Origin of the sequence: Algoriphagus resistens (assembly GCF_001442615.1) — a bacterium.
Classification (GTDB): Bacteria; Bacteroidota; Bacteroidia; order Cytophagales; family Cyclobacteriaceae; genus Algoriphagus; species Algoriphagus resistens.
Genome location: NZ_LMXN01000004.1, coordinates 115,344 through 346,029 on the forward strand (window position 1 = coordinate 115,344; position 230,686 = coordinate 346,029).

At 42.0% G+C, this 230,686-nt stretch carries 178 protein-coding genes, 1 tRNA gene and 1 riboswitch (2 of these 180 only partly in view); of the genes, 74 read left to right on the forward strand and 105 right to left on the reverse strand.

Features of this window, described 5'->3' with window-relative positions; all coding sequences use genetic code 11:
* The 4 genes from AS141_RS09045 to AS141_RS09060 form a co-directional block, all read right to left on the reverse strand.
* Positions 1-1,304, reverse strand: the 5' portion of a protein-coding gene (locus AS141_RS09045; protein WP_232424854.1) for an alkaline phosphatase. 415 nt of this gene lie to the left of the window's left edge; 1,304 of the gene's 1,719 nt are visible here — the first part of the coding sequence; it begins with the start codon at positions 1,302-1,304; the stop codon falls past the left edge of the window.
* Positions 1,305-1,514: 210 nt separating this feature from the next.
* Positions 1,515-3,098 (reverse strand): RagB/SusD family nutrient uptake outer membrane protein, encoded by a 1,584-nt coding sequence (locus tag AS141_RS09050; protein ID WP_057937337.1) that lies wholly within the window; start codon positions 3,096-3,098, stop codon positions 1,515-1,517.
* A gap of 20 nt (positions 3,099-3,118) precedes the next feature.
* Positions 3,119-6,187, reverse strand: a complete 3,069-nt coding sequence (locus AS141_RS09055; RefSeq protein ID WP_057937338.1) for a SusC/RagA family TonB-linked outer membrane protein — start codon at positions 6,185-6,187, stop codon at positions 3,119-3,121.
* A gap of 174 nt (positions 6,188-6,361) precedes the next feature.
* On the reverse strand, positions 6,362-10,066 hold the full coding sequence (locus AS141_RS09060; protein WP_057937339.1) for a two-component regulator propeller domain-containing protein: 3,705 nt from the start codon (positions 10,064-10,066) through the stop codon (positions 6,362-6,364).
* A gap of 1,121 nt (positions 10,067-11,187) precedes the next feature.
* On the opposite strand from AS141_RS09060, the gene AS141_RS09065 reads away from it, so the two are divergent.
* Entirely contained in the window at positions 11,188-13,467 is a 2,280-nt protein-coding gene (locus tag AS141_RS09065; protein WP_057937340.1) for a TonB-dependent receptor, read from the forward strand.
* Positions 13,468-13,799: 332 nt separating this feature from the next.
* On the opposite strand, the gene AS141_RS09070 is transcribed toward AS141_RS09065, so the two are convergent.
* The 19 genes from AS141_RS09070 to AS141_RS09165 all read right to left on the reverse strand — a co-directional run bounded on the left by AS141_RS09070 (position 13,800) and on the right by AS141_RS09165 (position 46,648).
* Positions 13,800-15,230, reverse strand: coding sequence for a DUF1501 domain-containing protein (locus AS141_RS09070; protein WP_057937341.1), 1,431 nt, complete (start codon positions 15,228-15,230; stop codon positions 13,800-13,802).
* Positions 15,231-15,427: 197 nt separating this feature from the next.
* A complete protein-coding gene (locus AS141_RS09075; protein WP_057937342.1) occupies positions 15,428-17,806 on the reverse strand; it encodes a DUF1549 domain-containing protein in 2,379 nt (792 codons plus the stop codon).
* 221 nt (positions 17,807-18,027) lie between these two features.
* Positions 18,028-19,479: a sulfatase family protein gene (locus AS141_RS09080; protein WP_057937613.1), complete on the reverse strand. Its 1,452-nt coding sequence runs from the start codon at positions 19,477-19,479 to the stop codon at positions 18,028-18,030.
* A 65-nt stretch (positions 19,480-19,544) separates the two neighbouring features.
* On the reverse strand, positions 19,545-20,981 hold the full coding sequence (locus tag AS141_RS09085; RefSeq protein WP_057937343.1) for a sulfatase family protein: 1,437 nt from the start codon (positions 20,979-20,981) through the stop codon (positions 19,545-19,547).
* A 1-nt stretch (position 20,982) separates the two neighbouring features.
* Positions 20,983-22,461, reverse strand: coding sequence for a RagB/SusD family nutrient uptake outer membrane protein (locus AS141_RS09090; RefSeq protein WP_057937344.1), 1,479 nt, complete (start codon positions 22,459-22,461; stop codon positions 20,983-20,985).
* A gap of 47 nt (positions 22,462-22,508) precedes the next feature.
* Positions 22,509-25,898: a SusC/RagA family TonB-linked outer membrane protein gene (locus AS141_RS09095; RefSeq protein ID WP_232424855.1), complete on the reverse strand. Its 3,390-nt coding sequence runs from the start codon at positions 25,896-25,898 to the stop codon at positions 22,509-22,511.
* 149 nt (positions 25,899-26,047) lie between these two features.
* Positions 26,048-27,034: a FecR family protein gene (locus AS141_RS09100; protein WP_057937346.1), complete on the reverse strand. Its 987-nt coding sequence runs from the start codon at positions 27,032-27,034 to the stop codon at positions 26,048-26,050.
* Positions 27,035-27,235: 201 nt separating this feature from the next.
* Complete coding sequence (locus AS141_RS09105) at positions 27,236-27,904, reverse strand: RNA polymerase sigma factor (RefSeq protein WP_057937347.1); 669 nt, start codon at positions 27,902-27,904, stop codon at positions 27,236-27,238.
* A gap of 521 nt (positions 27,905-28,425) precedes the next feature.
* The gene (locus AS141_RS09110; RefSeq protein ID WP_057937348.1) at positions 28,426-28,839 is read right to left on the reverse strand and encodes a hypothetical protein; all 414 of its coding nucleotides are present in this window, start codon (positions 28,837-28,839) and stop codon (positions 28,426-28,428) included.
* A gap of 390 nt (positions 28,840-29,229) precedes the next feature.
* The gene (locus tag AS141_RS09115) at positions 29,230-29,934 is read right to left on the reverse strand and encodes a hypothetical protein (protein WP_057937349.1); all 705 of its coding nucleotides are present in this window, start codon (positions 29,932-29,934) and stop codon (positions 29,230-29,232) included.
* Positions 29,935-30,096: 162 nt separating this feature from the next.
* A complete protein-coding gene (locus tag AS141_RS09120) occupies positions 30,097-30,561 on the reverse strand; it encodes a DUF4625 domain-containing protein (protein WP_057937614.1) in 465 nt (154 codons plus the stop codon).
* A 147-nt stretch (positions 30,562-30,708) separates the two neighbouring features.
* Positions 30,709-31,641: a DUF4625 domain-containing protein gene (locus AS141_RS09125; RefSeq protein ID WP_057937350.1), complete on the reverse strand. Its 933-nt coding sequence runs from the start codon at positions 31,639-31,641 to the stop codon at positions 30,709-30,711.
* A 211-nt stretch (positions 31,642-31,852) separates the two neighbouring features.
* Complete coding sequence (locus AS141_RS09130) at positions 31,853-34,096, reverse strand: TonB-dependent receptor (protein WP_232424856.1); 2,244 nt, start codon at positions 34,094-34,096, stop codon at positions 31,853-31,855.
* A 1,114-nt stretch (positions 34,097-35,210) separates the two neighbouring features.
* Positions 35,211-36,845: a sulfatase family protein gene (locus tag AS141_RS09140; RefSeq protein ID WP_057937352.1), complete on the reverse strand. Its 1,635-nt coding sequence runs from the start codon at positions 36,843-36,845 to the stop codon at positions 35,211-35,213.
* Between the two features lie 229 nt (positions 36,846-37,074).
* Complete coding sequence (locus tag AS141_RS09145) at positions 37,075-38,781, reverse strand: RagB/SusD family nutrient uptake outer membrane protein (RefSeq protein WP_057937353.1); 1,707 nt, start codon at positions 38,779-38,781, stop codon at positions 37,075-37,077.
* Positions 38,782-38,893: 112 nt separating this feature from the next.
* Positions 38,894-42,208, reverse strand: coding sequence for a SusC/RagA family TonB-linked outer membrane protein (locus tag AS141_RS09150; RefSeq protein WP_232424857.1), 3,315 nt, complete (start codon positions 42,206-42,208; stop codon positions 38,894-38,896).
* 102 nt (positions 42,209-42,310) lie between these two features.
* Entirely contained in the window at positions 42,311-43,312 is a 1,002-nt protein-coding gene (locus AS141_RS09155; RefSeq protein WP_057937354.1) for a FecR family protein, read from the reverse strand.
* A 91-nt stretch (positions 43,313-43,403) separates the two neighbouring features.
* Entirely contained in the window at positions 43,404-44,006 is a 603-nt protein-coding gene (locus AS141_RS09160) for an RNA polymerase sigma-70 factor (RefSeq protein ID WP_057937355.1), read from the reverse strand.
* Positions 44,007-44,584: 578 nt separating this feature from the next.
* Positions 44,585-46,648, reverse strand: coding sequence for a helix-turn-helix domain-containing protein (locus AS141_RS09165; protein ID WP_057937356.1), 2,064 nt, complete (start codon positions 46,646-46,648; stop codon positions 44,585-44,587).
* Between the two features lie 508 nt (positions 46,649-47,156).
* On the opposite strand from AS141_RS09165, the gene AS141_RS09170 reads away from it, so the two are divergent.
* Both AS141_RS09170 and AS141_RS09175 read left to right on the forward strand, forming a co-directional pair.
* Positions 47,157-47,711, forward strand: coding sequence for an ankyrin repeat domain-containing protein (locus AS141_RS09170; protein WP_057937616.1), 555 nt, complete (start codon positions 47,157-47,159; stop codon positions 47,709-47,711).
* A gap of 4 nt (positions 47,712-47,715) precedes the next feature.
* A complete protein-coding gene (locus AS141_RS09175; protein WP_057937357.1) occupies positions 47,716-48,843 on the forward strand; it encodes an acyltransferase family protein in 1,128 nt (375 codons plus the stop codon).
* A 185-nt stretch (positions 48,844-49,028) separates the two neighbouring features.
* Here the strand turns inward: AS141_RS09175 and AS141_RS09180 are convergent, their stop codons facing one another.
* The 3 genes from AS141_RS09180 to AS141_RS09190 form a co-directional block, all read right to left on the reverse strand.
* Positions 49,029-51,725 carry an ABC transporter permease gene (locus tag AS141_RS09180; RefSeq protein WP_232424858.1) on the reverse strand — a complete coding sequence of 899 codons (2,697 nt, stop codon included), beginning with the start codon at positions 51,723-51,725 and terminating at the stop codon, positions 49,029-49,031.
* A gap of 141 nt (positions 51,726-51,866) precedes the next feature.
* Complete coding sequence (locus AS141_RS09185; protein ID WP_057937358.1) at positions 51,867-54,497, reverse strand: ABC transporter permease; 2,631 nt, start codon at positions 54,495-54,497, stop codon at positions 51,867-51,869.
* Complete coding sequence (locus tag AS141_RS09190; protein ID WP_057937359.1) at positions 54,497-54,829, reverse strand: PadR family transcriptional regulator; 333 nt, start codon at positions 54,827-54,829, stop codon at positions 54,497-54,499. Before AS141_RS09190 ends, AS141_RS09185 begins: the two co-directional genes overlap by 1 nt.
* 437 nt (positions 54,830-55,266) lie before the next feature.
* Between AS141_RS09190 and AS141_RS09195 the strand changes: the two genes are divergently transcribed.
* The 4 genes from AS141_RS09195 (at position 55,267) to AS141_RS09210 (ending at position 61,555) form a co-directional block, all read left to right on the forward strand.
* A complete protein-coding gene (locus AS141_RS09195) occupies positions 55,267-55,677 on the forward strand; it encodes a hypothetical protein (protein WP_157243419.1) in 411 nt (136 codons plus the stop codon).
* Between the two features lie 159 nt (positions 55,678-55,836).
* Positions 55,837-56,925 (forward strand): efflux RND transporter periplasmic adaptor subunit, encoded by a 1,089-nt coding sequence (locus AS141_RS09200; protein WP_057937361.1) that lies wholly within the window; start codon positions 55,837-55,839, stop codon positions 56,923-56,925.
* Between the two features lie 30 nt (positions 56,926-56,955).
* A complete protein-coding gene (locus AS141_RS09205) occupies positions 56,956-60,123 on the forward strand; it encodes an efflux RND transporter permease subunit (RefSeq protein WP_057937362.1) in 3,168 nt (1,055 codons plus the stop codon).
* Complete coding sequence (locus AS141_RS09210; protein ID WP_057937363.1) at positions 60,116-61,555, forward strand: TolC family protein; 1,440 nt, start codon at positions 60,116-60,118, stop codon at positions 61,553-61,555. Before AS141_RS09205 ends, AS141_RS09210 begins: the two co-directional genes overlap by 8 nt.
* Positions 61,556-61,649: 94 nt before the next feature.
* Here AS141_RS09210 and AS141_RS09215 read toward each other — a convergent pair whose 3' ends face one another.
* The 6 genes from AS141_RS09215 to AS141_RS09240 form a co-directional block, all read right to left on the reverse strand.
* Positions 61,650-62,186: a lipocalin family protein gene (locus AS141_RS09215; RefSeq protein WP_057937364.1), complete on the reverse strand. Its 537-nt coding sequence runs from the start codon at positions 62,184-62,186 to the stop codon at positions 61,650-61,652.
* 421 nt (positions 62,187-62,607) lie between these two features.
* Positions 62,608-63,303: an ABC transporter ATP-binding protein gene (locus tag AS141_RS09220; protein ID WP_057937365.1), complete on the reverse strand. Its 696-nt coding sequence runs from the start codon at positions 63,301-63,303 to the stop codon at positions 62,608-62,610.
* The gene (locus AS141_RS09225) at positions 63,300-64,793 is read right to left on the reverse strand and encodes a DUF5687 family protein (protein ID WP_057937366.1); all 1,494 of its coding nucleotides are present in this window, start codon (positions 64,791-64,793) and stop codon (positions 63,300-63,302) included. Before AS141_RS09225 ends, AS141_RS09220 begins: the two co-directional genes overlap by 4 nt.
* A gap of 152 nt (positions 64,794-64,945) precedes the next feature.
* Complete coding sequence (locus AS141_RS09230; protein WP_057937367.1) at positions 64,946-65,911, reverse strand: ABC transporter ATP-binding protein; 966 nt, start codon at positions 65,909-65,911, stop codon at positions 64,946-64,948.
* 3 nt (positions 65,912-65,914) lie between these two features.
* A complete protein-coding gene (locus AS141_RS09235; RefSeq protein WP_057937368.1) occupies positions 65,915-66,946 on the reverse strand; it encodes an iron ABC transporter permease in 1,032 nt (343 codons plus the stop codon).
* Positions 66,933-68,093, reverse strand: a complete 1,161-nt coding sequence (locus AS141_RS09240; protein WP_057937369.1) for an ABC transporter substrate-binding protein — start codon at positions 68,091-68,093, stop codon at positions 66,933-66,935. The genes AS141_RS09235 and AS141_RS09240 overlap by 14 nt, the downstream gene beginning before the upstream one ends.
* 99 nt (positions 68,094-68,192) lie before the next feature.
* A riboswitch (cobalamin riboswitch) is annotated at positions 68,193-68,406 on the forward strand.
* Positions 68,407-68,519: 113 nt separating this feature from the next.
* Here AS141_RS09240 and AS141_RS09250 point away from each other — a divergent pair.
* The 3 genes from AS141_RS09250 (at position 68,520) to AS141_RS09260 (ending at position 72,559) form a co-directional block, all read left to right on the forward strand.
* Positions 68,520-70,379, forward strand: a complete 1,860-nt coding sequence (locus AS141_RS09250; RefSeq protein ID WP_057937371.1) for a TonB-dependent receptor — start codon at positions 68,520-68,522, stop codon at positions 70,377-70,379.
* The gene (locus AS141_RS09255; protein WP_057937372.1) at positions 70,376-71,425 is read left to right on the forward strand and encodes a YncE family protein; all 1,050 of its coding nucleotides are present in this window, start codon (positions 70,376-70,378) and stop codon (positions 71,423-71,425) included. The genes AS141_RS09250 and AS141_RS09255 overlap by 4 nt, the downstream gene beginning before the upstream one ends.
* 264 nt (positions 71,426-71,689) lie before the next feature.
* Positions 71,690-72,559 (forward strand): ATP-binding protein, encoded by an 870-nt coding sequence (locus tag AS141_RS09260; RefSeq protein ID WP_232424870.1) that lies wholly within the window; start codon positions 71,690-71,692, stop codon positions 72,557-72,559.
* Positions 72,560-72,744: 185 nt separating this feature from the next.
* Here the strand turns inward: AS141_RS09260 and AS141_RS09265 are convergent, their stop codons facing one another.
* Genes AS141_RS09265 through AS141_RS09275 form a run of 3 tightly spaced genes read right to left on the reverse strand, consistent with a single transcriptional unit; the run spans position 72,745 to position 74,887 of the window.
* Positions 72,745-73,485, reverse strand: a complete 741-nt coding sequence (locus AS141_RS09265) for a DUF4163 domain-containing protein (protein ID WP_057937373.1) — start codon at positions 73,483-73,485, stop codon at positions 72,745-72,747.
* Between the two features lie 2 nt (positions 73,486-73,487).
* Positions 73,488-74,483 (reverse strand): methylmalonyl Co-A mutase-associated GTPase MeaB, encoded by a 996-nt coding sequence (gene meaB / locus AS141_RS09270; protein WP_057937374.1) that lies wholly within the window; start codon positions 74,481-74,483, stop codon positions 73,488-73,490.
* Complete coding sequence (locus tag AS141_RS09275; protein WP_057937375.1) at positions 74,480-74,887, reverse strand: hypothetical protein; 408 nt, start codon at positions 74,885-74,887, stop codon at positions 74,480-74,482. Before AS141_RS09275 ends, meaB begins: the two co-directional genes overlap by 4 nt.
* A 53-nt stretch (positions 74,888-74,940) precedes the next feature.
* Here AS141_RS09275 and AS141_RS09280 point away from each other — a divergent pair, with 53 nt between their 5' ends.
* From AS141_RS09280 to AS141_RS09290, 3 genes are read left to right on the forward strand one after another with little or no spacing between them, the layout of a single operon-like run.
* The gene (locus AS141_RS09280; RefSeq protein ID WP_057937376.1) at positions 74,941-75,471 is read left to right on the forward strand and encodes a CopD family protein; all 531 of its coding nucleotides are present in this window, start codon (positions 74,941-74,943) and stop codon (positions 75,469-75,471) included.
* Between the two features lie 11 nt (positions 75,472-75,482).
* Positions 75,483-76,133, forward strand: coding sequence for an SCO family protein (locus tag AS141_RS09285; RefSeq protein ID WP_057937377.1), 651 nt, complete (start codon positions 75,483-75,485; stop codon positions 76,131-76,133).
* Entirely contained in the window at positions 76,130-76,570 is a 441-nt protein-coding gene (locus AS141_RS09290; protein WP_057937378.1) for a c-type cytochrome, read from the forward strand. The genes AS141_RS09285 and AS141_RS09290 overlap by 4 nt, the downstream gene beginning before the upstream one ends.
* Before the next feature lies 1 nt (position 76,571).
* On the opposite strand, the gene AS141_RS09295 is transcribed toward AS141_RS09290, so the two are convergent.
* Positions 76,572-76,991, reverse strand: coding sequence for a hypothetical protein (locus tag AS141_RS09295; RefSeq protein ID WP_057937379.1), 420 nt, complete (start codon positions 76,989-76,991; stop codon positions 76,572-76,574).
* Between the two features lie 128 nt (positions 76,992-77,119).
* On the opposite strand from AS141_RS09295, the gene AS141_RS09300 reads away from it, so the two are divergent.
* Positions 77,120-77,941 carry an aminotransferase class IV gene (locus AS141_RS09300; RefSeq protein ID WP_057937380.1) on the forward strand — a complete coding sequence of 274 codons (822 nt, stop codon included), beginning with the start codon at positions 77,120-77,122 and terminating at the stop codon, positions 77,939-77,941.
* A gap of 39 nt (positions 77,942-77,980) precedes the next feature.
* Here the strand turns inward: AS141_RS09300 and AS141_RS09305 are convergent, their stop codons facing one another.
* From AS141_RS09305 to AS141_RS09320, 4 genes are read right to left on the reverse strand one after another with little or no spacing between them, the layout of a single operon-like run.
* A complete protein-coding gene (locus AS141_RS09305; RefSeq protein WP_057937381.1) occupies positions 77,981-78,421 on the reverse strand; it encodes a hypothetical protein in 441 nt (146 codons plus the stop codon).
* Between the two features lie 28 nt (positions 78,422-78,449).
* Positions 78,450-79,715: an ABC transporter permease gene (locus AS141_RS09310; RefSeq protein WP_057937382.1), complete on the reverse strand. Its 1,266-nt coding sequence runs from the start codon at positions 79,713-79,715 to the stop codon at positions 78,450-78,452.
* Positions 79,712-80,344, reverse strand: coding sequence for an ABC transporter ATP-binding protein (locus AS141_RS09315; protein ID WP_057937383.1), 633 nt, complete (start codon positions 80,342-80,344; stop codon positions 79,712-79,714). Before AS141_RS09315 ends, AS141_RS09310 begins: the two co-directional genes overlap by 4 nt.
* A gap of 2 nt (positions 80,345-80,346) precedes the next feature.
* Positions 80,347-81,522 carry a hybrid sensor histidine kinase/response regulator gene (locus tag AS141_RS09320; protein WP_057937384.1) on the reverse strand — a complete coding sequence of 392 codons (1,176 nt, stop codon included), beginning with the start codon at positions 81,520-81,522 and terminating at the stop codon, positions 80,347-80,349.
* Between the two features lie 286 nt (positions 81,523-81,808).
* On the opposite strand from AS141_RS09320, the gene sucD reads away from it, so the two are divergent.
* Together sucD and AS141_RS09335 are read left to right on the forward strand one after the other, a co-directional pair.
* Positions 81,809-82,690: a succinate--CoA ligase subunit alpha gene (gene sucD, locus AS141_RS09325; protein ID WP_057937385.1), complete on the forward strand. Its 882-nt coding sequence runs from the start codon at positions 81,809-81,811 to the stop codon at positions 82,688-82,690.
* A 533-nt stretch (positions 82,691-83,223) separates the two neighbouring features.
* The gene (locus AS141_RS09335; RefSeq protein ID WP_057937387.1) at positions 83,224-84,855 is read left to right on the forward strand and encodes an ABC-F family ATP-binding cassette domain-containing protein; all 1,632 of its coding nucleotides are present in this window, start codon (positions 83,224-83,226) and stop codon (positions 84,853-84,855) included.
* Positions 84,856-85,034: 179 nt separating this feature from the next.
* On the opposite strand, the gene AS141_RS09340 is transcribed toward AS141_RS09335, so the two are convergent.
* From AS141_RS09340 to AS141_RS09350, 3 genes are read right to left on the reverse strand one after another with little or no spacing between them, the layout of a single operon-like run.
* The gene (locus tag AS141_RS09340; RefSeq protein ID WP_057937388.1) at positions 85,035-86,330 is read right to left on the reverse strand and encodes a TRAP transporter large permease; all 1,296 of its coding nucleotides are present in this window, start codon (positions 86,328-86,330) and stop codon (positions 85,035-85,037) included.
* Positions 86,330-86,818, reverse strand: coding sequence for a TRAP transporter small permease (locus AS141_RS09345; protein ID WP_057937389.1), 489 nt, complete (start codon positions 86,816-86,818; stop codon positions 86,330-86,332). The genes AS141_RS09340 and AS141_RS09345 overlap by 1 nt, the downstream gene beginning before the upstream one ends.
* A gap of 25 nt (positions 86,819-86,843) precedes the next feature.
* Positions 86,844-87,830, reverse strand: coding sequence for a TRAP transporter substrate-binding protein (locus tag AS141_RS09350; RefSeq protein WP_057937618.1), 987 nt, complete (start codon positions 87,828-87,830; stop codon positions 86,844-86,846).
* Positions 87,831-88,122: 292 nt separating this feature from the next.
* Between AS141_RS09350 and AS141_RS09355 the strand changes: the two genes are divergently transcribed.
* Positions 88,123-89,769: a UxaA family hydrolase gene (locus AS141_RS09355; protein WP_057937390.1), complete on the forward strand. Its 1,647-nt coding sequence runs from the start codon at positions 88,123-88,125 to the stop codon at positions 89,767-89,769.
* Here AS141_RS09355 and AS141_RS09360 read toward each other — a convergent pair.
* The 18 genes from AS141_RS09360 to AS141_RS09445 all read right to left on the reverse strand — a co-directional run bounded on the left by AS141_RS09360 (position 89,766) and on the right by AS141_RS09445 (position 117,903).
* Positions 89,766-90,806 (reverse strand): Gfo/Idh/MocA family protein, encoded by a 1,041-nt coding sequence (locus tag AS141_RS09360; RefSeq protein WP_057937391.1) that lies wholly within the window; start codon positions 90,804-90,806, stop codon positions 89,766-89,768. The two genes, AS141_RS09355 and AS141_RS09360, sit on opposite strands and share 4 nt — an antisense overlap.
* Positions 90,803-91,816: a 3-dehydro-L-gulonate 2-dehydrogenase gene (gene yiaK, locus AS141_RS09365; RefSeq protein WP_057937392.1), complete on the reverse strand. Its 1,014-nt coding sequence runs from the start codon at positions 91,814-91,816 to the stop codon at positions 90,803-90,805. Before yiaK ends, AS141_RS09360 begins: the two co-directional genes overlap by 4 nt.
* A gap of 71 nt (positions 91,817-91,887) precedes the next feature.
* On the reverse strand, positions 91,888-93,222 hold the full coding sequence (locus tag AS141_RS09370; protein ID WP_232424859.1) for a pectate lyase family protein: 1,335 nt from the start codon (positions 93,220-93,222) through the stop codon (positions 91,888-91,890).
* Positions 93,223-93,250: 28 nt separating this feature from the next.
* Entirely contained in the window at positions 93,251-93,634 is a 384-nt protein-coding gene (locus AS141_RS09375; RefSeq protein WP_057937394.1) for a VOC family protein, read from the reverse strand.
* A gap of 17 nt (positions 93,635-93,651) precedes the next feature.
* Positions 93,652-95,145: a pectate lyase family protein gene (locus AS141_RS09380; RefSeq protein WP_057937395.1), complete on the reverse strand. Its 1,494-nt coding sequence runs from the start codon at positions 95,143-95,145 to the stop codon at positions 93,652-93,654.
* A gap of 85 nt (positions 95,146-95,230) precedes the next feature.
* A complete protein-coding gene (locus AS141_RS09385; RefSeq protein WP_057937396.1) occupies positions 95,231-96,892 on the reverse strand; it encodes a DUF4957 domain-containing protein in 1,662 nt (553 codons plus the stop codon).
* A gap of 29 nt (positions 96,893-96,921) precedes the next feature.
* Positions 96,922-98,727: a RagB/SusD family nutrient uptake outer membrane protein gene (locus AS141_RS09390; RefSeq protein ID WP_057937619.1), complete on the reverse strand. Its 1,806-nt coding sequence runs from the start codon at positions 98,725-98,727 to the stop codon at positions 96,922-96,924.
* Between the two features lie 20 nt (positions 98,728-98,747).
* Complete coding sequence (locus AS141_RS09395) at positions 98,748-102,035, reverse strand: SusC/RagA family TonB-linked outer membrane protein (RefSeq protein ID WP_082632239.1); 3,288 nt, start codon at positions 102,033-102,035, stop codon at positions 98,748-98,750.
* 371 nt (positions 102,036-102,406) lie between these two features.
* Positions 102,407-104,302, reverse strand: coding sequence for a pectinesterase family protein (locus AS141_RS25970; RefSeq protein WP_082632240.1), 1,896 nt, complete (start codon positions 104,300-104,302; stop codon positions 102,407-102,409).
* 77 nt (positions 104,303-104,379) lie between these two features.
* The gene (locus AS141_RS09405) at positions 104,380-105,165 is read right to left on the reverse strand and encodes a rhamnogalacturonan acetylesterase (protein ID WP_057937398.1); all 786 of its coding nucleotides are present in this window, start codon (positions 105,163-105,165) and stop codon (positions 104,380-104,382) included.
* Between the two features lie 136 nt (positions 105,166-105,301).
* Positions 105,302-106,048 carry a rhamnogalacturonan acetylesterase gene (locus AS141_RS09410; protein ID WP_057937399.1) on the reverse strand — a complete coding sequence of 249 codons (747 nt, stop codon included), beginning with the start codon at positions 106,046-106,048 and terminating at the stop codon, positions 105,302-105,304.
* A gap of 1 nt (position 106,049) precedes the next feature.
* Positions 106,050-107,720: a glycoside hydrolase family 28 protein gene (locus AS141_RS09415; RefSeq protein WP_057937400.1), complete on the reverse strand. Its 1,671-nt coding sequence runs from the start codon at positions 107,718-107,720 to the stop codon at positions 106,050-106,052.
* Positions 107,721-107,837: 117 nt separating this feature from the next.
* On the reverse strand, positions 107,838-109,463 hold the full coding sequence (locus AS141_RS09420; RefSeq protein ID WP_087149401.1) for a glycoside hydrolase family 43 protein: 1,626 nt from the start codon (positions 109,461-109,463) through the stop codon (positions 107,838-107,840).
* An 11-nt stretch (positions 109,464-109,474) separates the two neighbouring features.
* A complete protein-coding gene (locus AS141_RS09425; RefSeq protein WP_057937401.1) occupies positions 109,475-110,449 on the reverse strand; it encodes a pectinesterase family protein in 975 nt (324 codons plus the stop codon).
* Between the two features lie 2 nt (positions 110,450-110,451).
* Positions 110,452-111,675 carry a glycoside hydrolase family 88/105 protein gene (locus tag AS141_RS09430; RefSeq protein WP_057937402.1) on the reverse strand — a complete coding sequence of 408 codons (1,224 nt, stop codon included), beginning with the start codon at positions 111,673-111,675 and terminating at the stop codon, positions 110,452-110,454.
* 81 nt (positions 111,676-111,756) lie between these two features.
* The gene (locus tag AS141_RS09435; protein ID WP_057937403.1) at positions 111,757-113,439 is read right to left on the reverse strand and encodes a RagB/SusD family nutrient uptake outer membrane protein; all 1,683 of its coding nucleotides are present in this window, start codon (positions 113,437-113,439) and stop codon (positions 111,757-111,759) included.
* Positions 113,440-113,468: 29 nt separating this feature from the next.
* Positions 113,469-116,492: a SusC/RagA family TonB-linked outer membrane protein gene (locus AS141_RS09440; RefSeq protein ID WP_232424860.1), complete on the reverse strand. Its 3,024-nt coding sequence runs from the start codon at positions 116,490-116,492 to the stop codon at positions 113,469-113,471.
* Positions 116,493-116,616: 124 nt separating this feature from the next.
* Positions 116,617-117,903: a DUF4861 domain-containing protein gene (locus tag AS141_RS09445; protein ID WP_057937404.1), complete on the reverse strand. Its 1,287-nt coding sequence runs from the start codon at positions 117,901-117,903 to the stop codon at positions 116,617-116,619.
* A gap of 281 nt (positions 117,904-118,184) precedes the next feature.
* Between AS141_RS09445 and kduI the strand changes: the two genes are divergently transcribed.
* From kduI to AS141_RS09465, 4 genes are all read left to right on the forward strand, one after another.
* Positions 118,185-119,024 carry a 5-dehydro-4-deoxy-D-glucuronate isomerase gene (gene kduI / locus AS141_RS09450; RefSeq protein ID WP_057937405.1) on the forward strand — a complete coding sequence of 280 codons (840 nt, stop codon included), beginning with the start codon at positions 118,185-118,187 and terminating at the stop codon, positions 119,022-119,024.
* A 94-nt stretch (positions 119,025-119,118) separates the two neighbouring features.
* Positions 119,119-119,904 carry a gluconate 5-dehydrogenase gene (locus AS141_RS09455; RefSeq protein WP_057937406.1) on the forward strand — a complete coding sequence of 262 codons (786 nt, stop codon included), beginning with the start codon at positions 119,119-119,121 and terminating at the stop codon, positions 119,902-119,904.
* Positions 119,905-119,952: 48 nt separating this feature from the next.
* Entirely contained in the window at positions 119,953-120,981 is a 1,029-nt protein-coding gene (locus AS141_RS09460) for a LacI family DNA-binding transcriptional regulator (protein ID WP_057937407.1), read from the forward strand.
* Between the two features lie 27 nt (positions 120,982-121,008).
* Positions 121,009-122,412 carry a tagaturonate reductase gene (locus AS141_RS09465; protein ID WP_057937408.1) on the forward strand — a complete coding sequence of 468 codons (1,404 nt, stop codon included), beginning with the start codon at positions 121,009-121,011 and terminating at the stop codon, positions 122,410-122,412.
* A 164-nt stretch (positions 122,413-122,576) separates the two neighbouring features.
* On the opposite strand, the gene AS141_RS09470 is transcribed toward AS141_RS09465, so the two are convergent.
* The 10 genes from AS141_RS09470 to AS141_RS09515 form a co-directional block, all read right to left on the reverse strand.
* Positions 122,577-123,716: a glycoside hydrolase family 43 protein gene (locus tag AS141_RS09470; protein ID WP_082632242.1), complete on the reverse strand. Its 1,140-nt coding sequence runs from the start codon at positions 123,714-123,716 to the stop codon at positions 122,577-122,579.
* 126 nt (positions 123,717-123,842) lie between these two features.
* Positions 123,843-124,583 (reverse strand): zinc-dependent peptidase, encoded by a 741-nt coding sequence (locus AS141_RS09475; protein WP_232424861.1) that lies wholly within the window; start codon positions 124,581-124,583, stop codon positions 123,843-123,845.
* An 84-nt stretch (positions 124,584-124,667) separates the two neighbouring features.
* Entirely contained in the window at positions 124,668-126,233 is a 1,566-nt protein-coding gene (gene rny, locus AS141_RS09480) for a ribonuclease Y (RefSeq protein ID WP_057937410.1), read from the reverse strand.
* A gap of 66 nt (positions 126,234-126,299) precedes the next feature.
* Entirely contained in the window at positions 126,300-126,584 is a 285-nt protein-coding gene (locus AS141_RS09485) for a cell division protein ZapA (protein ID WP_057937411.1), read from the reverse strand.
* Position 126,585: 1 nt separating this feature from the next.
* A complete protein-coding gene (locus AS141_RS09490) occupies positions 126,586-126,870 on the reverse strand; it encodes a hypothetical protein (RefSeq protein WP_057937412.1) in 285 nt (94 codons plus the stop codon).
* Between the two features lie 2 nt (positions 126,871-126,872).
* Positions 126,873-129,284, reverse strand: coding sequence for a phenylalanine--tRNA ligase subunit beta (gene pheT, locus AS141_RS09495; RefSeq protein WP_057937413.1), 2,412 nt, complete (start codon positions 129,282-129,284; stop codon positions 126,873-126,875).
* A 119-nt stretch (positions 129,285-129,403) separates the two neighbouring features.
* Positions 129,404-130,021, reverse strand: coding sequence for a DUF1684 domain-containing protein (locus AS141_RS09500; RefSeq protein ID WP_057937414.1), 618 nt, complete (start codon positions 130,019-130,021; stop codon positions 129,404-129,406).
* A gap of 130 nt (positions 130,022-130,151) precedes the next feature.
* Complete coding sequence (gene radC, locus AS141_RS09505; protein WP_057937415.1) at positions 130,152-130,847, reverse strand: RadC family protein; 696 nt, start codon at positions 130,845-130,847, stop codon at positions 130,152-130,154.
* A gap of 96 nt (positions 130,848-130,943) precedes the next feature.
* Positions 130,944-131,198, reverse strand: coding sequence for a 30S ribosomal protein S20 (rpsT, locus tag AS141_RS09510; protein WP_057937416.1), 255 nt, complete (start codon positions 131,196-131,198; stop codon positions 130,944-130,946).
* A gap of 1,057 nt (positions 131,199-132,255) precedes the next feature.
* Complete coding sequence (locus AS141_RS09515; RefSeq protein ID WP_057937623.1) at positions 132,256-133,572, reverse strand: pyridoxal phosphate-dependent aminotransferase; 1,317 nt, start codon at positions 133,570-133,572, stop codon at positions 132,256-132,258.
* 450 nt (positions 133,573-134,022) lie between these two features.
* Here AS141_RS09515 and AS141_RS09520 point away from each other — a divergent pair, with 450 nt between their 5' ends.
* On the forward strand, positions 134,023-135,237 hold the full coding sequence (locus AS141_RS09520) for a metallophosphoesterase (RefSeq protein ID WP_057937417.1): 1,215 nt from the start codon (positions 134,023-134,025) through the stop codon (positions 135,235-135,237).
* Positions 135,238-135,376: 139 nt separating this feature from the next.
* On the opposite strand, the gene AS141_RS09525 is transcribed toward AS141_RS09520, so the two are convergent.
* Complete coding sequence (locus AS141_RS09525; RefSeq protein WP_157243420.1) at positions 135,377-135,718, reverse strand: hypothetical protein; 342 nt, start codon at positions 135,716-135,718, stop codon at positions 135,377-135,379.
* A 4-nt stretch (positions 135,719-135,722) separates the two neighbouring features.
* A complete protein-coding gene (gene ettA, locus AS141_RS09530) occupies positions 135,723-137,402 on the reverse strand; it encodes an energy-dependent translational throttle protein EttA (RefSeq protein WP_057937419.1) in 1,680 nt (559 codons plus the stop codon).
* A gap of 131 nt (positions 137,403-137,533) precedes the next feature.
* Here ettA and AS141_RS09535 point away from each other — a divergent pair, with 131 nt between their 5' ends.
* Together AS141_RS09535 and AS141_RS09540 are read left to right on the forward strand one after the other, a co-directional pair.
* Entirely contained in the window at positions 137,534-138,781 is a 1,248-nt protein-coding gene (locus AS141_RS09535) for a DUF349 domain-containing protein (RefSeq protein ID WP_057937624.1), read from the forward strand.
* A gap of 78 nt (positions 138,782-138,859) precedes the next feature.
* Entirely contained in the window at positions 138,860-139,081 is a 222-nt protein-coding gene (locus AS141_RS09540) for a DUF2795 domain-containing protein (RefSeq protein WP_024284896.1), read from the forward strand.
* A 330-nt stretch (positions 139,082-139,411) separates the two neighbouring features.
* On the opposite strand, the gene AS141_RS09545 is transcribed toward AS141_RS09540, so the two are convergent.
* From AS141_RS09545 to queA, 5 genes are all read right to left on the reverse strand, one after another.
* Complete coding sequence (locus AS141_RS09545) at positions 139,412-140,137, reverse strand: LytR/AlgR family response regulator transcription factor (protein ID WP_057937420.1); 726 nt, start codon at positions 140,135-140,137, stop codon at positions 139,412-139,414.
* The gene (locus tag AS141_RS09550) at positions 140,134-141,174 is read right to left on the reverse strand and encodes a sensor histidine kinase (RefSeq protein ID WP_232424862.1); all 1,041 of its coding nucleotides are present in this window, start codon (positions 141,172-141,174) and stop codon (positions 140,134-140,136) included. The genes AS141_RS09545 and AS141_RS09550 overlap by 4 nt, the downstream gene beginning before the upstream one ends.
* A gap of 29 nt (positions 141,175-141,203) precedes the next feature.
* Positions 141,204-142,031 (reverse strand): LiaF transmembrane domain-containing protein, encoded by an 828-nt coding sequence (locus AS141_RS09555; RefSeq protein ID WP_057937421.1) that lies wholly within the window; start codon positions 142,029-142,031, stop codon positions 141,204-141,206.
* A gap of 216 nt (positions 142,032-142,247) precedes the next feature.
* Positions 142,248-142,937, reverse strand: a complete 690-nt coding sequence (locus tag AS141_RS09560; RefSeq protein WP_057937422.1) for a 2-C-methyl-D-erythritol 4-phosphate cytidylyltransferase — start codon at positions 142,935-142,937, stop codon at positions 142,248-142,250.
* A 101-nt stretch (positions 142,938-143,038) separates the two neighbouring features.
* Positions 143,039-144,088: a tRNA preQ1(34) S-adenosylmethionine ribosyltransferase-isomerase QueA gene (gene queA / locus AS141_RS09565; RefSeq protein WP_057937423.1), complete on the reverse strand. Its 1,050-nt coding sequence runs from the start codon at positions 144,086-144,088 to the stop codon at positions 143,039-143,041.
* A 116-nt stretch (positions 144,089-144,204) separates the two neighbouring features.
* Between queA and AS141_RS09570 the strand changes: the two genes are divergently transcribed.
* Complete coding sequence (locus AS141_RS09570) at positions 144,205-145,452, forward strand: ABC transporter permease (protein ID WP_057937424.1); 1,248 nt, start codon at positions 144,205-144,207, stop codon at positions 145,450-145,452.
* A 91-nt stretch (positions 145,453-145,543) separates the two neighbouring features.
* On the opposite strand, the gene recA is transcribed toward AS141_RS09570, so the two are convergent.
* On the reverse strand, positions 145,544-146,578 hold the full coding sequence (recA, locus tag AS141_RS09575; RefSeq protein WP_057937425.1) for a recombinase RecA: 1,035 nt from the start codon (positions 146,576-146,578) through the stop codon (positions 145,544-145,546).
* Between the two features lie 180 nt (positions 146,579-146,758).
* Here recA and AS141_RS09580 point away from each other — a divergent pair, with 180 nt between their 5' ends.
* The 8 genes from AS141_RS09580 (at position 146,759) to tsf (ending at position 153,054) form a co-directional block, all read left to right on the forward strand.
* Positions 146,759-147,550, forward strand: a complete 792-nt coding sequence (locus AS141_RS09580; RefSeq protein WP_057937426.1) for a DUF3108 domain-containing protein — start codon at positions 146,759-146,761, stop codon at positions 147,548-147,550.
* Positions 147,551-147,701: 151 nt separating this feature from the next.
* Positions 147,702-148,394 (forward strand): response regulator transcription factor, encoded by a 693-nt coding sequence (locus AS141_RS09585; RefSeq protein ID WP_057937427.1) that lies wholly within the window; start codon positions 147,702-147,704, stop codon positions 148,392-148,394.
* On the forward strand, positions 148,395-149,471 hold the full coding sequence (locus tag AS141_RS09590; protein ID WP_057937428.1) for a sensor histidine kinase: 1,077 nt from the start codon (positions 148,395-148,397) through the stop codon (positions 149,469-149,471).
* Positions 149,472-149,549: 78 nt separating this feature from the next.
* The gene (locus AS141_RS09595) at positions 149,550-150,260 is read left to right on the forward strand and encodes an RluA family pseudouridine synthase (RefSeq protein WP_057937429.1); all 711 of its coding nucleotides are present in this window, start codon (positions 149,550-149,552) and stop codon (positions 150,258-150,260) included.
* Between the two features lie 180 nt (positions 150,261-150,440).
* Entirely contained in the window at positions 150,441-150,884 is a 444-nt protein-coding gene (rplM, locus tag AS141_RS09600) for a 50S ribosomal protein L13 (RefSeq protein WP_057937430.1), read from the forward strand.
* Positions 150,885-150,893: 9 nt separating this feature from the next.
* Positions 150,894-151,280, forward strand: coding sequence for a 30S ribosomal protein S9 (rpsI, locus tag AS141_RS09605; protein ID WP_057937431.1), 387 nt, complete (start codon positions 150,894-150,896; stop codon positions 151,278-151,280).
* 33 nt (positions 151,281-151,313) lie between these two features.
* Positions 151,314-152,075 carry a 30S ribosomal protein S2 gene (rpsB, locus tag AS141_RS09610; protein WP_057937432.1) on the forward strand — a complete coding sequence of 254 codons (762 nt, stop codon included), beginning with the start codon at positions 151,314-151,316 and terminating at the stop codon, positions 152,073-152,075.
* 148 nt (positions 152,076-152,223) lie between these two features.
* Complete coding sequence (tsf, locus tag AS141_RS09615; RefSeq protein WP_057937433.1) at positions 152,224-153,054, forward strand: translation elongation factor Ts; 831 nt, start codon at positions 152,224-152,226, stop codon at positions 153,052-153,054.
* 242 nt (positions 153,055-153,296) lie between these two features.
* Here tsf and thiL read toward each other — a convergent pair whose 3' ends face one another.
* Both thiL and mce read right to left on the reverse strand, forming a co-directional pair.
* Entirely contained in the window at positions 153,297-154,325 is a 1,029-nt protein-coding gene (gene thiL, locus AS141_RS09620; protein ID WP_057937434.1) for a thiamine-phosphate kinase, read from the reverse strand.
* Positions 154,326-154,554: 229 nt separating this feature from the next.
* Positions 154,555-154,959, reverse strand: a complete 405-nt coding sequence (gene mce / locus AS141_RS09625) for a methylmalonyl-CoA epimerase (RefSeq protein WP_057937626.1) — start codon at positions 154,957-154,959, stop codon at positions 154,555-154,557.
* 90 nt (positions 154,960-155,049) lie between these two features.
* Here mce and AS141_RS09630 point away from each other — a divergent pair, with 90 nt between their 5' ends.
* The 7 genes from AS141_RS09630 to AS141_RS09660 all read left to right on the forward strand — a co-directional run bounded on the left by AS141_RS09630 (position 155,050) and on the right by AS141_RS09660 (position 165,562).
* A complete protein-coding gene (locus tag AS141_RS09630; protein ID WP_057937435.1) occupies positions 155,050-155,376 on the forward strand; it encodes a HesB/IscA family protein in 327 nt (108 codons plus the stop codon).
* Between the two features lie 502 nt (positions 155,377-155,878).
* Positions 155,879-158,971, forward strand: a complete 3,093-nt coding sequence (locus AS141_RS09635) for a SusC/RagA family TonB-linked outer membrane protein (protein ID WP_057937436.1) — start codon at positions 155,879-155,881, stop codon at positions 158,969-158,971.
* A 5-nt stretch (positions 158,972-158,976) separates the two neighbouring features.
* Complete coding sequence (locus tag AS141_RS09640; RefSeq protein ID WP_057937437.1) at positions 158,977-160,332, forward strand: RagB/SusD family nutrient uptake outer membrane protein; 1,356 nt, start codon at positions 158,977-158,979, stop codon at positions 160,330-160,332.
* Positions 160,333-160,480: 148 nt separating this feature from the next.
* Positions 160,481-161,575 carry a glycine cleavage system aminomethyltransferase GcvT gene (gene gcvT / locus AS141_RS09645; RefSeq protein WP_057937438.1) on the forward strand — a complete coding sequence of 365 codons (1,095 nt, stop codon included), beginning with the start codon at positions 160,481-160,483 and terminating at the stop codon, positions 161,573-161,575.
* The gene (locus tag AS141_RS09650) at positions 161,576-162,289 is read left to right on the forward strand and encodes a 2-phosphosulfolactate phosphatase (RefSeq protein ID WP_057937439.1); all 714 of its coding nucleotides are present in this window, start codon (positions 161,576-161,578) and stop codon (positions 162,287-162,289) included.
* Between the two features lie 184 nt (positions 162,290-162,473).
* Complete coding sequence (locus AS141_RS09655) at positions 162,474-163,952, forward strand: alpha-amylase (RefSeq protein ID WP_057937440.1); 1,479 nt, start codon at positions 162,474-162,476, stop codon at positions 163,950-163,952.
* Between the two features lie 113 nt (positions 163,953-164,065).
* Positions 164,066-165,562 carry a sulfatase gene (locus AS141_RS09660; protein WP_232424863.1) on the forward strand — a complete coding sequence of 499 codons (1,497 nt, stop codon included), beginning with the start codon at positions 164,066-164,068 and terminating at the stop codon, positions 165,560-165,562.
* Positions 165,563-165,585: 23 nt separating this feature from the next.
* On the opposite strand, the gene AS141_RS09665 is transcribed toward AS141_RS09660, so the two are convergent.
* The gene (locus AS141_RS09665; protein ID WP_198293519.1) at positions 165,586-165,924 is read right to left on the reverse strand and encodes a nucleotide pyrophosphohydrolase; all 339 of its coding nucleotides are present in this window, start codon (positions 165,922-165,924) and stop codon (positions 165,586-165,588) included.
* A gap of 140 nt (positions 165,925-166,064) precedes the next feature.
* On the opposite strand from AS141_RS09665, the gene AS141_RS09670 reads away from it, so the two are divergent.
* The 3 genes from AS141_RS09670 (at position 166,065) to AS141_RS09680 (ending at position 169,294) form a co-directional block, all read left to right on the forward strand.
* On the forward strand, positions 166,065-167,165 hold the full coding sequence (locus tag AS141_RS09670; protein ID WP_057937441.1) for a VanZ family protein: 1,101 nt from the start codon (positions 166,065-166,067) through the stop codon (positions 167,163-167,165).
* 138 nt (positions 167,166-167,303) lie between these two features.
* A complete protein-coding gene (locus tag AS141_RS09675) occupies positions 167,304-168,863 on the forward strand; it encodes a M81 family metallopeptidase (protein ID WP_057937442.1) in 1,560 nt (519 codons plus the stop codon).
* Positions 168,864-168,913: 50 nt separating this feature from the next.
* Complete coding sequence (locus tag AS141_RS09680) at positions 168,914-169,294, forward strand: iron chaperone (protein WP_232424864.1); 381 nt, start codon at positions 168,914-168,916, stop codon at positions 169,292-169,294.
* On the opposite strand, the gene AS141_RS09685 is transcribed toward AS141_RS09680, so the two are convergent.
* Positions 169,291-170,559 carry an aminotransferase class V-fold PLP-dependent enzyme gene (locus tag AS141_RS09685; RefSeq protein WP_057937443.1) on the reverse strand — a complete coding sequence of 423 codons (1,269 nt, stop codon included), beginning with the start codon at positions 170,557-170,559 and terminating at the stop codon, positions 169,291-169,293. The two genes, AS141_RS09680 and AS141_RS09685, sit on opposite strands and share 4 nt — an antisense overlap.
* Before the next feature lie 585 nt (positions 170,560-171,144).
* Here AS141_RS09685 and AS141_RS09690 point away from each other — a divergent pair.
* Both AS141_RS09690 and AS141_RS27275 read left to right on the forward strand, forming a co-directional pair.
* Positions 171,145-171,429, forward strand: coding sequence for a helix-hairpin-helix domain-containing protein (locus tag AS141_RS09690; protein ID WP_057937444.1), 285 nt, complete (start codon positions 171,145-171,147; stop codon positions 171,427-171,429).
* Positions 171,430-171,475: 46 nt separating this feature from the next.
* Positions 171,476-174,172 (forward strand): alginate lyase family protein, encoded by a 2,697-nt coding sequence (locus AS141_RS27275; protein ID WP_082632243.1) that lies wholly within the window; start codon positions 171,476-171,478, stop codon positions 174,170-174,172.
* Positions 174,173-174,310: 138 nt separating this feature from the next.
* On the opposite strand, the gene AS141_RS09700 is transcribed toward AS141_RS27275, so the two are convergent.
* Genes AS141_RS09700 through AS141_RS09725 form a run of 6 tightly spaced genes read right to left on the reverse strand, consistent with a single transcriptional unit; the run spans position 174,311 to position 178,583 of the window.
* Positions 174,311-175,780, reverse strand: a complete 1,470-nt coding sequence (locus tag AS141_RS09700; protein WP_057937631.1) for an ATP-binding cassette domain-containing protein — start codon at positions 175,778-175,780, stop codon at positions 174,311-174,313.
* A 52-nt stretch (positions 175,781-175,832) separates the two neighbouring features.
* The gene (gene dtd / locus AS141_RS09705) at positions 175,833-176,285 is read right to left on the reverse strand and encodes a D-aminoacyl-tRNA deacylase (protein ID WP_057937445.1); all 453 of its coding nucleotides are present in this window, start codon (positions 176,283-176,285) and stop codon (positions 175,833-175,835) included.
* Positions 176,282-177,001, reverse strand: coding sequence for an NAD-dependent epimerase/dehydratase family protein (locus AS141_RS09710; RefSeq protein ID WP_057937446.1), 720 nt, complete (start codon positions 176,999-177,001; stop codon positions 176,282-176,284). Before AS141_RS09710 ends, dtd begins: the two co-directional genes overlap by 4 nt.
* The gene (locus tag AS141_RS09715; protein ID WP_057937447.1) at positions 176,998-177,618 is read right to left on the reverse strand and encodes a thioredoxin family protein; all 621 of its coding nucleotides are present in this window, start codon (positions 177,616-177,618) and stop codon (positions 176,998-177,000) included. The genes AS141_RS09710 and AS141_RS09715 overlap by 4 nt, the downstream gene beginning before the upstream one ends.
* A gap of 31 nt (positions 177,619-177,649) precedes the next feature.
* Entirely contained in the window at positions 177,650-178,060 is a 411-nt protein-coding gene (locus tag AS141_RS09720) for a YkvA family protein (RefSeq protein WP_057937448.1), read from the reverse strand.
* Between the two features lies 1 nt (position 178,061).
* Positions 178,062-178,583, reverse strand: coding sequence for a DUF7935 family protein (locus AS141_RS09725; protein WP_057937449.1), 522 nt, complete (start codon positions 178,581-178,583; stop codon positions 178,062-178,064).
* Positions 178,584-178,692: 109 nt separating this feature from the next.
* Between AS141_RS09725 and AS141_RS09730 the strand changes: the two genes are divergently transcribed.
* The gene (locus AS141_RS09730; RefSeq protein ID WP_057937450.1) at positions 178,693-179,007 is read left to right on the forward strand and encodes a HesB/IscA family protein; all 315 of its coding nucleotides are present in this window, start codon (positions 178,693-178,695) and stop codon (positions 179,005-179,007) included.
* A 283-nt stretch (positions 179,008-179,290) separates the two neighbouring features.
* Entirely contained in the window at positions 179,291-179,785 is a 495-nt protein-coding gene (locus tag AS141_RS09735) for a DUF6265 family protein (RefSeq protein WP_057937451.1), read from the forward strand.
* 159 nt (positions 179,786-179,944) lie between these two features.
* Here the strand turns inward: AS141_RS09735 and metG are convergent, their stop codons facing one another.
* Positions 179,945-182,005 carry a methionine--tRNA ligase gene (gene metG / locus AS141_RS09740; RefSeq protein WP_057937452.1) on the reverse strand — a complete coding sequence of 687 codons (2,061 nt, stop codon included), beginning with the start codon at positions 182,003-182,005 and terminating at the stop codon, positions 179,945-179,947.
* Positions 182,006-182,099: 94 nt separating this feature from the next.
* The gene (locus AS141_RS09745) at positions 182,100-182,732 is read right to left on the reverse strand and encodes a TetR/AcrR family transcriptional regulator (RefSeq protein ID WP_057937453.1); all 633 of its coding nucleotides are present in this window, start codon (positions 182,730-182,732) and stop codon (positions 182,100-182,102) included.
* Positions 182,733-183,044: 312 nt separating this feature from the next.
* On the opposite strand from AS141_RS09745, the gene AS141_RS09750 reads away from it, so the two are divergent.
* The 7 genes from AS141_RS09750 to AS141_RS09780 all read left to right on the forward strand — a co-directional run bounded on the left by AS141_RS09750 (position 183,045) and on the right by AS141_RS09780 (position 191,746).
* Positions 183,045-184,013, forward strand: coding sequence for a hypothetical protein (locus AS141_RS09750; RefSeq protein ID WP_198293520.1), 969 nt, complete (start codon positions 183,045-183,047; stop codon positions 184,011-184,013).
* 139 nt (positions 184,014-184,152) lie between these two features.
* A complete protein-coding gene (gene ligA, locus AS141_RS09755; RefSeq protein WP_057937632.1) occupies positions 184,153-186,606 on the forward strand; it encodes an NAD-dependent DNA ligase LigA in 2,454 nt (817 codons plus the stop codon).
* A gap of 149 nt (positions 186,607-186,755) precedes the next feature.
* On the forward strand, positions 186,756-187,619 hold the full coding sequence (gene dapA / locus AS141_RS09760) for a 4-hydroxy-tetrahydrodipicolinate synthase (protein ID WP_057937455.1): 864 nt from the start codon (positions 186,756-186,758) through the stop codon (positions 187,617-187,619).
* A gap of 2 nt (positions 187,620-187,621) precedes the next feature.
* A complete protein-coding gene (xseA, locus tag AS141_RS09765; protein WP_057937456.1) occupies positions 187,622-188,947 on the forward strand; it encodes an exodeoxyribonuclease VII large subunit in 1,326 nt (441 codons plus the stop codon).
* Positions 188,928-189,116 (forward strand): exodeoxyribonuclease VII small subunit, encoded by a 189-nt coding sequence (xseB, locus tag AS141_RS09770; protein ID WP_057937457.1) that lies wholly within the window; start codon positions 188,928-188,930, stop codon positions 189,114-189,116. The genes xseA and xseB overlap by 20 nt, the downstream gene beginning before the upstream one ends.
* A 138-nt stretch (positions 189,117-189,254) precedes the next feature.
* Positions 189,255-189,956 carry a hypothetical protein gene (locus AS141_RS09775; RefSeq protein WP_057937458.1) on the forward strand — a complete coding sequence of 234 codons (702 nt, stop codon included), beginning with the start codon at positions 189,255-189,257 and terminating at the stop codon, positions 189,954-189,956.
* A 122-nt stretch (positions 189,957-190,078) separates the two neighbouring features.
* Positions 190,079-191,746 (forward strand): toll/interleukin-1 receptor domain-containing protein, encoded by a 1,668-nt coding sequence (locus AS141_RS09780; protein ID WP_057937459.1) that lies wholly within the window; start codon positions 190,079-190,081, stop codon positions 191,744-191,746.
* Here AS141_RS09780 and AS141_RS09785 read toward each other — a convergent pair.
* The 5 genes from AS141_RS09785 to AS141_RS09805 all read right to left on the reverse strand — a co-directional run bounded on the left by AS141_RS09785 (position 191,743) and on the right by AS141_RS09805 (position 199,135).
* Complete coding sequence (locus AS141_RS09785) at positions 191,743-192,243, reverse strand: UpxY family transcription antiterminator (protein WP_057937460.1); 501 nt, start codon at positions 192,241-192,243, stop codon at positions 191,743-191,745. The genes AS141_RS09780 and AS141_RS09785 overlap by 4 nt on opposite strands.
* A 136-nt stretch (positions 192,244-192,379) precedes the next feature.
* Positions 192,380-195,784 (reverse strand): efflux RND transporter permease subunit, encoded by a 3,405-nt coding sequence (locus AS141_RS09790; protein ID WP_057937461.1) that lies wholly within the window; start codon positions 195,782-195,784, stop codon positions 192,380-192,382.
* Between the two features lie 7 nt (positions 195,785-195,791).
* Positions 195,792-196,922 (reverse strand): efflux RND transporter periplasmic adaptor subunit, encoded by a 1,131-nt coding sequence (locus AS141_RS09795; RefSeq protein ID WP_057937633.1) that lies wholly within the window; start codon positions 196,920-196,922, stop codon positions 195,792-195,794.
* A 146-nt stretch (positions 196,923-197,068) separates the two neighbouring features.
* Positions 197,069-198,466 carry a TolC family protein gene (locus AS141_RS09800; protein WP_057937462.1) on the reverse strand — a complete coding sequence of 466 codons (1,398 nt, stop codon included), beginning with the start codon at positions 198,464-198,466 and terminating at the stop codon, positions 197,069-197,071.
* 48 nt (positions 198,467-198,514) lie between these two features.
* Complete coding sequence (locus AS141_RS09805) at positions 198,515-199,135, reverse strand: TetR/AcrR family transcriptional regulator (RefSeq protein ID WP_057937463.1); 621 nt, start codon at positions 199,133-199,135, stop codon at positions 198,515-198,517.
* 403 nt (positions 199,136-199,538) lie between these two features.
* On the opposite strand from AS141_RS09805, the gene AS141_RS09810 reads away from it, so the two are divergent.
* From AS141_RS09810 to AS141_RS09840, 6 genes are all read left to right on the forward strand, one after another.
* Positions 199,539-199,613: transfer RNA gene (locus tag AS141_RS09810), tRNA-Pro, on the forward strand.
* 357 nt (positions 199,614-199,970) lie between these two features.
* On the forward strand, positions 199,971-203,657 hold the full coding sequence (purL, locus tag AS141_RS09815; RefSeq protein ID WP_057937464.1) for a phosphoribosylformylglycinamidine synthase: 3,687 nt from the start codon (positions 199,971-199,973) through the stop codon (positions 203,655-203,657).
* A 706-nt stretch (positions 203,658-204,363) separates the two neighbouring features.
* Positions 204,364-204,945 carry a Crp/Fnr family transcriptional regulator gene (locus tag AS141_RS09820; protein ID WP_057937465.1) on the forward strand — a complete coding sequence of 194 codons (582 nt, stop codon included), beginning with the start codon at positions 204,364-204,366 and terminating at the stop codon, positions 204,943-204,945.
* Between the two features lie 401 nt (positions 204,946-205,346).
* On the forward strand, positions 205,347-205,925 hold the full coding sequence (locus AS141_RS09830) for an NAD(P)H-dependent oxidoreductase (RefSeq protein WP_057937467.1): 579 nt from the start codon (positions 205,347-205,349) through the stop codon (positions 205,923-205,925).
* A 575-nt stretch (positions 205,926-206,500) separates the two neighbouring features.
* On the forward strand, positions 206,501-207,034 hold the full coding sequence (locus AS141_RS27385; protein ID WP_057937468.1) for a Crp/Fnr family transcriptional regulator: 534 nt from the start codon (positions 206,501-206,503) through the stop codon (positions 207,032-207,034).
* 71 nt (positions 207,035-207,105) lie between these two features.
* Positions 207,106-207,870: a hypothetical protein gene (locus AS141_RS09840; RefSeq protein ID WP_057937469.1), complete on the forward strand. Its 765-nt coding sequence runs from the start codon at positions 207,106-207,108 to the stop codon at positions 207,868-207,870.
* A 355-nt stretch (positions 207,871-208,225) separates the two neighbouring features.
* Here the strand turns inward: AS141_RS09840 and AS141_RS09845 are convergent, their stop codons facing one another.
* Positions 208,226-209,107, reverse strand: coding sequence for an SDR family oxidoreductase (locus AS141_RS09845; protein WP_057937470.1), 882 nt, complete (start codon positions 209,105-209,107; stop codon positions 208,226-208,228).
* Positions 209,108-209,262: 155 nt separating this feature from the next.
* Here AS141_RS09845 and AS141_RS09850 point away from each other — a divergent pair, with 155 nt between their 5' ends.
* The gene (locus AS141_RS09850) at positions 209,263-209,628 is read left to right on the forward strand and encodes a winged helix-turn-helix transcriptional regulator (protein ID WP_057937471.1); all 366 of its coding nucleotides are present in this window, start codon (positions 209,263-209,265) and stop codon (positions 209,626-209,628) included.
* Positions 209,629-209,839: 211 nt separating this feature from the next.
* Here AS141_RS09850 and AS141_RS09855 read toward each other — a convergent pair whose 3' ends face one another.
* The 3 genes from AS141_RS09855 to rapA form a co-directional block, all read right to left on the reverse strand.
* Positions 209,840-210,577, reverse strand: a complete 738-nt coding sequence (locus AS141_RS09855) for a phytanoyl-CoA dioxygenase family protein (RefSeq protein ID WP_057937472.1) — start codon at positions 210,575-210,577, stop codon at positions 209,840-209,842.
* A gap of 40 nt (positions 210,578-210,617) precedes the next feature.
* Positions 210,618-212,045 (reverse strand): sensor histidine kinase, encoded by a 1,428-nt coding sequence (locus tag AS141_RS09860; RefSeq protein ID WP_157243422.1) that lies wholly within the window; start codon positions 212,043-212,045, stop codon positions 210,618-210,620.
* A gap of 157 nt (positions 212,046-212,202) precedes the next feature.
* Positions 212,203-215,031: an RNA polymerase-associated protein RapA gene (gene rapA / locus AS141_RS09865; RefSeq protein WP_057937474.1), complete on the reverse strand. Its 2,829-nt coding sequence runs from the start codon at positions 215,029-215,031 to the stop codon at positions 212,203-212,205.
* 923 nt (positions 215,032-215,954) lie between these two features.
* Here rapA and AS141_RS09875 point away from each other — a divergent pair.
* Positions 215,955-218,171, forward strand: a complete 2,217-nt coding sequence (locus tag AS141_RS09875; RefSeq protein WP_057937476.1) for a S8/S53 family peptidase — start codon at positions 215,955-215,957, stop codon at positions 218,169-218,171.
* A gap of 186 nt (positions 218,172-218,357) precedes the next feature.
* On the opposite strand, the gene AS141_RS09880 is transcribed toward AS141_RS09875, so the two are convergent.
* Positions 218,358-218,807: a KTSC domain-containing protein gene (locus AS141_RS09880; RefSeq protein ID WP_057937477.1), complete on the reverse strand. Its 450-nt coding sequence runs from the start codon at positions 218,805-218,807 to the stop codon at positions 218,358-218,360.
* A 114-nt stretch (positions 218,808-218,921) separates the two neighbouring features.
* Here AS141_RS09880 and AS141_RS09885 point away from each other — a divergent pair, with 114 nt between their 5' ends.
* The 8 genes from AS141_RS09885 to AS141_RS09920 all read left to right on the forward strand — a co-directional run bounded on the left by AS141_RS09885 (position 218,922) and on the right by AS141_RS09920 (position 223,635).
* Positions 218,922-219,566, forward strand: a complete 645-nt coding sequence (locus tag AS141_RS09885) for an alpha/beta hydrolase (protein WP_057937478.1) — start codon at positions 218,922-218,924, stop codon at positions 219,564-219,566.
* 393 nt (positions 219,567-219,959) lie between these two features.
* Complete coding sequence (locus tag AS141_RS09890) at positions 219,960-220,136, forward strand: hypothetical protein (RefSeq protein WP_157243423.1); 177 nt, start codon at positions 219,960-219,962, stop codon at positions 220,134-220,136.
* A gap of 123 nt (positions 220,137-220,259) precedes the next feature.
* A complete protein-coding gene (locus AS141_RS09895; protein WP_057937480.1) occupies positions 220,260-220,799 on the forward strand; it encodes a DUF2975 domain-containing protein in 540 nt (179 codons plus the stop codon).
* Between the two features lies 1 nt (position 220,800).
* Complete coding sequence (locus tag AS141_RS09900; protein ID WP_057937481.1) at positions 220,801-221,010, forward strand: helix-turn-helix domain-containing protein; 210 nt, start codon at positions 220,801-220,803, stop codon at positions 221,008-221,010.
* 14 nt (positions 221,011-221,024) lie between these two features.
* Positions 221,025-222,311, forward strand: a complete 1,287-nt coding sequence (locus tag AS141_RS09905) for a metallophosphoesterase (RefSeq protein WP_057937482.1) — start codon at positions 221,025-221,027, stop codon at positions 222,309-222,311.
* 138 nt (positions 222,312-222,449) lie between these two features.
* Positions 222,450-222,764: an ArsR/SmtB family transcription factor gene (locus AS141_RS09910; RefSeq protein ID WP_057937483.1), complete on the forward strand. Its 315-nt coding sequence runs from the start codon at positions 222,450-222,452 to the stop codon at positions 222,762-222,764.
* Between the two features lie 10 nt (positions 222,765-222,774).
* Positions 222,775-223,242, forward strand: coding sequence for an SRPBCC family protein (locus tag AS141_RS09915; protein ID WP_057937484.1), 468 nt, complete (start codon positions 222,775-222,777; stop codon positions 223,240-223,242).
* A gap of 3 nt (positions 223,243-223,245) precedes the next feature.
* Positions 223,246-223,635 carry a DoxX family protein gene (locus tag AS141_RS09920; RefSeq protein ID WP_057937485.1) on the forward strand — a complete coding sequence of 130 codons (390 nt, stop codon included), beginning with the start codon at positions 223,246-223,248 and terminating at the stop codon, positions 223,633-223,635.
* A 69-nt stretch (positions 223,636-223,704) separates the two neighbouring features.
* On the opposite strand, the gene AS141_RS09925 is transcribed toward AS141_RS09920, so the two are convergent.
* Entirely contained in the window at positions 223,705-223,932 is a 228-nt protein-coding gene (locus AS141_RS09925; RefSeq protein ID WP_157243424.1) for a hypothetical protein, read from the reverse strand.
* 348 nt (positions 223,933-224,280) lie between these two features.
* Between AS141_RS09925 and AS141_RS09930 the strand changes: the two genes are divergently transcribed.
* Complete coding sequence (locus tag AS141_RS09930; RefSeq protein ID WP_057937487.1) at positions 224,281-224,676, forward strand: DUF1398 domain-containing protein; 396 nt, start codon at positions 224,281-224,283, stop codon at positions 224,674-224,676.
* 152 nt (positions 224,677-224,828) lie between these two features.
* On the opposite strand, the gene AS141_RS09935 is transcribed toward AS141_RS09930, so the two are convergent.
* Positions 224,829-225,167: a hypothetical protein gene (locus AS141_RS09935; protein ID WP_157243425.1), complete on the reverse strand. Its 339-nt coding sequence runs from the start codon at positions 225,165-225,167 to the stop codon at positions 224,829-224,831.
* Between the two features lie 231 nt (positions 225,168-225,398).
* The gene (locus AS141_RS09940) at positions 225,399-226,580 is read right to left on the reverse strand and encodes a dicarboxylate/amino acid:cation symporter (protein ID WP_057937489.1); all 1,182 of its coding nucleotides are present in this window, start codon (positions 226,578-226,580) and stop codon (positions 225,399-225,401) included.
* 285 nt (positions 226,581-226,865) lie between these two features.
* Between AS141_RS09940 and AS141_RS09945 the strand changes: the two genes are divergently transcribed.
* Positions 226,866-227,426 (forward strand): isochorismatase family protein, encoded by a 561-nt coding sequence (locus tag AS141_RS09945; protein WP_057937490.1) that lies wholly within the window; start codon positions 226,866-226,868, stop codon positions 227,424-227,426.
* 166 nt (positions 227,427-227,592) lie between these two features.
* On the opposite strand, the gene pgi is transcribed toward AS141_RS09945, so the two are convergent.
* Positions 227,593-229,239, reverse strand: a complete 1,647-nt coding sequence (gene pgi, locus AS141_RS09950; RefSeq protein ID WP_057937491.1) for a glucose-6-phosphate isomerase — start codon at positions 229,237-229,239, stop codon at positions 227,593-227,595.
* Between the two features lie 188 nt (positions 229,240-229,427).
* Here pgi and AS141_RS09955 point away from each other — a divergent pair, with 188 nt between their 5' ends.
* Together AS141_RS09955 and AS141_RS09960 are read left to right on the forward strand one after the other, a co-directional pair.
* Complete coding sequence (locus AS141_RS09955) at positions 229,428-230,156, forward strand: energy transducer TonB (protein ID WP_157243426.1); 729 nt, start codon at positions 229,428-229,430, stop codon at positions 230,154-230,156.
* A 186-nt stretch (positions 230,157-230,342) separates the two neighbouring features.
* Positions 230,343-230,686 carry the 5' portion of a hypothetical protein gene (locus tag AS141_RS09960; RefSeq protein ID WP_198293522.1) on the forward strand. 292 nt of this gene lie beyond the right edge of the window, so 344 of the gene's 636 nt are visible here — the first part of the coding sequence; its start codon is at positions 230,343-230,345; its stop codon lies beyond the right edge, outside the window.

The window sequence follows — 230,686 nt, forward strand, 5'->3', positions numbered from 1 at the left end:
TAATCTCCCCTTCCCTGAAGAATAGAAGGAACATCATTTTCTCCTTCAAAGAACCCGACTTTAGAAGCTTTTGTATGTTGCAATTCTGTAAGAGAATTAAGGATAGTAACTCCACGGTTCTTTAGAGAGGTAAGGTAATCCTGGTTCTCATTTAGGAAATCACTCTTGCCTCCACCTATGAATAAATCTATGGAGCTGCCTGCCAATTCGGAGGCAATATCAGCTACCCTATCCCTATCCTTCACATGCGCGTAAAAGGCAGATGGTGTTGCCCCTGTCATTCGATCTGTCGTAATCAGACCATTTTTATACTCGTATTCTTTCAGAATTTCAGGTAGAGAACGTAACTGTTTACCCTGAGAATCAACAGAGATTGCTCTGTTATTGGTCTTATGCCCTGTAGCAAAGGCTGTAGCGCCCGCTGCAGAATCAGTTGTAAAATCATCAGCAGACTGAGTTTTTACCAAGCCAATATGCTTCAACTGAGCTAGGTTCAAGTCATTCCCATGAGCAAACATCCCCGCTGAGATATGAGCCAAGCCATTGCCATCCCCTATCATGAGGATAATGTTTTTAATTAGCACTTCACTGCTTGTCTGATAAGCAGGCTTGTAAATTGCATGCCTGTTTTCTGAACTGGTCACATTGGACTTTAACCCATTCAAATACTGATTTGCCTCAAATGGATGATCCGTATTGATATAGTCTATACCTAGGTCATGAAATGTTTTCCATGCAGTTTTGCCATCTGGCGAACCCCAAAAACGAATTGGCTTTTTCACTTGATGAACTTTTGCGATGAGTTCTTCGAGGGCGTTCAGGTCATCTTCTGTCAAGCGACCTTTTCCATTCCAGGCAGAAAAATCTTTGAAGTTCAAACTAACCAAAGCTATTCTTTCCCAGGGCAACCCAGTACTAAAATCTGTATCAGGATAATCAAATTGTATTAAGTCCGAATAATTGACGAAGTCCTGAACTCTTGGTCTGTTTCCAGAAACCACCACACGTACTCCTGCTTCCTTATCTCCATGCGCTAAAACATCCCTATATTCTTCCAGTATCTCCTCCAGCTTTTTTAGCGTTGGATATGCCTCCGTCTTTAAATCCACCAAAAGCTGAAAATCCATTTTTTTGCTGATTCCCAGTTTTGCCGCTTCTCTGATAGGGTCCAAATACAAACTTCGTAGGGTTCGCTTTGAAGTGGTATTTTCCAACTCATGCGCAACCAATAAATCGTCTTCTTGAAGAAATACATCAACTTCGATGGAAGAACTGTTGTTGGCTAATGCCGTCCAAAAAGGCACTTGCTGTAAGTAGTCATTATGAGAATGAAGTCGATAAGTGCATGTTTCCTGAGAGAAACACAGCAATGGTAAAAGACTGAAAACTATACAGATATACGTTTTGCAATTCATTACAGTTCACTAGATAAAATCCTCGCAATAGCCATAGAGGACGATGAAAGAAAAAAGGAGGCCGTTTAGCACAGCCTCCTTATTTATAGAAGCAAGTAGTTACCAGCCTTGATTTTGAGGAATTCCTGAAGAATTTAGAACTCTGTTTGGAATAGGCCAAACACCCATGGTAGCTGGGTCAAAGTTTCTGGCAGGCCATATTACTTCTACCGTGAACGGAGAATCAGGATCAGCTTTGTTGGTATGGATCTGCCCGTGCAATGGCTTGCTATAAGCTGCCTCAGCATCCCCCCAACGCACCAAATCAAAGTGCCTGTTCGCAAATTCTCCTGCTAACTCAACTCTTCTTTCATGCTTTAAATCTGCCATGGTAGCATTGGTTTTTGGCTCCAGTCCTGCTCTCACTCTGATTTTATTCAGTGGCTCATCACCATTTTGTCCCTGCATAATCAATGCTTCAGCTTTCATCAACAAAAGTTCTGAATAACGCATCAAAGGTACATTCAAAATAGTGGTAGGATCATCACCATTGGAGTTGATGTAGGTACCGACAGGATTTTCATACTGATATTCATACAGGTACTTATTGAACTGTAATCCTGACAGGGAATTTTCTGACTGGTATCTCCTATTCTCTCCAAAAAATTTGAAATCATCCCCAAATTTCAGAATGGTTACTTCCCTTCGGAAATCCCCTTCCTCAAATTCCTCATATAGCTCATTGGTTGGCATGTAATATCCCCAGCCATTGTATTTCCCCCAACCTTTGTTTTCCAGAGAAACTCCGGGAAGCTTACTGCCTCCATTGACTCCAGAAACTACAGTCCAGATATATTCTGATCCCCAATTATTCAGGTGGCTATGCAATAGTCTAAAATCCTCTGCAGGATTGCCAGTGGTATAAACAGCTCTTCCAGATCCTGAATTGGTCACTGCGTCCACTGCGGTTACTACTTCTGCATACCTGGAAGGATCATATTCTGCCCAATATAGATACGTCTTGGCCATATATGCCAGAGCGGCGTCTTTGTGCGCACGACCTTTATCTTCTGCACTATAGGTGGTGAACAATGGCAATAATTCTGAAGCCTTTTTCAGGTCTTCTATAATCTGGGCATAATTTTCAGTCACACTGGTAGGTCTTGCGTAGCTACCGGCATCATCAAACATGTTTAACTCGGTCACAATCGGTACTCCACCGCTTACATCATCACCGTAAGTATGGGCCAGCCAGAAGTAATGAAAGGCGCGCATAAAGTATGCTTCTCCCAAAATTCTGTTTTTAAGCGCTGTAGTCAGCTCCATGTCTGGCACATTCAAGATGATATCATTCGCACGACGGATAATTTTATAGGATTGAGGATACATCCAAAAGGCATACCCCTCATCTCCGGTCATATTGAAATTCTTGATGTTGTCTGCAGTGGAGTTAATTCTTCCGGTGACCATGTCATCAGATGCATTGATGTACCAGAAAAATCCTCTGGAAAACATATCTTCATCCTTCATGTAGAAGTACAAGCTATTGGCAGCCTCGATTGCATCCTGCTCGCTATGGAAGAAGTTTTCGTAGGATGTACTACCCAGAGGTTCCAGATCAGTGAATTCATCTGAACAACTGGTCATTATTCCTAGCAGCGCAAAGGCCACCAGTGTTGATATTTTATATAGTGTGTTTTTCATTTTTCTCTCTAGTTATTATATCAAAGGGAAAGGGACAGACCTGCGGTGAAAGTTCTTGGAACTGGATATTGCCCTACATCTAGTCCTTTGCCACCCACTTCTGGATCCATGCCAGAATAATTGGTGATGGTAAACAAGTTTTCAGTAGATATATACACTCTTAGGCTACTGCTTTTACCGGTTTTCTGAAGCAATTGGGAAGGAAAAGTATATCCAATGGTGAGGTTTTTCAACCTCATGTAAGAAGCGTCTTCCAAGTACCAGCTTGAAGCTGTACCAAAGTTCCGGTTGTCATCTTTGGTAGATAATCGTGGAATATCAGTATCGGTATTTTCAGGAGTCCATGCATTTAACACCCTATTATCCAAATTGTATCCTGACTGGGAAGCATTTAGCGCAGTGTACTTGTAGCCGTTAAATACTTTTACGCCAGCTACTCCTTGAAGTACCATGCTTAGATCGAAACCTTTGTAATCAAGAGTCAGATTGAATCCATAGGTGAAGTCAGGCAGGTAACTATCCATAAACACCTTGTCTTCGTCTGTAATCACTCCGTCATTATTCACATCCTGAAACTTGAAGTCTCCGGGCTTAGCATTTGGCTGGATCAGGTTCCCGTCTTTTGCGTAGGCATCAATTTCTCCCTGAGATTGGAAGATACCTAGGTAAGGTACCAGGAAAGTCGCATAAAGCGGCTGGCCGACCATAGATCTATAAGGGTACAAGGTGCTTCTCACTTCATCTCCGTGAGAGATAAAATCAACATTACTCTTATTGTAACCGTCCAGGTTGATCAGCTCATTATTGATGATGCTAAAGTTACCTCTAGCCCCCAGTCTCACCTGGCCGATTTGGCTGGTATATCCTGCAGAAAACTCTAAACCATTATTCCTTACCTCTCCACCATTCACATCAGCAGCAGCTGTTCCCTGATGGAAATCCTCCAGACCCGGCAAAATCATTCCTTTGGTAGTCTTCACATAATAATCCAACGTCAAGTCTAGTCTGTTTTTGAAAAAGGATGCATCAAGACCTATGTTGGTTGATTCAGAAATCTCCCATTTCAAATTGGGATTTGACTGTCTTTCAGCATATACCGCTTTGTAATCAATGGAAGCCCCTTCGCCCAGCACCACGTTCTGAACTCCCAACGGCACATCGAATGAATAATATCCTACCGAATTGATATTGCCGATTTGTCCCCAGGAAGCTCTCACTTTTAGGTTATTGATCACGTTGCTCTGGAAGAAATCCTCATTGGAAATATTGTATGCCGCAGATATAGATGGGAAAAAACTGGATTGATTGATTTTGGCCAATCGGGAGGTTTCATCACGTCTTATACTTGCAGAAACAAAGTATCTGCCATCGTAATTATACATTGCTCTACCTATCGCAGAAGTCAGTGCGTCTTCATAAACGTATGTAGTAGGGTTCATGAAAATAGAAGCATTTCCCATGTATTGATTAAACGGCTCTTCACTACTAAAGCCCCTGCCTTCCTGAGAATATGACTCGTATTTAGTGTGCTGAGCAGAATAGACTGCAGTGACATTAAGGTCATGCTTTCCAAATACCCTCTGGAAGGAAACCTGATTATCCCAAATCCATCTATCTGATTTAGTAAAAGTCTCGTAAAGGAAGTTTTGAAGGTTAGTCCTTCCCAATTCAGGTATCATTGGTTTGAACTGCTTGCTTTCTGCGTTGCTGATAGTATATCCGAAAGTAGATCTAAAAGACAAGCCTGGTATGATCTCATAGTTCAAATAGGTATTTGAATTGAAATTATTGGTAGGGTTATTAGTAGTAGGTCTCAAAAGAAGACCGACTGGGTTGTAGACATCCCCATACGCACCAGCAAACTGGGATAAGTCATATGGTACTACACCGTGAAATTGACCATTTTCATCATAAACCGGAGCGGCAGAAGGCATATACAAGGCATTGATAATACTTCCGGAATATGAGCTGCTGGCGTTTGTGCCTACCCCGTTTGTTCTGGAGAAGTAAAAATTCTCTCCTACCGTTATTTTATCAGAAAGATAGAAGTCTGTTTTTAGTCTGAGAGAGTAGCGATCGAAGCTGGTGCCTTTTAGTAGTCCTTCTTTGCTTAAATAACCGAAGGAAGCCATGTAGTTGGCATTATCCCCTGCACCACTTACGTTGACATTGGCACTATAAATAGCGGCACTTCTGAAAATCTCATCCATCCAATTGGTCCGCGTGGTTTGTCCCCAAGGGTTTTGAGCTGCATCATGTGCGGCCTGATGCGCCACACCTGCATTATCAGCAGCCAGATTATACACATCAGCTTGTTGTTTGGCATTCAATGGCGTAGGCAGCTTAGCAGCACTTTGGGTTCCTGCATACAGATCGAAGGTTACTTTTGGTTTTCCATAAGCGCCTTCTTTGGTTTTGATCACAATTACACCGGAAGCAGCCTGCGCCCCATAGATTGCTGCCGCAGCGGCATCTTTCAAAATTGAAACCGACTCGATGTCATTTGGATTGATCGGCGGACCATAATAAGGCATTCCGTCAACTACTGTTAAAGGGTTTTCATTGGACAAAGACCCAATACCTCTAATGACAATGGTACCTTGCTGAGAGGGATCCCCTCCTTGCTGAAGTACCGTCACACCCGCTACATTCCCCTGTAGAAAGTCATTTAAATTTGCTACAGGACGGCTTGTGATTTTGTCAAGTCCGGAAACAGAGGAAACTGAAGAAGTAAGATTTTCCTTTTTGGAAGTACCATAACCGATCATTACCACTTCATCTAGGTTCGTCATAGATTCTTCTAGATAAATAGTAAGTTCAGTATTGCCCCGGTAAGGCAAGCTTTGGGGTTCCATTCCAATAAAGGAAACAGTAAGGGAGCCTGAATCTGCTGTTAGAGTAAGTGTAAATTTACCATCAACATCCGAGACGGTACCTTGATTGGAAGTACCCAAAGGAACAATAGTGGCGCCCGGAATAGGCAGCTGGTCTTGCTTTCCGTACACCGTCCCTTTGACTATTGTCTGGGCCTGTGCACCTAAGCCCATAAGGCATAGTAGCAATAGAAATGAGTAAAAGATTTTTTTCATAGCGCTAGATTTTAAATTTCTCTTACCAAAACTAGCTAATGCCCCATCCAAGCAGGTGGTCAAAAATTTCAATAAAGTGGAGATAACGTACAAAAAACGTCGCTAATCTGACCTAATAGGTGTCTAAATCCCTCAGAAACATTCGCATAAACTACAGTGAATATTTAGATAAAATCAATTAGACTGTCCAGACTTATAAAAATTCTTGGGAGAATGCCCTGTGTGTTTCTTAAACATTTTACTGAAGTACTTTGGATCGTTAAAACCGCAGGCAAAGCTCACCTCAGAAACATTCATTTTGTTTTTACCCAAAAGTTGCTGGGCTTTTTCTATCCGTAAACTCATCATCACATCAGAAGGAGAAGTATTTAATACCTCCTTGAACGCACGGTAACATTTAATTTTACTTACACCGAGGGCTTCAGAAAGAGATTCTACCTTAAAATTACCGTTAGACAGTTGCTCATTAATCATCATCATGCCTTCCCTTACCAGTTTTTCGGTAGGGCTGGAAAATTCAAGTGTCTCATCCTGAAGGAAATCAAAGGTTTTGAATTCTTTCTTTAATCGTTTGATATTGTGCAGTCGGGTAGAGATATTTTTCAGTATGAATCTACTACTGGCAGGAAGCTGAATAAAGGTTTCAATGCCCAAATCCATTAATTCATCTTGAAACCCAGGTTCAATAGTATCGTAGATGTAAACCACCGGGATGTGGTTATCGCTTTTGGATGTTGCGTGTATAGCTTCTATCAGCTCTATAATACTTTGGCTCATTTTTTCATTGTAAATAATCAAAGCATTAATCCTTGCATTACGAATCGCTTCGATGACCAGATGAACATCTTCCTCTACTATGATATCAAACTCAGCGTTATGAATGATTTTCAAAAGACTGTCAGACTCATACTTTTTCCCCAGTAGAACTACATGATGCTTTTCAGGATCTAATTCATTATTTAGGTTGATGTATTTCCAATAGCCTACAGGATTATTTTGGATTTGCGTAGAAGGCTCATTAAAAGGTATAGAAGTAGACACATAAAGGATCTTATCATCGGTATGATAAGATATGACTCCTGACAATTTCTGCAGCAGCGAATAAGCCGCCTTTAAATACGGGCTATATTTGATGATTTCATCCAGATTTGAAGTAAGAAGGTTACTTGAGATCTTCAACTGAACCTGAATGGTATCCGTATTCGATGTAGCATATACAGCAAGTGATGCATCTTCACCTAAGTATTTCATCATTTCCCTGATGAGATACTGCCAAAAAAGCTTAAACCCAATGACATCCAGTTCTACCCAGTTCTCTCTTAACTGGTACTTTTCTTCAAAGCCAATCTGATACTGCTTCAGCTTAGGTTTGATGTGTTGGAACACATCCTGCACCAATGGAGTGAGAATGGTCAGGGAGTTGCCATATCCCTGTGAGTGCTCCAGCATGGAGACTCTATCCCATTCCCTTACTTGGGACATGATTTCATTTACCTGATGTAGGACGCCTTCTTTTCTTGCTCTACTTTTAGTGCTTAGTTGTTCAATGTTTTCCTTTAGCTCAGAAAGTGGGAGCTTAAACTGCCCCAGCATATAATTTTTGAATTGCTCTATCTCGAAATCAGAATCCTTATGCCGGTTGTGGATTGTCAGTAGCTCAGCTTTTTGATCAGAAATCTCCCTGTTCTTGATATCCAGGTCATAGTTGATTTTTTCTAATTCTAATTTTTGTTTTTCAATCAGCTCGGTGCGTTCTGCAACTTTTTTCAGTAGGTTTTGACGTTGTATTTGGGTATTTCTATTTCTCCAGATCAATAGTGCCACCACCAATAAAATCCCAATAATCAGCCAAGGCACCGGGGATTTCCAAAAAGGTCTGGGAATAATAATCCCAAAAGAAGCGTATAGAGCAGGGTTGTCTTCCAGCGAATTCCTTAAAATAAATGTGTACTCTCCGGGAGTCAAAGAGGATTCCACAACTCGAAAATCATCTCCCAGATCTGTCCATTCTGTCTGTAGTGGCGCCAGTTGGTACTGGATTTTATTCTGTGGGTTTTGGGTAAAAGCTACACGTCTGACTTTCAAATCCAGTCTCCCCTCCTTCAATTGCGCTGTCCATAGGTCAGTTTCTGGCTTGACTATCCCTAGAAGCGGTAGTTCATCCTCAATTAGCAGCTGCTGAGGGTGAAAATAATTCAGGCCATCTATTCCTCCGAAAAACAAAACTCCCCGCTCATTTTTGTAAAAGCCTCCTTCAGAAAACTCAGCCCCTTGCCAGCCTTCATTTGGAGGAAGGGTTCTTACCTGAAAATCCTCCTTGGAAATTCTTGAAATCCCATTGGTAGTACTGACCCACATGTAGTCTTTACTTGATAGGATTCCGTACACCAGCTGACTTACTAACCCTTCTTTTTCAGTAATCTTAAAGAAGATTCCTCTGTCCGGGTGATAGATGTTAATCCCACCCATCGTGGCTATCCAGATGTTGCCTGTATCTTCATCTTTTTCAAAGGAGAAAACACTTGGATTAAGCAGGCCTTCACTTTCTCCCAGAAAACTTAATTCGCCCTTATTCCAGATTATAACCCCATTACTTTCTGTTGCTAGGTAAAGCTTGCCATCGGATTCCAGCACATGCCGAATATGATAGGGAACAAGTTTCTCCTGACCTTCGAAAGGAACAAATTCATCTGACTTAAAACTATACTTAGCCAAGCCACCCCAGCAAGCCACCCAAAGTGAGGCACGATCCTCGGCTTCTATGAAGTTATAGTTTCTGTTATTGGGAATCAGGGCATTATCTTCGGCAGAAAAATACTGAACCTGCTTATCCCCATCTATCCTGGCTATTCCTGCATAAGTACCTACCCAAACGCTACCGCTATGGTCTGTATATAAGCTTCTGATCCGATCCCAATCCCTGTTGTTTTTTGCCTGGCTTAAGGAATATTTTTGAAAAGTCTCCTGGCCAACCTCAGATACAAAAAGTCCTGAGTTATAATAGCCCAACCACATTTGATCCCCGTCTCCCTGGGTGATTGCACGTACGGTTTCTTCTGGAATAGCCGGGTTTTTCACAGGGTGACGGTAAACTGAAAATATCTGGCCAGAATTCGAATAAGCCATACTGATTCCTCCATCCTTATACCCTATCCATACATTTCCAAATACATCTTCATGGATAGTATAAATTTCATTGCTGTTTATACTGTAGGGATAAAAAGCATCGCTGGTGTAATTATAAAACGTATGTCCGGGTCCATCTGGGTTCTCTGGAGGCAGGACAAAAAGTCCGTTTTTCATAGTCGCATACCAGACTTGCCCCAGATCATCGGTGAGCACTTTATTGATTTCTACCTCAGGATATTTCTTGATCAGAAGATCTTTTAAAGCCTGTGTTCCTTTGTCTGCAATGACACAGGAGTTACATGGTTTAAATTCACCTGTAGAAAAACTGTACGTCTCCCCCTCAAGGACAATAAACAGCTCACCTTTTAGGTCCAGTCCAAAATCCCCTACCTCACTTTCAAAATAAAAATTCACAAAATCATCCCCTTGCTTGTAACTGATTGATTGGCGTGTAGACTTCACCCATAACACATTCTGCTTGTCTATTAACAGATTGAAAATAAAATTTCCCGGAAGGGATTTCGGATCGTCCGGCTTATGTTTATAAACCTGAAAACTGGAGCCATCAAAGTAATTCAGTCCATCCCAAGTGGCTATCCATAGACCTCCTGTTGCGTCGTTTTCAAAATCGTTGACAGAATTATTAGAAAGTCCATCCTCAACCTGATAGGTCTTGAATTTTATATTTTGGGCCTGACAAAGCTCAATACCAATCAGCCCTATCAAAAAAAATACGCAAATCCACTTCATTTAATTTATTCAAAGACAATTAGCTTGAACTGCTGAAATACGACTTAATATAAATAGAAATCAATGCTGTGAGATAAATATTTTACACAGAATAAATGTAAAATGTCAGCTGGTGGTGCGTTGAACAAGATTGTTTTTTGATTCAAGAGTACTTGCCCCAATTGATTTTAGTCTTTTTCTCTCCTATGTTTTTTAACTAGCAGAGAAATTATCTGACTTGGTCAGAAGGTATCGGAAACAACCCAGGGAAGAATACAAAGATCGTTCACCAAAATTGAGGAAGAACCCCGCTTTGACCACGTGACTCTGCGATCTTGATCGCCCGTGTTTTTTCAGTTATCGTTTGTTTTAAGGTTGACCAACAACCCTCAAGTATGGCAGGAAAAACTATAATCATGAACTATCTCAAACAGATATTCCCCTTTAAGGATAGTCACATTGCTTGTGGGGCCTGGTGGAACTTGTAATTGGTTTAATACCTCACCTCTTCCTTGAAGAAGAATACTAATCAGCGGAAACATTAGTCTATCAAGTTCAAATAGGATGGGCTCTAGTGGTATATCCAGAAGAATTAGATAAAAATTGGTGTAGTTACCAAATCCTGGCAGCCTCAGTACTTGAGAGCCTCAGACGGAAAGGAACAGTGGTAAAGAAGGGAAAATGATATTATCCCACCACGCAAGCTGGCTTTCCTAAGCACTTCGCTGTCCTTTAGGACAGGCTCTTGGGGATTAGCTTTCTTACTGTCCCATGTTAAGGTGCCGATCATCATTAAGAAAAATGATATCATATTATCGACCTGGATAAACTGAGAATATTCCTAACTATTGGATTTCTAGAAAGCTAAACTAGCTTAATACCCCAGCAGCCGCTACCCGAAAAACCTATCCCGTCGAATAATAAGAAGATGAATACGGTTAATAGGCTGTATTGATAGATTTCTTGGGTTAAAGTTGAAAAAACAATAATCCCCTCCTTCTTGAATCCTATTAGCTTCCAACCGGGTTTTCAAACTCTAACTGTTTTAATAAGCTAAGCAATTTAATTTTTATCCAAAACAAATTTGTTAGAATAGACTAACAATGTATATTTGAACTTTCTATTACTGTTAAATTTCCGTTATGCGTAACAAATACTTCTTAGTTACATTATTTCTCCTAGTTGCTAACGCCCTTTTCGGGCAATCCACCCCGATAAGGGGTAAAGTTCTATTAGGGAATGATGGGGTAGAATTCGTCAATGTCTATATAAAGAGTTTAGGCGTGGGCGCCACCACAAACATGAACGGTGAGTTTACCATTCAGGTAGAGAAACCAGGCACTTATACGCTACAAGTTTCTATGGTAGGATTTAAATCTTCCCAGCAAAAGGTAGTTGTCCCCCAGTCTTCTGACCAATTGATAATCCAATTAGAAGAAATGGATGAAGGACTGGATGAAGTAGTAGTCAGTGGAACGATGCAGGAAGTGTCCAAGCTGGACAGCCCTGTTCCTGTGGAAGTCTATTCAGCTAATTTCTTTAAGGCCAATCCAACGCCATCAATTTTTGAAGCACTTCAGACAGTTAACGGAGTACGCCCACAGGTCAATTGCAATGTGTGTAACACGGGTGATATACACATTAACGGACTGGAGGGGCCATATACTATGGTGCTTATTGATGGAATGCCTATTGTGAGTGGACTTGGTACTGTCTACGGTCTATCTGGCATTCCCCAGGCTTTGATTGACCGTATGGAAATAGTGAAAGGACCAGCATCAACATTGTATGGCTCCGAAGCGGTGGGAGGGTTGATCAATGTGATCACTAAAAGAACTGATGCAGCTCCTTTATTTTCAACAGATGCATTTGTTACGGGTTGGGGAGAAACCAATCTGGATTTGGGCGTGCGCTCTAACTGGGGCAAAAAGATTCAGTCATTGACCGGGATAAATGGCTTTTATTATGATAATCCAATTGATCACAATGGTGATAATTTCACGGATTTGACCTTGTCGAAACGAATTTCAGTTTTTCAGAAGATCAATATTTCAAGACCTCAGAACCGTGTTTTTACAGTCGCAGGTAGGTATATCTATGAAGATCGCTGGGGGGGTGAAATGAACTGGAATTCTGGCTTCCGTGGTGGGGAAGAGGTATATGGAGAAAGTATCTATACAAGCAGGTGGGAGACTTTCGGAACATGGCAGCTACCTACTTCAGAGAATATTAACTTTCAGTTCTCCGCAAATGGACACAAGCAGAATTCCTTTTATGGCTCAACTTCTTACATGGCAGATCAATACATAGGTTTTGGTCAACTGACCTGGACAAAGACGGCGGAGAAACACAGGGTTCTGCTTGGTATGGCCTATCGTTATACGTATTATGATGATAATACTGCGGCCACTTCGGAGGTTGATTCCAAAAAAAATATGCCGTCAAAAATGCATTTACCAGGTGTTTTTCTTCAGGATGAGATCAAGTTTTCAGAAAAGCAGAGTTTGTTGTTGGGAGCACGTTATGATTACAATTCAATCCACGGATCAATAGTCACCCCAAGGGTTAATTATAAAATTTCATCAGCTGACAAGACCACAACACTTCGTCTTTCAGCTGGCAACGGATTCCGGGTAGCAAACGTGTTCACAGAAGATCATGCCGCTTTGACCGGAGCACGCGATGTTGTTTTTGAGGAAGAGCTAAGGCCTGAAAAAAGCTGGAATGTCAATGGGAACCTGGTGAAGAAAATCTATACAGATAGCGGTGTGTTTGTCGGACTGGATGGGTCTGTCTTTTACACCTACTTTACCAATCGTATTGTGCCCGACTATGAAACCAATCCAAACCAGATTATTTATGCTAACCTAGACGGTTCAGCAGTTTCTCAGGGTTTGTCCCTAAATGCAGATGTTGCCTGGCCAGGCGGTCTCAGTATCACTACGGGTGCAACCTTAATGGATGTAAGTGTAGAAGAAGAGGGTATTAAGACCAGGCAATTGCTTACTGAGCGCTTCTCCGGTGTTTGGTCGGTAGGGTATGAGTTTTTTAGCTTGGGGCTGAAAGTGGATTATACAGGAAATGTATACAGCCCGATGAGGCTTCCTTTATTAGGAGAATTGGATGATAGACCCGGATATTCTCCGTGGTACAGCATCCAGAATATTCAATTGACCAAATCTCTGGGTGATAAATGGGAAGTATATGGAGGCGTTAAAAATCTGCTGAATTTTACCCCGGCAGCCAATAGTATTGCCAGAGCATTCGATCCATTTGATAAAAATGTGGACTTTGCCACCGATGGCTCTGTGATACCTACGCCGGATAATCCAAATGCACTTACTTTCGACCCATCGTATGTTTATACCGCAAATCAAGGCGCAAGGGGATTTCTAGGAGTAAGATATACCTTGAACAGATAACTCCGCGTAAAATTTTGTCTGTTGCACTAAGCCACGGTTCGGGATTAATCTCCGGTTCGTGGCTTATTAACTACAAAAAGTAGTATGAAAAATAAAACATTCATGAATTAGGCTGTCACAAAAGGAGATGAAAGAGTTGAATTTCTGCATAATCAGGATAGTACTAGTTCTGATATTGGTTATGGCATCACAAATTGGATTCGAACATATAATCCAGAAAGTCTGTGGCCTTGATATTCATCAAAAGACTATCGCGACCACTGTAGCTGGTATGGACATCCAAGTTGAGCACACCCTTTCGGAACCTCCACTATGCTTCAAATCAGACAACGTTATGTACTTTGCAATAAATCAAAAGCAACTTTCCCATGTCCATCGGGTGTGGTGTAGAATGGTCGCTTTTCTATCTCATAGTTTGTTTCCGGGGCAATTCCAAGTGCATGATAGATGGTCTGATGGATGCTATCTATCTTAATCGGATTTTCTATACTTTTACAGGGGCGTTCATCAGCGGTTTTCCCATAAACGAATCCTTTCTTGATACCTCCTCCGAAAAGCAACATAGAGCAACCATCGGTAAAGTGACGATGCATTCCATAATTTTTCATGTCTTCAATCACATCGGGCACTTCAACTTGATCAAGCACTTTCAGCCCCGGTCTTCCTTCAGTCATCATATCCCTACTGAATTCGCTGGCAACGATCACCAATGCACGGTCTAGTTTTCCACTTTTTTCCAGATCCCTGATTAATTGGGAGATCGGTGCATCTATCATTTTTTTCATATCCTTCAGCCGTGTATGTCCATTGTCATGGGTGTCCCACCCCATAAATGGCTCATATTCTGAAGTCACAGTGATAAACCTTGCCCCCTGGTCCACCAATCTTTTTGCCAGCAGACAGCCTAAGCCAAACTTGCCGTTGTTATATTTATCATAGCTTTCCTTTGGTTCCTGACTTAGATCAAAAGCTTTGGCCTCCGGGGAGTTAAGCAGGATATAGGCCTGCTCCATGGATCGCTTAAGTGATTCCTTTTGATAGTCAGAACCGTATTCTCCCATTGGCCCGGCAGAAATGAGGTCATGATAGAGTTGATTTCTGGATTCGAAACGTTTGGCCGACATGCCTATTGGAGGCCGGACACTATCCAGACCCGCTGAGGGATCGGGTATCAGGAAGGGCCCGTGCTCTGAGCCCAGAAAACCAGCGCTGTGAAAAGCCTTTAGTTCTTCCCCTTCCCCTACCGAAAATCGTTGACCAATATTGATAAAGGAAGGAATCACGGGATTTAAAGGCCCCAGTTCTTTGGATATCCAGGAACCCATATGGGGAACTACCACGGATTGTGGGGGTTCGTAGCAGGTGTGGAAATGATATTGGTGACGGGTATGGAGGATGTGGCCAAGGTCAGCCGCGACATAAGAGCGAATCAATGTTCCCTTGTCCATGATTTTGGCCATAGATTCCAGCCCTTCAGAAAATTGGATACCATCCAATGCGGTGGGTATTGAAGGGAATGTGCTGAGTACTTCTTTAGACTCCATCCCTTTCCGAAATGGCGTGTATTTCTTTGGGTCAAACGTTTCGGTATGGGCCATTCCCCCAGCCATAAATAGTAAGATCACCGAATCTGCTGTCGCAGGAATTTTGTCTGTTCCGCAGGAAGACAGTAACCCGGCAAATGGTACCCCCATCCCCATGGTTGCCATCGCTGCCGCGCTGGTCTTTTTAATAAATTCTCTCCTATTAAGTGATGATTTCATGATTTTCTCAATTAATTAGATTCCTCCCGCAGATTTTAGCAGACCAATTTCACAGATTTAGGCCAGTCAGGTCTGTGGGAAAATTATCCCTTTTTACTTCGCAAATTGCTTCGACCCCGAAGAATCGGAACAGGCAGTATTTCCTTGCAATGCTGTGATGACTTGGTAACATCAGAAATCCAACATCCTAAATCGATTTACTCCAACATCTGAAATTCAGGCAACAAAATGACAGCCCAGAATAAATCCTGAATTTTAGCTGCATCAGGGTTTGCGCCCAAAGCCTCTCTGGCAATTGCCAGTTCTTTCTCATTAGGTTTACGGTTCAATGCTTTTAGGTACAATTCCTCCGTTATCTTAACCGGATCACTGAGTTTGGTTTCCCATTGTTTTGCTCCTTTCAGTAAAGCTGTATTCAGTCTTTCTCCATTTGTCATCTCCAGCGCCTGAAGCAAATTCCCCTGCGTATCCCTACTGGTAGAGACAATCTCCCGATTCGGTCTACCTAAAGCAGTTAGAAATGGATTATTGGCTACCAGTGCAGCCCTCGGAAAGGTAGGTGCATCAACCTCTGGACTTTTTAACTCATAAGGATCATATTTGATTTCTTCCTTTGTAAAAAGAGGGTATACTATTTCACTGACAGCGTCGGAAAACTCCTCGGCAGTCAGGCGCTTTTGCACCATTCCTTTGAATTGGTAATCCTCTGCCATCAGCTCTTCATAACTTGCGTATCCGATGGATTGGGATTGATAGATTTTGGAACTGGCGATTTGATAGATTAAGGCTTTCAGATCATAGCCGTTTTCCACAAAATCAGAGGCTAGCCAATCGAGCAAATCCTGACTCCATGGCTCATTGTCCATTTCATCTACCGGCTCCACAATTCCTCTTCCCATCATCTGCTTCCAGATCCGGTTTACAATAGTACGGTACATTCTACCATTCGCAGGTTGCACCAATTTATCGGCAAGCTGCCGAAGCTTTTCAGCTTTTGTGGCGGCCGAGTCAATCTCCCCAAGCTCCTCCCAGAGAATTTCGGTTTTTGCCATTTTCCCGGTAGGTACCTCACAGCGACTTACTTCGAGTGTGCTATCTGCGAAAATATTCGCAAAAGCATAGGACTCTTCCAGCTTCCAGTCAGAGATAAAACTATCGTGACAGGAAGCGCATTTTAGATTTAGCCCCAATATTACCTGGCCCACGTTCTGCGCAGCTTGCATCTCGGTTCTTTGGCTGGCATTCACCGTTCCTCTCCAGCGTATCCCCTCAATAAAACCCTTGGATTTATCGGTAGGGTTTAGCAGTTCCTTGACAAATTGATCGTAAGGCTTATTGTCCCTCAATGAAGTGTACAGCCAATCACTGATATTGAAACGGCCATTGGTGATGTATCCCGTACCTGTATAGTCGTTACGAAGTGCATCATTCCAAAAGCTAAGCCAGTGAGTGGCGTATTCATCAGATTTGCTGAGTAATTCCTGCAACCAGACATCCCTTTTTTCAGGCCTGGGATCATTGCGGAACTCCTCCAGCTCCTGTGGACTGGGAAGCAATCCAGTCACATCGAGGTAGATCCTTCTCAAGTATGTTTTATCATCCACAAGCCCCTCCCACTCCAATTTATTTTCTAGAAAATATTCATCAACCCACAAGTCAACAGGATTGTCCAGACCAGCTTTATAGGTAGGAAGAATCGGATTTCGGGGAGCAAGTTCTGCTACACGATAGACGGATTGCTGAGCTGCACCATCTGGCCACGGAGCCCCTTTTTCTATCCAAAGCGCAAGCAACTCCCGCTCTTCTTTGTTGAGTAATTTGCCCTTGGAAGGCATGACGTCTTTATGGTTCTTATCCAAATTGATCCTTCGGATAAGCTCACTTTCACCCGGATTTCCCGGCGCCAGGATTTTGCCATTTTCACCACCTTCAAAGACAAACTCTTTCTCATCGAGTCGCAATTCTCCTTCAATCTTTGCACCACTGTGACATCTGTAGCAATTGTGGGCCAGTACCATTCTTACTTCACCGATCAGTTTCATTTCTTTTTCCGGAGTAAGCGCTGCACTGTAAGCTGCAAGGTTGATTGGAGTTTTTTCAATCTCCAATTCATCATGACCTGAATACGGCAATACCTCCGAGAGAAAGTCTTCTCCATGGGTGAGGGAGCCTCCAAAATGACCTGTAACGGAAACGCCGATTGCTGTGATAAATAAAATCGACCTATAAACTTTTATTTGGGAAGGAGTAGCTTTTCCCCTGGCTTTGGGAAGAAACAGTAAAATAAAAACACTAAAAACAGCTGTACCTAATCCTACCCATTTATGCAGATCGAGAACTTCACCACTCGTTCCTTCATTGGTGGCAAGTAGCCAACCCATCGGAGCAGCAAGTATTGCACTCAATGCCCCAATGGCTGCTAATATGATGATTCCGGGCCTGGTTTTGGATTCGAATTTCCCGAAGGTAAATAACTCCATAACTGCAGCCACCACAATTAGCGCAATGGGAAAATGAACGATCAACGGATGCAACCGTCCCAGAAACTCCCAAAGCCAAAATCCATTTTCTTGCATTTCCCTTATACTTAAATTACAGAAAGTCTAATATTAAGGTAAAATTTCTTTATGTAGCTTCGTATACAAATACTACTTTTTTTAGTCAAAAAAACCCGACTAACCAGCCGGGCATTTCTCCATTACCATGCTATACTTTACTATTTATAGTTTCTCACATGAGCATTTTCTCAGTAATCATCTGACTTTAATTCCCCTAAATCTCCCCTAAATAGAATAATTTACTGTCTGTTAAATTTCAGGTAGTCCTTGTTTCTGATACTGTCATTCTTGTCATACAAATAGTCCCATTGGGCCATGTACTCATCAGCTGGCAAAAATTGGTCATTTGTTTTCTTAAGTTTGGATTTGAGAATTTTCTCTAGTGAATTTTGAAGATTTGTGTATTGCGGGTCGTCAACCAAGTTGTTTTGTTGATAGGGATCCATTTGGTTATCATACAATAACCATGGCCCAAGTAAGTCCTTCACATAGGTATACCGTTCAGTTCTTACCCCCCTATATTCTCTTCCGCCGTTCTGAAACTGCCATTCATGAAAAGGTACGGGAAGCATGATCAAAGCTCCGTCATTTTTGATGTCTTCGCCTTTGATAAGAGAAACCGAATAATCATCTCCCTCAATACTTTTGGGAACATTTATGTCACTAAGTCCGAGCAATGTAGGCAGTATATCAGGGGTATTGATCGGGCCTTGAATTGTCCTTGGCTTGGTAATCTTTTTAGGATATCTAATCAACATAGGAACCTTAATGGATTCATCCCAAGGTCTTTGTTTTCTCAGTACACCTTTGGAAAACAACATATCCCCATGCTCAGAGGTAAAAACGATGATGGTATTTTCTGACAAGCCTTCTTTCTCAACCGCTTCCAAAAGGTCTCCCATCGCCTTATCTAATGCTGTAATGTGGGCATAATAATCTGCAATCACCTGCCTGGCACTATCCCGTAGATGCTCCGGTACATTTGGTCTGAGTGTGATTTGGTCCGGATCATAGCGCTGCCTATATTCCTCAGGTGCAGTATGGTAGGGATTGTGTGGTGGTCCCCATGACATCATCAGCAAAAATGGACTGTCCTTATTTTTATGAATATAACTTATTGCACTGTCGGTCTGAGAGAATGCGTCATATCCTTCCCAAAATTGCTTTTGATCATTCTCATCGAAATAAAATGAATTATTATAATCATGGGTGACCTCCCGGACTTTCCAATAATCAAATCCCTGTCTTCGTTCTTTTGGCACTGGCTTATCCCTCGCACTAAACGCATCCTCCCCTCTTTTGTGTCCATTTAGATGCCACTTGCCAATATAGCCGGTTTGATACCCCTGCTCTTTATAGATTTCTGCAAATGTGACTGCCTCAGAAGGAAGTGGCTTATCATTATAAAAAACACCGTTGGTCAAAGGATACTGACCTGTCAAAAAACTAGCTCTCCATGGAGCACAAACTGCCATAACAGTGACAGCATTTTCAAAGACAAGGCTCTCTTTAGCCAGCCGGTCCAGGTTTGGGGTTATCACATCAGTATTCCCAGCATATCCTATTGCATCTGCCCTCCATTGATCTGCAAGTACAAAAATCACATTGGGTCGCCTTGTTTTTTCTGCCTCCATTTCTGGATTAACTGACCGGAATCCAAACAACAGGGATAACACAACAATTAATACCATCAGGAATCTATAGTTTATTTTATTTAAAAACGACATGTTTTAATTCAGTTAGGATAAAATGAATTTCAATTCAGCTTTTTGGTTTCCAGGTCCTTTGCCATTGATTCAAATCTATCTCTCATCTCAACCAATTTTTTGGCATGGCTTTGATCCTTGCCAAGGTTGTTAGTTTCAAGAGGATCACTGACCAAGTCATATAGTTCTTCATGCCCCGGATCATTTCTATATCTAAAATATTTCCACTCATTAGTACGAATCCCTTCACTTGGAGGAATAATATCCACTTCCCAGAGATGTTCTGTAATGAATGATTTCCTGTCAAAGACAGGATTCTCGCCATTTACAAAAGGAGCTAATGTTCTACCCTGCCATTCTAATGGCACTTCAATTCCAGCAAAGTCAAAAATGGTGGGCGCCACATCAATATTCAGTGCAATGTCCTCGATGTCCCTATGGCCTGGATTCCTTGGGTCGTAGATTATAAGCGGCACACGGATGGAATTCTCGTACATCAACCATTTTCCGGCTAATTGTCTTTCTCCCAGAAAGTATCCATTATCTCCCATAAGAATAATAATGGTGTTGTCGGCTATTCCGGATTTTTCCAATGCCTTTCTAATCCTGGAAATCTCAAGGTCTATGCCCCCTATCATTCTATAGTACCCCTTCACACTATGCTGGTATTTATCAGGTGTGTCATACCTCCATTTCCATCTAGTCCTGTTTTCTCCGTCTCTGACATAGTTAGGCTGGGCTTCAAAATAGTGTAAATCACTAAGCAAAGGAGGGGCAATCGTTATATTATCATAGAGTGCATTCATTTCGTTTTGCCAGAAATATTGGTCGGCAGCGGGATCATGAGCATGAGGTGCGCTAAAGCTTAAGGAAAGGCAAAAAGGCAGATCCTTGGGTGCATTTTCAATGAAATCAATTCCCTTCTGTCCAGTGTATCTCGTCAAATGGACGGTATCAGCACCCAGGGTTTTATAATAATACCCCCTTCTATCCGGATACTTACCGTTCCGGTCATACACTTCGACCTTGTCAAACAAATCAGAGACTTTGTCATATTGCACTCCAAACTTGCCGAAGAAACCTGTATAATAACCAGATTCTTTCATCAGGCTGGGATAGGAATTAGCGATATAAGGCTGCTTGATCTGTCCTTGTCCGAACGTATATCCATGGGTTCTTTCATACATTCCGGTCAATATACTGGCACGGCTTGCAGCACAAATTGGAGTAGTTACGAATGCATTTTTAAAATAAATCCCCTCGCTCGCCAATTTATCCATCTCCGGTGTCTGGATAATTTTATTTCCTGCATATCCCAAGGCATCCCAGCGCTGATCATCTGTCAATATAAAAATGATGTTGGGCTTCTTACTTTGTGCTTTCAGTTTATAGGAAATTGAAAATACTAAGATTAACAATAACCCAACTTGCCTGGCTAACCGGAAAAACCTGCTTATTCTGTTAATTAAATCCAACGAAAAATCCATATTAATATCCCGGGTTTTGTTCTAGGTTATTAATGAGTATTTGTTCTGCAGGAAGTGGCGCCAATAATTTATGCGCATCTATCTCGTAGGCTCCATTGTAAAGAAATTCCTTTTGGCCTAGTTCCCGTTGACCATGAGTGGTCATCACCTCTGTGGCTTTATCCGTCCGCTTTAAATCATACCACCGTTGGTTTTCAAAGCAAAACTCAACCTGACGCTCCTTTGCAATCAAATCTTCTAATCTGGTTTTATCATACCCAGTCAAAGGCGCTGTTAAGCCTGCCCTTTCCCTTACTTGCTGCACATATGTGATGGCCTCACCAGTTCTTCCAAGCTCATTCAAGACTTCAGCATACATCAGCAAAACATCAGAATATCTTAAAACCGGAAAATTGTCACCTGTCCTGTCATCAGGAGCGGAAATAGGGGGTTTGAATTTTCCGGTATAGGGTATATCCCTAACCACTCCATCCCAATCCGGCCCATTCCAAAACTTAATCGAAACCTCTTTTCTTTTATCTCCTTCTTCAAACGCATCCAATAAATCTTGTGTAGGTTGATTCCATCCTGCGGAAATAATATTTATGTTTGGCCGCATAGTAATATTCCCCTCAGAAGTCCAAGGAGCAAACATAAATATGAACCTATTCGACAGCTCTCTGCTGTTTTCAGAATATTGTACACTGAATATTGTCTCATTATAATCCTTGTTACTGGGATCAAATAAGTCTGCGTAATCTGATAAGAGGAAATACTGGTTTGAATCAATCACAGTTTTTAAGGAAACCTCTGCGTTTCCATACTCCTTAAGAGTTAAATAAACCTTACCCAGCAATGCATAAGAAGCATATAGATTTGCCCTCCCATTTTCTTCCAGTTCAGTAGCCATAGAAAACTGTTCAATCGCTGATTTTAGGTCATTGATGATGCTAGCATAAATTTCCCCCTCTGCTGATCTTGTTATTTGCAGCGCATCTTGGGCACTGATTGGGTTCAAAACCAACGGAACACCCCCAAACTGCCTAACCAAATTGAAATAGTAAAGCGCCCTTAAGAATAAGGCTTCCCCTGAAGATCTGCTTTTATATCCAGGATCTGACCACTCTACTTCCGGCCTGTCTATTTCGAGTAAAAGCTTGTTACATCGGTTGATTCCATTATAGGAAAGATTCCAGAAATCCGCATAGGCTCTATTATCTGCCGTAATAATAAACTGATCGATAATACCCCGTACAGCCTCTCCTGTTTTTATGTTGTATTGAAAACTGGTGTTGTCGGATATTAATTCGGAAAGAACCCAATGCGTGTTTTTTTCATATTCTCTTAAAGGAATATAGCACCCATTTGCTAAGAGAATGAACTCTTCCTGAGATTGGTAGAAATTTCCTTCACTAAGCGTAGTTTTAGGATAGATTTCAAGAAAATCATGTGAACAGGAGCAAATAATAAATAACAACAGTATATATAGTAACTTTTTCATAATAAGGTTATTTTCTTAAGAAGAAATTATGAGTGAAGTCTTCCTTGTCAAAAAGAAAGATTAATGCCCATGGAAATTGTTCTGGAGATTGGATATGAAGTCATATCGAAACCAGGCACCAAGGTATTATTTTGGTTTGCTGCCTGACCTTCGGGATTTGCCCCCTTATAGTTGGTAAACATGGCAAGATTTTGAACCGTTAAATAAAGCCTTGAACTTTTTATAACCTTAAGTTTATCTGCCAAATTCTGGGGTAGCGTATAACCTAGTGTCAAGTTGGCAATACGAAGGTATGAGGCATCTTCGACCCACAAGGTTGACACCCTATGCCCCCAACTTGGTTTAAGTTTCGGAACCCCTGAGTGAATACCATCTCCCGGGTTTTCAGTACTTCTCCATCTATTTTCCCAATCCTTATCTACATTGAAAAAACCCTGGAGATTGTCAGTAGTTTGTCTTAATCCATTCATTACCTGTCCTCCCTTCTGGCCATTGATAATCATTCCCAAGTCAAAATTCTTATAGGAAAAATTGTTCGTCAAACCGAAAATAAAATCAGGGTGAGGGTTACCGATAATTGTATAGTCCAAAACGTCGTTGATGAAGCCATCCCCATTAATGTCCTTATATTTGACGTTCCCTTCGTAAACTTGGGGGGAGTTAATCACTCCCGGCTGACTGAGATATTCTGCGGTGTATATCCCTTCGAGAACGAAGCCAAAGAATTGTCCAATTGGCTTCCCTACTACAGAGACATGGGTAGGATTGCCATCATTGTTGCCGGCTAAGATTCTGACTGTATTATCATTCAATGACAGCACTTCATTTCGATTGAAGGCTATATTTCCGCTTACGCTCCAGTTTAACTCTCCTTCGATTGGAGAGCCTCCCAAAGCAATCTCCAATCCCATATTCTGTACACTTCCCTGATTAATTGTCTGGGTATTAAACCCTGTAATGGCAGGGATTACATCTTCTAGAAGCATGTTGTCACTTCTTCTTCTAAAAAAGTCAACCATCAAAAAAGCCCGACTATTGAAAAATCCGAAATCCAGTCCTACGTCAATTTGATTGGATTCTTCCCATGTTAATGTTGGATTGGAGATACCTACACTTGAAGCAGTTACCTGAGTATTTCCAAATACATAGGACCCGGCGCTGATATTTGCTAAATGTGCATAATTTCCGATGTTGTTGTTCCCGCTTTTCCCATAACTAGTCCTAAGTTTCAGTTCATTAATCCAACTTATATTCTGGAAAAAATTCTCTTCTGAAATTCTCCAGGCTGCGGCAATTGAAGGGAATAAGGCGAAGCGGTTATCACTGCCAAATCTTGAGGATCCATCTGATCTGAATGTGGCTGTAAACAAATACCTTTCCTTAAAGGAATAATTTAGTCTGCCCAGGTAAGAGATCATGCTCCACTCATTCACTCCTTCCCCCCATGAATCAATGGTTTGAGCTGCATTGATGGTAGTTATAAGATCGTTGGGATATGGACTTGCACTAAGATTTAGATTATTGGAGTTATATCTTTGAACAGTATAACCCAGTAGGGCATTGAAGCTATGATCATTAAAGGCTAAATCATAATTAATAGTATTTTCTACCAACCAGTTGAAGCTATTAAATCGATTATTTGTGGAATTTCCAGTACCTTTTGTAGGTGGGCGGTTTGATCCGCCTACCGTACTTGGTATGTATTGGAAGTATTTGGATGCTTCCAAAATAGTATTTAAAGATGACCTCAGTCTAAGGTTTGGAAGAATACTCCACTCTAAATATGCCAGACCTAAATTCTGAAAGGATTTTTGTTCTGTGGTCATTTCCTGAAGTACAAACAGCGGGTTGGCAAAACTCCAGGCGGAATGATACTTACTCTGAGGGGCAACTATATAAGGTTTTAGATTTCCATTCTCGTCGTAAGGTGTTGAGATGGGATTAGCCCAGATACTAACACCCAATACATCTTCCCTGTTAAGATTTGTATTAGCTCGATTCTGACTAATATATGTGGGTTGAATTGAAACCCCTAACTTAATAGCATCAGTAAGGTTCGTCTCAATTCCTAGTTTACTGCTAAAACGCTCAATGCCGGTTTCTTTCAAAACCCCTTGCTGATTGAAATAGCCTAAACTGAAATTGATCCTTGAATCATCTGATCCTTTTTGAAGATTAAAATTATAATCCTGGATCGGTGCATCTCTTAAAATCAGGTCATACCAATCTGTCCCTTCTCCAGTGAGAGCATCCAAATCTCTATATTCTTCAGGATAGTCTTCCAACGACGCTTCCCTTTGCTCTCTTAGATCTACTTCGAGATCTATCCTATCTCTTTGAAATTGGGCAAACTCCCGTTGATTCAACATATTGGGCCTGCCCTTTTCAGGAACTTGTTGAACTCCTGTCATCGCAGAAAAAGTAATGTTGGTTTGATTATATGATCCTTTTTTGGTGGTGATCATTATTACTCCATTTGCACCACGTGACCCATAAATTGCCGTCGAAGACGCATCCTTTAGTATGGTAATTGATTCGATATTATTCGGATCAATAAACATTAATGGGTTCAATGATTGGTTCATACCTGCTGAATAAGGCATTCCGTCTACCACATATAAAGGCTCATTTCCTGCACCCAGCGAACCACTACCTCTGATTTTTATTGAAGTACCAGCTCCAGGCGCCCCCGAAACTTGTTGGATCTGAACGCCAGCTACCTGCCCAATCATTTTTTGGTCCACAGAAGATACCGGAAGGTCCTTTACGGACTTTTCATTCACAGTAGCAACTGATCCCGTTACATCTTCTTTCCTTTGGGTACCATACCCTACCACAACTACCTCATCAAGAGCTTGCTCATCTTCCAGCATGGTTACATTAATTTCAGTTTGATTTCCTACGGTTACTTTTTGTTGATTAAAACCTATGAAAGAAAATACCAAAACATCCTCTGCCACTGCTGAAATAGCATATTTCCCATCTATATCTGATACAGTTCCTGAAGTCGATCCTTCTACAATTATAGTTACACCGGGCAGCGGATTGCCAAGATTATCCTTTACTGTTCCGGTTATATTGATTTGAGGATCAACATTGCTTACAGTTTTCCTGGGAGCCAGTCGCATGGAAATATTTCTGTTGACCTGTTGAAAATTCAACCCTGTTTGTTTTCCTATTTCTTTAAGCAAGTCTTCTACAGAGATATTAGAATGACTCACCGATATTTTTCGTCTTAAATATTCCTCATTCTCATGAATAGTGAATTGAAATTCGGTCTGGTTTTCAATTTCATTTAGGATATTGAGCAGTTTTACTTTGCTAAAAGAAACACTTACAAAAACTTCATCGATTTTTTGGGCTTTAATTGTGTGGGCAAGCACCACATTCAAAACAAGCATCTGAAACAAAAAACCATATAGGGTATATTTTGTCATTTTCAGAATTAGCAGTATAGGTTTATTTATCATAATTTTGGGTTATAGAGTACTGACAAGTATTTTATAGGGTTTAACTAAACTGTGTCCAAGCAATCAGTTAAACCTGGTCAGAATCAATGGGGCGCAATCCCATTGGTTCTGTTTTTTTAAAATGTGATAGTCACAGTTGAACCATTTATCTCATAGGCAAACTTTTTAGAATATTGGAGATCTATTAATACATTTTCTAATGGCTGATTTTCATAGACTGTGGATATTTTCCAGTTTGTCGGGACTCTTCCTTTCAAGGTAATATCCACCGCATACCATCTTTCTAGCCTAAGTGAAACTTCCTCTAGAGAGGCATGATTAAACACCAACCTCCCTTCCTTCCATCCTATCACATCCTCATATTCAAATGGTTGGTTTAGAAATTCCTGTGTACTGGTATTGACAACCAGTTCAAAACCTGGACTTAGGATGGCTACTTCATCAGCTGTTTCAGCTTGGTTTATTCTGACTTTGCCTTCTACCAAGGATATGCGAATTTCATTGAGGTTGAAGGCATTCACATTAAAAGCAGTGCCTAATGCGATGGTTTCTATGTTATTGCTTTCTACTACAAATGGTTTTGTAGCATCCTTGGCTACTTCAAAAAATGCTTCTCCTTTAAGAATAATCCTTCTTTCTGCCCCATCAAAACCATTTGAATATTTAATACTGGAGCTACTATTTAAAAAAGCTATTGAGCCATCAGGCAAATTAACTTTAGTTTTTTGACCAGGTGCATTTTCTCTTAAAATATATGTTCGGGCAATTGATAAAACATCTTCCTGCGCTGTCTGTCCAAAATCAGCCCTACTCAATAACCAAAAAAATGAACAGGATAGAATCAAGATTGCTGCTGCATATCTAATCCATAAATACCTACGCCGGGCTTGCTTTGGCATTTCTTTCATTGCACTAGCCCAAATCTCATTTGCCTTAGCGTCAACATTGACCAAAAGGGGCTCAGAATTATCCTCACTCCATGTTTTTTGAAGGTTTTCAATGAGTTTTAAATTTTCCTCACTTTGAGTAGCCCATTTTTTTAGGATAGCAAGTTCATCTTCAGTGGCAGTATTACTCAACCACTTAGCAAGAAGTTCATCCATCTGTTCTCGGTGTACATTCACATCTTAATAGACAATTGAAATCGAAAAAGGGCGTAACGCGTTTTTAGATTTTATCAAAAAAAATAATAGGTAACTGGCTTGAGTCTCAAAATAACTCGCTGTATTTCATTAAATACCCAGAATAAAATAGAAACTCCACATAAAAAAAACTCTTATTTACTCTGGGGTAAACTTAGGAAATCAGAGCGTATTCCCGGATAATCCAAAAAAATTACACGCACTTAGTATTATACCCCCCAAACTTCCCAACTTAGCAGAAATAGGAATAACCTTGGAATCCTCTCCTTGATTGGACAGGTAGATTTGGATCTCAACTCTGATTTCTCTTACCGCCAATTCCAAGTGTTTTTTCACTGTTTTGTCCGCAATATCCAAAAGGTTCGCTGTTTCTTTTATACTTAAACCATCGTCCTTGATCATTTTATAAACCAATCTTCGTTTTTGAGGTAATCGATCTACACACCCTGCTATTTTTCCACGCAATTCAGAAGTCAACAATTGTTCAAGAGGCTGAGTATATTCACCGGTTTTACAGTCCTGCATATCAAGAGGAGTAAACAAGCTATCTTTTCTTTTATTCTTTTTGAGTTGGTTCAGACATTGGTTTTTAACTGAATAGTAAAGATACCCCTCAAAATTTTCTATATCCTTGAGACTTTTATGGTTTTTAAGTAACCTGATAAATACATCGGAAACCATATCCTCGGCCTCTCCATAATGTGGCAAAAAACAGGTCGCAAATGAGACTAATTTAGAATGGTACCTCTTGAAAAGTTCTGAGAAAGCAGCTTTGTCGGAATTGACCGAAATTCTATTAAGAAGAATTTTATTAGTCTCTGAAGAGGTCATGGGTTTCCTATTAAATTTTCATCAGGATTAAAATAGGCTTCCCTTCATCTTGGCCATAGTAAGAATGATCGTCATAATTTAATTGACCTCAATCAGGTAAGAAAAGGAAAATTATAGGTGGAGAGAGAGAGTTAATTTTGGATTATTTAATGCTATTTCTATCCTGTACTGTAGGGTTCCCCAATAAAACCATTCAGGTGCAGATCCTAATAATGGATAGATTAATTCATTCGTACTGAGTACTTGGTGGCCGTTGGTCAGCGAATATCTTCCTGAAGAGTGAGGGGAAGTGGTTGCTCTTACTGATAACTTTCAAAAACTAAAAGACATGTGCAAGAAGGCGGATTTTGGATAAAAACAACACGTATTTGGTTGATTTTAAGGGAAATAGCAGAAAAACAAAGTGTATTTATGGGTTATATGACAATTATTGAAAAACTAGCGAATGAAATGGATCCCCATTTTCGACAGAAGTACTAGCTTCACTAAAGGGTTTGAATTAAAACAATCGCTATTCTCCTTCACCAGGAACCTTTGCGATAGGCAGAGTAGATGGAAATATAACTTTCCCTGAGTCCCCGGTTGAAAAACCTATAATAAACCACATCGGCACCTGCAGTACACTCAACCGGGAAATGGGTTCTCCTTAATACCTCCCGCTTGACATCCTGATACTCAGGCAAAATCTGATGCTGCTCCAGAACCACGACCTTATCTTCCCGGAAAGTCTTCTGATGGATTTCATTTTCTGGATCTAGCATGGGATACAGGTAGTCATACAGTGGTTGCTCCCACCTATCAGGCAGGGGTCTCTTGCCTATCATCCACTTATACAGTGATTTTCCACTTATCCCCAGTTCATCCTCGATCACTGATATGCGTAAAAAATGTCTGTGCATTACCAAAAATTGTCTGGCCAGTGAATCTGCGATCATATATGTATGCTCTGAGGTATGTTTTGAATTTACCCGCCAAAGTTATCACCTATTTTCTGAATATACAGACGGCAGAATAACCTAGGAAATAATAAAGCCAACCAAACCACCAGCTTTGTGGATGGACCGAATACATAAAAAAACAACTTCCCTTGATTCTAATCTGACAGTATGCTTTAAAGCTATCTATAGAGTGGGTATAATACCTTTTGCGATCGAATATAATCGGTTGGTATCACCTTTAAGCCAATCCGCTAGGCAGTCCTGTCATAAATGAGGTAACTGGCCCCACTGATTATCGTGTTTTCAGGCTTAGCGTTTTGAGTAAAAAAATAAAAAAGCTGTCTGGAAAATCCCCAACAGCTTTTTTAATCAACCAAATGTTAATTCTCAATGATCGTGCTCATGCTCTGCATGAATTTCAAAATTTAGCGTCAGAATATCCTCTCCTGGAAACCTGGAGGCGTAATCGTCTGCATTCCAATCGACTCTTTCTACAGCTGCTTTGGTATCTGAAGAACTGAATTTACGAATTACATAACTCACATCCATTTCACCTTCGTTGGACTCACCTACTGTGAAGTAGCTTAAGATTCCAGTAGTTTCGTACTTTCCGCCGATTTCTGTGCCATCACCATAAGTTAGATCGCGGGGTTGGAATATAGCGCCTGTTTCATCCGCTGTCTCAGGATTGAGTATAAAATCTCCTCCGATAAGAAAAGCTTTGTAAAAGTCAGCAGTAGCCTTATCCGTGGTGAAATCACCTTCTACTCTATTGCCTTGGTAATCCCAGGCCTGTAACTCGACCTTATAAATGCCATCGGGGTCCAAATGTAAATGCCCCCCTGAAAGCGCATTTCCATCAGCATCAAATTCGAGTATAGATGATTCTCCTTCAGTTGCTGTATTAATACCATGAAAATGGTCTCCATGTGCACTCAAGTCCTCACCTCCCGAAATCTCAGTAAAGACCAGATTTGCCTTTTCAATCCCGTTCAGGATTATCGGCTCTGGATCATCTTCTGAACATGAAAATGTCAGAAATGAACCGAAAAGAAATGCGGGGATTAAAAATCTTCTGTTGTACTGTTTCATAAATAAATGATGGTAATTAAAATTTTGTTGATTTAGGTTGATCAAATCTCATTACCAAAAATACAACATTGTTGCATAAAAAAAATGTTTATTTGCAATATTGTTGCATAAATAAGTTACAAAATACCTGATCAGGCTGATGAGCGGTAAAGCTGTTCAGACTCATTCTATTTTTATACTGATCCCCTGAATGGTCTGCCAGCCTTCCTTATCAGTAAGCCTAATCATGAAGTGGTAATCTCCAGGATCAATGTCTGAAGGAACATCGATTTCAGCTTCGGCTTCATACTCGGCTAGCCCAGTGGGAATAGTGTAGGTCTGTATAAATAACATAGGATCTACGGCGGTTTTAATTGGGTTCTGATTACAGTCGTTCACCTCGGTGCTATGTGTATGGTGATCAAAATTGTGGTGTATATCCAGACTATAACCACCCAATTCCACATTATCCCTGAATAATGCCTTAAACTGGATCTTCCCTCCCCTTTCCACGATACTGCACTGTACTGGAAAAGTATTCTCAGTGTCGATTATCTCAGGGTATTCCAGATCGATTGCTGGCTTTTCCTCTTCCCCGCAGGCTGTCAGCAAAAAAATCATTATTAAAACTAATTTGTAAATTTTCATATTCATCTGTTTATAAACGATTTCACATGGTCAATCATCCCTCCACGTGCTCTCATCTTCATGCCAAAGGAGGATCAATTTTACCAATTCAATTTTCAAATACTGGCAGTCGGGACTATGTAGACCAGATTACTTTTCTACCAAGATTTAAACCCCAGATACTTTCAGCTCGAAATAATGATATAAACTGATGTCATATGTGGAATTGGTATAGACAACACCAAAGTAGTATTCACCGGGTTTCCATGCATTTTCCCCGGTTGTCAAATCGCCGGCGGGAATGTTATTATCTGTAGGAGAACCAATTTTAAACTCAGGGGTTGGACGAAGAAAACCACCGCTGCCATCATAAATAACATTGGCAAATGAATACACATCCTCTTCATTTTCATGGGCATAATAGTCATATACAATTACCTTGGAAAAATCAATGGCATCCACAGATTCAGGTCGATGGTTAAGATCTTTTCTAATGAGCAAAAGATACATTTTTCCATCCCCCTTTACATTGTTTATAGTCACATCAGATTTAAGGATTTCATCTTTGGAGAATTCTACATTTTCCGGATTGATCAAGTCTTCGTTCACGTAGTGAAAATCCCCTTGGTCAGTAGTAATCATCCAAATATACAGTAAGGGGTCTACCGCCAGGTTTGAAGGGGCAATTATCTGAATTTCAGCTTTTTCCTCCAATATGGTCCCATTCTCATCGGTGACGATGATGGTGAATTCGTATTTTCCTTCCACAGCTTCTTCAGGTATATCAAAATGCTGATGTATGTTGGTATTTTTTGCTCCCTTAAACTGCTCCCAGGTCAATTCAAAATTCCAATCGCCGGCATAAGTCTCGCCCGCTATGGGCTCAATCTTCACCTGGACCAAGTCAATCTTATCCCCTGCTACAATGTCAGCATTGAGGTGAAAATCCCTTCCTATTACCCCGATGTGATTATTGCCAGAGCCTATCTCCACATTTTCTATAGTGGGTACAGGTAAAATTGGGTCTGGATCATCTTTGCAAGAGCTGATGAATAAGGAAAATAGAAGTGCGATGAGTAATACGTTGGTTTTATTTTTCATCTGTTTATAATTGTTTTAAGATGGTCAGATGGAATCTATGACGATTAAAATAATCATTGCCCTGTGTGTTTTAATGATGATTTTAATCGTGTCGATTTCATATGATTATAATTTGTCTTTTAAAGGCCATATGGAATCTCACATGCATTATAATCATCCCGGTGTGTGACGTTTTCGTCATGCTCGATTTCATGATAATAGAAGGTTTTAATTAAAATTGGTAACTAAGGGAGAGAGTGATGTTTCTACCAGCCTCTGGTAGGTTAATCAGCCTATAAAAACTGGTGTGGTTCAGATAAAGCGTATTGAATAGGTTCTGTACCTGGGCATCGACCTGAATTTGCTGTTGTAAGACCGTAATGCCAGAACCTACACGCAGGTTCACCAACTGATAGCTTGGGGTAACTTTCTCCGGTGGCACGACATCGCTTTGATCAGCAGTTATTCGAAAATCAACTGCAACATAAGGATTGCTAAAAACCCCTTTATACGATGGCTTATATGTGGCATTCAGGATGCCAGAAGGTGGTGGTGAAAAAGGCAGGGTATAACCTCTCTTTGCCCCTGATTTTTGCTCACTGTAAACATATTCCCCGACGAATTCAAAACTTAGCTTCTCAGTCAGTTGATGAATCACGCTCAATTCAGCACCGTAGCGAAGTACTTCAGCCTGTGTATAGTTAAAAACCTGGTTCCCGGCACCATACAGAATATCCAATCTGGCAGTCGGGTTAAGATAGATGTAGTTGGAGAAATAATTGACAAATGGACTGAAAGAGACTAACCACTTTTCCTTTTTCAGCTCTGCTCCCAGATCAAACTGCAGGGAGCGCTCCGGACTTAAGTCTGCATTGCCGAGTTCGTATCGGAAATAATGATAATTCACTCCGTTGGCCGCGAGCTCTTTGGCGATAGGCATGCGGAAACTGGTACCCAGATTTCCCTTTAGGATAAGATCTCCTGGAGTAAAATTAAATCCAACCGACCAGATCAGGCTGTTAAAATCTCTCTGGAATTCCTCTGCCCTGTACAGATAATCCGACTCCCTAACTTGAGAAGCATCATCTACACTGGGGAACCAATCCTGGTATTCCTCTACATCGATCCGGCTGTGGTCGTATCGCAGGGCAGCAGTAAGTTGCCAAATTGGACTGAATTTGAATTTATCTATTGCATAAAACCCATAACTGTATTGTTGAAATGCCGGGATCAGAAACCCCCAGCCACCAATGTCATTATGCTGATATTCGCCACTGGCCCCGAAAGCTATTTCGTGAGTATCCAAGAAGAGCTCATCTTTAAGATTGAACGAGAAAACTTCCTTGTCAAATGCCCGTTCCAGGTCAGAAGGATAAAGCATTTCAGACGGATAAGATGCCGGCATATAGCCATGATTGACATATTGGCTCCACTCTTTACGGTCATTTCGCTGATAGCCCAGATCAAGCTGAATGAAACTATTGCCGACAGCATAGTTGGATTTATTGATCACTTTGGTGTGCCTGACTTCCTGAAAAGGCAACATGATATCCCGGCTGGAACGGTCATGAAGTTCCGTGTCCACCTGCCGGGGTTCTAACCCATGGGCATTGGCAAAAAAGCCGGACTTCGTACTGACACTGCTCACAGAAAATGTATTTCGGAAGTGTTTACCGAGATAGCCAGCTCTTACTGAAAAATCAAGTTCTTTGCCAGCAGAATTCCTGACTTGCCCCTGGTGCAGCACCACGCCAAAATCATACACAAATACAGAATCGGTCGGGACTTTAAAATCTCCATAATCAGCCAATGTGACCCTGCCCTCAGCAAACCACTTGTTCTTTCTGGCAAATAAGTTAGCAGAACCTCCAAACCAGGCATTGTTTGACCGGTACCCGACTTCTATAGAGCCTCCGAAACCATCTTCTGTAGGTGGCAGCTTTTCCCGGATATCTATTACACCAGCTATGGCGTCCGAACCGTATTTAAAGGACGAAGGCCCTTTAATGATCATGATCTGATCAGCGGCGTATTGATCCACCTCAAGACCATGATCAGCACCCCATTGCTGCCCCTCATGTTTGATTCCATTCTCCACCACCATCACCTGATTAAACCCAAGCCCCCGGATCAAGGGTTTTGAAGCCCCTGATCCAATTCCTATCATGCTGATTCCCGGCACTCGCTCAAGTGAATTCATCAGGCTTCCACCCCGGTTTTCACGGATAAAATCCTGCTTGAGCAACTGAATGCTGTTGGATTCCTCTCTGCGGATCATCTCTGCCTGATCGATGACCAACACTTCATCCAACTCCCGGATTTTAGAAGTTGTATCAGTTTGGGCATGATTTATAGAATCTATACCATAAGTCGTTTTACTATTGGAAACTTGAGCTATCTCCGATTCCATCAGGGAAATGCCTTCAGCCTCCCCTATTGAAAACAAGCCAGAAAAAAGAAGAGTAAATGGGATCACGAAATAAAATGCAACTATATTGCAAATATAACAAGAAACTTTATTGAAACAATGTTGCAATTAAAAAAAGTGAAAGAAACAATAAATCCTTAGCTGCTTTAACGGCTGTCAGTCCCTGTAGTAGAGTCACTATATGATGCCCTACTACTATGACTGAAAAAAAATATCCTATTTATCGGTTTCTGATTTCAATGGGAATTCCAGGTACCCATAAGTACTAGTCAAACTCCTGCCCATAGACATTTCCAATGGTTGTAGTGCAATACAGTTTATTACCATACATCCGAAAAAGACACAAGCTCATTTCCAGCGGATTAGCTAGCCCATAGGATCCATAACACTTTGGCTGCTGGCATAGCCGCATCGCTACAATAGTACTTCAACAAAGATCCAACGGCTACCTGCTTATCAAATAGGCCAATTTTGGGATTTCTTCAGATTAAGCTCAAAATTGCATAAGAAAATTAAATTTTAAATGCAATGGAATTTAAAATTTTCTTTAACATTTTATAATTGTTTTACAATAATTGATTGCTTTTTTAAAGGCTTAATTTTATTCATAAAACAATTAATGTATTATGAAATTCTTTTATATAAGCTCAAAAGCTAATGATGACAATCAATTTTTATTACACAACAGGGACTGTCCAGATCTTCCCTCTAAATATGAGAGGGACTATGTAGGCCCTTTTAATTCAGCCTCCGAAGCATTAAGGCTTGTTCTGACAAAAAAAGAAAATATAAAAATCTGCCCGATGTGCGACTGTAATCGCGAAGTGTACATTATTAGCCAGAAACATGAGTTGTAGACCATTGGGAAACAATCCTCTTGAATAAGCGCTGCTAAAATACTCGAAATAAAACCATCATTAAAGTGAGAAATTGCCAATTTAATGATGGTTCATTCCTTCAGATAATTCCAGTCAGTTCAAGCGGCAAGGCGTCCCACTTTCCATATTGACCCTTGCCCCTGCCAGAAGCAATAAAACGGGAACACAAGCACAATCAAAAGTTTTCTTTGGTAGTGGAATCACTTGATTCGGCAAGCAACTTGAGGCAAATAGTCTCTAACTCATTTACAGCCAGATCATTCTATCTCTGATCTATCAATGCATTAATATATATTATCTGGTCGAGGGAATTCCCTCATCGGGCTATACCGGTGATAGGAATCAAATACTTCTTTGTCAGGACCGACTACTCTTGGATCTCCTGTTTTTTCCAACTCCTTCATTAGTGCCTTCTTCAATTCCTTTTCAACTTTTTCAAAACGGAAACTCCCAATTAGATTGTTCAGGTTATCAGGGTCATTCTTTATATCAAACAATTCATACTCCGGCCGTTTATCCACCGCCAAACTGAAATACGGGATACCCGTTACCTGTTGTTGATGCTCAATAATGTATGATTTTGTAGGACTCCCATCGATATCGGTGTACGCCCAGTCCGAATGGTGTACCCCTTCTTCGTCAACTCCATGCAATGGCAATAGTTTATTATCTGGGCCAGGCTCTATCCGCTGCGGAGCTCCCGCTGGCCAACGATCCGGTTTCATATTCCAAATCAAAAGAAAACGCTCACTGCGGATAGCGCGCTGCGGATAGCCCCAATTTTGATATCGGGATGAGGAATGTCTTTCCCTACCAGAAAAAGCATACTTGCTTGATCGATCCACGATGCCCTGTTTAGTAGATTCCAAAATAGGTAGAATACTTTTTCCTGTAATTGGCATCATACCTTCGGGGCTTGTATGTGAAAGTTCAAGAATGGTAGGTGCAATGTCAGTGAAGCTGATGGGATCATCAACCACACGACCACCAGGAAAGTTTTTCGGATACCTCACAGCAAATGGCACATGAATACCATATTCATAGCTGTTGGCTTTAGCTCTTGGAAATGGCATGCCATTATCTGAAGTTACTATGACAATGGTATTTTCGAGTTCCCCAATTTCTTCTAGATAAGAGAGCATCTGCGTCAAATGATTATCAACCCATTCAATCTCCACAGCATAATCAAGTAGATCTCCCCTCACTATATCATGATCCGGAAAAAAGCCTGGAAGCTCCACGTCCGACAATTTCTTATCTGTCCTTTTCCAAGAATCCTGTTCATAGTCTCGGTGTGGTTCAGAGGCGCCAAACCAGAAAAAGAAAGGATCGTCTCCACGGACTTTTTCCATGAAAAATTTAAAATTCTCAAAATAATTCAGGTTGCTTACCTTATTGGTTGGGCGCACGTCTTCGGGTGTTCCTGTCTGATAGCGAATGTTACTATGGGCAATGCCTGCAGCATCCGACTCCCGCCACGTAGAATCCTGTTCATCACGGGCATACTGAAAAGGGGAAACTCCTTTTCCAGTACGACCTGTTGCATATCCATTAGCGCTGAGTAAATCCACAAATGGCACATATTTCTTCAACCAGGGAGCTGCGTGCTGTCCGGATTGCTCATTTTGCCAGTGATGTCTTCCTGTGATAAGAGCACTTCGAGACGGTGCACAGCCAGGCGAACCTGCAATGGCATTTCTAAAGTAAACCCCCTCACTAGCCACTTTGTCGAAGGCAGGCGTTCGGATAAACGGGCTTCCTTCAAAGCTTGTGTGGCCAAATGATTGATCATCACTGATGACAAACAGAATATTGGGACGGCTGTCCTCCTTTGACTTCACCTGAGAAAATCCGGATATCCAAAGAGTGAAAAGTAATAAATGAACAATTGTGAGAGGTTTGATATATCGGTAATTCATTTGTAATTAATTTTATTCTATCTCTATAACCTACCCCATGAAGAAGGAAGCAGATAGTATGTACTTAGTCTTGAACTGGGATCTACCGTTCCGCAGCCAGGTGTAAGATTTCATTTGACTGCCGAACGATAGGTGATCCATAATCATCCAAATGTGTGTTGCTGTAACATGCTCGATTCCAGATGCCCGAAGGAGGATAAATATACATGTGCATATTTATGTGTGCTGCTTATTCTGCTGCATATCCTGGGTTCTGTATTAATACTGCTCCAGTATTTCGCTCTATTTCACTAAACGGAATAGGGAATAAATTGTGATATGGCTGCACATCCACGCCAAAATTCGCCACACCTGGATAACCTTCACAATATTTGCTTGTACGTTCATAAAGCTTACCCAAGCGGTTCAATGTCAACCTACGCTTTTCTTCCGTCCCCAATTCCCGCATCCTTTCATCCAGAATGAAATCAATATCGACCTCCCCAGCAGTGATCAAACGTGCCTTGGCGCGCTCCCTGACCACATTAATATCATCTGCCGCTGACTGGCTATCACCACTCCCAAGATAAGCTTCGGCTCTTAGTAAATAAGTTTCAGCCAACCTAATATGATACTGGTCACTATAGGTAGTTCCAGCAGAAGAAGATATAAGGGTTTTTAAAACCGGGTTATCGTACAGCTCCGACGGATGCTGACCAGGGGTAGTCACTTTTGCCTGATACGGGTAAAAATTTCTGATTGTATCTTCCAAGGTGACCCTAAACTGTGACATTTTATCTGACAACTTTAGACCGAACCACTCCGAGGCCGGATTGTTAAAAGCTACATCCCTGATAAAATTGTATTCTGAGTTTCGCATATCTTCCCAGTCATACTGCCAAATGCCGTAATTGAAGTGGTTTGTTCCGCGAAATCGCCCTATCCCTCTTCCTCCAGTGTTGTCAGATACTCCTTGTGGGAGGAAAGGAGCAACTCCCGAGGGATCCCTTACAGTAAAACTCCATGGCCTTGGGGAATGGTCTCTTTCCAACATAGGTCCACTCAATCCTGAAGAGGAGGTTACTCCCCCCGGCACATCCACTTCATATTGCCAAACCCATATCCCTTCTGTGTTTCCAACACTCCTGTTTTGGTTGTACCTCCTCGAAAGATCCCAATATACGTCTCCTGGCTCATCCTTGAGGGAACCAAATCTTTCGGTCATTAAAGAAGTACTGGGATCATCTATTACCACGCCTGCTGCCTCAATGGCATCATTCCAACGTTCCAGAGATACATACACCTCTGCCAAGATATGATATGCAGCAAGATTACTTATCTCCCCGTCCCTCACCTCAGTTATCCCGGGTAAATTAGCTGATGCAATCTCAAGGTCATTGGCAGCCTGTTGGTACACCTCTTCCCTACTCGCTCTGACATAATCGGTCTTGGGGGATTGTGTTTCTTCCAATTCTATAGGTACTCCTCCATACAGATGAGCCAAGTTTCTATAGGCAAGGCCTCTGAATAATTTGGCTTGTGCCTCCACTAAAATTTTGTGCTGATCACTGACCTTGGATCCCTCTAGCCTGTTCAATATAATGTTTGCTCCTGAAATTATCCTATAATATTGTCGCCAGTGATAAATTGCCGGGTCCGAGGTGGGTAATAAAGTAGCTAGATAAGAGCCAAATCTTTGGTTTAGTTGATTTGCTCCGTTATATCCAAGGTCAGTACCATAAATATGATCCAGAGGACGGTGCTCCCCATCTGACAGTGCCAATCTAGCTTGGTCATAAAGTGCAATTACCGCACTGTTAAAATCCGCCTCTGTAACATAGGAATTTTCTGGACTGGCAAAATCCAACGGGACTTCGTCAAGTATTGCTGAATCAAAACACCCCGAAAGATTTACTGCTATTAAACTTATCGATATATAGAATATTATTCTTTTCATTTGTTTATAATTTGTCTTTTAAAGGCCATATGGAATCTCGCATGCATTATAATCATCCCGGTGTGTGACACTTAAATCATGCTTACTTAACCTATTAACTATTTACTTAATTTTAAAAACTTACATCAACCCCAACAGAAAAACCTTTCATTACAGGAATACCGTTTACCTGAAGTCCGCTTCCCGTTTCCGGATCCCATCCCACCCAGTCGGTTAAAGTGGCAAGGTTTTTTCCGCTGACGAAAACTTTTAGCCCTTGAAGCCCCCACTTATCGGTAATATCCTGATCAAGCTTATAAGCTACCGTGACATCTTGTAGCCGAACGAAACTTCTGTCCCCATAATATCTATATTCAATCCCCGGTACTTTATCCTGAGCCCTATATCTGGCGTTTGGATTAGCTGGAGTCCAATAGTCATAATCCACAAAATAATTATTCCTTCTCGCATTGTCGGCTGAACCAAAGTTGGGATTATTTATTCCCATGTACCCGTTTTTACCACCTTGAATAGAATTGATAAAAAATCTCAGTGTAAAATTTTTATAATTAAACTCATTCAGAATACCAAAATTGAATGCAGGCTCCTGCCTGCCAATTATTTCTCTATCATTGGCATCAATTATACCGTCATTATTGGTATCAACAATCCTATGGGTGCCTACAAAAAACCCAGAAGGAGCTTCCTCGCCCAATTGGATAATACCCGCAGATTTATAGTCATAAATACTATTAATGGGTTGGCCAATAAACAGACCACTTGCCACAAGGTCGTCTTCAATCCCATCTTCATTTGCATCAAGTCCAAGCAATGAGACAATCTTGTTTCTGTTAAAAGCAATATTGAAGGTTGTATTCCACTTAAATTCTCCCCTATTCACCATGTCACCTTTCAACACAAGCTCCATTCCCCTATTTGCAATTTCTCCAAGGTTAGTAGCGATACTGTTGAACCCTGATACCTCAGGAATATTAATATTGAAAAGCAGGTCATTAGTTGTATTTTGGTAATAATCCAATGCACCAGTCAACCTGCTGTTAAAGAGTGAAAAATCCAGCCCAAAATTGTATCCTGTGGTAGTCTCCCAGGATAAATCAGAATTTGACAAAGAACTTACCCTTTGACCAAATTCAGTGGAACCTCCATTTCCAAATACGTAAGCTGGGTATAAATTGACTCTGGCTAATGAGGAGTACCGGCTCGTCAAGTTCCCGTTGGTGCCATAAGATCCTCTAAACTTAAGGTAATTTATCCAAGCCAAATCCATAAATGGTTCTTCACTCAATACCCATCCTATACCGATAGATGGGAAAATTCCATATTTATTGTTTGCTGAAAAACCGGAGAAGCCATCCCTTCGAACAGTAGCCGTAATTAAATATTTGCTTTTGAAATCATAATTCACTCTTACTGTCTGATACAGGTAACTTTCATTCCATGCATTCGACTGTATCAGTTGAATCTGTCCTAGACTTAAATCATTATAGCCAAGATTCAGATTATTATAATTTGATCCATTCGCCTCTGTGCCCTCATATTTTAATTCCCGACGGCCCACGACTGCAGTCATGTCAATCCCATGCTTGTTGTTGAATTTTCTTCGAAATGTCAAAATATTATCCAATGTCCAATCATAGGAGTTATAATTCCGTTTAAATGCCTCACCTGCAGCTGCATTTGCATAGGGATTACTTCTGTAATGCCGCCTCCAGGAAGCATTATTACCAAAGTTCAGTCTATATTTCAACCCTTTCACAAAAGGTACCTCCACATCCGCATATACGTTGGCAAACAGATTATTATTTTTATCAAAGTCATTGGACAATGGGGCTATAAACGGGTTTGATCGTTGGGCACCGTCAGGATTCAATATAGGTTTGCCCTCCTCATCAAAAGGCACCACTATCGGGGGCATGGTGGTAATATTCTGCATTGCTGGGATCTCTCCCGAATTATCAGCAAATGATCCAAAGGTTTGTACCCCAAATCTAAACCAGTCCAAAATTTGGTGATCAAAATTGATCCTTGCAGTAATTCTTTCAAACTGGTCATTCATTATAAAATCCTCCTGCTTGGTATAACTGGTGGACATAAAATAAGAGGTCTCTGCAGTGGCTCCCCTTACGCTTAGGTTTTGGTTTGTGATATATCCTGGCTGTGTGGATTCCTCCCACCAATCAAATTCAGTTCCATCTAAATAGCCATTATACATGGTAGGCTCAAAGCGAGCAGCCACATCATAATCCGGATTAGGTTGGATATAATCAGGTGCCAGAAAGGCAAGTTCCCAATCCTGGTCTCTTACCTTATTTAGAAAGCCCTCTCTATCCAGCAATTCAGGTCTATTAGCTGGAGTTTGTGTCGTCACAGTTCCCGTATAATTAAAGATTGGCTTTTGCTCTGTTTTACCACTTTTGGTAGTGATCATTATAACACCATTTGCTGCCTGGGCTCCAAAAATCGCCATACTACTTGCATCCTTCAATACATCAATAGATTCTATATCATTAGGATTCAGATCATTAAGACCTCCAGTAAAGATAATACCATCTACAACGATCAATACATTTTGATTTCCACTCAGGGTAGTTCTGCCTCTTATAGAAATGGATGGGTTCTGGCCTGCCCTGTTTACCTGCCCTACATTTAGTCCAGGGACTGTCCCTTGCAAAGACTGGGCAATATTGACATTCGGAGACTCCCGGAAGGCATCAATATCAGCTTTTACTACTGAACCTGTAACATCGCTTTTCTTCTGTGTACCGTAGCCAATTACAACGACCTCGTCTAAAGAACTGGCCTCTTCCACAAGTGTGACAACTATTTCCGACTGGGTAGTAATAGTGATGGTTTGACGCTCAAAGCCTATAAATGAAAACTCAAGTGTATCACCTTCCTCCACATCCAGGGAGAATTTACCATCGATATCAGTTACAGTCCCAGTGGTGGTTCCCGATATGATGACTGTCACCCCTGGAATAGGCTCCCCGTTCACATCTCTTACTGTTCCGGTAACCACCAGCAGTTTATCCATACCCATGACCTGTTCGGAAGAATCCTTTCGGGTCACCTCTCCGACAAAAATTGAATTGTCCACCTGCTTGAATTTTAAGCCAGCTGCAGTGGCAATATCAACGAGCACCTCTTTTACAGATTGTTTCCTGTTTTTGACATGTACTACAGCAGTGTTTTGAAGAATTTCTTCCAGGTACACAAATTTGTAGGCAGTCTTGCTTTCCAGGTTCTTAAATAATTCCTCCACTCTCCAATTGTCTTTTTGGAGTACGACAAACTCCTTGTCTATAGGTTTGACTTGGGCATTTGTATCATGAGCCATTGCAGCTGTGAAAAAGATGCACTGGACGATGAGTCCATACATCAGGTTTTTTGATACCATCTTAATTAGGCACAGTAATTTTCTTTTCATAATTTGAATCGGTTTTAGGGTTTACGCTTTAAGACTTTAGGGTAAAGGATTTCATTTGGCGATGGAGACTTTACCCTTTTTTGGGCTTTTATATCATGGGCTTTACTTTTTAATATGGACACGGTTATTATCAATGGTAAAACTAAAGTCTAAAGAGAAGCTTAGACCGGTGAGAATGTCCTGGAGGTTTTTGTTTTGGAAGGTCCCGATTACTTTTTTATTGACATCTATTCCTTCTTCTACCTGGATATCCACTGAATACCAGCCAGCCAGATCATCCAGAACATCACCAAACCGTTTTCTTTCAAAAATCAGGTTTCCTTCTTTCCATCCTGTTATTTTTTCTATATCAAATGATTGCACAGCAAAATCATCACGTGTAATTCCCTTGGAATTCCACAAAGCCATCAAGCCGGGAGTGAGTTCTATTTGATTTCCGATCTTATCCACAGCCACCTTTCCCTCCACCAGTGCAATCCTATAGTCGTGATTTCGGGAATAGACATTGAACTCTGTACCTAAGGCTGTCGTGGTCACCTTATCGGTAATTACTTTAAATGGTCTAGACGGATCCGGTGCCACATCAAAAAATGCCTCGCCCTTAATCTTGATTAACCTGTCATTTATCCCATAATCAGAAAAGAAGCTGATCTCAGATTCAGAATTGACTATGATCCTGGTCTTGTCAGACATAACCAATGTAAGTTTCTCTCCCGGCCCTGTTGTCTTGGTGGTAATTATGCGCTGAACCTGGGTTTGGTCTGATGTACGGGCATTCCTGTCTCTGTAACTTTCAACTAATACATAGGAGCAAAACACGAACAACAACAGACTTGCCGCTACCCTTAAGCTCTTATAAATAAAAACTCTTCTGCCAGAGTTGGACACCTGTGAGGGGAGCTGCATTCTTTTATGAATATCCCTCAACATTCCGTCATAATCGACCTCATCAATTGTGCTGGGAGCGGCTTTCTTCCAATAGCTTTCGATCAGCTCATCAAACTCCTTTCTTGATCCCGGCTGCATCAGCCATTCCCGTACCTCATGTTCTTCCTGAGGAGAAGCTGTGCCTTTCAAAAATTTAGTAATCTTGTTTTCTTCCAAAACGAATGATATTTGTTATATAAAACAAATGGCAGGAAGAATACTTAATATGGAAGTGAAAATAAATAAAAAAAATTGAAAAAGACTTTTTCTACAGAATTGACCCGAGATGTATCAGAGCCAAGGTGAGAGATATTGGATACGAAATATGGGGCTGCATTTCTTTTCTGATTGTTTTGGAAGCCAAATAGATGTGGTGTTCTATAGTCCGTTGGGAAAGGTTCATCTGGCTAGCAATTTCCATTGAAGTGAAACCCTCCAGCTTATTCAGTCTAAAGACTTCCTGTTGGACTTTTGGGAGCTTTTCTATATAGGAATAAGCTATTGACTCCAGGTCTCGGTAATCCAGTTCATCCTCTGTTTTATTGTCGTTCAGATAGACGTATTCGGGTGCTTCCTCAAGGGTACAGGCGGGCTGTTTGTCTCTGGCATAATTATACATGTAAAACTTGACGGACTGAAACAGATAGGTTTTAAAACTTTTGGAAGGATCAAGTTCGGCTCTTTTGGTCCAGATTCTGGTAAAAATCTCCTGAACAGCATCTTTGGCAAGCTCCCTGTTCGGAAAATAAGTAAGTGAAAAAGCCATTAATTTTTTGACATAGCGAAAATATAGCTCGTCAAATGCGGGAACATCTCCCTTCTTTAATCTGATCAGCAAGTCTTGGTCACTATGGTTGCTCAGGTTACCCATATAATGGATCTTTGGATTTTTCCATTAAAACAGATCCAAACCAGCAATTTGGCTTTTCAAAGTCCGGTTACGATCCTGCTTTATTGGGTTTATTGACGGTTGTATGCAAACAACATCGGTAAATAGGTTTTTTAAACATATCACTATTTTTCCGATTATTCATTGATGAACCGCCACAAAATTTTACGCCAATCTCCTTCCCGACTGTTTCTTCGCATTAGGACTTTATGTCCAGGGTGTTTATCATACTAAAATCGAAAATCGACCCATTCTATAGGTGGAATAGTCCGGGAATTACCAGGGTCAGGGGACGTTCGGTGAAGAGGATGCTGTTTTAAAATCAGTAAAAGTCCTACAGATATTCTTCACTTTCGAAATCAACATCATCTTTCTCATCAGTTTGTGGTTCAGGTTGACTTCAGGTTAAAACCCATTTCTCCAATAACCCGATTACAGTGATATTCTTCCAATTTCATTTTTATAAATGAAAAACGCCTATAGCTTTTACCGGACAGTAAATCCAAATTCTCCCTTCAGAGTTATTGATTAAACCAGTTTAAGAGCCGACATGGCTATCTCTACAACAATCCCTTTTCTTCCAAACGTATTCGGGTTTCAGCATGGGTGGCCCAGAAGTCCGCTTCTATCCCTGCCCAGATTTTTTTGAACTCAGGGTGTTTTTTGATTTCATCCGCTATAGGATCTTTAGTTAAAAACAGGATGACCCAATACTGGATATGATCCTCCTCTGCAAAGAGACGAAAATGGGCCAATGCCTTTTCGAAATCTCCTTCATGGGCATAATACATCGTCAACCCGAGATTTTTATAGGCAGTTTGGTCCTTATCCAGATAAGCCCGGTAGCTCTCTATGAATTGACGCCCTTCCTGTATTTTCCCAACTTTCTCATAGACCACTCCGACGAGCATATTTTCATGCACATACACGTTTAGTTTTTGTTCTTCCCTGATCCGGTTGAGCCACTCATAGTAATAATAGGCTGAATCGTAATCCCTCAGATAGTAACTGACTTTACCCAAATCCTGTAGGATATCAAAACGGGAAGTATCTTTTTCAAATTCAATTTTCAAAAGCTCCCTAGTATGTTGCAAATCGTGATCCTGTGCAAAGCTGATAAAAGCTTTTACGTAGCGGGAATACATGTTGCCCGGAAAATAAACCAAAGATCTGTCTATGTAGTGCATGGATTCATCCACAAATCCTGTTTGGATCAGGGCATTGCCGACCCGTAAATAAAAATAGCTGGTAGCCACCGAATCACTTGATCCGGCGTCCAGTTGCATCCCTTGGAGTGCATACTCCAGGTATTTCTCGGTATCAGGCAAATAATTGGCATAAAAGTCAGCAAGCAGTCCGATAATCAGGGAGGAATTAGGCCTGTACTCCAGCCCCTTTTCCAGAAAAGGCAGCGCCTGACTATATTCTTTTTTCAGCAGGTAATACATGGCTTTTGCAATCTGGCTTTCTCCCAAAGAGGGGTCATAAAGAATGGCTTTGTCTGAGTAAGCGCCCAACTGATCCAAATGAATCTTTTCTGCCCTGAACATATCGTAGTAATAAAAAGCCATTCCGGCACAAGCATAGGCCAATGCAAAGTGTTCATCTCTCTGAATCGCATCATCAAAGTAGCTGACTGATTCCAGCAGGTTTTCATCACCTCCTTTATTTAAGAGATCCAATCCCTTCATAAAAGAGTCGTAGGCTTCCAGATTCTCAGTAGGCTCCTTTTCAATCCTGGATTTTTCCTCAGGAGTAATGATTGCCTGGATTTCCTGCGCTATGTCTTTGGATATTTCCAGCTGCAACGCAAAAATATCACTTACTTCCCGCCTATATTGTTTGCTCCAAAGATGCCGGTCCTTAGCCCCGTCAATCAGCTGGATATTAAGCACAATTTTGTCCCCCATTTTCTGCCCACTGCCTTCCACCAGGTAGTTGACATTCAGTTCGTCGGCCATTTCGGGAATGGATTTGTTGCTTTCCCTGTATTTCTCTGCAGAAGTCCGGCTGAGCACTCTGAGATCCTTGATTTTTTGGAGATTGTTTAGCGTAGCCTCCATAAGGCCATTGATCAGATAAACATTCGTTGAATCGCCACTGTCATTTTTAAAAGGCAAAACAATGATGGATTTTTCCCGGTCTAGTTTTTCGGCAAAAAAATCCTGTTTCATCCATACCCCACCAATTACGGATAGAAGTATAATTATCAGGATAACCGTCATCCACTTTCGTCTTCCTGACCTGACAATGTGAGGATCAGGATCCTCTTCCAAAGCAGGTCCGGTGCGTTTGCCCACTTCACCCGGGGGATAGCCATAATACTCCCGGAAGCATTTGATAAAATAAGAAGGACTGTTGAACCCTACCTGATGGGAAACTTCGGAAACATTACCTGAGCTGGTCCGGAGCAGCTCCATGGCGCGCTCCAACCGCATTTGACTAATAAACTGACTGACCGATAAACCGGTTATTTTCTTGACTTTCCTCAAGAGATTGGATCTGCTCATATGCATCTCCTCAGCCAACCCGGACACACCAAACTCCTCCTCGGCAAGATGCAAGGTAACTTTTGCCACCAACTGATCTAAAAACGCTTTCTCCTGAGGAGATAAATCGGGCATGGGTTCTTAAAGTAAAGCTATTTTCATATGATTATAATTTGTCTTTTAAGGGCCATATGGAATCTCGCATGCATTATAATCATTCCTCTGTGTGTTGCCTGCAACGTGCTCGATTTCATCTGTTAATAATTGTTTTTTAGCGGTCACATGGAATCTTTGACGACTAAAACAATCATTTCCAGGTGTGTTTTAATGATGATTTTAATCGTGTCGATTTCATGTGCTTACAACTGTTTTAATCGGCCGCATGCAATCTTGCATCGTTGCTGACCATCCGGCTAACATTTGCCTACAGCATGTTCGGTTTCATTAGGTTTAGGCTAAGCCGGCTTAGGTTCTTCAAACCCTATTTAGGCTTTGAATTTAAGTTATTTGCGTCATTTTTTATATAGCTGCGCCATAATTGATATGGATATGCCAAAGACTTATGGTTTTGGAAGCAGGACTGTTTAGTGTGACCTGCCTTCGGGATTTTACTTTGTACCATTCAAACAAAACAAAATCCAATATGAAAAATCTAACATTTCACTCACAGATTCTCACTGCTCTTATACCGGTGGTGTTCCTATTAGCCTCTTGCAGCCAGTCCACTGCGAAAAAAGAGGGTGCTCCTGAAATCGACCTGCATTCTGCAGTAATAAGCGGGAATACAGAAGCTGTCCTACAGCATATAGCAGCCGGAAGCGACCTTAATGAAAAAGATCCTTTTGGAGGCTCCAGTCCATTGATTTCCGCGGCTATTTTCAACAGAAAGGAAATAGCTGCTTTACTGCTGGATGGAGGGGCAGACATCAATTTTCAGAACAATGACGGTTCTACCGCACTGATTTCAGCAGCATTTTTTGGACGTCCGGAGATAGTTCAGCTATTGCTGGAAAGGAATGCGGATAAAGGCATCAAAAACAAATATGGCACCACTGCTTACGACAATGTAGCGGCTCCCTTTTCCGAAGTAAAAGATGTGTATGATATGATGGGTGGTATGCTGGAACCCATGGGACTCAAACTGGACTATGCTTACCTGGAGAAAATCCGTCCAGAAATCGCAAAAATGCTTGACTGATCCCATGAAAAACCCAACACTCATTTCCAGCAGGCGATACGATATTGATTGGCTGCGCGTGATTGCCATCGGCCTGCTCCTGATCTATCATGTTGCTATAGGATTTCAGTCCTGGGGTAGAATGATCGGTTTTATTACATCAAAAGAACCCTGGACTGCCTTGTGGTTGCCCATGGCTCTTCTGAATATCTGGAGGATTCCTCTCTTGTTTTTTGTCTCTGGGATGGGTGTGTATTTTGCCATGAAGTCGCGTAGCTGGAGTCAGTTGATACAGGAACGGACGAGAAGGATTCTGTTACCATTTGTGTTTGGAATGTTTGTGATAGTTCCTCTTCACCTTTTGGTTTGGCGATATTACTACGGCATGGAATTGAAATATTCCTGGGATCCCGGTCATCTATGGTTTTTGGGAAACATCTTTAGCTATGTGGTGCTCTTGTCCCCCATTCTATACCTGATTAAAAAAAATGAATCAGGCAAAACAGTACGTTGGATAAAAACCGCTTTGGGTGCACCTTGGGGTCTGATTTTGGTACTGACTGCTTTTATCGGAGAAGTCTTGCTGATCCAGCCCATGCCTTTCGAGCTCTATGCGATGACCTGGCATGGTTTTATCCTAGGGCTTTTAGCATTTTTTTTCGGTTTTTGCTTTGTGCTCAGTGGGGAAGCTTTCTGGAAAATGATCCAAAAATGGCGATGGGTATTCCTGTTATCCGGCTTACTTTTATACAGTTTCCGAATAGGTCAGTTCGGCAGTTTCCCACCTGGCTATTTGTTGGCCATTGAATCTTTTGCCTGGACATTAACGGTTTTCGCTTTTGGAAGCCTCTACCTCAAAGGTCCAAGCAAGACACTATCTTATCTTAGTCAGGCGGCCTATCCCGTGTACATTCTACACATGGTGTTCTTGTATCTGGGGTCGCTATGGATCTTTCCCACGGCTATTCCCGTCCAATTTCAGTTTGTGCTGGTCTTACTGATTACTTTTGTGGGTAGTTTTGGGACATTCGAACTGATCCGGAGGCTACCTGCACTTAAACCGTTGTTTGGTTTGAGCAAGGAATCACGGACTTCTGTTTTTGCTGATCTATCCTCCGGAGAATGTAGTCCTAAGACCGGGCAACCCTTCTAGAAAGTTGGTAGCGAACCAGTAAACAAAAGCCGACTAAATATATTATTCCATCATCTTCAAAAGTGTTCGGATCCCAAACCACCACCTCTACAAGAGGTGGTGTTCTTCTTTTCTCCCATTTTCATACCCGCCACGAATAAGGTTCAACTATAGTAAGCGTCAGATAAAAGAGTCATTAACAACTCCTACTCGCTCTTTAAAACGCTCGCCGGATTACTTCTTGCAGCCTTCATTGTCTGTGATCCGATCATAATCATTGCAATTGCCAATACGGCAAAAAAACCAATAAATAACTCGGGGATCTGCACAGGTTCATTATACGGGAAATTCGTGAGTACAAATTTTTCAAAGAATGTATAGGTCACTGGCAGGGCAATAAGCGCTGAAATAGACAACAGCCATAGGAAATCGCGGCTCAACAGGTAAATAAGATTCTCGGAACTGGCCCCCATGACCTTACGGATACCGATTTCTTTTATCCTTGTCTCGGTAGTAAACACCACCATTCCAAACAAGCCCATCGACGCGATGGAAACAGCTAGAAATGAAAGAAAACCGATGATCTTGATCATGACGGAAAATTCGCTGTATGCATCCGCTATTGCTTCATCGTAAAACTTGGCCTGAAACGGATGCACATGATCGATCTTTTTCCATTTGGATTCGATCTCGGCCATGGTCGCCTGCAGGTCGTTGCTTTTTATTTTGGCATTGATCGTTGTGGGATCATCCAAGGTCCAGGGCATGAAGGCCACCGGCTGGATGATGTTGTTGACTTTACCATAGTGAAAGTCTTTCATTACTCCTACAATAGTCATTTTACGACCGTTTCCCCGGAAATTACTAAATGTAACCTCTTCCCCTATCGCTTTCTCCGGATCCTTGGCACCAATACCAAATCTTTTCAGGAATTGCAGGTTGACGATCACTTCCCGTACCCCCAGTGCGGTGGTAGGCCGTGTCTTAAAATCCCCTCCCGCAATCAGTTCGTACCCATGCAGGTCAAGGTAGTTTTCGTCAACATTGTTGGTCATGACCAGCGCAGAGTCACGTGAATCCTCGTATTTCATAAACCCACCCCAAGCATTCCCTATACTGGTAACTATCACAGAACGGGACACATCAACAACTTCTGGCATTTCTCTTAGTTCCTTGAGCAACAACTCAGCTCTATTCCCCTGCATATTGATATTGAGGATATTTTCTGTTTGGAACCCCAAGTCAAAGGCAAGTATGTTTTTATACTGCACATAGCCGACTGCAGTTGTTGTGATAAAGATCAGCGTAAAGGTATATTGGACTATCACCAATGCACGTCTAAGAGAAACCTGTCTGAATACTTTCACCGACGACACATTCCTGAGTGCATCTATGGCGTTGACCTTCGAAAAAAACAATGCCGGGAGCAGGCCGGCAACAACTCCGACGCTGACTGAAAAGAGGATAAACGCCACTACCGTCGGCAGTGTGAGTTCGAGCTTCACCATACGCTGAATATCCGGAGCCAGATTTACCAGCTGCGGACGCAATACAAGAAATAAGGCGAAAGAAATAAGAAGGGCTGCCAGAGAGATTATGATCGCCTCAGCAAGGAATTGTTGCCAAACCTGGCTCTTATTGGCGCCGATGGCTTTGCGAAGCCCAACTTCCTTAAAGCGGCGCATCGCACGTGCCAAGGAAAGATTGGTATAGTTGAAACAGGCGGACACCACTACCAGAAATGCGAGTCCGCCAAGAAACCAAAGGACTATTGGAGAAATATGAGGAACCACGTAATGAAGTCCTTCTGAGCGGAGAAAATCCTCTCCTACCACGATCTCATCAAGGGGTAAAAGTTCGAGCTGGATCTGGTTGTCCCGGTTTCCTTCGGTAGCTACACTTAGGTTTTCTTCTTTTGCAATTGCATCAAGCTGCAACCGGATGGATGCCATATCAGCATTTTCAGGCAGCAGGAGATACACAAAATTCGACCACATATTCGTCCAGTCTTCGAAATCAGGATCGGTATTGCTTTTTTGTTCCAATGTGGAAAACGATGCCAACGCTTCGAATTTAAGGTGGGAGAAAAAAGGAACATCCTCGATTATTCCTGTCACCTGATAATCGAGTGAATCGAATCTGATCGCCTGACCTAGTGCAGGTTGGTTACCGAATAGCTTCGATGCTGCCGTTTCCGTGAGAACGATTGAGTATGGATCTCTCAACGCTGTAGCGGGATTCCCCTCTAACATAGGAAGTGTAAAAATATTAAACAGGGAAGACTCCGCCCAGAACCCCTTGATCGGAAGAATATTGTCGCCAACAATCCCATCTTCAGAAAAGTCGTCGCGTAAAATAGTCACTTCTTCAATTCCGGTCACTTTTTCCCCTAATAGCCTCTTTGTCTTTATGGATGTTGTGGGATATTTGCTGCTTCGCTCATGGGCTGAAGTCTGCACGTTGGTTACCCGGTAAATCCGGTCACCATTTTTATTAAACTTGTCATACGAATACAGATCCATCAAAAACGCGATCAGCAGTAAGCCGACCGACATACTGATGGCCAGGCCTACAATATTGATAAACGAGAATAATTTATTACGCATTAAGTTGCGCCCTGATGTTTTGATATAGCTTCCGATCATAATCCAGTTTATTAAGAGGTTTACTGTTTTAGGTGTTTTCACTGTATAGCTCCTGAAGAACTTAAATGCATCGAGGATGTAGATCAGCTTTGCTAGGCGGGGCCCCCGGGATACCACATTCCTCTCGAAATATTCATTGAGATCTCCCAACAGATCTTCCAGGAATTCTGGCTTACAATACCACTCAATAAATCGGGTCGCCCACTTGGGCGGCTGATGCTTATTCGGCTCTTTCATGCTAAATCTTATCCAGTTCATCAGAAGTGTTTCTTCAATAGGAGGCCCTAATAATTAGTGTACTTACAAGGGTCGAGATTGAATTTATTTTGCGTGCACTATAGAGTTAATAATTTGAGAAGAAATTTTTTTCGGTCTGGGAAGATTGTTTCCCTTTTCTGATCACTCCCTGTTCAGCACTTCGGCGGGATTGGTCCGGGCTACTTTAAGTGTCTGGGAAACTATCATCAGTAGGGCCAACAGCAACACTACAAAACTTCCCAGAAACATTTCCGGCAACTGAAGCGGTGAGGAGTTTGGAATCTGTGGAAGCATCACCCTATCGAAAAACAGAAATGTGGACGGGATAGATATCCCTGCTGCAATCAACAGCAACACAAAGAACCCCTTACTCAACAAGGAGATAAGCCCAAATTCTGATGAACCCAGGACTTTGCGTACACTTACTTCCTTAAGCCTGAATTCGGTAGTAAAGACCACCATACCCAATAATCCTATAGTAGCGATACAGATAACCAGTAAAGATAAAAACCCTCCCACCTTGACGCTGGCTTCAAACCCTTTGAACCCCTCCTGGATCTGTTGATTGTAAAACTGCGCGTCGAAAGGATGTACTGGATCCAGTTTTTTCCATATAGCTTCCAGTTTTCCATAAGTGGAAGGCAAATCACGGGACTGGATTTTTACATTCAGGTAGTTGGCCTTATTGTTCGCATAGCGCATGATTACCTCTTTACCCGTCTGGTTATTCGCCTTTCCATACTCAAAATCCCCTATTACCCCGACGATCGCAAGCTCTTTCCCATCCACCTCTACAGTCTGGCCTACAGCATCTGATGGGTTGCCATCGGCAATATTGAATCGCCTAATCACTTCTTGGTTGACAATGACTTCAGTCTCCAGGGAATCTACCAGTTTCGGATTGAAATTTCTGCCCGCCAGAAAGGTATGGCTGTGCATAGGCAGGTAGTTTTCATTCACAGTGTTGAAATATACTGTGCCCGAATCAAGCGGATCGTTAGGGTTCTTCATGTATATGCCGGAATAATGTCCTATACCGGAAATCAGCATGGATTGGGAGATATTCTGAACCTCTGAAAGTTCATTAAGCTCATTTGTGAGCAATTGTGCATCGTTGCCCTGTAACTTTATATTCAGAATATTCTCTGTCCTGAATCCCAGATCGTAATGGATAAAATGCCTGTACTGCTTGAATATGATCAGCGTGGAAGTTATGGCTATAATTGATATGCTGTACTGGAATACTGTGAGGACTTTGCGCATAGAGATCCCCTTCATTGCTGATGTTGCCATCATATCTTTAAAGGCTGCAATGGCACTGATCCTGGAAAAAGAAACAGCCGGAACAATACCTGCCATTGCACCTATAAGAATAGCAAATCCTAAAAAACAAAGTACAAGTCCTGGAGACAACTCAAGCCTCAGCAGCTGCTGCAGGGATGATTCCATACTCAGAAAATGCGGGCGGATAAGTATAAACAGAAGAAAAGAAAACACTAAAGCCAGCAGGGAAATGATAACTGATTCGACAATAAACTGCCCGACAATCTGGCTTTTAAATGCCCCTATCGTTTTTCTGATTCCCACTTCCTTGGTCCGGCTTAATGCCCTTGCCACCGAAAGATTGGTATAATTGAAGCAAGCAGATAACAGTAGGACCAGGGTAAGCGCCATAAATATCCTCAACAAAGTCTTGCCGAATGTAGGCCCGATCTGATTTCCCATATTCTCCCCGGTCATGATATCACTGAGTGGCTGGAGGTCAAGCTCAATGTGGGTATTTTCCACCGTCCGATCCTCTTTAAGAGCAAATTGGTCAAGATTCGCCTTTATTTTATCCAGACCCACTCCTTCATCCAACAGGACATAAGTCCAGGTATCCCAAACATTGTCCCATTTTAATAAATCAGGATTATCTTGCTCTATTACATCCAAAGAACTTAGCGATCCAAGCATTTCGAACTTAATGTGTGAAAAAACCGGGGGATCTTTCATAATCCCCGCCACCAGGTATTGCCTATCCGCTCTCGTTACTGTCTTTCCCACCACATCCTTAGTCCCAAAGAGTTTAAGTGCCGTACTTTCAGTAAGTACCAACTGAAAGGGCTTTTGCAATGCAGTCACAGGATTCCCCTGCACCAGAGGAAAAGTAAACACATTGAAAAACGATTCATTTGCCCAATATCCTGAAACAGGCAGTTTCTTGTCTTCAAACTCCAAATCACCTGAAAAACCACCGCGTACCGAAACCACGTCTTCTATCCCATTTACCGACTCCTTAACAGAGAGCCCCGCTTTCAGGGAGGAGGTAGCAAAAAAGCTGCTGTTTGCATGCCCGTTCTGTTCGAAACGGCTGATCAGCCGGTAAATCCGGTCGTTCCGGGTATGGAAGTTATCATAAGAAAACACATCCATCAACATGGCTATCATCACCAATCCTACCGACATGCTGACACCCAGTCCAAAGATGTTGATACCTGAAAACAGTTTATTCCGGACGATATTCCGCCGGGAAGTTTTGATGTAAGAGGCCAGCATAAGCATGTTGATAACCATGTTTAACAAATGAGGTTTACGTAAGGTATAGGGACGGAAAAACTTCAGGACATCCAACACATAAATAAATCTGGCTCGCCTTGTACCCTTTTTTTTGAGATTTCTTTCAAAGTATTCATGCAAGTCTCCCTGCAGATCTTCCAGCAATTCCGGCCTGCAGTACCACTCCAGAAATTTTTCTGCCCACTTTGGAGGGCCCGGGGCTTTCTTTTCCATTATATACCCTTTAAAGTGAGATGCGGAATTCTGTTCCAAAGCACATCACGTACCTCCTTAGTTTTGATTAAGGCTGCTTTGCCCGTATTGGTGACCTGATAAAAACGCTTCCGTTTTCCACCCCGGGTTTTGGTGGCTTCCCCGAGCTGACTTTTCAGAAGTCCTTTTTCCTGTAACCGGTTAAGCACAGCATGCACTACACCGAGCTTCACTTCACGGCCTGCATGCTCCGAAAGCTCATCGCAAATGGCCACGCTATAGGCCTCTTCCATCAGGGCAGCGACAGTGAGCAGCACCAATTCTTCGAATTCTCCGATGTTTGTACCTTTCATTTTTCTATAAATTACTTAAATGTATGTATAATGAATTTATTTTACATACAAAATATGAAATAAATTCATCAAAAAAAACTTAAGCCGGGTTATTGAACACCCATTCCATACGGGAATATGCACCGAAACATCCTGACCAACCCATGGTGAAATACCGATAAGACACATTTCCCAGGCAAATGCATTAATACGAAGGATGGCCAGGGAAAAGAGTGAAGAGCCCCTGAAAACAGTTCAGATGTCTTCCATGGCCACAGCGCATCAGAAGTGGGAATCGCAGATACCTGTGTTTGGTTTTTTTTACTCATTGCGCAGGTAGTATTTTAAGGATCAAAAAGTTGAAAATAAAATATTCTCAAAATAACAGGCATATCATTGAGAATATTTAACCAAAAGTGCTTGTCTATCATCAATGTCTTATATAAGTTTGTGCCGAAATGGCAACGTATTTAGTTAGATTTCTCCTATCTTTTAGTATACTTCTGTCGAGTGGCTATAGCGCTGTCTATGCCAACATCGACAGCGACACCGCTATGGATAGCTTGGGCAGTTCCTTTGAGACTGTCCAAGGAACCAACAACTCCCGCCAGCATCCCCTTACTTTTTCAGCACCAAAACAACAGGGCAAAGACATCTTCATTGTCAACAACTCCAAAGTAGAGGAGGAAGATGATGAATTTGTTTCTGATCATAGTTTTGTAAACAGCACCCACTTAAGTGCACTTTACTTTGCCCGGATTTTCGGCTTTCTTTTTCAGGACTTTACCCAGGACCTGCATTCCAGTAAGTTTGTCCCAAATACGATCACACTTCGTAAACATCTAGTAATCCAGGTATTTAGAATATAATACCATTTTTCCAGGCAGGATTATCTTTTGCCTAAACTTCCTCTTATTTTATTTAACGTCCTAAAACCATTAGCCTCGCGCTAATAGGACTTCGTGTATTTCCTGTACACAAACACCCAAAATCACCCGAAAAACACTATCGTTTTTAAAAATCAACCTATGAAAAATCAAATTTTCATGCTCTTAAGCCTGTGCGGTACATTGTGGATTGCGGGCTGCAACTCTCATGGAGAAGAGCATAAGGAAAGTGAAACCACATTTCTGGTCACTAGCCCTTTAATTATGGATACATTGATCACCAAAGATTATGTCTCCCAAATACATTCCATCCAGCATATTGAGCTGCGTGCCCAAGAGCGGGGATATTTACAGAAAATCTATGTAGATGAAGGCCAATTGGTAAAAAAAGGCCAACTCATGTTTAAAATCATGCCTAAACTTTATGAAGCGGAGCAGCAAAGTGCCTCTGCTGAAGTAGATTTTGCAGAGATTGAATACCAAAACACCAAAACGCTGGCTGATAGAAATATCGTTGCACCGAATGAGCTGGCAATGGCAAAGGCGAAGCTTGCCAAGGCAAAGGCAGAATTGGCATTGGCAGAAGTCCATCTTCAATTCACTGAAATCAGAGCCCCTTTCGATGGGATTGTTGGTCGGTTCCGGGTAAGGGAAGGCAGTTTGCTAGACGAGGGTGAGTTGCTGTCAGAATTTTCTGATAACAGTAAAATGTGGGTTTATTACAACGTACCTGAAGCTGAATATTTAGAATATAAAGCCGAGGTGAAAAGCGATGAAGATGTTATTGTGAACCTTTTGATGGCAAACAACAAGCATTTCGCCTACCCGGGTGTAGTAGAAACAATTGAAGCTGACTTCAACAATGAGACCGGTAACATTGCTTTCAGGGCGACCTTCCCAAATCCGGAAGGCTTATTAAGACACGGAGAAACCGGCAACATCGAAATGAGCATTCCTTTAAAAGATGCGTTGTTGATTCCGCAAAAAGCAACATTTGAGGTTTTGGAGAAAAAATATGTGTATGTGGTGGATGAAGAGAATAAAATCCGCTCAAGAGAAGTGACCATTGCAGCAGAAATACCGCACGTATACATTATCTCCGGAGGTCTGGAAAAAACCGACAAAATACTCCTTGAAGGTCTCCGTCTGGTTAGAGAAAATGACGAAATACACTATGATTTCGTAGCGCCACATACAGCCCTGTCTCAGTTAGACCTGTATGCAGAGTAGTCAATTCTCTCATCAAAACCAGCAGTAAAAATGTTTACTACATTCATAAAAAGACCAGTCCTCGCGATTGTGATCTCAATCATGATCGTATTTGTAGGCTCACTCGCCATTAAGCAGTTGCCTATCTCTCAGTTCCCCCAGATTGCGCCGACCACTGTGAGTATTTTCATTGCTTATCCTGGCTCGAGTGCAGATGTGTTGGTCAAGTCTACCCTAATTACCCTGGAAAACTCTATCAATGGTGTCCAGGGCATGAGGTACATGGCAACCGATGCGACCAGTGCGGGTGAAGCTACGATCAACATTATATTCGAACCCGGAACGGATCCAAACCAGGCCGTTATACGGGTCAAGACGAGGGTGGATCAGGTAATGCCTCTTCTTCCCGAGCTTGTTCAACGGGAAGGGGTGGTAATTACGCCTATTCAGCCTAGTATGCTGATGTATGTCAACCTGTATTCCAAGAGTGAGAACATGGATGAAAAATTCCTGTATAACTACGCGAATGTGAATATGATCCCTGAAATCAACAGGATCAAAGGTGTGGCAAGATCACAGATTCTAGGGAGCCGTACGTATGCAATGCGTGTATGGCTGAATCCAGACCGTATGCGTGCCTATAATATTTCTGTTGAGGAAGTAATGGAAGCATTAGGAGACCAAAGTATTGTAGGCCGACCGGGTAGAATAGGCCAAAGTTCCGGTATCCAGGCCCAGTCTCTTGAATATGTATTGACATACAAAGGACGCTTCAGCAAGCCTGAAGAATATGACAACATCATCATCCGGGCAAACGCCGAAGGTGAGTCTATAAAACTGAAAGACATTGCCAGAACCGAACTTGGAAGTGAATTCTTTGATATCTATTCCAATTTAGACGGACATCCATCCGCAGCGATCGTATTGAAACAAAACTACGGCAGTAACGCCAGTGATGTAATCGAGGAGGTAAAGGCAAAGTTGGAGGTAATGAAAGCTTCTTTCCCTCCGGGAATGGACTATCAAATCAGTTATGATGTGTCCCGTTTCCTGGATGCGTCAACCGAACAGGTAATCCATACGTTGCGTGATGCATTCATATTGGTAGCTTTAGTCGTATTTATCTTCCTGGGCGACTGGCGGTCTACGTTAATTCCGATCATTGCGGTACCGGTATCATTAATCGGAGCCTTCTTTGTACTCCAGATGTTTGGACTTTCGATCAACATCATAACCTTGTTTGCCTTGGTACTCGCGATAGGTATTGTGGTCGATGATGCGATAGTGGTGGTGGAAGCGGTACATGCGAAAATGGAGGATTTCCCTCACCTTACCCCCTACCAGGCAGTAAAAAGGGTTCTGGGGGAAATCTCTGGTGCGATCATCGCGATCACAGCAGTAATGGTTTCTGTGTTCTTACCTATCTCCTTTATGAGTGGACCAGTAGGAACATTCTATCGCCAGTTCTCGATCACCATGGCAAGTTCAATTGTGATTTCTGCAATCATCGCATTGACCTTGACTCCGGTTTTATGTGCCATGTTGCTGAAAAACCATCATGGCAAAGAGAAAAAAAGAAATCTTCTTACGAAAGGACTTGATAGTTTCAACAGTGGTTTCGACAAACTGACCGGGAAGTATGTAGGCCTTCTCCGGTCAATGGTAAGTAGAAAATGGCTCACTTGGGCAATCTTACTGCTCTTTGGAGCAGGGATAGTTTTCGAAAACCAAATACTTCCGGCAGGTTTCATCCCAAGTGAAGACCAGGGAACAATCTACGCGATCATCCAGACTCCTCCCGGGGCCACATTGGAAAGAACCAACCAAGTCTCACAGAAACTTCAGAAGATATGCGAGGAAATTGACGGGGTAGAATCTGTTTCTTCTCTAGCAGGATATGAGATCATGACTGAAGGCCGTGGGTCCAACGCTGGGACCTGTTTGATCAACCTGAAACCTTGGGGTGACCGCAAACACACCGTGAAAGAAATCATGGAAGAGCTGGAGGAAGAATCCAAAGGACTCGGTGCGGTGATAGAATTCTTCGAACCTCCGGCAATCCCGGGATTCGGATCTTCAGGGGGCTTCTCCATGAGGTTACTGGATCAGACTACTACAACAGATTATCAAGAATTTGACAAGATCAACAAGAAATTCATGGATGATCTCAGCGCGCGTAAAGAGCTTACTGGCCTGTTCACCTTTTTTGCTGCCAATTATCCGCAATACGAACTGGAAATTGACAACGATAAGGCAATGCAAAAAGGCGTTTCCATCGGAAAGGCCATGGAAAACCTGAACATCTTGATTGGTAGTACCTATGAACAGGGATTTATCCGGTTTGGCAGGTTCTTTAAAGTATATGTACAGTCTGACCCTTTATTCAGACGCCTACCTTCGGACGTCTTGAATCTGTTTGTGAAAAATGAAGCAGGAGAAATGGTTCCCTATTCTGCTTTCATGACCATGAAGAAAACACAGGGGCCTAACGAGGTGACCCGGTTCAACATGTATAATTCAGCCTCCATCAGAGGTCTTCCGGCGCCTGGTTACACAACTGCGGATGCTATTCAAGCAATCAGGGAAGTCTCTGCCCAAACACTTCCCAAAGGTTACGATATAGCCTGGGAAGGATTATCCTACGATGAATCCAACCGAGGAAATGAAGCATTATACGTATTCTTGATCGTATTGGTCTTCGTTTATTTCGTATTGGCCGCCCAGTATGAAAGCTTCATTATTCCGCTGGCTGTGGTATTCTCACTTCCGGCAGGGGTGTTTGGTTCATTCTTCCTATTGAAGATGATGGGATTGGACAATGATATCTATGCCCAGATCGGGCTGATCATGCTCGTAGGTCTATTGGGTAAAAATGCTGTTTTGATCGTAGAGTTTGCCGTGCAAAAACGTCAGGAAGGACTAAGTATTCTAGAGGCTGCCATTGAAGGTGCCAAGGTGCGTTTCCGACCGATTCTAATGACATCATTCGCATTTATTGCAGGTTTGATTCCATTGATTTTGGCTTCTGGAGCTGGTGCGATCGGTAACCATACCATTGGTGCATCAGCACTGGGTGGGATGCTGTTCGGTACCGTTTTCGGGGTAATCATCGTTCCGGGTCTATATTTCATATTCGGAAGTATGGCTGATGGCCGTCAGATGATCAAGAACCAAGATGAATCTCCATTGTCCGAACAAAAACACCATTCACATGCTTAAAAGAATAATATATACCTGTCTGGGAGCAGCGGCTTTCAGCCTGGCAGTGTCTGGATGCAAAACGCCGGAACTCATACAAAAAGATGTAAATGATGCGGTACCAGAGCACTATGCAAATAGCGATCAGGACACTACAAATACAGCCTCAGAAGTAGTGTGGCAGGACTATTTTAGTGACCCTTACTTAAAGGCCTTGATAGATACTGCCCTGAGCAACAACCAAGAGTTGAATATCACTTTGCAGGAAATCCAAATCGCTCAGAATGAGGTAAGAGTCCGCAAGGGAGAAATACTTCCCTCTGTAAGTGTAGGGGCAGGAGCAGGAGTGGACAAAGTAGGGCGGTACACCAGTCAGGGTGCCAATGATGCCAATACCGACATCAAGCCTGGTGAGGAAATGCCTGATCCATTGCAGGACTATATGCTTGGTGCTTATGCAACTTGGGAAGTCGATATCTGGCACAAATTGAGAAATGCCAAGAAATCAGCAATGACCAGGTATTTGGCCAGTGTGGAAGGAAAAAATTTCATGGTGACCAACCTGGTTTCCGAGATTGCGAAATCTTATTACGAGTTGATGGCATTGGATAACCAGCTGGCAATCGTAAAGCAGAATATTGAGATCCAAAACAATGCCTTGGAAATAGTAAAATATCAGAAAAATGCTGCGCGAGTCACCGAGCTGGCGGTTCGCAGATTTCAAGCACAGGTGCTTAATACCAAAAGTCTTCAGTATGGGATTCAACAGGAGATTGTAGAAACTGAGAATAGAATAAATTTCCTTGTCGGAAGATTTCCTCAGAAAGTAGAGAGAAATCCAAATGCATTTGGGGCATTGGCTCCAGAGGCAATCCAGGCTGGAATACCTTCTCAACTTCTGGCAAACCGACCTGATATCCGCCAGGCCGAGCTGGAATTGGCAGCTTCAAAGATTGATATCAAAGTTGCCAAAGCTGATTTCTACCCATCTCTGGAGATTACGGCCGGTGTTGGCTTTAACGCTTTCAATCCCAGCTATCTCTTCACTTCTCCACAGTCTCTGATTTACTCGCTTGCAGGTGAGCTTGTGGCTCCCCTAATCAATAGAAATGCAATCAAGGCTAACTATATGACTGCGAATGCGAAGCAGATCCAGGCTATCTACAACTATGAAAAGACCATTCTTAATGCATATGTGGAAGTAGCAAATCAGCTTTCAGCTATCCAAAATCTAGAACAGTCCTATACTCTGAAGTCTCAGGAAGTAGAAGCACTTACCCAGTCCATTGCTATTTCCAATGAACTCTTCAATTCTGCAAGAGCTGATTATATGGAAGTACTCTTGACTCAACGGGACGCACTCGAATCGAAATTTGAGTTGATAGAAACCAAGATGAAACAAATGAATGCCAAGGTTAACATCTACCAGGCCCTTGGCGGTGGTTGGAAATAAATTGGTTGATTAAAGGTTGAACGTCTATCCATTTAATGGTGTGGATAGCAACTTCGAAAGCCCTTCTAATGTTTAGAAGGGCTTTCTTCAGGTATTAATTTCGAGTGAAATAGGCAGTTCCTTCTGCTTTTGTTTCAAATGTTGATCCATTTGAATCTTCGGTTAATTCTTTAATAAAATAAACTACCAGCGAGGTATTATTTAATTCAATTATTTTTAGTTCGTCTGTCTGCTGAGCTGAGTTAGTAGTAAGTAATTTATCCCCATTAACTACCCAAGTCCCATTTTGGAAGAAGTTGTCTATCTTTATTTCCTCCTCATAAGATGTACCGTTTGTTTCTGTTTTTAGAGACACTACATAGTAACCTCCCCCAGTGTATGTATTAGGTGATTCGTTAAATGACACTTTAGCATCAGATTCAGTCGCTGTTCCTACACTTTTCGATTCAAAGATATCGCCATCGAATGTCATTTTGCTTGTTACCGAGTACTCGTAGGATTCAAAGTCCCAGTCACCTATTAACATTTTTGAATCCACAGGTGATTCGTCTTCCTTGGAGCCACATGAGAAACTAAGGCCTATCACTGCCAGTAAGACAAAATTTTTGAAACTTTTCATTTGATAATTCATACGTTTATTTTGAGCAAGATGCGAATATAAAAAATTCGTTGACTTAAACTCTTATTTTTTCTTGGTATAAAATTTTTAGATGAAATCGAGCATGTTGCAGGCAACACACAGAGGAATGATTATAATGCATGCGAGATTCCATATTGCCCTTAAAAGACAATTATAATCATATGAAATCGAGCATGACACGAATGTCACACACTGGGATGACTATTATCTATGTGCCCCTAAAAAAAAATATAATCACCTAAATGTAAATAGGTTTTAGATCCAGTAAATTTCTATTCAGGGAGGAAGTAATCCCCATAAAGTGGACACTTTTATGCTATACGTCCAAATTTTAAGTAAAAATGGTCACGTCTTGCAAACTTGGCCAGAAGAAATACTTATTTATAGCACATGTTTATATACTACATAAACCTTATCCTGTAAAATAAGCATCCAGCTCAGTCAGCATCTCGGATTTATCTTTTAGGTCATTGATGATTTTACCCTTTTCTAAGAGAACAATCCGATCACAGATTTCTGTCACATGATTCAGATCATGACTGGAAATCAAGAAAGTAACTTGCGAATTTTGCTTCTCCTGAAGAATCAATTTCTTTAGTCGGATCTGAGAACTTGGATCCAGGTTTTCAAACGGCTCATCTAAAAACACTACCTCGGGATTCCCCATCAATGCAGCTGCAATGCCTACTTTCTTTAAATTCCCTTTAGATAAATCGCGGATGTATTTCTTCTTCCCTACTATTTCATCATTAAAGAATTCGGTAAATTTAAAAAGATGAAGCTGTAAATCTGCTTCCGAAAGTCCATAGATTTTGCGAAGGGTTTGGAAATATTCATCAGCAGTCAAATAAGACAATAGCATATGCTCATCCAGATAAGCTCCCGTCACACGTTTCCACTCTTCGGATTTGCTTACATCCTTCCCATCTATCTCCACTTTTCCCTGTGAAGCCCGAACTAAATCCAGCATAATCCTAAACAGTGTAGTCTTGCCCGCTCCATTATTCCCCACCAATCCAAAGCATTCGGATTTCGGGATTTCTAGTAGGGGGACATCCAGGACAACAGTTTCCTTATATTGCTTTTTGAGATCTTTGACTTGTATCATAACTCTTGGCGGAATGAAGATGAAATTTCGTAACGGTTTTTCATAACCCGGTTTATATTAATAGTTGTAAGCTTATTAAAAAATAAAATCCCCAACACTCCTATCGCGCCCAGAGCTAACAATCCCACATAAGAATTAAAAATCAATGCAAATGGAGCATAAATAATATATGGTGCTACCATCATGGGAATAATCATTAGAAACTGGGCTGCCCCTACTCCTTCGTAATTGAACATTGCCCCTTTATTAAGATCCATTGGTTTTGGCTTCCAAAGTGCCAGATAAATAATCAAATGGATCAAAACACCAGCATTAAAAAGGAACGTTGCCAAATGAATAAATAAGAATTTCCATCCAAAATATACATACGGGATAGAGAGTAAGAAACACACTAGAGAAATGGATAACAGCAGCAGGTATTTCCCTCTTACCAAATTTTTAACCCCATCCTTTCGGTTAAGGAAAAAATCAAAATACCCTGAATTCCAACTCAGGAAAAGCTGTCCATACTGGATCATAAAAATCCCGGTGATAAACACTCCCACGAAAATAAACATGAAACTAAATCCTCCAGCTCCTGTATCATTATACTGGGGATTGTCATAGAAAATCATTCCATACAATAGAAAAAATGCACTTAACAGTAAAAAAGATCTGCTTTTCTTATGACGGATAATCAGCTTCCATTCCAGATTAGCCAGCTCCCCTGCCATTCCAAATCTCGAAAAAAATCCGACTGACTGGTTGACAAACCGCACCTCTTCTTCCTGTGCCAAATCCTCCAAATAGGCATTATTCAGGTAATAGTGAAATGCCAGATAATAGCCAACCATACAAAAGACCAACATCACACCCATCGGAATAAAACTACCCATGGCAAACGTAAAGAACGGAGCTACTATTTCCCCTAAATTAAACCAACCCATGTACGTAGAACCACCACCCAGAAGAAGGATGATAAATACAATCATCACCCCAATCAAACTATCTTCAAAGCGCTGCTTGAACCACAACATAAACCAATGTAATGTCCAACTTAGTAACACAACTGTTCCAAGCCAGTATACCGCCCCCGAATTTCCGTGAAGATTTGCTATCTCCATGAAAGCAAAAGGTGTAAAAAGCATTAAGGCGATAATACTTAATGGAGAGAAAAACGACCTTCCCAAGAGCATATGCATAATTTTTCTCTTCGAGATTGGCAAATGTAGCAGACTTTCGAGCTCGATCACAGGGAGCTTCTGAAGAAAATACCTGTACATAAATTCCACTAAAAAGAAGAAAATCAGCCCTGCATTCAGGACTTCTATGGTGTTCTTCCCCTCTGAAATTGCTTCTAAAATTTTATTTAGGAAAATACCGGCCATAAATAAGTATCCCAACAACATGATAACCAAGAATCCTAGGAATATGGCTACCATCACGCTTTTAGCAAAAGCTGTGGATCTGAAACTTTTTAGGAATTCCAATCGGATAAGTTCAAACAGCATACAATCTTAGGAGTAAAATGATTTCAGATTTCAGGACAAAAAGATAGGGAAAAGATAGTTTAATCCTTGCCCTGACCTTCAATAAAAGTGTTTTAAAATAGCATACTACTAGTTAACCAATAAACATTACCATTATCCGGCGCTTCTAAACCTCAAATCAAAAACCTCAACAACTCTTCAATTCTAGAAAATTCCCTACCCGCATACTTGATTACAAAAGGAGGATTGTTCACCTCCATCCTTTCTGTCAGCACTTTTATCCCTGCTTTTTCAAGGGCTTTTTCAATCCATGAACTAAGTTCGTCCGGCCCTGAAATATCAAACTTCGCTCCATCAGCCCTTGATTCAACCCTTCCTTTTTTTACACTAAAGCGGAAATTCTCGCCAGGCAATAGCTGGTTGATCTGGCCCGAAATCACTAAATCCTCAGGCAAGCCTGAGATCAAAGGAGTACCACAATTCAGCAACCAGAAGCGGTCTGCAGTTTCCAAAGCAATTTCCAGATCATGGGTTACCACAAGAATTGACTTGCTCTGGCTTTTTGAGATTTGACGAAGCAAAAGCATGATTTCATAGCGGTTCACCAGATCCAAATGTGCAGTGGGTTCATCCAGCACCATTACCTTCCCATCCTGTGCAAGTGCTCTTGCAATCAATGCTTTTTGACGTTGCCCATCACTAATTTCAGAAAGTCGCTCGTCGCGCAAATATTCTATTTTTGTAGCAGAAAGAGCATTTTCAACCACCTCACGGTCAATTTCTTCCAGTTTTCCAGTCCAATTGGTATGGGGTATTCTACCCATTGCCACCAATTGCCCAACAGTCATATTTCCAGGTAAAAACGGCTCTGTCAACACCACCGAAAGTTCTCTGGCCAGTTCTTCATTTGAGAAAGAGGCTATTGGTTTTCCGTCTAGCGAAACTTCCCCATCGAATGGCTGCAACTGACCCAAAACAGCTTTTACCAGCGTAGATTTCCCAACGCCATTTGGACCGAGCAAACAGGTCAATTCTCCAGAGAAAAGCTCAAAATCCAATGTGGTAAGAATTTCTTTGCGAACGTTGCCTTTAGAGTAACCCAGACTAAGATTGGAGCCGATTATAGTTGCTTCTTGCATGGTTTAGAATTCTTTGCTGAAGTTTTTGCGAAGCACCAAACTGATTACAATCGGTGCCCCCACCAGTGATGTGACCGCATTGATCGGTAGCGTCTGTGCAGATCCCGGTAGCTGACCTACCGCATCGCATAAAAGCAATAAACTAGCCCCTATTAACGCTGTGGCAGGAAAAAGTATCCGATGATCTGAAGTCTTCCAAACTATTCTTGCCAGGTGCGGGACGGCTATTCCTATAAAAGCAACCGGTCCACAAAAAGCCGTAACGCTACCCGCCAGCAGGCCTGTGCTCAGGATCATCAGCCAACGCAAACGATCAGAATTGATACCCATACTTTTTGCATAGCTCTCTCCCAAAAGCATCCCGTTATAGGACTTAACAGAAGCTACCACGGGAATAATCCCGATCAGGATCACGAAACTCAACACCCAAACCTGATCCCACACCAATCCGCCCAGACTCCCCATGGACCAAATGGTGAAAAGCTTCAATGCTTCCGCTCCAGAGAAATAGGAAAGAACCGAAATAATCGCTGAAACCGCCGAACCGAACATCAGTCCCACAATCAAAAGCGTCATGCTGTCCTTAACTTTCCAAGCCACCAAACTCACTGTAAGCAATACCAAACTTGCTCCTAAAGTGCCTGCGATAGCAATTGCCCAAGGGTTGACCATACCTCCAAAGGCAGCGGTACCCAAAGCAGATCCAGCCAACATGAGGATAGCAACTCCAAGTCCCGCTCCCGAACTAATCCCTAATACAAAAGGACCGGCAAGGGGATTCCTGAAAAAAGTCTGCATCTGCAATCCGCTGATACTCAAACCGATTCCAGCCAATATCGCGACCAGCGCTTTTGGCATTCTATAATTTAAAATGATCTGCTCACGAGAGGCTTTTTCCCAATCTCCAGCGAAAATTCCCGAAAGAATCTCACTTGGAGAAATGGAAACTGATCCCAAACTGATATTCAGCAGAAAACTGAACACTAAAAGAATCAGCGCAAAAAAGAGCAGAAGAATTGAGCTATTTTGTTTCATCGAGTTGCTGATAAAAATACAACTCATACCCAGGAAGTAAACTAGGATGAAGAATTTTGATCAGGTCTTTCAGTATCAAATCCGGTCGCATGTATCCCAGTTCAAAATATTCCAGTCCTCCTTCCCTTCCTCTTTTTTGGGTATATGAAAAGACATTTCCCGCTTGAAAAGCACGAAATGCTCTATATCTAGGCTCTGAATTCCCCATGGTTTGCAAATCAGGAAAATCAGCAGATCCAATCCAAAAATCAGCTTCCTGTGCATTCTCAAGTACAAATTCATAATTCAACTGTACACTTCCAGTTCCTTTTTGACCTGAGAAAATATAATTTCCACCTGCATTTTGGAGGATTTTAGCTCCCCAGCTCCCGCTTCCTGGCGCGTACCAAATATCCTGATAAAGCACTCCGCTAAGCACTGTGGGCCGCAGGGAATCAACAATAACATCACTTAATTTTTCAGCTTCAAGGTAATCATTTTCCACCTGTTCAAAAACCACTTTAGCTTCCTCGTATTTTCCTAAAAGCGCTCCGGTAAACTTGATCCATTCAGCTCTCCCCAGCGGATGCTGCTCTACATATTCCCCATTGATTACGGCCGGAATATTCGCCTGGGCCAATAAATCCAAGTATTTCAGATCTTCCCCCATTGTAGAAACCATGACCAGATCAGGAGCTATATCGATGACCATTTCCGTATTTGCTGCGGGCCCATCCCCCAGATCCTCCACTGCACCCGCATCAATCAGTGCCCATGCATTCGCTGATGAGATCAAATCATGATTCGGAAATCCTACCAATAGATTCATTTCGTTCAATAGGTCCAGATGCGGGATTTGCGTAGTAGAAGTCAGAACGACCCTTTTTACCGGAAGCTGAATGACAGCATCGAAATTCCCTTCTGGCTTTTCCGCATTTGGTTCCAGTATTAAGTACCTAAATACTCTATCTGCCCCGGTCCAGGCATTAGTGACTTCCACTTCCCAAAAATGATTTCCTTTGGAAATAGTAAATCCCGAAGCATAGCTTAAACCTAGTTCTTCAAGCTCCTTAGACTCTTCGGGCTTCTTCTCTTTACATGCTGAAAAAGAGTTAATTAAACCCAAAAATAAGAAGGCACTCAAAAACCTATACAGTATGATTTTCATGAAATTCCCAGAAGATATTGAGTCCCAAAATAAGCTCGGGATTTCGCGACTTCCAAAATTTGTCGCCAAACAGATTTTTTTTCTAAGCTTTACCAATCTACTTTTGCAGCTGAAATGGGTTCCTAAACTCGCATCTGAGCTCTTGGGATTAAAAGGGAATTTGGTGCAAAACCAAAGCTGTCCCCGCAACTGTAAGCTGAGCGGATTTATCCGCAGGAGATTTGTCAATCACGCCATTGTTCCGTAGGAAACCGGAATGAGAAGGCGGCAAATTAAGGCTAGCCAGGAGACCTGCCGATTTCAGTTGATTCTGTGCTTTCGGAGGAAAAGCGATGAAGAATGTGCTGAACCGTCTATATCGGTTTCAATTCCTTCTTCCCATTTCTCTTCAAGCCCGAATCGGATTTGTAACTAATTCGATCAGGCATGATTTTGCTTTTGTGGGTTTATTCATTTGTCGGCTTTAGCCCGATCAGCCAGGATACAATTCCTCTGACTGAAGTGGAAGTCTTTGCGCCTGCTTTGGATCGGTTTGCCCAAGGGCAAAAAGTGATCAGCTGGACAAAAAAAGAATTGGAAGATTTCCAAGGCCGCTCGCTTGGTGATATTCTTCAAGAGCAATCCCCGATTTTTGTAAGACAATATGGCGCAGGAATGATCGCTTCCCCTTCTTTTAGGGGGACATCGGCCGGACACACGGCTGTCTTCTGGAATGGGCTCCCAATCAACAGTCCTTCTCTTGGGCAAAGCGACTTGTCCATTTTGCCTGTTTCCGCTATCGATCAGGTAGATCTACAGTTTGGAAATGCTGGAGCACTTCTTGGAAATGAAGCCATCGGTGGCTCGGTAAATTTGGGTACTGAAACTGATTTTGGAAAAGGTTTTCGAGCGGGGATTTCCCAGCAAATAGGAAGCTTTGGACTGTTCAACAGCAATTTATCTGGAGGGTTTTCTTCCAATAATTTTAGCAGCAACACTAAAATCTATCGAGAATTTGCCAGAAACAATTTCCCGTACAAAGACCTGGGGCAATTTGGAACACCAGAGGTAAAGGAAGATCACGCACAGGTTGAGCAAGTCGGAATTGTGCAGGATCTGGCATGGAACCTCAATCCAACCAACCTGTTGAAAGCTTCTTTTTGGTGGAATAAAACCGATCGGATGGTACAGCCCGTGATGGGATCGCAAACCAATGATGTGCAGGAAGACCAGGCTCTGAGGGTTGTGATTGATTATTTCCACTTTGGGGAAAGGTCGGTATGGAATCTAAAAACAGGATTTGTCCACAATGAGCTTCTCTTCAATCAAAGCGAGAATACCACTTCACAGTATTTTCTTGCAGGAGATTGGGATCAGGGAATTTCTGATCAATGGACTTTAAAATTCGGCGCCAGATATACACTGACGAAAGGAGATTTGAGTACGTACCAAGCAGATGACAATCGAATCGAACTGTATCAAAGCACAAAATTCTCTGCTTCAGAACAGCTTTCTTTTGCCTTAAATCTTCGGCAGCTTGTATATGAAGGCAATTTGGCCCCCTTCACTCCAAATCTGGGAATGGATTGGGAGCTATGGTCCAAAGAATCCCAGACTCTTCAGCTAAAAGCTTCTCTGGGTAAAGGATTTAAAGTCCCGACCCTGAATGACCGTTTTTGGAACCCTGGCGGAAACCCAGACCTGCTTCCTGAAGAAAGTATAAGCGGGGAAATCGGATTGACCTGGAACAAACAGGGGAATGTAAATTGGTCTCAAGGTCTGACCTATTACAAAATGTCGGTGGACAACTGGATTATTTGGCTCCCCAAAGGAAGCTTTTGGACTCCGGAAAACATAAAAAAAGTCAACAATCAGGGACTTGAATATCAAGGAAAAGTCAATGGGAATCTGAAACTGTGGAAATGGGAGTTGATTACTTCTTATAGCTTCTCCCAAGCCATTACCAAAGAAGGTATCGATAAAAATGATCAGTCTGTAGAAAAACAACTTCCCTACACACCTCAACATCAAGCAAATGCAAAGTTTAAAGTCGAACGGGAAGCATTTTCTGCTTTTCTAAGCACATGCTACGTAGGCGAGCGATCCATCACCGCTGACAATCCCCGCCTAATGCCATCCTACCAACTCTTCAACCTAGGTTTGGGATACGACAAGCTTCAGCTTGGCAAGGTCTATATCCCGCTGGGTTTTCAAGTCAACAATCTATTCAATACTGACTACCAAGTACTCTATTTGCGGGCTATGCCAAGAAGATCTTATCAATTCAATTTATCTATATTATTATGAAGCTAAAACAACTACTCTGGGCGTCAGCCTTGCTTTCAGTCTCTTTTGCCTGCTCAGACAGTGGCGATGAAAAGCCATTAGACAAATACGAAACGGGCATTTTGATCATGAACGAAGGTAATTTTGGGACTAATGATGGAGAAGTTTATCATCTCAACCCAAATACAGAAGAACTTCTTCCTAATATTTTTGAAGCAGAGAATTCTCGCCCTTTCGCAGGTTTGCTAGAGGACATGGTACTGGAAGCAGACAGAATGTATCTTGTAGCAAACACCGGGAAAGTGGAAATCGTGAATCCGGCTGACTTCAAAAGTCTGGGAGCAGTGGCAGCAGAATTGGACCAGCCTAGGTCTTTGGCGGTGAACGGAAGCAAGCTTTTTATAAGCGATTATGGACCATATGATGCCAATTATGCTACACCTGATTCTTATGTAGCTGTAGTGAATGGCCTTGACGGCGGGGTGGTTTCGAAGAAAATCGAAGTTTCCAACAAACCTGAAGACCTTTTTTCTTATGGGAATTACATCATAGTTGCAGGTTCCGAGGAAAACAAAATTGAAATCATTGATGCAACTCAAGAAGCTGTGATCACTATACTGGATCTAGAGGCTTCTCCAAAACAATTCTATGCCGAGGACGGGATTCTTTGGATATACACGGTAGCGGCCGATGAGGTGAAATTTTACACTTTAAACCTTAGCACGCTTGCTTTGGGAACCACCTACACCGCCCCAGTGGCAAATGCTACCAGCAAAATAGCTTTTGATGGAGATGACGAAATGTATGTGTTGACCAGCTCAGGTTATCCTGATTACAATGATGCTGTAGTAAACATTGACATCGAAGAGAATTCTGCTTCTGTTACTGAATTGATCACCGGATCAGGATTTTACGGTATCGGCTTTGACGATGAGAGAGATCAGATCTATGTGGCAAACTCCAACGGTTTCCAGAGAAACGGGACGATTACCGTGCTTTCGGAAAGCGGTTCGGTAATCAGAACTTTTGAAGTAGGAAGAGGGCCTTCAGGATTCCTGCTTTATTAAGATTGAAAACTTGTAAAATAATCAAGCTGTTGGCTGTTATCAGTTGACAGCGAAGTATTCTTTGAACTTTTAAACAAACAGGCCGCTAGGGATTAATTTCATAGCGGCCTGTTTGATTTTCTGTGCCGACAATTTCGGATTGTATAATATCGTATTTTTAACCATGAAATTTGATCGATTATATTTTCAGAACCTTTCCAATAGTCTTGAAAAGAAAAGGTAATTCTCCTAACTAGTCCCAGACAAGTCGGAAAAACCACGCTTATCCATGAATTACTTACGGATAAAAAATATCTTTTTTTAGATGGCGACGATACTACAACCCGGCGTCTTTTGGATACACCGAATACAATGCAGATCAAGTCGATTCTCGATGATTATAAATATGTGTTCGTAGATGAAGCTCAGCGAATTGACAATATAGACCTCACTGCAAAAATAATCCATGATCAAATCCCTGATGTGAGACTGATCCTTAGTGGTTCATCTTCTTTTGAATTATCAGGATCAACCCAAGAACCGCTCACAGGAAGGAAATTTTCTTTCAATCTATACCCGATAAGTTGGAAAGAATTTGAGCAAAATGTGGGATTTGTAGCTGCAGAACAGGATTTTCCAAATCGGCTTGTCTATGGATTCTATCCCGAAATCATCACTCATGTAAGTGATCAAGAAACGCTGTTATATGAACTCACCGAAAGCTACCTCTATAAAGATGTGCTGGCATTAGGTATCATCAAAAAGCAAGATATAATCTTTCGCCTTTTACAACTATTAGCTTTCCAGATGGGGAATGAGGTTTCCTATAATGAACTCTCTAGGTCGCTTCAAATCGATGTAAAAACTGTAATAAGCTATATCGATTTACTCGAACAGGCTTACGTCGTTTACCGATTGGGCACTTTCAGTAGAAACCTAAGAAACGAAATTAAGAAGAATAAGAAAATCTATTTTTACGACAATGGGGTTCGCAATGCCCCTATCAAAAATTTGCAACCATTGCCATTGAGAAATGATATCGGCGCTCTTTGGGAAAATTTCTTGATGTCCGAACGGCTGAAATATTTAGAATATGAAGGGAGAAAGGTCAACAGGTTGGCGAACAAAATACCAACAGGAACTGGATTATATTGAGGAAAAAGATGGGGCATTAAATGCGTATAAATTTAAGTGGAATCCTGAATCAAAATTCTCGATTCCAGCTTCATTCAAGGGTACATACACAATAGAATATAACATGATCCATCGGGAAAATTTCCGGAGTTTTATGCTGTAGAATCAGCCTATCTTCACCTCATATCAGGTATACTCATTGATAATTACATTCTCACGACCCCTTCCAGATTCTTTAAATCAAACTGAAGATCCGTATACCCCAACACATATGGGCCGATTTCATACGGAATATAACTGAGGATTAATTTTCCATCCGCATAACCAATTGCATTCGGAAGAAAGAATCCTGTATCCGGTATAAAGAATCGTCCATCATCTTCAAGCTTTACGCCGTCGGCTACCTCATGGTATTCGCGAAATGCTTCCTCAGCCAGTTTGAGCATTTTCCTTTGGTCCAAAACCACCTGTTCCCTGCTTAGGGACTTTCCTGTTTGCTTATCGAAGTTCAGGTAATACACACTGGAATTGGGATGTGCCCCGCCGGAATAATTGAATTCGTTGAATACAAAGCTCAGCGTACTGTCGGATTCATAAGTCAGCTTCACCTCAAGTTCCACTGTCCATTCTCCTGGAGCATCTGGAAACTCCGTTTTAAATTCTTCATAAGAATCCAGGAAATCATTGGCGGCAGAATCAAGGTTATCAAGCTCCTTATCCGGATGAAAGTAAACGAGCAATTGTCTCATGATCTCTTCGTTGATCAAATCGGCTGATTCTGCATCAGCAGCTAAGGGATAGCTTATCTCTACTTTCCCACATGCATTGTCTATGCATCTTTGCGAGGATACTTTTTTGGTACTGAAGCTTACTAGTTCTTCACGCTGCTCTGGTTTGCTGCATGAGAATATAAGTACCGCTAGTAATAGAAAGAGCTGGAGTTTCATGGTCAATGTTGATCTTGATTAAAAAAAGCATCTATTAAATCCCTGGCTAAAGTCAATGGGCTAAGCTCTCCGTTTTCGACCCGAATACGGCTTTGATCCATCTTCCTTTGTACCTCTTTATGTTGAAAGAAGAATTTCCCCAACAAAAACTGAAGGTTTTCATCAAGCCAATTTAGACGCTGCCGGGCACGGTTTTCGGCCCAATAACCTGATTGCTGCATTTGAAGCTTGAATTTCCGAATGATTTCCCAAACTTCGCTTAAGCCTTCATTTGTCACTGAAGAAGCTGTCAATACAGGAGTAGACCAGTTGTTTTGGCCTAAAGGAAAAAGATGAAGTGCATTAGCGTAGATGGATTTAGCCTTCTTTGCAAGGATTTTATTTTCTCCATCCGCTTTATGGATTACCAGTGCATCAGCCATTTCCATAATACCTTTCTTGATTCCCTGAAGTTCATCCCCAGCTCCTGCGAGCATAAGAAGCAGAAAGAAATCCACCATGTTTTTCACAGCCGTTTCTGATTGCCCTACCCCTACCGTTTCGACTAAAATTACGTCAAATCCAGCAGCTTCACACAGCAACATTGCCTCTCTGGTTCTTAAACTGACACCACCTAATGTGGTGCCGGCGGGGCTGGGTCTGATAAATGCCCGATTGTCTCCTGCCAGCTTTTCCATTCGGGTCTTGTCTCCAAGTATGCTTCCCCTGCTCTTTGGGCTGGATGGATCTACCGCCAAAACAGCCAAAGTCTGTCCTTTCTCTACCAGCATCTTTCCAAAAACTTCTATGAAAGTACTTTTCCCCACCCCTGGAACTCCTGTAATTCCAATTCTGACGGACTTGCCGGTGAACGGCAGTAGTTCCTGAACTAAGTCAGATGCAAGAGACACGTCACTTTCCAACGTACTTTCTACCAGTGTAATTGCCTGACTCAATCTTTTTCGATCACCGGCAATCACACCTGATTTGTATTCCTGAAGAGTCAGGCGCTTCTTCATTTTGGATATCCTTCAATAAAACTGACATCTCCCATTGGACTTTTTTGGTATGTGGCTATCACATGTGGCTGTATTCCTTTGGCGAAATAAGGCTCCGTTGGTGACAGGCTGATCTTCTGATCCATGTCATCGGAGAAATAGAATACAATCGTCTTACCGTACTTGGTATGCGGCATGGCATCTCCATAGTCTCTCATCCAATCCCTGGTATTGTCAAGTGCTTTTACAGCATAAATCCGTACAACCGGCCCAGTGTTATTCTCATTTCTATAGTCAGCAAGCTCCTGAAATTTTCCTTCAAAGCGTCCCATCCCAGGCTGAGAAAGTGAATCTACAAGGATATACACTACGAGTCCAGCCACAATAAGGGCAATTATCCAGAAAATGATTTTAGAGCTTTTCAAAAACTAGGTGTGGTTATAAAGATTAGGCCTTAATTTAGCGTAAAATTCCGAGAATGACTTTCGAGTACCTCAAAGCACTTCATATCATTTTTGTAGTAACCTGGTTTGCAGGACTATTTTATATTGTCCGTCTGTTCATCTATCAAACCGAAGCAATAGAACGGCCTGAACCGGAGCGGCAAATCCTAAAGCCTCAGCTTGACTTAATGGCTTCCCGGCTTTGGTATATAATTACTTGGCCATCTGCTATTCTTACCCTAATCTTCGGATCTTTGGTACTGAGCCAACGGATGGGATATCTGGAAATGGGTTTTATGCATGCCAAACTTGGCTTTGTTTTCCTGCTGTACTGCTACCATCTTTGGTGTCACAAACTTTTCAGGGAACTCCAAGCAGGGCGAACCCGATGGAGCTCAACCCAGTTGAGGATATGGAATGAGGCCTCTACCCTGCTGCTCTTCGCTATTGTATTCCTGATCGTACTGAAAAGTACCATGAGCATGGTTTGGGGATTAGCTGGGCTCATTACACTTGGAGTGACCTTGATGCTGGCAATCAAGGGTTATAAAAAATTCAGAAATTAATATTAACTACCATGGATACAAGGTCTTCAATTCTTTACCTTCTTCTACTTTCGTTATTATTCTCTCAGTGCAAACCCGCCGGAGACAAAAAGACACCACTTCCCAAGCTTGGCAATTGGCATATGGATGAAAAAACTGTGGATGGAAAAGTAGTTCAGGATACTGTATACCATAAAATCTCAGACTTTTCCTTTATCAACCAAGACGGGGAAACAATCACAAATGAATCCGTTGACGGAAAAGTCTATGTGGCTGATTTCTTTTTTACCACTTGTCCTACCATCTGTCCGATCATGAAGAAGGAAATGCTCCGGGTTTATGAAGAATTTGGAGACAACCCAAACTTTAAAATATTAAGCCATTCTATTGATCCGACCCATGACACACAAGAGGTCCTGAAAGATTATGCTCAAAAGCTTGGAATTGAGGATGCGGAAACCTGGAATTTTCTTACCGGTGATCCTGAGAAAATATACGAAATAGGACAAACAAGTTACTTGACCACGGCACAGGAAGATCAAACTGCGGCCGGAGGTTTTTTACACAGCGGTGCTTTTGTGTTGGTAGACCAAAACGGTCACATTCGCGGTGTATACGACGGGACAAAAGCAGAGCAAGTGGATCAGTTGATTACAGATATTCCAAAAATCCTGGGTAAATGAAAAAGTACCTGATAATTCTGTTGTTTGCGGCAGCCTGTAGTCCAAAAAATTCTCAAAAGGAGAATACACTCTCACAAATTGAAGATCCTGAGGTAATGAAATACGCTGTCGAAGGAAAAACAATTTATGAAAACCACTGTGGGAATTGTCATCAAAACGATGGTACGGGTCTAGGTAAACTAATCCCACCTTTGAGAGATTCAGATTACTTTCAGAAAAGCATACACCGTACGGCATGGATTATGAAGCACGGGCAGGAAGGAGAAATCATCGTAAATGGCCAGAGCTACAACCATCCTATGCCAGCAAGCCCGCAACTCTCACCTCTGGAAATCTCTCAAATCAGTACATACCTATATAATATCTGGGGGATGAAAGAAGGAAAAATCACCTCTAAACAGGTGGAAAAATACCTGGAAGAGAGGCCGGAACTTTAACTTACTTCAGCAGCTCATCAGCTTTAGCCAGTGCCGCCTTCACATCTTGGTTTACTTCAGTAATCAAAACCATTTGTCCGTCAAGGTATTTTTTGAGTTCTTCCTCACTCATTTCACCATCTTCAGGTTCGTATTGGTGCATCCAATCAAACATGGCTTCGTATGCGATATTTAAATCATAGGCAAGCGCTTTATATTCCTCCACAGCCGATGAATCAACAGGCTCTTGGGCTTGCATCTCTTCAGCTTTTTCGATTGCTTTACGCTGTAGCGATTGGAGCTGTCCCATTTTAGGCATTACCTCATCATGAACAGCAATCACTTCAGCTCTGAGCTTTTCGTTCTCTTTCGAAGAACTTGATCCACAAGCATTTAGAATCAATAATAAGGGGAAAATTAAAAATAGAATTGTTCGCTTCATGATTCCTCAGTTTATTCATACCAAAGGTACTATTTTATCTATATATAGTATTATCTAGCAAGGTGATATTGGAAGGTGATTTATTCGGACAGAGCTATTAATTTTAGAAGCAATTAAACACTGACACTATGAAACCATTTTGCTTTGCCGACGGGCAAATTATTTCTACTGAAAAAGCCAGCATTCACCCGATGGACCTGGGTATAATAAGAGGGTATGGGATATTTGATTTTTTCCGGACAGTAAATTTCAAACCGCTTTTTCTGGATAGCTACTTAGATCGGTTTTTCGCATCTGCAGAAAAAACCTTTCTTCCTTTGGACTATTCCCGTGCCGAACTGAAAACGGTAATTCAGGATTTAATTGAGAAAAACCATCTTAAAGACGGGGGAATTAGAATGGTTTTGAGTGGAGGTGTCTCATCAAATCACTTTTCCCCTGCCAAAGGAAAGCTGTTCATTTTTGCCGAATCACTGATTTTCCCGGCCCAAGAGAAATATGAAAAGGGCATTAAATTACTTTCTCTCGAATATGTAAGACCGATTGCAGAGATTAAAACCACAAACTATGCGCTTCCGGTCTGGGACAGTATACGCTGGAAAGATGCAGGAGCTGAAGATGTTCTCTACCACATGAACGGTATCATAAGCGAAAGCTCACGTAGCAATTTTTTCATCGTGAAGGAAGGGATTATCAGTACTCCCGATGCACATGTGCTGATGGGAATCACCCGCAAACATGTGATAGAATTGGCTGGAGGCGTACAAATCAGGCCTGTCAGCATGCAAGAAGCACTGAATGCTGATGAGGCTTTTATCACCAGTACTACTAAGGTGCTTCTTCCGGTAACCCAAATCGATGATCATGAAATCGGAACTGGCAAACCGGGTACAGTCTCTCTTGGTCTGTTGGAAAAGTTCAGAGAATTGGAAAAAGAAATCTGTTACTGAAAAATCTTTACGTTGGTTAATTGGGAGAACTGAAATCTCTCAATTAACCAAAGACCCATTGGTCAAAATGTACATGAGTTTCTCAGGATCCTTACTATTCAGGGTAAGTGTTCCCCGTACCCTTACTCTGTTTGAAGTATATTTTATTGGTGAAGCCATAGCTACTTCCATAACGGTTTCAGGACCGCCTGAGCCGCAGAAGAAGCATTCCGCCAAAGGCAAACTTGAAAGAATGATATGTTCTGGCTTGAACATGCCCTCAAAAGGAATAATATAACCGTCAGCCTCCACCACTTTGCCTTCCAATTTAGTGATGTTCTCAGAAAATACCGGTACATACAGCTCCCCGTATTCATCTTCGGAAATTTTATAGGTTACCTCGGAGAGACTCTTCCAGACACTGGTACTTTGTGCCAAAAGGGGAGCTTGTCCTACAATCACCACTAGAATTGCCAAAAAGGCTACTTTAACTTTGCTCATATATTCGGGTTTTAAAATCTGCTGCTAGTTAAACCTTTGTCAATTGTTTTGCAATACTTGTTTGATAAGCTGCAAAAGCCGGAATCACTGAAGCCAACACTCCCACCACTAACGCATAAACTACTATCCAAAGTTCTTGCATTAGAAAAATCCATGGCTGAAGCGTGCTTACAACCCCCTGTTCATTGTAAGAAATAATGACCGAAAGGAACGTGTGCCCAAGTAAAATCCCAAGGATAGCTCCTATAGATGTCAGCATGATCCCTTCCAAAAAAATCAGCAGCAAAAGCTGAATCCTAGATGCTCCGATAGCCCGTAGGATCGCCAGATCGTATTTCCTTTCTTTCAATGAATTATACAGGGCAATAAAAATCCCAAGTCCTGAAATCCCTATGATCACGACCGCCAATCCTTGCAGCAGTGTAATCCCGACCCCAAGCAACTCGAAAAGCCTGGACATCTCAAAAGATGGGGACGCCGCTTGCATGGATGTGCCCGAATTGATCAACCGAGGAAGCTGGATCGCCGCCATGGGATTTCGGTATTGGATCAAAAGTGCAGTCAACTCTCTGGACTCATCGGTTTTAGGGAAACCTTTTGTAGCTATTGATTGCTGAGGATTGAATTCATGAGGCTCTTCGTGAACCGATGTAGAATCCCCAGTTTCAGCCGCTTCCCCTTCATCATGCGCGTACCAAATAGATTCCACGCTTGTCAAAATCAAACGGTCGAGCACATTGCCTTTTCTCTCCAAAACTCCGGTCACTTTGAATTTATTAGCATCATGGTCATGGCTTCCTATGCTTATCCCATGACTTCCTACAAATTCATCCCCTATACCAACTCCCGTTTTCTCAGCAACCTCCGCTCCTAAGATCACTTCAAATGGGTTTTCCCAAAGTTTTCCGCCATTCAGCTGGACTTCATATAGTGCGGGATAATCATGGTTTGTTCCCACAATCCGAAAACCCTGGAAATTATCCCCCAAAGCCATTGGAATTACCTTCTTCACCAATCGATTTTTTACTAGCTTTTGGGCCTCATCCATCGGGATATTTCCAGTAGGAAAGTCAATGTGATAGACTCCCGAGAGAATTATTTGCAAAGGACTTCCCTTGGCTCCGACAACCAAATCTATTCCAGCTGCATCCTGGTTCATTTTCTTTTCAAACTGATCCTGAATAAGTAGCAGAACGGTGATAATAGCTAGCCCCAGAGCCAGCAGAAACACATTCAACCCAGTAGAAAGTGGCCTGAAAGTCAAATATTTCCAGCTGAGTTTGAATAAATTCATGGTGCTTTTACTTCTACAAAGTTGGGAATATGCGCCTTTACACGCTGATCGTGGGTGACGATAATCAAAGCCGCCCCGATCTTAGCGGCCTGAGTCTGGAGTAGCCTGACGACTCTAACCGCATTTTCATCATCCAGACTGGAAGTAGGCTCATCGGCTAGAATTAATTTAGGAGAATTCGCCAATGCCCTGGCAATGGATACGCGTTGTGCTTCTCCTTCACTCAAAATCAACACGGATGAGTTAGCTTTATCCATCAATCCCAATTCTGCCAATAACTGTTCAATATTATGACCTTTTTTCTTTCCTAAAAAATGGGCCATCTGCAGGTTTTCTTTGACATTCAGGGCAGCAAGAAGATGTGGCTTTTGAAAGACTATACCAATTTCTTTTCCTCGAAACAAATCCAATTCCTGTCCTTTCATCGTTGCAATATTCCGTCCAGCCAACTTCACTTCTCCCGCTTCCGGCTTGAGTAATCCAGCCAATAAATTCAGTAGGGTGGTTTTGCCTGAGCCTGACTTCCCTAGCACGAGCATACTTTCTCCTGACTCTAAGAGGATATCCGGAAAAGCCAATGGCCGTTGACCTGGGTGGCTGTAGGTTAAATTCTTCGATTCAAAAAGCATAGTTAACTAACCGGGATTTCTACCCGAAAGGTTGTCCCGTTTTTAGGGTTACTCTCAAAACTAATCTGCCCATTCAATACATCCAGGCATTTTTTCACAATAGAAAGTCCCAGACCTGATCCCTCAACAATTCCTACATTTTTTGCCCTAAAGAATCTCTCAAAAAGCTGGTACTGTTCCTCGACTGGAATTCCCACACCATAGTCCTTGACGCTTCCTATCAACTTATTGTCCGCATACTCCAATTTAAATATAACCTCCTGTCCGTTTTTGGAATATTTGACACCGTTCGAAAGAAGATTCTCAAAAATCTGATACAAAAGCTCACTATCCGAAGTAATGACCTTTGGAAGATTTACTAGTTCTGACTTGATTTTCACTTCATTTTCTATTCCCGCATTTACGGTATCAAGCACTTCTTGGACAAAAGCTCCCAAAAACATCTTTTTGGGTTTGAACTCGATTTTATTTGCATCTGCCTTTCCAAAAAACAACACACTTGTCAGTAGATTATTCAGAGCTCTCACTGAATTCTCGATTTTGACGGCATGCTTTGCAATCTTTTGCTTCATGGGGTGATCCTTTTCTGCATAGATCTGCATCAATTGGGCAGAGCTCAAAATAGATGTCAGAGGAGTTTTGAACCCGTGTGAGACATTCAACACAATTCTAGATTTCAATTCATTGATTTCCCGCTCCTTTTCCAGCGCTTTGGTAAGTTCTATATTGGCATTGTAAAGCTCTTTGGTCCGCTGCTTAACTTTTTCTTCCAACTCATTGTTAAGCTTCTGGAGTTCCTTTTCTTTCCTGTCTTTATAGATCGCCAATTCAATCACCATGTTTAGCTCACGGATATTAAACGGCTTGATCACATAAGCACTTGGATTGGTACCCACCACCTTGTTAAGTGTCTCAGCATCAGAGCTTGCGCTTAGGTAAACTACCGGAATCCCATAAATCTCATTGATAATTTCAGTGGTCTTTATCCCATCCAGCTCCCCAGCGAGATTGATATCCATCATCACTATATCGGCATGTTTCTGAGACAAAACATCAAGTGCTTTTTCTCCAGAGTCCGCTATTCCAAGTATTTCGTGTTTGTTTTTCTCTAAGGCCCGCTGAAGCAAAAGTGCTGAAACCGGATCGTCTTCAACGATAAGAATTTTAAGGCTAAACATAGATCATGGTGGATGTAACAAATCTAATTTGGATCGAAAATATAAAAAATATGTGTCTGGTAAGTGTAAAAAGGACAATTGCTCAGGAAATTACTTCACACCCAGACTACACTTGCCTACCTTGAGACTCTATTAGAGCAGTGGAAACTTAAGTATTTTCCAGAATATCCAGTCTTAGAATACCCGCATTTTCAAAGAATCATCGAATTCCCTGCATATTGTTATCCTTTTCTTTTGTGGGCGGTGGGTTTATTATATTTTTGTGCCAAACTATAGAAATCGCATCATGAGTGTACTAGTAAATAAAAATTCCAAGGTGATCGTACAAGGATTCACCGGGTCTGAGGGTTCTTTTCACGCACAGCAAATGATCGAATACGGTACCAACGTAGTCGGCGGTGTTACTCCCGGCAAGGGAGGCTCGACTCATTTGGATAAGCCTGTTTTCAACTCTGTAGAAGAAGCCGTTCAAAAAACTGGTGCAGATACTTCCATCATCTTCGTTCCGCCTGCTTTCGCTGCAGATGCGATCATGGAAGCTGCAGATGCAGGTATTAAAGTAATCATCGCTATCACGGAAGGCATTCCTGTAGCAGATATGATGAAAGCCAAGCCATATATTATAGAAAGAGGTGCTACACTTATCGGTCCAAACTGTCCGGGTGTAATTACTCCAGGTGAAGCGAAAGTAGGCATTATGCCAGGCTTTGTCTTCAAAAAAGGAAGGATCGGTATTGTATCTAAATCAGGAACGTTGACTTACGAAGCAGCTGATCAGGTTGCCAAAGCCGGACTTGGTGTATCTACTGCCATAGGTATCGGTGGAGATCCGATCATCGGAACATCCACGAAGCAAGCTGTGCAGCTGCTGATGGAAGATCCTGAGACTGATGCGATCGTAATGATAGGTGAGATCGGAGGAAACTACGAAGCCGAAGCCGCAAAGTGGATCAAAGAAACCGGCAACAAAAAGCCTGTGATAGGTTTCATCGCCGGCCAGACAGCTCCTGCAGGACGTAGAATGGGCCATGCAGGCGCGATCATCGGTGGAGCAGATGATACTGCTGCTGCCAAAATGAGAATTATGAGAGAAAATGGAATTCACGTAGTAGATTCTCCGGCTGAGATTGGGGCTACAATGGCAAAAGCCATGGGTGTGAACGCTTAACTATTTGCTGGATGTCGGATTGCCGACGTCCGATGCAAGAAAACCGCTTCGATTAAGTTCGGGGCGGTTTTTTTAATTTTCATCTGTCTGGTCCTGAAAAAATCAACTCAATCACAAATCAGCTATAACCCTAAGTTCATCTTCAATCACTTTTTTAAAAGTTGAGATTCTGATAGTACTAACTGCTCTTTCGGTTTTTGAAATATATTTACAGTTAACGATGAGTTTTTGCGCCTGTTCCTCCGGGTCATGTCTGCCACGTTACGTGCAGCTTTTACCAATTCCGCAATTAATAATGCCTGAGATATCTTCAAAAACATACTTAGACGAAGTACCAAGCGCCTCATACTTTTGGTCAAAATGCTCATCGTGCTAGTGTTCGTTTTCTTCTCAATCTTTTTCATAAAAACAAAGCAAATCAAAAAAACTCAACTTAAAATTAACTAGCTAAAGATCGGCAGTTCTTCAAATTTCAAATCTTCCAATTTTTCAATCTTCAATTTCTTACCTTTGCCGCTTCAATTCCGATACTCATGATTTCAGTAGATAATGTCGCCGTCATTCACAGCGGTTCCACGCTCTTTAGCAATATTTCCTTTGCCATCAACGAAACCGATAAAATAGCCCTTATGGGTAAAAACGGTGCTGGTAAATCCACTCTTTTGAAGATCATTGCAGGCCAGACCAAGCCAAGCTCAGGCTCTGTATCTGCTCCTAAAGATTTTGTCGTGGCATATTTACCGCAGCATTTACTGACTTCTGACGATTGCTCAGTGATGGATGAGACTTCCAAAGCGTTTGCCAGTTACCTGAATATGAAAACTGAGATCGAGCGGATCAATGAAGAATTGACCGTGCGAACCGATTACGAATCGGATGACTATTACAAACTGATCGAGCAGGTGTCTGAGCTTTCTGAGAAGTTCTATGCAATCGAGGAAGTGAATTATGAGGCGGAAGTTGAAAAAGTATTGCTTGGCTTGGGTTTTGAAAGAGCTGATCTCACACGTTCCACTTCAGAATTTTCCGGAGGATGGAGGATGCGGATTGAGTTGGCGAAAATCTTGTTGCAAAAGCCTGATTTGATCCTGCTAGATGAGCCTACTAACCACCTGGACATCGAGTCTATTCAGTGGCTCGAAGACTTCTTGCTAAACAAAGCAAAAGCTGTCGTGGTAATTTCCCACGACAGAGCCTTTGTGGATAATATCACAACGAGAACCATAGAGATAACTATGGGTCGTATGTATGACTACAAAGCCAAGTACAGCCATTACTTAGAACTCCGGAAAGAACGCCGTGAACAACAACAAAAGCAGTACGACGAGCAACAAGCTACCATTGCAGATATCCAAGGATTCATAGACCGCTTTAAGGGTACTTATTCGAAAACACTCCAGGTGCAATCACGGGTAAAGATGCTGGAGAAAATGGAAATTATCGAAGTAGATGAGGTGGATAGCTCAGCATTGAAGCTCCGATTCCCTCCTTCTCCTCGATCAGGAAATTATCCAGTGATCGTGGAAGACATGAGTAAAAGCTATGATGATCATGTGGTCTTCAAAAATGCTTCTATGACCATAGAACGTGGTCAGAAAGTCTCTTTTGTCGGTAAAAATGGAGAAGGTAAATCCACCATGATCAAGGCTATCATGGGTGAGATAGACTTCGAAGGAAAATGCGAATTGGGACACAATTCCATGATCGGGTATTTTGCTCAGAACCAGGCATCTCTTTTGGATGAGAGTTTAACAATTTTTGAAACCATAGATCATATTGCTGTGGGAGAAGTACGCACCAAAGTGAAGGATATTCTGGGCGCCTTTATGTTCAAAGGTGATGATATCAATAAGAAAGTCAAAGTACTTTCCGGCGGCGAAAAAACACGCCTGGCGATGATCAAACTTTTGTTGGAACCTGTAAACTTATTGATTCTTGATGAGCCGACTAACCACTTGGACATGAAGACCAAAGACATCATCAAAGATGCATTAAAAGCCTTTGACGGTACGTTGATCATCGTATCTCATGATAGAGACTTCTTGGATGGTTTGGTGACCAAAGTGTTTGAATTCGGAAATAAGCGTGTCAAAGAGCACTTCGAAGACATCAATGGCTTCCTGAGAAATAAGAAAATTGAAAATCTCAAAGAAGTGGAGAGGTAGTCGGGTGTCGGATAAATGCAAACTCAAGTTTTAACCAAAGGTTTCATAAAAAGTAAGGATTGATTCGATTATGAGTTCCTTATTTTGATTTTTATGGACAGAAGTCATCCCCCTCAGATAACAAAAAAGCGATAGTGACTAAACTACCGCTTTTTGTTTTTACGATCCTAAAAATACTGCTAAACTCCGAACACTCTTGGAAGCCAAAGCGTAATTTCAGGGAAAAGCATAATCAGAATCAGCGCCAAGATCATTGCAAAATAGAACGGCAACATGGGTTTCATTATTTTCTGTATGGTAGTCTGGGCCACACCAACCCCTATAAAGAGTATTGAGCCCACTGGAGGTGTACAAAGCCCAATACATAAATTCAGCACCATCATAATACCAAAGTGTACAGGATCCACTCCTAATGCTGTCACAACGGGCAAGAAAATCGGGGTAAAAATCAAAACTGCAGGAGTCATATCCATAAAGATTCCGACAAACAACAATAATACATTGATCATAATGAGGATCACAAAAATATTGTCACTCAGTCCCAATAATGAATTGGATATAGTCTGGGGAATTTCTTCGCTCGACATCACCCAAGACATAGCCATGGACGTAGCAATTAACAGCATCACCACTGCGGTAGTCTCTGCCGACTTTAACAATACCGAAGGCAAATCTTTTACTTTCAGTTCACGATAAATCATCGACAAGACCAAAGAATAGACTACCGCAATTGCCGAAGCTTCTGTTGCTGTAAATACACCACCTATAATTCCACCGATCACTACAATGAGTAAAAATAAACTCGGTACTGCTTTCCAGAATGTTTTCAAAATCACGCCAAAGGAAGAACCTTCTCCTGCCGGAAGTTTATGGATTTTAACCATAATCGCGGCTGTCACCATCAGCAAAATACCAACTAGTAAGCCTGGCAAATAGCCAGCGACAAATAACGCTGCAACAGAAACTCCGCCGGAAGCAAGCGAATAAACAATCAAGACGTTGGAAGGGGGAATGATCAATCCTGTGGTAGAGGAAGTGATGTTTACAGCAGCTCCCAGTTCTTTGGGATATCCTTCTTTTTCCATCCTTTTCCCCAGAATACCTCCCATGGAAGATGCTGCAGCTACCGCGGAACCGGCTATTGCTCCCATTAACATCGCTGCAATGATATTCACATGCAGCAGACCACCCCGCATTCTTCCTGTGAGCGCTTTTGCAAATTCTATCAACCGATTGGCTATACCTCCCCTATTCATCAGTTCACCCGCAAGAATGAAAAAAGGAATTGCCAACAGGGAAAAACTATCCAACCCTGTACCCATACGCTGTGCGATGGTTGTAATTGCCGGCATAGTCTGCACTGTTACCATCAAAGTCAGCATGCTGGAAAGCCCAAGACTCCATGCCACCGGTACTCCTATACCCAAAAAGAATAAAAAGGAAAGCACTAGTACTAATACGCTCAATATCTCCATTACACAGCAGATTTTACAGTTGTCAAAAATTTGATTGAGACTAGCTGGTAATAAATCACCAATAGTCCGCTAAATGGTATAATTCCGTAGATATACGCCAAAGGAATCTGCAACACCGCAGATCTCTGTTCCAAGATAAAAGTCAAGTAAACAAGGTTTGAACCACCAATCACCATTACTACAAGCCCAAAGGCCAAAATGCAGCAGTTAATCAAAATCATTAATTTGTCCTGCGCTTTTTCCTCCAATTTAGTTAGGAGAATATCTATTGCCAGATGTTCATTTTTGCCTGCAACGTATGCCGCACCAAGCATCCCAACCCAGATAAGCATGTAACGGGACAATTCATCTGTGAATGAACTTGGACTTTGAAAAACATAGCGGGAAACCACCTGCCAGGTTACATTGAGCACCATAAGTGCCATCAAGACAACCAGAAAATGGGCTATCCATTTATCCAGGTTTAGCTTGGTTTGAGGTGAAAACATAGGTATGGTACGTTGGGTTAAAATGTTATTTTACTGCGCGGATTTCCTCCACGATTTTATAAATTTCCGGCTGTTGGATTTTGAGATCTGAGTACATGGATTCTACAGCCTCCCGAAAAGGTTCCTTATCCGGATACGTGATGGTCACCCCGGCTTTCTTCATTTCCCTTAATGATTCTTCTGTGGATTCTGCCCAGACTTTATATTCATAGACAGCTGATTCATCTGCGGCTTCCTGCAGCCACTGCTGCTGCTGCTCATCCAGGCTTTCCCAGACCTTGGTACTCACGATCATTACATCGGGCAATGCAGTATGTTCATCTATACTGTAGAATTTACACACTTCATAATGTTTAGATGTATATAGACTTGGGGCATTATTTTCAGCTCCATCCACGATCCCCTGCTGCAATGCAGTATAAAGTTCCCCGTATGAAACCGGTGTGGGAGATCCGCCGAGACTTTTCACCATATTGGAAGCAGTGTTGCTTTCCATTACCCGGATTTTTAATCCTGCAAGATCCGAAGGAGTCTCTACCGGTTTGGTTTTGGTGTAAAAACTACGCTTTCCAGCGTCATAATAGCACAAACCTCTCAACAGGTATTTCTGGGGATCCAGTAAGAGTTTTTTACCGATCTCTCCGTTCAAAACCGCCAGTTGATGCGCATCATCTCTGAATAGATATGGCATCCCAAAGACCTGCATCGTGGGCGCAAATCCCTCTAAAGCAGCTGATGAAACCTTGGTCATTCCCAAACTTCCGATTTGCAGAAGTTCTACCAGCTCGCGTTCACTTCCCAACTGCTGATTTGGATATATTTTCACGATCATCTTACCGCCGGATTTCTCTTCTACTTTTTTGGCCAAAAAAAGCATGGCGTCATGTACCGGATGTGTCACACCAAGACCATGGCCTAGTTTAATTATTCTCTTGTCTCCTGTGGCCTGACAGGAAAAAAAGATTGTCAGTACAACACAAAATGACAGGATTTGAAGTTTTTTGATTCTCATGGGTTTATTGAACATAAAACATACTACACAATAATAGGTCTTTCTAAGCGGATATGTCAGCTCGATTTACGGAAACGATTTAGTCTGTGTGATAAATGGTCGTTTAATCGCAGAGCAAAAATCCCTTGGTACTCTCTCAAATTCCCCTGCTTGACATATCCCTGTTTTATTTGACACACATTTCAATTTTTGCACGCATTCTCAACAGTTTTAATTTTAGTAATGATTTTCGTTATTGCATAACAATTACTTACTTTGCGCAATCGATTGCGCAATATAATGAATAATTCCAATGAACCATAAGACATTACAAATTCATCCTAAAGACAATGTTCTGGTTGCTTTGCAGGATTTAGTAGCTGGTGATATTTTTGAGCATAATGGCCTAAAAATCACGCTTAAAGACAGTATTCCTGCCAAACACAAGTTTGCTATTGCTGAATTAAACCAAGGAGACCGAATTTTCATGTATGGAGGGATTGTAGGCAAGGCCCTTTCAACTATACCTTCCGGCGGAGTGCTCAGTACCCAAAATGTAACCCACGAAGCTGAAGATTTTGGGGCAAAAACCGGTGATTACCAATGGGAGGCTCCAGATATCAGCAAATTCAAAGACAAAACTTTTATGGGTTTTCACCGGCCCGATGGTCAGGTGGGAACCGGAAATTATTGGCTGGTAATTCCTATGGTTTTCTGCGAAAACAGAAATGTGGACATAATCAAAGATGCCTTTCTGGAGGAACTTGGTTTCGGAAAACCCAATCCATTCAAAAAAATGGTGAGGCAAATGGCCAGTCTATATAAGTCAGGCCAAACCACTTCTTTCGACGAGGTTTCCGTAGAAACACCCATAGAAAAAACCGAAGAACGTTTATTTGAAAATATTGATGGAATAAAATTCCTAAACCATCAAGTGGGCTGTGGCGGTACGAGAACAGATTCGCAGGCACTTTGCGCGCTCATAGCTGGCTACATCAACAATCCAAATGTGGCTGGGGCTACAATCCTAAGTTTAGGTTGTCAAAATGCCCAGTCTTCATTCATGGAAGAAAAGCTGCGCAAAATCAATCCTGATTTCAAAAAAACATTGATCATCCTAGAACAGCAAGTAGAAGGGACAGAGCAGCAATTGCTTACCAGAGCTATAAAAGAAACCTTTATAGGGATGGCTGAAGCCAATACCCAAACAAGGCTGCCGGCCCCTTTAAGTAAACTGGTTGTGGGGTTGGAATGCGGAGGTTCTGACGGATTCTCAGGAATATCTGCAAATCCAGCTGTAGGTTATGCTGCTGATTTGGTAGTTGCACTGGGCGGGACTGCAATTCTGTCCGAATTTCCGGAACTCTGTGGAGTTGAACAGGAATTGATCAACCGTTGTGTTTCTGATGAAAAAGCAGAGCGCTTTTCTTCATTGATGCGTGCTTACGCGGGGGCAGCAGAGGCGTCTGGTTCAGGTTTTGATATGAACCCTAGCCCTGGAAACATTAAAGATGGACTCATCACAGATGCTATGAAATCTTCTGGTGCAGCCAAAAAAGGGGGGACTTCTCCGGTAACAGATGTGCTTGACTACGGTGAATATGTGAATACCCCAGGCCTAAATTTACTCTGTACGCCAGGAAATGATGTAGAAAGCACCACTGCGATGGCCGGAGCCGGAGCCAACATAATTCTATTCACCACAGGGCTAGGCACGCCAACAGGAAACCCGGTGACACCTGTCATCAAAGTCTCCTCCAATCACAAACTAACCGAGCGTATGCCCGACATCATCGATATCAATACCGGCTTTGTGATCTCAGGGGATAAAAACATCCAACAGATGGGAGAAGAAATTCTTGAGAAAGTAATCAAAGTGGCAAGCGGAAAAGAAAAGTCCAAGGCGATGATCCTCGGCCAAGATGATTTTATCCCATGGAAAAGAGGGGTTTCCCTTTAAGTGTGGTCAATAAAGGGGAGTTCAACCTCCTTCTCAAGTTCAGAAGACTTATAAATGGCCCGGATCAGTTCTACTGATTTTCGGGCCATTTTTCCTTCCACCAAAACCGGCCCGTTTTTCTCAACAGCATTTAAAAAATGCTCCCACTGCGTTTTGTGAAGGGCGTGTCCAATCGCCATCGGGTCAGCAGCACCGGTACCAGAATTCTTACCCGTACTAATCGGCTCACTTTCTTCGCCCTGAATGCTCCATTGAACCAACTTGCCGGCTTCCAGAACGGCACTTCCGTTTTTGCCAAAAATCTCCAAACGCTCCGGCAATCCTGGATATAAAGCGGTAGAAGCCGTGATATTCCCCAATGCTTTATTCCCAAACGTCACAATCGCCACTCCCAAATCTTCTCCTTCTATTGAATGAAGCGCTGTTTTTACTTTTGCGAAAACTGATTTCACATCGCCCATCACATCCAGCAACAAATCAAATGTATGAATGCCTTGGTTCATGAAAGCTCCGCCGCCATCGCCTTCCAGCGTTCCTTTCCATGGACTGTTGCCATAATATTCCGGTGCTCTGTACCAGTTCACATGTGCATTTCCCATGAGAAGTTTTCCGAATCTGCCTTCTTTTACTGCCACTTTCAACTTCAGGTAATCAGCCGAAAATCTATTTTGAAAAATAACCCCTAGCTTCACACTGTTTTCCTCACATACCTCAATCAACTGATCGGCTCTGTTTAGATTTATCTCAATAGGCTTTTCTATCAGCAGATGCTTCCCTGCTTTTGCAGCCAACAGCCCTGCCTCCAGATGATGTCCACTAGCTGTGCAAATGCATACTATATCAAGCTCTGGATGTGTTAAAAATGCAGAGACATCAGCATAGGTGTCAATGCCAAATTTCTCCTGAGCAGCTTTTGCTCTTTCTGGTGAACTGCTGCAAAGTGCAACCAATTCAGCATTTTCGATTTCTGCGATCGCATCTGCATGCTTGCCAGTAATTGCCCCGGTGCCTATGATTCCGATTTTTAGTTTTCTCATGATTTTAATTCATTCTGGAGTTTAGCCCACAGTTCTTCTGAGATTGGCACTCCATTTTCAATGTTTTTATTTCGGGTTACTAATGTATTTTCTCCAGGGTATCTGATCGGCTTCTCGTCAAAAGTCGCTGAGTTCCTCAGATCCTCAATCAATGCATCTGACTTTGATTCTATCCATTCAAGAAGCTGGAGCTTATTTGGATCAAAACACATGAAAACCTGGGAAATAGCAGTTTCATATCCCAGTTTACCAATTTCATGTGAAGAATTGCCTCCTGAGAGAATCGCTGAGAGTAAATCCAACATGATACTCAAACCTGAACCTTTCCACAGTCCAATTGGTAATCCCAAATGATTTTCCAGAATCTTTTGTGGGTCTTTAGTAAGATTGCCCTCATCGTCAAATCCGGCATCATAGGACATCTGCTCTCCTTTTGCCTTAGCTATACTCAGCTTCCCGTAGGCAAATTGGGAAAATGCCATATCCAACACCACAGGACCTTTTTCTCGAGGGATGGCTATCACAAGTGGATTGTTGCCGATTTTCGGTTCCCTGCCACCCCAAGCTGGCATATTAGGATTGGTATTGGTGAAACAAATCCCGATGCAACCAGCCTCAACTGCCTGCCAGCCGAAGTTACCACCCCGCATCCAGTGATTGGTGTTTTGCAAAGTGACACAGCTGATACCGAATTCTTTGGAAAGTCTGATTGCACGGTCCATCGCAAAATCCGCATTGAGATTCCCCACTCCCTGCTGCCCATCCCAGCGTTCAAACATTCCAAGTTGACTCAGACAGACCGGTTCCTTTGTGGGATTGACCAATCCTTTCTTGATAAAATCCAGAAAAAGAAAAAATCGGTTCACTCCATGGGAGTGCACGCCATCCAGGTCCGCTTTGGCAAAAAGCAGCGCACATCGAAGTGCCCGTTCCTCTGCCAAACCATATTTTACTAATATTTCCTTCAGCGTAACACTGATTTGCTCGAAAGGAATATGCAGGTCATTCATTGAAAATCGAATTCAAAATGTATTAGCCTAAATTAAAATCTATGATCCAATTTAGCGCGATTTGCAAAGTACTATTTAACCAAACTATTCAGATAAACCTCCACATTACTGTAGTACCTGTGTAGATCACCCCCCTTAGCATCCTCCGGGTTCTTTGGATCCAGGTCATTTTCCTGCTCCCACCCATCAGGCATTCCATCTTGATCTGAGTCCAGTATTGCTTTTCCCGGGTCGAGTATCGGCCACCCTCCCACGTCTCCCTGTGTGTCTAGAATGCCCTGTTCCCCGAATTCATTTGCACCAAGAGCGACTTCCTTCACGATTCTGGTGTCGGTCACATCCCGGCGGAAACTTGCCCCGGCATTTGCTAAAACAGCCCGGAAAGCATCCGCTGCTTTCATCGTTTTTGCCCCTGCAAAGTCAAATTCCTTTGAGACTTCAACAAGCCTGGGGTCAACCTCGTGGATTCCCAGACTGTTATCTTCTGTTACACTCTGAAAACCCGCTACTACGTTGCCATTCACATAGAATTCAGCATAGGGTTCGTAAGGTTCTACTATCCTATCCCGGTTTGATTTGGTTGCTGGACCCGCTTTGTAATAATTATTGACGATATTGTAGTGTCCTTCCTCGCCTGCATAGGCGCTATTGCCTTTCCAGTTGTAGATCACATTATTTCTAAAATCCACCCATTCTTTCGCCGGTTCTTTGTGATACCGAGCTCCGTTAAACCGTGGATTTCTGCTGTTGTGATCTGCGAGCAGGTTATAGAGAAATGAAGCTTTCTTTCCACCCCATATTCCACCATAGCCATGTTCCCCTTTTTCATGAACAGATTTGTTAAGGCTTTCTGAGAGAATGGTCCATTGGAGCGTGAAGTTCTCATTGTCGTAAAATGATCCGCATTCATCTGTAGCCCAGCTCAACGAGCAATGGTCAATGATTACATCTTTGACCCGGATTGCACTCATGGCATCATCCTGAACATTCAGTTCATCCCCCAGCCGACTTCGGATGTAGCGAATGATCACATTGTTACTTTTGATTTTTATGGGATAGCCCTGCAGGGTAATTCCCTGGCCAGGAGCACTTTGTCCAGCTATAGTCAGGTTACCATAGTTGATATCAAGACTGGATTTCAATTTAATATTTCCCGCAACTGCGAAGACAATTATCCTTGATTCTTTCTTTCGGATCATATCCCGAAGTGATCCCGGGCCATCGTCATTAAGATTTGTCACTACCAGTACCTTGCCTCCGCGTCCACCGGAAGTGAATTTTCCAAAGCCTTCTGCACCTGGAAATGCAAGCGCCTTCCCATTATTCTCTGTGAGAAATTGGCTTTCTACATCCCCAACCACCTGTGATTTACAAGCAAAAGAACCCAACATACATAACCCGAACACAGTTAATTTGTTAAATCCAAGTCCCATATTATATCATAGGAGTTGCACGTTTACACAATTGCAGCGCCAGTCCCCAAGGGTCTTTGACCATAATGAGATGAGAGCCATCAGGTAAAATATCGTCAGAAATCATCTGTGCTCCTGCCTGGACCAATCGGTCTCTATCGGAATTGGGATCATCAGAGACCAATGCCAGATGGACTGTCAGCGGGTGTAATTTTTCAAAATCAAGAGTCTCACCTTTGGGATTAGAATAAATCTCAATCATTACTGTTCCACTATCATCAGCCAAAAATGTCATATACGGTGGATCTGCCATTTTCTTGACCACTTTCAATCCTAGGTGTTCCTCGTACCAAAGTGAGGCTGCAGAAGCATTAGATACGTTCAGGGCAAAATGTTCAAATTTCATTACTTATATTTTTTGTTTTAATTGGTAATTGGGAAATTCTTGATCAAACTATTAAGGTAGATTTCCAAATAGGTGTATGGCGTTCCCTCCTTAATTTCAGCCCCATCGCTAGACTGACCAGGATCAAGCTTATTTTTGGATTCCCACTCATCCGGGATACCATCCTTATCCCTATCGACAACTGGTGTCCCAACTGCAAGTTCCGGCCAGCCGCCTACATCTGCTTGAGAATCAATGATGCCATTAGTGCTGCCAAGTGAGCCCTCAAAGGAATAGGAATTATTCCATACATTATCGATAATCCTCAAATCCACCTCATCTCTTTTCAGTGAACTTCCTGCATGAAGTAATACCAATTCCAGCGCTAGTTCACCAGAATGGGTCTCCGTGTTGTCTTCAATGGGATGTGGATTTGCCTGTCGGATTCCGTCTATAGCTGCTGGGGGGACTTCTCCATAACTGCCATGAAACTGATTTAGGACCCCATAAGTCCAGTTGTCCTGAGAAGCCTGAGGATTCCCTTCAATCACATTTCCTTCCACAAAGAATTTGCCCCAGATATCATAGACTTCCGTCCCCTCAATTTTATTTTTGTCGATGGAGACTATCCTATTACGCTTCGACCCCGAAGGAGTAGCAGGGCCAGGTTTGTAGTAGTTATTGATAATATTCACATTCATTGCCTCCCCGCCATAGGTACTGTTTGAACCCCAATTATAGATCACATTATTCCGTACATCTACCAGATCAGTCAGAGCAAAATCTTTTCCAGCTTCCTCTCCCAGGCGTGGATTTCTGCTGTCGTGATGGGCAAGAAGATTGTGATGGAAAGAAGAATTTTTTCCACCCCAGATTCCTCCATAGCCATGAGATCCTTTTTCGTGTACGGAGTTTTTTAAACTTTCAGAAATAATATTCCATTGAAGCGTCGTATTCTCATTTGCATAGAAAGTGGCAGTTTCATCAGTAGACCAACTCAGTGAGCAATGATCGATGATAATGTCCTTGTGAAAACGGGCTTCTAACGCATCACCTTCCTGTTTACCCTCATCGCCCATCCTGAACCTCAGGTACCGTATAATTACATTGTCTGCATTGATTACCACAGGAAAATCCCGGATCGTAATCCCATCCCCAGGTGCACTTTGTCCCGCAATCGTAATATCTCCGAAATTGATCTGTAGCTTGGATTTCAATTGGATTGTGCCTCCTGTATTGAATACTATTGTGCGCTTACCGGACTGGTTGACAGCATGCCTGAGAGTACCCACAGAGCCATCATCCGTCAATTTATCTACGTAATACACCTTGCCCCCACGTCCACCTGTCGTAAGTCTTCCAAAACCCTCTGCTCCCGGAAAGGCAAAATGTAAGCCTTCATATGGTGAAATTTCTTGTTCATCAGTTTTATCCTTATCTCCTGCTACCGGATCAGGTTCAGAAGACTCCTCACAGGAACTACAGATAGAATTTAAAAGGATAGCAAAGAAAATCTTACTTATAAAATTCATTTGATTTTTCGATGTGGTGAAAAGAAGAAGGTGTGGCAAAACCACACCCTTTCCCCAAATTCAATAACCCAATTCATACCGTACTTTATAAAACCACTCTCCATCGATTGTCTCCGGTAGTATACCTGCCAGCGAAGCCCATATCCTTGAAGTTGAAGTCATTTGTAGGCGGACTAACCCAGAGGTCAGCCTGTCCCTTAGCGTAATTCCCAACCGGAAAGCCTGGAATTTCACTATCCGAGAAACTAAAGTCCCCAGTACTATAGGTGTTGACAATATCGAAATTCGTATTGCTTAATCCTTCAATTCCTCTCACAGCGTAACTTTCAGAATCGCTTTCATCCCATGCATGTCCAAAAATGCTATTGCCGATAGAAATCCCATTTGTCACATTATTATTTCCATCTCCACCTCTGTATCTGAAGATTCTGTTACTTCCACTGACAAAATTGGCAAACGTACAAGCATCGATCAAAATAGAGGTTGAGTTGTTTCTGGAAGTAATTCCAGCCTGGATTTTGTTGAAGGTAGAGGAATCAAACACAATGTTATTCACATGGGCTGTCTTTTCACCTTCCTTGGGGTCAGTATCTGTGGTCAGCAAACCATAGCTTCCAATGCTATCCACCAATGAATTTCTGATAATATACTTATCCAGAGCCACTGTTCCTCTGATTCTCAAAATGCCGCGAACTGTTCCTATTTGGCAATTTTCAAAAAGCAATTCTCCCACATTCACATTCTTAGTGTTTGGATTGAAAATGTAATCCCCCGAATAATCAGCGCCTCTCAACTCAAGGTCAACAAATCTAATGTGATCTATCTGCGCACCTTCGGCTATATCCCAATTGCCCGTAGTGTAAAGTTTTGCTTTTTGCTCACCAAATCCGTAAGCAGCCCGAATAGTTATTGATTTATCCAATGGCTCCTTTGGCAAGTCATAAGTCACACCTCTTTTCACCAAAATAAGATCTCCATCAGCAGCAGCTAGCACTGCATCAGCTACGGCACTTGGGCTTTCATTATCCCTAATATCTATTATACCCGGAGCGGAAGGATCTACGTCTGCTACCCGGGTGGTATAGTTTACCCAACCTCGAAGGACATCCTCACTGTAAATTGCGATCTGATATTCAGTCTCAGCTTCCAGACCTTCAACAATTACTTCAGCATTTCCCTGCTCTTCACTGGTCACAATTTGCTCATCAAATAACGGAGTACTTAGCTGTAAGTCTTCTGCTGTAAACACTTTGACAGCCGTCACCTCTGCACCTGCTTTGGTCCAAGTCACCCTGGCCGCTCTATCCGTCACATCATACGTGGCAGGATTGTTTAGAATAGTAGGAAAACGCTGCGTGCGCACGTTACCTAGATCTGAGGCCTTACTATCGTACTGAGGATCTGCAGCATGGGCCGTAGACCTAATCTGATAAAGTGTATTCCAGAAAAGCTCCTCTCCTATCAACGCCTTATTGATTTCTACATATGCCGTATCCGTTTCAATGACATATTCCACAGTATGGAATGTATCACGGCTTACCTCAAGCGTATAGGAAATAGCACTCTTCATATTCCCCTGGTTGACAATAATCGTATTGCCTTCTGAATACAAATCTTCGTTCAACACCGGTCTGAACAACCTGGTCTGTTCGAACATCTCTTCTTCCTCTTTACATGCTGACACTGCCACAACGGCCATCAACAGCATAAAAAGGGTAGTTTTTATATTTCTATTTAGAATTTTCATTGTTGATCTATTAGATTTTGATAGCCTCATTAAAACCCATAACCATCATTGGTCAGTGTCCCCTGGCTATTGTTGATAGCTGTAGAAGGAATAGGAAAAATGTAGCGTACTATGCCTGGATTGGGCCCATTGATGTAATTTGCCCAATCCTTTGTGATCCACTCTTCGTACTGCAACGTTTCATTGTGCAGACTCAACAGAAACGGAACCTGATTCCAGCTATCATCCGGCGGAGCCACCACTTTGGTATTTGGGTTGAGCAACACGAATTGCCCAGCCTCATTTACTTTCCAATACATATAGTCAGGCAAATCACCCGTACCATGAAACGCCCCATCAGCCATTTCCTTTAAACCCTCAACAGTTTCGGCCATCATCTGAGAATAATTTCCCCATCTGATCAATTCATATTTCCTGATCATCTCACCGCCGAATTCCCATGCTCTTTCATCTACGATCGCTTCAAAGAAGGTCTCTTTGCTTGCAGAAACACCTGAAACATAGCTATCTACGCGAGTACTCCAAAGATCATCACTGAAAGCTCTTCTTCTCACTCTCTTCAGTGCCTCCTGGGCACTTGCTGTAGGTCCATTCAATTCGTTTTCAGCTTCTGCATACATCAAAAGAATATCCGCATAGCGCATCATAGGCCAGTTGATACCTGTCCCTTTGGCGGAGGAAGCACCTGGAGGATTCTCCAAAAATGACCTACTCCACTTTCCCTGGGCGATGTTCGTCCTATTGTTGACAAACTCTTTTTCGAAATTGGTATTGATCTTATAAAGCGCGCAGGTCACATCCCTTCTGGTATCCAACGTATCGAAAGAAAAATAGTAAGTCGGCGGGATAGCCATGTAGTTATTACCTGAACCAAAGCTATGCGCAGAAGTCGGCCCACCCTCTACGGTAATCCCTATATTCCATGCCACATCCCCATTTCCCAGGGCAAAAGGCACTTCAAAAAGCACATCAGCATTCACAGGGGAAATAAATTTGGACTGGTTTAAGAATACCTGGCGATAATCAGAAGGCAGCTCACGGTCTTTCAACTGAATTAATTTTTCCGTGTAAGTCTTTGCTATCTGATAATACTCTAGGTAATCACCTTCTCGCACTTGGGAAAGGTCTTCCTGAACGTAATATCCGCCTCGCTGCAAAGCGATCCTTGCGATCATTCCCAAGGTATATTCTCTTGTTACCTGCTCGATTCCATAAGGAGTCTCATCAGCCCAAAGCATGTTCTCCTCCACTTCGATCATATCTGTAATCACTCCAGATAGGATGATATTCCGGTCCTCTTTTGGAAGATTGAATTCATTTCCAGCTCTAGGAGCATCATTTACATATGGTACGTCCCCGAAGAAATAGACCAGGATACTATACCAATAAGCTTTCAAGGTAACAGCTTCACCCAACAGGTGATTCATTGTCTTGGCTTCCACCACATCTGTAGATTCCAATTTTCCACTGGCACGAAGACCTTCTATGGAAATATTGGCATCACGGATTGCCTGATAGGCCGTATTCCAGACAATTTCCAGATCCCGATTGGTTCCCTGTGCATTGAGGTCCCAAATCTGATACCTGTCACCGGAGCTTGTCCATCCACTTTGATGTTCTATATCTGTATTCCCGGCCATATTATTGGAAAGCCTGGAACGGAAAGCATCTGTACCAAAATGGGAATAAGCCGCGTTCACACCCTTTCTGGCATCATCCACATTGGAATAAATATAATTTGTATCGAAAGTAGATAGGGATTCTGGCTCAAGAAAGTCGTCGCATGAAAAACTCATGCCTGCGACAACTGCTAGTACTATATATTTGATTTTCATTGGTTTAAAATTCAGATCCATTAAAATGTAACATTTAACCCAACCGTGTAAGAACGGCTTCGTGGAAATGAGGAGTAGTCAACTCCCGGAGTCAGGGCCGCATAGGTACTGCTGCGGCTAGTACTTACTTCTGGATCATATCCAGAGTAATCCGTCCATAATTTCAAATTGCTACCCGTACCATAAATTCTCAGCTGAGACAAGCCGATTCGAGAAATCAGATCTCTGGGGAAAGAATATCCTACCGTCAGATTATTCAACCGGATGAATGAACCATCCTCTACCGCCCAATCCGAGATCACCGCCCCGGCAATTCCGAAGCTACTGTGTGACCAAATATTCTTATCTGCATTCATCTCGCCTAACTGGCCCAGATCAGTCACTACTCCTCCGGGAATGCCAGTATATCCGCCGTCCACATCTATATAAGTGAAGCGATTTTCAGAACTCATGGTGGTCAACAGGTTACCATAAGTTGTTCTTCTGTACTGATTGTATTGGATTTTGCCTGTGTTGTAAACGTCATTACCATATTGGTAATTGAAGAATACCTGAGCATCAAAACCCTTAAACCTGGCGTTGATCCCAAACCCACCTTGATTCTTTGGAAGTGCATTTCCGATTACTTTTCTATCGTTTGCATCGATAACCCCATCTTCATTAAGGTCCTTCAGCTTCATGTAGCCAGGTTTGATATTGGTGTTACCCACCACAGCTCCAGAGCTCGGGATTCCTTCTTTAAGTAAATAATTTCCTGAAGCTGCATCGTAGGATTGAAAATCATCCACACCGTACATTCCATCACTTACATAGCCATAGATATCGCCAAGCCTTCCTCCAACTTGTAGGTAGTAATCATTGATATTGTTCAGATCTGTGCTTGCCCAGTTAGATTGGAAAAAGCGCTCATTTGTACCGTCCAGTTCTTCGATTTTGGCAATGTTCACACCAGTATTGAAATTCACAGAAAGTGAGAAATCAGGCTTATCTAATAGATAAACATTGATTCCCAGTTCAAACCCTTTATTTGAAGTACTACCGATGTTGTCCCATTGAGAACTAAAGCCTGTATTCGGTGGAATAGCAGACTGAAGCAAAAGATCTCTGGTGGTATTGGAATAAAAATCCAAGCTACCTTCAATTTTGGCCTGCATAAGTGAAAAATCCAGCCCTAAGTTTCTGTTAATGGTAGTCTCCCATACCAAATCTGGGTTATATAATACGGAGCTACTTGGCGTGTAATACACATTATCCACATTCCCAAAACCTGGACCGCGATTGGTAGATCCCTGGAACAGAAACTGGGTAGCAGTCGCGTCAATACGGTCATTTCCCGTCTCACCGTAAGAAACTCTCAATTTCAATTCATCGATGAAAGTAGAATTTTGAAGGAATCCTTCTTCGGAAATTTTCCAGCCCAATGCCAGCGCCGGGAAAACCCCAACTCTGTTTTCCTTGGCAAATTTGCTGGAAGCATCCGCTCTCACTGTACCGGTCAAAAGCCATTTGTTATTGAACTGGTAATTGACTCTACCGAAAAGTGAGAACCTATTCGCGTCCGTGTCATTTCTAGTTTCCAGTCTATCCACTCTTCCGAAGGTCATATTTGCAAAAAGCTCCTCAGGAGTAATGGACAATCTAAAATCCTCTGAACGGATCATTGCATAAGTTCCTCCGGAAGAATAAATCTCCTGGCCGAACAAGAAATCCAATTGGTGTTTTTCTCCTAGCCCGTTCACTTTCCAGTTCACACTGTTCAGCCATCTGTAAGAGTTGCTTTCTCTATTGGTTTTCACTCCTAGTGGCAAGCTCCCCCCGTTGTTGAAGGATTCGCCTGTCAGCGGACCGTAGAATCTAAGTTCCTCTCTGAAAGTCTTGGATCCGTTAAAGGTGGTTTTGAAATCCAGTCCATCCAAAATATTCCAGGTCAGGCCTGCATTGAACACATAATCATTATCTGTACGTTTCCTCCAATCCTGCTCAGCAAGTTCTATAGGACTGACAAGGCTTAAGAGAAATGATTGAAAGTCATCTTCGGAGTTGAGTTGATTTAAATCAATCTCCAGCTCATCGGCAATACCATTTACAGGTCTGGTCTGCACTGCATCCTTAATGTTGATCTGTGCATTTCCGGATGTACCGGCACCGTCCACTACGGTGTTGGTTACACGTGCCCCGGCATCAAAAGTCAGTCTTTTCCCAAGTTCCTGGTTCAGCTTGAAGTTGATTACATTTCTGGTGTAACCCGAATTGATCATCAGACCTTCATCGGTATTATTGGTCAAACTCAACATCACTTTTGTCTTGTCTGTACCGCCTGAGAGGGAGATATTATTATACATTGACATTTTTGGATCTCCGAATAATTCCTCTTGCCAGTCAGTTCCCGGCTTTTCTTTGTAAAGTTCCAGATCATCATAGACCCCATAGAATCTCTCAAACTTTTTCAAGTCAGCTTCAGATCTCAGCTTGGCATATTCATAATTTGCCATCACATACTCATAAGGATCTAGCACATCGTACCTGCGGTCCTTAGGAAGTGTTTTATATTGAAAAAAGTTGTTATACGAAACCGAGACTTTACCTGCAACAGGTGTCCTGGTTGTCACCACAATTACTCCATTGGAAGCCTGTGCTCCATAAATTGCTGTAGCAGCCGCATCTTTCAACACAGATATACTCTCTATATCTGTTGGGGGAATATCCCGGATGCTGCCCACAATAAATCCATCCACTACATAAAGCGGTGCATTGTCCTGCGTGATAGATCCTCCTCCACGAACGCGGATCACAATATCTGCATCTGGAGATCCGTCCGTAGTAAGCACATTCACACCGGGAAGCCGTCCGGTAATCGCCTGCGCGGCACTTGCCACCGGTATTTTAGATAGATCTTTACCGGAGATGGACGCGACCGAGCCTGTCAGATCACTACGTTTCACAGTTCCATACCCGAAACTTACGACCTCAACAGTTTCCAGTTGGGCCATGTCCTCCTCAAGAGTTACATCAATAATTGATTGATTTGCAACTTCGATTTCCTGGGTTTTCATACCAATAAAGGAAAAAACCAAAGTTTCCGAAGAAACTGCCGAAATGGAATACGTGCCGTCCAACTCTGTGACCACACCGCGGGTTGTTCCTTTTACAGTCACGTATGTACCGGGAAGGGGAAGGCCATCAGAACCGATTACGGTTCCGGTGATAGGACTGGTTTGTGCATGGGTCTGAAAACTCAGACTGCACAGCATACATAATAAGAGAAAAAGATATCGGGGCTTTTCCGATAGGAGTAAAATTTGTTTCATTTAATTGGCATTTTGGGTTTTACATTTCTCTTTTTAAGGATAAAGAGTATCCGTGTCAGCTTACTACTTGACTAGCAATTTTTCCATGTTGGGATGAGATTAAGTAAAAAGAAACTCATAAAGTTATTTTCTATTAAGTACAGTGAATTTTAATTATTGTGCAATCGATTGCATTTTACGTAATATTATTTCCTCAGTCAAGTATTCGGTATATATTTTATATAAATCAGAATATTCAGAACTTTTTGTGTAAAAAATCAGAATATTCCATTGATAAATTTTAAATATCTGACAGAAATGAATACTATTTCGATATGTATGCGCAATCGTTTACATGATATCTACTAAGAATTTCTATAAAAAATATATGCTTATAGGAAGACTTTGTCTAAAAATTCAATAATCGCATTTACCGTAGGATCAAACCACCGATCATACAGCCAGAAGGGATGTGGCGTGTCTGGAAAAGTAAGCACTTCTGAATAAATGTCTTTTTGGTCAAGTTTGGCCACCAACTCATCTCTTCCCGCATGAAATCTAGGGTATTGGGAGTTGATAAAAAGTATTGGCTTCAGATTTGGGTTCACTAGATAAAGTGGTGATGCCGCATCCCAGACCCCGGGTTTTCGCTCATAAGTTCCGCCAAGCCACTCCGAAGCGACCTGTCCTTCGGCCGATTCCGGGTGATGGAATGCCAACACACCATCCATATCTATGATTGCCTGAACCTCGGAGGAAGCCTTTAATTCTGTTTCACCTTCGTATTCTTTGGAATTAGTTAACCCCACCAAAGCTGCAATCTGTCCACCAGCCGAGCTTCCCGAGATGGCCATTTGTGAAGTATCCAACCCAAATTCAACTGCATGTACTTTCAGCCACCGGATTGCTTCCTTTACATCATGAATAGCCGCAGGGTATTGCGCCTCTGGCGAAAGCCTATATTCCACCACCGCTGAGACAAAACCTCTCTGCGCCACTGCCATTGCCATGGGAACCTGAAGCTCCTTGTCCCCGGATTTCCAACCACCCCCATGGATCATTACAATCGCTGGACGCGGAAATTTTGCATCCTTTGGAACGTATACATCCAGCTTCAACTTACGGTTCCCTGATGTCTTATAAACATGACCCTTAAACGATGTAACCTTTTCATTGTGAATCGGATAAACAGGTTTGATATGAGGAAAATTCTTGACGTCTTTCTTCCAAGCATCCTCCAAGTTGAATGAACTGTCCTTTTGATAGCCAAACCAACGATTTCCATAAAAGTCAGCATCTTTTGTTTCTCCCGAGAAAATGAGATCATTGCTGTATTTTTTAATTTCATCCTCGCTCAACTGATGTGCCCAATCCACCCGTGAAGTTGCGTCAGCCCCTGGCCCAACACTTCGGGCCTCGGCATAGAAGACTGTTTGCTCAGCATTCTTCCGGTTCCAATTATGCCAGCCTTCCTCAACTATATGCGGTCCCATATCCGTGTTAATGAAAACAGTCCTTGCATAATCCCTCCAGGGACGTCCCAGATATACTTTCTTCACACCTTCTGCCGCTGTGAGTTTGCAGTCTTTGAACACATAGCCATACTCAACCCAAGCTGGAGTAGATGCCGCAGTTATATAGGAATCGGCTTTGGAATGAATTTCACAATTTTCGAAAAGCGCAGTAGCAGAGCCAAAAATGAAATCAGTAGTTCCTTCAATGTAGCAATTCCTGTAGACCTGCCGGGAGTTTTCCCCTGAAGCAAACATGGTGTCCTGGTCTCCAATAAAGCGGCAGTTTTCGAACACCAGGCGATCCCCTTCAGCATGTAGTGCTATCGCTTGACCTACAGGGCCCGCTGTATTCTGGATAGTTAGATTCCTGAACGTAAGTGAATTGCCCAACACTTTCAACGTGTAAGTCCCAAACGTCCCCATGTTATCTTTTGCAGCAAAATCATCATAAGTAATAATTGTTGTTTCAGGGCTTTCACCTACAAAAGTCACATTGGTCACTGGGCCATGAACAGTCAACTTCTCCTTATAGGTACCTGCCTTTATAAACACAGTGAGAGGATTGGGAAGGTAAACCCGGATAGCATCCAGCGCTTCACCAATTGTTTTGAAATGCCCCGAACCGTCCTGCGCAACGATAATATCATGCTCAATTTTCCCCTTCCACTTTTCAGCATCTAATGCCTTAATATCAGGGTTTTGAACCTGCGAAAACGTAGGATTGCAAAAAACAAATGTAAAAAGCAGGAAAAGAAACGGGCCAATTGATTTCATAGTGTTTTTCAAATCATAATGAATTTAAACTTTGTCTGGGTCCTGCTTTCCATGCGTCCTCCCCCGCCCCTTCATGCCTATTTTTTCGCCAGTTCCTGCATTCCTTCAAGTACCAGCTGTGCAACTGCCTTTGCTCCTGCAGGCTGAAAATGTGTATTGTCCTTTTGCCCTTCAGGAAATGCTTCATACAATCCAGGCCCAAAGTTCATGAAGTAATTTGCGGTCACATATTCCTGACCTTTTTCTGAGAAAAAATCCCTTGACCGTTGATTCAAATCTATCATCAAGGCATCAAGCTCCGCTGCGACTTCCTTGGCAGCAGCATCATATTCTCCATGTACATTTTCCAAAAACCCATCTTTCCAGGGATAATTCCTGGCCACAGGAGTCAGGACAATGGGTATGGCCCCTTTCTCCCTGCTTTGGTTTACAAAAAGTCTGATATATTCTTTATAGCCTTCCACAGTCACGTATCGCTCGGTTTTCTCTTTGGCAGCATCATTATGGCCAAATTGCATGATCACCAAATCACCCGCCTCTAGTTTTCTATAGACTGCGGCCCATCTGCCCTCTTCAAAGAAAGTCCGTGTGCTTCTGCCTCCCCTGGCGCGATCATCCACAATAACTGAATCAGTAGCTACCAGACGTTGCAGAGACTTAAGGTTGTCCAGCGTCATGATAGATTGAAATACCTGGCCCCATCCTGTCACCGGATAGCGTTCTTTCATGTAATCTTCTCCTTCGTATTTGGAGTAATCAGCCATTGTAGAATCACCGATCAGGTAGATTTTTGTGACTTTCTCTTTTGGCACAAACGCGGAGAAGATGAAAAGTACTACTAATATCGAAAGGTGTTTTTTCATGGGTTCTAGTTATTATTCATGCCAACCGACGACCATCGACAGTCCAGTCCCGGCTGATCTGTCTAGTTAAAGTAAATTAAGTTAACACTTAAAGCCAATCTGCTGCCGACAGTTGACTATGGTCTGTTGACCCTTCCTATTCCTTCAGATACTTCTTCAGCTCAGGCAATTCGCGTTTCAACTCTTCCACGGCCAAATCACTTACTTTGAAAGCTCCCGTTGGGGATAAATGTGTGTCATCTTCCCTTCCTTCTGGAAACTGAGAATAATCGCCAGGCCGATAGTGAAGGAATAATTCCTTTGATTTCTCCACTCCAAATTGCTCGATTACCTTAACTGTTTTGGCATGAAGATCGAAAAGAGGGACCTTCATTTCGGCTGCCACTTCCCGTACCACTTCAGAATAGCGGCCGTGTGTATCCATCAATCTCCCATGCTCATCAAAGCTCCTTCTAGAAATCGGCGTGGCCAAAATTGGCTTACCCCCTTTTTCCAGTACTTCATTCGCATATCGGATCAAATTATCCCTGTAGTCAGTATCCGCTGCAGCATATCTATCTTTGGCACTGGTTTTCTCGTCGTTATGACCAAACTCTATGATCACGTAATCTCCGGACTTGATACGTTTCATCACTTTCTTCCAGCGTCCCTCGTCACGGAAGCTCTTGGTGCTTCTGCCGTTCTTTGCATGATTTTCAAAGCGTATTCCTTCCTTGAAATACAGCGGAAAAACCTGTCCCCAGCCTTTTTCAGGATTACTGCCGGAATAAGGTTTGTCCGCCATCGTAGAATCTCCGACCATGAAAAAAGTAATTTCTTCTTTTGGCAAATCCCACGTGAGCGCGATGATTGAGAACAAAAAACTCAATAACAGTACCTTCATCTTATTTTAATTTTACTTTTCCTTCACTTCCTTTTGAAATAGAAACCTGCGAGGCATCAGCAAAGTCTTTTTTATCCAATTGCACATTACTTGACCTACCCAAAACTTTGACAGCCGGTTCATCCTTGGTTTCATACGCAAACTGCTCTACGTTCACATTCTGACTGTTATAAATGGTCAATGGTGTACCGTCTGTACCGAGTACTCTCACATTGATCAGTTCCAGCCCATCCGTGTCTATAGCCGTAATTCCCTTCTTCGCTTCCAAAATAGCATTTTCCAAGCGTACATTTTCGAGTTGCATCTCGGGCAAGCCCATGAAAAAAGCAGCAACTTCAGAATCTGTCACTGTGATATTCTTCATAAAAATATTTCTGAAAACCGGTGTTTCTTCCGTCACAGGTACCAAGTCCTCTTGTCTCGCCTCATCTTCTGCACTTTGATCTTCTTCAATCACCGGACTGTTACCGGTGTAAAACATGTTGAACCCAATCGCCTCAGTAGGAATCCCCACCATATCGATATCCGAAATCCAAATGTTTTCAACCACTCCCCCACGGCCTCGGGTACTTTTGAATCTTAACCCAATATCAGTTCCGATGAACGTACAACCAGAAACATGAATGTTGCGGACCCCGCTGGACATTTCACTACCAATGGTCACACCACCATGTCCGTGATATACCACGTTATTTTTGATGATCACATTTTCTGTAGGGATTGCCCGGTCTCTCCCGTCTTTGTCTTTGCCAGACTTGATACAAATTGCATCATCCCCCACATCAAATGTATTATTGTAAATCAACGCATTCTTGCAGGATTCCAAATCAAGACCGTCCCCATTCTGCGAGAACCATGGATTGCGGACATTCAGATTACGGATGATTACATCTTCGCTCATAAGCGGATGAATATTCCAGGCAGGAGAATTCTGGAAAGTAGGCCCATCCAATAATACACGCTTGCTTTTCCGAATACTGACCATCACTGGACGAAGGAAATCCTTCATCTTCTCCAACTCTTTTGGATCTGTAATATCAGGAACATTGAAACTCGAAGCTGCATTGTGACCATTCAGGTAAGATTGAGTTGGAAACCAATTGGTTCCTTCCACGATCCCGCCCGAATTGACCAGATTCTTCCATTGCGATTCGGTCATCTTTCCTTTCTTCACAGCTCTCCAGACTTCACCGCTGCCATCGATTGTTCCATTGCCTGTGATGGCAACGTTCTCCACTTGATGTGCATTGATAGGAGATTGACAGCGGATGGTGCTCAGACCTTCAAAACTTGTTTCGATCAGTGGGTAATCATCTTTATCCTTGCTGAACCTAATCAATGCCCCATCCTCCAGGTGAAGGTTTACATTGCTCAAAAGCGTGATTGGGCCAGTAAGCCATACGCCTCTAGGTACAATTACTTTTCCCCCGCCAGCTTTATTTACCGCTTCAATGGCAGTTTTGAATGCTTCAGAGTTTTTAGTCAAGCCATCTCCTACAGCACCATATTCAAGGATGCTTTTTTCAAAATTTGGAAAGCTCGTTTCCTTTACCTTAGGCATATCGAATTCCATACCCTCATAGATGGTTTCCAAAGTTTGCTGCGCAAAAGCATAAGTAGTACTTAGCGCAAGTACCAGTAAGAGCTTAAATTTTAATAAAATCAATTTCATATTTTGGATTGTTATAACACTATCTTAATTTTTTATCAACCTCAGAAAAATACTTTTGAAAGTACTTTAAAGATCGGCCTTGGACTTTGGACCGTCATCAGCAGTCGATTATTCAGGTTACTTCTCGAACCTAAACCAGTCTATATCTGCAAATCCACTATCATTAGTCTGGCTATTTCTAATTGCGAAAAGCCCAACTTTGGCTCCTATCCATTTTCCTGGAACTGCAGTAAAGGTTTCTTTGATCTCTTCAAATTTTTCTCCGTCTCTGGAGTAGGAGAAAGTACAAATACCTCCTTTGCTTACCTTCACCCGTAACTGGATAGCATTGGCATCCAGCTTGACGATTTCCCTTTTGACTTCAGCTTTGCCATGTTCTGCATCAATACAGGTTACGTAATTCAGTGAAAGTCCATTATCTGTACTTTCTAATCCCAAATACGCGTAGCTCATTCCCATCACGATCAAGCCTACTTGTTCATTCTTAAGCTTTGGGCTTGGATGAAATTCTAGAGAAGTGGTGGTCGTAAATTCTGCAGCAGCAAATTTCTGCAGCAGCAAATTTGGAGCATCCCAAAGGTTATTGGCATCTTCTTGAAGCTGTGTGGTGAATAATCTCAATTTACTTTTTGCTGGATGAGCAAAAGCCCAAGTTGCCTGCGGATTTGCTTGCCACTGCCATTGTAATCCAATATCATTTCCATCAAACTCATCTGAATCTGCTGGTGTTGCAATTGTCTGCTCCTGCTTCACCGCTGGTTTTTTATAGTTCAATACAGGTTGGCCTGTACCATCTCCATCTGGATCTTCACCCATTGTCGGCCAGTCATTCTCCCAAGCCATAGGCTGCAGATGCGTGATCCTGCCATAGGCATCCGCATCCTGAAAATGCACAAACCAATCCTCGCCCATCCCTGTATCAACCCAAGCTCCCTGATGTGGGCCATTGATCGGGGTACTTCCCTGCGCCAGTGAGATATGTTCTTCATAAGGCCCGTAAGGATTCCTGGATCTGAGGATCAGCTGCCAGCCTGTTGACACTCCGCCTGCGGGAGCAAAAATATAGTAGTAGCCATTTCGCTTGTAAAACTTCGTGCCTTCCACAGTAGGATGCGCATCATGTCCGTCAAAAACCAGTTTACCTACCCCGGTAGTCTTAGTGCCTTCCCAATTCATCGGCTTTACCACCAAAACGCTTTTTATTCCGGCCCTGCTTCCCGCATAGGCATGGGATAAGTACGCTTTACCATCTTCATCCCACAGTGGACATGGATCGATCAAACCTTTGCCCTCTTCTACTAAAACAGGATCATCCCAAACGCCAAGTGGATCCCTGGCTTTCACCCTATAAATCCCAAAATCAGGGTCACCCCAATAAATGTAGAACTCACCTTCGTGATATCGGAAAGACGGAGCCCAAACACCATTTCCATGCTGTGGCTTAGAAAAATGGTCAATAGGAACTTGTCTTTGCAATGCATAATTTACCAGAGTCCAATTCACCAAATCCTTGGAATGCAGGATAGGCAAACCTGGAACGGCATTGAATGACGAGGCGGTCATGTAGAAGTCCTCTCCCACTCGCACGATGTCTGGATCAGAATAATCTGCATGCAGAATCGGATTGATGTAAGTTCCATCGCCTTGGTCAGCTACCCAGACTTTAGACACTTTGGTTTTCTGTGCAAAGGCGGAGCTTGTCGCAGCGAATATTACAATTATACTATATACTAATCTTCTCACTAAATCTCTTTTTATTGATTACTTCTATTCTTGGGGTTCCATCCATCTTCTCCTGCCAAAACTGCTTCTACAGTATAGCTTGCCGCTTCCTGTTCAGTCAATTGATGAGACCAGGAAACCCGCTCAGATATAGTAGCACCTGGGCCTGAGGAACCGTATTCTGCATAGAATGCTGTTTTCTCTGCATTTGGCTTATTCCAGTTGTGCCATCCTTCAGGTTTGATGTGCGCTCCCATTTCTGTATTGATGAAAACGGTCTGCGCATAATCACGCCAAGGTCTTCCTAGATAAGCGGATGCATTTTCCCCTTCACCAGTCAGCTTGCAATTGATAAAAACAAATCCGAATTCTGTTTCCTTTTCTGTGGAAGCGGCGGTCACATAACTTCCACCTTTTTTGGAGAAAATCTCGCAGTTCTCAAACACTGCCGTGGACCAGCCGAAGATAAAATCAACAGTTCCCTCGATATAGCAGTCCTTATAATATTGTCTGCTTCTGTCTCCATGTGGATAAAGCGTATCCTGAAACCCCAGGAATCTACATTGCTCAAACATTACCTTATCACCATCCACCCGAACAGCCACAGCCTGACCTACTGGTCCAGCTGAATTCTCAAATGTGATGTTCTTGGCATAGAATCCATCTCCGAAGACGAAAAAACTCGTGGAACCGGTGGTTCCCATTTCCTCCCCGAACTTGTTTTTCTTTTGGGCAAAGTCATCGTGAGTCACTAGGGTACTTCCGGCATCTTCACCGATCAGTGAAACATTTGTTTTGGAAGCCGCCAACACCAATTTCTCCTTATAGACGCCTGGCTTAAGAAGGATCTTGGTTTCGTTTTTCCTGAAATCAGGTACCGCATCGAAAGCCTCCTGAACAGTATGGAAATCACCAGAACCATCTTTAGCTACGACAAAGTCAAATTCCTGTGCAGAAAGGAATCCATTTAGAACAAATGTTAAAATATAGAGGAATGATTTTCTCATAATTACTTAGCGAGTTTTTCGTATTGCAAAGAGGCCAGAATAAATGGCCCAACGCCTTTGGGGTCGTTCACCCGTATCACTTCACCAATGTAATATTCATAGGAACCATCACGGTATGGGTTTCCGCCAAGACCAGCCACTCCGCATACATTGGTCAGGCTGATTCCTCCATCTGCATCTTCGCGTACAAATTCAGTCAACATTCCTTCGTAAGCTATTTTCCCTGCGGCCAAGTCATCCTGATCCAGGTAGCCTTTTTCCGCACCTTTCAGCAAGAAGTAAGTAAACATACCCGTGGCAGAGGATTCGAGGTAATTACCTTCACGTGAACCTTGGTCCACCACTTGATACCATACACCTTCTTTGGACTGATAGCGTTGGATACCTTTTGCCAGTTTTTGGGCAATGGCAATGATATCACCACGTTTTGGATGATCGGCAGGAAGAAAATCCAGCACATCCACCAGGGCCATCGCAAACCAACCTATGCTTCTGCCCCAATAATTCGTAGAAAGTCCGGTCTCTGGATCCGCCCATTTCTGTTCTTTGCTTTCATCCCAGGCATGGTGAAACAGCCCCGTTTCTTTACTGTAGCCATATTTATCCATCACAATGATCTGATTGGCCACATCATCAAAAAGTGCAGGTTCATCAAATGTGGCAGCATACTGGGCCAAAAAAGGTGATCCCATGTAAATCCCATCCAGCCACATCTGATGTGGATAGACTTTCTTATGCCAAAATCCACCTTCCTTATTTCGTGGATGATTGCGCATCTGGTCCCGCAGTTCTTCCACGGCCAACCTGTATTTTTCCTCCCCTGATTCCGCATAAAGATTGATCAGGAATTTTCCGCCGTTCACCCGGTCAATGTTGAAGTCAGTTTTCTTGTAAGTCAGGATATTTCCTGCGCTATCCACCATAAAATCCGCGAATTTCTTGGTGTAATTGTAGAATCTTTGCTCACCTGATTGCTTCCAAACTGCCTGCATTGAAGACATGATCAACCCGTGGGTATATTCCCATTTTGGCTTTTTATTGAAATCAAGAGTCCATCCCTCTGGATTACGGGCAATCTCGGAATCAGCCATCCAGACGGAATAGGGTTTATCTATAGCCTTCTCAGATTCTGAGTTCTCATTCTCTTGGGTTCTTTCACTGCAGGAGGCTATAGCTATAGAGATGCTACCTAGCAGCAGAGACAGTACGAATAATTTGATTTTCATTATGTGGTATGCGGGAGGTTAGTTTGGGAAAATGGCCTTACATAACCTGGTAAGGCCATTAAATATGAATCAAAGGAGTTTCTAGAAATATCCTTCATTTTGCGTAAACTCATCTTTATTGGTAATCGCATCCAATTGTTGCTGGGGAATTGGTCTAAGGTTATGAAATTCCTGGATATTCGGAGCGGCATCAGGATTATTAGCTCTTACGCGCTCTACCAGTTTACCGGTTCGCTTCAGGTCAAACCACCTGATTTGTTCACCCGCAAATTCCCTTGCCTTTTCGTCCAAGATCAGATCAATAGTCAAATCCCCTGCCGATACTTCCATTGCTTGCTCCTGTCCCGGAAGTGCTGCTCTTCTTCTTACGGTGTTAAAATGTTCCAATGCCTCTGAAATATTCCCTTGGTTTAGTTCTGCCTCCGCCACAATCATGTACATTTCTGCCAAGCGGATAACAAATGCGTCTCGCTTTCCCTGTTGCTGAGCAACGGTTGGACGGCTAGGGTCTAAAAACTTCCTAAGGGAAATATACCGATCCCTAACCCGTGGTGAACCGTCAGGATTAAATGTCCTGTTTCTGTCGATGACAGTATAAGGCAAAGCATCCTTCTGCGCATCAGTAAGTGCATATTTAGTTGCTAAAATAGCAGTATCCCCCTCATTTAAAGTCACCGATTTGGTATCGCCGTTACTGAGAGGCAAATCGTAAGTCCCCGGTTTATTGCTGTACCAAGCCGTCTGAAAGGTGACATCATATCGACTGTCTATTGACTCATCAAATAAATCCAGTAAAAATGTTGTAGGCATAAATCTGGCAAATGGTCTTCCATTTTCGATATCTCGGGTCATACCCGGCAATTGGTCATAGGTCATTAAATAGAACAAGTGAGAGTTATTCCCTCCATCTCGCAGCAATATATCATCTCCGTTGGGAGCCTCAAGTTCTCTGTTGAAAATAAGGTCAGATGTGAAATTCACAATCCATATTGCCTCTGAATTTCGCACATTATTTATATCCCACAGCTCTTCATAGGTATCCACCAATGAAAACCCATAGTCATTGATGACTTTCTGAGCTAATCTAGATGCCTCTGCATCGTTGCCTCTGGTCAGATGCATTCTTGCAGCAAATGCTTCAGCTGCAGGTTTGGTCGCTCTACCGTATTGGTCAGGACTTTCAGTGAGGTTATCCATCGCAAACTGCAGGTCTTCGAAAATCTGGTTATAGAATTCATCCACCGAGCTTCTTTGAGCTGTAGTTTGGACGGACGTAACTTCCTCCAAAGGCAAGTGTACTCCGCCCCAAGTTTCTACAATATGCCATAGGTAAAAAGCACGCAGAAATCTTACTTCTGCCATTCTTAACATCTTTTCATTTTCAGGCAACGGTGATTCTGGGATACGTCCTATTGCTGCATTGGTAGAATTCAATGCAGAATACAGTCTGGTCCAATAGAAATTAATCTGCCCATTTTGTCCGTTTAGATCCGCATTATAGAGCGCCAGCGGGGGATTTTCCATCCCATTTGCCCGGGTAAATATATCTGTCCCCAAATCAGAAAGGGTAATCCCATGCTCCTTTCCATACCAGAATCTCATTGGGGTATAGCAGGAGTTGACCAAAGCCTCTATTCCCTCCAGTGTATTGTAATACCCGTCAGCTGTTAGGCCTGTTTTATTGTCTTCTTCAAGAAAATCCGCACATGAAGATAATCCTAAAGTAAGACAGGTAATCAATGCTATAATTTTATAATTTTTCATTGTTTTCAAATTTTGGGTTTGGAAAAAAATCAAAGTTCAATATTGACTCCGAACAGCAACTGACGTGTCATCGGAAAGCTAAGACTCCCTCCGCGCTCAGGATCGTATCCACCTAGGTCGCTCCATACAAAATAGTTTTTGGCAGTGGCATATACACGCACCCGGGAAATAGATAGATTGTCTAACAAGTTCTGAGGCAGGTTATAGCCTAAGGTGATATCCCTTACTTTCACAAAAGACCCATCTGCATAGCGTAAGGTTGAGAAATACCTGGCATTGCCGGTACTTGTACCCGCATTCGGCCTAGGATAAGCATTGGTGGGATTTTCAGGAGTCCAATAATCTACTCTTGGCCCATTTTCACGCGCATCTATTTTATAAGATCCATTGGCTTCGCTCACAATCATATTCCCCTGGCGTGCAAATACAAATACACTTAGATCAAATCCTTTATAAGACACTCTATTATTAACACCCAGATTGAATTTAGGGACATTACTTCCCAAAATAGTTCTGTCATCAGGAGTAATAATACCATCTCCATTCTGGTCTTTCACCTTGATTTCCCCTACTTGTTGTTGGTTCTCCAATGCCTGATCTTCTTCTCCCAACTGCCAAATGCCGATTTTTTCATAATCAAAATGAGAGGAGATAGGATAACCCACGAACCAACCGTTTGCCAAATCACGGTCTCCTTCTACCAGCTCAACTATTTCTTCTTTATTGTGGGTAAAAGTAAAATCAGTGTTCCATTGGAATCCATTCGGCTGATCAATGTTAACCGTACTCAGCAAAACCTCAACTCCTCGGTTCCGGGTCTTTCCAATGTTATCCCAGGAACTGGTAAATCCGGAAGTGGCCGGAACAGCCCGTTCGATCAACAGGTCACTGGTGATCTGCTCATAGATATCCACAGAACCGGTAAGTCTGTTATTAAAGAGACCAAAGTCAATCCCGAAATTGAGACTGGCTGTTTCTTCCCATCCAAGAGAAGCAGCTATCAACGACGGATAATACCCAAAAGCGGCAGACTCCGAAGTACCTTCATCCCATGCATAGGTACTCTTACTCAAACCACCCAAGGTCTGATATGGAGACACTGCTGAATTTCCTGAAATACCATAACTCAACCTGAGTTTCAGTTCACTGACAGTGGAATTATTAACTAAGAATCCTTCTTCTTTGGCTATCCAAGAAACCGCAGCAGAAGGGAAAAAGCCCCACTTATTGTCTTCTGCCAAAACAGATGATCCATCAGCTCTCAATACCCCATTGAAGATGTACTTATTTTTGAACTTATAATTCACCCTGGTGAAAAATGAGGCCAAGGAAGTCTCTACCAGTGAGCTATTGATACGGATGCCATCCTGGGCAGCTCCAAGATTGTAGAATAGCATAGTAGGTGAGAGCAGGTCTAGTCCTTCTGCAAAATATTGTTCGTTACGGGTAGCCCACATACTCTGCCCCAACAATACCTGAAAATCATGATCATCGCTCGCTTTGGAGTAGGTAGCAAAATTTTCCCAGGTAATTCTGGAAGCCATAGTATTAGTAGCTCTGGCTACTGTCCGTCCATCAGGGCCTACATCTATAGTATTTTCTCCCATAAACACTCCCCTACGTGAATTGCTATTATCCAAGCCTAGTCTTGAGGTAAAATTAATTGACTTGATCGGAGTCCATTCCAAGCTTACATTTCCAAAGAATCTTCTATTTATTTCATTGTCGGTATAATTTCCCGGAATCTGATCATTGAGTGGATTGACGGTGGTTCCATCTCCCAAGGGAAGTAGAATTATTTCACCATTTTCATCGTAGGCAGGTCCAAGCGGGCTGATTTTATTTGCCCAGTTGAGAGGATCTCTCCTTCTATCCTGGTCCCGCAGTGTGTACATTATATTGGTGGACAATTTAAGTTTATCACTTGCCTTATAGTCCACCGCCATTCTTCCGCTGTATCTTTTGAGTTCATCATTTTCAAATAAACTCTGCTCGTCAAAATACTCCATTGAAAAGTAGTAATTCACCTTCTCATCGGCTCCTGCTACGCTCACCTGGTAGTTTTGCTGAGCACCAGTACCGATCACTTCATTTGCCCAGTCAGAATAAACCCCGTTCCTGAAATTTTCCAGTTGCTGGGGAACAAAAATATTCCCATCGTCCTCAGGGCTACTCCATTCACCCACAGTTCTTCTGGACTCCCTTCTAAAATCCACCCACTCAGGTCCGGTCATAATGTAGTCGTACCCTTCCAATGTCTGTGTACTGTAATAGCTGTTTATTGAAACTTTCGGTTTACCTTGAGTACCTCGCTTTGTGGTGATAAGAATTACACCATTAGCGCCCAGTGTACCGTATATAGCAGTAGAGGCCGCATCTTTGAGTACTTCGATAGAAGCTATATCATTGGGATTTACATCCAGTGTACTTCCATAAATAATTCCATCCACCAATACCAGAGGATTATTCCCCGCATTCAATGATCGGTTTCCTCTCAGTCGGATATTCAGGCCAGCTCCCGCTTGTCCACTGGATTTGGTAAGGTCAAGTCCAGGTACCTTTCCCTGCATTACTTCTAGAGCGTTCGTCACAGGTATGGCCGTTAAATCCTCATTTCTAACAGATACAACAGAGCCAGTCAGATCTGATTTCTTCACTGTTCCATACCCTACTACCACGACTTCTCCAAGATCTTGCATATCTAAAGCGAGTTCCAGGTTGATCTGACTACGATTTTCTACAGCGATCTCCTGAGACACAAAACCAATAAAGGAAAAGACTAGCGTAGCTGGTCCTTCTGGAAGATTAATCTCATATTCTCCATTTAAGTCAGTCGTGGTTCCCTGTGTTGTCCCTTTTAGAATAACTGATACCCCAGGGAGCCCCTCCGTGTCTTCGATGGAGGTAACTTTTCCAGAAACTGTCCTTGTTTGGGCGTATGCAATCGATTGTGCAACGATGAAAAAAAATAGGGTCATAATCAGCCGAAAACGATCACCTTCTATTAATTTCAATAAGGGACGTCCTGCTCTTTCTCTTAAATATTTAATCATAAATCACTATGGGTTAGTTAATTACAGTAGTTCAATTCATCATAACACCTAGATAATGGTGCTGTCAATAATTCCCTGTATTAGATTAATCTATACAAGGATGCCTTAGCCGAAGCTTGCTATATCAATTCTTTATATTGATTTTCAATGGATTAGACAATTTTATAATTTCCATATCCAGATATTCCTCAAACTCCTTTTTATCCTTAATACCCCCTGGTTCTTGTTCCCAGGCTGCTAAAAAATAATAGCTCAATTTTTTGGTGCCAGAGTCAAAAACCAAAACATGCGACAGATCGTCTTCAGTCTGCTGAGTCAATAGGGAAGTAGGATAAATAATTGCGATTCCGAGATTGTCACCAGCCAGACTCTGCGGCCCATACGTGGCCAGATAGCTATAAGCAAGGCTGCTATCGCTTTTCAACACCTCAGCTTTCTCGTCCTTGATTAATCCGGTGGCAAAATTTGGTATGTCAGAAGTGGAAATGAGATCCATTCGGGACAGACGGGTGCCGGAATGAATGGAAATCATGGAACGGATGTCGGTTTTGCCAGAGGGCAAATCCCAACCATAATATTTCGTCAAAACAGAGGAATAGACCGGACCATTGTCCGTTATCTCAGCATACAAGCTATCAGTCACATCAACGCGTCGGGCTTTACCATTTTCCCAGGTTGCAATGCTTCCCAGACCTAGTGTTTTTCCTACCTTCAGGATGTCCATTCCCCAATCAGCAGGCTCGTGATAAGAGTCGAAACCATCCTGGCCTACATCCTGCAACACCGGAGTAGTTACTTTCTTCCCGAACACATCGATGCCATTTCTCCAGTCAAGATAGAAACGATAACCAACCAAATCTGATTCCCAACCTGGCCCTTCATAGCGGATAAACCATGAATGATCGGTATGCTCGGAAGGAACATGAAGTGAATCTACATTCTCAAAACGTCCACCTAGATATTCTCCGTCTTTAAATTCTCCGCCAAACCTATGAGAAAGTTCAGCTTGAGTGAGCTTTGTATAAGTGGAAGTTGATAAGTCCGGTACCTTTCGAATTTCTATATCCAGTTTCTGTCGGCCTTCGATCTCTGGCAACACAAAAACCAATCCCGCCGCAGGATCAGTCGCATTCCATTGCGAAGGGATCTCATTCCCTGCTACAAAGACTTTCCATGAATTTTGATCCCCTGCATCTGATTGTAAGTTTTCTGGTTTAATATGGATCAGGGAGTGTTGACGCGAAAAATCAATTGGATTCTCTACTGTTAGTCCAATGAAAGCAGCAGACTCGTTTTCCTTTGAGTTTACCTCATTTTTACAGGCAACTAATGCAAAAGAGAACAAAACCATTGCGCAACCCGATAGAATTCGCTTATGAGAACGTACAGATTTTCTTGGGTTTTGGAACATTAATCGACTTATTTACAATTAATTAATTTAAAAAGCTCATCTGCTGAAAATAGCGCCAAATGCTAAATACAGCAATCATTTGAGCAATCGATTGCATATTAAAAATAATAATTTGAAAAAAAAATATTACCGCAGCATTCCTACGAAACAAAGCCAATTTATTCACGGAAATCGCATAACAAAAAAATAATAGGTTGCTTTCTCAGAAAAACCAACCAAAAAATGAATTCAGAATAATTAGATTAAAATACTATATTGCGCAAACGATTACATAGACCCTTATGAGTATACAAATAGAAACGCGCTATTCATCGCACCCTGAAGACTTCAAAAATTACCCAACTACTGAAATTAGGGAAAAATTCTTATTGGAGGAAATCTTTGTACCAGATCAGATCACAGGTACTTACACCATGGAAGACAGATTGATCATTGGAGGTATCCATCCAGTGGATAAAGTAGTGAAACTGGAAACTATAGATCAATTGAAAGCCGAAAACTTCCTGGACCGCCGGGAAATCGGTATCATCAATGTGGGCGCATCTACCAGAATCGATGTAGGTGGGGAATCCATCACATTAGGCCACAAAGAAGCTCTTTATATCGGTAAAGGCGTGAAGGAAGTAGTCTTTCATCCGGCCCAAGAAGGTGATACTTATCTCTACTTTAATTCAGCACCTGCCCATACAGCTTTCCCTACCCGAAAAATCACACAGGCAGATGCCGAAGTAGTGACTCTCGGTTCACTTGAAAACTCAAATCACAGGACTATATATAAGCTCTTGGTCAATTCTGTTGTAGAGACCTGTCAGCTCCAGATGGGAATGACTGAGTTGAAGCAAGGCTCAGTATGGAATACTATGCCAGCACATACGCACGACCGTAGAATGGAAGCCTATTTCTACTTCAACTTGAAGGAAGGCAATGTAGTGTCGCATTTTATGGGAACTCCACAGGAGACCCGGCACATTTGGATGAAAAACCATCAGGCCGTGATCTCTCCAGCTTGGTCTATCCATAGTGGATCAGGTACCAGCAATTACACGTTTATCTGGGGAATGGCAGGAGAAAACCTGGACTACGGAGATATGGACACCATCAAACTTTCCGATTTAAAATAGCTATGAAATCGAGCATGACGAAAACGCCACATGGAAGGATAAATATCTACCATGCTAGATTCCATATGACCTTTAAATGACAAATTATAATCATATGAAACCAAATTTTGAACTAAATGGCAAAATTGCTTTAGTCACAGGAGCAACTCATGGCCTTGGTATGGCTATGGCAAAAGCTCTGGCTCACCAGGGTGCTACTTTGGTGATCAACGGTCATACTCCTTCAAAAATGGAATCTGCGATAGCAGCTTATGCTGACGAAGAAATCATCGCTCATCCTTATATATTTGATGTAAGTGATGCAAAGGCTGTAGATGCCGCCATCACGAAAATCGAACAGGAAGTAGGTGAAATCGACGTTCTGGTAAATAATGCAGGGATGATACAACGGGTACCTGCATTAGAAATGGATCCCGATGACTTTCGAAAAGTAGTAGACATAGACCTTATATCTCCTTTCATCGTGTCACAACGAGTAGCCAAAACTATGGTGAAAAACAACCAAGGTAAAATAATCAATATTTGCTCAATGATGAGCGAACTCGGGCGTAACACGGTAAGTGCTTATGCTGCCGCTAAGGGGGGATTAAAAATGTTGACTAGGAATCTGGCAACCGAATGGGCAAAATACAACATTCAGGTCAATGGTATCGGACCGGGATATTTTGCTACTGAGCAAACTGCTCCGATCCGGGTGGATGGGCATCCGTTCAATGACTTTATCGTCAACAGAACACCTGCAGGCAGATGGGGAGATCCTGATGACCTTGGAGGAGCCGTTGTTTTTTTGGCAAGCCCTGCCAGTGATTTCGTCAATGGTCAGATTATCTATGTGGATGGGGGAATTCTTGCCACAATAGGCAAACCTCAGGGTGAGTAATTAGCTAAGACTTTAAATAAACATTCTTCTCCTACACAAAACTAGACAATGAGAAACGGGAAAGCCACCATTCATGATATAGCAGAAAAACTTCAGGTAACTGCTTCTACAGTGTCTAGGGCATTGAATAATAATCCTAGAATCTCTGAAGCCACCAAGAAAAAAGTACTGAAAACCGCCAAGGAACTCAATTATCAACCGAACAACATCGCCTCTGCTCTTCGAAGTGGGAAAAGCAGACTCATCGGGGTGATTGTGCCAACTGCCAACAGAAATTTCTTTAGCTCGGTTATCCGGGGTATTGAAGAGATTGCAAACAGCCTGAATTATAAAATCATTATTTCACAATCTTATGATGAATTTGAAAAGGAAGTACAGACTGTTGAAACTCTTTTGAACGCAAGGGTAGATGGAATTATAGCTTCCATAGGCAAGAACACTGAAAATGTGGCCCATTTCCAAAAAGTGCTCAAAAAAGGTATTCCTTTGGTGCTTTTTGACAGAATCAGCAATGAACTGGAAGTAAGTCAAGTAGTTATTGACGATTATTTTGGGGCGTATCAGACTGTAGAACATCTGATACAAAATGGCTGCAAACGTATAGTGCATTTTACCAGCTCACAACGAATCAATATCTATAAAGAACGGAAAAGAGGATACGAAGACGCACTTAAAGAGAATGGATTGGAGGTAAATCCCGAGCTAATCCTATTTAGCAATATGCAGCTTGAAGACGGAAGAAGAATCATGCAGGAGATTATTGATAAAAAAATCCCTTTTGATGGGGTTTTCTCTTCCTCTGATTACTCTATTATGGGCGCCATGCAAGTACTTAAGGAGAACGGGTTCAATATCCCTCAAGATGTGAAGCTGGCAGGTTTTGGAAATGAACCATTTACCTCTTTCACTGAACCTGCTATCACCACCGTGGATCAAAAAAGTATTCCCATGGGTAAAATTACCGCAGAGACTTTTTTTGAATTGCTTAATTCCGAAACTGTCAGCATAGTAGGCAAAAAAACGATCCTCAAACCGGAATTGATCATCCGAAATTCTTCGATCAACCAAAAAAAATAAGTACCACTCCCAGCCTTATCACCTTCAATGAAACCTCTTTCAAGATCCAATTTAGCTACTTTAAAACGCCCGGTAAAAATACTACAGTTTGGAAATGGAAATTTCCTGCGCGGATTTACTGACTGGATGATTCAAAAATCAAATCAAGCGAATGTTTTTGATGGTGATATACATATTGTACAAGTCCATAGCAAGTCTGGGAACAATTCCATGAAGGATCAAGATTGCCTTTTTCATGTGATCGAGCAAGGTTTGAAAAAAGGAGAATCGGTTCAGGAATCCACACTTGTCACCTGCGTAGCAGGAATTACTAATGTTTTTGAAGATTACCAAGAATACCTAAAACTGGGTGAAAATCCGGATTTACGATTTATGGTTTCCAATACCACGGAAGCTGGAATCATCTTTGATCCTACAGACGCTTCCTCAGACAGCATTTCAAAAACTTTCCCCGGAAAGCTGACCGCCTTGCTTTATCACCGATTTAAAACATTCAATGGAGACGCTTCAAAAGGCCTCATTTTTCTTCCTTGTGAATTAATCGAAGGAAATGGGGAGGCGCTAAAAGAATGCATTCAGAAATACATTTCTTTCTGGAAATTACCGGCAGAATTTTCAGAATGGATTGATTGGAGAAATATTTTCTGCAACACCTTAGTTGATAGAATAGTGCCTGGATTCCCACAGGGATCCATAGATGAAATTCAGGAGAAACTGGGTTATAAAGATGAGATGGCTGTGATGGTTGAGCCATATCATTTTTGGGCTATCGAAGGAGTGGACATAGTCAAGGAAGAATTCCCGTTGGATAGAGCTGGACTCAATGTGAAATTTGTGGATAATCTTGCTCCTTTTCGCACACAAAAGGTAAGAATCCTAAATGGTGGGCATACTTCAATGGTAGCTTTTGCTTATCTCAAGGGATTAAGAACAGTAAGAGAAGCTGTGGAAAACCCTGAAATCGGAGCTTTTCTGAAAGAGGCAATTTACCGTGAAATAATCCCTACACTGGACATGCCTAAAGAAGAACTAGAGCAGTTTGCCAATGATGTTTTAGAGCGATTTGCCAATCCCTTTATTGTGCATGAACTCAAATCTATTGCGCTGAACAGTATTTCCAAATTCAAGGTAAGAGTTCTTCCTTCTCTATTAGCTTATTATAAGCTGAAAAAAGAATGGCCGGAGAATTTGACGCTATCTCTGGGTGCTCTTTTGGTCTTTTATAAAGGAAATTACAAGGAAATAGGCACTCCGGTAAACGACGATCCTACACTTATGGCAGAATTCAAGGCTGCCTGGGACCTTGGGTCCACGAAGGAAACAGTAGAGAAATTATTGGGTGAAAGGACTTATTGGGGAGAAAACTTAACACATTACAGAGGATTGTCAGAGGCTGTTACAAAAGCTGCGGAACAGCTTTTAAACACTTAAACTTTTTTGAGACTCTGAAAATTCTTAATTCAAAAAGAAAGGGATGCACTAGATACTACTGCTTCCCTTTATACATTTAGACCTTTCTCAGCAGTATTTAGGGCTTGCTGAAAAAGTCTAAGGCATGCCTTTAATCTATGCTGATGTATTTTAGCAGGCTCTATTTAGAGTGGCATTGCCTGAGGTGTAGTGGTCGGTCCATGAACAACCAAAGTACCATCAGGCTTGATTTCCATTTTATCCAAAAACACCACCCGCTCTTGACCTGATTCTTTCGTTCGTCCGTGATACACGCAATACATATCCCCATTCTCCATAAATAAGACATTGTTATGCCCCGTACCCGTCACTTCTCCCCCTTGGTGGGTGTTAAGCTCCAAAACAGGATTATTGGAGGCTTTGGTGAAAGGCCCAAGAGGACTTTTGGAAGTTGCGTAACCTACAGCATAATTTTCACCGGCGTAGTAGTTGCTTGAATACATCATATAGTAAATGTCTTCATGCTTAAAAATTACAGAACCCTCTGTCCATCTTCTATTGATTTCTTTCTTGGTCACTGATCTGCTTTCCCATTCAGCCTGGGCATCGTCCATTTTGACAGGCGGACGAAGGCATAATACAGGTTCTCCAATTACTCCTGAGAAATCACGTTTTAGCTCAACTCCATAAACCCAGCTTTCCTCTATCTCATCATACCAGTCTTTCTCTTTTGCCCAATCCGCCACTTCACTTTCCACGGGGTGCTTATAGCAGGCCCGGGAATAATAGAGGTAATATTTCCCGTCTTCCTGATACACATTTGCATCGATAATTGGATATCCAGGATCAAAAACCGGTTTGTCATACATCTCAATAAAAGGGCCGGTAGGGCTATCGGATTTCGCCACACCAATCATGAAATTCTCCTCTTCGTTAGTTGGATTGACTTTCCATTGAGCACTGAAGAACATGTAATAGTTGTCCTCGATTTTATATACTTCCGGTGCCCAAAAGAACTTGCTGGCCCAGCTTTCTTCTGTGTTTCCCTGATATACTTGCCCCTCAAATTCCCAATCTACCAGGTTGTTTGAAGAATATGCAGCAAAGCCGTCTTTAGCCCCCCCGCCTGTTCCGTACATAAAGTATTTCCCACCCCCATCAGTTAAAATAAACGGATCTCCAAACTCCACATCCAAAGGATTGGTGTATGTTTCCCGGTCTGGACTGGCGGATAAATCTCCTTGCTTCTTGTTCTTCATTCCACAGGATTCCAATCCAATCAAAAAAGCCAAAATAATCCACAGGTTGTTAAGCAGAGTTCTCATATACGAATTACATTATATAACTTTCAAGCTGGCAAAATACATTCTTTTGATATAATCCCTGGACTTTGCGTATTAGAATGTTTCTAAAAACTAATCATTCGGCTACAGCGCCTAATAGTCCACAGTTCACCTTATCCAGACTCGTGGATCCTGACGCATAAGCCGCACCAGCGTACCATATAGCTCGGAATTATAATCAAAAAATTCATGGGGCTTTTCAAAGAAAGTTTCCAAAGCTATTGCAAAAAACTCATCACCGTTTAAACCGGCATTTGCTCTAAAAACAGTCAAGCTTCCTGCATTAATCTTTTCTATTTCCTCAAATGACAACCGCTGAAAGGATCTATAGACATCCGGCGTGAAAAACTCGCTTTCTCCGTTGTAGTGAATATGGTTTTCGAGTTTCAACGCGTGCGCGACTTCATGAATACCGAGATTTATTCCGTCATTTTCACTTTCGAACCCTTGTAAAAAACAACTCCAGGACATCACAATGATCCCATGCAAGGGGTTGACCTCTCCCCGATGATATTGCTTGGAAATAGTACTATAATAGGTGTCCGGGTAAATCAATATTTTATTGAAGTGGGGCAACCGTAAATCTTTCCAACCAAAAGTCACCATGACAATGGTCGCTCCAATGAGCAATTTCATCTCAGGCGTAACAACTCTCATGCCGGCCCTGCCTATGAACGATTTGGTAGTGAGAATAATCCGGAGCTTTTCTCTGAATTCACTTTTGTGCTTATCCGAAAGCCGTGCATAGTATTTAAACTTAAGTTCAAGGATTTGTATTTCCTGTTCGGTCAGTCGAATCTTTCCAAACATTATTTTAAGCTCTTCGATCAAGCCCGAAAAACTATTCATCCTATAAACCGATAACATAGACATCTAAATAAAAAGGCAGAAACCCGAAGATATCTGCCTTTTTACTATCGAACAAACTAAAAATCATCTTGCGTAATTAACCGCTCTCATTTCTCTGATTACCGTAATTTTGATCTGTCCCGGATATTGCATTTCCTTCTCGATTTTCTGGGAAATATCAAAGGAAAGTTTACCAGCCGTAGAATCATCTACATTGTCCGCATCCACCAGTACGCGGAGTTCGCGGCCCGCCTGCATGGCGAAGCATTTATTCACTCCGTCAAAGCTCAATGCAAGTTCTTCCAGATCTTTCAGGCGCTTGATGTAACTATCCATCACCTCACGTCTTGCACCTGGTCTTGCGCCGGATATTGCATCTGAAGCCTGTACAATCGGGGAGATCATGGAAGTCATTTCGATTTCATCATGGTGAGCTCCGATGGCATTACAGATTTCTGGATGTTCCTTGTAGCGCTTGGCTAGTTCCATACCCAATACTGCATGGGGAAGTTCTTGCTCTTCATGCCATACTTTACCGATATCATGCAGTAAGCCAGCCCGTTTAGCCATTTTGGCATTCAGCCCCATTTCGGCCGCCATTGTAGCGCAAAGCTTTGCTACTTCTCTGGAGTGCTGTAGCAGGTTCTGCCCGTAGGAAGATCTATACCTCATACGTCCCACCATCCTGATCAACTCAGGATGAAGTCCGTGGATCCCCAGGTCTATACATGTCCTCTCCCCTATTTCTACGATTTCCTCTTCGATGTTCTTTTCGGTTTTGGCTACTACTTCCTCGATCCGTGCCGGGTGGATACGTCCATCCTGAACCAATCTATGAAGTGAAAGCCTAGCCACTTCTCTTCTCACCGGATCAAAACCGGAAATAATGATTGCTTCTGGCGTATCATCCACTACAATCTCAACCCCTGTGGCAGCTTCGAGCGCACGGATGTTTCTACCTTCCCTACCGATGATTTTACCTTTGATGTCATCACTTTCAATATTGAATACAGAGACACAGTTTTCTACGGCATGCTCGGTAGCCGTACGTTGGATGGTGTCCAACACGATCTTCTTCGCCTGTTTTGTAGCTGTAAGCTTTGCTTCGTCGAGAATATCTTTAATCTGAGAAGATGCCCTCGAATTGGCCTCCTCAGTCAACATAGTTACCAACTGATCACGTGCTTCTTCACGGGTAAGATTTGCGACTTTTTCCAAGTCCGCAATTCGCTGGTTCGTTACTCGGTCCAGTTCCTCTTTTTTAACTTTTAGCGAGTGAAGCTGAGCGTTCAGATTCTCAGATTTGCTATCCAATTCCGCTTCTTTTCTCTTCACTTGCTCCAATTCTTTGGAGACTTGCTGCTCGCGCTGCTTTACCTTATTTTCATTGGTGATGATAATATTCTTCTTATTACTCATCTCCTCATCAAACTCAGCTTTCAGCTTGAGATACTTTTCTTTTGCTTCCAGAATCCGGTCTTTCTTGATAGATTCTGCATTGATTTCCGCTTCGCGAAGCATGGATTTCACCCGCTCACGGGTTTCTTCCTCCAGCTTTGCGTTTTTATTTTTTATTAATGCGCCGGCAATAGCGGCCCCTGCACCAGTCCCAACTAGGGCTGCGAGGACAATATATAGTATTTCTCCCATAGGTATTTTGGATATAATTAAACCTGGGGAATCTGAAAAATCTTCTGAATTTGGTGTTTTAAATAATTACAAAGCCTTTGTCAGCAAGGCATTGATGTGAGAAATACTGGATTTAATATGCTCTGAATCTTCCGTATTAACCTGGTTGGTTTCCAATGATTCCACCATGCAATCAAAAGCTACCATAGCCAGCAAATCCTGGTGATCATCCAGTCCGTATTCCTCTTTATACTTACGCAATTTTTCATTAATCAGCTTGCCAGCATGACGGATTTTGGACTCGTCCTCGATCTTCACGCGCATAGGATATTCTCTATCTCCTATTTTTAACCTGATGGCAAGTGTCTCCATATCACTCAGATAAGTAGGTAATTAAATGATCGATTTCTTGTATATAATTATTGATTAGGTCACTCATTTCAGTTGACTGTTCCGGATTCACCGGTTGGTTGTCCACAATGTTACTAATTTTAATTTTATTTTTAAAATGTTCGATTTCCTGCTCTTTTTTATCCAAAGCACTACTTACTTCGGATAATTTTTGTTTCAATTGCCTATTCTCTTCGCTTATCTCAAGCAATTTACTGCTAGCTTGGTGGGCTAGTTTCTCTAATTTTTGCAGTTCCTCTTGAATCATTTCTATGTTCTTATCAAAGCACCTACCTCTTTCTCAAAGGCTTGGATCAATTTACTCATAGTTTTGTCAATTACCTTATCAGTCAATGTATTTTCCTGATCCTGTAGGTGAAAACTTAATGCATAAGCCTTTTTGCCCGCATCAATTTTGTCTCCTTGGTACACATCAAAAACTCCAATTCTTTTTAATAATTTTCCTCCAAATTTCGTAGCGACTGATTTTACCTGATCATAACTCACATTTTTGTCAATTACCAGGGAAAGATCTCTACGGACTTCAGGGAATTTTGAAATTTCTTCAACCTTCTTCAACCCTGCTGCTTTTTTGCAAAGCAAATCCCAGTTTAGATCTGCATACCATACCTCTTGTCGTACTTCTGCCTGCTTCAAGATCTTATCATCCAGCAAACCGATCGTAGCGAGTTCCTTCTGACCGAGCATAATCTTCAACCCATAGGCAAAAGGAACTGTCTCCACCATAGAAAGTTCACCTGAGGGTACGTTCAACTTCTCCAGTATTCCTTCTACAGTAGCGTAGATGTCAGCAAATGCAAATCCCTTGGAGGGTTCCAGCCAGCTTTCGGATGTCTTCTTACCTGTAAGGAAAAGGGACAATCTTCTGCTTTCAGAATACCCTTCTTCTGACTTATGATAAACGGTTCCAAATTCGAAGTATTTCAAATCCGCCTGACGTCTGTTGATATTTCTTGCCAAAACCTCCAACCCGGAATAAAGCAAACTCTGACGCATCACGTCCAGATCTTCGCTTAGTTTATTGTAAATGACAACGCTGCTTTTTGGATCTAGGAAGCCAGATTTCTCCGCATAGATTGACTTTGTCAGGCTGTTTGTGATCATCTCGAAATAGCCCTGACCTGTCAAAATCTCAGTCAAGCGATACTGCAATTTATTCAGATCTTTTCCTGGATGCTCTGCAAGATAATCCGTTCTGAGGTTCTCAGATAGCTCCACGTTGTGGAAGCCGTATATTCTCAATATTTCCTCAATAATATCTGCTTCACGCGTCACATCTACACGGTATGGTTTCGCCGTAGCAGTGAAGCCTTCAGAGGTTTCATTCGATACTGTGATATCCAGACTCTCCAATATAGATTTTACCTGGGAAGGATCGATTTTCTTTCCGATCAGGCGATTGATGTGACCATAATCCACCTCAATCACAAAATCTTCCACTGGCTCAGGGTAACTATCTACCAGTTCAGAACTCACTTTACCGCCAGCTATTTCCTGCAAAAGTTTCACCGCCATTTTCAGTGCATAAACAGGCATATTAGGATCTGTACCACGTTCAAAGCGGAAGGATGCATCCGTCTTCAGGCCGTGAAACTGACTTCCTTTTCTTACAATATCAGGAGAGAAATATGCTGACTCCAGGAAAATGGAAGTTGTACTCTCGGATACACCAGAATTGATTCCTCCAAAAACACCGGCGATGCAAAGCCCTCCGTTAGTGTCTTTGATCATTAATTCCTCACCAGAAAGCTTGCGTTCCTTTCCGTCCAACGTTACAAATTTTGTATCCTTTGGAAGTTTTCCTACACTAATTTTCCCTCCGGAAATCTTCCCTGCGTCAAAAGCATGAAGCGGTTGTCCAAGATCATGCAAAATGAAATTGGTGATATCCACCACGTTATTGATCGGCTCCAAATCCAGTGCTTTCAGGAAATTCTGAAGCCAGGTGGGAGAAGGCCCAACCTTCAAGCCTGTGATCACCACTCCTGCATATCGCGGGCAATCGGCAATGTCCTCTACTTCAACCTGAATAACAGGACCGGAAGCTTCTATTTTCAATTCAGGAGCAGAATCGATCTCCAACTCCCTTCCCAAAAGGGCTTTCAAGTCACGTGCTACCCCCAAATGGGATGCGGCATCAGCCCGATTTGGTGTCAGACCGATTTCCAAAATCTGGTCTTGAGTTATTTCGATAAATTCCGACGCGGCAGCGCCATTAGGAAGGTCAGTATCCAAAACCATAATTCCTGCATGGCTAGAGCCAAGTCCCAACTCATCCTCCGCGCAAATCATTCCTTCTGAGACTTCTCCCCTGATTTTTGCTTTTTTGATCTGGAAAGAGTCGCCTTCGGATGGATAAAGTGTAGCCCCTACAGTGGCAACCAACACTTTCTGCCCCTTGGCCACATTGGGCGCTCCGCAGACAATCGGAGAAATTCCGGTTCCGATATCGACGGTGGTAATGCTCAGTTTATCTGCATTCGGATGCTTCTCGCAAGTCAGTACCTCTCCTATCACAATACCTTCCAAACCTCCTCTGACAGAGATGAACTCCTCTATGCCCTCCACTTCCAAGCCGGACTGAGTCAACAATGCCCCTATCTCCTCCGTTGATTCGGTATGGGGAATGTATTTTTTTAATCGATTTATTGAGATTTTCATCTATAATTCATAATAAAGCAAATCAACATTGATTTGCATGATAAACAAAAGGGGTTCGAAAACCCCATTTTATTCAATATTTGCATGCAAATTTAAGAGATTTGAGCTAGGCAGAAAGGCTATTTGCCGTAATTTTTCTCTCCTACAGGAATAGGAATATCCAATAGATTCTCCTTTGGGGGAAGTGGGCAGCCATAATCCGGATTATAAGCACAATAGGGATTGTAGGCCAGATTAAAATCAATGGTTATGCTATTTTTCCCATCTTGTCGTGCGTTGATATATCTACCTCCACCGTAGGTCTCGCCTGCGCTTGTTTCATCTGCAAAAGCCAAAAAGAAATTCCGTTTATCAGGTTCACTAACTGCTTGAAGGAGCAATAGTTTCTCCGTTTTCCCATTTAGTTCAAACTCTGCCCATGAATGCTCAATGTACTTTTCCTTGGTTCCATCTGTAAGCGGCACTTCTCTCACTTTCCTTTCTTCGATGGGAAGAAGTCTGGCCTTGACCTTATATGCAGGATCAATAGGATAAAAGTTTAATTTGGTAAAGGACAACTTCTGCTCCTCTGTAAGAGGCGACTCAAAGTTGAACCGTATAAATTTAAACTGCTTTTCACGCTCATTCTCAATCCTTTCAATGTAATCTTCAGGACTTTCCGACCCTGTGAGCGTATAAACAACCGCAGCAAAAACCACCACGGCGATAATCAGAAGTATAATCGTATTGTTTTTCATGTTTTGTTTAAAATTGTCTTCCAAAGACCATAAGTTCGCCTTTCGTCAACAAGGGAATTCCAAGTTCAATAACCACTGCTCTGAGAAGTTTAAGTCATTCTTCTCTGGTAAGAAGGTTCGATTAATAACCTCAAAGAATGGCCTCATCTGCGAAGCTAAAGTAGCCACTATCTGTAAAAATCACATGATCAAGTACCGGCAAATCCAATTCCCTGCCTACTTTGACCAAGCGCTGAGTGAGCCGCTTGTCCTGATCTGAAGGACTTAGATTACCACTTGGATGGTTGTGAACAAGTATAATCGACTGAGCGAGATGTTCTAGAGCTATTTTGAATACAATCTTGGTATCCACAACTGTCCCAGCAGTACCACCTTGGGAAACCAGATGTTTTTTTAAAATCTGATTACCTCTATTTAGTAAAATCAAGTAAAAATGTTCCACTTGCTCATCGAGCAATTCGGGTCTCATCAGATTGTATATATCCTGGGAGCAAGTGATACGAGGCTTGCTCACTTGCACTGAATCCTTTCTTCTTCGGCCAAGCTCCATTGCCGCAATGATAGATATGGCTTTGGCCTCTCCTATCCCCTTGAATTTTTTAAGATCTTGAATGGATAGTTTTGCCAGGCTTCGCAGATCATAATTTACATCGGCAAGAATATGCTTGGACAAATCTACCGCACTCACTGAAGGTGTACCCGAGCCGATCAATATTGCTATCAGTTCGGCATCTGATAAAGCTAATTTACCTTTGAGGAGAAGTTTTTCACGCGGTCTATCCTCTTCGGCGAGTTGGGAGATTTTTATAGAAGTATAACTATCCATAATGATCAATTAAAAAGTGATCAATGAATTTAATTACTTCCTGGCACAAAAAAAACCCTGTCCAGCAGGGTTTTAGAGAAATAAAATCTTTTGGGATTAACCTAGTGCGGAAACGAACTTGGCCAATCTTGATTTTTTGTTGCTTGCGTTGTTTTTGTGAATCACATTCTTCTTAGCCAACTTGTCCAACATAGAAGATACTTTTTTGTAAAGCTCAGAAGCCTCTACTTTATCTGTAGTTGCTTTCAATCTTTTGATGAAAGTCCTAGTTGTTTTAGCCTGATATCTGTTTCTCAAACGCTTAGCCTCGTTTGCACGAATTCTCTTCAGAGCTGATTTGTGATTTGCCATATCTTGATATTAATTGGATTTCTTTACGTGTCCCTATTCCGAATCGGAGTGCAAAGTTATTGTAATTTATTAATACTGCCAAAGGAAATTTAAACATTCCTATGGTGATCAGTGTTCTTTGAATTCTACAATACAGCCTTACACCCCCTTATTTCTGCAAATATACCTTTTATCTTCCCATTTCACTGCTAAAGATTTTGATTATTTTTAAGTATGAAAATTTTTCCGATCTGGATATTTTATCTTTTTTTATTTCCGACCCTACAGATTACTGGATTTTTTTTTAACTCATGGGTTGATTATTCAGCTTGCGGTTTTTTCACTTCCCGAAGAAATGATTGGATTTTATAAACCTCATATCCAACACATTACCTAAAACGTTTTGAACCCCCGACCGAAGAAGAGAGGCAGTCAAAAGTGAGGGGGAAATATTTCATCGATTTCGATTATTATGGAGTTTCAGCACTTCAGATCTTGCTAAAAACTGGTGTAAAGCACTAGAAAATTTTCTAAGGATAATTTAAGAGCAAATGGACTCAGCCTATGGTCGGTTTATTTCACCCTTACTGAATGTTACAAAAGGCCTTCGAATTCAAAAACATTTGAGACTTTCTGCTCTCTTAGGCATTACAAAGATGATTCCCCGCTATATACCGCAAAATTTTTCTACCGAAAAAAAATCAGGTATGAAGAACGGAACAGCCTGAGCGCCCGTGTTTATTCGCGTGAATTCCCAGAAGCTCATGCTCTTGCTCTTGACTGTCAAATGAAGAAATCCATCAAGATGACAGCAGATTTTTGGTTTATCTCCTGGGTAAATGCCTGACAGCCGGATTTATCCGCTTCCAGTAATGACTCTAAGATTAGGACAAGAGAATATGCCAATTAACAGGCAGTGTTCAGTGGCAAACACTTTGGTTCAAAGCCTCTTATTGGTTCGGGTCTCATGACTCGGACCTATCGTAATGAAGTCGCCAGACCTCTAATTTTAGGCTTGAATGGCAGTCTTCGAACTTATGCCAATAACCTGAACATTTTGTGGTCAACTACACTGAACCTAAACTACCACTTCTGACTTCAAATAACTTTCAATCGCACTCCCAAGTCTCCTAAACGTATTCTTAAACACCTCCTCATTTTCCTCCAAAAGCGTCACACGAAAGCCTCTCAAATCGGAGCAAAACGAAGAAATCGGCACGACGCAGATCTGCTCAGCCGCCAGTAAATTATAAACAAATCTCTTGTCCAAAGGCATGTCCTTTTCCTCCAGCCAAGAATCCAATAAACCTTTCAGTTTCTCATCATCTATTGGTAGAAACTGGTCTTCCTTTAATACGCCTTCATCAAATACAATGGTATTATAAAACGCACCTTGAGTTGGGTTGAACTTGATTCCGGGAATATCTCCCAATATCTCCCGCATCCAGTCGCTTCTTTTTCCGATCTGGGCATTTGCTTCTTGTCTATACTTGAAATAAGCAGGATGCTTCATGATCTTAGGGATTGCTAGCTGTGGCAAAATAGTAGAGCAAACTTCGATCATTTTGGCATTTTCCAAAGTCTGGCAAAGCTTTGAAAACTCCTTTGAAGATTCTCTATTATAAAATTCCATCCAACCACAGCGTGAACCTGGCCAAGGAAATTCTTTGGAGATTCCCTTCAACGAAATCGCAGGTCTATTGCCGATTACATCTGCCAATGGAACTGCTGTAATCCCATTATAGGTGATATTTTGATAAATCTCATCGGTAATCAGAAGTAGATTAAATTCCTCTGCGATTTTCACAAAAGCTTCCAACACTTCTCTAGGATACACCATTCCCGTCGGGTTATCCGGATTGATAATCAAGATTCCGACTATTGATGGATTGTACCGAACCTTCAAATACAAGTCCTCCATATCCGGAAGCCATTGGTTATCGGGATCAAGCTTATAGGTAATCGGGGCAGCATTTGCATGGGCAGCTTCTGCGGAACTATGTGTACTATATGCAGGAGATGGACCTATAATCCTAGCGGTGGGAATCAGAAATTGGTATAGTTTGGCGATGGCATCACCAAGCCCATTAAAGAACAGGATATCTTCTGCAGTGATCTGTGCTCCACCTCTTTCATTGGTAAGGCCAGCGAGAAACTTACGTGTTTCCAGCACGCCTTTAGAGTCGGCATATCCATAGGTCTTATCCTCCTTCAGCAGATCGGAAATGATTTCCTTCATCCATTCCGGCACATGGTTGCTTTTCTGAATAGGGTCCCCTATATTTTCCCAGGTCATGGTGTAGCCTAACGCTTCGACTTGGCGCGCTTTTTTAACGATTCCACGAATTTCATAGGATAATTCTTCTGCTCCGGGTCTGAGGAGTAACTGTCTCATAGGTTTGTTAGGCTGACTTCCAACTATTTCAGGCACAAAGAAACAAAAAAGAGAAAGGAAACTATCTCCTAGCATTGAAATACTGAATTTTTCTACCTAGGATAAAAGACCGCCAAATTTAATTTGCCTTTACTTTGTCACAAGATTTGATGAAAAATGCCCTGACTTTGTGACAATAGTAAGATAATTTACCTTGGCTTTGTGACAAAAATCAAGAGCGTTTTTTTATCTCTTCGTAATGGTGTGCTTGCAAAAAAAAGTCAGCACTCCTACTATAAATAGCTAATGCAAGAAGCCCACCAAGAATTGCAAAGAGATCCAAGTGCTACGTAAAAGTCATTTGAAAAGCGTGATCTCGATGCGAACTTTTAGATTGTAAGCTTAAAATATTTACTCATTTTCAGTAGAATTTCAAGTGAACAGTACTTACTTTAAAAAAATCCTACGCTAGTGGCCCGCATTCTTCTCCTCCTAATCTCCATATTCCTTATTGACTGGTATTCCTATCAAGCTTTCAAAACGGTATTTCCCCAGCAAAGCTGGATTAAGATTGGATTTTGGGTCTTTTCTATTTCCGTATACCTGTTTGTAGTCTATGGTTTTCTGACCTTCAGCCGTGGTAATCTCAGTCTGAACTTTGGAAGAATGATTTCCCTATTGGTATTGTCCCTGATTCCAAAGCTCATCGTTCTTGGTTTCATGTTTGGAGAAGATATCTTGCGCTTTCTTTCAGGGATATTTTATTCTGTCGCGGGCAATCAGGAAGGCGATTTTCTTCCGGATCGCAGAAAATTTGTAAGCCAAGCCGCTTTAGCATTATCCGCAATTCCTTTTCTGGGAATCCTGCACGGAGTGTTAATAGGAAAATACCGCTACCGTGTCGTGAACCATACGCTGGAGTATGATGACCTGCCCGAGGAATTTGACGGATTTACGATCACTCAGATTTCAGATATACACTCCGGGAGTTTTGACAACAAAAAGAAACTGGACTATGGCATTGAGCTGATCAACAAGCAAGCATCCGATGTTATCCTATTTACAGGTGATTTGGTTAATAACCAAGCGAAAGAAATGGAGCCTTGGATAGATACTTTCAAAAAGTTAAAAGCTCCAATGGGAAAATACTCCATCCTAGGAAATCATGACTATGGGGATTATGTTGCTTGGCCCAGCAAGGAAGCCAAAGAAGCTAATATGCAGCGTCTATATGAAATCCAAAAAGAACTTGGATTTCAGCTCTTACGCAATGAAAGCGTGGAACTCAGAAAAGCGGAAGCAAGCATAATTCTGATCGGAGTGGAGAATTGGGGAAAGGGATTTGGGCAATATGGAGACCTCAAAAAAGCTGCTGCAAACCTGAGCGATGAAAGTTTTAAAATATTGATGAGCCACGACCCGTCCCACTTTGATGAACAGGTAAAAAATTTCTCCCAATTTATCCATTTGACTTTGAGTGGTCATACCCATGGGATGCAGTTTGGGATAGAGATCCCCGGTTTTGTCAAATGGAGCCCTGCCTCACTTCGCTATCCTAAATGGGCTGGACTGTATGAAGAACTTGGCCGGTACTTACATGTCAACCGTGGATTTGGATTTTTGGCCTTTCCTGGGAGGGTGGGTATTTGGCCGGAGATTACGGTGCTAACACTGAAAAGGAAGTAGTATTGGCTGGTCGGAATTTGTAATCCGTGTTGCCTATAAGACAGCGCCTAACCGGTAAGCTTTTTTTTAGGGCGAAAAAATGCTTTTCCCTGGAAAGAAATTCTTCGGGGATGATTATCTCTTTAAATTCCTTATGTCTTTAAATCAGAAGATGGTCTTCATCAAAGTCTACCATATCTACTAAGCCTATAAATTCTCTATCATCCAAAGTAATGATATAGCAGGTATCAAATAGTTGAGGCATTTTTAAAGACCTGGGATTCTTTATATCTACAAGTATTTCTTGGAGGTTGAGATCCTGGGGTTCTTTAATTTCCTGATTACATCCTGAAACAATCAGGAAAAAAGTTGGAGCAAACAAGATTAAAAACCGCCTCATTGAACTGAACCTATAAAAAATAAAAGCCTCCTCCAAGTCCGTATACAGGCTTGAAGAAGGCTTTAGCATTATTAACAAACCTTCGAGGTCTTGAAGGCCCAAACGTTTATTTCAAATTCTTATACCGGATCCGCTTCGGCTCCACATCGCCCAAACGCTTTTTCTTATTCTCTTCGTAGTCGGAGAAGTTCCCTTCAAACCAGACCACTTGAGAATCTCCTTCAAAAGCTAGAATATGTGTACAGATTCTATCCAAGAACCATCTGTCGTGGGAGATTACCACTGCACAGCCTCCGAAGTTTTCCAAAGCTTCTTCCAGTGCACGGAGTGTGTTCACATCCAAGTCGTTGGTAGGCTCATCAAGAAGCAACAGGTTTCCGCCTTCTTTCAGCGTCAACGCTAAGTGGACTCTATTTCGCTCTCCACCGGAAAGAACCCCAACCTTCTTCTCCTGATCACCTCCGCCAAAGTTAAACTTACTCACATATGCCCGTGCATTCACTTCCTTGTTGCCAAGCATCATCAGTTCATTTCCTTCGGAGATCGTCTGATAAACTGTCTTATTTGGGTCAAGGGAATCATGGCTTTGGTCCACATAAGCTAATTGCACCGTTTCACCGACTTCAAAATTCCCGGCATCCGGTTTCTCTTGTCCTGTGATCAATTTGAAAAGCGTGGACTTACCCGCACCGTTTGGCCCGATCACACCGACTATCCCGCCTTGAGGCAAAGCGAAAGTCAGGTTTTCGAAAAGAAGCTTATCCCCAAAGGCTTTTGAGACTCCGTTTACTTCAATCACCTTCGCCCCCAGGCGAGGTCCCGGCGGGATGAATAGCTCAAGTTTTGCTTCCCTTTCTTTAGATTCCTCTCCCACCAATCTGTCGTATGCACTCAGACGAGCTTTCCCTTTAGCCTGACGGGCCTTCGGTGTCATCCTGATCCACTCCAACTCCCGTTCGAGTGTTTTCTGACGCTTGGATTCTGTTTTCTCTTCCTGCTTTAAGCGGTTTTGCTTCTGATCGAGCCAAGAGGAATAATTCCCTTTCCAGGGAATGCCCTCACCGCGATCCAACTCCAGAATCCACCCTGCCACATTATCCAGGAAATACCTGTCGTGGGTAACGGCAATAACGGTTCCCTTATAATTCTGCAAGTGCTGCTCCAGCCAATGCACCGATTCTGCGTCCAGGTGGTTGGTCGGTTCATCAAGTAGCAACACATCCGGTTCCTGTAAAAGCAGACGGCACAAGGCTACTCTTCTCTTTTCCCCGCCGGAAAGGTTAGCTACGTTAGCATCACTAGGCGGCAGTCTGAGCGCATCCATGGCTTTATCCAGCATCACGTCAAGCTCCCAGGCATTTGCTGCGTCCAGTTTCTCCTGTACCACTCCCTGCTTCTCGATGAGCTCATTCATTGCTTCAGGATCTTCCATCAAAGCCGGATCCATGAATTTCTCATTGATTTCTTCAAATTCCTTCAGCAGGGCCACGGTTTCAGAAACTGCCTCTTCCACGACTTCTTTTACTGTTTTGGTGGGATCGAGTTTTGGTTCCTGTTCCAGCATGCCCACTGTGTAGCCTGGAGACCAAACTACTTCTCCCTGAAACTCCTTATCCATTCCTGCAATAATCTTCAAAAGGGAAGATTTACCGGAACCATTCAAACCCAGAACTCCGATTTTGGCTCCATAAAAAAATGAGAGGTAGATATCTTTGAGTACTTTTTTCTGTGGCGGATAAATTTTTGAAACTCCTGCCATGGAAAAGATGATTTTTTCTGCGCTCATGCGTTATATTTTTACTTTAAAATTGCACTAGAGATCAAAGATGGCAAAAAAACCGCTTTCTTAGGATAAGTGCTTTTGAATTAATTAATTTGCGGAAAATCGAAAACCGCCAACTAACCTACTGTATAACAATGGAACATCCGTATGGATATATCAAGGAAAACAAAGTCTATTTAAAGGGTTTTTTGGGTCAGGAAGACAGAATAATAGGTGAAGTAAAAGAAGATGAGGCCTCTACAATCAAATATTTTGAGGAAAGATTTGAACAACTCAAAGAGAAAGTAGCCAAACTTAAAAATGATATTCAGGAAAATCAGAACAAAGGTTCATTCCTGATGAAACTCATCCATCTAAGAGAATCTCTGATGCAATCTGATGCATTGGGGGATTTTGAGCCGCTAATCAATGACCTTAGCCAGCAAGAGGAATATCTCAACGAAATTATTCAGGTAAACCGTACCAAAAATCTTGAGGTAAAAAAAGGGTTGATCCTAGAAGCTGAAGAGAGAAAAGATGATACTGACTGGAAAGAAACCACCGAGTTTTATAAAGAACTCAAGCTTCGTTGGATAAAAACCGGTCCTGTGGAAAAGGAACTGCAAGAAGAAGTAGAGAATACATTTAATGCGATCGTTCAACACTTCTTTGAAAACAGGAGGCATTTCTTCGAAGGTCTTGCCCTTCAGGCAGAAGAAAACATCAAAGTGTATGAAGCACTGGTAGTCCAGGCCAGAGAAGCGCATGATTTTCCTGATGCGAAGATTGCCTTTGACATTTCAAAGAAAATCCAACGCCAATGGAAAGAGGCAGGCAAGGTACCAGCGGAAAAGAGACAGCCACTTTGGGATGAATTCTCCAAATTGAACAACAGGATATTCTCACGGTATAAAAGAACCCTCCAAACTGGACCTCAGATGAATCCTCGGGAACTGATGCGGAAGGTGGAGACTTTAACCGAAGAGATCAAAGAACTCTCGGCAAAACCCTCCTCCTATGAACTTATCGGGAGAGCCAAAGCGATTCAGGAAGAATGGAGGAAACTTCCTCCCCGCAAACCAAGAGAGGCAAATCTGCTTGTCCGATCATTCCAATTCTTCTCGGATATCGTATTTGAAAAAGCTTTTCTGGAAAAACTTGTCCATGGAAAATATCCCGACTTTGATGAAAAACCCGAATCTGAACAAATTCAGATAAAAACGGCTTTATTAAAAGATTTGCTGAAAAGAGATCAGACTGAGCTGGAAGCGGCACAAAACAATACGGAGAATTTCCGCGTTCAGTCAGCTGATTTTGATGTAATGATGAAGAAAAAATTATTCGCGGTGAAGAGGAAAGTTGATGTGAAAAATTATATTTTAAAACAACTTTCTTTTAAATAGTCTGTACAACGCTGAATATTTCAAAAAAAGAATAATTTTGCAACCCTTAAACTCCGGAACTCCTTTAAAATAAACATTATGTACTGGACACTTGAATTAGCATCCTATCTAGAGGACGCACCCTGGCCAGCCACCAAGGATGAATTAATTGATTATGCCATCCGATCCGGCGCACCAATGGAAGTAGTAGAAAATCTACAAGAATTAGAAGATGATGGTGAACCTTACGAGACCATCGAAGAGATTTGGCCTGATTATCCAACCAAAGACGACTTCTTCTTCAACGAAGATGAATATTAAATTTAAGCCCTGAGAGATGCAGGGCTTTCTTTTTTAGTCTGATTTGGTTTTACCAGAAAGTTCACTGAAACCAGCGCTGGTTGAAAGTCTCACTACCTTGGACCTAAATCATCACAATCTTCGGACTACCTTTCAGTGATCGCAGGCTGTTATTACTACTATCAATCTAATATTCAAGGCAATACCGAGCAAAGTCGAAGTCTGATTATGAGATTTTAAAATGCAAAGCAGCCTGAAGACAGCATTGTTAAAGGCACAAGTCAGGAAGACTTGTGCCAAATACCATCCATCCCCTGAAAACTGCGACTGTTAACTGTTCATTTTCATTTCCTACAATCCCAAAACCTGTCTCAGCCGGGAATATCCTGTCTTACTTACCGGAACCTTCTTACCACCGCGCAACATCACCAGATAATTATCCCGCTCATAGGGTTCGATTTTGGTAATCTCATTCAGATTAATCAGGTAAGATCTGTGTACACGCACAAACTTTGCTGGATCAAGGGCTTCCTCTAGGGACCTCATGGTCATCTTCTTCAAGTACTTGCCAGTAAGTGCATGGATGGCTATGTAATCATCTTCGGCCTCGAAAAAACTCACTTCATGCGTTGGAATGATTTTGATTTCGTTCTTGACCCTAACGACAAGACGGTTTCTTTTCTCTGCCAATTCGCTAAATTTCTGAACATTTTCTATCCCACTCCCTTGTTGGGCAAGGAATTTCTCTATGGCCCGGGAAAATCTATCCAGGGAAAATGGCTTGAGTAAGTAGTCAATGGCCATCGTATCAAATGCTTTCAGGGCATATTGGTCAAAGGCGGTAGTAAAGATTACAGCAGGTGGATCATCCAATAATTCCAACATTTCAAAGCCCGTGATTTTAGGCATCTGCACATCCAGGAATATCAGATCAGGTTCATGCTCCTGGATAGCTTTAAGACCCTGGAACCCATTCTGACATACAGCTGCAAGTTCAAACTGAGGAAAATCCGCTAAAAATTCCCGCACAATACCCGCCGCCAAAGGCTCATCATCGATGATTAACGTCTTGATCATTTCTGTTGGGGGATTTTTAAAATTACGGTGAAAAGTGAATCATGTGCTTTGGACTCCAGCAAATCCTTTCTGCCAAAAAGCAAGAACAATCTGCGGTCCACAGAGCTCAATCCAAAACCTGCTCCTTTTGGCGCAGCCACATCAGGATCATAGGGATTCTCAATTTTCACCATCAAATAATTCTGCTCCTTCATTGCGTGGAGCGTTATTTTAACTTCTTCAGTGATACCGTAAAGTCCATGTTTAATGGCATTTTCGAGTAAAGGTTGTATCAGCAATTGTGGTAAACGCAGCTGCTTTACTTCTTCATTAACTTCAAAAACCACATCCAATCTATGTCCAAACCGCACACGTTCGATATCAAGATATAGCTTAAGATAGTTCAGTTCCTCTTCAAGGCTAAGCCACTGCCGGTGATCCTTTCGTATAGTTCCACGGAGAAAATCCGAAAGCTGAAGCACCATCTCTCTGGCTTTGGCAGGCTGTAAAACCGTCAACGCACTGATAGAATTGAGACTGTTGAATAGGAAATGCGGCTGAAGCTGTTGTCTCAGTTGTGTCAATTCTGCTTCCCGGGATAGCTCATTCATCATAGTTTCCCTATTTTTGACCTCTTTTTGCTCTTCGAGTTTGGATACTGCCAAAGCCAAAACTGCTACAAAAATTTCAGCAATTCCAAGAAAAGTCCAGCGCAGAAGAAAATTTTCACGAAGAAAAATCCAATATAATTCATCCTCATCAAAAATCCACTTCAGGACCTGGTAGTGAAAATAAATTGCCACAAAACTATACAGCAGGGGAAATAGTAAAAGCATGCCGTTGTTACGCCCTGAAGGAACATAAAAATTGAATGTTCGGTCTATAATTGTGACTCCAAAAATAAAAATTAATGCAAAAACCATGGCATCTACAATCGCTGTAGATTGGCGAACACCATAAAATGCGAGCAACCCAAACGTGCCAAGGAACCAGATTACTCCGGCTCCCTGGACAATCCATTTACTTTTGGCGGGGCTGGAAAATGCTCTTGAGAACAAAAGATTGGAGTTTTGGGTAAGGAATTTCGTTAATAAGATTTGATTTCCAAACCTCCGAAGAAAACAGTTCCCCGAACCACCAAGACTTTATCCTGATCTACCTCAGACTGACGATAGACACGCTTATCCTCCACTCCTGCAGCAATATTTGTCACTTCCACGCGAACATCCCAGTGAGGGGGTACTACCAGTTTGATTGCCCCAAATATCACATCCACCTGTAGTGTCACCATCCCTGAGAAGTCCGATTGGGTCAGATCCAGGTCAATTCCTCCAAATGCCGCAGTCAATTTCCCGCCCTGGAAATTCTTAGTTAGCATCCGCTTATTGATGCCGCTCATGATAGAATCTATAGATACACTATCTGAGTAGCTTGTACCGGACACCCCAGACATTCCTACATAAGATTTCTCCTGTGCAGATTGGTTGGTAAAAGAGGTCTTTTCGCCCTTATTGTAATCTTCTCCTAAAGTGGAGGAAGAAGTAGATTTAGCTCTGATTTTATCTTGGATATCGCTTAATACCTGCTGCTCTTTGCGCTTCTGTGTAATCAGATAAATTCCCACCATAATAAGTGCTATCGGAAATATGAAACGTTGAAGTCCGAAATGGAAATTAAATTCCCGCTCCAAAAGAAAGAACAATCCCAACCCTAGCATCAACACGCCAAAGAAGCTCTTGAATTCATGCTTGACCAGGGTAATCACCCCTATTGCAATCAATATCATAGGCCATGATAGTAGCCAATCTGGATAAAAAACATCCAGTTTCCTAAGTAAAATCAGGACACCGACAGCGAGAATTATGAATCCGAAGATCATTCCCCCATCATTATTGTTTATACGGTTTCGCTTCATATGTTTAGAATTTGTTTTTCAAGGCCATATGGAATCTCGCATTGAATAATCATCCCAGAGTGTGACTCTGAGTCATGCTTGATTTCATCGTTTTGTTGATTTATATGATGACCGAAAGTACCTAAAAGGTGCACAGTCTAAAACAAACAACTGGTCAATCAAGCCTAAAAGTCGGTGAAGCTCCCTAAAAAGTCGGTGAAATTTCAACCTGGAATTTTACCGATCTGACAATTGCTTACTAGCTAGAAACTCTGCGTAATCCATATCTTCCGGTGAGGTAAGCTTAATATTCTCAGGATTTCCCGAGATCAGTGTCACTTGCCAGCCTTGGTTTTCATAGACCGTGGCATCGTCGGTAAACTGGGGAAGTTCTGTCACAGCGAATGCCTTTTTGATCTTCTCTACCTGAAAAGTCTGCGGAGTCTGCACCAACCGGAAATACTGACGCTCTTCGTAGAATGATTTGCCGTCGTCTGTCAGCTTCCTGATTGAGTCTTTCAATGAAATCACCGCTACCGCACTTCCGGTGCGGTCTGCCACCTCAAAACTCTCTGAAATAACTTTATCGATGACAAATGGTCTCACTCCATCGTGGATTGCCACCAGTTTTGTTTCAGGATCGAGCGCTTTCAACCCATTTCTCACGGATTGAAATCTGGAATTCCCCCCGGCAACCAATCGATGGGGGAGTGTGAACTTATATTCCAAACACAGTTCCTCCCAGTACAAAAAATCATTTTCGGGCAACACCAAAATTAAATCAGTAGCTGGATCTGCACGATAAAAGGCAGAGAGCGTCCGCATCAATACAGGCTGCCCGGCAATCGGTAAATATTGCTTGGCCACTGGCCCGCCCATTCTAGTACCTCTTCCTCCTGCTACCAGGATTGCCGCTTTATCTCTCATAGTATTTTCCCGCAAAAGTAAGAACTCAGATCTCCGCGTGTTTTACTGCAAAGTTATATATGTGTGAAAATAAAAAAAGCTCCGTTTCGGAGCTTTTAGCATTAAAGGATCAACATCGCATCTCCGTATGAGAAGAATCGATATTTCTCTTTGATGGCTTCTTTGTATGCCTTCATTATCAAATCATAGCCACCAAAAGCTGCCGCTGTCATCAGCAGAGTTGATTCTGGTAGGTGAAAATTAGTGATCAAGGAATTTGCAATTTTAAATTCGTAAGGAGGAATGATAAATTTATCCGTCCAGCCCGCACTTGCTTTCAATCGGCCATTTGCAGTCACAGATGATTCTATAGTCTTCAAAGAGGTAGTGCCTACAGCTACCACTCTCTTTTTGGCATCCAATGACCTGTTTACAAGCTTAACAGTTTCATCAGGAATGCTATAATTCTCAGAATCCATTTTATGCTTGGTCAGATCTTCTACATCTACCTGACGGAATGTTCCCAAGCCTACGTGAAGTGTAATCGGGGTGACATCCACTCCCTGAAGCTCGAGTCTTTTCAACAAGTGGGGTGTAAAGTGCAAGCCTGCAGTGGGTGCAGCTACAGCACCTACATTTTTAGCGAATACAGTCTGGTACCTTTCTTTATCCTCTGCCTCTACTTTTCTTTCAATAAATTCCTTCAAAAGCGGGGTTTCCCCTAGTGTATCAATCGTCTTATAGAACTCTTCCTCAGTCCCGTCAAACAGGAACCGAATAGTACGGCCTCTTGAGGTGGTATTGTCAATCACCTCGGCCACTAGATCGGAATCACCAAAATAAAGCTTGTTGCCTACCCTGATTTTTCGCGCTGGATCTACCAAAACATCCCAAAGTTTCAATTCTGCATTTAGTTCCCTCAAAAGAAAAACTTCGATTTCAGCACCGGTTTTTTCTTTATTTCCGTACAATCTAGCTGGGAAAACTTTTGTATCATTGGTAACAAAGACATCACCATCACCAAAGTATTCAGTAATATCTTTAAAAACTCTGTGTTCAATTTCACCTGTATCCCGATGGAGTACCATCAATCTGGATTCATCCCGGTTTGCTGCAGGATAAAGGGAGATTAGCTTTTTTGGAACGTCAAATTTGAAATCCGATAATTTCATAGATAAATTTTAGATGTCTTGCGTGATTTAGAATAACTCTAAAAAATGCAAAGATACTAACAATATCAGGCAATTTCAGCTAACTTAACAAATTGTTTTAAACCAACTACAAAAACATGCTCTTTTTCAAACTCTCATGGGAAAGTTTTCGCTTCGCGATATCGGCATTGAAAACTAATCTGACCCGTACCATATTATCCCTTCTGGGAGTTACAGTGGGTATTTTCGCCATTATCGCAGTATTTACATTGGTTGACTCTTTGGAGAACAATATTAAATCATCCTTTTCATTTTTAGGGACGAATGTGATGCGGGTTGACCGATTCCCTTTTGCAAGTGGCCCACAGGACTATCCCTGGTGGAAATACTTCCGCAGGCCTCCAGGTACTGTCGCTGAATATGAATTCTTGCAGCAACGGCTTACCTCTGCAGAAGCTGTTACTATTTCAGCATCAGCCAATACTATCGTCAAAGCAGGGAGTAACGCCTACCAAGGCATGTCTCTCACAGGAGCAGTTTATTCCTATCAGGATGTATATGATTTCACCCTGGAAGAGGGAAGATATTTTACCCAGTCAGAGATCAAAGCTTCAAGAAACTTAGCTATTGTAGGGAGAAAAATCGCCAACACACTTTATCCGCAGCAAGAAATAATCGGTAAATCCATTAAAATAAAAGGGATGAAATTCACTGTGATCGGTGTGTTTGAAGAAGAAGGCGAAGGATTGTTTGACGCACCTTCGAAGGATGAGGCTTGCCTGATCCCTTACGGGGCTTTTAATAAAATGTATTATACCGGAAGAAACGGCATGGAGCCAACCATCGCGGTCAAAGGGCTGGAAGAAGACATAGGATTAGTTACCCTGGAAAATGAAATGACGGGGTTACTTCGTGCCAAAAGAGGCTTAAGACCAAGAGATGAAGATAACTTTGCTTTAAACAAAACAGAGTTCATACAGAATGCCATAGGATCTATTTTCGATGTAATCTCAGTCGCTGGCTGGGTAATCGGGGGATTTTCGATTCTTGTAGGTGGATTTGGCATAGCAAATATTATGTTCGTATCAGTTCGTGAGCGAACCAATATTATTGGTATCCAAAAATCCTTGGGAGCAAAAAATTACTTTATCCTGTTTCAATTTCTTTTCGAATCAGTTTGCCTAAGTTTAATTGGTGGGATCGCTGGAATTATTATTGTCTATTTCTTGACTTTTGTCCAACTGGGGAGTTTAGAAATCGTCCTCTCCTTCAAAAACATTATTTTAGGACTTGGGGTATCCACAATCATTGGAGTAGTTTCCGGGATAGTCCCTGCTACACTAGCCGCACGGATGGACCCCGTAGAAGCTATAAGAACTACATAAACCTGGAGATATTTAGGCCATAAACCAAAAAGAGGGTGATCAGCAATGAACACCCTCTTTTTAAGATATGAATCAGTCCAAATCCTGCGACTTATTCTTGCTCTACCGGAACACTTGATGCTTTGGAGGAAGACAAGCCTGATGCAGATTTTATCTTCACTTCAAGTTCATCCATCAATTCAGGATTATCCAATAGAAGTATTTTCACAGCTTCACGACCTTGGCCAAGCTTTTCGCCATTATAAGAGAACCAAGATCCTGCCTTTTTGATAATATCCAACTCCACCCCCAGATCAATGATCTCTCCTACCTTGGAGATCCCAAGCCCGTACATGATGTCAAATTCTACAACTTTAAATGGCGGTGCTACTTTGTTTTTTACCACCTTTACCTTAGTTCTATTGCCCAGTATATTATCAGCACTTTCTTTGATCTGCCCTATTCTTCGGATATCCAATCGCACCGAGGCATAGAATTTCAGTGCATTTCCACCCGTGGTCGTCTCTGGATTTCCAAACATAACCCCTATCTTCTCACGAAGCTGGTTAATGAATATACAGGAGCAACCCGTCTTGTTGATCGCACCGGTAAGCTTACGCAAAGCCTGGGACATCAACCTCGCCTGCAAGCCCATTTTGCTCTCCCCCATATCTCCTTCAAGTTCGCCCTTCGGCACCAAAGCAGCCACCGAATCAATTACTATAATATCAATAGCTCCTGAGCGGATCAAATGCTCAGCAATTTCCAGCGCCTGCTCCCCATTGTCAGGCTGGGAGATTAGAAGATTTTCAGTATCGATCCCCAGTTTTTCTGCGTAGCTCTTATCAAATGCATGTTCTGCGTCAATGAAGGCCGCTAATCCACCGGCTTTCTGCGCCTCTGCAATACAATGCAAAGTCAATGTGGTTTTTCCTGAAGATTCTGGTCCATAAATCTCTATCACGCGACCGCGCGGAATCCCTCCCACGCCCAGAGCAATATCCAGACCTAATGAACCGGTGGAGATGGCCGGAATATCTACCACCTTATTGTCGCTTAGCTTCATCACGGTACCTTTCCCGTAAGTTTTGTCCAACTTGTCGATGGTCAATTGCAGGGCCTTTAATTTCTCAGCGTTATTACTCATGCTTTTATTTTGTTAGAATCTATAGTTATATGAAAGTAATTAAACAGCAGGCTATAAGCAAGACGGCTACACCTATTGTTTTGAAAAGGCAAATTCGTAATTTTAATCGCCTTTCGGCACGTTTTTTCGTAATACCTTCTAGAATACTACTTAGTTTGTCAGGTATTGTCGCTTTAATTTATGAAACAAATCCTCGGATCAGTACTTTCTTTGATTTTTTTAGGCTTATCCTCACTGGTAGCACAGGAGCCTGAGCGCATCGGCCCTTATGGTTTTGGGGAAGAGCTTCATTTCGAAGTTTCCTATGGGTGGCTGAATCTTGCTGATGCAAAAATGCATGTTTCCAAAAGAGCCCAAGACCATAATGATAAACCCCATTATAAAATTGATGTGTATGGCAAGACTAAAGGGGCCGCCACTATATTCGGAAAAGTAAATGATAATTGGGGAACTTACATTGATATGGAAACAATGCTTCCGACAGTCTCTTATCGGCATATAGAAGAGGGGAAATACAGGAAGCATGAAAAGGTGTATTTCGACCACAGCAACAATACGGCCATCATGGAGCTGTATGACAAAGACAACAAACGCCTAAAAGAAACAAAGGAGTTTGATATTCCAGGACAAGTGCAGGATTTAGTCAGTGGATTTTACTTCTTGAGAACCCAGGATCTCCAAAATCTGAAGGAAGGGGAGTCAGTCAACATCAAGGGATTCTTTGATAAAGAAATATATAACATAAAGTTAATTTATGAGGGCACCGAGAAGATCAATACCAATATTGGGGTAAAGGAGACATACATTTTCTCCCCCAGGTTGCCAAAGAATAAATTATTCAGAGGTGAATACCCTGTGAAGGTCTGGGTAACAAAGGATCAGAACAAAATCCCAGTAAAAATCAAAGCCAACCTCTTCATCGGATCATTGAATTTAGACATCATTTCTGCAAAGGGATTGAAAAACAATTAATTCAAAATCTCATAACATTAACATAACATAGTACTGCTTTCTCCAAATATTCATATGATTTTCGCGCTAAGGACCTGGCATCGACAATCTATTGTTTGGCTTCAATCTTTAAATATTTCTTAATTTTAAGCCAAACATTAAGAAATCACTGATGAGCGATAAGCAAAAGATCAAAGTTCTGGTAGTTGACGACGAACCTGATATTGTTGAAATCCTGAAATACAATCTCCAAAAAGAAGGCTATGAAGTAGCTACTGCGGAAGACGGAGTGAAAGCGGTAAAGATCGCTGCAAAATTTTTACCTGATGTGATATTACTCGATATCATGATGCCTCACCAAGATGGTGTGGAGACATGCCTGCAGATCCGGCAGATCACCGAACTCAAGAATACCTTTATAATTTTCTTGACTGCCCGTATGGAAGAATACTCAGAAGTGGCGGCATTTGACGTGGGAGCAGATGATTACATCACAAAGCCTATTAAGCCAAGGGCATTGATGAGCAGGATTTCCGCCTTGTTCAGACGGGAGTCAAAAAAAGAACAAGAACAGATCCAGATCAAAATCAGGGATCTAACCATTGACCGGGGCAGCTATACTATTGACAAAGCAGGGAAGACAATCACGCTTCCCAAGAAAGAGTTTGAGCTGTTGTATTTCCTGGCCAAAAATCCTAATATCGTTTTCAGCAGAGATGAGCTGCTACAGAACATCTGGGGTGCAGATGTATTTGTATTGGCAAGGACCGTGGATGTGCATATCAGAAAAGTCCGTGAGAAAATCGGGGAAGACTACATCACCACGGTAAAAGGAGTAGGATATAAATTCGAATTAGGGCAATAAATGTTTACCACTTCCAGAGGAATTTCTTTGATCCTGGCTTTAGCCATTTCGGCTCTGGTTGCGGCTTTTTTGTCATTATTAGACGGAGCAAGTCCCAGCCTGCTCTTTGTTGCGTGGGGAGTATCATTTTCATCTTCCTACCTGCTGATCTCATTCATGCTGGAATTTCTTATTTTCAAAGAAATAGGCGACATCTATTCCCTGCTTGAAAAAATCCAGCGAAAAGACTTGTCTGAAATCAGTGAAAAGGGAAGAAAAGGATCAATTTCGCCCTTACGCAAAATCAATAAAGTCATCAATTCCTACGCCATAGCCAGGCAAAAGGAAATTGATACTTTACAGAAAAATGCTGTATTCCGTAGGGAATTTATTGCAGACATTTCCCATGAGCTAAAGACTCCGATTTTCGCGACTCAAGGATATATCCATACACTTTTGGATGGCGCCATTGACGACAAACAAGTCCGCATGCGGTTTTTGAAACGGGCGGCCAAAAGTCTCGATTCATTAGATATCCTTGTGCAAGATCTCCTTACACTCAACCAAATGGAAAGTGGGGTGATCAAATTTAATTTTGCGGAATTCGATCTAAAGGAACTTCTGGAGGAAGTAATGGAAGAGCTCGAACATAAGGCTTCAAAACGAGACATACACATTGAATTTGAAGTACAGCCAAACAAGCATTACCTCACCAATGGGGATAGGCAGAAGATTTATCGTGTCTGTCAAAACCTGATCTTCAATGCCATGAAATACAACCACTCTGGCGGTGAAGTAAAGATTTCTATGACTACACACAAAAACACTATTCAGGTAGATGTAACCGACGATGGGCAGGGTATTCCTCCTGAGGATTTGAAGCGGATATTTGAGCGGTTCTATCGTGTGGAGAAAAGTAGAAGCAAAAAAGAAGGTGGCACCGGCCTAGGATTGGCCATAGTCAAGCACATCTTGGAAGGTCATAAAAGTAAGATCTCTGTGAGTTCTACGGTGGGAAAAGGATCGATTTTTAGTTTTTCTCTTCCTTTGGTGAAAACCGACTCCCCTGAAGAAAAACTTAAAGTGGCAACGCTCTAAGAATAAAATCCACAGAAGTTTTTTAACCATTCATTTTTCTCTACTTTTGCAGCCTCAATTGAAGAGGCAGGAGAATCCATGAAGAAAGTAGATTTTGAAAACCTTATTCTGTTTGAAAACGAGGATTACCTGGTAATCAATAAACCGCCGTATCTGTCCAGCTTAGACGACAGACATGAGGCGCAGAACATCCTAGACCTTGCCAAGGCGCACACCCCCGATTCGCAACTGTGCCACAGATTGGACAAGGAAACCTCAGGATGTCTAGTGATTGCCAAGAATCCGGCGGCCTACAGGCATTTGGCTATGCAGTTTGAAAGCAGAAAAGTAAACAAGGTCTATCATGCAGTGGTAGAAGGGATCAAGGAATTCAGCAATGAGCTGGTGAACAGAAATCTCTTGGCCAACAACAAAGGAATCGCCAAAGTAAGTAAGGACGGAAAGCCCGCGCAGACAGTTTTCAATACCTTGAAGACTTATTACGCACACACACTGGTCGAGTGCAAGCCCATCACTGGGAGACTGCATCAGATCAGGGTACACCTGGCTTACCTGAAGTCACCCATTTGTGGAGACACTTTATACGGAGGCAACCCTTTATACCTTTCTTCTATCAAGCGTCGCTTCAATTTAAAAAAAGAGACAGAAGAATTACCGATTATGCAGCGGGTTTCGCTTCATGCTTATTCGATTGGATTTGAGGGTTTGGACGGCACGGAAATATTCGTGAATGCACCTTATCCGAAGGATTTCAAGGTTTTGGTCAATCAACTCGAGAAAACCAGCTAAGGTCCCCAAACGAAAAAGCAAGAAAAAAACCCGATTTATATTGGTTGTAAAAAGCTAAGCCTGTGAAAATTAGGGCTTAGTATTGGAAATATTTTGCATCAAAAATAAAATACTCCTATCTTTGTGTCCCTTTTTGAGGGTGAAATAAATTTAACAAGCTAAATATTAAACAGTTACACAGTGGATACTTTGAGCTATAAGACCGTATCAGCCAATGCCGCGACTGCAGATAAGCAATGGGTGGTAGTGGATGCCCAAGCAGCAGTTTTGGGTAGATTGGCTAGTGAGGTAGCGAAAATCTTAAGAGGTAAGACGAAGCCAAGCTTCACTCCTCATGCTGATTGTGGTGACAATGTCATCGTAATCAACTCAGACAAAATCAGACTAACTGGTGACAAGTGGGACTCCAAAGTTTATGTGAGACACACTGGCTATCCGGGCGGACAGCGTATTTCTACACCAAGACTATTGAAAGAGAAATCTTCTACAATCTTGATCGAGAAAGCTGTACGGGGCATGTTGCCTAAAAACAGATTGGGAAGAAAATTATACGGCAACTTGTACGTGTATGAAGGATCTGAGCATCCACATACGGCACAGCAGCCTAAAGCCATCACTCTTTAATCGTCTATTATGGAAATGATCAACAAAATCGGTAGAAGAAAAACCTCTGTAGCCAGAATTTACATGGCTCCGGGAAAAGGCGAAATCACCGTAAACAACAGATCTCTGGAAGTTTACTTCCCTTTTGATCTACACCAGATCGTAGTGAAGCAGCCATTGGCCCTAGTAGGCGTGGAAGGCAACTACGACATCCAGATCAATGTAGACGGAGGAGGAATCAAAGGTCAGGCTGAAGCAGCCCGTATGGCTATATCCAGAGCTTTGTGCGAATTTGACGCCGAGCACAGACCTGCCTTGAAAAAAGAAGGTTTCCTTACCCGTGATCCTAGAATGGTGGAACGTAAGAAGCCAGGACGTAGAAAAGCAAGAAGAAAATTCCAGTTCTCAAAACGTTAATCTGGATTTACTTCAGAATATACAAATTATATTATGGCCAAATTAGAATATAAAGACTTACTAGATGCTGGTGTCCACTTCGGACACTTGACGAGAAAGTGGGATCCGAGAATGGCTCCATACATTTTCATGGAGAAAAATGGTATCCACATCATCGATCTAAACAAAACGCTTGCTAGCCTCGACGAAGCATCTAATGCTATCAAGCAAATCGTACGCTCCGGCAAAAAAGTGATGTTTGTTGCTACCAAAAAGCAAGCGAAAGATCTTGTAGCTACTGAAGCGAAAAGACTGAACATGCCTTACGTAACCGAAAGATGGTTAGGTGGTATGTTGACCAACTTCGCTACTATCCGTAAATCATTGAAGAAAATGTCCGGTCTGGACAAATTGATGAAAGAGGAAGCTTACAAGAACCTTGCGAAAAAGGAGAGATTGATGGTTTCCCGTCAGAAAGACAAAATGGAAGACGTGCTTGGCGGTATCGCTGACCTAAGCAGACTCCCTGCAGCGCTTTTTGTAGTGGACATCAAAAGAGAACACATCGCTATTGCTGAAGCAAAAAAGCTTGGTATCCCTGTTTTCGCATTGGTGGATACGAACTCTAACCCAAATGAGGTTGATTTCGCAATCCCTGCTAATGACGATGCTTTCAAGTCCGTTTCTTTACTAGTTAAAGCGTTCGGCACAGCAATCGAAGAAGGTCTTTCAGAACGTAAGAAAGATAAAGAAGAGGCTAAACTTTCTGAAGAGGAAGAAGCTAAGAAAGCTGTGGACGCCGAAACAAAAGAATAATCCACAACTTGATTTGAAATAAATTAAAATTGAACATCAGGTTTCGGCCTATGTTCAATTTTTTTGTTTTAGCTGCATTGGCCTTGAGGCCCGGCAAGTAAAACTTTCCACTAAAACATAATCCGTTTAATTTTAAACTGACAATACAATGGCAATTACTGCACAAGAAGTAAACAAACTGAGACAAATGACCGGTGCCGGTATGATGGATTGCAAAAAAGCTCTTACCGAATCAGAAGGCGATTTCGAAAAAGCTGTGGACATCCTCAGAAAAAAAGGTCAAAAAGTATCGGCTTCCAGAGCTGATCGTGAGACTAAAGAAGGTGTAGCCGTAACTAAAGTAACTGAAAATGGCGCCAAAGGAACATTGCTTACACTGACTTGCGAAACTGACTTTGTTGCTAAAAACGAAGAATTCGGTGCATTTGCAAATACTCTACTTAATCTTGCTGTAGAAAATGGAGCAACTTCTGTGGAAGAAATCCTTGCCCTACCTTTCGAAAACATCACTGTAGCAGAGAAAATCACAGAAATGACCGGTAAGATCGGTGAGAAACTTGAAATCTCCCATTATGAAGTGATTTCTGCTGAAACAGTAGTTCCTTACATCCATTCTAACGGTAAATTAGGTGTATTGGTAGGATTGACTAATACAGGAGGTACAGACGTAGAAGAAGCTGGAAAAGACGTTGCAATGCAGATTGCAGCTATGAATCCAGTAGCTCTTGACAAAGACGGCGTGGATTCTTCTGTAGTAGAAAGAGAAATCGAAGTAGGAAAAGAGCAAGCCAGAGCTGAAGGCAAGCCTGAAGAAATGCTTGAGAAAATCGCTTTGGGTAAACTGAACAAATTCTACAAAGAAAACACCTTGTTGAGCCAGTCTTTTGTAAAAGACAACAACAAAACGATTGCTCAATACCTTGACGGCGTGAGCAAAGGTATGACCGTATCCGCATTCAAAAGAGTATCTATCGGTTAATCCGAAAAGGTCCTTAAACGTATAAAAAAACCTCTTCAAAATTAATTGAAGAGGTTTTTGCTTTTTAAATATAGGTACGCATTTCTACTGGTGAAAATACTAAAGCATTCTAGCATTAAGTCAACATTTATTCAATGCTGCACTTCTGCCTTCCGTTTTCGGTCTTCTTCCCGGGTGAGTAATGATTACCTGGTGAGTAAAGAAATTAAGGCTTAGGGTATATTTGCAGCTATCATATTCAATCAAAAGTGCTTCCATCCCTGTGCCTTGATCTGTACAGCGGTCCCGCTTTTGGTGACCAGGAATTTCCCTTCTTCAGACTTTGTAATATGTCCAATAAAGTGGATGTCCGGATGCTTCTCCAGCTTCGTGAAATCTTTTTGGTCAATGGTGAATAGCAACTCATAATCCTCTCCCCCATTCATCACACAGGTGATTGGATCGAGATTCAACTCCACCGCAGTATCAAACGTCTGCTTGTCAATAGGAAGCTTGTCTTCATAGATCGTAGCACCTACCCCTGAAGCTTTGCAGATATGGAAAATCTCAGAAGCCAGTCCATCCGAAATATCCATCATACTGGTCGGCACCACTTCCATTTCCCGAAGCTCATGGATGATGTCCACCCGCGCATCAGGCTTAAGCTGGCGTCCTGTCACAATAGTATACTTACCCAAATCCGGCTTCATGTCCGGGTTCGCCAGGAAAACCTCCTTCTCACGCTCCAAAATCTGCAATCCCACCAAAGCTGCACCAAGATCACCTGTCACACAAAGAATATCATTTTCCTTGGCTCCGGATCTATAAGAGACTTGCTCAGGCTTGGCTTCCCCAATAGCGGTCACAGAGATCACCAGACCACTTCTTGAAGCAGTAGTATCACCACCTATCAAATCTACTCCGTAGTGCTCGCACGCAGCATGAATACCTTCGTAAAGCGCATCTATTGCCTCCACAGAGAACCTGTTTGAAAGCGCAATGCTTACTGTGATCTGCCTTGGAATAGCATTCATAGCAGCCACATCGGATATATTGACCGCCACAGCCTTGAACCCTAGATGAGGCAAAGGCGCATAGGATAAATCAAAATGCACGCCTTCAACCAATAGATCCGTGGTAATGACTTTCACCAGTTCACCGCCTTCAATCACTGCAGCGTCGTCTCCAATGCCTTTCAACGTACTGGAATTTTTAATAATTACTTTTTCATTCAGATGATCGATCAAGCCGAATTCACCCAAATCACTTATTTCTGTTCTCTTTTCTGACATAATATTTCTCTCTCGCAGCGACACAACGGCGCAACAGTTTTAATTCATTTAATCTTTTGGTATCTACTAGAAAATCAGATTTACGAAGGACGAATTACCAGATGAACAGCAAAGTTGATGTCTTTCTACAAACTTTATCACTATTCAACTTTGTCACCTCGCTCAATCTTCACTGCTGAATTTTTCACCACCAAGGCGGACAGTCAATTCAAATCTCCCAATTTTTCAATTAGCCCCTCCTCTCCTGACACAATTCGATCAATACCCCATTTGTGCTTCTAGGATGTAAAAATACCACTAATTTATTGTCCGCGCCCAGTTTTGGCGTTTCATTCAGGATTTCGAAGCCTTCAGCTTTCAAGCGCTCAACTTCAGAATAGATATCCTCCACATCAAATGCGATATGATGCACTCCTTCCGATCTTTTTTCCAAGTATTTGGCAATTGGACTACTTTCATCAGTTGCCTGAAGCAGTTCCACTTTCGTTTCCCCGACTTGGAAAAAGGAAGTAGCTACATTCTCTCCCTCAACTTCCTCTATTTTAAAATGCTTTTTCCCCAATAATTTTTTGAAAAGGGAATTTGAACTTTCCAGATTCTTCACAGCTATCCCTATATGCTCGATTTTCCTCATGTTTAAATTTGCTATATTTGCACTGAATCTTTTTGGGTAAACTGCTGTTTTCCCCATACTTCAACTTAAGACAAAGTAATAAATAAAGATATGATAATCGTTTCTGACAAAGCCAAAGAGCGCATCCTGGAGCTCAAAAAAGAGGAAGGACGCGCAGAAAATGAAAATATCCGCGTTTCGGTGAAAGGTGGGGGCTGCTCAGGTCTCATGTACGACTTGGGCTTTGATGGCACCCAGGTGGAGACTGACCACGTATTTGAAGATAAAGGAGTGAAAATTCTTGTGGATAGAAAAAGCTTACTTTATCTGGCTGGAACTACGCTGGAATTTACGGATGGATTAAATGGAAAAGGCTTCCAGTTCGTCAATCCAAACGCCAGCAGAACATGTGGATGCGGCGAAAGCTTCTCAGTATAGATCCATATAAACTCTTTTCCAAATCCTATATAGAAAAGGCGCTAACTATTTTAGTGCCTTTCTTTTTTAGTGCCTTTCTTTTTTGAAAGTTTCTGTTAGAAACTACGGCTATACGCTGAAATAGGCATTGAGTACCACTTATTGTACTTGACAACCCTCTAATCCATCCATACTTGGCCTCTGCACGGTAGAGAATCCAAGTTCATGTAGTTTTTATTATTTCGTTAACCTGTTATGAACGTTAAATGAGGAATATAGTCCGTAAAGAAAAATCAAAGCAACTTAAGCACTTCATCCAGCAGCAATATGCTTTTGATCATTTTTCACTCTTGGTGGTGAGCTAAAAACACACCTCTCCACTTGTATAATTAAAAACAGGTTAATTATAACAAAAAGATGCAGAAAGTTGATATCTATAACATTTCTTTCGAACTAAACGTATAAATTTGATTAGGTTATTCATAGATAGTCAACTATTTTCCATAAACTTAAATCAACTTAAATGAAGAAAAGTTTACTAAGTCTACTGGCTCTTTTCATGCTCTTCAGCATAGAGTCATTAGCTCAAAATCGAACTATTTCTGGTGTGATTATTTCCGGAGAGGACAATCTTCCTTTGCCGGGAGTTAACATCAGAGTGAAGGGCACCACTACGGGCACTATCACGGACTTAGATGGAAAATACTCCATCGAAGCGGCCTCAGGAGAGACATTGGTCTTTTCATTTGTAGGATTCACTACCCAAGAGATTCTCATCGAAAATCAAAGTACCATAGACTTGACTATGGGAGAAGACGCCAAGGTATTGGGAGAAGTTGTAATCGTAGGTTATGGCACTGTGGAAAAGCGGGAATTAACAGGTTCTGTGGGACAGATAAATGCCGAGGCGATTCGTGATGTGCCGGCTTTAGGAGTAGACCAAGCCCTCCAGGGAAGGATTGCCGGCGTTCAAATCACGCAAAATTCAGGGACTCCGGGCGCAGGTATTTCCATGCGTATCAGAGGGTCTTCGTCCATATCGGCATCTAACCAGCCTTTATTTGTCATTGACGGAGTTCCTATGACCACCGGAGATCCATCGCAGCTAGGTTTTGGAGGCCAAACCACCAACGCTCTTGCAGATCTTAACCCAAGCGATATTGAATCAATGGAGGTGTTAAAAGATGCTGCTGCAGCCGCTATTTATGGCTCAAGAGCCGCTAATGGGGTTGTGTTAATTACAACTAAGAGAGGGGCTGATCAAAAAACCCAAATTAACCTTAATGTATACGGAGGAACTCAGCAACTCTGGAAAAAACCTGATTTCTTGGATAGAAGAGGTTACCTGGATCTCATGAATGACGCAATAGGGGACTTTGTAGCTGCTGATTTCGAAATTGACAGAGCAGATGTGAGTGACACTGATTTACTGGATTGGTTCTATGGTGGTATTCCTTACGAAGAAACTGTAAATACTGACTGGGTAGATCAGGTGACCAGAAGCGCTCCCATACAAAACTATGAACTCAGTGTAAGCGGCGGAAATGAAAAGACTAAATACTACTTATCAGGAAACTACTTTGATCAACAAGGAACTGTAATCAATTCAAGGTACAGCAGAATTTCTACCCGTTTCAATTTAGATCATAAAGTAAGCGATCGCTTTGATATTTCATTTAATTCGGGAATCAGTAGAGCTATTCAGAATAGAATAGTATCTGACAATACCCTGAATGGTCCTTTTGCAAACTCGTTGGCAGCCTCACCTTTGTGGCCTGTTTATGAAGAAGACGGAAGCTATACACGCCCTCAGTTTTTCTATTCCAATCCGGTAGCTGAAGGAACTGAAAATGATAATGACAACCAATCCATTCGGATTTTTACCAATGTTCTTGGCAAATACCGAATTCTTGAAGGACTTAATGTAAATGTGCGTGGTGGAGCAGATATCCTGAATTTTCAGGAAAGAAGGTACACCGCAAATAATTATCCTGGCAGTTCCTCTGCTGCAGAAGGTGGATCTGGTTCATTTGGCACATTCAACCCAATCAAATGGGTGGCCGAAGTGTTTGTTGATTACACGAATACATTCAATGAAACCCATAATCTAAGTATTGTAGCAGGCCACAACAGAGAAGAAAACCTTATCTCATCCTCTTTTGTCAGGGGCATTCAATTCCCGGGAGAGAGATTTAGATACATTGGGGCAGCTGCATTGGTAAACGAAGGCACCAATAATTATGTAGGGTGGGGTCTGGAATCCTATTTCGGTAGAGTTAATTATAACTACAATGAAAAGTACCTTATGAGTGCTTCATTCAGAGCAGACGCCTCATCCCGATTTGGCCCAAATAACAGGTGGGGTTATTTCCCTTCAATATCAGCAGGGTGGAGAATAAACGAAGAGAATTTCATGAAAGACGTAGATCTGTTCTCTGATCTAAAAATCCGCGGTTCATTTGGACTTACAGGAAATCAGGAAATCGGAAACTTCTCCTGGAGAGGACTAGTTGGGTCCGGAAATTATTTGGGCGCACCTACCATTGTCCCTGTTCAATTGGGAAATCCTGATCTGAAATGGGAAAACACTTCCCAAACTGACATCGGTATAGATCTTGGAATTTTCAACGGTCGAGTAACTCTAATAGCTGATTACTATTACAAAAAGACCACAGATTTGTTATTTGCCAGGCCTCTACCTACCCAGAATGGGTACCTCAATTACCAATCCAATATAGGATCTGTCGAAAACAAGGGGTGGGAATTCACCCTTTCAACTGTCAACGTGGACAAGCCAAATGGTCTCAGTTGGAGAACTGATCTAAACTTAACCTTCAACAAAAATAAAATACTTGAACTGTATAACGGCGAAGATGTATTCTACGGTTTTGGAGGCAATTCCATCGTATTGAGAGAAGGCCAACCGATCGGAACATTCTACGGGCTAATCTCCGATGGTGTATTTGCGACTCAAGCTGATGTCCCGGAATCTAGGCAAGAATTTGGAATTCAAGCCGGTGACATCAACTATAGAGATGTCAATAATGATGGAATTATCACTGATGATGATTATACAATTACCGGAAATGCCCAACCTAAGTTCTTTGGAGGCTTTACAAACACATTGACTTACAAAGGATTTGACTTACAGCTCTTCATGCAGTTTTCTTATGGAAATGAAATTTGGAATGCTGCAGGATCTTACCAGGAAGGGATGTTTGCAAACTACTTCGATGATAACAACAAAGCTACTGTGGAAGGAAGGTGGAGATCAGAAGCTAACCCAGGCAATGGATCAATTCCAAGAGCTTCGGTAGACGTATCAGCCAATAGAAATAACCAGTCCAATTCCAGTAGATTTATTGAGGATGGCTCTTACCTACGTGTAAAAAACCTAGTTCTGGGATACAAGCTTCCCCAACCTTTGATCGAGCGATTGAATTTGAGAAGTGTAAGGCTATATGCTCAGGCTCAAAACCTATTTACATTTACAGACTACTCCGGATTTGACCCGGAAGTGAATTTTGATGGAACCTCTAATACAACCATTGGAGTTGACTTCTACACATTTCCGCAACCAAGAACCTATACTTTCGGCGCAAACATTGGATTTTAATCGTCATGAATAGAAAAAACATATATCAATATATCGTATTGGCACTCTTTGCTGTTTCCTGTGACACACTGGATCAAGAGCCTGTCAATCAAATCGAAGTGGATGGTGCTATCACCACCAATGCAGGCATACAGCTTGCCCTTAAAGGGATGTATGACGGTATGCAAAGCGAGGATTATTATGGATTCAGGTACTTGTTATATCAAGACACATATACTGACAATCTTGCACATTCAGGGACATTTACTACTGACCAAGAAGTAAGTTCTAGAAGAATAAATCCTTCTAACCTACAACTTAGAACTACGTGGAGGAGAATGTATGAGGTAATCCGAAATGCGAATTTCGTGCTTTACTCAATTCCTTCTGTAGATAATATCACGGCGGAAGAAGCTACTGCAATAGAAGCGGAAGCGCGTTTCCTTCGGGCTTTTGTACATTTTGATCTGTTAAGAGTCTTCGGAGGCGTACCGATTATCACAGACTTTATAGAAAATACAGCTTCTCTAGATCTATCTGCCCGGGCTTCGGAAGAAGAAGTCTATAACTTTCTCATAAGTGAATTGACTTTTGCCGAAGCCAATATGGGAGACACGCCCGACAGGCCTTTTAGAGCTGGTTCTTTGGCTGCCACTGCATTGCTTGCCCGTATACATTTACAGGCAGGGAATTTTGCCGAAGCGGCAACCAAAGCTTCCGAAGTTATCGAATCGGGGAATTACACCCTTCAAACTTCATACTCGGACCTATTCTCCATAAAGGGAAACAATGAGATGATACTGGAGCTTAATTTCACGAATGTCGATGGTGATCAAAGTCTACTTGCCATTGCCTCTGACCCATCTACAGGTGGTCAGAAATTTTATCTAAGACCTCCTTTTTTCACTGAATTTCAGGCTTCAGCGGATCAGGGGGATGTGAGATTTGATGCATCTGTTTTGGATGACGGCACAAGATTGAGGGCTGTTAAATATTACAGATCTTCCACTAATGATGACAATGTCCCCCTTCTAAGATTAGCTGAAATGTATCTGGTCCGTTCGGAAGCAAATGCAAGGGCAGCAGGAACAGGAGCATTATCAAACCTTAGTATCCTTGACGACATCAATGTAATCAGAGCAAGAGCCGGATTGGAAGAATTAACAACCACAGACCTTCCTACTGTACAGAGTGCCTTGGATGAAATACTGGTTCAAAGAAGATTTGAATTCGCTTTCGAAGGACATCGTTACTCCGATCTACAGAGATATGGGCTAGTCTCAGAACTTTTTCCAGCCAACGAGCAATTCCGTGTTCTATGGCCAATCCCTCTTCAGGAAATCGAAGTCAACAATAACCTGGTCCAAAATCCAGGATACTAGAAATTCTCATTAATTTAATATGTCTTAGAAAAGGTTGCTTTCGCAGATGAAGGCAGCCTTTTCTTTTAAATAACCATCATTTTAGGAGAGTAATTTAATTTCGATGGCTCCATTTCTTACCTTTGCAGCCATTATATAAACCCCAACTATGGAAGAGCAAATCAAAAAAATCCAACTCAATGACTTGCACGTTGCCCTTGGCGGCAAAATGGTGCCTTTTGCAGGATATAATATGCCTGTACGCTACAGTTCAGACAATGAAGAGCACCTTTGTGTAAGGACTGGCGTTGGCGTTTTTGATGTGTCCCATATGGGTGAATTCATGGTGGAAGGTCCAGAAGCGCTGAATCTGATCCAAAAAGTAACCTCAAACGATGCCTCCAAAATCGTCAATGGTCAGGCACAATATTCTTGCTTTCCCAATGAAACCGGTGGAATTGTGGACGATCTGATCGTTTACAAGTTTGATGACCAGAAATACATGCTCGTGGTAAATGCTTCCAATATTGACAAAGATTGGGCTTGGGTAAACAACCTCAATACGATGGGCGCTAAGCTCACTAACATCTCGGACGGAATTTCACTTTTTGCCATCCAAGGCCCAAAGGCTATCGAAGCTGTCCAGAGGTTGACTCCAGTGAATCTTTCTGATGTGAAATTCTATCATTTCACCGTAGGGGAATTTGCCGGAGTCCAGGATGTGATTATTTCTGGAACCGGCTATACGGGAGCTGGTGGATTTGAAATCTATGTAAAAAATGAAGATGCTGAAAAAGTTTGGAATGCTATTTTCGAAGCAGGAAAAGCCTTTGACATCAAGCCTATCGGTCTGGGAGCAAGAGATACACTCCGGATGGAAATGGGCTATTGTCTCTACGGAAACGACATCACGGATACCACTTCCCCGCTGGAGGCAGGATTGGGATGGATTACCAAATTCACCAAAGATTTCACCAATTCCGAAGCGCTAAAAGCCCAAAAAGAGGCTGGCGTTTCCAAGAAATTGGTTGGCTTTATCATGCAGGAAAGGGGTATTCCAAGAGGACATTATAAAATTGTTGATGCAGAAAGCAATGAAATCGGTGAAGTAACTTCAGGCACTCAATCTCCAAGCATGGGAGTAGGAATCGGCTTGGGATATGTGAAAACCGAATTCAGTAAAGCCGGAACTGACATTTTCATCCAAGTACGGAACAAGAACCTTAAAGCTAAAGTGGAAAAGCTTCCACTGTTAAAAAAATAAATGCAACAAGTAGAAATCTGCTTCAGTCCTGAACTGATTCACTTGCACGATCTGCAGGGAAAAATTGTGGTGGTGGTCGATATATTTCGTGCCACCTCTACCATGGTAGCTGCTCTGGCCAATGGAATCTCTGAAATAAAAACTTGTGCTGATCTAGAGGAATGCCGTGCTATGGCAGTCAGCGATTACCTGATTGCCGGTGAGAGAAATGGAATCACTGCTGATGGATTCCAGCTAGGAAATTCTCCTCTCTCCTATCTTAGCGGGGAATTTCAAGGGAAAAAACTTGCAATGACCACGACGAATGGAACGCTGGCGATTTCTAAATCAATTGGAGCTGATGAAATTCTAATCGGTGCTTTTCCCAATCTTCAAGCAACTGTCCGTTACATCCAATCCCGACATAAGGATGTCTTGATCCACTGTGCGGGATGGAAAGGAAAATTCAATCTGGAAGATTCCCTTTATGCAGGAGCACTGGCAAAAGCGCTGGAAGTTACCCATGCGGCAGAGGATGACGGAGCCATAGCAATGAAATCTCTCTATGAAAAGGAGGGGCACGACCTGAAGGGGTTTCTATCCCAAGCATCACATGCCAAGCGTCTTCAAAATCATAACATCGATTCAGATATAGATTTTTGCCTGACCTTAGATCTATTTTCATTGGTAGGAAAGGTGGAAAATGAAACATTAATTGCGGTGGGCAATTGGTAATTTCATACTCTTACTTAAAATCCACGCTACAAAACCCGATATGATTTCTATCGGGTTTTGTTTTTAATAGGACTATTTTCCCCCATTTAGGATCAGATAATCTCATTCTAAAATTGTTTAAAACCCTATTTATATTTTGGCGTTTATCGATTAGTCCAAACCACTGACTAACCCACTTTTACTTATGAAAAACGGAACAATGATGCAATTTTTCCATTGGTATACCCCAGAAGATATGCTTTGGAAAGAAGTGAAAGAAAAGGCAGAGTACCTGGGATATCTCGGGGTCACAAGTGTATGGCTTCCTCCTGCTTCCAAAGGAATGCTCGGAGGAAGGAGTGTAGGATATGACACCTACGATTTATTCGATTTAGGAGAATTTGATCAAAAGGGAAGCGTAAGGACCAAATATGGCACAAAGGATGAATTCATAGAAGCAACCCAGGCACTGCATGATCGAGGTGTACAGGTGATTGTTGATTTTGTTTTTAATCACAAAGCCGGTGGAGACGAGGTAGAACTGGTGCAAGCCATACGTGTCAACGAGGAAAACCGCCTCGAAAACAATTCTCAACCGTTTGAAATAGAAGCTTTTACTCGCTTCACTTTTCCAGGAAGAAATGGTATCTATTCGGAGTTCATCTGGGATAAGCACTGCTTCACTGGTGTGGACTATGATCATCGCACTCAGGAGCACGGTATTTTTAATCTGTTGAGCGAGTATGGGAACGATTGGGAGCATATGATTGACGATGAAAAAGGGAATTATGACTTTCTGGTGTTCTGCGATATTGAATTCAGAAATCCTGCTGTCCGTGATGAACTCCTCAACTATGCTACCTGGCTTCATGGGTTGACATACTATGATGGGATACGGTTGGATGCTGTCAAACATATTCCCCCACAGTATTTCAAGGAATTCCTGTATTTCCTTCGGGAGAAAATTGGCAAAGACATATTTGCTGTAGGCGAATATTGGGCACCCGGGCATCTGGAATTACTTACCAGATATATTGAAGCGACCGAAGGAGCCATGAGTTTATACGATTCTGTCTTGCAGCATAATTTCCACATTGCTTCCAACTCGGGAGGTGACTATGATCTGCGTAGGATTTTTGATAAAACATTGGTTTCCCACTCACCTGAACTAGCGGTTACCTTGGTAGATAATCACGATACGCAACCCTTGCAAGCCTTGGAAGCTCCCGTGGAATTTTGGTTTAAACCTCTGGCATATGCACTGATTTTACTGCGCAAAGATGGTTATCCCTGCGTTTTTTATCCCGATCTGTTTGGAGCGAGCTATTGGGACAAAGGCAATGATGGCCAGGATCACGAGATCTTTATCAATAGAGTGGCTGAGTTGGAAAATATGCTTTATGCCCGGAAGGATTTTGCTTTTGGTACCCAGCGGGATTACTTCCACTCTGCAAATGCGATCGGCTGGATCAGAGAAGGGGATGAAGAGCATAGCGGTTGCGCCGTAGTCATGTCGAATAGCGACGGAGTTACCATTTCTATGGAAATTGGATCACGCTATGCCGGAAAGAAGTTCAGAGATATGCTGGGAAAAGTCCCAGATGAAGTCTGGGTAAATGAATCCGGCTGGGCCGACTTTCATTGCACTCCAGGTTCCGTTTCCGTCTGGACTGAAGCGGATTGATTTGATTTCAACAAGCTGGCAATACCTGCCGGCTTTTTTCTTTTTCTTCCTACTGATCAAAAGTTCCTGGAATTCATCTTTTAACTACAACGCAAATGGTATAGATTAAGACCATGAAACCAACCTGGAAATTTGAAAACAATTTTTTGAGATCTCTCCTTCTTATGGTAGCACTGGGGCCTATCTATTTGCCCAGCTATGGCCAATCCTCCAAACCGAACGTCCTACTTATAGCCGTAGACGATCTAAGAGCTGAACTTGGGCATTTTGGAAATACTGCGATCATCACTCCAAATCTTGATAAACTGGCATCTGAGGGAGTAAGTTTCACAAATCACTTTGTGCAAGTTCCGACATGTGGCGCTTCACGTGCTGCTTTTCTCACAGGAAAAAGACCTAGAAGAACCGCTGAATTGGGAAATAATATCATGGCCGATGAATTCCGGAAAAAGCCGGAAGCTGAAATACCTGAGACATTTATCCATCATTTACGAAGGAACGGCTATCATACCGTGGGAATTGGAAAGATTTCGCATTCCGCTGACGGTTATGTTTATGGATATGAGGAAGAGGTCTCTGACCAAAAAGAATTGCCTTATAGCTGGGATGAATTACTTTTTGATAATGGAAAATGGGGGACTGGATGGAATGCTTTTTTTGGATATGCTGACGGTGGAAATCGCCAAAGTATGAAAAAACAGGTAAAACCCTATGAGGCCGGGCAGGTAGATGATTTAGGTTATCCTGATGGACTTACTACACAGTTAGCGATCAAAAAACTCAGAGAGCTGAAAAAGCAATCTCAGCCGTTTTTTCTGGGAATAGGTTTGTTCAAACCTCACTTACCCTTCACAGCCCCGCAGAAATACTGGGATCTATATAATGAAGATGAGATCCCACTGCCAGCTAATCCAGAAAAACCTAAACATGTCTCAAACAGCAGCTTGATAGAAAGCGGCGAGTTCAATCAATATGCTCTTGGGGAGGAAAAAGCAGGGTTGGACCGGCGGCTTTCTGAGGCTTATGCCAAGAAAATCAAACATGCTTACTACGCCGCGGCCAGTTATTCAGATGCGCAGATCGGATTGCTCTTAGCAGAGCTTGAAGCGCTGAAACTTGATCAAAACACTATTGTAATCGTATGGGGGGATCACGGCTGGCACTTAGGTGAGCAACAGATTTGGGGCAAGCATACACTTTATGATAATGCACTTAACAGCGTATTGATTTTTAAAGTACCTGGTAAGAATATTTCCAAAATCGAGGATACAATCGTAGAATCAGTGGACATCTATCCTACCTTGATGGAATTGCTCGGAATAGAAAGCCCTGTCGGTTTAGATGGAGAGAGCTTTGTGAATGTACTAAATGGTGTAAAAGGAGCAAATGAGCAAGTTGCTTATTCATACTATAACAGCGGGATTACCCTGCGGACTGAGCGATACCGATTGACCAAGTATTTTCGTGAGGCGGAGCCAGTCATAGAACTTTATGACCATCAGAGGGATCCGTTAGAATCAGTAAATATCGCAGTGGAATACCCAGGTATTGTAGCCGAACTGTTACCGCTGTTGGAAAAAGGAAACAGTGGATTATACGACCGAAAGTAATTCATTTGAACGTAACTCATTTTCTATTTGAGTTTCTCATTGCTCTTGTGTCTGTCGATGTCTCTGATATTCTTTTTCTCAAAGTTCTTTTTCATCGCTTCGGTAAGGTCTACACCGGTTTGATTCGCAAGGCAGATCAGCACCCAGAGTACATCTGCCATTTCATCGCCTAGATCCTTCCCTCTATCAGACTCCTTGAAGGACTGCTCGCCATAGGTTCTGGACATAATCCTCGCCAGTTCCCCTACCTCTTCCATCAAAATGGTCATATTGGTAAGTTCATTGAAATAGCGTACACCAATCGTATTGATCCAATGGTCTACCTGCTTTTGTGCTTCGGAGAGTGTGATTTCGTTTGTCATAGTAGCTGATTGCGTTTGTCAAAATTAACAATATATAGGAATGCATTTTCCCAAACTGGCATTCAATGGGTTCGGTTATTGCAGCGTGGAAGTTTTTGTGAAACCGGTGCATTATCCTTTTAAAAAAGTAGGCAAACCTAATGAGTCAGTATTTTGAGGCAATCCGTACCTCCATTCTTTATTTTCCCCTAATCGCTGTACTGAGTTTTGTACCATATGCCTATTTTCAATACAGAAAAGTCGGCTACGTCCAATTCAACAGAAGTTTGGTGTTTTACATTTTTGCGTTTTATGCGATGACGGCATTTTTCCTGACCATTTTGCCTTTACCCGAAATTACTGAAGATTTCTGCGCAAGGAGAGCCGGAAAAGTAATTCCAAGTTTTTTCCCCTTTCGATTTGTAAAAGATACTTTCCGGGAGGTTCAGGGCAATATTTCATTATTCAGTATTGTAAAAAGCAACGCCTTTATGGTGACGGCTTTTAATGTGTTATTACTGATGCCACTTGGATTTTTTCTAAGGTATTTATTTCAAATCAGGTACGTGGCCATAGCAACATTCATAGGCTTACTATCTTCTCTCTTTTTTGAGGTTACTCAACTCACGGCACTTTACGGGTTGTATCCCTGCCGCTATAGACATTTTGAAGTGGATGATTTAATCACAAATACATTTGGGTGCTTTATTGGATTTGTCATTGCCAGGTACTCTGATCTTCTGCCCAATGTATCGAGAAAGCCTCTTTTAAACCAGAGTGATGTCACGCTAACACAGCGCTTTCTGGCAATTTTCGTGGATTCATTGCTGGTTATTCTATTTACTTCCTATATCATTGAAGGTATTTCTACCAATATCTGGCTGTTGTCTCTGATGAAAGTTGGTCTTATTTTCTTCTATTTTATTCTGGTCAGTAAGCTCACGAATGGGCAGACATTTGGCAAAAAATTACTTGGAATACGGATTATCAGGATGGATGGGCTTAGACTGACCTATAGGGATCTTATTGCGCGGTATGGTATATTTTTGATTCTCCCCTTTTTGGTGGGTGAAATCTCAAGGTTTTTAATAGACACCCGTTTTGACGATAAACTGTATTTATTCCTGTATCTGCTTTTTTTGGCCATATGGTTTTTTGGTACAGTCATGGTCACCTTCATCCGAAAAGACCATCGGGGATGGTTGGATAGATTTGCCCATACTACACAGGTTCTTGTAAATCGCAATAACGCCGGGTACTAAGGCTTTTTGGAAATTCTTGACTTAGAATCATAGTATTCTTGAAAATTTTCTATTATGTATCAAAATGATGGTTTAAATTGAAGCCTGTGATTTTGTAACTCTTACTTTCACCTGAAACCAAAAACCACCGCTTACGCCATGAGAAATTTTATTGCGCTACTTTCCATCCTCTTAGTTTCCATTTCTTGCGTCACAAAGGAAGATTCCAAGCCACTTCCTCGCGTCGCCATTGCAGGCCTAGCCATTGAGTCTAGTACGTTTTCCCCTGCTACCAGCGATGTCGCTGCTTTCCGTACCAGAGAAGGATCAGATATTTTTAATTATTACCCATTTCTGGATTCGGCTTCTGCAGATAGAGCAAGAGCGGAATGGTTTCCTACGTTGAGAGGACATGCCATCCCTGGTGGAATTGTGACCCGGGAAGCCTATGAAGAATTGGTTGGCAAAACCTTGGACATGCTGAAAGAAAATCTGCCTTATGACGGCCTTTTCTTCGATATCCATGGTGCAATGAGCGTAGTAGGTCTTGATGACCCAGAAGGCGATTTTATCATCCGGGTGAGGGAGATTGTTGGGCCAGAAACTTTGATTTCTACCTCTATGGATTTGCACGGAAATGTATCCCGGCGATTGGCAGAAAATACAGATCTTATTACATGCTATAGAATGGCACCACATGAAGATGCTTTGGAATCAAAGCAAAGGGCGGTGGAAAACATGTTGGATCGATTGGAAAGCGGCAAAGGCAAACCTGCCTACAAAGCGTGGATTCCTGTTCCGATTTTACTTCCTGGTGAAAAGACAAGTACTAGAATCGACCCAGGTAAAAGTCTCTACGCGAAAGTAGATCCGATAACCAAAAAAGAAGGTGTGATCGATGCCGCAATATGGATTGGATATGCCTGGGCAGATGAGCCAAGGAATCACGCAGTAGTCATGGTCACCGGAGATGATCAAAAGGCAGTAACTGAGTCAGCAGAAGAGCTGGCCAAGAGTTTTTGGGACGTTCGGAATGAATTTGAATTCGTGGCTCCTGTAGCAACTTTGGACGAAAGCTTAGATAGGGCAATTGCTTCAGACAAAAAGCCCTTTATGATTTCAGATATGGGCGATAATCCCACTGCCGGGGGAGCCGGTGATGTAACCTGGACGTTGACTGAAATACTGAGCAGACCTGAGTTCCAATCTGAAAATGGTCCTACCTTGATTTATGCTTCTATTCCAGGTCCTGAATTTGTTGAGAAAGCAATTGCAGCTGGTGTAGGCGGGAAAGTTGAAGGAACAGCAGGAGCAGCAATTGACAACAGGTTTGCACCACCTGTTTTGCTTAAGGGAACTGTTGAGGCGATCAAAGAAGGCGATGGAGCTGCCGAAGTGGAAGTCGTAGTGAAAGTAGGCTCCGTCCATGTAATCGTGACCAAAAAGCGCAAACCCTATCATAACGAAAGCGACTTTACAAACCTTGGCCTTAAACCAAGAGAAGCTGATATCGTTGTGGTGAAAATCGGTTACCTCGTTCCTGAATTATATGATATGCGAGCCGATTGGGTAATGGCTATGACACCGGGAGGCGTGGATCAGGACTTGGAGCGGTTGGGTTACAAGCGAATCAATCGTCCTATGTTCCCGTTGGATAAGGACATGCCTGATCCAGATTTGAGTGCTCAGTTGGTTCCAGCTGCCGATAAGCTAGATTGATATGACAGAAAATCCTGGGTATTGTTTCTACTATCTAACTATTTTATATTATGATGAACTCCAAACCATCCTCCGTAGAAGAATATCTGAGCTGGTGCTCTCCTGAAGTAAGAGAAAAGCTGGAGCTAATGCGTGCGACAATTCAGAAAGCTATTCCAAAAGCCGAAGAAGTCATCAGCTACAGTATGCCAGCTTACAAAACTACTGAGGTGTTGGTATACTTCGCAGCTGCAAAAAAACATATCGGCTTCTATCCTACCAATAGTGGTGTGAGTGAATTCAAAAAAGAGTTAGAACCTTATGTTACTTCTAAAGGCGCAATACAATTCCCCTTGGACAGACCTTTGCCCTTAGATTTGATCGCTGCCATCAGTCAATTTAGATTTCTTGAAGCTGAGGATCGGGCAAAGCTCAAAAAGAAGAAAGCTTAACCCAGCACTTTTTGACAAGACTTCAAAAAGTTGTCAATTTCCTCCTTTCTATTATAGAGGTGAGTAGAGATCCTGATCGCATCCAGTTTACTCTCAGGAACCTGGCGGATTCTGAATCCTTCTTTGCTTATCAACCCGGCCACTTCCTGATAGTCTCTGCCTTTTGGTTTGAAAGTCACCATACTTATTCGGGATTCCGACTCTGGTGAACTCAGGATAACCAACATGGATTTCATCTCTGAAAGTCCATCATATAGGTATTGATTCAGCCCGCGTATTCTGGTCTCAATTTTTTCTCTTCCAATTTCAGTGTGAAAATCTGTTGCAGCCACCGCTCCCTTCATCATTGGCAGACTTTGGCTTCCATAATCAAAGCGGTGTGCTGTTGGCACATAGCCTTTAAATTCGGGTGGATTCTGATACATATTCCATCCCAGATCCGAATAAGCCCCTATTTGATAGGCTTGAACCTGCTCCAAAATCCCTTCTCTGACATATAGAAAACCTGTTCCATTTGGTCCCAAAACCCATTTATGGTAGCTACTTGCATACAGGTCACAGCCCAAATCATGCAGATCAAGGTCGAATGTTCCAGCTCCATGCGCTCCGTCGATAGCTGTAAATATCCCTTTACTTCTCGCAAAAGCTGAAATTTCCTTGATCGGAAAAACCAGTCCCGTCGTGCAGGTGACATGAGGAATGGCGATGACTTTGGTTTTCGCAGTGACCAGGCTTTTGATCAGCTCAAGATTTTCTTCCTGAGTTGTTTTTGGCTCAAAAGGCTTCAGGACAATCCCATGCAATTTCGCACGGTTCAGCCAAGGCAGTGCATTTCCCACATGCTCATGAAGCGTGATGATCACCTCATCACCAGATTTCAGTGGAAGCCCCCAACACATGATGTTTATCCCTTCTGTGGTATTGTGCGTCAGCGAAATTTCGGAAGTTTTGATTCCCACAAATGCAGCTAATTTTTCACGCTCAGGCTCAATATGCCCATATTCTCCTGAAGAATTTGTCTCAACAAAACAGGTCTGTAAAGCGTCCAAAACCACTTGCGGTGATGGCCCAAAAGTCCCGTTATTCAGATAAACCCTATTTTCTTTGAGCGGAAACTGCTTGCGAACCTCATCCCAATACCCCTCTCCCTGAAGAGAATGGCTGATGGATTTTGGTGTAGTTCGAGTTGGAGAATTAAAAGAAACGAGGCTTGGAATTGCTAAACCAGCACTTATTTTTTGGATAAATGATCTTCTGCTTTTCATCTGTTTATAATTGTCTTTTTAAGGTCATATGGAATCTCGCATGCATTATAATCATCCCAGTGTGTGCCTTTGGAGTCATGCTCGATTTCATAAGGTTAGTGGCTATCTTATGAATTAGGCAATGATTACGAAATAATCAAAGGGAATACTACCAGTGAGCAGAAATATAGGTTGATCGGAATAAGACTAAAGCACATAAGCAGCTCTACTCCAAAAGAGTAAAGGCCTCTTATCCAAAGTCCCAATCTCCAGCCTAAAGTTTTGTGCTGAATGAATGATCTCCGAGTCTATCAATTCAATCCCCGATTGATTACTCCGCTTTTTTGGAAAAATCCCTTGCTTCGAAAATCAATCCAGGCTGATTCAAAAACCGAAGCTGGCTATAGAAATCCCTGGTTAAATTTAATTCCCTGGACTCTTTACTCCTTGGAGCAACTATAGCATTGTTATAGACAAAAACACAATACCATCTTATCTTACTTGGCCTTACCAAGGATTCTTTTCATCATTTTGCGTATACCCGCTATGGCTATTCTTAGCCAGGACTCCATAAATTGCTAGGAATAGTATAAAAACCTTATTTCTATGCCACTCAAAACGTGTCAAAACGGTCATCAGTTTTTTAAATCCAGTGATTGTCCTACTTGCCCTACATGTGAAAAGGAGAGAAAACCTAAAGAAGGGTTTATGCCCAAGCTTTCCGCACCTGCAGGTAGAGCCCTCGAGTCTATGCAAATTGACAGCCTGGAAAAACTTGCATGCTTCACTGAAAAAGAAATTCTCGCTCTTCATGGCATGGGAAAAAGCTCAATACCTAAGCTAAAAGAGGCAATGGCGGAAAAGGGATTGGTTTTCAAATCCCCCCAATAAATTGCATCTTAAAGCCCTCGTTGCAATTCATCCTTATTAGTCCCAAATGATCAATTACATCCTAATTCTATTTCTTGCTTTCAGTTCATTTTCTGCCAATCAGGAAAAGACAGGTGTCGCCAAAACAGACCTTTTCTCAAAAGAACGGACAAGAGTTATCCGCCTGGCAGAAAAATTCAAAAGTCTAAAACCAATCACCGTAACTGCCGAAAGCAGCCCCAGAAGTGCAGGTGGAATCCATGATTTCTATTCCGAGGGAGATTATTGGTGGCCTGATCCGGAAAATCCTGATGGCCCATACATACAGAGAGATGGTCTGACCAACCCGGATAATTTCACCGCGCATCGTGAAGCTATGATCCGCTTTAGCCAGATTTCAGGAGCATTGGCTTCGGCTTATTTGGTGACCAAAGAGGATGACTATGTCACCGCTTTGGCTCCACATCTGAGCGCATGGTTTTTAAACGAGCAAACCAAGATGCATCCAAATCTGCTCTACGCCCAAGCCATCAAAGGAAAAGTAACCGGACGCGGCATTGGCATCATCGACACCATTCAACTGATGGAGGTTGCCAAAGCGATTGAGGCAGTGCAGGATTCCGGGATAATTCCAGCTTCTGAAATCCAGCAGATGAAAGACTGGTTTGCAACCTACCTGGACTGGATTACCACGCATCCCTATGGGATAGATGAGCGGGATCATGGCAATAATCACAGTGTGTGCTGGGCAATGCAGGCGTCAGTTTTTGCGAAGTTCGTCGGTAACCAGGAAGTGCTTGACTATTGTAAGGAAATGTATAAAACAGTTCTTCTGCCCGATCAAATGGCGGAAGACGGTAGCTTCCCGCTAGAGTTGAAGCGAACCAAACCTTATGGTTATTCTCTCTTTACCCTCGATGCAATGGCTACGCTTTGTCAGGTCTATGCAGGCAGTGCAGAGAACTTGTTTACCTACCAAACTCCCGATGGAAAGTCCCTGGCCAGAGGAATTTCATTTCTTTATCCTTACGTAGCAGATAAAGACACTTGGCCATACCAAAAAGATGTGATGTTTTGGGACAACTGGCCCGTGCGACATTCCTTTTTGCTTTTTGGAGGACTTGCGTACAATCAAAGCAGCTACTTGGAGCTATGGAATTCACTCAATGCTGATTTCGACACACCTGAAGTCATCCGAAATATGCCTGTAAGATTTCCTATGCTTTGGCTTTCAGATATAGATAAAATACAAGTTGGTCAATCCGTAAATCCTGATTTTACCACAAAATTACTAGCTTCTGGAGAAATTCGGTATAGTGACTTTGGTGCCAAAGGCGATGGCAGAACCGATGATATGGAAGCTATTGTAGCAGCTCATGAATTTGCCAATGAACATAGACTGCCTGTAAAAGCTGACAAGGGGGCCACTTACTACATCGGAGGAAAAGAACTCACAGCCGTCGTCCAGACTGATACTGATTTTGGAACTGCCTCATTCTTAATTGACGATAGAGAAGTACAAAATCACACTGCACCCGTTTTTTTGGTTAGCTCAAATCTTGATCCATATAAACTAGATGGAATAACCTCACTTAAGAAAAACCAAAAGAAAATCGATATAGAATTACAAGGACCTGCATTGATAACCGTCACTGATTCTAGCACAAAAAGATATATTCGCTTTGGGCCCAACCAGAACAGTGGCACTTCCCAAACAGATATTTTTCTGGTAGATAAACATGGAAATATTGATGAAAAAGCGCCTGTTATATGGGATTTTAGCCAAATAACGGATATTACTGCTCTTCCTATTGACGAAAAAACGCTAAACATCACAGGTGGAAACTTTACTACAATTGCCAACCATGAGAAATCAAAGTACACGTATTATAGCCGGAACATCTCCATTCAACGCTCCAATGTAATTGTAGATGGATTAGAGCACCGAATCAAAGGAGAAGGAGAACATGGCGCGCCTTATAACGGTTTTCTAAACATCAGCAACTGTACCGATATCACTGTGCAAAACACCCTCTTGACAGGACACAAAACCTACCAAACTATCGGTTCAGCAGGAAAGCCTGTTTCTATGGGTTCTTACGATATCATAGTGGGCCGCGCATTGAATGTTTCATTCATTAACTGCAGCCAAACAAATGACATCGATGACAGCACCTATTGGGGAATTATGGGTTCCAATTTCAGCAAAAACCTGCTTTTCGATCACTGTACCTTTTCCCGCTTCGATGCTCACATGGGTGTGGCAAATGCCACCATCCGCAACTCCACACTCGGTCATATGGGAATCAATGCCATTGGCACTGGGATATTTACTGTAGAGAATAGTAACATCCGCGGCAGAAGCCTGATCAACCTGCGTCCTGACTATGGCAGTACCTGGCAGGGAAAATTAATTATCCGCGACTGTACTTTCGTGCCTTCAGGAGGGAAGACAGCCAGTGTAACCCTGTTCAGCGGATCAAATTCTGGTCAACATGACTTTGGCTATACCTGCTATATGCCAGAACAAATCATCATCGAAAACCTACGAATCGACGACTCCAATCATCCTGAAAATTATCTCGGCCCAGCTATTTTTGGAAATTTCAATCCTCAATTGAAAGATGAGTCCTACAGAGAAAAGTTTCCATATATTATCACCCAAGAAGTACGACTAAAGAATGTAACCACTTCCAGCGGAAAGGAATTAAGGCTGAGCGAGAATGAGCTGATGTTTAAGGAAGTGAGGGTGGAAGTTAACTAGGTTTCCCACATCTAACAACGGAATCATTGCTATAGATTGAACAGTTTTAAAGCCCTGAATGTGCGCAATACTCTCTCTGCACACGCGATCTACCTCCTCACGATCCACCCTTAAACCCGTGGTCTGTGCCATCAACCATCAATTTAACTCCATCACCTTCTCCACAGCCTCAGGCACGTCCTCAGCATAATGGCTGACATAGATCAATGTAATGGCACTTCGCACACACATTTGCTGCACGGTATCTTTGAAAAGCCTCCGCTGAAATTCATCCATTCCCTGCGAAGCCTCATCCAGGATCAGGAGTTTGGGTTGCTTGATAACTGCCCGGGCAAGCAAAGTCCAGCGTTGGTTTTCTAGTGAAAGTCGGTTAATAGGGATGTTTGCTACCGACTCCAAGTGAAACAGCTTCATCCAGGATTTAGCTAAAGTTTCCTGTTCCTCGGTCACTTTTTTGAATAATCCCATGGTATCGAAAAACCCGGAAAGGATCACCTTTCTACAGGTTTGGTTCGCAGGAAAGAATCGGCTGAGTTCGGGCGCTACAAATCCTGTGGGCCTCTTTACGTCCCAAATACTCTCTCCTGTTCCCCGCTTACGCCCAAAAAGCCAAAAATTCTGCGAATAGGCCTGCGGATTTTCCCCGATCAGCAAACTGATCAAGGTTGATTTCCCAGAACCATTTGCTCCTTTGAGCAACCAGCGCTCTGCTGACCTTACTTCCCAATTGAAGTTCTTTAGAATCTGCTTATCACCGTACTTAATGTTAATGTTTTCCAGACGGATGACTTCGGTATTTTCTTCAGGATTTTTTGGCAAAAGCGAATCCAGCAACTCCCATTCATACGCAAGCTTTTGTTCACGCCTGGCGGTCAAATGAAAGTCTGCAGCCAACCAGGTTTCTTTAATGCCCCCATCTCCCAATTTGGCCACATGGGTGATCCCCTCCGGAATTTCATTTGCAGATGTAGTCAATAAGACATGCACTCCTTCGGAAATTATCGCTTTCAGGACGTTCCCAAATTCGGCTCTGCTTTTTACATCCAAACCAGTCATTGGCTGGTCCATGAGATAGATCTCCGGCTGTCGCATCAGTCCCAATCCCAGGGCTAAGCGACGGGTTTCCCCGTTGGAGAGCAACAGAACTGACTTATCCAGCAAATGCTCCAATTGTAGCAATGCTGATACTTTCTCCATGGTCCAAGGTCCGGCAACTTTCGCTTTTACCTCTTCCAAATATTCCCGCACCGTGGCAGTTTCCTCTGATTCTGAGGAGTTGAATCGCTGTTGGAAATAGAAGTTTTGCTGGTTCGATTTGTTTCGGATTTCGTAGCGTTGTGACACGTAGGCAATCAGATCTCGAAAGGAATTAATCTCGCCAGCCTCGGTCTTCCCTTGGGTATATTCTTTCGCAAAAGGACGGATAATTCCGCCTTTTGACACCACAGAATTGCCGCGAATAGTTTCTATAAATGCCGTAAGCTCTGCTCCTGAATTACCGATAATAGCCCATTGCTGTCCGGGCCTCCAAGTGAATTCCAGTGATTCGAAAGTTTGTCTTCCCTTAGTGAGAACTTGGGCAGATGTGATTTGTAGAAGTGATTGCAAAATAAGTAGATTCAAAGATTATAAAACTGGAAAATTTAAAAATTTACTCCCCTCACACCCGATTCTTACTATCAATTAAGATAGTCACAGGCCCATCATTCACTAGGGCAACCTTCATATCCGCACCGAATTCGCCTGTACCTATGGCTTTACTGACTTCAGCCTGCAAAGCACCGATCATTTTCTCATACAATGGAATTGCAATATCAGGTTTTGCGGCTTTGATGTAAGAAGGCCTATTTCCCTTTTTCGTACTGGCATGAAGTGTGAACTGGGAGATCAGTAAAATCTCACCGCTTATATCGAGGAGGCTTTTATTCATCACCTCATTTTCATCCGGAAAAATCCTCAGATTCACGATTTTCTTTGAGAGCCAAGAAATATCTTCATCTGTATCAGCATCCTCCACACCCAGCAAAATCATCAAACCGGTTCCGATTTCAGCCTTGATTTTTCCATCTATTTTTACAGATGCTTCAGAAACTCTTTGAATAACTGCAATCATTTGCTTAGGTCTTGCATTTCTCCGGAGGAGATAATTTCTACTGATTTTGATTTTTTGGCCAACGCAGTCTTTACTAGGGCTTTGGCCACTTGGTAATCGTAAATCGGCCGGATATTCTTGAAAATGTTCAGCCAGATCAAAGGCTTCATCAATACCTGCGCCGCACTTTCTGAAAACCTAAATTCATTGCGATTTCCCATCAAAAGTGAAGGTTTGAAGACCCCCAAATAGTAAAATCCTAGCTTCTTCAAATCACGCTCAACGTCTCCTTTTACTTTCATGTAAAAAAACTTAGAATTTTCATCAGCCGCACCAGAGGAAACATATAGAAACTTTGATGCTCCCAATTGCTTTGCCCATTCAGCAAAGAAAATCACCATATCGTGATCTATTGCATAAAATTTCTCCTTCGACCCTGCCTGCTTCATGGTACTGCCTAGCGCAGAAAAAGCATGGACTTCGGCTGTTTTCCCAGTCAAGTTCTCCACAAGTGAGTTGTATTCACCCCCAAGGCTTTGGGCTTTGACTTTGTCCTCCCAATTCCACTCCAATAACCTGCTCATATCTCCTTCTATTTGCACAAGCTTCTCCTGCTTCAGAGCGAGCCTTCTCCGCCCAACAGAAAGTACGAAGTCATACTCCGGGTTTTGCAGAAGCTGATGGAGGATTTGCATCCCCACCATGCCAGAGGTTCCTGAGAGTAGCGCGATTTTCATAGCGTTGAGGAGATGAGAGGCGTGAGTTCTTTCTCTAAAGATTGGTTTTTATCCCTTGCATACCAAAGATGTGTACCATCGGCAAATTCCTTTGGCGTAATATTTTGAGGATCGAGCTTATACGCTTTCAGACGGTTTTGAAGATATTCAGGTCTTGGCCCCCAGACGAAAAGCTCTTTTGCCAAATCCTCATCCAACCCTATCAAGATCGGAATGGATCTGGCTCCTTCGGTAAGATAAGCATCCATCAACGCTGGATTTTCATCCCGAAGCACAAATTTCAGTTTGATCAGCGGATTCAATTCTGCGAGTTTCGCGATGAAAGGTAAGCTTTGTGCAGCATCCCCACACCAAGCTTCTGTTAGTACCAGCCAAACTTGAGGAGAGGCAATGGAGGTAACAATTTTTTCCAATTCAGGCGAGATTTTTGCCGTTTTATCCCAGCGATTCATCCGCTGCACGTTCATTCGGGTATAGTTCAGGTAACTCTCTGAGTGATTTGTTCCTGTGGTCTTTTCTTCGGCCAAAAGCTCATAGATCATTTTCCGGTATTCTGAATAATTTTGCGCTGAAGCAATGAGTTCAGGAGTAATCAACTCGGTCTGTTGGTCTAGCATATTGTGTGATTTTGGGACTTAACAGAACCGATTAAATCTGAGTTCTTTCCCAATCTAAAAAAGTGTCGATCTCATCTTTTATTTTGGCATAAATAGCCAAAACAACACTTAGATCATCTGCAAAGCCAAAGAAACCCAAAAAGTCAGGAATAACATCAAGGGGTGAAACAAAATAAACCAAGGCTAACAGAACCAGACCAAGCGTACTGTTTGTAAGTTTGTGCGAGCCGTTAAAATGCGCTTTAACCATACGGATAAGCACGGAAACCGGCTCAATGAGCTTTTTTACCCGCGGGTTATCTCCAAATCTTATAAGCTTATTTCCCACTCCGGCGATCAGCTCAGTGACTTTTTCTTTTTGTTTTCCAAGCGCATCTACCTGCTTGCCAAACATGGCTTTTGCCCTTTCGATTGTTTCAGATGCTTTGGATTGAATCGTCATACTAGAAGTAAATTTGAACCTCAGATTTCACTTGTTTCAACGCATAGCCTATGGGATCGTTCTTTCTTTCTAGTGCTTGCGCAAAAATAGCCTTTGCCATATCCAAGCCTGTGGCCTCTTCATTGAGCATTTGTCGGCTTTGATTGATGATGGTCGTCACTTCTTCCACCGCCCGCTTTACCGCTTCCCAGGTTTCTTCGGAAAAATACACCTGCTGGGAAAAATTATGGTTGAATTCCTCCCGTACTTCGGCAAGCAACAGCGAATGCAATTCGCCTGAAGTCAATCCTCCGGGATTAGATCTACGCACCAGATTATTTGGAGTGATCCGCTCCAGAAAAAGGCAGATACGCTCCGCTGCCTGCAATCGAATGGGGAGAATTGTTTGAGAATTTTGGGTTTTAAGTTCCACCAGAGTCTTTTCTCTTTCTTTTGAAAGAAAAGAAACTACCACGAGGTACATGCCATAAAGGACGATTCCTGCTGGCAAAAGAATTTTCAATAAATCGACTGCGTATTCCATTTTTGGGGATTAAACTCGAATTTGCACAAATTATCCCCGTTAGAAAACTTCGGAGAGTGTAAATTTGAATTCACGCGAACCAATTTCCTGCCAAAAACATTTCCCTCACATGATAATCCCGATCACGATCACAGAAAAGGCGGAAGCCGAGATCAAAAATATCATGGCAAATAAAAACATTCCCGCTGACTATCATCTACGTGTGGGAGTGAAAGGTGGTGGATGTGGAGGAATGTCCTATGCGTTGGGTTTTGACAAACCGAGGGCCGAAGATCAACAGTTTGAGATTTTGGGGATTCCTGTGCTTATAGAGAAGCGGCATTTTATGTTTCTGATGGGGATGCAGATTGATTTCTTTGAGGGAGACGAGGCCCGTGGATTTACTTTCATCAATCCAGAAATCCCCAAACGCCATGATCTATAAATTCGCAAGTTGTATTTTTCAATTTCAAAGGTTTCAGAGGTCTTCCCAGAAGTCTGGAATTTGACAGTGTTGTCCCGCTACTCGAGAAGCTGGACTTAGTTAGTTCGTAGAATTGTTTTCCCAAGACAGATCCTCCAATTTTTTTCATAAATTCACTTGGTCTAAATCTGCTGCTATGAAACCGGGCCTGACTGAGGCCAGGCTGGCATGACTCAAGAATCACACAAAGTGATGATTATTCAATGCGAGATTCCATCTGGACTTAAATGAACATTATAAACACATGGAAAAGTCACTCCTCTTCTTAACTCTATTTTTCATAAGTTTCATGGCATTTTCACAGGTCAAACAGCTCGAAAAGGACCAAGATCCCGGCAAAGGGAATGTCTCTGAACTGGAATGGCTCGAAGGCTTTTGGACAGGAGAAGGATTCGGTGGAGAATGCGAGGAAGTATGGATGCCCGAGGTGGATGGAAATATGATAGGAACTTTTCGCTTTTGGAGCGAAGGCAAACTCATTTTTTCAGAATTCATGAACATCGTACAAGAAGGAGAAACTTTTTCCCTGAAACTCAAACATTTCAACCCTGATCTTTCTCCATGGGAAGAAAAGGATGAGTGGACGACTTTTAGATTGGTGGAAGTCGCCCGGAACACCGTCTATTTTCACGGATTAACCATGAAGCGAGAAGGTGATGAAATCAAGCTTTGGCTTGCGCTGACTGAAGATGGAGTAAGAACAATTGAGGAATTGAGCTATGTGAAGAGAGAGTTCTAAATACCATTTCTTCATTGGTGTAAAGACAAAATACCATTTCTTCATTGGTGTAAAGACAAAAAATCCTGACCGTTAACTTATTTTGAAACAGTAGGGGCGAATAATCATTCACCCCTATGTTACCAATCTCTCAGGCCTATACTCAATACCGACATTTGGCTATGATATCGCCGATCCGCTCGCCGTTCCCTCATGGGGCACCATCAGCTTCAACTTACCGTCTTTATCTTCAGCCATCAGGATCATTCCTTCAGAATCTACACCCATCATTTTTCTTGGTGCCAAGTTGATCAACATGGTCACTTGCTTTCCAAGTAAAAACTCTGGCTCAAAATGCTCTGCCACTCCACTCAAAACAGTTCTTTGTCCCAACCCTGTATCAACTTTCAGCTTAAGCAACTTTTTGGATTTGGGCATTTTCTCCGCTTCTAAAATCGTCACAACACGCATATCCAACTTTGCAAAATCATCGTAAGTTATGATATCTTTCATCACCGGCACAGTAGCATTCGCCACTTCATTTTCTTTCTTTGAGTCCATCAGTTTTTGAATCTGTTTTTCTACAGTTATATCTTCTATTTTCTCAAAAAGCAATCCCATCTCCCCGAGTGAACTTCCTGCTTTTAAGAGTTCTCCTTGACCTGCTTCAGCCCAACCTATTTTTTTCATTCCGAAAAGATCTACCAATTTACCTGCTGTAAACGGTAAGAAAGGCTCAGAAACAATCGCCAGATTCGCAGCTATATTCAGTGCAATATTCAGAATGGTACCCGTTCTGGCTTCATCTGTTTTAATCACTTTCCAAGGCTCGGTGTCCGCCAGATATTTATTCCCCAATCTAGCCAATTCCATTACAATACCCAGTGCCTCGCGGAATCTATACCGCTCAATAGAAGCCGCTATTTTCTCAGGAAACTCCACCAGCGCTTCCAATATCTCCTCATCGTATCCTGTCAATTCACCTCGGGTAGGGATAATCCCCTGATAATATTTATGCGTTAAAACCACCGCACGATTCACGAAATTGCCGTAAATGGCTACCAGCTCTGAATTATTTCTAGTCTGGAAATCCTTCCAGGTAAAATCATTATCCTTAGTCTCAGGAGCATTTGCTGTAAGCACATAGCGAAGCACATCCTGCTTGCCAGGAAACTCCTCCAAATACTCATGAAGCCAAACAGCCCAGTTTCTGGAAGTGGAGATCTTATCACCCTCAAGGTTCAAAAACTCGTTGGCAGGTACATTGTCGGGCAGGATATATTCCCCATGGGTTTTAAGGATTGCAGGAAAAATAATGCAGTGGAATACGATATTATCTTTCCCGATAAAATGCACCAACTTGGTATTCTGATCCTTCCAATAAGGCTCCCAATCAATGCCCTTTTCTGCTGCCCACTCTTTGGTAGAAGAAATATAGCCTATCGGCGCATCAAACCACACGTATAGCACCTTGCCCTCAGCATCCTGAAGAGGGACTTTGATGCCCCAGTCCAGGTCACGCGTCATGGATCTTGCCTGCAGCCCTTCACCTGCTTCCAGCCAAGAGCGGCATTGACCCAGCACGTTGTTTTTCCAATCTTCCGCATGGTCCACCAGAATCCATTTTTTCAGGAAATTCTGGTACCTTGCCAAATCCAAAAACCAATGCTTAGTCTCTTTCAAAACAGGTGTTCTTCCACTGAGTTTTGATCTGGGATTGATCAGCTCTGTAGGGCTCAGCGAACTTCCACATTTCTCACATTGGTCACCATACGCATGCTCATTCCCACATTTTGGACAGGTTCCTTCAATATACCTGTCTGCCAAAAACTGTCCCGCCTCCTCATCGAAATACTGCTCAGTACTTTGCTCTAAAAATTCGCCCTTTTCATACAGATCCTTGAAAAACCCTTGGGCGGTCTCATGGTGGACCTGCGCTGAAGTACGTGAATAGTGATCAAAGCTAATCCCGAATTCCTGAAAGCTGCCCTTCATGATTTCGTGGTAATGATCCACGACTTCCTGGGGAGTCTTCCCTTCCTTCTTTGCTTTGATTGTAATTGCCACCCCGTGCTCATCGCTACCACAGATATATGCGACATCTTTGCCGAGACTGCGTAAAAAGCGTACGTAAATGTCTGAAGGAATGTAGCATCCAGCCAAATGGCCAATATGCAACGGCCCATTGGCGTAGGGAAGTGCGGAAGTGACTGTATATCGCTTGAAATTTTTATGACTCATAGGTGTGGTGCTATTCGTATTTTTAAAGGTACTTTGGTACTGCTGATTCGTTCAATATTGGCTGCAAAGATAGGAAAAACAGCTGAAGCAGGACTTAGGCATTTGCAAATTCGTTACGCGCCTCATCTGTCAAAATTCCGTTGTATATGATTGTGATCGCCTGATCGTAGATTTCAGAATGGGGGATCTTCATCCCTTTCTGGATGGCTTCAGGAAATTGACCTGTGAACTGGGGGTCCATAAGCGACTGTACCGCCGCCGCATATAGCATTACCACCAGGTTGATGTTGACCGAAGGATTGACCAAACCCTCACTTATCCCCTGCTCCAACAACCTCTTGAAGCGGGTGTAAGCAGACTCATTAATGTATTGCTCCAGGCCCTCCCATATTTCTGGCGCATATTCCCGGAGGTCTTCGAAAAGCCCAGGATTGATCGGTCCGAGCAAAGAAGCCATTACCGTCAAAGTGGACTTCAGTTTGAGTGGAAAAGAAATATATCGATTCTCCACAATAGCTTCCACTTTGGCAGTCAGCTTGGTTTTAGTCACCTCAAAAGAAGCCCCAAGCAAGTCCAGTTTACCCGGATAGTACTTATAGAGCGTTTTTTTGCTCATACCCAACACTTGGGCGATATCATCCATAGTGGTATGACGATAACCTTTCTCTAGAAAAAGTTTGTAAGCTGCATCCAGAATTTTGCTTTCGATATTGACTTTTTTAGACATAGGTTTTTTGAAAAATCAGCAGGCAAAGGTTCAAAATAATGTCAGGATTTACAACGAAAATAGTGGTCACGGGGAGGGCTTTAAGATACCAAGTGAAGTGTTTTACTAAACCAGCAAAATCATCGAAAATGCGAAGATTGAGCACAAAGAAATTTACTCCTGATCAAAAAGTACTGACGTATCTGGTGAATGCAGGAGAAAACATTCAATAGCTAGGCAGCATAATTGAATGAAAATATTATTTTGGGAAAAGAACTTTTGCCCCAAACCTTCTCAATACCTTAATGATTCAATTAAGTGATGACACCCAAAATGACAGTAACAAGTAAATTTAATAGACTTAGGACAATTATAACCCCTATAATGCTGGTGGTATGGTTGGGAGCCATAGCTTGCCTTATAGCCTTCCTTTCTCTGCAAGAGGTGAACACCGGTGAAGTGGATTCCATTTTTAAAACCCCGATCTATGCCACCGTTGTACTGCTTGGAATAATTATCGGCAGTGTCTATCACTACTTAAAAATTTGTCAAACCATTCAAATCGATACCAGTGGTCTAAAGATCAGCAGCATTTTTAAAGCTCAATTTATCCCGTGGAAAGAAATTTTCGAGATCAATTTGATAACTAAAGACCACACCACAATATCGCCGACAGATGCCACTATCATACAACTCAAAAACGGTAAACAACTCGCTATTGTGGGGATCTATTATGAGAATATGGCCGACATTCGTAGAACTCTAGCTCAAGTTATGGAGCACATCAATGCTAGAGAACCAATTGCTATAGACCGAATGGAAAAATATGGAACGATTGGCCAAGTAAACATCAGCAAAATGACAAAATACAGTGGCAATCATTTTCTGTCCTTCAATGGACTTGTACTTTACATCTGGATTGCGCTTTCTTTTTACTTATTAATGACTACACCTTTAGATTCATCCATTTCAGTTCTGGCAACGTTACTGGTTCTACTAGGTATATCCGGACTATTTTATGGTTTCTTGGGATTGCAGCTTCATTTTTTCTATGTGGATAAAAATTATCTGGTAATCAGGAACCATGTATGGCCATGGAAAAAACATGTCTATGGAATTGATGACATCAAACAAGTAATAGTTGAAACACCTTACAAAAAGTCAACTTCATTAAGAGTGATTACAAAAGACTACGATTCAATGCTTTACTCAGCAGGAAGCTTAAGAAGCAGCGATTGGAAGAATCTATTACAAAAACTTAAACACTTGCATGTTGATATAATAAATGAGACTGTTTTTTGATTCTCCGGCACCTACAAATCAACATCTCTGCGCCCCATTCGCATCACTTGATTACAAAAACATTTCTCTACACTATAAAACATTGCGCCTTCCCACTCCAAATCTTATTTTTACGTACCCTAAATTTTTCTACAAATTCATGAACCCACAGGAAGCCGAAAAACGAATTGCCCAGCTGAGCCAGGAAATCAATCATCATAATACGCTGTATTATCAGCAAAGCAATCCCGAAATCTCTGATTTTGAATTTGATAAGCTATTGGAAGAACTGATCCAACTGGAAACGTCCTTTCCTGATTTACTTGATCCGGACAGCCCGAGCCAGCGCGTCGGAGGTACGATAACTAAGGATTTCCAGACTGTCGTTCACAGTACCCGCATGCTGTCTTTGGGAAACACCTATTCGAAAGAAGAGCTTTTAGCCTTCGATGAACGGGTGGTGAAGGGGCTTGGTCATACGGATTACGAATACTTCTGCGAGATGAAATTCGACGGAGTAGCGATCAGCTTGATCTATGAAAACGGCCGGTTTGTACGGGCTGTCACACGTGGAGATGGTTATCGGGGTGATGACGTCACTGCGAATGTTCGAACAATCCGAAACATCCCTTTGCATATCAAAGGAGAGGGAGTCCCAGCCAGATTCGAAGTGCGTGGGGAGATCTTTTTGCCTTTGAAAGAATTCTTGAAAATCAATGCAGAGCGAGAGGAAGCAGGGGATGCTTTGCTCGCCAACCCAAGAAATGCAGCTTCTGGCACACTGAAAATGCAGGACTCTTCCATAGTCGCCAAGCGAAGGTTAAATTGCTATTTTTATCAGTTGCTCGGAGATGAAATCGGTGTTGAAACACATTCTGATGCTATTTCACTGTTAGAAAAATGGGAGTTCAACGTCTCCCAGACCTATAGAAAAGTTGGTAACATTCAAGAGGTAATCCAATACATCGAAGACTGGAAAGAGAATCGGTTCACGCTTCCGGTAGATACAGATGGGGTGGTTTTGAAAGTCAATAATTACGATCAGCGTGAGGAGCTGGGTTTTACCGCCAAGAACCCTCGCTGGGCAATTGCCTATAAATACAAAGCTGAGAGCGCCGAGTCAGAATTGCTGTCAATTACCTATCAGGTCGGCCGTACAGGCGCCATTACCCCGGTGGCAAATCTTTCTCCTGTAAGCCTTGCCGGGACGACGGTGAAGCGTGCTTCCCTCCACAATGCCAATGAAATCGAACGACTTGATCTCCATGAGGGGGATTTTGTATTTGTAGAAAAAGGCGGGGAGATTATCCCAAAAATCACTGCTGTCAACCCTGATAAAAGACAGGCAAATGCTAAGCCGATTTCCTACATCACCCACTGTCCGGAATGCGGTACTGAGCTCGAACGAAAAGAAAGTGAAGCAAAGCACTATTGCCCAAATGCAGAATCTTGTCCTCCCCAAGTGTTGGGGAGAATAGAGCATTTTGTCCATAAGCGCGCCATGGACATAGATTCTATGGGTACCGAGCGGATCAGGGCTCTGATCGATCAGAGCTTTATCTCCAATCCCGCGGATATTTACGAGCTGGAGTCTAAAAAAGATGAATTGCTGGGTCTGGAAATGTCTCAGGGTCAGTATGAGACTGAGGGAGATGGACTGCTTTATATTACCTTGGAAAAAGCACTTTTTGCTTTGACCGAGCAGATTTCCTTCAGGCAAATCCATGACTTTCTACTAGAACAAGCGGAGCTTCCACTTCTGGAAACACTCCGCGCTTTTCAGGAACAAATAAGGATTTGGAAGAAAAAAACTGCCTCCAACGTAGGAATGGTCGAGTACCTGATTAATCATCTCAAAGATCATAACCTTCCCAAACTCGAAGATTATGTACCTGTTGCGGTTGTATTGGAGATTTTTCTCGGTAGAAGAATAGCTTTCGAAACTATCCTCCAGGCTAGTAAATTAGAAGGAACCGTACATGGAATCCTGCTAAAGCTCAATCTGGATCTTTCACAAGAAGTCACAGATCGCATTAAGAAACTCAAGGCCAATACGTTTCAGGACGGAGTGATTTCCAATATGATGGAGGGAATTGCAGCATCAAAAAACCAACCTTTCGAGAAAGTGCTTTTTGCTTTGGGGATAAGAAATATTGGAGAGAATACTGCCCAGTTATTAGCCAGGCATTTTGGAACAATAGAAAAACTTGAATCTGCCACTTCCGAACAACTGCTAGCTATCAATGGTGTAGGTGAAACACTTGTGCTGAGTATTAAGGATTTTTTTGCTCAGGAAGAAAACAGGGAAGTTATCCGGAGATTGAAAGGCTATGGTTTACAGTTTGAGATCGAACAAAATGACACTAGACAACTCGGCAACTCATTGGAAGGAAAGCGCATTTTGGCCAGCGGAAAATTAGTACATTTTAAGCGAGATGAGATAAAGGATGCTGTTATCGCACATGGTGGGCAATACATTTCATCCGTATCGAAAAATCTTGACTTCATTATCGAAGGAGAAGATATGGGACCCAGCAAAAAAGAGAAAGCCCAGAAACTGGGGGTTCCGATGATTTCAGAAGAAGAATTTCTGAAGATAATAGGTACCGTGTAAGGGCGAAAAACAGTTCGTCCAAAAAGAACTAGTTATAAAATGTCATGTGGCGAATATTGATTCGCCTCTTTCTGAATCCCCTTTTTTCTGTAAAACAGAATGTCAATTCCTCTCATCCCATTATCTTTAGCCTCCCAAACCTTATAACCATGAATCAACTTAAAGGAACCGGCGTAGCCCTTGTCACCCCATTTCACGATGATTACTCAATAGATTTTGAAGGTCTTAAACGCCTTGTAGATCATGTGATCAATGGTGGAGTGGATTATTTGGTGGTTTTGGGCACAACCGGAGAGGCGGTGACACTTACATCTGCGGAAAAAAAACAGGTGTTAAATGCCGTTTGTGAATATAATGCAGGTCGACTGCCTGTTGTCTATGGTGTGGGAGGAAATAACACCATGTCTGTACTCAGCGATATTGCAAACACCGATTTCACCGGGATCACCGCTATCCTTTCAGTGAGTCCCTACTACAACAAACCTACGCAGTCAGGTATCATTGCCCATTATAAAGCTATTGCGGATGCTTGCCCTGTACCGGTGATTTTGTATAATATACCGGGCAGAACCATGTCGAATATCACTGCCGAAACTACGTTAAGTCTTGCAGAACATTCCAATATCATAGGAATGAAAGAGGCAAGCGGCAACCTGGAACAATGCATGCAGATCGCGGCGAAAATGCCAAAAGACTTCTTATTGGTCTCTGGGGATGATTTGATGACCAAAGCACTTTATAGCATAGGCGGAACAGGGATTATTTCGGTGATGGCCAACGCGATTCCAGCTACATTCAAAGCACTTTGTCATGGCACAGAAGAGGAATCCCTCAACGCAGCATTCTCACTCTTACCTCTGAATAATCTTATGTATGAAGAAAGTAACCCGGTAGGGATCAAAAATCTACTTCGACACATGGGGATATGCGAAGATCAGGTAAGGCTACCCATGCTACGTGCCAGCTTGGAACTGAACCAAAAGATCAAGACAGAATTTCAAAAACTAAAGTAAGCATGCAAAATGCCAGATCGATATCCGAGCTCAATCGGCTGATCCAACAGGCCTTGGAGATCGAATTGGACCCGGTGATTTGGGTGATCGGTGAAATCGCGGATTTCCGTCAGGCACCCCAGGGTCATGCTTATTTTGAACTGGTAGAAAAACAAGGAAACCAGGTTCAGGCAAAAATCAAGGCCAATCTCTGGTCTTTTTCCTATAGAGCTGTTGCGGCGAGATTTGAATCCATCACTGGAACGAGCATAAAAAACGGTATGAAAATCTTGGCACAGGTTGCTGTAAATTTCCATCCTATATACGGTCTGAGCATCAATGTGAAGGATATTGACCCTTCCTTTTCCTTGGGAGAAAGGGCAAGAGTACGCCAAGAAACCATCGACAGGCTGACCCGGGATGGATTACTAAGGCTGAATGCCAGACATTTGCTTCCGGCCGTTATCCAGAAAATAGCCATTATCAGTAGCCCTACAGCAGCAGGTTATGGGGATTTTATCAACCAGCTAGAAAGTAACATCTACGGATATCAGGTTTATCACAAGCTTTTTCCCGCTACCATGCAGGGGAATGAGGCTGTGAATTCTTTGCTCAGAAGTCTGGAACATATTGAAGCGGCGAAAGATGAATTGGGAATTGAGGCGGTAGTCATGATCCGAGGAGGCGGTGCGCAACTGGATCTGGATTGTTTTGATGATTATCTCCTTTCGGCTAAAATCGCAAATTTCTCCTTGCCTATTCTCACGGGAATTGGTCACGAACGGGACGAGAGCATAGCCGATCTGGTAGCGCATACCCGGCTTAAAACCCCAACGGCCGTAGCTGAATTTCTGCTATCCGGCTTTCGCGAGTTTGAAGAAAACCTAGGATTAGCTATGCTCAGACTAGATCGGGCAACCCGCCAAAAACTCGGTGAAGAGCAAACCAAAATCCTCCAACTTGTCCATCAGGTGAAAGCTTTCTGCGAAAACATGCTTAAACTTGATGAAGAGCGCTTAAATTCCTCAATTAACAGAATACGGATTTCCGGCAAAAACATTTTACAGATTCAAGGAAACAGTCTTGATTCGCTGGAGAGGAATATGAAACGGGGACTGGATGGCTTTTTGCAAAAGCAAAAACAAAACCTGGACTCCGCCGAATCGCAACTTCGCCAATTGGATCCCGAGGCAATTTTCGCCCGGGGCTATACCAGAACCGAAATCAACGGGATCTCAGTAAACCTGGTAAAAGCACAAGTCGGAGATCATATGCAAACGCATACCGCAAGTCAAAAAATCAGCAGCACAATTACACAAATTGAGGAAAATGAACGGATTAATATATAATGAGGCAATGAGCCGCCTGGAAAGGATATTGGCTGAATTGGAAGAAGGAAAGAAAAGTGTAGACGAACTTTCCGACCTGGTAAAAGAAGCCGCTGAGCTGGTTAAAGCCTGCAGAAGCAAGTTAAAATCCACTGAAGAAGATATTAAAAAAGCGTTTGAAGGAGCCTGATTTTCTATTGGTTTTACACTAAGTCCAGCAATATCCTGTTTTAAATAAGAATCAATACAGAGTAGTTGGCATATTTGTTGCCAAATTTGCCAATAAGTCCTTATACAGGAACTATTTGACTACTCAGTATCTAAGATTATGCTAAAAATATTCAGACTTTCTTTTTTGCTTTTCATCGTTGGCAGTACGCAATTGTCTGCACAGAATTTCTATAAGGAGAAACAATCAAGAGACAATATCTTCAGTATCGGAGTAGGCCCATCCTTCGCATACATGGATAATGGCGGACAATACAGATCCTTTAATTTTGAAATAAAACCTTCTGTTTCAGCCTCATTAATTAAAAGGCTAACTGATAGATTTGAACTAAGGGCTACCGGCGGAGTCCAGTGGATCACCAGTGGCGGAAATCCCAGTGCAGCCGTAACAAACATGTGGGCAGCGAACAATGCTTCATTTACTACAGCGGGAACCGTTTACTATTTTGATGTGATGCCGAGCATGTATGTGATTCCTTTTGGAAATCACATGAACAGGAGCATGTTTAATTTTTATGGTGGCTTTGGTCTGGGTGTGATGCATGCTACTACTGAGCAAACCAAATCATTCAGCAAAGACGAGGTTCCACAGCGTGAGAAGATTACTACGGGATATGTACCAATAAGAGCCGGACTAAGCTATACACTCGGCGCCTTTTCTGATATTGCACTGGAGGGGACGATGCTTGCCACATTTACTGATAACATAGACGGAAATGTAGGTTTCAATAAATATGGAGACCACTTGATACAGGGACAGATCGTCTATAGAAGATATTTTTTCTCCAAGTTTAAAGAATAAAGCCCGGGTTTAGGAATAACCCATCTCCTGGCATCGATGAGCTATAGGTGCTTGTAAATCATCCATTTGAAGTTGTCCTGAATTAGGTTTAACTTCAAAAAACTGATCTACAAATACTTTTTATGCCTGACGATTCTCACCATGTATTCATTTCTTATGCCTGGGGTGGTGAAAGCGAAGCTGTCGCCAATGAGGTCGACCACGCTATAACTGCTGCTGGATTCAATCTTATACGAGATAAGAGAGACCTGGGCTTCAAAGGCCTGATCAAAGAGTTCATGGAGAAAATTGGACAAGGTCATGCCGTGATTCTCGTCATCAGTGATAAATACCTTAAATCTCCCAACTGCATGTTTGAGCTTTTGGAGGTTCAAAAAAGCGGGGACTTCTATGATAGGATTTTTCCGCTGGTTTTGCCTGATGCCGCGATCTATAAATCTACCGGAATCATCTCATACCTAAAGTATTGGGAGGGTCAAATTGACGAGTTGAATGACGCAATAAAAGGGCTCGACAGTTTTGCAGACACACAGGGAATACGGGAAGAAATCGATCTATATACCGATATCAGAGGGGCTATCGCAAAGCTGGCAGCTACTTTTCGGAATATGAATACCTTGACGATCGCAGAAATGCGTTCGAAATCTTACGCTCCCTTGCTTAATCTGCTGTGTAAAAAAGAAAGCCCTGGGCCAAATCCCAGTTCCAAACCAAATCCCAGATACGGAAAAATCCTCTATCACATCCCAGAACTGATGCAGGTCCATGAATGGACCCGATGTATAGTAAGATTAGCCTGGGATGAATTTTTATTGACCGAAAATCTTCGAATTCCGGATAAAGAAAAAATAATAGAGGATATACGGCTGGGACAAGTCATGCAGGTATCTCTTGAAGAAGGCAGAGACAGTGGTTCTTTTGAAATCAAAGAGCTGAGTTCTACAGAACAACTGATCTTGTCCGAGGACTTCACCGAGTGGTTGTTTGATGTCAAGGCGATACGGGAAGGAACCTTTACCTTAATGCTTCGTGTCACCCTATTACAGATAATTGAAGGATTTGGTCCACGGAAAAAAGACCTTGTTCTAGAAAGAAAAGTAACCACCAAAGCTTTGGCACCGGAAGCGTTGCCTGTTTTTGAGACCCGTGTGGACAGACTACGACCCTACTCTCCCAATCAGGAAAATATTCCACCTTATTCGCCAGAAGAAAATAATGCAGGTCTGGAGAAAGCCATCGGGTCAAGGGGATCTATTCCCTCTACTAGCAGTACGCCTTCTCCTTATATAAACACTTCAAAAAGAAGGTCACCTTTTCGAAAAATAATTCCCTTTGCGGCTTCTATTACCTTGTTGGTTGTGGCGGGGGTATTATTCCTTTCACAATCCAATGACTTATCTTCCCCGACGGAGGGAACTGTAGCACTAGAAGAAAAGCACGACATAAATAAATCCCCCCTGCCAAGTGCTATCGAAGGGATAGAACCACCTACCACAGCCGCTCCCCCGCCCATGCAACCCCCTCGTGTACTCGTAGCTATCAATTCAAGGGAATCAGAAGCAGGTATTGATAACAGTACTTTGCTGTTTTACACGACATTGGAATCGGTAGACTCCTTAGCTTTTGATTCTCTGCAGGTGAATTTTTATTTGGAGGGCGAAGTGGATTTTCCCTCCTCGATACAGGTAGAAACCTATTCAGCCAAAGAAATAAAAGATTCAGTCCAACTGCGAAGACTTAATTTGGTTCAACGGCCAGTAGTGGCAAATCCCGTGCGTGCAAACCATTAACCAATAACTTCCAGGAATTTTCTAGGGACATTAATCAGCAGATTCTGATAAATCCCCGGAATTCTAATTAGAAAATAATCTTTATTTCCCTTCTCAATGACTTCTCCGGTCATATTCTGAAGAGGACCGCCGATCACATGTACTTTTTCACCCGGATCTATAGTAGATCCATCCGACTCCACACTCACGCCTGTCTCTACCACGCGCTTGATAATTTCCAAATCTTCTTCACGCACCGTGGCATGTTGCCCAGAAAAATGAACGAATTTGACAGCACCTGGCACCTGTAAGCATTCCCAAAGTTGATTACGGCGGGTCTTTACAAATACATAGCCGTTGAACATGGCCCGTTGAACTTTCTTTTTCCGATCAGACCACTGGCGTAGCTCCTCGATCATAGGCAAATAGACCTCCATGCCTCTTTCTATCAACCGATCGGCCACCTTCTTCTCAGATCGTGAAGTTGTGTACATCACAAACCATTTTAATTCTTCCATTGTGCTCGTGTATTTTCGGGATGGCGAACTTACAAATTCCGTACTGGAAAGAAAAAATAACCATTCTAAAAAGCAAAAAACCTCTGAGACATAGCCCCAGAGGTTTTAACAAAAAAAACCACCAACCTTAATCCAATCAAGATTTAAGTTTGCTGATTCTCATGTTGAGTTTATCTGCCAACAAATACATGACTGGTACAATGACTAACGTAAGGAAGGTCGCAAAGGTTAGCCCAAATATTACTGTCCAAGCCATTGGTCCCCAAAATGCAGCATTATCTCCTCCCACATAAAATTGTGGATCAAATGAACTTAGTAAGGTCCCGAAATTAATATTCATACCGATAGCCAGTGGAATCAAACCAAGTACAGTGGTAATCGCCGTTAGCAGGACTGGACGAAGTCTCGTTTTTCCTGATTCCACTATACTAGCGATCATAAGTGGGAAAGGTAAATGGTCTTTCGGCCCCATTCCTAATTCGTCTCTTTTCCTCTCGCGTACCAAGTTGGTATAATCAATCAATACAATTGCATTGTTTACAACCACCCCTGCCAGTGAAATAATCCCGATCCCGGTCATGATTACTACAAAATCCATATTGAAAATCACAAGTCCCAAGAATACCCCGATAGTACTCAAAACAACCGAAGCCATAATAATAAACGGTGTCGTAACTGAGTTAAATTGGGCAACAATGATCAAGAATATCATGGATACTGCTATTCCCAATGCTCTCAATAGAAAATCCATAGATTTCTGCTGCTCTTCTTGCTCACCGGTGTATTTCACAGAGATTCCATCAGGTACTTCCCAAGATTGTAGTGCGTGTTGAATTTTGGCATTAACTTCAGTAGGATTGTATCCATCAAGCACATTGGAATATACTGTGATCGCTTTTTCAAGATCCTTTCGCTTTACCGAACCATAAGTGGAACCGTATTTCACATCAGCAACAGCAGAAATAGGTACTTCGCGTTTTGTTCCAAACTTATCCCGAAAACCGATTTTCTTGTTCATAAGCGTATTGATGTCGTATCTGTAGCTTTCTTTCAGGCGCAGCTGAATGGGGTAATCGTCCTCACCTTCTTTGTATTTTGATACTTCAAGCCCGAATAAAGCTGTTCTTAAGTCAGTCGCTATCTCCGAAGTAGATAGCCCAAATCTCCTGGCTTTCTCCCGGTCAATATCCACAATCACCTCCGGATTGCCCAACGATAAATCAGATTTCAACTCCTCTATCCCTGCTATATTTTGGTTTACGAGGTATTCCCTGGTTCTATTGACATAGGCAATTAATTGCTCATAATCTTCTCCTACAAACTCTAAATTTACAGCCCTTCCCGTTGGTGGGCCATTCCGTTCCTTATCCACAGTAATCAGTACTCCGGGATATTTTTCTACCAACTGACGAATTTTTTCCATTGCTTCATTGGTATTTATCCCTTGCCTATCGATATAATCCACAAATCCGATGGTAATTTTTGCTTTGTTGGGAGTGGGCTGATTACTAGGCCCTTCCATAGGATCACCTGTGCCCTCACCTACCTGGGTGATGATAGATTCCAGAATATTCTGGTAATCACCCAGAGCCTGCATCATCTCATCTTCCATTCCATCCACAAATTCATTCGTAGCTTCTATGTCTGTACCTATAGGAAACTCTATGAACACATTGATCAATTGAGGCTGGTTATCAGGGAAGAACAACACTTTAGGAGCTCTAACGCCCAGTAATACCAACGAAAAAAACAAGAGCAGCACTGTACCTCCCAGGAAAGCATAAGGTCTTCTATCGGCTAAAGCGTAGTTCAGTATCGATTCATATCCATTCTCCAACTTCACCAAGAATACCGTCTGGAACCAGCGAATGGCTTTTCGCAAAACGAAAACATTGAATACTGTCAATAGGCACCCCACTAACATCAACGTGCCAAAAGCCGTCGCTCCTATCAGGTAAAATAACGTTGATAAAATAAGGAATACTCCTGCAATAATGATGGATTTCTGTTTTGGCTTGTTCCTTGTCACATCCTCCACTTTCATATACATGGATGTCAACACCGGATTGATGACCAAGGCTACAAACAATGAAGAAGAAAGTACGATGATCAGCGTAATCGGAAGAAATTTCATAAACTCCCCTACTAGGTCTTGCCAGAAAGCCAGTGGGAGAAAAGCCGCAAGCGTGGTGGCCGTAGAAGTGATAATAGGCCAAGCCACTTCACCTACTCCCTCTTTCGCAGCCTGTATGGCACTTTTCCCTTCAGACATCAATCGATAGATATTCTCTACCACCACAATACCGTTATCCACAAGCATACCTAGCGCAAGTATAAGTGAGAAAAGCACCATCAAGTTCAGCGTAATACCAAAGGCATTCAATACCAAGAAAGATATGAACATGGAAAGTGGAATCGCTATTCCCACGAAAAGTGCGTTCCTAAAACCAAGAAAGAACATCAAAACCAAAATGACCAAGATTACCCCGAAAATGATGGAGTTTTCCAAATCACTTACCTGAAGCCTGGTTACCTTGGATTGATCATTGGTTATACTGATTTCCAGATCTGGGGGAAATCTGTTTGCTTTGGTCTTTTCGATGATCTCTTTTATTTTGTCGGCAGCATATAGCAGGTTTTCACCACTTCTTTTTACGACATTGATGGTCACCACGGGTAGATTTTTGCTACGGGCATAGCTGGTTCGCTCCTCGTAGGTATCTTTTACTTCCGCTACATCACGCAGATAGACGATCTTTTGATTATCTGTTTTGACGATAATATTGAGTAGATCCATCGGGTCGGAAAATTCCCCATCCACCCGAAGTGTCCGCTGGAACTCACCAGAACGAATATTCCCTCCGGAAATAGTAACATTTTCCATCTGTACCGCCTGAGAAATATCACCAAAGGTGACCCCTGTGGATTCCATTTTGTAGGGATCGGCATTGATCTGGATTTCTCGCTCCACTGTTCCGGCAAGATCTGCTTTCGATATCTCCGATAATTTCTCAATCTCATCCTCCAGGTACTCACCAAATTTTTTCAGCTCTGCCTCTGAGTAGTCTCCCGAAATATTGACATTCATAATAGGGAAATCAGAGGTATTTACCTCCAGTACATTGGGATCTTGATCCAAGTCTGTGGGAAGTTCACTTTTGGATTTATCCACAGCATCCTTTACATCCTGAATAGCTTTGGATATTTCTACCCCAGGGTTGAATTCCACAACGATGGAAGAAAAATCCTGCACTGAGGTGGAGGTGATATCTTTCACATCATTGATTGACTTCAGCTCCTTCTCTATCGGCCTAGTGATCAGGTTTTCCATATCTACAGGAGAATTCCCCGGGTATGGAGTCCCCACATAAACCGTCGGAATTACAATTTCGGGAAAGCTTTCCTTGGGCATATTGCGATAGGCGCTTAAGCCAAGGAAGGTAATTATAAGCGTAAGGATCACAATAGAAGTGGAATTGTCCACAGACATGCTGGACAGTCCAAATTCCCGCGTTTTTTGTTGCTTTTGAATATCTGACATTTTCTTGCTACTGAGCTATATTCACATTGAAATTATCTCCAACTTCACGAAACCCCTTATCTACCAACGTCTCCGAACCGGTCAGTCCATCAAGTATTTCTGATTCTCTTTCGAATGTTTTTCCCCGCGTGACATAGGTTTTCTTTGCCTTACCATCCACTACCGTAAACATATAGTCACCTCTATTGTCACTCAAAATCAAATAACTGGGAACGGTTACTGCTTCCGGATTTTCATAATCCTGAATCTTCAGTACTGAGATCATATTCGGCTTAACCATAGGAAGGTTTGGTAAAAAAACCTCAACCTTGAAAGTCCGGTTGTCAGGATTGATTATCGCACCCACAGAGGAAACCCGTGTATGAAGTTCCTTATCGATAGAAGGGAAATAGACATCAACAGAATCGCCTTTACCAAGTACTCCAATATAACTTTCTGAGATATCTGCTTCTATAAACAAATCACTTTCCCCTACAAACTGAAACATGGCCGCACCCGGCTGAACCAGTTCTCCCAGCCTCACCTCTATTGTCTCTATAGTGCCTGAAAAAGGCGCCCTAACGATGCTCTTGTCCAAATTGGTGCGGGCTGAAGCCAGGTTTCTCTCCAGTCCTTCCTTTCGATTTTTTGCTTCCAGATACTGGACTTCAGTACCAATCTGCTGATTCCAAAGGCGCTCTTGTTTTTCAAACAGAGTAGTAGCAAGGTCCAGGGAATTTTGCAGCTCATCAATGCTGTTTTGGATCGACTCAGAATCGATTCTGGCAAGTACAGTGCCTTTGGCCACCACCTGTCCTTCACTTACCGGAACCTCTAAAATCCGGCCCACTGTCTCAGAGCTAATCATCACGTTCTTTTTTGAAAGCACTGATCCCGTCACTTCTACATAATGTTCGAATCTACCCTTCTTAGCTTTAGCTGTAGTAATGAGGAGAGATTTCTGATTTTGCTTTGCAAATTCCGGATCCAGTTGGACCAGCTGGGCCTCAAGCTCCTGGATCTGCGTATCGATTTCATGGGATTGGGATTTAAGCTTTTCCAGTTCAGCTTTCTTGGCATCCACTCCCTCTTCGGTAGCACAGGAGATAACTATAAAGGTCAGTGCTACAAGGGACAAAAATTTAGAAGCTAATTTCATATGTTTATTATTGTTTTTTATGGTCACAGAACCCGTCCCGACCGCCGCGGCGAATCGGGAGAATCTCGAATGATGGATAATTATCCCTTTGCGTATTGCCTGTGTCATGCTCGATTTCATCGTTTAATATCAGTAGGGTTTAAAAATTATTTATTGGGGATTGCGGGCTGATCCAGTCCTTCGTGGATAATTCCCAGCGCTTTCTCCAAATCTACTTTGGAGATCAGTCCGTCATATAAAGCACTCAGGTAATTAATCTCTGCTTCGATCAGATCAGAATCTGCCTCTACTACTTCGAAGTTTGACCCTACACCTTCATTGTACTTGATCTTGGACATGTCATACACTTCCTGCGCCAGCTCCATACTTTCTTGCTGCACCTGTAGGACTTTTAAATCATTGGCAAGATTTTGCTTTGCCTGAAAGATTTCCAGTTCAATGTTTTGATCCAGAAAGAATTTCTGGTTTTCAAGCTGTCTCAACTGAATTCTGTTTCTTTGGATTCTAGCACTTTTTGAAAAACCATCGAAAATTGGAATATTCAACGTGACACCCAACATGGCCGAGCTAAACCAGTTGATACTTTCAAAAGTGGTTTCGAATGTATCTCCAGCTCCTGAGCGCATAAAATTCCCATTGAAATCCAGTGTCGGCATGTATTGGGCTGTATTATTTTTCAGATCCAAGCCAGTCAGCTCAATATTGGTGTTCAACTGATCCATTTCTACCCGGTGTTCTCCTTCCAAAGACAGTAAGTTCGCAAGCTCCTGTTCTGGGTTCAATTCACGTAGGGTTTCAGTAATCACTATATCGTATTGCTCAGGCATGCCTATCTGGATTTTCAGAAGTTGCTTGGAAATCTCATAGGCTGTCTTACTGCGCTCATACTGGGAATAGGTGTTGTTGCGCTGTACCTTAATTCGGGAGACATCAATTTTTTCAGCAAATCCTGCCTCTTGCATCGCAGTGGTCTCTTCCAAAAGCGAATCGATTCTCGAAAGATTGGATTCAGAAAGTTTGATCCGCTCCGCATTGACCAATACTCCGAAATAGGCCTTCTTTACACTTTCTATTACATCATTTTCCACTTTCACCCGGTCAAACTCCGTCAGTGCCTTATACGTTTTGGCTGCCCTCAAGCCTATAAAGAATGACCCATCGAAGATCATCTGGCTCACAGTCACTCCCAAATTACTGGAGTTTGCGACCCCAAAACGAAGAGGAATTACATCACTTGGATTAGCAGGATCACCAAACGGAGGCTCATTAGGCACAAACATTACTTGAACCATTGGATTATGATTAAAACTAAAAGAACCATTGACCTGAGGTAATCCGGCCGCAGTCTCTTCCTTGATGGTGGTCTGAGAAACCAGGACTTCCAACCTGGCATTTTTTGCATCCACATTATTTTCCAAGGCAAACGCCAGCGTCTCTTTGAGGTTGAGCTGTAATGTCTCCAAGGGTGGCGTTTCTTGCGCAGTAGCCTCCAGCCCAAACAAGCCCAAGGCCATTACAACTATATAAATCTTCGGTTTAAGCATGATGTTATCTAATAGTGGTCTGTTCTCTGTTTAATTGTAAATATTTGATTATTCTATGCCTCCGTTGGAATGATTTGAATTACGCTTTTCCATATAGGCCTTCCTGCCTGTTTCGGTAAATATGCCGTGCAAGAAATGATCAAGCATCTGCTTATGGAGCGTCACCAAATCAAAATCTACTTCAGGAAAGTTAACTGGGCTCATGGCAGCACTGATTTGATTCACCCTCATATTAGCCAGCAATTTCGCATTGATTTCAGGACGAAAGTAGCCTAGCGCCTTTCCTTTCTCAATTACATTGACGATATCTGTCACAATAATTCTTTCTTTAAATTCATTGAACATTTTCCATACATCCGGAAAATACTTTTGGATCTCTAATAGCACCATTGGATTCAATGTGGCCAATCGCTCACAAACCATTTTTGATGTGTGCAACAAATGTTCAATTACCCCATCTTCCTCCTCCATAAATTTTGCGATAGCCTGCTGGTCCTCTACCAAAGCCATGGAAAAAGTCTCCTTTACGAGTTCTTTTTTATCCTTGAATTCCTGATACAATGTCTTTTTGGAAATCCCTGCCAACCGGGCAATATCTTCCATAGTAATTGCCCTAATCCCGTACTGACCAAATTGCTCACTGGCTATCTTTAAAATCTTATCTCTCATTTAATTAGTATTCACCAAAATTTTCCAATGCAAAAATACAGAAACTTTTACCCCGTCAAAAGTTTCCTGCGTATCAAAAACGAACAATATTCGGCATTAATAGGAAAATAATGAACAAAAGTGCGCGAAAACGAACAGTAAGGCTATATTTTAGAATTATAGATTGGTAAAACTAACAGTCAATTGCAAGAATTGAAAAATTGACCATGCGACAACCAATCAAAACGTATCTCCATTTTACTACAACCAGAAGAATTGATCGGTATAGCAGGTTGTTAAAATTTTCGGGTTAGAATAGTTTAAAAATGAGCTCCTGTCTATCCCTTCCAGAAACTACTTTTTTTTACGATACATGCTATATAATTATAGAAGTAAGAATCAAATTGCTATTTTCGCATTTGCTCGGGGTGTAGCGCAGCCCGGTTAGCGTACACGTCTGGGGGGCGTGAGGTCGCAGGTTCAAATCCTGTCACCCCGACTTGATTAGTAAGGAGTTTCGATACAAAAAATCGTAACTCCTTTTTCGTTTGCATACAATTTTTATACTTATATAATGCGAAGCAGTCTGACGACTGATTTACCACGGCGCAAGTCTGATTCATAGCTCTTCAGACTTGGACCTAAAATATTGCAGTCTTAAGGCTGCATTTCAATGATCGCAACCTTTTGTTAATAGCTACACCTTAGAACTAAATGTCAGGTTGTACAAAGTTGAAGTATATATGAGAATTTTAAAATGCAAGTCTGAAGACTTGCGTCAATCAAGTTATTTCAATTTCAAATTTTTCAATCTACCTCCCAATTCCGTACCTTTGCAACTTACCAGCCAAAGGACATGATTTTCTTCTTTGAATCCCCTCAAAAAACCGTTTACGCTGTACAATCCCCACAACCTTTCGCACTAGAAGACCTAGAAAAGCTGACTTGGCTTTTTGGCGGAGCTACAGCCATTAGCAGCCCTTCACTTTCCGGTAACTACTCAGGCCCACGTAAGGAAATGATTACCCCGTGGTCCACCAATGCTGTTGAAATCACAGCAAATATGGGGGTTCCGGGCATTCTTCGAATCGAGGAGTTTTTCCCCCTCAATGAAGGAGAGCAGATAGACCCCATGCTTCAGCACGCTTTTGATGGGTTGGATCAGGAGATTTTTGATATACACCTGCAGCCGGAAGCGATCGTACAAATCAACGATATCGCTGCATATAATAGGGAGCACGGATTGGCACTAAGCCAGGTAGAAGTGGATTACCTGAACAATGTTTCCAAACAATTAGAGCGTCCATTGACGGATTCTGAGGTTTTCGGGTTTTCCCAAGTGAACTCAGAACATTGCCGTCATAAGATTTTCAACGGTACTTTTATCATAGACGGAGTAGAAAAGCCTCAGACGCTTTTCCAACTCATCAAAGAAACTTCCAAAGCACACCCTAACCGGATCGCTTCAGCTTACAAGGACAACGTAGCCTTTGTTGGTGGACCAAAGGCACAGCAATTTGCACCGAAGACTGCGCATCAGGCGGACTTCTTTGAAACACGCATGATAGACACCGTCATTTCCCTAAAAGCTGAAACACACAACTTTCCGACTACTGTGGAGCCTTTCAACGGCGCCGCCACCGGAGCTGGCGGAGAAATCAGAGACCGTATGGCTGGTGGTACTGCCTCTATTCCTCTCGCAGGAACGGCTGTCTACATGACTTCTTACTCTCGTTCCGAGAAAGGGAGATCCTGGGAAAGCAAGTTGGAAGAACGTCCCTGGCTGTACCAAACTCCGATGGACATTCTGATCAAAGCTTCAAACGGAGCTTCTGATTTCGGAAATAAATTCGGTCAACCGCTGATCTCCGGGTCCCTTTTGACTTTCGAGCATGAGGAAGACGGCAAGCATCACGGTTTTGACAAAGTCATCATGCTGGCTGGTGGCGTAGGCTTCACCAATGCCAACTACACGAAAAAAGATGCCCCAAAAGCCGGTGATCAGATTGTGATCATGGGTGGTGACAACTATAGAATCGGAATGGGCGGTTCGGCGGTTTCTTCTTTGAACACAGGTGAGCTTTCCAATGCAATTGAGCTAAACGCCATCCAGCGCTCCAATCCTGAGATGCAAAAACGTGTTTCCAATGTGATCCGCGCCATGGCTGAGAGCGAAAATAACCCAATTATATCTATCCATGATCATGGAGCCGGCGGACATTTGAACTGCCTATCTGAGTTGGTGGAAGATGCGGGGGGAACGATCCACATCGATAAATTGCCTGTGGGTGACCCTACCCTTTCCGCCAAGGAAATCATTGGAAATGAATCACAGGAGCGTATGGGATTGGTGATCGGTAAAAAAGACGTAGATACCTTACATCAGGTCTCTGATCGTGAACGTGCACCATTCTATGTGGTGGGTGAGACAACCGGTGATATGCATTTCAAATTCGAAAATGGCAAAACCGGAGAGAAACCGGTGGACTGGAACCTGAGCTATATGTTCGGCTCTTCGCCCAAAACCATTTTGGAAGACGATACGACCAACGCAACTTTTGAAGAAGCAAACTATGAAGCTGACCTGATCCAAGCCTATGTACGAGAGGTACTTCAATTGGAAGCGGTAGCCTGTAAGGATTGGTTGACAAATAAAGTAGATAGATCCGTGACGGGTCGTGTGGCAACACAGCAGACTGTAGGTGAGATCCAACTACCGTTGAATGATGTGGCTGTAATGGCCTTAGATTTCACAGGAAATAAGGGCATCGCAACTTCCATAGGACATGCGCCGATAGCAGCCTTGGCAAATCCCGAAGCAGGTAGCCGTCTGGCGATTGCTGAGGCAATGACCAACTTGATTTTTGCTCCGATCCAAGATGGCTTGCAGGGCATTTCACTTTCTGCTAACTGGATGTGGCCTGCCAAGAACAAGGGCGAAAACGACAGGCTATATAGAGCGGTAGAGGCAGTTTCAAAGTTTGCAATTGACTTGGGTGTGAATATCCCGACTGGAAAAGACTCCCTTTCCATGACTCAGAAATATCCTGACGGAAAAACGGTTTACTCGCCGGGTACAGTAATTATCTCTACTGTAGGCGAATGCTCTGACGTGCAAAAAACCGTAAAAACTGCCCTGAAATCTATCAAAGGAAGCAGAATCCTCTACATAGATTTTTCCAAGGATGCTTTCAAACTGGCTGGCTCCAGCTTCTATCAGGCCTTGAATAAAGTCGGAACTGAAACGCCGGACGTTAAAGACCCACACTATTTTGCACAGGCATTTACAGCTATTCAAGATCTGATCGATCAGACTTGGGTGCTTGCAGGACACGATATTTCTTCAGGCGGTTTGATCACTGCCTTGTTGGAGATGTGTTTTCCAGTGCAGAACATAGGCTTAAAAGTAAAACTGGACCGCTTGCATGAGCCGGATATGGTGAAAGCCTTGTTTGCAGAAAATCCTGGCATCCTGATTCAGGTAGCAGATGATCATGCGGTTGAAGCCTTATTGGTAGAAGCTGACATAGATTATGTGGAGCTGGCGAAAGTAACTGATTCGGGTAACATAGAGTTTGCTGGAAAAGATCTTACCCTTGACATCGAAGAATTACGCGATGTATGGTTCAGATCTTCCTATTTATTGGACAGTAAGCAAAGCGGCGAGAAACTAGCCAAAGACCGCTTTGACAATTATAAAAAACAACCACTGGCATTTGAATTTGCAGAAGGATGGAAAGGCGACTTTGCATCAGCTGGACTGAATCCTTTCAGAACTGAGAAAGGCAAAGCGAAAGCAGCGATCATCCGTGAAAAAGGTGTGAACGGCGATCGTGAGATGGCTTACTCCCTTTGGTTGGCAGGATTTGAAGTGAAAGATGTACATATGACCGACCTGATCGCAGGCCGGGAAAACTTGGAAGATGTGCAGATGATCGTCTTCGTGGGCGGATTCTCCAACTCCGATGTACTGGGTTCGGCCAAAGGCTGGGCAGGTGCCTTCCTTTATAACCCTAAGGCTAAGCAAGCGCTGGACAACTTCTACGCCAGACCTGATACCTTGAGTTTGGGCGTATGTAACGGTTGCCAGCTGATGATAGAACTTGGTTTGGTCACTCCTGATCATGCGGATAAGCCAAAGATGCTGCATAATGCATCTCATAAGTTTGAATCCACTTTCGTAAACGTGACCATCCCTGAAAATAATTCTGTGATGTTAGGCTCACTTAGCGGACAGAGGCTAGGGGTATGGGTAGCTCATGGAGAAGGTAAGTTCGCACTGCCAAACCCATGTGAAGAATACAACTTCGTGATGAAGTACAGTTACGAAACTTATCCAGGTAACCCTAACGGTTCCGATCATGCTACCGCAGGTATCGCATCGGCAGATGGCCGTCACCTGGTGATCATGCCACATATCGAGCGAAGCCTTAAGCCTTGGAACTGGGCACATTATCCTGCTGATAGAAACGATGATTTCACTCCTTGGATGGAGGCGTTTGTGAATGCCAGGAATTGGGTGGAATCGAATTCTGAAGGCTAAAATCAGAGAGATGAAAACAAACTAAATCCCTTGGAGTAATCTGAGGGATTTTTTGGTTAATTACCAGTCCAAATAATAGAATCTAAGGTTCTCCATTGTATTCGAGAAAATTCGTACGGATTTCACTGAAATAGGAAGAAATTAATTCTGAATTAGTGCACGTCAAATAACTTCATCACCTCACGCTAGCTTCACCCATATCAGTTTCCTGAGCCCCTATGACATGCAGTCTCCAAGACTTGCAAATCAGCAGATATTTGAAACTGTCCGTGGGTTAGTAGATTGATAGACTAGCTTATGAAGTGGCAGCCGCTCTGATTTTTGCTTTTCTTGGTCACCTTTCGCCCAAGCTCTCCCTGGTCTTGGTACTGCCTAGCTCCAGTGATAAGCTGAAATTGCAGTGGAAGAACTCGAACAGGATGTCACTCAGCAGTCTCAATATAAAATTGGATTCATAATTACGGTATTCTGTTTCGGATTTGAGGATTTTAAAGAAGTGTAGTATACCGTAAATCAACTACAAAGCACGTGGCGCGGATCTCTAACTCAACCCTAGAGGGGCTATTACCGCATCCAGTCCGTGATGAAAAATATACCTTTGTGATTACTATTTCTACTGGAGAATCCCCCAGATGCAGACTAATTTAGCGCAGAACAAGATAGTGTTCAGCCCAACTTCACCTTATTATGATCACAAACCCAACCCATGCAACTCGAGAAAACAATAAATGAGCTTGGCAAGCTCTACTCCCCTTTATCCAAAGCATGCCAGCAAGATCTTATGGACAATTCCAAACTCAGTGCATTTAAAAGAGGTGAGATTGTCGTCCGTGAAGGACAATATTCTGAAAAGGCGTATTTGATCGTAGCGGGCTGTGCCAGAGCTTACTATTTAAAAGACGGAAAGGATATTTCTGATTGGTTTACCTTCGAAAATCAGTTTATGGCTCCAATTGTCAGTTTTTTCAGTGCCAAACCTAGCCCTCATTATGTGGAGTTTGTGGAAGATTCAGTGGCTTACGAGTTCTCAAAAGCCACTTTTGACAGTCTTTCTCAGAAGCATCATGACTTTGAACGCTTCGTCAGCAAAGTGGTGACAGAAACCATGCTGGGGCTATGCGAAAGACTTTACACCATTCAATTCAATAGAGCTGAGGATAGATTTAAGCACCTGATCAGCATCTATCCGGATATCACCAACAGAATCCCGCTTACCCATATTGCCTCCTACCTAGGAATCACATTGGAGACCTTGAGTAGAATAAGAAGTCCTAAAACCAGGACTTGATCTATATCAAATGATCACTCTTTCATTTGAATAATCTTTGTCAAAAAGGATCAAAAAATGGAAGAAAACAACAAACAACCGAGATCAATTTGGGGAGCATGGTGGGAACCCATCCGAAAATGGTTTTATCCTGGCTGGCTCGTATACGAAATCACAGTTCGTTTTTATGAGTACACCAAATCCATCTATCATTTTTTTACTAGTCAGCAGGATTACATTGCAGCTTATATTGGGAAAATAGGTACCCAAATCCTAACTGTTTTTAGCAGTTCCGTCACTTTTGCTGTTTGCACAGCCTTTTTAACCATCCCAGCATGTTTTGCAGTCTATCATTTTTTCAAAACAGAAAATTTGACAGGATCTCCATTTGAGGAAAAGTTTAAACCTTGGCTCTAATCACTATGCAAAAAACACTACTCATAAACGGCCATCCGGATAAGGAAAGTTTCAACTATGCCCTTTCAGAAGCTTATAAGAAAGGAGCATTAAAATCGGGAGCTGAAATCAAGGAAATCAATATCAGAGACTTGAATTTCAACCCAAACCTACAATTTGGTTACAGAAAGCGGACGGAACTGGAGCCGGATTTATTGGAAGCGCAAGACAAACTAAAATGGGCAGACCACCTTGTTTGGATTTATCCGGTGTGGTGGGGTTCTGTACCTGCGATGATGAAAGGTTTCTTGGACAGGGTCATGCTTCCTGGTTTTGCGTTTAACAAACGAGAAAATTCCTTATGGTGGGACAAGTGCTTCACCGGAAAAACAGCCAGAATAATCTGCACCTTAGATCAACCGGAATGGTATTACCGATTGGTTTACAGAAGCCCAAGTCATCATGCCATGAAAAAGGTTACATTGAACTACATAGGGGTAAAAAAGGTAAGGATTACAGCTATTGGCCCAATACGACTTTCCAAAGAAGAGTTTAGAGCAAAATGGCTGAAGAAAGTGGAAAAGCTGGGCCAAACCAATCAGTAAGAGTGGGATAATAATAGACATCGAGCCTGTTGCCTTTAAAAGCGAGATCACTTCCCGCTTCCTTTGTCACGGGACGGTTCTGACCATTAGAAAAATAATTATAAACAGATCAAATCGAGCATGACTCAAGCGTCACACTGGGATGATTATACTACATGCGAGATTCCATGTGGCCATAAAAAATCAATTATAAACACATGAAATTGGTAATTCGCTAAACTTGATCCAGGTAGTGATTTAAATCATGTTGAAGTACCTTCTGGTTTTCATACTATCCCCATCTTTGTATTTCGTTAAACCTCAAATTGTCAGCACTAAGAATAGCTGACTTCATAATAAAAAGCGGTTCTACCCTTAAGTTAGTGGAAAACATGACTTTTGGTTGGGTTTAAATGTAAGAGGACATACGCTCATGAGCCTTTAAAGGCTAAATGACGGTCTCTAAAATTAAGTAACCAACTACAGGTCAGGTTTTCATTGCCGGACTTCTGTTAAATTCGTGGTAGAACCTAAAAAGCGGTTCAATAGCTGAATGGACAAAAACAATGAATGAGTTTATTGAATTCTGCAATAAGATGTCTCAACTAGACGAGGCCACCATAACTGAACTGGAACGAATCCTAAAATTAAAGCGTGCTAGCAAAAATGAGTACCTAGCATATAGCAACAATCTTTCAAAAGAGCTTTTTTTTATAAGAAAGGGAATTGTCAAATTTTGTTTCAACGGAGACGGCAAGGAATTCATAATGCGCTTCTTTGAAGAGAACATTTTGTTTTCAGATATTGAGAGTTACACCCAACGGAAGTTTTCAAAATATAATATAATAGCCATTGAAAACACCGAATACTTCTCTATGTCCTTTTTTGAATTTGAGCAGCTTTGCCTCAAGCACCACAAGCTTGAAACATTTTTCCGGAAATTCATGGTCAGGGCAAACTTGAATATGATGGCTCGAATAAGTGAAATTCTTGAGGAAGACGCGAAAAAAAGATACTCAAATTTCATTGTCAAAAACCCTAAACTGTTAGAAAGGATTTCTTTAGGGGACCTTGCAAATTATTTAGGAATCACCCAGGTTTCATTGAGCAGAATAAGGGCAACTAAATAGCTTATTTATCATTTGATAAAAGAATTGCTGAAAGCAAATTGGACATTTGTCGAACTACTAAAAAACGACAGATGCCTGAATACACAGACTTAAAAGTGGTCAACACACACCTAAATTACGACAAGGTTTCTTTGGTAAAACCCTCAAAATCAAACTACATCCATATTGCAGCGGAAATCGATAAAAAGCCAACACAGTTTTTCTTGACTAGCAGTTCTAAGAAAAATGAACTGATCACGCAATGTAAAAACTGGTGTAGGGATTTAGAAAAAATCACTGGCGTGATCGAAATCAGTCTTTTCAAAGCCACAATCATTCCTCCCGGGATAGGCGAGTATGTGAAAGAAAACAAAAATGAGATACATTTAGCAAAATTTGATTTTGTGATCTTGATAGAGACAGATTCTGAAACTAGTGGCAATAAAGTAAGAAACAATGAAGTCTATAAAAACATGCTAAATGAAATAAGAAGTGTTGCCAGCTATACACACACCACTTCAGCTTATAATATCCGGAGAATCAATAATGTCAACCACAAAAAGCAAGGGGTTTTCCTCTTCAATTATTTCTCATCCAGAAGCAAGGAACAGAACTTAATGGTCTGGGAATATACCGCTGGCTGGTTCGAAAAAGAAACTGGTCTCGACAACTCTACATTACTCTCTCCTTTGGAAATGGAGAATTCGGAATACTCGATAATCAACCATTGTAGATGGGATAATTTCCTGGATATTTTACCTTCATTGTTTTTCAAGAAAACATTCAAAAAATATGTACTTGACAATTTTTACGTAAATAATGTTGGCGCACAGCCAATACTCTATAAGATCATATAGGTAGTCTGACTGATAAACCCCAGGCCCTGCAGCCACTATCATCAGTAACCCGCAGCAATTACTTTTTGAACCATCCTCATTCAAGTGTAAATGTTTGCTGGAGAACCTAGCGCACCCGCTAAGACCCCCAGCCCTCTACCTAACGCCAGATATACCGAATCCAACTATGCTTTTATGGGTAGATAATCAGTAATTCATATATCATTACTATAGGTAGCATAGTATAAAATCTGACCTAAATGGAAGGAGCCCGGTATAATACCAAGCTCCTTCTCGTAGTTAAAATCCATTTTAATCTGTCCAGCTTGGGTGCTAGCCTAATTTCAATGGATTTTTTCTTATAATTCACTGGATATTAGTTACCCACAGTATAAGTCTGAGCCAAATATTCCTTCAAAGAAACAGGTTTCTTTCCCAGCAGATTTTCCAGATCAGATTTCACGTTTTCAAATTCACCTTGCTTGATCGCTTCGGCAAAACTGGAGAACATTCCTATATACTCGGCAGGCACACCGGCTTTTGTCAGCGTTTCTCTGTAAACTTCCCTCTCAGGACTTACATACTGGATTCTATTGCCTGTCAATGCTGAAAGTTCATCAGCAATAGATTGGAAAGTATAGTTCTCCACATTGTTCATTGCATATTCCTTGTTTTCATGTCCTATCTCCATTAGCACATTGGCGGTAGCTTCAGCGAGATTCTCGCGCGCTGCAAAAGCAACTTTTCCTTCTCCCGCAGGAAAGAAAATACCAGTTTCCAGAACCTGCTGGCCAACGAAAAGCGGAATTACGTCCAAGTAAAGATTATTCCTGAAAATGGTATAATTCAATCCACTCTCCCTTAGTGCCTGATCCGTCTCTATGTGTGATTTGGCAAGAAGGGCCATTGGAGAATCATCGCTCTCATTTTTCCGCTCAAAACTTGTGTATAAAATATGATTCACTCCTGCTTCTTTGGCAGCATTTATCACATTTCTGTGCTGAGAAGCGCGATTGCTAATGTCCGTTCCCGAAATCAACAGTAGTTTCTCCGCACCCTGAAATGCTGTGACCAAACTTTGGTAGTTAGTGTAATCGCCCAACTTTACGTTGATCCCCTTATCTATCAGATCTTTTGCTTTGGACTCATCCCGTAAAAGGCCAGTGATAGAGGATGCCGGGACTCCTTTTTCAATAAGAAAATTAATGGTGGATTTGCCGAAATGACCGGAAGCACCTGTTATTACTATTTTGCTCATGATTGTGTTGTTAAAATTATAAAGTAGATTACCAGAAGATTTTAAGTTACTTTTGGTAACTCAAAGGTATTGCGACACCAGCTTCTACACAAGAAGGCACGGCTGGGTCACCTAATTACCTGCGGGTAAGTAACATTGAAAATCAAGCATATAGCATGGGGAAAATTTTAGAAATTTATCGAAGTTCAGAAAACTGCCCAATTCGGACAGTACTAGACCGCATAGGGGACAAATGGTCAATTCTGGTAATTTTAATCCTTGGAGAAGAAGAAACCATGAGGTTCAATGAGCTGCAAAAATCAATGAATGATATCTCACAGAAGATGCTAACGGTCACATTGAGAAAACTTGAGTCAGATGGATTGGTACATCGTAGGATATTTCCTGAGATCCCCCCTCGGGTAGAATATAACCTTACGGAAAGGGGAATATCACTTTTACCTCATATCCATAGTCTTTCTGACTGGGCAACCAAGAATATTGATGGAATAAGACGATCGAGGGCGAAATCCGGCAATTAATTTTGCTCTTAAGCGTAAATTTGGTGTTTACCGGGTTTGACTCCCTCACTGCTGGATGTAGAATCGCTGACGATCTAAGCATAGTCAATACCTACACCTAGAGTACCGGACACATCTCTACTAAAACCAGAAATGCTCAATTTCTAAATGAACCAACCTGTCATTTTCTTTCCGATAAAAACCTGAAAAGATTGAGACAGGCTTAGGAGACTCAAACATCCAAAATCTCTCTTCCCCTTTCTCCAATCCGCTGTAAAGTTTCTTCTGTGATATATTTTTTTTGGTCAATCTGTTGGGGTTGCTCTCGTGTACAGAAATAACTATGAATACTTCTTCGCACCTGCTCAGTATTATTGGTTGTGCCTCCATGCCACACGTGCGAGTTAAAGATAAATACAGAACCTGCAGGAGCTATAATCCGGATTTCGTCAGGATGTTTGTCATGAGGGTCAGCCATCACTTCATCTGGCAAAATACTCCATTTATGGGATCTAGGTACGATTCGGGTAGAACCATTATGGACAGTAAAATCATCCAAAAGCCAAATACTGTTACAGACCTGATACCCATCATTTATTACCGCGTTTTTCCAATCCACATGAAGTTTTTGAAGTCCTTGATTGGGTCTCGCAGCCCGGTAATTGAGAGAGGATAATTTATATGCCTGTCCCAATACGGCTTCAATACCCGCCAGCACCCTAGGATGGGTATAAAAGACATCAAAAACAGGCCCTTTATTGACCAAATCTGCCAATCGGTCTGCCCCCTCTTCTTTCGGGTGGCGGATATATTTTGATTCTGCCAGTTCTGCTCCTGCATTTTCACCTTCTGCCTGCATCAATTCGTCAATTCGGCCATTCACTTTCCTGACCTGCTCTGCAGTCAACAATTGTCCTAAATCAAGATAACCATAGGTTTCTAAAAATTCTATTTCTTGTTTGATAAGCATATGGAGATAGTTTATGATTGACAGCAATTATGCCAGACACTTAAATTTCTTTACTTAAGGAGATGGAAGACGGAAAAACCTCACTTGCTAAAGGTAGGATAAACTTGAAATTACTTCCTTGTCCTTCTACACTTTCAACCCATAGACACCCATCAAATCTTTTCACAAATTCTCTACAAAGTACTAGACCTAAGCCTGAACCACCTTCGTTATCGGTGCCCAGGGATGTCATGGTAGTGGATGGGTCAAAAATCTTACGAATGGTCTCTTCACTCATTCCTACTCCATTGTCACAAATAGAAATCTCTACTTTATCCTCTCTTCTGGTCGTTAAGATATCAATACATCCTCCTTGATTTGTGAATTTTATTGCGTTTGAAATTAGATTTCGCAAAACAGTCCCTAAAATATTTTTATCAGTATACAATACGATATCACTAGTTGGTGCATAATTCAAAGAAATGTTTTTAGCCTTTGCAAGCGATTCTTTAAGCCAGAGTATCTCAGTTATGACTTTGGACAATATGATTTTCTCTGGGATAAAACTTAATTCCCCAGTTTGTGATTTTGCCCAATTCAACAAGTTATCAAGCAGATTAAGGGTGTTTTTAGCAGTAGAATTAATTAGATCGATATATTCTACAGATTCTACTTCACCCATATCGTTTTCTTTGAGGAGCTCAGAAAGACCTATAATATTGTTAAATGGATTTCTTAGATCATGTGCAATGATGGAAAATAATTTATTTTGGGTTAGGTGTAATTCTTCCAGTTTACACTGATTCTGTTGTATTATTATATTTTTTTCAAGTATTGTTTTTTGATCAATCTCTTTTAATAACATAATGAAACCTATACAGGAACCACTTATGACAAAAAGTGAAACTATCAGAAACCAATTTCCAATGGTTGAATTAGTCGTATAAATATAAGATTGATCTAATTGGTAAATATAAAAAGCCCTGGTCAGTTGGAACACAGAATAGATCAAAAGCACTCCACTTATCAGTAAAGCGGATTTGTACTTATTCTTATTGATAAAAAGATAATAGGAGCCAACACCAAAGAAAAATGAAGAGGATGCAATCCGTATAACATGGAGAATTGTGTTGTTTTCCTCGACGATTAAAATGCAGGAAAACCCCAGACAAACGGCAGCAATGAAAACCCACATGAGCTTTTTTCGAATTTTACCATCGAAAGAAAGAAGACCAAATGAAGTCAGTGCAAAGCTGGAAATCATAAGGAAATTGCTTATCCGGGAGGAAAATAAAGGAGGATAATGATCTCTAAAATTAAACAGAATGATAGCAACCACCTGAAACGTAATCCCTAGGGCAACTAATAGCAAATACCATCGCTTGTGATGGTAAAAATATTGATAGATGAATAAGGCAATAATAAATAAATTATTGAGTGCTAAAAAAAACAATACTGAAGGGTAATCTAGGGCCATATTATTTTCCACTATTCATTTGAGTATGCTAAAGATTAAAAAATTCACTCAATAATCTGGCTTTTAAGTCTGTTTTTAGAAAAGTAAAACTTCACTTAAAACGGTTCCTTAGTTGGACTCCTCTAATCTATTATCCTTAATATCTGTCTACCGACAATAGCTCCCAAACCTATTCCTTCCTGATAAGCTGCACCGCATCCAGTCGAACTCTTGCCTTTTTTATCAAAGCCGATAAGGTATTTCGCTCTTCCAGCCCTGCCAGAATCTCGTCAGGTCTAACTTCTTTGTTCTTTTTTTGAAGGGCGGTAAGCCGATTGATTTCATGATCCAATGTGCTTACCATTCGCTCTAAACCCTTTTTAATTTCTTGTTCTCCCATGTTCTCAGCGATTTTTGTAGCAGATGAAATCATATGGGGCAGTAAAGTATTTACAAATGCATCATTTTCAAGTAATGGGTCTATGCTGCTTGGCAGTACGCTTTTGTTGAGCATTGTCGCAGGATAGCTGTCTGTCACTTCTCTCCCCCTATGATCTACTACAATTCTCAACGGTGTGTCCGCAAGGAAACGGTCTATATCAATACGTTGCTTGCCAGCTGTTTCGAGAACAAAAATCAATTCAAGTATCAGCCCGGGGCTTCCGGTGTCACGGATTGATCCATAGCTGGCAGTTCCGAAGGTCGAACTTAACACCTTGTCAATAGCACCGGTTGCCATAGGATGATCCCAGGTAAGAAAGCTTACATCCTCTCTGCTGAGCGCCCGTTTTCTATCAAAGGTCACCTGGATGCCTTCCCGGGGAATAGACGGAAACCCTTCAGCTCTAAATGAAGCCGGATGCAACAGGTAAGTCCTGGATACCAGGTCTTCCATTTCTACGTCAAAATGCCGGAAGACTTTCGTTAGATATGTTTCCAATGTAGGATCATTATCTTCAGCATGGATTTGCTCAATCAACCTTTTTGCTATTTTCGGACGAAATGAATTCATCTCCAACAATTTATCACGTCCTTCAGCAAGAGTTTTCTTAAGTTCTATCTGATATTCATATGTTTGCGCAATCAATACTTCCAGTTCCCTCTCTGCCTCTTCAAATGATGATATTCTGGTAAGGTTGAGTAAGCGCTCACTGAATAATCTGGAAATAAGATTGCCTCCCTCAAGATTTGTATTAAAAGCATCCAATCCTTCATGGAACCACCTGACAATGAGTTCTTGTGGGCTGCCTACCAGATATGGAATATAAATAGTAATGTCCTTTTTTTGTCCTATCCGGTCAAGGCGGCCTATTCGCTGCTCCAGCAGTTCCGGATGGAAGGGCATGTCAAATAGAACGAGATGGTGGGCGAATTGAAAATTCCGGCCTTCGCTTCCTATTTCCGAGCAAAGGAGTAGTTGTGCCCCATCAGGCTCTGCAAACCATGCAGCGTTTCTATCCCGCTGCACAAGTGTGAGGTCTTCGTGAAAAACGCTTGCTGTAAATTCCGGGAATTTACTTAAAGCCGATTCTAACGCCATAACTTTTTCCTTGGAGGTGCATATCAGGAGTATCTTTTCAGCTTGTAATTCCTCCATTTTTGTTAATAGCCACTTGAACCGCGGATCTTCATCAAAGTAAAATTCCTGTTCTGGTTTTGTTTCGGACGCCCACTCCATATCCACGAAAAACTCATTTCTTAAGCGCTCGATCCAAAGGCTAATATCATCTCTTTCTTGAAGGGGAATCAGCTTGGAAATTCGATTAGGGAATCCGCTCATAGCCAATCGGGTATTTCGAATTAGAACTCTACCCGGACCATGCTGATCGAGCAAATCTTCAATTAGATTGTGCTTTGTAAGTTCATCTCTATTGGATAAAGAGGCGATTCTTTCTTTAGAGAAAATGGATTCTAACAGCTTGATGTCTTTTGCTACTAGGTCTTTTCCTGACGATAGCTTTTCGACGATATCAGCAATGTCTTTATTGTCTTCAGATTCGCGGATAAAACAATTGTAATTGTTATACCTATTGGGGTCAAGTAACCGAAGCCGGGCAAAATGGCTTTCTACACCTAATTGTTCCGGTGTGGCAGTAAGGAGTAGCAACCCTTTTGCCACCTGACTTAACAATTCTACAATACCATACTCCGCACTCACAGCATCAACAGACCATTCGAGGTGATGGGCCTCGTCCACAACGAGCATGTCCCAGCTGGCAGAAATGGCCTGTTGGGTGCGTTTTCTTGAACCTGTCAGAAACTCGATGCTACAAATAACAAGCTGATCATCGAGAAATGGATTTCCCTCTGGCGCACCTTTTTCAAGAGCTGCACAACGTTCTTCATCGAAAATGTTAAACCATAGATTGAACTTTCTCAATACTTCCACAAACCACTGGTGTATCAACGATTCGGGAACTAAGATAAGTGCCCTTGATATTCTACCAGTCACCAATAAACGGTGAAGAATAAGACAAGCCTCAATAGTTTTTCCCAGTCCAACCTGATCGGATAACAAAACACGGGGAGCAAACCTGGAACTCACTTCATGGGCTATATATAGTTGATGCGGAATCAGATCTATCTTTCCCCCCACAAATCCATGTACCGGAGAAATCCTTCTTTGATAATTATGATCGAGCGTTTCTCTGCGTAGGGCAAATAGTTCAGGCAAATCAATATCACCCGCAAATAGCCGATCTTCCACTGTATGCGAGATAGATACATCTCCAAGTTCGGACTCACCCAACTCTCTGTTGTCTCCAAAGTACACATACAGCCCATTCTCAAATTTAATTTCTTCAATCAACATCGCATTTCCTTGCTGATCTACGATGGTATGACCCGGTTTAAAAATGGTCCGGAGCAACGGAGCACTTTCAATGGAATACAGTCTCACTTCATCTGGCACCGGAAAGGTTATCCGCACTTTCCCTTTGCTGACTTCTGTCACTATGCCCACACCGAGTTCAGGTTCTCCGGAACTGGTATAGCGTTGGTTTAGAAAAAATTCTCCCATGTATTAGGATTCTTGTTTGGATGATCAATACAATTCCCAACCAATAAACTGCTTCCTTCTACATAAAAGAGTTGATTGATTTGCTGGGTGATTCTACCCCGCCGAGATGTAATTCCTTAGCGGTAAGTTTTTTGTGTATGAAAAACAGCAGATTTGTGTTGATCATTTTTTAGATGGAAACAAAGATAGCAGAAAAGAGCCAAGCTTTTGGATTAGTGACCTACTTCCTTTGTCTGATTCCCATCTGAGCAATAAACACATTGCCTTCTGTTGGGGTACCTGGCTCCTATTTGGGCATGCTGAAAAACCGCACGCATGAAAAAAGGATTGATCATTCAAAATGATTGCCGTTTATCTATTATTGGCGTTTTTCAGCAAGCCCTTATGATGGGATAAGGGGAATCCAATCTTTAGGAAGTAAAGTAAGTCAGAGATATGAAATCTACCATGTTATTCAAAAGTATTATTTCTTGAATAGTAAAAATCAATAATTACTAAAAAACTACATGCTTAATTAATTACTATTTACTTATAAACGAAACAAACAACAATTATAATTACTTTAAAATAATATATAATTACTTTATCTACAAAAATAAATTTACAATCTATTTTTCTGGTTTAAATTCATATCAATGAAATCATAAGAGGAAAATCAGTCCTTTATATTTCCTTTCCTTAAGAATTTTGAGAATATCACCTTTTCAAGAAGGTCATAATTCTAATTTAAGGAAACAGTGACCTTATTAATAGATTGAAAGAAAACCAACTTTTTTTTACTTAAAAAACAAATATTATGTATAAATCCATCAAAACTCAACTAACAAAAAAACACCCTGACTAAATCTTCAATTTGAAATTGAAGATTTAAAGCAAGTATAGAAAAAGAAAAATTATTATTCACTTTTAAAACTAAGCATATTATGGCTAATGAAAAAAACGTCTTTGTAGAACTAACACGTGACGAAATTTTAACTACCAATTCCTCAATCGAGATCAATGTATCCCGAGATGCTGATACGATTTCAGTCATTAAAAGCATTGGGGTGCAAGGAGTAAATGGAAGAGTAACCCCGACAAGAAAGAGCGGAAACTTTGTATGGAGCGCAGAAAATGGGCTTCCTCCGGGTAAACACCAATTGACTATAGAACCAATTGTGAATTCAAAATCCCAAAAACTAAGTGATACAATTGTCATCCCCTTTACGGTCATTGCTACAAATTCAAAAGTTGATAGTAACGTACTGATAGGAAGTTTTGTCAGATTGAAACTTGTTGAAAATGGTGTGGAGAGATTACCTAATGATAAGATAACCGATGAAGCGTTTATTGAATTCTATAAGGCAATTGACCGAAAAAGAGGTTTACCCATCTCATTTGAATTTGATCAAAATGGAAGAAAAGTGGACGGAGAAAAAATCTTGGAAAGTCATCGTAGTAAGCTGAATTCAAAATATGGTAAGATCCACCCTACACTTTTTTCACTCATCAATTCTGAAAAGCCTCCAAAAACGATGATGGTGGATATTTGGTATGAGGTTGAAGAGCCTGAAGCTATGTCCTCCGACCGTGCACTTAATGATTGTGAAAAAGAATCTGTCAGTAAAAGAGATCAGGAACAAAGAATAGAAATGCAGGAGCGCATGGAGAAATTTGCCAAATCAATTGAAGGTAAATTAAAGGTCTTGAAAGTTGATGGTATAGCACCATTGATTACTGTACAGGTGGAAACTTCTAGTATACGTGAGCTGGCTTCCAATAAAGAAATCGCCGGAATACTTTTACATGAAACAGAAGGGATTGAAGATCTGGATAATTCTATTGCAATTGCAGGGTCTGACTCAGTCCATTCCGGAGGCGAAAAGGGTTCTGGAGTAAAAGCAGCTGTCTGGGAAGGAGGTCCTACTAGCAATGCAGATTTAGTAATTGCAGGAAAGTTCAAGTCTAGCCCATCCTCGACTTCAGACCATTCTCAAAATGTACATGCAATCATCAGAAATAAAGAGTCCGGAACACCCAATGGGCATGCACCGGAATGTAGCTTGTACTCTGCCAATGATTACGATAGAGATGCATTAACCTGGGCTGTAAAAGAGAAAGGTTGCACAGTTATTAATCAAAGTTTCCACAGGGCAAGCGAGCCTGGTTCAGGTGCATTGTCAGGAGATGATGTTTATGGTGACTACCTCGCAACAAAGTATCCATACCCGTTAATTGTTCATGCGGCTGGAAACTTCTGGAATGGTGATCCTGACAATATTAATCCCCCAAGCAGCGAATACGTCAACCATAAAGGCTATAATACTATTTCAGTTGGAAATCACGATGACACAGCTTCCGCTATGTCAAACTCTTCAGTTTTTCGAAATCCAACTTCTTCCCATGGAGACCGGGAATTGCCGGAAATATGTGCAAACGGGGTTGGGGTAACTGCAGATGGGATCACAAAAAGCGGTACAAGCATGGCTTCTCCGGCGGTGGTGGGAGTATCCGCTTTACTTCAGGGAACAAATTCCATATTAAAGCATTGGCCTGAAGGCTGTAGGGCGATTCTACTGGCAAGTGCAACCAAAAATGTCACAGGTAATACCTGGTGGCAGGATGTAAGCAATGGCGTCGATGCAAAAGATGGTGCCGGAGCTGTCAATGCAAACGAAGGATGTAAAATTGCTAAAAACAGAAGATGGCGCAATGCTCCGGCAACGTTAAGAGGCTGGGATATCGGATTACTTAGTTCTTCAGATTTTGGATCTGATAAACTTTCGACCTTTGAATATAAAGTATCAGTCCCAAATTCCTTTTATGGACCAAGGAAAGTCAAAGTAGCATTGGCCTGGACTTCAAAGGCTACAAAAACATCATTCTTGTTTTTTAGCTGGTATATGTCCCAATTAAAAGTTGACCTGGATCTTATCATTTATGATGAAAATGGTGCTGTAGTCGGATATAGTGGGTCTTGGGACAACAGTTATGAGATTGCAGAATTCACTGGACAACCCGGAAAAACCTATACTATAAAGATCAGACGCTGGTCTGGAACAGATTCTACTTGGTTTGGTATTGCCTGGACTGTAACAGGAGGTCTCACTATTACATTAAATCCAGAACTGCTTCAGGCAAGTCGAATATTCAGTGAGTAGTAAACTTTGTAACTATGTAAAAGGCTATCTATAAATTTGTAGATAGCCTTTATTATGATCTCAACTTGCATTATGAAAACATCATTCAAAAAAAAGTCAGTCTATAGATTTCTCTTAATGCCCCGATGTTATTTTTGTACTATTGATTTCTTCTTTAGCAATTACAACACCTAATGCAAAATCAGGTTAGACTACTTCGGTACTCTTCTTTGTTTTTCTATAAATATAATTTGGATAGATAGCCCGCTTGGCAAAACGATTGATCTTATCACTATTGATCATTTTTTGATAGACATTCGGGGTGACACCAAAGTATTCATAAGTTGATCCATCTACAAAGGTGATTTCCAGCAGCAAGCCTTTGTGATGATAATCGGCAATACCGGCAACGTTGATTGTCTCTGTATAAGCTTCCAGATTAGTTGCATGGGTTTCCGGTGCTATGCTTACCAGAAAATGATAACCGTCGATAATTCTGCGGCTTTGCAACTCTGCTTCAACTTTCAAAACATCCCCATCCTGAAATTTATCGGGGTGCCACTCCTTCACCAGATTTCGATAGGTCTTTTTCAGGGTGGCTAAATCGATTTCTTTTTCCACTCCGAAAAGTTTCTTGTATTCGTTGATCCGTTTCATCTATTTTTCTTTGCGGGTGCAAAAGTAGATCTTTATTTCGCGGTAATTACCATACAGGCTTAATGTTTGAAGAGACACCGGTACAGTTCTCTTCTTTTGGTCTAAAACCTTCTCATGAAATCCTTCCTATTGATTTCTCTTCTCATTTGCTCCAGTTTTTTTTCTTATGATCAAGAATCTGATGGGCGAGTTATATTCTTCTTGCACAACCGTTTTTTAGAAGAACATGGACTTGATGAGCTGCATCCTGAATTTGGACGAACAGAATATCCGGAAATACTATCCGAATTCGAAAAACAGGGATTTAAAGTCATTTCTGAGAAAAGAAACGGAAATGTAAATGCGAGAGATTACGCTGTGGAAATAGTAAATCAAATTGACAGCTTACTAGCCAACGGATACAAACCTGGTAAAATCACGATTATTGGCACTTCCAAAGGCGGGTACATCGCCCAATACGTTTCAACATTGGCAAATAATCCGGATTTGAATTTTGTGTTTATTGCCAGTTTCAGGGATGAGGATATTCAGAATATTCCCCAGATCAATTTTTGCGGAAATATCCTCACCATTTACGAAAAGTCAGACCCGTTCGGAGTTTCGGCAATGAGAAGAAAACAAACCTCCACCTGCGAAATCAGGCACTTTTATGAGATAGAATTGAATACCGGAATGGGGCATGGTTTTTTGTTTAAGCCTCTAAAAGAATGGATAGAGCCGGCTATGAAATGGGCAAAGGAAAATTACGAATTGGAATAAAACAGGAGTAATACTATCAAAACATACAATTCAGGGATATTAAATCCACTCAAAAAAACTCCGATAAATCTAGGATTTTCTGAAGAGAATGGAACAGATATCCAGTATATTAAAGAGTCGTACGCTCATAATTCTACCCTTAAGGACTTAGCTAAAAAACAGTCCAACATATCTTCTCGTTAGTATGTAGCATAAAGATGGTTTTACATCCTAATTTATTGACAGTTTCCTACATCGCTTTAGTATCTTAGTTCTGTGAAAAAATTCATTATCCCAGCAATTGCCTTTTTGATTTTTATAGTAGGATTGGCTTGCATGATGTTGCCATTTGTCCCTTTAGGTTGGTTACTAGTGGGACTCGCTTCATTACTCATGGCTCCATATTTAAGGTTTATGCGAAAGTTCATTGGCTGGCTTGCCAAAAAAGACACTACTGGCATTATAGAAAAAGCTGGTCAGAAAGCATCGAAACTATACCAATGGGCCGGAGATAAAAAAAGGGCCGAGAAACTGGAATCAATCATTGAAGAAAACAGTCCTCCTCCCGAGAGCTCCAAAGAGAATAACTAAAGAAAACAGGTGTGTTTTTAGGAATTCTAACTTCACTCGCACCTCCATGCATCTGTTTAGTCTCTATTTTTTATTGTAATTCGATAATATTTTATATAATTGCAATAAAAATATAGTGCAATTATGAGAATTATTGGGAAAAATTCCATCCTTTACTGGAGCAAATATCCATTTCTTGTTTGTACCATTGGCTTTATGGCATCTTCGGCATGGATCTGTGGACTTATAGTGTTACAGTTGATAACAGGGAAATTTCATTCCTTAGTGACAGTCGAAAATATCAATGAGTACAAGATCATTCAGTTTAAATATCCGTTTTCGCAAATGGTATTTACAGCCGAAAATTCTACTGAGGGGATCCTACTAGCATTTTGGGGACTCATCTCCGTTTCTTTTGTGCTGCTCTATTCGCTCAGGATTATTCGCCAATTTGCAAATGATCATATTTTTTCTTCAAAAGTCGTAACGGATTTCAAAACCTTAAGCATGGGATTTATAATTTTTGCCAGTGTCATACTTTTTATCGACCTGACCGTTGAGCGGAGCAACTACGACTTTACACTTCCCCTATGGTATATGCTTGCAGGTTTTGTGCTCTTATTCATAAAAGAAATAGTTGATCAGGGAAAAATCCTTCAGGATCAAACGGATTTAACCATTTAGTATGGCTATTATTTTCAATATAGATGTAATGCTCGCAAGGCGCAAAATGCAATCACAGGAACTTGCGGAAAAAATAGGCATAACCCAAGCCAATTTATCCATTCTTAAAACGGGAAAAGCAAAAGCATTGAAAATAACAACCCTACAAGCCCTATGTGAAGCATTGGAATGCCAGCCTGCGGATTTATTGGAATACAGAAAAGACAATTAACTAGAGCTTATCGTATGAAAATAAAACCTTCTAAGAAAAAGAAGAATATTGTAAAATGGGCTTTGATCGTAATCGCATCATATTATGTAATTACAATCCTTTATTTCGGTCATGGAGATATTGATTCCAAGACAGGAATCAGTACATTCTACTGGTCCGGATTGGATGATTTGGGAAGGAAAGATAAAGCCTCCGGATTTTTGGTTAACGAATACTATCCGACTTTTCTCAATGGTGTTGACGGGCCTTACATTTTCCAGAATCGTTCCTATTCTGTTTCGGCCGATAACAAGTGGCTAGAAAAAAAAGTCGACACCACGGATTTCATTGTAGTAGAAACCGGTATTAGGGAGTTTCCCCGTTTTTCACTGCAGTTACGAAGAAATTACCCTGTTGAGGAATTTGATTACAAGATGCCAGAGAAATTACTTGCTATTTCCGATATAGAAGGCAATCTAACGGGCTTTTACAGTTTACTCGTGGCCAGTAAAGTCATAGATCCGAGAGGGAACTGGATTTTTGAAAAAGGAGCTTTAGTCCTCAATGGTGATTTCTTCGACAGGGGAAATCAAGTAACACAATTACTTTGGTTTATCTACCATTTGGAGAATCAGGCAGCTCAAAAAGGTGGAAAAGTCCATTTTATACTAGGCAACCATGAAATAATGAATTTAACAGGGAATGCTTCCTATAATGATTTTAAATACATAGAAGCAGCGAAAAGAATAAGCAGTCAATCGGATTGGAACAAAGCTATATTATACATGTACTCCGAAACTTCCGAACTGGGAAAATGGCTGAGAAGTAAAAACATTGTTGAAAGAATAGGCCGCAATTTATTTGTTCACGGAGGGTTAAATAAGTTTCATCTTCAGGAAAAATTTTCCATAGAAGAAATGAATACAATCGCAAGGAACCATGTGGCTAAAGAACTTCTATCCGGTACTGTAACCGACAAGCGTGAAGAATTAATTACAAGCAGTATCAACAGCCCCTATTGGGACAGGCGGCTCAATCTGGACTGGAAAATAAGATGGATCTATAGACTCAAAGGAATCGATGCCAACAAAACCTCAGCAAAAGACCTGAATCAAATCCTGAAATTTTATGGGGCAGAAAGAATCATCATAGGACATTCCGTCGTGAATGATATTTCCACAGGCTACAACAATCAAGTTGTCAAAATTGATGTAAAACATGGCGAAGAACTCAATAGTGGCTCTACAAAAGGTCTTTTAATTCAGAATGGTGGCTATTACAGGATTGATGACATGGGAGACAGGAAACTATTGTTTAACTAACGCCGGACATTTTTGCTTGCTATTTTGTGGACTTTAAAGGTTCTATTCCTTTTACTTTTTGATTCTTTTTGAAAAAAAACATGAAAAAATTATGTAGCTAAATAACTACACATATATTTGTAGTCAAATAGCTACACAATGAATTTAAGACGCGACGTATTTCAAGCAATTGCAGAACCCACCAGAAGGGCAATTCTTCTACTACTGGCTTCGCAATCACTGACCGCAGGGGCCATTGCTTCAAACTTTGACACGGCCAGGCCTACAGTATCCAAGCACCTTCAGATCCTTAACGAATGCGAATTAATTCGGCAAGAACAGCAGGGAAGAGAGGTTATCTACCATTTAAATCCTATCAAAATGAAGGAAATAGCTGACTTCCTGGAGCCTTTCCGCATGATGTGGGAGGAAAGGTTTAACAGATTAGAGAATATCATGAAGAATCATAAATAACACACTACTGATGGAGCAAAAAACTAAAATAAAAGCCCTGGACGGTCAACAAGAATTGTTCATTACCAGAGAGTTTGATTTGCCAATTGACTTGCTTTTTAAGGCATATGTAGTCCCGGAGCTTGTCGCAGAGTGGATGGGCACGAAGGTTTTGAAACTTGACAGCAAAAGACATGGATCTTATCAATTCGAAACCACCGACCCAAAGGGGAATCAACATCGATTCAATGGAGTCATTCATGAATTCGAAGCAAACAAGAAAATCACCAGGACTTTTGAAATGGAAAACACTCTCTTTCCGGTGCAATTGGAATTCCTGGAATTCACCCCACTGTCAGATGAAAGAAGCAGACTGACCATGCAAGTCATTTATAAGTCTGTAAAGGACCGGGATGAACACTTGAAAATGCCATTCGCCTTGGGTATCAATATGGCTCACGACAGAATCCAAGAAATCTGCAATACATTAAAACAATAACTCATGACTAAGCGAAATAAAATAATCTATTGGGTAGCCACCTGTTGGCTGTCATTGGGAATGGTATCCACAGCTATCGTCCAGCTTATAAAAATGGAAGAAGAAGTACAAAAGACAAGTCTACAATTAGGTTACCCTGGCTATTTCCTTACCATCATCGGTGTATGGAAGTTACTTGGAGTCTTCACAATTCTTATCCCTAAATATCCTTTGGTGAAAGAATGGGCCTATGCAGGTTTCGTATTTGTAATGACAGGAGCGCTATTTTCCCATTTTGCGCTCGGTGATCCCGCCTCAGAATATTTTGGCCCTGCACTTTTGCTTGTGCTCACACTTGTGTCGTGGTATTTCAGACCTGCAGAAAGGAGACTTACCCAAGTAAATCTTAACTAGGAAACAAATGAGATTTTAATAATCAGTCAGCGGAAAATATCAACTGAATGCAACTTGCTTGATCATGCTTCATTCTTTGTTTTTATCCCGCTCCTCATTGTCTACAGTTTCTTCTTGCACATCATTTTCCCGATCATTTTCCCGCTCGATTCTATTGAAATCCTCCCTTTTGGGAGGCCTAGCCCCTTGGGAATTGCCCGGCGTTTTACGTGTAGTGCCTTTGTCTATACCATCCTTCTCTTTGCCAAAAACTAGCATGGGGAAAATTCCTGTTGGTTGATTGTTAATTATCAGCATAGTGTTATTGTTTAGAAAGTACTTATGAGGATCCAACTATCGTTCCATTGATGTAGGAACAGGAGTAAGATTGTTACACTGCATCTATGAATACTTTCAAGGTTATCGGAGGCCGATAAATATGGTCAAAAAATCCTGAAATGGGGATTTAACTACTTACCTTCCAACCAAAACCTGGAAATCATATTTCGTCGAGTCGGGTTGGCCATGAATATCGTATTCCATTATTGTTGAAATTTGCTATAAGCTTTCGAAAAAGTAAACGTTGAGGGTGGACGGAACAGACACTACTAGACTATAAAATCCTACGTTTAAAGTAGATTAGAAGAACTAACAAATCATCACAACATGTTTACATTAGAACAAATAAAAGAGGCTCATAGTAAAGTAAAGACCGGTGCAGATTTCCCTTCCTATATCCAAGATCTGAAAAAACTAGGTGTAAAATACTATGAGACTTTTGTCTCAGACGGCCACTCTGTTTACTTTGGTACGGAGGGAGAGAAGGTGGTCTCACCCCCAATGTATAAAACCTTGGATATTGCCGGCACAAGCAATGAGGACCAATTTAAAATTGAACTAACCACCCACCAGCAAGGTAAATCCGATTACCCCACCTTCTGTAATGATGCTGCAAAGGCCGGAATTGAGAAATGGGTTGTTCTGGTTGATAAAATGACGTGTACCTATTATGATAAAAGCGGAAATGAAATTCTGGAAGAGACTATAACTGAACACACCTAAATAGGCATAATAGAAAAAGTTTCAGGTTCACATGATATGACTAATCTATTTTAAGAAAGAGTTAATTCCCTGACTTACAACAATTAATAAAGGAAATCCGCTGCTTTTCGATCAGCAAAGTAGTCCACTAAGTTCTGTTTGTTACTGGGTCATTAAACTTCCAGGTGATCTATTTCATCTACGGGCACGCGCTTGATAAACTCATTGTAATGCTGGTTGTCCTCATCGGAATAAGTACCGTAGGCATTTAGGATAAATCCCTTTTCTCCATTTTCACCGTGAATCAGGTAAATGGCCGCCATATCCGCCGGATCGGATTCCCCCTCGAATCTGTATGTTTTTACGATTATGAGTTGCTCAGGCTGATAGATCGTCTCAGAATTCTCGAAATTAGCCCCAGCTCGTTTGATAGTCAGCTCTTTACCATAACCTCTACCGGGAAGAAGATTTAATACCTGAGAGTAAGTAGTCATTGATTTGGATGTGCTCATGATTTTTGGATTTAGTCAAAAACGTACTGGCTCTATCCTATGCAAGTCAAAGACCAAAGAGCCGTATTTCCTTAAAAATTGAGCGGAGCTTCATCCCAAAACGAATTCAGGTGTTATTTAGAATCACAAAACACCAAAATAAAAATCAACAGCCGTTAAAATGTGGTAATCCTGCCCCCATATGGGCAGTTCTGTCAAACAGTCCGCCAGAATTTACAAAATGGAACGTTCCTAAAGCTGCTCTTCTTCTTTTTCCTTTGTGATTTTATCTACCACCAGCGCAATCGCTCCGTCACCTGTGACATTGCACGCGGTACCGAAGCTATCCATAGCGATATAAAGTGCAATCATCAAACCGATCATTTCTTCACTGAAACCCAGCATGGACTGCAAAAGTCCAACCGCTGCCATGATCGCACCTCCCGGCACTCCCGGTGCCGCGACCATCGCAATACCCAGCATAAAAATAAACCCAGCAAACATTCCAAAATCAAATGGCACTCCTTCCAGTATCATCAAAGCCATCGCACAGGCTGTGATTTTCATAATACTTCCAGATAAATGTATAGTCGCGCAAAGCGGAATCACAAACCCGGCGATCTTTGGAGAAACTCCATTTTTCTCCGCTTGCTCCAGGGTCACCGGAATCGTTGCTGCGGAAGACTGGGTTCCTAATGCCGTGAAATAGGCTGGCATCATGGTTCCCAATAAGCGGATAGGATTTCTCCTGACTATCGCTCCAGTGATTACATATTGGAGTAAAAGCAAGAAAATATGCATGGCAAAAATGACCCCAATGATATTTAAAAATACAGAAAGTATAGAATATACCTGACCACTGAAAGCCATATTGGCGAAAATCCCGAGGATAAAAATCGGTAACAAAGGAATAATTACATTTTCAATTACCTGCATGATGATTCTTTCAAAATCCTTAACCACCTTCTTGAGGGAAGAATTCTCCTGATAGGAAAGTCCTAAGCCGATCACAAAAGCCAGAACAAGAGCTGACATTACATCAATCACGGCTGGGATTGTAATACTAAAATAAGGAACTAGATCATTTCCGTTTTCAGAGACGCCAGCTGCTTCATTTATATGAGAAGAAAGTAGTGAAGGAAAAACAGTAGCGGAAGTGAAATAGCTCATAAACCCGGAAAAGAGCGTGGATCCATAGGCAATCGCTGCTGTGATCAGCAATAATCTCCCGGCTCCTTTACCCAAATCAGAAATAGCCGGCATGATCAAACCTAAAATAATAAGCGGAATTGCAAAGTTGAGAAATTGTCCAAAAAATGCATTGAACGTGGCAAAAATCCGATTGATTGATTCCGGCAAATAAAGACCGAAGACAATGCCCAAAACAATGGCGATAAATACTTTGAATAGTAGATTGGAGAATACTTGCTTCATTTTTTAGCTATAAATTGGGTTTTAAAGGCAATTCTGCGCTTTGTTAGATTTTAAGATTGCTAAGATATAAGGAATGCAGTCTATGAGCCTGATGCTTTTGAAAAAAATGAAAAAGAACCTTTTTCAAATGAGGACAGCTTTACTTGTTGAAATAATATCTTTGACAGTATTATGCATCCCCTTCGTTATCATTCCTGCATCTTAATAGCAACTAACCGGGCGTTGGAAAAACTTGGACAGGTCATTTTTCATCAAAGTATTTAGCGGACATTAAAAAGAAACTAAATGAAAAGCAGAAAATCGCTTATAGTCATTGACATGCAGAAAGGTTCATTCACTTCAAAAACACCTAGATTTGATACATCAGGGGTTGTACAACGAATAAATGAACTTGCAGAATTGTTCCGGAAGATGGAATACCCTGTTTTCTTTATCCAGCATGACGGTACGGGCAGTGGGAATTTTGAAAAGAATTCAGAGGATTGGGAAATTTTAGATGAGCTACTAGTCGAATCAACTGATGTCAGAATTGATAAATATGTGAACGATGTATTTTACAGATCTGAATTGCATTCAGAACTATTGCGGCTGAACGTAACTGAGTTATTTATTACAGGTTGCGCAACTGATTTCTGTGTAGAATCAACTATTCAATCAGCATTGACAAAGGAATATCAAATCACCGTTGTAGCAGATGGACATACAACCGGAGAAAGGCCAAATCTAAAAGCCGAACAGGTTATTGACCATTACAATTGGGTTTGGAAAAATATGGTCCCTATAAATGGGCGAATTAAGGTTGAGAAAACTGAGCATATAAAAACGATTTTCCGGCATACTGAGTGATCATAAAGTATGGCAACCCTGGTCCATCTTTATGGCTCCACGACCGGAATTATGATTTAAAAACTAGTGGTCTGTGAGGACACAGACCACGGAAAACACCGGCCCGGGCTGCGTCCAAAGTAACTTCGCTTTCACATAGGGCTATAGTGACATAGACCAAAATTATCTATTTTCTCATTTTTTTATACGCATTGATCAGCCCATTTGTAGATCCATCGTGGGCAGTGATTTCTTCATTGCCATTCAACTCAGGAAGAATACCGTTTGCCAAAACTTTGCCTAGCTCCACTCCCCACTGATCAAAACTGAAAATATCCCAGATCACGCCCTGGACAAAAATCTTGTGTTCATACATTGCAATCAATGCTCCAAGTGTATAGGGAGTAATTTCTTTTACCAATATAGAATTCGTAGGTCGATTACCTTCAAAAACCCGGTGCGGAGCAATTTTGTCGATTTGCTCATCTGATTTCCCTGTAGCCTTCATTTCTGCTTTCACATCTTCCAAAGATTTCCCCTTCATCAAGGCTTCCGTTTGGGCAAAGAAGTTGGAAAGTAACTTCTGGTGATGATCCCCGATAGGATTATGTGATATAGCCGGGGCAATAAAATCGCAAGGAATCAAGTGCGTGCCCTGATGGATCAACTGGTAGAACGCATGTTGTCCATTGGTTCCAGGCTCTCCCCAGATTATCGGCCCCGTAGTGTAGTTCACTTTTTCACCGGAGCGGCTTACATATTTTCCGTTGCTCTCCATATTCCCCTGCTGAAAATAAGCAGCAAAGCGATGCATATACTGATCGTAAGGCAAAATCGCCTCAGAACTTGCTCCTAGGAAATTGGTATTCCAGATTCCTATCAATGCAAGAATCACAGGGATATTCCGGTCAAACTGGGCATGACGGAAATGCTTATCCATCGCATGGGCTCCGGAAAGCAGCTTTTCGAAATTATCGAATCCTATCGTACAGGCTATCGGAAGACCTATCGCAGACCAAAGTGAATACCTACCTCCTACCCAGTCCCAGAATTCAAACATATTATCCGTATCTATCCCAAACTCGGAGACGGATTTTGCATTGGTAGATAAAGCTACAAAATGCTTGGCTACGGCAGTGTCTATTTTTGCATGCTCCAAAAACCACTCCCTTGCAGTATGCGCATTGGTCATGGTTTCCTGGGTTGTAAAAGTTTTGGACGCAATAAAGAACAGGGTTGTCTCAGGATCTACTTTTTTCAGAGTTTCCGCGATATGGGTTCCATCCACATTAGAAACGAAGTAACACTCAATATCCGGATTCTGATAAGGCTTCAGCGCTTCGGTCACCATCACCGGGCCGAGGTCAGATCCGCCGATACCTATATTTACTAGCGATTTAATAGGTTTTCCCGTATAGCCTAGCCACTGTTTATTCTGGATTTTGTCCGCAAAAGATTTCATTTTTTGCAGCACAGCAGAGACATCCTCCATGATATTGTGACCTTCCAGATATACCGCCTCATCAGCGGGATTTCTCAGCGCTGTATGCAATACAGCTCTTCCTTCTGTCACATTGATTGGTTTTCCTGCGAACATATCCTCTATCGCAACATGAAGCTTGCACTCCCTAGCCAGATCAAAAAGTGCATCCAAAATATCTGGATTCAGCCTATTTTTAGAAAAATCAACCAAGATATCTTCCATTGTAATACTCAGTCTATCAAAGCGCTCCCGCTCATCAAATTGAGAAAGAATGGTCATGTTTTTATGATCTTCTGCAAGTTTCTGTAATCTTGCCCAAGCCGGGGTGGTTGTAGGATTAATTGCGTTCATTGGTATGTTTAACTAGGAATGAGCCACAAAAATAAGGTTTATCCTGAGGGATAAAAGGCTTTTGGCTTAAAGTGAACCCCCACATTTATCCAAAAGCTTTTCGATTTCAAAATTGTTTGACTATTATTAAACTTCACAATTAGTCAACAGCAATGTGCCGTGCCTTCTTTTTCAAATTTCTATTGATTTTGATTTTCCCATTTGGAATGGGTATTAATCAATCTAGGGCGCAGGGAAATGAAATCGTCAGATTGAACGAGCATTTCTATCCGATCAGTGAAAAGGATACCGTCAATTATTTTTACAAAGCCATTATCGTCAATTTTACCGATAGCACTTCCATAGAACGGATTTTCAATCTGAATAACCAAATCGTAAAAGTTACCCGATATGGTTATAATCAGGAAGGGAATTTTCCCGAGGAAATCACAGAGACCTATGACTCAAACGGTAAGCTATCTTCCAAGAAAGTCAAAAATCGAACTAATGGTTTCTATCAAGCTGTTTATTTTGATAAAGGCGAACAACTAGGCGAAGTGCTCTATCAAGGCGAAAACAACTTTGAAATCCGAGCTCCCAAAAGTGAGGAAATTAAAAAAGCAGATGAAAATGTTTTTGAACCCAAACCAAGGCTTGATAAGGATCTTTGGATTCAAACGCTGAAAAAAAACCTAAGCTACCCAGCCACTGCTAGAAGAAGAGAAGAGGGGACAGTTATACTTGCTATTTATGTAAATGAATTCGGTGAACGGAAAGCCCCTGTAATCGCCAACCCGGAAAATGTGGACCGGTTACTTGCTGAAGAAGCATTACGGGTCGTAAAGTATTTTGATGGTGAAATCGCACCTGCCACGACGATAAATGGGAATACAATTGATAGTTGGCTATACTTGCCCATTCATTTTATGCTGGATTGAAACAGTCACCATGCAATAAGAATCATTCCCTGGTTTCCGATAAAATATAGAATTTCAACTGACCGTCCCCTATCTCAAATGAAGTTAAAAACCCTCCTATTTTTTATTGCCTTAAATACATTATTAAGCCTAAGACTTTTTGCGCAAGGCAGGGAAATAATACCCTTAAATCAATATAAAAATCCTTTGGACGAAACGAAGCGGGAGGTGCATACTTATAACAAAATCATCACATATACCCCCGACAGCATTAAAATCGAGAAAATCTATACACTTGACAACAAACTACGAAGTACTACCAGAGAGAGTTATAATCCCGAGTTGGGATATATTGAAGCCGTAACCCAAAATTTTGATTCACTTTCCTATCACATTTCTACACGATTTAAAAATGTAGAAAATGATATGTGGCTGGAAATTTTCTTTGAAAATGGAGAAGAGGTATCAAGATTACAATACAGTGGCAATAAAATGTTCAGATTCGATATTAAAGGAATTGAATCCCCAATAATAACCACGAGAAATCCGCT

What these genes read in the sequence shown, in the direction of transcription:
- AS141_RS09515 (WP_057937623.1), bottom strand. Translation starts at nt 133,572, where the DNA reads ATGAGACAGTTACTCCTCAGACCCGGAGCAGAAGAATTATCCTATGAA.
- AS141_RS09375 (WP_057937394.1), bottom strand. Translation starts at nt 93,634, where the DNA reads ATGAAATTTGAACATTTTGCCCTGAACGTATCTAATGCTTCTGCAGCC.
- AS141_RS09235 (WP_057937368.1), bottom strand. Translation starts at nt 66,946, where the DNA reads ATGAAACAAAATAGCTCAATTCTTCTGCTCTTTTTTGCGCTGATTCTT.
- AS141_RS09940 (WP_057937489.1), bottom strand. Translation starts at nt 226,580, where the DNA reads ATGAAGCAAGTATTCTCCAATCTACTATTCAAAGTATTTATCGCCATT.
- AS141_RS09465 (WP_057937408.1), top strand. Translation starts at nt 121,009, where the DNA reads ATGAAACCTCTTTCAAGATCCAATTTAGCTACTTTAAAACGCCCGGTA.
- AS141_RS09055 (WP_057937338.1), bottom strand. Translation starts at nt 6,187, where the DNA reads ATGAAAAAAATCTTTTACTCATTTCTATTGCTACTATGCCTTATGGGC.
- AS141_RS09405 (WP_057937398.1), bottom strand. Translation starts at nt 105,165, where the DNA reads ATGAAAAAACACCTTTCGATATTAGTAGTACTTTTCATCTTCTCCGCG.
- AS141_RS09935 (WP_157243425.1), bottom strand. Translation starts at nt 225,167, where the DNA reads ATGAGCACATCCAAATCAATGACTACTTACTCTCAGGTATTAAATCTT.
- AS141_RS09310 (WP_057937382.1), bottom strand. Translation starts at nt 79,715, where the DNA reads ATGAATTTATTCAAACTCAGCTGGAAATATTTGACTTTCAGGCCACTT.
- AS141_RS09745 (WP_057937453.1), bottom strand. Translation starts at nt 182,732, where the DNA reads ATGTCTAAAAAAGTCAATATCGAAAGCAAAATTCTGGATGCAGCTTAC.
- AS141_RS09240 (WP_057937369.1), bottom strand. Translation starts at nt 68,093, where the DNA reads ATGAAAATCATACTGTATAGGTTTTTGAGTGCCTTCTTATTTTTGGGT.
- AS141_RS09105 (WP_057937347.1), bottom strand. Translation starts at nt 27,904, where the DNA reads ATGACCTCTTCAGAGACTAATAAAATTCTTCTTAATAGAATTTCGGTC.
- AS141_RS09190 (WP_057937359.1), bottom strand. Translation starts at nt 54,829, where the DNA reads ATGAAAGGTACAAACATCGGAGAATTCGAAGAATTGGTGCTGCTCACT.
- AS141_RS09320 (WP_057937384.1), bottom strand. Translation starts at nt 81,522, where the DNA reads ATGTTTAGCCTTAAAATTCTTATCGTTGAAGACGATCCGGTTTCAGCA.
- AS141_RS09455 (WP_057937406.1), top strand. Translation starts at nt 119,119, where the DNA reads ATGAAACCAAATTTTGAACTAAATGGCAAAATTGCTTTAGTCACAGGA.
- AS141_RS09660 (WP_232424863.1), top strand. Translation starts at nt 164,066, where the DNA reads ATGAAACCAACCTGGAAATTTGAAAACAATTTTTTGAGATCTCTCCTT.
- AS141_RS09775 (WP_057937458.1), top strand. Translation starts at nt 189,255, where the DNA reads ATGCTAAAAATATTCAGACTTTCTTTTTTGCTTTTCATCGTTGGCAGT.
- AS141_RS09115 (WP_057937349.1), bottom strand. Translation starts at nt 29,934, where the DNA reads ATGAAACAGTACAACAGAAGATTTTTAATCCCCGCATTTCTTTTCGGT.
- AS141_RS09070 (WP_057937341.1), bottom strand. Translation starts at nt 15,230, where the DNA reads ATGAAATCATCACTTAATAGGAGAGAATTTATTAAAAAGACCAGCGCG.
- AS141_RS09650 (WP_057937439.1), top strand. Translation starts at nt 161,576, where the DNA reads ATGCAACAAGTAGAAATCTGCTTCAGTCCTGAACTGATTCACTTGCAC.
- AS141_RS09080 (WP_057937613.1), bottom strand. Translation starts at nt 19,479, where the DNA reads ATGGTATTAATTGTTGTGTTATCCCTGTTGTTTGGATTCCGGTCAGTT.
- AS141_RS09640 (WP_057937437.1), top strand. Translation starts at nt 158,977, where the DNA reads ATGAATAGAAAAAACATATATCAATATATCGTATTGGCACTCTTTGCT.
- AS141_RS09175 (WP_057937357.1), top strand. Translation starts at nt 47,716, where the DNA reads ATGAAAAACCCAACACTCATTTCCAGCAGGCGATACGATATTGATTGG.
- radC (WP_057937415.1), bottom strand. Translation starts at nt 130,847, where the DNA reads ATGGATAGTTATACTTCTATAAAAATCTCCCAACTCGCCGAAGAGGAT.
- AS141_RS09165 (WP_057937356.1), bottom strand. Translation starts at nt 46,648, where the DNA reads ATGCCCGATTTATCTCCTCAGGAGAAAGCGTTTTTAGATCAGTTGGTG.
- AS141_RS09885 (WP_057937478.1), top strand. Translation starts at nt 218,922, where the DNA reads ATGAAATCCTTCCTATTGATTTCTCTTCTCATTTGCTCCAGTTTTTTT.
- AS141_RS09735 (WP_057937451.1), top strand. Translation starts at nt 179,291, where the DNA reads ATGGAAAAGTCACTCCTCTTCTTAACTCTATTTTTCATAAGTTTCATG.
- AS141_RS09670 (WP_057937441.1), top strand. Translation starts at nt 166,065, where the DNA reads ATGAGTCAGTATTTTGAGGCAATCCGTACCTCCATTCTTTATTTTCCC.
- AS141_RS09440 (WP_232424860.1), bottom strand. Translation starts at nt 116,492, where the DNA reads ATGATTAAATATTTAAGAGAAAGAGCAGGACGTCCCTTATTGAAATTA.
- AS141_RS09890 (WP_157243423.1), top strand. Translation starts at nt 219,960, where the DNA reads ATGCGAAAGTTCATTGGCTGGCTTGCCAAAAAAGACACTACTGGCATT.
- AS141_RS09685 (WP_057937443.1), bottom strand. Translation starts at nt 170,559, where the DNA reads ATGAAAAGCAGAAGATCATTTATCCAAAAAATAAGTGCTGGTTTAGCA.
- AS141_RS09285 (WP_057937377.1), top strand. Translation starts at nt 75,483, where the DNA reads ATGGATACAAGGTCTTCAATTCTTTACCTTCTTCTACTTTCGTTATTA.
- AS141_RS09830 (WP_057937467.1), top strand. Translation starts at nt 205,347, where the DNA reads ATGCAAAAAACACTACTCATAAACGGCCATCCGGATAAGGAAAGTTTC.
- AS141_RS09230 (WP_057937367.1), bottom strand. Translation starts at nt 65,911, where the DNA reads ATGCAAGAAGCAACTATAATCGGCTCCAATCTTAGTCTGGGTTACTCT.
- AS141_RS09930 (WP_057937487.1), top strand. Translation starts at nt 224,281, where the DNA reads ATGTTTACATTAGAACAAATAAAAGAGGCTCATAGTAAAGTAAAGACC.
- AS141_RS09395 (WP_082632239.1), bottom strand. Translation starts at nt 102,035, where the DNA reads ATGAAACAAATTTTACTCCTATCGGAAAAGCCCCGATATCTTTTTCTC.
- AS141_RS09790 (WP_057937461.1), bottom strand. Translation starts at nt 195,784, where the DNA reads ATGTCAGATATTCAAAAGCAACAAAAAACGCGGGAATTTGGACTGTCC.
- AS141_RS09160 (WP_057937355.1), bottom strand. Translation starts at nt 44,006, where the DNA reads ATGGGTAACCTGAGCAACCATAGTGACCAAGACTTGCTGATCAGATTA.
- rny (WP_057937410.1), bottom strand. Translation starts at nt 126,233, where the DNA reads ATGGGAGAAATACTATATATTGTCCTCGCAGCCCTAGTTGGGACTGGT.
- yiaK (WP_057937392.1), bottom strand. Translation starts at nt 91,816, where the DNA reads ATGAATGACCTGCATATTCCTTTCGAGCAAATCAGTGTTACGCTGAAG.
- AS141_RS09655 (WP_057937440.1), top strand. Translation starts at nt 162,474, where the DNA reads ATGAAAAACGGAACAATGATGCAATTTTTCCATTGGTATACCCCAGAA.
- AS141_RS09555 (WP_057937421.1), bottom strand. Translation starts at nt 142,031, where the DNA reads ATGAAGCGAAACCGTATAAACAATAATGATGGGGGAATGATCTTCGGA.
- AS141_RS09680 (WP_232424864.1), top strand. Translation starts at nt 168,914, where the DNA reads ATGATGAACTCCAAACCATCCTCCGTAGAAGAATATCTGAGCTGGTGC.
- AS141_RS09595 (WP_057937429.1), top strand. Translation starts at nt 149,550, where the DNA reads ATGAAGAAAGTAGATTTTGAAAACCTTATTCTGTTTGAAAACGAGGAT.
- AS141_RS09690 (WP_057937444.1), top strand. Translation starts at nt 171,145, where the DNA reads ATGCCACTCAAAACGTGTCAAAACGGTCATCAGTTTTTTAAATCCAGT.
- xseB (WP_057937457.1), top strand. Translation starts at nt 188,928, where the DNA reads ATGAACGGATTAATATATAATGAGGCAATGAGCCGCCTGGAAAGGATA.
- AS141_RS09065 (WP_057937340.1), top strand. Translation starts at nt 11,188, where the DNA reads ATGCGTAACAAATACTTCTTAGTTACATTATTTCTCCTAGTTGCTAAC.
- AS141_RS09855 (WP_057937472.1), bottom strand. Translation starts at nt 210,577, where the DNA reads ATGCTTATCAAACAAGAAATAGAATTTTTAGAAACCTATGGTTATCTT.
- AS141_RS09485 (WP_057937411.1), bottom strand. Translation starts at nt 126,584, where the DNA reads ATGGAGACACTTGCCATCAGGTTAAAAATAGGAGATAGAGAATATCCT.
- AS141_RS09390 (WP_057937619.1), bottom strand. Translation starts at nt 98,727, where the DNA reads ATGAAAATCAAATATATAGTACTAGCAGTTGTCGCAGGCATGAGTTTT.
- AS141_RS09920 (WP_057937485.1), top strand. Translation starts at nt 223,246, where the DNA reads ATGACTAAGCGAAATAAAATAATCTATTGGGTAGCCACCTGTTGGCTG.
- AS141_RS09355 (WP_057937390.1), top strand. Translation starts at nt 88,123, where the DNA reads ATGAACCATAAGACATTACAAATTCATCCTAAAGACAATGTTCTGGTT.
- AS141_RS09125 (WP_057937350.1), bottom strand. Translation starts at nt 31,641, where the DNA reads ATGAAAAATAAAACCAACGTATTACTCATCGCACTTCTATTTTCCTTA.
- meaB (WP_057937374.1), bottom strand. Translation starts at nt 74,483, where the DNA reads ATGAAGAAGCGCCTGACTCTTCAGGAATACAAATCAGGTGTGATTGCC.
- AS141_RS09280 (WP_057937376.1), top strand. Translation starts at nt 74,941, where the DNA reads ATGACTTTCGAGTACCTCAAAGCACTTCATATCATTTTTGTAGTAACC.
- AS141_RS09090 (WP_057937344.1), bottom strand. Translation starts at nt 22,461, where the DNA reads ATGAAAAAGTTACTATATATACTGTTGTTATTTATTATTTGCTCCTGT.
- AS141_RS25970 (WP_082632240.1), bottom strand. Translation starts at nt 104,302, where the DNA reads ATGAAATCAATTGGCCCGTTTCTTTTCCTGCTTTTTACATTTGTTTTT.
- ettA (WP_057937419.1), bottom strand. Translation starts at nt 137,402, where the DNA reads ATGAGCGCAGAAAAAATCATCTTTTCCATGGCAGGAGTTTCAAAAATT.
- AS141_RS09570 (WP_057937424.1), top strand. Translation starts at nt 144,205, where the DNA reads ATGCTCTTTTTCAAACTCTCATGGGAAAGTTTTCGCTTCGCGATATCG.
- AS141_RS09560 (WP_057937422.1), bottom strand. Translation starts at nt 142,937, where the DNA reads ATGAGAGATAAAGCGGCAATCCTGGTAGCAGGAGGAAGAGGTACTAGA.
- AS141_RS09335 (WP_057937387.1), top strand. Translation starts at nt 83,224, where the DNA reads ATGATTTCAGTAGATAATGTCGCCGTCATTCACAGCGGTTCCACGCTC.
- AS141_RS09590 (WP_057937428.1), top strand. Translation starts at nt 148,395, where the DNA reads ATGTTTACCACTTCCAGAGGAATTTCTTTGATCCTGGCTTTAGCCATT.
- AS141_RS09255 (WP_057937372.1), top strand. Translation starts at nt 70,376, where the DNA reads ATGAAGCTAAAACAACTACTCTGGGCGTCAGCCTTGCTTTCAGTCTCT.
- AS141_RS09535 (WP_057937624.1), top strand. Translation starts at nt 137,534, where the DNA reads ATGGAACATCCGTATGGATATATCAAGGAAAACAAAGTCTATTTAAAG.
- pgi (WP_057937491.1), bottom strand. Translation starts at nt 229,239, where the DNA reads ATGAACGCAATTAATCCTACAACCACCCCGGCTTGGGCAAGATTACAG.
- AS141_RS09195 (WP_157243419.1), top strand. Translation starts at nt 55,267, where the DNA reads ATGGCAACGTATTTAGTTAGATTTCTCCTATCTTTTAGTATACTTCTG.
- AS141_RS27275 (WP_082632243.1), top strand. Translation starts at nt 171,476, where the DNA reads ATGATCAATTACATCCTAATTCTATTTCTTGCTTTCAGTTCATTTTCT.
- AS141_RS09415 (WP_057937400.1), bottom strand. Translation starts at nt 107,720, where the DNA reads ATGAAATTGATTTTATTAAAATTTAAGCTCTTACTGGTACTTGCGCTA.
- AS141_RS09385 (WP_057937396.1), bottom strand. Translation starts at nt 96,892, where the DNA reads ATGAAAATTCTAAATAGAAATATAAAAACTACCCTTTTTATGCTGTTG.
- AS141_RS09150 (WP_232424857.1), bottom strand. Translation starts at nt 42,208, where the DNA reads ATGAAAAGAAAATTACTGTGCCTAATTAAGATGGTATCAAAAAACCTG.
- AS141_RS09905 (WP_057937482.1), top strand. Translation starts at nt 221,025, where the DNA reads ATGAAAATAAAACCTTCTAAGAAAAAGAAGAATATTGTAAAATGGGCT.
- rpsT (WP_057937416.1), bottom strand. Translation starts at nt 131,198, where the DNA reads ATGGCAAATCACAAATCAGCTCTGAAGAGAATTCGTGCAAACGAGGCT.
- AS141_RS09140 (WP_057937352.1), bottom strand. Translation starts at nt 36,845, where the DNA reads ATGAATTACCGATATATCAAACCTCTCACAATTGTTCATTTATTACTT.
- thiL (WP_057937434.1), bottom strand. Translation starts at nt 154,325, where the DNA reads ATGTCAGAAAAGAGAACAGAAATAAGTGATTTGGGTGAATTCGGCTTG.
- AS141_RS09430 (WP_057937402.1), bottom strand. Translation starts at nt 111,675, where the DNA reads ATGAAAATCAAATTATTCGTACTGTCTCTGCTGCTAGGTAGCATCTCT.
- ligA (WP_057937632.1), top strand. Translation starts at nt 184,153, where the DNA reads ATGAACCCACAGGAAGCCGAAAAACGAATTGCCCAGCTGAGCCAGGAA.
- AS141_RS09880 (WP_057937477.1), bottom strand. Translation starts at nt 218,807, where the DNA reads ATGAAACGGATCAACGAATACAAGAAACTTTTCGGAGTGGAAAAAGAA.
- purL (WP_057937464.1), top strand. Translation starts at nt 199,971, where the DNA reads ATGATTTTCTTCTTTGAATCCCCTCAAAAAACCGTTTACGCTGTACAA.
- AS141_RS09360 (WP_057937391.1), bottom strand. Translation starts at nt 90,806, where the DNA reads ATGAGAAAACTAAAAATCGGAATCATAGGCACCGGGGCAATTACTGGC.
- AS141_RS09145 (WP_057937353.1), bottom strand. Translation starts at nt 38,781, where the DNA reads ATGAAAAGAATAATATTCTATATATCGATAAGTTTAATAGCAGTAAAT.
- AS141_RS09295 (WP_057937379.1), bottom strand. Translation starts at nt 76,991, where the DNA reads ATGAAGCGAACAATTCTATTTTTAATTTTCCCCTTATTATTGATTCTA.
- AS141_RS09630 (WP_057937435.1), top strand. Translation starts at nt 155,050, where the DNA reads ATGATAATCGTTTCTGACAAAGCCAAAGAGCGCATCCTGGAGCTCAAA.
- AS141_RS09470 (WP_082632242.1), bottom strand. Translation starts at nt 123,716, where the DNA reads ATGAGAACTCTGCTTAACAACCTGTGGATTATTTTGGCTTTTTTGATT.
- AS141_RS09475 (WP_232424861.1), bottom strand. Translation starts at nt 124,583, where the DNA reads ATGAATAGTTTTTCGGGCTTGATCGAAGAGCTTAAAATAATGTTTGGA.
- AS141_RS09585 (WP_057937427.1), top strand. Translation starts at nt 147,702, where the DNA reads ATGAGCGATAAGCAAAAGATCAAAGTTCTGGTAGTTGACGACGAACCT.
- AS141_RS09210 (WP_057937363.1), top strand. Translation starts at nt 60,116, where the DNA reads ATGCTTAAAAGAATAATATATACCTGTCTGGGAGCAGCGGCTTTCAGC.
- AS141_RS09845 (WP_057937470.1), bottom strand. Translation starts at nt 209,107, where the DNA reads ATGAGCAAAATAGTAATAACAGGTGCTTCCGGTCATTTCGGCAAATCC.
- AS141_RS09180 (WP_232424858.1), bottom strand. Translation starts at nt 51,725, where the DNA reads ATGAACTGGATAAGATTTAGCATGAAAGAGCCGAATAAGCATCAGCCG.
- sucD (WP_057937385.1), top strand. Translation starts at nt 81,809, where the DNA reads ATGAGTGTACTAGTAAATAAAAATTCCAAGGTGATCGTACAAGGATTC.
- AS141_RS09205 (WP_057937362.1), top strand. Translation starts at nt 56,956, where the DNA reads ATGTTTACTACATTCATAAAAAGACCAGTCCTCGCGATTGTGATCTCA.
- AS141_RS09380 (WP_057937395.1), bottom strand. Translation starts at nt 95,145, where the DNA reads ATGAATTTTATAAGTAAGATTTTCTTTGCTATCCTTTTAAATTCTATC.
- AS141_RS09925 (WP_157243424.1), bottom strand. Translation starts at nt 223,932, where the DNA reads ATGCTGATAATTAACAATCAACCAACAGGAATTTTCCCCATGCTAGTT.
- AS141_RS09895 (WP_057937480.1), top strand. Translation starts at nt 220,260, where the DNA reads ATGAGAATTATTGGGAAAAATTCCATCCTTTACTGGAGCAAATATCCA.
- AS141_RS09460 (WP_057937407.1), top strand. Translation starts at nt 119,953, where the DNA reads ATGAGAAACGGGAAAGCCACCATTCATGATATAGCAGAAAAACTTCAG.
- AS141_RS09220 (WP_057937365.1), bottom strand. Translation starts at nt 63,303, where the DNA reads ATGATACAAGTCAAAGATCTCAAAAAGCAATATAAGGAAACTGTTGTC.
- AS141_RS27385 (WP_057937468.1), top strand. Translation starts at nt 206,501, where the DNA reads ATGTCTCAACTAGACGAGGCCACCATAACTGAACTGGAACGAATCCTA.
- AS141_RS09490 (WP_057937412.1), bottom strand. Translation starts at nt 126,870, where the DNA reads ATGATTCAAGAGGAACTGCAAAAATTAGAGAAACTAGCCCACCAAGCT.
- AS141_RS09850 (WP_057937471.1), top strand. Translation starts at nt 209,263, where the DNA reads ATGGGGAAAATTTTAGAAATTTATCGAAGTTCAGAAAACTGCCCAATT.
- AS141_RS09915 (WP_057937484.1), top strand. Translation starts at nt 222,775, where the DNA reads ATGGAGCAAAAAACTAAAATAAAAGCCCTGGACGGTCAACAAGAATTG.
- AS141_RS09820 (WP_057937465.1), top strand. Translation starts at nt 204,364, where the DNA reads ATGCAACTCGAGAAAACAATAAATGAGCTTGGCAAGCTCTACTCCCCT.
- AS141_RS09170 (WP_057937616.1), top strand. Translation starts at nt 47,157, where the DNA reads ATGAAAAATCTAACATTTCACTCACAGATTCTCACTGCTCTTATACCG.
- AS141_RS09345 (WP_057937389.1), bottom strand. Translation starts at nt 86,818, where the DNA reads ATGTTTTCACCTCAAACCAAGCTAAACCTGGATAAATGGATAGCCCAT.
- AS141_RS09750 (WP_198293520.1), top strand. Translation starts at nt 183,045, where the DNA reads ATGACAGTAACAAGTAAATTTAATAGACTTAGGACAATTATAACCCCT.
- AS141_RS09250 (WP_057937371.1), top strand. Translation starts at nt 68,520, where the DNA reads ATGATTTTGCTTTTGTGGGTTTATTCATTTGTCGGCTTTAGCCCGATC.
- AS141_RS09265 (WP_057937373.1), bottom strand. Translation starts at nt 73,485, where the DNA reads ATGAAACTCCAGCTCTTTCTATTACTAGCGGTACTTATATTCTCATGC.
- AS141_RS09425 (WP_057937401.1), bottom strand. Translation starts at nt 110,449, where the DNA reads ATGAGAAAATCATTCCTCTATATTTTAACATTTGTTCTAAATGGATTC.
- gcvT (WP_057937438.1), top strand. Translation starts at nt 160,481, where the DNA reads ATGGAAGAGCAAATCAAAAAAATCCAACTCAATGACTTGCACGTTGCC.
- mce (WP_057937626.1), bottom strand. Translation starts at nt 154,959, where the DNA reads ATGAGGAAAATCGAGCATATAGGGATAGCTGTGAAGAATCTGGAAAGT.
- AS141_RS09780 (WP_057937459.1), top strand. Translation starts at nt 190,079, where the DNA reads ATGCCTGACGATTCTCACCATGTATTCATTTCTTATGCCTGGGGTGGT.
- AS141_RS09350 (WP_057937618.1), bottom strand. Translation starts at nt 87,830, where the DNA reads ATGAGAATCAAAAAACTTCAAATCCTGTCATTTTGTGTTGTACTGACA.
- queA (WP_057937423.1), bottom strand. Translation starts at nt 144,088, where the DNA reads ATGAAATTATCGGATTTCAAATTTGACGTTCCAAAAAAGCTAATCTCC.
- AS141_RS09200 (WP_057937361.1), top strand. Translation starts at nt 55,837, where the DNA reads ATGAAAAATCAAATTTTCATGCTCTTAAGCCTGTGCGGTACATTGTGG.
- AS141_RS09315 (WP_057937383.1), bottom strand. Translation starts at nt 80,344, where the DNA reads ATGCTTTTTGAATCGAAGAATTTAACCTACAGCCACCCAGGTCAACGG.
- kduI (WP_057937405.1), top strand. Translation starts at nt 118,185, where the DNA reads ATGAGTATACAAATAGAAACGCGCTATTCATCGCACCCTGAAGACTTC.
- AS141_RS09715 (WP_057937447.1), bottom strand. Translation starts at nt 177,618, where the DNA reads ATGCTAGACCAACAGACCGAGTTGATTACTCCTGAACTCATTGCTTCA.
- AS141_RS09445 (WP_057937404.1), bottom strand. Translation starts at nt 117,903, where the DNA reads ATGTTCCAAAACCCAAGAAAATCTGTACGTTCTCATAAGCGAATTCTA.
- AS141_RS09085 (WP_057937343.1), bottom strand. Translation starts at nt 20,981, where the DNA reads ATGGATTTTTCGTTGGATTTAATTAACAGAATAAGCAGGTTTTTCCGG.
- dapA (WP_057937455.1), top strand. Translation starts at nt 186,756, where the DNA reads ATGAATCAACTTAAAGGAACCGGCGTAGCCCTTGTCACCCCATTTCAC.
- rapA (WP_057937474.1), bottom strand. Translation starts at nt 215,031, where the DNA reads ATGGGAGAATTTTTTCTAAACCAACGCTATACCAGTTCCGGAGAACCT.
- AS141_RS09305 (WP_057937381.1), bottom strand. Translation starts at nt 78,421, where the DNA reads ATGAGCAAAGTTAAAGTAGCCTTTTTGGCAATTCTAGTGGTGATTGTA.
- AS141_RS09635 (WP_057937436.1), top strand. Translation starts at nt 155,879, where the DNA reads ATGAAGAAAAGTTTACTAAGTCTACTGGCTCTTTTCATGCTCTTCAGC.
- tsf (WP_057937433.1), top strand. Translation starts at nt 152,224, where the DNA reads ATGGCAATTACTGCACAAGAAGTAAACAAACTGAGACAAATGACCGGT.
- pheT (WP_057937413.1), bottom strand. Translation starts at nt 129,284, where the DNA reads ATGAAAATCTCAATAAATCGATTAAAAAAATACATTCCCCATACCGAA.
- AS141_RS09050 (WP_057937337.1), bottom strand. Translation starts at nt 3,098, where the DNA reads ATGAAAAACACACTATATAAAATATCAACACTGGTGGCCTTTGCGCTG.
- AS141_RS09785 (WP_057937460.1), bottom strand. Translation starts at nt 192,243, where the DNA reads ATGGAAGAATTAAAATGGTTTGTGATGTACACAACTTCACGATCTGAG.
- xseA (WP_057937456.1), top strand. Translation starts at nt 187,622, where the DNA reads ATGCAAAATGCCAGATCGATATCCGAGCTCAATCGGCTGATCCAACAG.
- dtd (WP_057937445.1), bottom strand. Translation starts at nt 176,285, where the DNA reads ATGATTGCAGTTATTCAAAGAGTTTCTGAAGCATCTGTAAAAATAGAT.
- AS141_RS09710 (WP_057937446.1), bottom strand. Translation starts at nt 177,001, where the DNA reads ATGAAAATCGCGCTACTCTCAGGAACCTCTGGCATGGTGGGGATGCAA.
- recA (WP_057937425.1), bottom strand. Translation starts at nt 146,578, where the DNA reads ATGAGTAATAACGCTGAGAAATTAAAGGCCCTGCAATTGACCATCGAC.
- AS141_RS09900 (WP_057937481.1), top strand. Translation starts at nt 220,801, where the DNA reads ATGGCTATTATTTTCAATATAGATGTAATGCTCGCAAGGCGCAAAATG.
- AS141_RS09800 (WP_057937462.1), bottom strand. Translation starts at nt 198,466, where the DNA reads ATGCTTAAACCGAAGATTTATATAGTTGTAATGGCCTTGGGCTTGTTT.
- AS141_RS09945 (WP_057937490.1), top strand. Translation starts at nt 226,866, where the DNA reads ATGAAAAGCAGAAAATCGCTTATAGTCATTGACATGCAGAAAGGTTCA.
- AS141_RS09805 (WP_057937463.1), bottom strand. Translation starts at nt 199,135, where the DNA reads ATGAGAGATAAGATTTTAAAGATAGCCAGTGAGCAATTTGGTCAGTAC.
- AS141_RS09665 (WP_198293519.1), bottom strand. Translation starts at nt 165,924, where the DNA reads ATGACAAACGAAATCACACTCTCCGAAGCACAAAAGCAGGTAGACCAT.
- AS141_RS09225 (WP_057937366.1), bottom strand. Translation starts at nt 64,793, where the DNA reads ATGCTGTTTGAACTTATCCGATTGGAATTCCTAAAAAGTTTCAGATCC.
- AS141_RS09110 (WP_057937348.1), bottom strand. Translation starts at nt 28,839, where the DNA reads ATGATCGCAGATTCACTGGCCAGACAATTTTTGGTAATGCACAGACAT.
- AS141_RS09340 (WP_057937388.1), bottom strand. Translation starts at nt 86,330, where the DNA reads ATGGAGATATTGAGCGTATTAGTACTAGTGCTTTCCTTTTTATTCTTT.
- AS141_RS09675 (WP_057937442.1), top strand. Translation starts at nt 167,304, where the DNA reads ATGAGAAATTTTATTGCGCTACTTTCCATCCTCTTAGTTTCCATTTCT.
- AS141_RS09500 (WP_057937414.1), bottom strand. Translation starts at nt 130,021, where the DNA reads ATGAAAAACAATACGATTATACTTCTGATTATCGCCGTGGTGGTTTTT.
- AS141_RS09215 (WP_057937364.1), bottom strand. Translation starts at nt 62,186, where the DNA reads ATGAATTATCAAATGAAAAGTTTCAAAAATTTTGTCTTACTGGCAGTG.
- AS141_RS09100 (WP_057937346.1), bottom strand. Translation starts at nt 27,034, where the DNA reads ATGGATGAACTTCTTGCTAAGTGGTTGAGTAATACTGCCACTGAAGAT.
- AS141_RS09910 (WP_057937483.1), top strand. Translation starts at nt 222,450, where the DNA reads ATGAATTTAAGACGCGACGTATTTCAAGCAATTGCAGAACCCACCAGA.
- AS141_RS09720 (WP_057937448.1), bottom strand. Translation starts at nt 178,060, where the DNA reads ATGACGATTCAATCCAAAGCATCTGAAACAATCGAAAGGGCAAAAGCC.
- AS141_RS09185 (WP_057937358.1), bottom strand. Translation starts at nt 54,497, where the DNA reads ATGGAAAAGAAAGCCCCGGGCCCTCCAAAGTGGGCAGAAAAATTTCTG.
- AS141_RS09545 (WP_057937420.1), bottom strand. Translation starts at nt 140,137, where the DNA reads ATGATCAAGACGTTAATCATCGATGATGAGCCTTTGGCGGCGGGTATT.
- AS141_RS09730 (WP_057937450.1), top strand. Translation starts at nt 178,693, where the DNA reads ATGATAATCCCGATCACGATCACAGAAAAGGCGGAAGCCGAGATCAAA.
- AS141_RS09840 (WP_057937469.1), top strand. Translation starts at nt 207,106, where the DNA reads ATGCCTGAATACACAGACTTAAAAGTGGTCAACACACACCTAAATTAC.
- AS141_RS09725 (WP_057937449.1), bottom strand. Translation starts at nt 178,583, where the DNA reads ATGGAATACGCAGTCGATTTATTGAAAATTCTTTTGCCAGCAGGAATC.
- rpsI (WP_057937431.1), top strand. Translation starts at nt 150,894, where the DNA reads ATGGAAATGATCAACAAAATCGGTAGAAGAAAAACCTCTGTAGCCAGA.
- AS141_RS09580 (WP_057937426.1), top strand. Translation starts at nt 146,759, where the DNA reads ATGAAACAAATCCTCGGATCAGTACTTTCTTTGATTTTTTTAGGCTTA.
- metG (WP_057937452.1), bottom strand. Translation starts at nt 182,005, where the DNA reads ATGAGTCATAAAAATTTCAAGCGATATACAGTCACTTCCGCACTTCCC.
- AS141_RS09290 (WP_057937378.1), top strand. Translation starts at nt 76,130, where the DNA reads ATGAAAAAGTACCTGATAATTCTGTTGTTTGCGGCAGCCTGTAGTCCA.
- AS141_RS09060 (WP_057937339.1), bottom strand. Translation starts at nt 10,066, where the DNA reads ATGAAGTGGATTTGCGTATTTTTTTTGATAGGGCTGATTGGTATTGAG.
- AS141_RS09540 (WP_024284896.1), top strand. Translation starts at nt 138,860, where the DNA reads ATGTACTGGACACTTGAATTAGCATCCTATCTAGAGGACGCACCCTGG.
- AS141_RS09120 (WP_057937614.1), bottom strand. Translation starts at nt 30,561, where the DNA reads ATGAAAATTTACAAATTAGTTTTAATAATGATTTTTTTGCTGACAGCC.
- AS141_RS09795 (WP_057937633.1), bottom strand. Translation starts at nt 196,922, where the DNA reads ATGAAATTAGCTTCTAAATTTTTGTCCCTTGTAGCACTGACCTTTATA.
- AS141_RS09410 (WP_057937399.1), bottom strand. Translation starts at nt 106,048, where the DNA reads ATGAAGGTACTGTTATTGAGTTTTTTGTTCTCAATCATCGCGCTCACG.
- AS141_RS09075 (WP_057937342.1), bottom strand. Translation starts at nt 17,806, where the DNA reads ATGCAAGAAAATGGATTTTGGCTTTGGGAGTTTCTGGGACGGTTGCAT.
- AS141_RS09875 (WP_057937476.1), top strand. Translation starts at nt 215,955, where the DNA reads ATGGCTAATGAAAAAAACGTCTTTGTAGAACTAACACGTGACGAAATT.
- AS141_RS09300 (WP_057937380.1), top strand. Translation starts at nt 77,120, where the DNA reads ATGAAACCATTTTGCTTTGCCGACGGGCAAATTATTTCTACTGAAAAA.
- AS141_RS09435 (WP_057937403.1), bottom strand. Translation starts at nt 113,439, where the DNA reads ATGAAAAATTATAAAATTATAGCATTGATTACCTGTCTTACTTTAGGA.
- rpsB (WP_057937432.1), top strand. Translation starts at nt 151,314, where the DNA reads ATGGCCAAATTAGAATATAAAGACTTACTAGATGCTGGTGTCCACTTC.
- AS141_RS09095 (WP_232424855.1), bottom strand. Translation starts at nt 25,898, where the DNA reads ATGACAAAATATACCCTATATGGTTTTTTGTTTCAGATGCTTGTTTTG.